Annotated in this window: 214 protein-coding genes, 2 tRNA genes, 7 pseudogenes and 2 riboswitches (2 of these 225 cut by a window edge); of the genes and pseudogenes, 79 read left to right on the top strand and 144 right to left on the bottom strand. The window is 59.6% G+C overall.

Going from position 1 to position 228570, the window contains the following annotated elements; all coding sequences use genetic code 11:
• The 9 genes from RGR602_RS18740 to RGR602_RS18780 form a co-directional block, all read right to left on the bottom strand.
• Positions 1–1312: the 5' portion of an OFA family MFS transporter gene (locus RGR602_RS18740; RefSeq protein ID WP_039846327.1), read on the bottom strand. The gene continues 347 nt to the left of window position 1, outside the view; 1312 of the gene's 1659 nt are visible here — the first part of the coding sequence; its start codon is at positions 1310–1312; its stop codon lies beyond the left edge, outside the window.
• A 92-nt stretch (positions 1313–1404) separates the two neighbouring features.
• Positions 1405–1650 carry a formate dehydrogenase subunit delta gene (locus RGR602_RS18745; RefSeq protein ID WP_039846328.1) on the bottom strand — a complete coding sequence of 82 codons (246 nt, stop codon included), beginning with the start codon at positions 1648–1650 and terminating at the stop codon, positions 1405–1407.
• A complete protein-coding gene (gene fdhD / locus RGR602_RS18750) occupies positions 1640–2407 on the bottom strand; it encodes a formate dehydrogenase accessory sulfurtransferase FdhD (protein ID WP_407692055.1) in 768 nt (255 codons plus the stop codon). Before fdhD ends, RGR602_RS18745 begins: the two co-directional genes overlap by 11 nt.
• A 59-nt stretch (positions 2408–2466) precedes the next feature.
• The gene (gene fdhF, locus RGR602_RS18755) at positions 2467–5346 is read right to left on the bottom strand and encodes a formate dehydrogenase subunit alpha (protein WP_039846330.1); all 2880 of its coding nucleotides are present in this window, start codon (positions 5344–5346) and stop codon (positions 2467–2469) included.
• Positions 5347–5352: 6 nt separating this feature from the next.
• On the bottom strand, positions 5353–6909 hold the full coding sequence (locus tag RGR602_RS18760; protein ID WP_039846331.1) for a formate dehydrogenase beta subunit: 1557 nt from the start codon (positions 6907–6909) through the stop codon (positions 5353–5355).
• The gene (locus RGR602_RS18765; RefSeq protein WP_039846332.1) at positions 6906–7385 is read right to left on the bottom strand and encodes a formate dehydrogenase subunit gamma; all 480 of its coding nucleotides are present in this window, start codon (positions 7383–7385) and stop codon (positions 6906–6908) included. The genes RGR602_RS18760 and RGR602_RS18765 overlap by 4 nt, the downstream gene beginning before the upstream one ends.
• Positions 7386–7524: 139 nt before the next feature.
• Entirely contained in the window at positions 7525–8418 is an 894-nt protein-coding gene (locus tag RGR602_RS18770; protein WP_039846333.1) for a LysR family transcriptional regulator, read from the bottom strand.
• A gap of 70 nt (positions 8419–8488) precedes the next feature.
• Positions 8489–8830 (bottom strand): ArsR/SmtB family transcription factor, encoded by a 342-nt coding sequence (locus RGR602_RS18775; protein WP_039846334.1) that lies wholly within the window; start codon positions 8828–8830, stop codon positions 8489–8491.
• Between the two features lie 102 nt (positions 8831–8932).
• Complete coding sequence (locus RGR602_RS18780; RefSeq protein WP_039847024.1) at positions 8933–9703, bottom strand: SDR family NAD(P)-dependent oxidoreductase; 771 nt, start codon at positions 9701–9703, stop codon at positions 8933–8935.
• A gap of 94 nt (positions 9704–9797) precedes the next feature.
• Between RGR602_RS18780 and RGR602_RS18785 the strand changes: the two genes are divergently transcribed.
• Positions 9798–10574: a DeoR/GlpR family DNA-binding transcription regulator gene (locus RGR602_RS18785; RefSeq protein ID WP_039846335.1), complete on the top strand. Its 777-nt coding sequence runs from the start codon at positions 9798–9800 to the stop codon at positions 10572–10574.
• Positions 10575–10625: 51 nt separating this feature from the next.
• On the opposite strand, the pseudogene RGR602_RS38485 reads toward RGR602_RS18785, so the two are convergent.
• Positions 10626–10832: pseudogene (locus RGR602_RS38485) on the bottom strand (TetR family transcriptional regulator); the annotation flags it as partial.
• Here RGR602_RS38485 and RGR602_RS39755 point away from each other — a divergent pair.
• On the top strand, positions 10752–10967 hold the full coding sequence (locus tag RGR602_RS39755; protein WP_039846336.1) for a hypothetical protein: 216 nt from the start codon (positions 10752–10754) through the stop codon (positions 10965–10967). The pseudogene RGR602_RS38485 and the gene RGR602_RS39755 overlap by 81 nt on opposite strands.
• A gap of 43 nt (positions 10968–11010) precedes the next feature.
• On the opposite strand, the gene soxR is transcribed toward RGR602_RS39755, so the two are convergent.
• Entirely contained in the window at positions 11011–11472 is a 462-nt protein-coding gene (soxR, locus tag RGR602_RS18795; RefSeq protein WP_039846337.1) for a redox-sensitive transcriptional activator SoxR, read from the bottom strand.
• 66 nt (positions 11473–11538) lie between these two features.
• Here soxR and RGR602_RS18800 point away from each other — a divergent pair, with 66 nt between their 5' ends.
• Complete coding sequence (locus RGR602_RS18800) at positions 11539–12114, top strand: NADPH-dependent FMN reductase (RefSeq protein WP_039846338.1); 576 nt, start codon at positions 11539–11541, stop codon at positions 12112–12114.
• 220 nt (positions 12115–12334) lie between these two features.
• Positions 12335–13519 carry an acyltransferase family protein gene (locus RGR602_RS18805; protein WP_039846339.1) on the top strand — a complete coding sequence of 395 codons (1185 nt, stop codon included), beginning with the start codon at positions 12335–12337 and terminating at the stop codon, positions 13517–13519.
• Positions 13520–13589: 70 nt separating this feature from the next.
• On the opposite strand, the gene RGR602_RS18810 is transcribed toward RGR602_RS18805, so the two are convergent.
• The 10 genes and pseudogenes from RGR602_RS18810 to RGR602_RS18855 all read right to left on the bottom strand — a co-directional run bounded on the left by RGR602_RS18810 (position 13590) and on the right by RGR602_RS18855 (position 22931).
• Entirely contained in the window at positions 13590–13997 is a 408-nt protein-coding gene (locus RGR602_RS18810; protein ID WP_039846340.1) for a F0F1 ATP synthase subunit epsilon, read from the bottom strand.
• Entirely contained in the window at positions 13997–14236 is a 240-nt protein-coding gene (locus tag RGR602_RS18815) for a hypothetical protein (RefSeq protein ID WP_039846341.1), read from the bottom strand. Before RGR602_RS18815 ends, RGR602_RS18810 begins: the two co-directional genes overlap by 1 nt.
• The gene (gene atpD, locus RGR602_RS18820) at positions 14236–15708 is read right to left on the bottom strand and encodes a F0F1 ATP synthase subunit beta (protein WP_039847025.1); all 1473 of its coding nucleotides are present in this window, start codon (positions 15706–15708) and stop codon (positions 14236–14238) included. Before atpD ends, RGR602_RS18815 begins: the two co-directional genes overlap by 1 nt.
• 23 nt (positions 15709–15731) lie before the next feature.
• Complete coding sequence (locus tag RGR602_RS18825; protein WP_039846342.1) at positions 15732–16616, bottom strand: F0F1 ATP synthase subunit gamma; 885 nt, start codon at positions 16614–16616, stop codon at positions 15732–15734.
• A gap of 26 nt (positions 16617–16642) precedes the next feature.
• Positions 16643–18172, bottom strand: a complete 1530-nt coding sequence (gene atpA / locus RGR602_RS18830; RefSeq protein WP_039846343.1) for a F0F1 ATP synthase subunit alpha — start codon at positions 18170–18172, stop codon at positions 16643–16645.
• The gene (locus RGR602_RS18835; protein WP_039846344.1) at positions 18172–18738 is read right to left on the bottom strand and encodes a F0F1 ATP synthase subunit delta; all 567 of its coding nucleotides are present in this window, start codon (positions 18736–18738) and stop codon (positions 18172–18174) included. The genes atpA and RGR602_RS18835 overlap by 1 nt, the downstream gene beginning before the upstream one ends.
• A gap of 254 nt (positions 18739–18992) precedes the next feature.
• The gene (locus RGR602_RS18840) at positions 18993–19382 is read right to left on the bottom strand and encodes an AGROH133_08824 family phage infection protein (protein ID WP_039846345.1); all 390 of its coding nucleotides are present in this window, start codon (positions 19380–19382) and stop codon (positions 18993–18995) included.
• An 82-nt stretch (positions 19383–19464) separates the two neighbouring features.
• The gene (locus RGR602_RS18845) at positions 19465–21681 is read right to left on the bottom strand and encodes a primosomal protein N' (RefSeq protein WP_039846346.1); all 2217 of its coding nucleotides are present in this window, start codon (positions 21679–21681) and stop codon (positions 19465–19467) included.
• Positions 21682–21836: 155 nt separating this feature from the next.
• A pseudogene (locus tag RGR602_RS38490) lies at positions 21837–21962 on the bottom strand (AAA family ATPase); the annotation flags it as partial.
• 21 nt (positions 21963–21983) lie between these two features.
• A complete protein-coding gene (locus tag RGR602_RS18855) occupies positions 21984–22931 on the bottom strand; it encodes a GNAT family N-acetyltransferase (RefSeq protein WP_039846348.1) in 948 nt (315 codons plus the stop codon).
• A gap of 141 nt (positions 22932–23072) precedes the next feature.
• Between RGR602_RS18855 and RGR602_RS18860 the strand changes: the two genes are divergently transcribed.
• Both RGR602_RS18860 and RGR602_RS18865 read left to right on the top strand, forming a co-directional pair.
• On the top strand, positions 23073–24008 hold the full coding sequence (locus RGR602_RS18860; protein WP_039846349.1) for a tyrosine recombinase XerC: 936 nt from the start codon (positions 23073–23075) through the stop codon (positions 24006–24008).
• An 86-nt stretch (positions 24009–24094) separates the two neighbouring features.
• A complete protein-coding gene (locus RGR602_RS18865; protein ID WP_039846350.1) occupies positions 24095–25171 on the top strand; it encodes a TraB/GumN family protein in 1077 nt (358 codons plus the stop codon).
• Positions 25172–25338: 167 nt separating this feature from the next.
• Here RGR602_RS18865 and lpdA read toward each other — a convergent pair whose 3' ends face one another.
• The 16 genes and pseudogenes from lpdA to sdhC all read right to left on the bottom strand — a co-directional run bounded on the left by lpdA (position 25339) and on the right by sdhC (position 42023).
• The gene (gene lpdA, locus RGR602_RS18870) at positions 25339–26745 is read right to left on the bottom strand and encodes a dihydrolipoyl dehydrogenase (protein WP_039846351.1); all 1407 of its coding nucleotides are present in this window, start codon (positions 26743–26745) and stop codon (positions 25339–25341) included.
• 26 nt (positions 26746–26771) lie between these two features.
• Positions 26772–26914, bottom strand: a pseudogene (locus RGR602_RS37330) (LysE family translocator); the annotation flags it as partial.
• A gap of 24 nt (positions 26915–26938) precedes the next feature.
• The gene (locus RGR602_RS18875) at positions 26939–27691 is read right to left on the bottom strand and encodes an SDR family oxidoreductase (protein WP_039847026.1); all 753 of its coding nucleotides are present in this window, start codon (positions 27689–27691) and stop codon (positions 26939–26941) included.
• Positions 27688–28242, bottom strand: a complete 555-nt coding sequence (locus RGR602_RS18880; RefSeq protein ID WP_407692033.1) for a hypothetical protein — start codon at positions 28240–28242, stop codon at positions 27688–27690. The genes RGR602_RS18875 and RGR602_RS18880 overlap by 4 nt, the downstream gene beginning before the upstream one ends.
• A 53-nt stretch (positions 28243–28295) precedes the next feature.
• Entirely contained in the window at positions 28296–29558 is a 1263-nt protein-coding gene (gene odhB, locus RGR602_RS18885) for a 2-oxoglutarate dehydrogenase complex dihydrolipoyllysine-residue succinyltransferase (protein WP_039846352.1), read from the bottom strand.
• 29 nt (positions 29559–29587) lie between these two features.
• Positions 29588–29905, bottom strand: coding sequence for a YciI family protein (locus RGR602_RS18890; protein ID WP_039846353.1), 318 nt, complete (start codon positions 29903–29905; stop codon positions 29588–29590).
• Positions 29906–29917: 12 nt separating this feature from the next.
• On the bottom strand, positions 29918–32902 hold the full coding sequence (locus tag RGR602_RS18895; protein ID WP_039847028.1) for a 2-oxoglutarate dehydrogenase E1 component: 2985 nt from the start codon (positions 32900–32902) through the stop codon (positions 29918–29920).
• A gap of 168 nt (positions 32903–33070) precedes the next feature.
• Positions 33071–33976, bottom strand: a complete 906-nt coding sequence (gene sucD / locus RGR602_RS18900) for a succinate--CoA ligase subunit alpha (protein WP_039846354.1) — start codon at positions 33974–33976, stop codon at positions 33071–33073.
• A 3-nt stretch (positions 33977–33979) separates the two neighbouring features.
• On the bottom strand, positions 33980–35176 hold the full coding sequence (gene sucC, locus RGR602_RS18905) for an ADP-forming succinate--CoA ligase subunit beta (RefSeq protein ID WP_039846355.1): 1197 nt from the start codon (positions 35174–35176) through the stop codon (positions 33980–33982).
• 19 nt (positions 35177–35195) lie between these two features.
• The gene (gene mdh / locus RGR602_RS18910; protein WP_022717411.1) at positions 35196–36158 is read right to left on the bottom strand and encodes a malate dehydrogenase; all 963 of its coding nucleotides are present in this window, start codon (positions 36156–36158) and stop codon (positions 35196–35198) included.
• A 178-nt stretch (positions 36159–36336) separates the two neighbouring features.
• Positions 36337–37500, bottom strand: a complete 1164-nt coding sequence (gene zapE, locus RGR602_RS18915) for a cell division protein ZapE (protein ID WP_039846356.1) — start codon at positions 37498–37500, stop codon at positions 36337–36339.
• A gap of 48 nt (positions 37501–37548) precedes the next feature.
• Positions 37549–38055, bottom strand: coding sequence for a protease inhibitor Inh/omp19 family protein (locus tag RGR602_RS18920; RefSeq protein WP_039847029.1), 507 nt, complete (start codon positions 38053–38055; stop codon positions 37549–37551).
• A 297-nt stretch (positions 38056–38352) separates the two neighbouring features.
• Entirely contained in the window at positions 38353–39132 is a 780-nt protein-coding gene (locus RGR602_RS18925) for a succinate dehydrogenase iron-sulfur subunit (protein ID WP_039846357.1), read from the bottom strand.
• A gap of 255 nt (positions 39133–39387) precedes the next feature.
• Entirely contained in the window at positions 39388–41229 is a 1842-nt protein-coding gene (gene sdhA / locus RGR602_RS18930; protein WP_039846358.1) for a succinate dehydrogenase flavoprotein subunit, read from the bottom strand.
• A gap of 7 nt (positions 41230–41236) precedes the next feature.
• Positions 41237–41617, bottom strand: a complete 381-nt coding sequence (gene sdhD / locus RGR602_RS18935) for a succinate dehydrogenase, hydrophobic membrane anchor protein (protein WP_039846359.1) — start codon at positions 41615–41617, stop codon at positions 41237–41239.
• Positions 41618–41627: 10 nt separating this feature from the next.
• On the bottom strand, positions 41628–42023 hold the full coding sequence (gene sdhC / locus RGR602_RS18940) for a succinate dehydrogenase, cytochrome b556 subunit (RefSeq protein WP_039846360.1): 396 nt from the start codon (positions 42021–42023) through the stop codon (positions 41628–41630).
• Between the two features lie 310 nt (positions 42024–42333).
• Between sdhC and RGR602_RS18945 the strand changes: the two genes are divergently transcribed.
• Positions 42334–42810: a hypothetical protein gene (locus tag RGR602_RS18945; RefSeq protein WP_039846361.1), complete on the top strand. Its 477-nt coding sequence runs from the start codon at positions 42334–42336 to the stop codon at positions 42808–42810.
• Here the strand turns inward: RGR602_RS18945 and RGR602_RS18950 are convergent.
• Genes RGR602_RS18950 through tsaD form a run of 5 tightly spaced genes read right to left on the bottom strand, consistent with a single transcriptional unit; the run spans position 42800 to position 46268 of the window.
• A complete protein-coding gene (locus RGR602_RS18950; protein WP_039846362.1) occupies positions 42800–43447 on the bottom strand; it encodes a class I SAM-dependent methyltransferase in 648 nt (215 codons plus the stop codon). The genes RGR602_RS18945 and RGR602_RS18950 overlap by 11 nt on opposite strands.
• A 5-nt stretch (positions 43448–43452) precedes the next feature.
• Positions 43453–43884 carry an EVE domain-containing protein gene (locus tag RGR602_RS18955; protein WP_039846363.1) on the bottom strand — a complete coding sequence of 144 codons (432 nt, stop codon included), beginning with the start codon at positions 43882–43884 and terminating at the stop codon, positions 43453–43455.
• A 3-nt stretch (positions 43885–43887) separates the two neighbouring features.
• Positions 43888–44181, bottom strand: coding sequence for a YciI-like protein (locus tag RGR602_RS18960; RefSeq protein WP_039846364.1), 294 nt, complete (start codon positions 44179–44181; stop codon positions 43888–43890).
• A gap of 9 nt (positions 44182–44190) precedes the next feature.
• Complete coding sequence (locus RGR602_RS18965) at positions 44191–45174, bottom strand: NAD(P)H-dependent glycerol-3-phosphate dehydrogenase (protein WP_039846365.1); 984 nt, start codon at positions 45172–45174, stop codon at positions 44191–44193.
• A complete protein-coding gene (gene tsaD / locus RGR602_RS18970) occupies positions 45171–46268 on the bottom strand; it encodes a tRNA (adenosine(37)-N6)-threonylcarbamoyltransferase complex transferase subunit TsaD (RefSeq protein ID WP_039846366.1) in 1098 nt (365 codons plus the stop codon). Before tsaD ends, RGR602_RS18965 begins: the two co-directional genes overlap by 4 nt.
• A gap of 72 nt (positions 46269–46340) precedes the next feature.
• Between tsaD and hemC the strand changes: the two genes are divergently transcribed.
• The 8 genes from hemC (at position 46341) to RGR602_RS19010 (ending at position 52980) form a co-directional block, all read left to right on the top strand.
• Complete coding sequence (hemC, locus tag RGR602_RS18975; protein ID WP_039846367.1) at positions 46341–47270, top strand: hydroxymethylbilane synthase; 930 nt, start codon at positions 46341–46343, stop codon at positions 47268–47270.
• A 6-nt stretch (positions 47271–47276) separates the two neighbouring features.
• Positions 47277–47981 carry a uroporphyrinogen-III synthase gene (locus RGR602_RS18980; RefSeq protein WP_039846368.1) on the top strand — a complete coding sequence of 235 codons (705 nt, stop codon included), beginning with the start codon at positions 47277–47279 and terminating at the stop codon, positions 47979–47981.
• An 89-nt stretch (positions 47982–48070) separates the two neighbouring features.
• Positions 48071–49324, top strand: coding sequence for a COG4223 family protein (locus tag RGR602_RS18985; RefSeq protein ID WP_039846369.1), 1254 nt, complete (start codon positions 48071–48073; stop codon positions 49322–49324).
• 3 nt (positions 49325–49327) lie between these two features.
• On the top strand, positions 49328–50938 hold the full coding sequence (locus RGR602_RS18990; protein WP_039846370.1) for a heme biosynthesis protein HemY: 1611 nt from the start codon (positions 49328–49330) through the stop codon (positions 50936–50938).
• Between the two features lie 17 nt (positions 50939–50955).
• Positions 50956–51441: a tellurite resistance TerB family protein gene (locus RGR602_RS18995; protein ID WP_039846371.1), complete on the top strand. Its 486-nt coding sequence runs from the start codon at positions 50956–50958 to the stop codon at positions 51439–51441.
• Positions 51431–52189 (top strand): glutamine amidotransferase, encoded by a 759-nt coding sequence (locus RGR602_RS19000; RefSeq protein ID WP_039846372.1) that lies wholly within the window; start codon positions 51431–51433, stop codon positions 52187–52189. The genes RGR602_RS18995 and RGR602_RS19000 overlap by 11 nt, the downstream gene beginning before the upstream one ends.
• Positions 52190–52378: 189 nt before the next feature.
• Positions 52379–52669, top strand: coding sequence for a YggT family protein (locus RGR602_RS19005; protein WP_028739981.1), 291 nt, complete (start codon positions 52379–52381; stop codon positions 52667–52669).
• The gene (locus RGR602_RS19010) at positions 52666–52980 is read left to right on the top strand and encodes a DUF167 domain-containing protein (protein ID WP_039846373.1); all 315 of its coding nucleotides are present in this window, start codon (positions 52666–52668) and stop codon (positions 52978–52980) included. The genes RGR602_RS19005 and RGR602_RS19010 overlap by 4 nt, the downstream gene beginning before the upstream one ends.
• Positions 52981–52984: 4 nt before the next feature.
• On the opposite strand, the gene ppa is transcribed toward RGR602_RS19010, so the two are convergent.
• The 5 genes from ppa to RGR602_RS19035 all read right to left on the bottom strand — a co-directional run bounded on the left by ppa (position 52985) and on the right by RGR602_RS19035 (position 60148).
• On the bottom strand, positions 52985–53518 hold the full coding sequence (gene ppa / locus RGR602_RS19015) for an inorganic diphosphatase (RefSeq protein WP_022717389.1): 534 nt from the start codon (positions 53516–53518) through the stop codon (positions 52985–52987).
• Between the two features lie 178 nt (positions 53519–53696).
• Positions 53697–54203, bottom strand: a complete 507-nt coding sequence (locus tag RGR602_RS19020) for a GNAT family N-acetyltransferase (RefSeq protein WP_039846374.1) — start codon at positions 54201–54203, stop codon at positions 53697–53699.
• A gap of 199 nt (positions 54204–54402) precedes the next feature.
• The gene (typA, locus tag RGR602_RS19025) at positions 54403–56223 is read right to left on the bottom strand and encodes a translational GTPase TypA (RefSeq protein WP_022717387.1); all 1821 of its coding nucleotides are present in this window, start codon (positions 56221–56223) and stop codon (positions 54403–54405) included.
• A gap of 123 nt (positions 56224–56346) precedes the next feature.
• Positions 56347–57924: an alkaline phosphatase D family protein gene (locus tag RGR602_RS19030; RefSeq protein ID WP_039847030.1), complete on the bottom strand. Its 1578-nt coding sequence runs from the start codon at positions 57922–57924 to the stop codon at positions 56347–56349.
• Between the two features lie 136 nt (positions 57925–58060).
• Complete coding sequence (locus RGR602_RS19035; protein ID WP_039846375.1) at positions 58061–60148, bottom strand: M3 family metallopeptidase; 2088 nt, start codon at positions 60146–60148, stop codon at positions 58061–58063.
• 209 nt (positions 60149–60357) lie between these two features.
• On the opposite strand from RGR602_RS19035, the gene RGR602_RS19040 reads away from it, so the two are divergent.
• Positions 60358–60789 (top strand): hypothetical protein, encoded by a 432-nt coding sequence (locus RGR602_RS19040; protein WP_039846376.1) that lies wholly within the window; start codon positions 60358–60360, stop codon positions 60787–60789.
• Between the two features lie 6 nt (positions 60790–60795).
• On the opposite strand, the gene RGR602_RS19045 is transcribed toward RGR602_RS19040, so the two are convergent.
• Positions 60796–61437: a LysE family translocator gene (locus RGR602_RS19045; RefSeq protein WP_039846377.1), complete on the bottom strand. Its 642-nt coding sequence runs from the start codon at positions 61435–61437 to the stop codon at positions 60796–60798.
• A 124-nt stretch (positions 61438–61561) separates the two neighbouring features.
• Positions 61562–62785, bottom strand: coding sequence for an argininosuccinate synthase (locus RGR602_RS19050; RefSeq protein WP_039846378.1), 1224 nt, complete (start codon positions 62783–62785; stop codon positions 61562–61564).
• Positions 62786–62962: 177 nt separating this feature from the next.
• On the opposite strand from RGR602_RS19050, the gene RGR602_RS19055 reads away from it, so the two are divergent.
• Positions 62963–63817, top strand: coding sequence for an SDR family NAD(P)-dependent oxidoreductase (locus RGR602_RS19055; protein WP_039847031.1), 855 nt, complete (start codon positions 62963–62965; stop codon positions 63815–63817).
• 78 nt (positions 63818–63895) lie between these two features.
• Positions 63896–64537 carry a LysE family translocator gene (locus RGR602_RS19060; RefSeq protein WP_039846379.1) on the top strand — a complete coding sequence of 214 codons (642 nt, stop codon included), beginning with the start codon at positions 63896–63898 and terminating at the stop codon, positions 64535–64537.
• A gap of 10 nt (positions 64538–64547) precedes the next feature.
• Here the strand turns inward: RGR602_RS19060 and RGR602_RS19065 are convergent, their stop codons facing one another.
• The 7 genes from RGR602_RS19065 to RGR602_RS19095 form a co-directional block, all read right to left on the bottom strand.
• A complete protein-coding gene (locus RGR602_RS19065) occupies positions 64548–65342 on the bottom strand; it encodes an ABC transporter ATP-binding protein (protein ID WP_039846380.1) in 795 nt (264 codons plus the stop codon).
• Positions 65339–66220 carry an ABC transporter permease gene (locus RGR602_RS19070; RefSeq protein ID WP_039846381.1) on the bottom strand — a complete coding sequence of 294 codons (882 nt, stop codon included), beginning with the start codon at positions 66218–66220 and terminating at the stop codon, positions 65339–65341. Before RGR602_RS19070 ends, RGR602_RS19065 begins: the two co-directional genes overlap by 4 nt.
• Positions 66221–66340: 120 nt before the next feature.
• The gene (locus RGR602_RS19075; RefSeq protein WP_039846382.1) at positions 66341–67294 is read right to left on the bottom strand and encodes an ABC transporter substrate-binding protein; all 954 of its coding nucleotides are present in this window, start codon (positions 67292–67294) and stop codon (positions 66341–66343) included.
• 90 nt (positions 67295–67384) lie between these two features.
• A complete protein-coding gene (rlmN, locus tag RGR602_RS19080) occupies positions 67385–68614 on the bottom strand; it encodes a 23S rRNA (adenine(2503)-C(2))-methyltransferase RlmN (protein WP_039846383.1) in 1230 nt (409 codons plus the stop codon).
• A gap of 227 nt (positions 68615–68841) precedes the next feature.
• Positions 68842–69357: an invasion associated locus B family protein gene (locus RGR602_RS19085; RefSeq protein WP_039846384.1), complete on the bottom strand. Its 516-nt coding sequence runs from the start codon at positions 69355–69357 to the stop codon at positions 68842–68844.
• Between the two features lie 339 nt (positions 69358–69696).
• Complete coding sequence (locus RGR602_RS19090) at positions 69697–70086, bottom strand: YkvA family protein (RefSeq protein WP_039846385.1); 390 nt, start codon at positions 70084–70086, stop codon at positions 69697–69699.
• Positions 70087–70137: 51 nt separating this feature from the next.
• Complete coding sequence (locus RGR602_RS19095; RefSeq protein WP_039847032.1) at positions 70138–70440, bottom strand: 4a-hydroxytetrahydrobiopterin dehydratase; 303 nt, start codon at positions 70438–70440, stop codon at positions 70138–70140.
• A gap of 36 nt (positions 70441–70476) precedes the next feature.
• On the opposite strand from RGR602_RS19095, the gene RGR602_RS19100 reads away from it, so the two are divergent.
• Positions 70477–70977 (top strand): low molecular weight protein-tyrosine-phosphatase, encoded by a 501-nt coding sequence (locus tag RGR602_RS19100; RefSeq protein WP_039846386.1) that lies wholly within the window; start codon positions 70477–70479, stop codon positions 70975–70977.
• Here RGR602_RS19100 and thpR read toward each other — a convergent pair.
• Both thpR and RGR602_RS19110 read right to left on the bottom strand, forming a co-directional pair.
• Positions 70884–71477, bottom strand: coding sequence for an RNA 2',3'-cyclic phosphodiesterase (gene thpR, locus RGR602_RS19105; RefSeq protein WP_039846387.1), 594 nt, complete (start codon positions 71475–71477; stop codon positions 70884–70886). The two genes, RGR602_RS19100 and thpR, sit on opposite strands and share 94 nt — an antisense overlap.
• A gap of 68 nt (positions 71478–71545) precedes the next feature.
• Positions 71546–72190 (bottom strand): arylesterase, encoded by a 645-nt coding sequence (locus tag RGR602_RS19110; protein ID WP_039846388.1) that lies wholly within the window; start codon positions 72188–72190, stop codon positions 71546–71548.
• A 54-nt stretch (positions 72191–72244) separates the two neighbouring features.
• On the opposite strand from RGR602_RS19110, the gene RGR602_RS19115 reads away from it, so the two are divergent.
• From RGR602_RS19115 to RGR602_RS19130, 4 genes are all read left to right on the top strand, one after another.
• Complete coding sequence (locus RGR602_RS19115) at positions 72245–72952, top strand: ABC transporter ATP-binding protein (RefSeq protein WP_039846389.1); 708 nt, start codon at positions 72245–72247, stop codon at positions 72950–72952.
• On the top strand, positions 72949–75492 hold the full coding sequence (locus RGR602_RS19120) for an ABC transporter permease (RefSeq protein ID WP_039846390.1): 2544 nt from the start codon (positions 72949–72951) through the stop codon (positions 75490–75492). Before RGR602_RS19115 ends, RGR602_RS19120 begins: the two co-directional genes overlap by 4 nt.
• A 179-nt stretch (positions 75493–75671) precedes the next feature.
• Positions 75672–76400: a Bax inhibitor-1/YccA family protein gene (locus RGR602_RS19125; RefSeq protein ID WP_022717367.1), complete on the top strand. Its 729-nt coding sequence runs from the start codon at positions 75672–75674 to the stop codon at positions 76398–76400.
• A 101-nt stretch (positions 76401–76501) separates the two neighbouring features.
• Positions 76502–77059, top strand: a complete 558-nt coding sequence (locus tag RGR602_RS19130; RefSeq protein ID WP_039846391.1) for a GNAT family N-acetyltransferase — start codon at positions 76502–76504, stop codon at positions 77057–77059.
• 5 nt (positions 77060–77064) lie between these two features.
• On the opposite strand, the gene RGR602_RS19135 is transcribed toward RGR602_RS19130, so the two are convergent.
• The 3 genes from RGR602_RS19135 to acnA all read right to left on the bottom strand — a co-directional run bounded on the left by RGR602_RS19135 (position 77065) and on the right by acnA (position 81394).
• The gene (locus RGR602_RS19135; protein ID WP_039846392.1) at positions 77065–77466 is read right to left on the bottom strand and encodes a DUF2794 domain-containing protein; all 402 of its coding nucleotides are present in this window, start codon (positions 77464–77466) and stop codon (positions 77065–77067) included.
• Between the two features lie 274 nt (positions 77467–77740).
• Entirely contained in the window at positions 77741–78481 is a 741-nt protein-coding gene (locus RGR602_RS19140; protein WP_039846393.1) for a DUF1223 domain-containing protein, read from the bottom strand.
• Between the two features lie 222 nt (positions 78482–78703).
• Complete coding sequence (gene acnA / locus RGR602_RS19145) at positions 78704–81394, bottom strand: aconitate hydratase AcnA (protein WP_039846394.1); 2691 nt, start codon at positions 81392–81394, stop codon at positions 78704–78706.
• 260 nt (positions 81395–81654) lie between these two features.
• Here acnA and ccmA point away from each other — a divergent pair, with 260 nt between their 5' ends.
• The 5 genes from ccmA to RGR602_RS19170 all read left to right on the top strand — a co-directional run bounded on the left by ccmA (position 81655) and on the right by RGR602_RS19170 (position 84700).
• Positions 81655–82302, top strand: coding sequence for a heme ABC exporter ATP-binding protein CcmA (ccmA, locus tag RGR602_RS19150; protein WP_039846395.1), 648 nt, complete (start codon positions 81655–81657; stop codon positions 82300–82302).
• A 145-nt stretch (positions 82303–82447) separates the two neighbouring features.
• A complete protein-coding gene (gene ccmB / locus RGR602_RS19155) occupies positions 82448–83107 on the top strand; it encodes a heme exporter protein CcmB (RefSeq protein WP_039846396.1) in 660 nt (219 codons plus the stop codon).
• Positions 83108–83165: 58 nt separating this feature from the next.
• Positions 83166–83927, top strand: coding sequence for a heme ABC transporter permease (locus RGR602_RS19160; RefSeq protein WP_039846397.1), 762 nt, complete (start codon positions 83166–83168; stop codon positions 83925–83927).
• A 3-nt stretch (positions 83928–83930) separates the two neighbouring features.
• Positions 83931–84098: a heme exporter protein CcmD gene (gene ccmD / locus RGR602_RS19165; protein ID WP_039846398.1), complete on the top strand. Its 168-nt coding sequence runs from the start codon at positions 83931–83933 to the stop codon at positions 84096–84098.
• A complete protein-coding gene (locus tag RGR602_RS19170) occupies positions 84095–84700 on the top strand; it encodes a DsbE family thiol:disulfide interchange protein (RefSeq protein WP_039846399.1) in 606 nt (201 codons plus the stop codon). The genes ccmD and RGR602_RS19170 overlap by 4 nt, the downstream gene beginning before the upstream one ends.
• Here the strand turns inward: RGR602_RS19170 and RGR602_RS19175 are convergent.
• From RGR602_RS19175 to dapF, 5 genes are all read right to left on the bottom strand, one after another.
• On the bottom strand, positions 84697–85284 hold the full coding sequence (locus RGR602_RS19175; RefSeq protein WP_039846400.1) for a DUF2585 domain-containing protein: 588 nt from the start codon (positions 85282–85284) through the stop codon (positions 84697–84699). The two genes, RGR602_RS19170 and RGR602_RS19175, sit on opposite strands and share 4 nt — an antisense overlap.
• Complete coding sequence (locus RGR602_RS19180) at positions 85281–85925, bottom strand: septation protein A (RefSeq protein WP_039846401.1); 645 nt, start codon at positions 85923–85925, stop codon at positions 85281–85283. The genes RGR602_RS19175 and RGR602_RS19180 overlap by 4 nt, the downstream gene beginning before the upstream one ends.
• 62 nt (positions 85926–85987) lie before the next feature.
• Positions 85988–87571, bottom strand: coding sequence for a signal recognition particle-docking protein FtsY (gene ftsY, locus RGR602_RS19185; RefSeq protein WP_039846402.1), 1584 nt, complete (start codon positions 87569–87571; stop codon positions 85988–85990).
• Between the two features lie 15 nt (positions 87572–87586).
• The gene (mtaB, locus tag RGR602_RS19190) at positions 87587–88867 is read right to left on the bottom strand and encodes a tRNA (N(6)-L-threonylcarbamoyladenosine(37)-C(2))-methylthiotransferase MtaB (RefSeq protein WP_039846403.1); all 1281 of its coding nucleotides are present in this window, start codon (positions 88865–88867) and stop codon (positions 87587–87589) included.
• Positions 88864–89769, bottom strand: coding sequence for a diaminopimelate epimerase (gene dapF / locus RGR602_RS19195; protein WP_039846404.1), 906 nt, complete (start codon positions 89767–89769; stop codon positions 88864–88866). Before dapF ends, mtaB begins: the two co-directional genes overlap by 4 nt.
• Positions 89770–90056: 287 nt before the next feature.
• Here dapF and RGR602_RS19200 point away from each other — a divergent pair, with 287 nt between their 5' ends.
• The 11 genes from RGR602_RS19200 to RGR602_RS19250 all read left to right on the top strand — a co-directional run bounded on the left by RGR602_RS19200 (position 90057) and on the right by RGR602_RS19250 (position 101187).
• Positions 90057–92015: an elongation factor G gene (locus RGR602_RS19200; RefSeq protein WP_039846405.1), complete on the top strand. Its 1959-nt coding sequence runs from the start codon at positions 90057–90059 to the stop codon at positions 92013–92015.
• Between the two features lie 628 nt (positions 92016–92643).
• On the top strand, positions 92644–94215 hold the full coding sequence (gene ffh / locus RGR602_RS19205; protein WP_039846406.1) for a signal recognition particle protein: 1572 nt from the start codon (positions 92644–92646) through the stop codon (positions 94213–94215).
• A gap of 16 nt (positions 94216–94231) precedes the next feature.
• The gene (locus RGR602_RS19210) at positions 94232–94552 is read left to right on the top strand and encodes a chorismate mutase (RefSeq protein WP_022717348.1); all 321 of its coding nucleotides are present in this window, start codon (positions 94232–94234) and stop codon (positions 94550–94552) included.
• Positions 94553–94602: 50 nt separating this feature from the next.
• Positions 94603–94971 carry a 30S ribosomal protein S16 gene (rpsP, locus tag RGR602_RS19215; protein WP_022717347.1) on the top strand — a complete coding sequence of 123 codons (369 nt, stop codon included), beginning with the start codon at positions 94603–94605 and terminating at the stop codon, positions 94969–94971.
• Positions 94972–95089: 118 nt separating this feature from the next.
• Entirely contained in the window at positions 95090–95659 is a 570-nt protein-coding gene (gene rimM / locus RGR602_RS19220) for a ribosome maturation factor RimM (protein WP_028739973.1), read from the top strand.
• 7 nt (positions 95660–95666) lie between these two features.
• Entirely contained in the window at positions 95667–96347 is a 681-nt protein-coding gene (trmD, locus tag RGR602_RS19225) for a tRNA (guanosine(37)-N1)-methyltransferase TrmD (RefSeq protein ID WP_039846407.1), read from the top strand.
• Positions 96348–96571: 224 nt separating this feature from the next.
• The gene (gene rplS, locus RGR602_RS19230) at positions 96572–97111 is read left to right on the top strand and encodes a 50S ribosomal protein L19 (RefSeq protein ID WP_039846408.1); all 540 of its coding nucleotides are present in this window, start codon (positions 96572–96574) and stop codon (positions 97109–97111) included.
• 148 nt (positions 97112–97259) lie between these two features.
• Positions 97260–98057, top strand: a complete 798-nt coding sequence (locus tag RGR602_RS19235) for a basic amino acid ABC transporter substrate-binding protein (protein ID WP_039846409.1) — start codon at positions 97260–97262, stop codon at positions 98055–98057.
• 16 nt (positions 98058–98073) lie between these two features.
• Positions 98074–98895: an amino acid ABC transporter permease gene (locus RGR602_RS19240; RefSeq protein ID WP_039846410.1), complete on the top strand. Its 822-nt coding sequence runs from the start codon at positions 98074–98076 to the stop codon at positions 98893–98895.
• 234 nt (positions 98896–99129) lie between these two features.
• Positions 99130–100539 (top strand): 3-isopropylmalate dehydratase large subunit, encoded by a 1410-nt coding sequence (gene leuC / locus RGR602_RS19245; RefSeq protein WP_039846411.1) that lies wholly within the window; start codon positions 99130–99132, stop codon positions 100537–100539.
• A 105-nt stretch (positions 100540–100644) separates the two neighbouring features.
• Positions 100645–101187, top strand: coding sequence for a SixA phosphatase family protein (locus RGR602_RS19250; protein WP_039846412.1), 543 nt, complete (start codon positions 100645–100647; stop codon positions 101185–101187).
• A gap of 53 nt (positions 101188–101240) precedes the next feature.
• On the opposite strand, the gene RGR602_RS19255 is transcribed toward RGR602_RS19250, so the two are convergent.
• Positions 101241–102071, bottom strand: a complete 831-nt coding sequence (locus tag RGR602_RS19255; RefSeq protein ID WP_039846413.1) for an aldo/keto reductase — start codon at positions 102069–102071, stop codon at positions 101241–101243.
• A 137-nt stretch (positions 102072–102208) separates the two neighbouring features.
• Entirely contained in the window at positions 102209–102757 is a 549-nt protein-coding gene (locus RGR602_RS19260) for a L,D-transpeptidase family protein (RefSeq protein ID WP_052451619.1), read from the bottom strand.
• Positions 102758–102901: 144 nt separating this feature from the next.
• On the opposite strand from RGR602_RS19260, the gene RGR602_RS19265 reads away from it, so the two are divergent.
• Both RGR602_RS19265 and RGR602_RS19270 read left to right on the top strand, forming a co-directional pair.
• The gene (locus RGR602_RS19265) at positions 102902–103585 is read left to right on the top strand and encodes a response regulator transcription factor (RefSeq protein ID WP_039846414.1); all 684 of its coding nucleotides are present in this window, start codon (positions 102902–102904) and stop codon (positions 103583–103585) included.
• Positions 103586–103598: 13 nt separating this feature from the next.
• Positions 103599–104054 carry a cyclic nucleotide-binding domain-containing protein gene (locus RGR602_RS19270; RefSeq protein WP_039846415.1) on the top strand — a complete coding sequence of 152 codons (456 nt, stop codon included), beginning with the start codon at positions 103599–103601 and terminating at the stop codon, positions 104052–104054.
• A gap of 3 nt (positions 104055–104057) precedes the next feature.
• Here the strand turns inward: RGR602_RS19270 and RGR602_RS19275 are convergent, their stop codons facing one another.
• The 6 genes from RGR602_RS19275 to tesB form a co-directional block, all read right to left on the bottom strand.
• A complete protein-coding gene (locus RGR602_RS19275) occupies positions 104058–104861 on the bottom strand; it encodes an exodeoxyribonuclease III (RefSeq protein ID WP_039846416.1) in 804 nt (267 codons plus the stop codon).
• 117 nt (positions 104862–104978) lie between these two features.
• The gene (locus tag RGR602_RS19280; protein ID WP_039846417.1) at positions 104979–105647 is read right to left on the bottom strand and encodes an outer membrane lipoprotein carrier protein LolA; all 669 of its coding nucleotides are present in this window, start codon (positions 105645–105647) and stop codon (positions 104979–104981) included.
• A 137-nt stretch (positions 105648–105784) separates the two neighbouring features.
• Positions 105785–108451, bottom strand: coding sequence for an FtsK/SpoIIIE family DNA translocase (locus tag RGR602_RS19285; protein WP_039846418.1), 2667 nt, complete (start codon positions 108449–108451; stop codon positions 105785–105787).
• A 234-nt stretch (positions 108452–108685) separates the two neighbouring features.
• Positions 108686–110122, bottom strand: coding sequence for an ammonium transporter (locus RGR602_RS19290; protein ID WP_039846419.1), 1437 nt, complete (start codon positions 110120–110122; stop codon positions 108686–108688).
• Positions 110123–110150: 28 nt separating this feature from the next.
• Entirely contained in the window at positions 110151–110489 is a 339-nt protein-coding gene (locus tag RGR602_RS19295; RefSeq protein ID WP_027511789.1) for a P-II family nitrogen regulator, read from the bottom strand.
• A 223-nt stretch (positions 110490–110712) separates the two neighbouring features.
• Complete coding sequence (gene tesB / locus RGR602_RS19300; RefSeq protein ID WP_039846420.1) at positions 110713–111597, bottom strand: acyl-CoA thioesterase II; 885 nt, start codon at positions 111595–111597, stop codon at positions 110713–110715.
• 84 nt (positions 111598–111681) lie between these two features.
• Here tesB and RGR602_RS19305 point away from each other — a divergent pair, with 84 nt between their 5' ends.
• Positions 111682–112896, top strand: a complete 1215-nt coding sequence (locus RGR602_RS19305) for a ubiquinone biosynthesis hydroxylase (protein ID WP_039846421.1) — start codon at positions 111682–111684, stop codon at positions 112894–112896.
• On the opposite strand, the gene RGR602_RS19310 is transcribed toward RGR602_RS19305, so the two are convergent.
• The 4 genes from RGR602_RS19310 to RGR602_RS19325 form a co-directional block, all read right to left on the bottom strand.
• On the bottom strand, positions 112893–113081 hold the full coding sequence (locus RGR602_RS19310) for a Trm112 family protein (protein WP_039846422.1): 189 nt from the start codon (positions 113079–113081) through the stop codon (positions 112893–112895). The genes RGR602_RS19305 and RGR602_RS19310 overlap by 4 nt on opposite strands.
• Before the next feature lie 10 nt (positions 113082–113091).
• Positions 113092–113775 carry an LON peptidase substrate-binding domain-containing protein gene (locus tag RGR602_RS19315; protein ID WP_039846423.1) on the bottom strand — a complete coding sequence of 228 codons (684 nt, stop codon included), beginning with the start codon at positions 113773–113775 and terminating at the stop codon, positions 113092–113094.
• 101 nt (positions 113776–113876) lie between these two features.
• Positions 113877–114848, bottom strand: coding sequence for a thioredoxin (trxA, locus tag RGR602_RS19320; RefSeq protein ID WP_039846424.1), 972 nt, complete (start codon positions 114846–114848; stop codon positions 113877–113879).
• A gap of 54 nt (positions 114849–114902) precedes the next feature.
• The gene (locus RGR602_RS19325; protein WP_039846425.1) at positions 114903–115412 is read right to left on the bottom strand and encodes a prolyl-tRNA synthetase associated domain-containing protein; all 510 of its coding nucleotides are present in this window, start codon (positions 115410–115412) and stop codon (positions 114903–114905) included.
• A 253-nt stretch (positions 115413–115665) separates the two neighbouring features.
• Here RGR602_RS19325 and RGR602_RS19330 point away from each other — a divergent pair.
• Positions 115666–115740, top strand: a tRNA-Gly gene (locus RGR602_RS19330).
• Positions 115741–115824: 84 nt separating this feature from the next.
• Here the strand turns inward: RGR602_RS19330 and RGR602_RS19335 are convergent.
• From RGR602_RS19335 to RGR602_RS34940, 3 genes and pseudogenes are all read right to left on the bottom strand, one after another.
• Positions 115825–116835 carry an IS3 family transposase gene (locus tag RGR602_RS19335; RefSeq protein WP_223843960.1) on the bottom strand — a complete coding sequence of 337 codons (1011 nt, stop codon included), beginning with the start codon at positions 116833–116835 and terminating at the stop codon, positions 115825–115827.
• A gap of 139 nt (positions 116836–116974) precedes the next feature.
• Positions 116975–117133, bottom strand: a pseudogene (locus tag RGR602_RS39760) (transposase); the annotation flags it as partial.
• 22 nt (positions 117134–117155) lie between these two features.
• A pseudogene (locus tag RGR602_RS34940) lies at positions 117156–117407 on the bottom strand (hypothetical protein); the annotation flags it as partial.
• 16 nt (positions 117408–117423) lie between these two features.
• On the opposite strand from RGR602_RS34940, the pseudogene RGR602_RS35915 reads away from it, so the two are divergent.
• Positions 117424–117669: pseudogene (locus tag RGR602_RS35915) on the top strand (transposase domain-containing protein); the annotation flags it as partial.
• Here the strand turns inward: RGR602_RS35915 and RGR602_RS19350 are convergent.
• On the bottom strand, positions 117656–118153 hold the full coding sequence (locus RGR602_RS19350; RefSeq protein ID WP_323808231.1) for a dioxygenase family protein: 498 nt from the start codon (positions 118151–118153) through the stop codon (positions 117656–117658). The pseudogene RGR602_RS35915 and the gene RGR602_RS19350 overlap by 14 nt on opposite strands.
• Positions 118154–118772: 619 nt before the next feature.
• Between RGR602_RS19350 and RGR602_RS19355 the strand changes: the two genes are divergently transcribed.
• Entirely contained in the window at positions 118773–120104 is a 1332-nt protein-coding gene (locus RGR602_RS19355) for a glucoamylase family protein (protein WP_039846428.1), read from the top strand.
• On the opposite strand, the gene RGR602_RS19360 is transcribed toward RGR602_RS19355, so the two are convergent.
• From RGR602_RS19360 to RGR602_RS19385, 6 genes are all read right to left on the bottom strand, one after another.
• Positions 120101–121141, bottom strand: a complete 1041-nt coding sequence (locus RGR602_RS19360; RefSeq protein ID WP_039846429.1) for an ABC transporter ATP-binding protein — start codon at positions 121139–121141, stop codon at positions 120101–120103. The two genes, RGR602_RS19355 and RGR602_RS19360, sit on opposite strands and share 4 nt — an antisense overlap.
• Positions 121138–122652 (bottom strand): ABC transporter permease, encoded by a 1515-nt coding sequence (locus tag RGR602_RS19365; RefSeq protein WP_052451621.1) that lies wholly within the window; start codon positions 122650–122652, stop codon positions 121138–121140. Before RGR602_RS19365 ends, RGR602_RS19360 begins: the two co-directional genes overlap by 4 nt.
• A gap of 224 nt (positions 122653–122876) precedes the next feature.
• Positions 122877–123893: an iron ABC transporter substrate-binding protein gene (locus tag RGR602_RS19370; protein ID WP_039847036.1), complete on the bottom strand. Its 1017-nt coding sequence runs from the start codon at positions 123891–123893 to the stop codon at positions 122877–122879.
• 140 nt (positions 123894–124033) lie between these two features.
• The gene (locus tag RGR602_RS19375) at positions 124034–125023 is read right to left on the bottom strand and encodes an Ldh family oxidoreductase (RefSeq protein WP_039846431.1); all 990 of its coding nucleotides are present in this window, start codon (positions 125021–125023) and stop codon (positions 124034–124036) included.
• Between the two features lie 79 nt (positions 125024–125102).
• Positions 125103–126641, bottom strand: a complete 1539-nt coding sequence (gene amaB, locus RGR602_RS19380; protein ID WP_039846432.1) for an L-piperidine-6-carboxylate dehydrogenase — start codon at positions 126639–126641, stop codon at positions 125103–125105.
• Positions 126642–126681: 40 nt separating this feature from the next.
• Positions 126682–127965 carry an NAD(P)/FAD-dependent oxidoreductase gene (locus RGR602_RS19385; protein WP_039846433.1) on the bottom strand — a complete coding sequence of 428 codons (1284 nt, stop codon included), beginning with the start codon at positions 127963–127965 and terminating at the stop codon, positions 126682–126684.
• A 288-nt stretch (positions 127966–128253) separates the two neighbouring features.
• On the opposite strand from RGR602_RS19385, the gene RGR602_RS19390 reads away from it, so the two are divergent.
• The 3 genes from RGR602_RS19390 (at position 128254) to RGR602_RS19400 (ending at position 130743) form a co-directional block, all read left to right on the top strand.
• Positions 128254–129147 carry a LysR family transcriptional regulator gene (locus RGR602_RS19390; RefSeq protein WP_039846434.1) on the top strand — a complete coding sequence of 298 codons (894 nt, stop codon included), beginning with the start codon at positions 128254–128256 and terminating at the stop codon, positions 129145–129147.
• Positions 129148–129219: 72 nt separating this feature from the next.
• The gene (locus RGR602_RS19395; protein WP_016556708.1) at positions 129220–129456 is read left to right on the top strand and encodes an Lrp/AsnC ligand binding domain-containing protein; all 237 of its coding nucleotides are present in this window, start codon (positions 129220–129222) and stop codon (positions 129454–129456) included.
• 120 nt (positions 129457–129576) lie between these two features.
• Positions 129577–130743 (top strand): glycosyltransferase family 4 protein, encoded by a 1167-nt coding sequence (locus RGR602_RS19400; RefSeq protein WP_039846435.1) that lies wholly within the window; start codon positions 129577–129579, stop codon positions 130741–130743.
• On the opposite strand, the gene RGR602_RS19405 is transcribed toward RGR602_RS19400, so the two are convergent.
• Positions 130719–131597: a glycosyltransferase family 2 protein gene (locus RGR602_RS19405; protein WP_052451622.1), complete on the bottom strand. Its 879-nt coding sequence runs from the start codon at positions 131595–131597 to the stop codon at positions 130719–130721. The genes RGR602_RS19400 and RGR602_RS19405 overlap by 25 nt on opposite strands.
• Before the next feature lie 160 nt (positions 131598–131757).
• Here RGR602_RS19405 and RGR602_RS19410 point away from each other — a divergent pair, with 160 nt between their 5' ends.
• Both RGR602_RS19410 and RGR602_RS19415 read left to right on the top strand, forming a co-directional pair.
• The gene (locus tag RGR602_RS19410) at positions 131758–133272 is read left to right on the top strand and encodes a lipopolysaccharide biosynthesis protein (RefSeq protein ID WP_039846436.1); all 1515 of its coding nucleotides are present in this window, start codon (positions 131758–131760) and stop codon (positions 133270–133272) included.
• Positions 133273–133284: 12 nt separating this feature from the next.
• On the top strand, positions 133285–135144 hold the full coding sequence (locus RGR602_RS19415) for a serine aminopeptidase domain-containing protein (protein ID WP_082046614.1): 1860 nt from the start codon (positions 133285–133287) through the stop codon (positions 135142–135144).
• Here RGR602_RS19415 and RGR602_RS19420 read toward each other — a convergent pair.
• From RGR602_RS19420 to epmA, 7 genes are all read right to left on the bottom strand, one after another.
• The gene (locus RGR602_RS19420; protein ID WP_039846437.1) at positions 135107–137575 is read right to left on the bottom strand and encodes a glycoside hydrolase family 2 protein; all 2469 of its coding nucleotides are present in this window, start codon (positions 137573–137575) and stop codon (positions 135107–135109) included. The genes RGR602_RS19415 and RGR602_RS19420 overlap by 38 nt on opposite strands.
• 16 nt (positions 137576–137591) lie before the next feature.
• Positions 137592–138554 carry a DUF1839 family protein gene (locus RGR602_RS19425; RefSeq protein ID WP_039846438.1) on the bottom strand — a complete coding sequence of 321 codons (963 nt, stop codon included), beginning with the start codon at positions 138552–138554 and terminating at the stop codon, positions 137592–137594.
• 8 nt (positions 138555–138562) lie between these two features.
• Positions 138563–139471 (bottom strand): amino acid--[acyl-carrier-protein] ligase, encoded by a 909-nt coding sequence (locus RGR602_RS19430; protein WP_039846439.1) that lies wholly within the window; start codon positions 139469–139471, stop codon positions 138563–138565.
• Between the two features lie 5 nt (positions 139472–139476).
• The gene (locus RGR602_RS19435) at positions 139477–140658 is read right to left on the bottom strand and encodes an acyl-CoA dehydrogenase family protein (RefSeq protein WP_039846440.1); all 1182 of its coding nucleotides are present in this window, start codon (positions 140656–140658) and stop codon (positions 139477–139479) included.
• Positions 140658–140909 carry an acyl carrier protein gene (locus tag RGR602_RS19440; RefSeq protein WP_039846441.1) on the bottom strand — a complete coding sequence of 84 codons (252 nt, stop codon included), beginning with the start codon at positions 140907–140909 and terminating at the stop codon, positions 140658–140660. Before RGR602_RS19440 ends, RGR602_RS19435 begins: the two co-directional genes overlap by 1 nt.
• Positions 140910–141173: 264 nt before the next feature.
• Complete coding sequence (locus tag RGR602_RS19445) at positions 141174–142226, bottom strand: lysine-2,3-aminomutase-like protein (protein ID WP_039846442.1); 1053 nt, start codon at positions 142224–142226, stop codon at positions 141174–141176.
• Complete coding sequence (epmA, locus tag RGR602_RS19450) at positions 142226–143287, bottom strand: EF-P lysine aminoacylase EpmA (protein WP_039846443.1); 1062 nt, start codon at positions 143285–143287, stop codon at positions 142226–142228. The genes RGR602_RS19445 and epmA overlap by 1 nt, the downstream gene beginning before the upstream one ends.
• 151 nt (positions 143288–143438) lie before the next feature.
• Here epmA and efp point away from each other — a divergent pair, with 151 nt between their 5' ends.
• Positions 143439–144008, top strand: coding sequence for an elongation factor P (efp, locus tag RGR602_RS19455; RefSeq protein WP_039846444.1), 570 nt, complete (start codon positions 143439–143441; stop codon positions 144006–144008).
• Between the two features lie 55 nt (positions 144009–144063).
• Here efp and RGR602_RS19460 read toward each other — a convergent pair whose 3' ends face one another.
• From RGR602_RS19460 to metA, 6 genes are all read right to left on the bottom strand, one after another.
• Positions 144064–144792 (bottom strand): SIS domain-containing protein, encoded by a 729-nt coding sequence (locus RGR602_RS19460; protein ID WP_039846445.1) that lies wholly within the window; start codon positions 144790–144792, stop codon positions 144064–144066.
• A gap of 15 nt (positions 144793–144807) precedes the next feature.
• The gene (nagA, locus tag RGR602_RS19465) at positions 144808–145959 is read right to left on the bottom strand and encodes an N-acetylglucosamine-6-phosphate deacetylase (RefSeq protein ID WP_039847039.1); all 1152 of its coding nucleotides are present in this window, start codon (positions 145957–145959) and stop codon (positions 144808–144810) included.
• Positions 145959–146990, bottom strand: coding sequence for an SIS domain-containing protein (locus RGR602_RS19470; protein WP_039846446.1), 1032 nt, complete (start codon positions 146988–146990; stop codon positions 145959–145961). Before RGR602_RS19470 ends, nagA begins: the two co-directional genes overlap by 1 nt.
• On the bottom strand, positions 146987–147760 hold the full coding sequence (locus RGR602_RS19475; protein WP_039846447.1) for a GntR family transcriptional regulator: 774 nt from the start codon (positions 147758–147760) through the stop codon (positions 146987–146989). Before RGR602_RS19475 ends, RGR602_RS19470 begins: the two co-directional genes overlap by 4 nt.
• Positions 147761–147871: 111 nt before the next feature.
• The gene (locus tag RGR602_RS19480) at positions 147872–148894 is read right to left on the bottom strand and encodes an aldose epimerase family protein (RefSeq protein ID WP_039846448.1); all 1023 of its coding nucleotides are present in this window, start codon (positions 148892–148894) and stop codon (positions 147872–147874) included.
• A gap of 121 nt (positions 148895–149015) precedes the next feature.
• Complete coding sequence (metA, locus tag RGR602_RS19485; RefSeq protein ID WP_039846449.1) at positions 149016–149939, bottom strand: homoserine O-acetyltransferase MetA; 924 nt, start codon at positions 149937–149939, stop codon at positions 149016–149018.
• A gap of 62 nt (positions 149940–150001) precedes the next feature.
• Positions 150002–150079, bottom strand: a riboswitch (SAM riboswitch).
• Between the two features lie 155 nt (positions 150080–150234).
• On the opposite strand from metA, the gene RGR602_RS19490 reads away from it, so the two are divergent.
• The gene (locus tag RGR602_RS19490) at positions 150235–152070 is read left to right on the top strand and encodes an ABC transporter ATP-binding protein/permease (protein ID WP_052451623.1); all 1836 of its coding nucleotides are present in this window, start codon (positions 150235–150237) and stop codon (positions 152068–152070) included.
• Between the two features lie 84 nt (positions 152071–152154).
• Here the strand turns inward: RGR602_RS19490 and RGR602_RS19495 are convergent, their stop codons facing one another.
• Both RGR602_RS19495 and RGR602_RS19500 read right to left on the bottom strand, forming a co-directional pair.
• Positions 152155–153981: an ABC-F family ATP-binding cassette domain-containing protein gene (locus RGR602_RS19495; RefSeq protein ID WP_039846450.1), complete on the bottom strand. Its 1827-nt coding sequence runs from the start codon at positions 153979–153981 to the stop codon at positions 152155–152157.
• A gap of 3 nt (positions 153982–153984) precedes the next feature.
• On the bottom strand, positions 153985–154635 hold the full coding sequence (locus tag RGR602_RS19500) for a thiamine diphosphokinase (protein WP_039846451.1): 651 nt from the start codon (positions 154633–154635) through the stop codon (positions 153985–153987).
• Positions 154636–154731: 96 nt separating this feature from the next.
• Positions 154732–154845: riboswitch (TPP riboswitch) on the top strand.
• Between the two features lie 48 nt (positions 154846–154893).
• On the opposite strand from RGR602_RS19500, the gene thiB reads away from it, so the two are divergent.
• From thiB to RGR602_RS19520, 4 genes are all read left to right on the top strand, one after another.
• Positions 154894–155916: a thiamine ABC transporter substrate binding subunit gene (gene thiB / locus RGR602_RS19505; protein WP_039846452.1), complete on the top strand. Its 1023-nt coding sequence runs from the start codon at positions 154894–154896 to the stop codon at positions 155914–155916.
• Positions 155916–157553, top strand: a complete 1638-nt coding sequence (gene thiP / locus RGR602_RS19510; protein ID WP_039846453.1) for a thiamine/thiamine pyrophosphate ABC transporter permease ThiP — start codon at positions 155916–155918, stop codon at positions 157551–157553. The genes thiB and thiP overlap by 1 nt, the downstream gene beginning before the upstream one ends.
• On the top strand, positions 157540–158259 hold the full coding sequence (locus tag RGR602_RS19515; RefSeq protein ID WP_170250310.1) for a thiamine ABC transporter ATP-binding protein: 720 nt from the start codon (positions 157540–157542) through the stop codon (positions 158257–158259). Before thiP ends, RGR602_RS19515 begins: the two co-directional genes overlap by 14 nt.
• A gap of 252 nt (positions 158260–158511) precedes the next feature.
• On the top strand, positions 158512–160056 hold the full coding sequence (locus tag RGR602_RS19520; protein ID WP_039847041.1) for a M48 family metalloprotease: 1545 nt from the start codon (positions 158512–158514) through the stop codon (positions 160054–160056).
• Positions 160057–160106: 50 nt separating this feature from the next.
• Here RGR602_RS19520 and RGR602_RS19525 read toward each other — a convergent pair whose 3' ends face one another.
• The 6 genes from RGR602_RS19525 to RGR602_RS37335 all read right to left on the bottom strand — a co-directional run bounded on the left by RGR602_RS19525 (position 160107) and on the right by RGR602_RS37335 (position 166949).
• Positions 160107–160970, bottom strand: a complete 864-nt coding sequence (locus tag RGR602_RS19525; RefSeq protein WP_022717472.1) for an RNA polymerase factor sigma-32 — start codon at positions 160968–160970, stop codon at positions 160107–160109.
• A 371-nt stretch (positions 160971–161341) separates the two neighbouring features.
• On the bottom strand, positions 161342–161914 hold the full coding sequence (locus RGR602_RS19530; protein ID WP_039846455.1) for a CarD family transcriptional regulator: 573 nt from the start codon (positions 161912–161914) through the stop codon (positions 161342–161344).
• Between the two features lie 399 nt (positions 161915–162313).
• On the bottom strand, positions 162314–162652 hold the full coding sequence (gene fdxA / locus RGR602_RS19535) for a ferredoxin FdxA (RefSeq protein WP_028739996.1): 339 nt from the start codon (positions 162650–162652) through the stop codon (positions 162314–162316).
• A gap of 194 nt (positions 162653–162846) precedes the next feature.
• Positions 162847–163251, bottom strand: coding sequence for an RNA-binding S4 domain-containing protein (locus RGR602_RS19540; RefSeq protein WP_039846456.1), 405 nt, complete (start codon positions 163249–163251; stop codon positions 162847–162849).
• Between the two features lie 3 nt (positions 163252–163254).
• On the bottom strand, positions 163255–166329 hold the full coding sequence (locus tag RGR602_RS19545; RefSeq protein ID WP_039846457.1) for a helicase-related protein: 3075 nt from the start codon (positions 166327–166329) through the stop codon (positions 163255–163257).
• A 179-nt stretch (positions 166330–166508) separates the two neighbouring features.
• Positions 166509–166949 carry a hypothetical protein gene (locus RGR602_RS37335; protein ID WP_170250309.1) on the bottom strand — a complete coding sequence of 147 codons (441 nt, stop codon included), beginning with the start codon at positions 166947–166949 and terminating at the stop codon, positions 166509–166511.
• A 166-nt stretch (positions 166950–167115) separates the two neighbouring features.
• Here RGR602_RS37335 and RGR602_RS35920 point away from each other — a divergent pair, with 166 nt between their 5' ends.
• The 3 genes from RGR602_RS35920 to RGR602_RS37340 all read left to right on the top strand — a co-directional run bounded on the left by RGR602_RS35920 (position 167116) and on the right by RGR602_RS37340 (position 167885).
• Positions 167116–167271 carry a DUF3309 family protein gene (locus RGR602_RS35920; RefSeq protein ID WP_022717477.1) on the top strand — a complete coding sequence of 52 codons (156 nt, stop codon included), beginning with the start codon at positions 167116–167118 and terminating at the stop codon, positions 167269–167271.
• Between the two features lie 26 nt (positions 167272–167297).
• Entirely contained in the window at positions 167298–167564 is a 267-nt protein-coding gene (locus RGR602_RS19550) for a YMGG-like glycine zipper-containing protein (protein ID WP_039846458.1), read from the top strand.
• A 174-nt stretch (positions 167565–167738) separates the two neighbouring features.
• A complete protein-coding gene (locus RGR602_RS37340; protein ID WP_166677501.1) occupies positions 167739–167885 on the top strand; it encodes a hypothetical protein in 147 nt (48 codons plus the stop codon).
• On the opposite strand, the gene phbB is transcribed toward RGR602_RS37340, so the two are convergent.
• A complete protein-coding gene (gene phbB, locus RGR602_RS19560; RefSeq protein ID WP_039846460.1) occupies positions 167882–168607 on the bottom strand; it encodes an acetoacetyl-CoA reductase in 726 nt (241 codons plus the stop codon). The two genes, RGR602_RS37340 and phbB, sit on opposite strands and share 4 nt — an antisense overlap.
• A 65-nt stretch (positions 168608–168672) precedes the next feature.
• Positions 168673–169854 (bottom strand): acetyl-CoA C-acetyltransferase, encoded by a 1182-nt coding sequence (locus RGR602_RS19565; protein WP_039847042.1) that lies wholly within the window; start codon positions 169852–169854, stop codon positions 168673–168675.
• A gap of 237 nt (positions 169855–170091) precedes the next feature.
• Between RGR602_RS19565 and phaR the strand changes: the two genes are divergently transcribed.
• Positions 170092–170664 (top strand): polyhydroxyalkanoate synthesis repressor PhaR, encoded by a 573-nt coding sequence (gene phaR, locus RGR602_RS19570; RefSeq protein ID WP_039846461.1) that lies wholly within the window; start codon positions 170092–170094, stop codon positions 170662–170664.
• Between the two features lie 3 nt (positions 170665–170667).
• On the opposite strand, the gene RGR602_RS19575 is transcribed toward phaR, so the two are convergent.
• From RGR602_RS19575 to mtgA, 4 genes are all read right to left on the bottom strand, one after another.
• Complete coding sequence (locus tag RGR602_RS19575; protein ID WP_039846462.1) at positions 170668–171075, bottom strand: hypothetical protein; 408 nt, start codon at positions 171073–171075, stop codon at positions 170668–170670.
• A 146-nt stretch (positions 171076–171221) separates the two neighbouring features.
• Positions 171222–171407 (bottom strand): 50S ribosomal protein L32, encoded by a 186-nt coding sequence (rpmF, locus tag RGR602_RS19580; protein WP_003543812.1) that lies wholly within the window; start codon positions 171405–171407, stop codon positions 171222–171224.
• Positions 171408–171562: 155 nt separating this feature from the next.
• Positions 171563–172210 (bottom strand): glutathione S-transferase family protein, encoded by a 648-nt coding sequence (locus RGR602_RS19585; protein ID WP_039846463.1) that lies wholly within the window; start codon positions 172208–172210, stop codon positions 171563–171565.
• A gap of 74 nt (positions 172211–172284) precedes the next feature.
• Positions 172285–173031, bottom strand: coding sequence for a monofunctional biosynthetic peptidoglycan transglycosylase (gene mtgA, locus RGR602_RS19590; protein WP_170250312.1), 747 nt, complete (start codon positions 173029–173031; stop codon positions 172285–172287).
• A 136-nt stretch (positions 173032–173167) separates the two neighbouring features.
• Between mtgA and RGR602_RS19595 the strand changes: the two genes are divergently transcribed.
• Positions 173168–174082 carry a polyprenyl synthetase family protein gene (locus RGR602_RS19595; protein ID WP_039846464.1) on the top strand — a complete coding sequence of 305 codons (915 nt, stop codon included), beginning with the start codon at positions 173168–173170 and terminating at the stop codon, positions 174080–174082.
• A 46-nt stretch (positions 174083–174128) separates the two neighbouring features.
• On the opposite strand, the gene ispG is transcribed toward RGR602_RS19595, so the two are convergent.
• The 3 genes from ispG to RGR602_RS19610 all read right to left on the bottom strand — a co-directional run bounded on the left by ispG (position 174129) and on the right by RGR602_RS19610 (position 177504).
• Positions 174129–175379, bottom strand: coding sequence for a flavodoxin-dependent (E)-4-hydroxy-3-methylbut-2-enyl-diphosphate synthase (gene ispG, locus RGR602_RS19600; RefSeq protein ID WP_039846465.1), 1251 nt, complete (start codon positions 175377–175379; stop codon positions 174129–174131).
• A gap of 94 nt (positions 175380–175473) precedes the next feature.
• Complete coding sequence (locus tag RGR602_RS19605) at positions 175474–176667, bottom strand: MFS transporter (protein WP_039846466.1); 1194 nt, start codon at positions 176665–176667, stop codon at positions 175474–175476.
• Positions 176668–176721: 54 nt separating this feature from the next.
• On the bottom strand, positions 176722–177504 hold the full coding sequence (locus tag RGR602_RS19610; RefSeq protein WP_039846467.1) for a DeoR/GlpR family DNA-binding transcription regulator: 783 nt from the start codon (positions 177502–177504) through the stop codon (positions 176722–176724).
• Positions 177505–177742: 238 nt separating this feature from the next.
• On the opposite strand from RGR602_RS19610, the gene RGR602_RS19615 reads away from it, so the two are divergent.
• The 4 genes from RGR602_RS19615 to RGR602_RS19630 all read left to right on the top strand — a co-directional run bounded on the left by RGR602_RS19615 (position 177743) and on the right by RGR602_RS19630 (position 181334).
• On the top strand, positions 177743–178516 hold the full coding sequence (locus tag RGR602_RS19615; RefSeq protein WP_039846468.1) for an amino acid ABC transporter substrate-binding protein: 774 nt from the start codon (positions 177743–177745) through the stop codon (positions 178514–178516).
• A gap of 104 nt (positions 178517–178620) precedes the next feature.
• On the top strand, positions 178621–179301 hold the full coding sequence (locus RGR602_RS19620) for an amino acid ABC transporter permease (protein ID WP_039846469.1): 681 nt from the start codon (positions 178621–178623) through the stop codon (positions 179299–179301).
• Positions 179298–180059 carry an amino acid ABC transporter ATP-binding protein gene (locus tag RGR602_RS19625; RefSeq protein ID WP_039846470.1) on the top strand — a complete coding sequence of 254 codons (762 nt, stop codon included), beginning with the start codon at positions 179298–179300 and terminating at the stop codon, positions 180057–180059. The genes RGR602_RS19620 and RGR602_RS19625 overlap by 4 nt, the downstream gene beginning before the upstream one ends.
• Before the next feature lie 468 nt (positions 180060–180527).
• Entirely contained in the window at positions 180528–181334 is an 807-nt protein-coding gene (locus RGR602_RS19630) for a class I SAM-dependent methyltransferase (protein ID WP_039846471.1), read from the top strand.
• Positions 181335–181510: 176 nt separating this feature from the next.
• Here the strand turns inward: RGR602_RS19630 and RGR602_RS19635 are convergent, their stop codons facing one another.
• From RGR602_RS19635 to RGR602_RS19645, 3 genes are all read right to left on the bottom strand, one after another.
• Positions 181511–182071 (bottom strand): NADPH-dependent FMN reductase, encoded by a 561-nt coding sequence (locus tag RGR602_RS19635; RefSeq protein WP_039846472.1) that lies wholly within the window; start codon positions 182069–182071, stop codon positions 181511–181513.
• A gap of 67 nt (positions 182072–182138) precedes the next feature.
• Positions 182139–185603: a pyruvate carboxylase gene (gene pyc / locus RGR602_RS19640; protein WP_039846473.1), complete on the bottom strand. Its 3465-nt coding sequence runs from the start codon at positions 185601–185603 to the stop codon at positions 182139–182141.
• Positions 185604–185732: 129 nt separating this feature from the next.
• Entirely contained in the window at positions 185733–186473 is a 741-nt protein-coding gene (locus RGR602_RS19645; protein ID WP_039847044.1) for a helix-turn-helix transcriptional regulator, read from the bottom strand.
• A gap of 305 nt (positions 186474–186778) precedes the next feature.
• On the opposite strand from RGR602_RS19645, the gene RGR602_RS19650 reads away from it, so the two are divergent.
• A complete protein-coding gene (locus RGR602_RS19650; RefSeq protein ID WP_039846474.1) occupies positions 186779–188542 on the top strand; it encodes a glucan ABC transporter ATP-binding protein/ permease in 1764 nt (587 codons plus the stop codon).
• Between the two features lie 503 nt (positions 188543–189045).
• Positions 189046–189384, top strand: a complete 339-nt coding sequence (locus RGR602_RS19655) for a hypothetical protein (RefSeq protein ID WP_039846475.1) — start codon at positions 189046–189048, stop codon at positions 189382–189384.
• On the opposite strand, the gene RGR602_RS37345 is transcribed toward RGR602_RS19655, so the two are convergent.
• The 17 genes from RGR602_RS37345 to RGR602_RS19725 form a co-directional block, all read right to left on the bottom strand.
• Positions 189365–189535, bottom strand: coding sequence for a hypothetical protein (locus RGR602_RS37345; RefSeq protein WP_170251016.1), 171 nt, complete (start codon positions 189533–189535; stop codon positions 189365–189367). The genes RGR602_RS19655 and RGR602_RS37345 overlap by 20 nt on opposite strands.
• Before the next feature lie 13 nt (positions 189536–189548).
• A complete protein-coding gene (locus RGR602_RS35925) occupies positions 189549–189821 on the bottom strand; it encodes a transposase (RefSeq protein ID WP_082046583.1) in 273 nt (90 codons plus the stop codon).
• A 248-nt stretch (positions 189822–190069) separates the two neighbouring features.
• The gene (locus RGR602_RS19660; RefSeq protein WP_323808232.1) at positions 190070–190414 is read right to left on the bottom strand and encodes a DUF6074 family protein; all 345 of its coding nucleotides are present in this window, start codon (positions 190412–190414) and stop codon (positions 190070–190072) included.
• A 128-nt stretch (positions 190415–190542) separates the two neighbouring features.
• Entirely contained in the window at positions 190543–191856 is a 1314-nt protein-coding gene (locus tag RGR602_RS19665; protein ID WP_039846477.1) for an MFS transporter, read from the bottom strand.
• A 155-nt stretch (positions 191857–192011) separates the two neighbouring features.
• The gene (locus tag RGR602_RS19670; protein ID WP_039846478.1) at positions 192012–193241 is read right to left on the bottom strand and encodes an OpgC family protein; all 1230 of its coding nucleotides are present in this window, start codon (positions 193239–193241) and stop codon (positions 192012–192014) included.
• A gap of 98 nt (positions 193242–193339) precedes the next feature.
• Entirely contained in the window at positions 193340–201859 is an 8520-nt protein-coding gene (locus RGR602_RS19675; protein ID WP_039846479.1) for a GH36-type glycosyl hydrolase domain-containing protein, read from the bottom strand.
• A 459-nt stretch (positions 201860–202318) separates the two neighbouring features.
• Positions 202319–202483, bottom strand: coding sequence for a hypothetical protein (locus RGR602_RS37350; protein ID WP_166677503.1), 165 nt, complete (start codon positions 202481–202483; stop codon positions 202319–202321).
• A 124-nt stretch (positions 202484–202607) separates the two neighbouring features.
• Complete coding sequence (locus tag RGR602_RS38500; RefSeq protein WP_039846480.1) at positions 202608–202796, bottom strand: hypothetical protein; 189 nt, start codon at positions 202794–202796, stop codon at positions 202608–202610.
• A 136-nt stretch (positions 202797–202932) separates the two neighbouring features.
• Positions 202933–203706: an ABC transporter ATP-binding protein gene (locus RGR602_RS19685; RefSeq protein ID WP_039846481.1), complete on the bottom strand. Its 774-nt coding sequence runs from the start codon at positions 203704–203706 to the stop codon at positions 202933–202935.
• On the bottom strand, positions 203703–204536 hold the full coding sequence (locus tag RGR602_RS19690; protein ID WP_039846482.1) for an ABC transporter ATP-binding protein: 834 nt from the start codon (positions 204534–204536) through the stop codon (positions 203703–203705). The genes RGR602_RS19685 and RGR602_RS19690 overlap by 4 nt, the downstream gene beginning before the upstream one ends.
• Positions 204533–205468 carry a nickel transporter permease gene (gene nikC / locus RGR602_RS19695; protein ID WP_039846483.1) on the bottom strand — a complete coding sequence of 312 codons (936 nt, stop codon included), beginning with the start codon at positions 205466–205468 and terminating at the stop codon, positions 204533–204535. The genes RGR602_RS19690 and nikC overlap by 4 nt, the downstream gene beginning before the upstream one ends.
• A complete protein-coding gene (locus RGR602_RS19700) occupies positions 205465–206511 on the bottom strand; it encodes an ABC transporter permease (RefSeq protein ID WP_039846484.1) in 1047 nt (348 codons plus the stop codon). The genes nikC and RGR602_RS19700 overlap by 4 nt, the downstream gene beginning before the upstream one ends.
• A 39-nt stretch (positions 206512–206550) precedes the next feature.
• Entirely contained in the window at positions 206551–208194 is a 1644-nt protein-coding gene (locus RGR602_RS19705) for an ABC transporter substrate-binding protein (protein WP_039846485.1), read from the bottom strand.
• Between the two features lie 46 nt (positions 208195–208240).
• Complete coding sequence (locus tag RGR602_RS19710) at positions 208241–209299, bottom strand: dipeptidase (protein ID WP_039846486.1); 1059 nt, start codon at positions 209297–209299, stop codon at positions 208241–208243.
• 153 nt (positions 209300–209452) lie between these two features.
• On the bottom strand, positions 209453–210478 hold the full coding sequence (locus RGR602_RS19715) for an ABC transporter permease (protein WP_039846487.1): 1026 nt from the start codon (positions 210476–210478) through the stop codon (positions 209453–209455).
• Between the two features lie 34 nt (positions 210479–210512).
• Entirely contained in the window at positions 210513–212054 is a 1542-nt protein-coding gene (locus RGR602_RS19720; protein WP_039846488.1) for a sugar ABC transporter ATP-binding protein, read from the bottom strand.
• A 78-nt stretch (positions 212055–212132) separates the two neighbouring features.
• On the bottom strand, positions 212133–213062 hold the full coding sequence (locus tag RGR602_RS19725) for a sugar ABC transporter substrate-binding protein (protein WP_039846489.1): 930 nt from the start codon (positions 213060–213062) through the stop codon (positions 212133–212135).
• A gap of 331 nt (positions 213063–213393) precedes the next feature.
• Between RGR602_RS19725 and RGR602_RS19730 the strand changes: the two genes are divergently transcribed.
• Positions 213394–213903: a DUF1993 domain-containing protein gene (locus tag RGR602_RS19730; protein WP_039846490.1), complete on the top strand. Its 510-nt coding sequence runs from the start codon at positions 213394–213396 to the stop codon at positions 213901–213903.
• 4 nt (positions 213904–213907) lie between these two features.
• Here RGR602_RS19730 and RGR602_RS19735 read toward each other — a convergent pair whose 3' ends face one another.
• From RGR602_RS19735 to RGR602_RS38505, 3 genes and pseudogenes are all read right to left on the bottom strand, one after another.
• Positions 213908–215425, bottom strand: coding sequence for an alkaline phosphatase family protein (locus RGR602_RS19735; RefSeq protein ID WP_052451624.1), 1518 nt, complete (start codon positions 215423–215425; stop codon positions 213908–213910).
• A 10-nt stretch (positions 215426–215435) separates the two neighbouring features.
• Positions 215436–216416 (bottom strand): UDP-glucose 4-epimerase GalE, encoded by a 981-nt coding sequence (gene galE / locus RGR602_RS19740; protein ID WP_039846491.1) that lies wholly within the window; start codon positions 216414–216416, stop codon positions 215436–215438.
• Between the two features lie 205 nt (positions 216417–216621).
• A pseudogene (locus tag RGR602_RS38505) lies at positions 216622–216950 on the bottom strand (HEPN domain-containing protein); the annotation flags it as partial.
• 494 nt (positions 216951–217444) lie between these two features.
• On the opposite strand from RGR602_RS38505, the gene RGR602_RS19750 reads away from it, so the two are divergent.
• The 4 genes from RGR602_RS19750 (at position 217445) to RGR602_RS19770 (ending at position 221812) form a co-directional block, all read left to right on the top strand.
• On the top strand, positions 217445–217711 hold the full coding sequence (locus RGR602_RS19750; RefSeq protein ID WP_039846493.1) for a helix-turn-helix transcriptional regulator: 267 nt from the start codon (positions 217445–217447) through the stop codon (positions 217709–217711).
• A 12-nt stretch (positions 217712–217723) separates the two neighbouring features.
• Positions 217724–218968 (top strand): type II toxin-antitoxin system HipA family toxin, encoded by a 1245-nt coding sequence (locus tag RGR602_RS19755; RefSeq protein WP_039846494.1) that lies wholly within the window; start codon positions 217724–217726, stop codon positions 218966–218968.
• A gap of 570 nt (positions 218969–219538) precedes the next feature.
• Positions 219539–220975, top strand: coding sequence for a DUF6880 family protein (locus RGR602_RS19760; protein WP_039846495.1), 1437 nt, complete (start codon positions 219539–219541; stop codon positions 220973–220975).
• Between the two features lie 525 nt (positions 220976–221500).
• The gene (locus RGR602_RS19770) at positions 221501–221812 is read left to right on the top strand and encodes a hypothetical protein (RefSeq protein WP_039846497.1); all 312 of its coding nucleotides are present in this window, start codon (positions 221501–221503) and stop codon (positions 221810–221812) included.
• 142 nt (positions 221813–221954) lie between these two features.
• Here RGR602_RS19770 and RGR602_RS19775 read toward each other — a convergent pair.
• Positions 221955–222044 (bottom strand) — tRNA-Ser (locus RGR602_RS19775).
• Between the two features lie 302 nt (positions 222045–222346).
• Between RGR602_RS19775 and rplU the strand changes: the two genes are divergently transcribed.
• From rplU to RGR602_RS19795, 4 genes are all read left to right on the top strand, one after another.
• Positions 222347–222664: a 50S ribosomal protein L21 gene (gene rplU / locus RGR602_RS19780; RefSeq protein WP_039846498.1), complete on the top strand. Its 318-nt coding sequence runs from the start codon at positions 222347–222349 to the stop codon at positions 222662–222664.
• A gap of 34 nt (positions 222665–222698) precedes the next feature.
• Positions 222699–222968 carry a 50S ribosomal protein L27 gene (rpmA, locus tag RGR602_RS19785; RefSeq protein ID WP_022717527.1) on the top strand — a complete coding sequence of 90 codons (270 nt, stop codon included), beginning with the start codon at positions 222699–222701 and terminating at the stop codon, positions 222966–222968.
• A gap of 124 nt (positions 222969–223092) precedes the next feature.
• Positions 223093–223725, top strand: coding sequence for a GNAT family N-acetyltransferase (locus RGR602_RS19790; RefSeq protein WP_039846499.1), 633 nt, complete (start codon positions 223093–223095; stop codon positions 223723–223725).
• Positions 223725–224312: a GNAT family N-acetyltransferase gene (locus RGR602_RS19795; protein WP_039846500.1), complete on the top strand. Its 588-nt coding sequence runs from the start codon at positions 223725–223727 to the stop codon at positions 224310–224312. The genes RGR602_RS19790 and RGR602_RS19795 overlap by 1 nt, the downstream gene beginning before the upstream one ends.
• 38 nt (positions 224313–224350) lie before the next feature.
• On the opposite strand, the gene RGR602_RS19800 is transcribed toward RGR602_RS19795, so the two are convergent.
• Positions 224351–225214 (bottom strand): endonuclease/exonuclease/phosphatase family protein, encoded by an 864-nt coding sequence (locus tag RGR602_RS19800; protein ID WP_039846501.1) that lies wholly within the window; start codon positions 225212–225214, stop codon positions 224351–224353.
• Between the two features lie 84 nt (positions 225215–225298).
• Between RGR602_RS19800 and obgE the strand changes: the two genes are divergently transcribed.
• The 3 genes in view from obgE to RGR602_RS19815 are tightly spaced (each overlapping or abutting the next) and all read left to right on the top strand, a layout consistent with a single transcriptional unit that may run on beyond the window.
• The gene (gene obgE / locus RGR602_RS19805) at positions 225299–226378 is read left to right on the top strand and encodes a GTPase ObgE (RefSeq protein WP_039846502.1); all 1080 of its coding nucleotides are present in this window, start codon (positions 225299–225301) and stop codon (positions 226376–226378) included.
• On the top strand, positions 226365–227534 hold the full coding sequence (proB, locus tag RGR602_RS19810; protein ID WP_039846503.1) for a glutamate 5-kinase: 1170 nt from the start codon (positions 226365–226367) through the stop codon (positions 227532–227534). Before obgE ends, proB begins: the two co-directional genes overlap by 14 nt.
• Positions 227527–228570, top strand: partial view of a glutamate-5-semialdehyde dehydrogenase gene (locus RGR602_RS19815; RefSeq protein ID WP_039846504.1) — the 5' portion only. 240 nt of this gene lie beyond the right edge of the window; the window shows 1044 of its 1284 coding nt (coding positions 1–1044); the start codon lies at positions 227527–227529; its stop codon lies beyond the right edge, outside the window. The genes proB and RGR602_RS19815 overlap by 8 nt, the downstream gene beginning before the upstream one ends.

The following is a 228570-nucleotide window of genomic DNA, read 5'->3' on the forward strand; positions in this document are numbered from 1 at the left end:
CAACGATGCCGGCGGTTGCCCACGCTGTCAGTAGGCGGCCGTGGATAGCGCCGACGAATTGCGTGCCGAAAATATCGGCAAGATAGGCCGGAATTGTGGAGAAACCGCCGCCATACATCGAAAGAATGATGGCGAAGGCGAGGACGAAGAGCGCCTTGTTGCCCATGCCCGCAAAGGTTGGCGCAAGTGCATAAAGCGCGATGCCGAGGATGAAAAAGCAATAATAGGTGTTCTTGCGGCCGATTCTGTCGGAGAGCGAGGCCCAGAAGAAGCGGCCGCCGATGTTGAAGAGCGACAGAAGTCCGGCGAACCCGGCAGCGATCGTGGCGATGGATGCTTTCTGCGCCGCGTCAAGCTGCGCAAAGCCAACATCCGGCAAACCGATCAGCGAACCAGCAAAGATTTCCTGCAACATCGGCGAGGCCATGCCGATAACGCCGATACCTGCCGACACGTTGAGGCAGAGCACCGCCCAGATCAGCCAGAACTGCTTCGTCCTGTGCGCATCGCGCAGGTGAACGTGCTTGGTGGTGATCATCGTGCTCTTGGCGGCAGGGGCGGTCCAGCCTTCCGGACGCCAGCCGGCGGGTGGAATGCGATAACCGAACGCACCGCCCATCATGAAGCCGAAATAGATGATTGCCATAACGATGAAGGTTTGCCAGACGCCAACCGAGGTGTCGGTCTTGAAATAGTTCATCAGCAGGTTGGCGAGCGGTGCGCCGATCATTGCCCCGCCGCCAAACCCCATGATGGCCATGCCCGTCGCCATGCCGCGGCGGTCCGGAAACCACTTAATGAGCGTCGACACCGGCGAAATGTACCCGAGGCCGAGACCGATGCCGCCGATGACGCCGGCGCCGAGCCACATCAGCCACAGCTGATGCGTCATCACGCCCAAGGCAGCAACGAGGATGCCGCCACACCAGCAGCAAGCGGATACAAAGCCCGCTTTGCGCGGACCGGAACGCTCCAGCCAGCCGCCCCAGATGGCGGCGGAGCAACCGAGCAGAACGAAAAAGAGGGTATAGATCCAGCCGAGATCGGCGACACGCCAATCGCATATCGTCGTGAACAGCGCAGACGCAAGCGTCAGATCGGGGCATGCTGTCGATGCCGTGATCCCGAGCGATTTCGAAAGCGGCAGCCAGAAGACGCTGAAGCCGTAAGCCATGCCGATGCAAAGATGTATGGCGAGCGCTGCCGGCGGCACAAGCCAGCGATTGAAACCCGGCTTAGCAATGATCCTCTCCCGATCAAGCAGGCCAAGTCCGGCTAAATCACCTGTGGTATCTGTTTCCGCTGCAGTCATGAATAATTCCTCCTGATTAAAGACTTTTCTTGCAATAATTCATGCTTGAGCAGGCGAAATGCCTGTGCCCCCTCCAAGCGTGAAATCGATATTTATTTCCGGATTGATTCGGCCGGTTCCGGCCTGCGGATCAGAGGTGCCGCTTGAATGACGAGCGCGTTCAAGCGGTTATCGTCCTTTTCGAGAATTTCAAACAACTGCCGCCGCATGCGCGGCTCCCAGAATTTGTTGATATGCGTCGCAACACCTTGAGCTGCCTCGCTCTCAGGCTGGCTCTTGAAAAAGGTCGCAATTTGGTTGGCCATGTAGACGAGCTTTGAATGCGGATCATGCGACATCGGCAATGCTTTCAGGCAAAATACGGTGCGGGTGGGTGAAAATTTCGAAGTCATCGCCGCGCACAAGCGCAACGAGCGTCATGCCGGCTTGCTCGGCAGTTCGGATGGCAAGAGCCGTCGGCGCAGAAATCGCGATGAGGACAGAGCTTCCTAGGATCGCGGCTTTCTGCACCATCTCGACCGACAGCCGACTCGTGACGGCTACAGCCCCCTTTGAGCCGGTCGTTCCGGTGCCAATGACAGCCCCACAGAGCTTGTCGAGTGCATTGTGCCTGCCGACATCCTCGCGAACGACGAGCAAGCCTCTACCAGGAATGTAGAAGCCCGCTCCGTGGACTGCACGTGTTTCCCTGTGGAGCGGCTGGGCGTCATTAAGGAGCGAGACGGCTCGGACGATGTCGCCATGCGTCAGCTTGAGATCCGCAGAGGAAACATCGGGCACCGGACGGACAGCCTGATCGATCGATTCGATGCCGCAAAGCCCGCAACCAACCGGTCCAGCCATGCTGCGTCGGCGCGCACGCAATGCGTCGGCGACATCGTCTGTCAGCGTTACCTGGACATCGATACCCTGCGGCTCATCGACGATTTCGATTGCGCAGACCTGGCCCGCGTCCTGGATTATGCCTTCCGTCAGGCTGAATCCGATCGCAAAGTCTTCTATGTCCTCCGGCGTCGCCATCATTACCGCATGCGCCGTGCCGCCGTAGGAAAAGGCAACCGGTATCTCCTCCGGCACGACGCGCTCACCCGGCATCACGACCCCGCCCTTTCGGGCGATGCGTTTGACGGAAATGCGCGCCGCCCGCCTTTCCATTATTCGGCCGCCACCAGCTTGCCGGCAATGCGACGGCTTTGGCGTGCCTGCTCGTCATATTCGGCCTGCCACTCTGAAGGGCCGTTCGATGGCGAGACCTGTACCGCCGTCACCTTGTATTCCGGGCAGTTCGTCGCCCAGTCGGAAAAATCGGTGGTGATGACGTTTGCCTGCGTATTCGGATGATGGAAGGTCGTGTAGACGACACCGGGTGCAACGCGATCGGTAATCAGCGCCCGCAGTGACGTATCGCCGGAGCGGCTGGCAAGCTTCACCCAGTCGCCATCGCGAATACCGCGCATTTCGGCATCATGTGCATGGATTTCCAGCCGGTCCTCGGCATGCCAGACGACGTTGTCGGTGCGCCGCGTCTGGGCACCGACATTATACTGGCTGAGGATACGGCCGGTCGTCAGCAGAAGCGGGAAGCGTGGCCCGGTGCGTTCATCAGTCGCGACATATTCCGTCCGGATGAACTTGCCCTTGCCGCGAACAAAGCCGTTCACATGCATGATCGGCGAACCTTGCGGGGACGTTTCGTTGCAGGGCCACTGCACCGATCCCATCTTTTCCAGGTAGTCGTATGAAACCAGCGCGAAGCTCGGTGTCGTTGCCGCGATCTCATCCATGATCTCGGACGGATGCTGGTAATTCCAGCTGAGCCCCATGGCTTGTGCCAGCTTCTGCGTCACCTCCCAATCGCCATAACCGTTGCGAGGCGTCATGACCTTGCGCACGCGGTTGATACGACGTTCGGCATTGGTAAAAGTGCCGTCCTTTTCCAGGAAGGTCGAGCCCGGCAGGAAGACATGCGCGTAGTTTGCCGTCTCGTTCAGGAAGAGATCCTGAACCACGACGCATTCCATTGCAGCAAGACCGGCCGCCACGTGCTTCGTATCCGGATCGGATTGGAGAATGTCCTCGCCTTGGACATACAAACCCTTGAACGTGCCATCCACGGCCGCGTCCAGCATGTTGGGGATGCGAAGTCCGGGTTCGTTGTTGAGTTTGACGCCCCACAGCTTCTCGAAGATATCGCGCGTCGCATCGTCCGAGATATGGCGGTAACCCGGCAGCTCGTGCGGGAAGGAGCCCATGTCGCAGGAGCCCTGCACATTGTTCTGGCCACGCAGCGGGTTAACGCCGACGCCCGGACGGCCGATATTGCCGGTCGCCATCGCCAGATTTGCGATCGCCATAACGGTGGTGGAACCCTGGCTGTGCTCGGTGACGCCGAGGCCGTAGTAGATCGCCCCGTTTCCGCCGCGCGCATAAAGGCGCGCTGCGCCACGAACGGATTGCGCCGGAACGCCGGTGAACTTCTCGGTCTCTTCCGGGCTGTGATAGGGCTCCGAGACGAAAGCCGCCCAATCTTCGAATTCAGACCAATCGCAGCGCTCGCGAATGAAGGCTTCGTCATAGAGCCCTTCGGTCACGATCACATGCGCCAGCGACGTCATGACGGCGACATTGGTGCCAGGCTTCAGGGGCAGGTGATAGGCAGCCTCGACATGCGGTGTTTTGACGAGATCGATGCGCCGCGGGTCGATGACGATCAGCTTGGCGCCCTGACGCAGCCGTTTTTTCAGTCGCGAGGCAAAGACCGGATGGCCGTCCGTCGGATTGGCGCCAATGACGATGACGACATCCGAATCCTCGACACTGTCGAAATTCTGGGTACCGGCAGAGGTGCCGAAGGCCTGGCCGAGGCCATAGCCCGTCGGCGAATGGCAGACGCGAGCGCAAGTATCGACATTGTTGTTGCCGAAGCCCGCGCGCACGAGTTTCTGAACGAGGAACGTCTCCTCGTTCGTGCAACGCGACGAGGTTATGCCGCCGATCGAATCGCGGCCATACTGATACTGGATGCGGCGGAATTCCGACGCCACGTGCGCAATAGCCTCGTCCCAGGTCACTTCACGCCAAGGATCGGTGACCTTCTCGCGGATCATCGGATTGAGGATCCGGTCCTTATGCGCCGAGTAGCCGTAGGCAAAACGCCCCTTGACGCAGGAATGTCCGCGGTTGGCCTGGCCGTCCTTCCACGGCACCATGCGCACCAGCTCCTCACCGCGCATCTCCGCCTTGAACGAGCAGCCGACGCCGCAATAAGCACAGGTGGTCACTACCGAATGTTCGGGCTGGCCGATTTGGATGACCGATTTTTCGGTCAGCGTCGCCGTCGGGCAGGCCTGCACGCAGGCACCGCATGAAACGCATTCGGAATCGATGAAGTGCTCGTGCATGCCCGGCGAAACACGCGAGCCGAAACCGCGGCCCTCGATCGTCAGCGCAAAGGTTCCCTGCACTTCCTCGCAGGCACGCACGCAGCGGGAGCAGACAATGCACTTTGACGGATCATAGGTGAAATACGGGTTCGATTCGTCCTTCGGCATCCATTTGAGATTGTTGTCGCCGTTGTTGCGTGCCTTGACGTGATTGTCGCCTTCATACCCGTAGCGAACGTCGCGCAAGCCGACGGCGCCTGCCATATCCTGCAACTCGCAATCACCGTTGGCAGCACAGGTCAGGCAGTCGAGCGGGTGATCGGAAATGTAGAGCTCCATCACCCCGCGGCGAATGTCCTTCAGGCGTCCGGTCTGCGTATGGACCACCATGCCCGCTGCAACCGGCGTCGTGCAGGATGCGGGCGTCCCATTGCGGCCTTCGATCTCCACGAGACAGAGGCGGCAGGAGCCAAAGGCGTCGACCATATCGGTCGAACAAAGCTTCGGCACTTGAATTCCGGCCTCCATCGAGGCGCGCATGACAGACGTACCCTCCGGCACGCTGATCTGACGGCCATCGATGGTCAGCGTCACGCTTGTTTCGGATTTCGAAGCCGGGGTGCCGTAGTCGATTTCGTGAACGAGAGACATGGATCCTTACTCCGCCGCTTCGATGAGGGGTGTTGGCGCGAAATCGTCCGGGAAGTGCGTCATCGCGCTCGTCACCGGATAGGGCGTGAAACCACCGAGTGCACAAAGCGAGCCGAATTTCATGGTGTTGCAGAGATCGGCGAGTAATGCCCGGTTCTTCTCCGGCTCGATTCCTTGCGCGATCTTGTCTGCGGTTTCGACACCGCGCGTGGAGCCGATGCGACAGGGCGTGCACTTGCCGCAGCTTTCGACCGCACAGAATTCCATAGCGAACCGCGCCTGTTTCAGCATGTCCACGGTGTCGTCGAAGATGACGATGCCCGCATGGCCGATGAGGCCGTCCTTGGCAGCAAAGGCTTCGTAATCAAAAGGCGTATCGAAGAGTGTCCTCGGGAAATAGGCACCAAGCGGACCGCCGACCTGCACCGCCTTCACCGGCCGGCCCGTTGCTGTCCCGCCGCCGATCCTTTCGACGATATCGCCGAGTGACAGCCCGAAGGCCGTCTCGTAAAGACCGCCATGCTTGACGTTCCCGGCGATCTGCAGCGGGATCGTGCCGCGCGACCGGCCCATCCCGAAATCGCGGTAAAAAACAGCCCCTTTTTCCAGGATGACCGGCACCGAGGCCAGCGAGATCACATTATTGATGACCGTGGGACAGGCAAAGAGTCCCTGGTGCGCCGGCAGCGGCGGCTTGGCGCGAACGACGCCGCGCTTGCCTTCCAGGCTGTTCAGCAGCGACGTTTCCTCGCCGCAGACATAAGCACCCGCACCGGTCCTGACTTCAATATCGAACGCGCGGCCAGAACTGAGTACCGAAGCGCCGAGAATGCCGGCGCCGCCGGCGATCTCGACCGCTTCCGTCATCGTCGCGATCGCATGGGGATATTCCGAACGGATATAGATGAAGCCCTTCGTCGCACCCGTCGCGAGCCCGGCAATTGCCATGCCTTCGATCAGCACAAAGGGATCACCCTCCATGATCATGCGGTCTGCGAAGGTGCCGCTGTCGCCTTCGTCTGCATTGCAGACGATGTATTTCCGCTCGCCCACGGCATCCAGTACCGTCTTCCATTTGATGCCGGTTGGAAAACCAGCACCGCCGCGGCCGCGAAGACCGGATTCGGTCACCTCCTTGACCACGTCTGCGGGAGCCATGTCCGCCGCGCGGCGAAGGCCGGCAAGGCCGCCATGTGCTTCATAATCTTTCAGAGAAAGCGGATCGACGACGCCGCAGCGGGCGAAGGTCAGGCGGGTCTGTTCCTTGAGGAATGGGAGGCCTTCGACCTCCCCCAGACAGAGCGCGTGATCGCCGCCGCTCTCCAAGCCCGCATCGAAAAGTGCAGCGACATCCTTCACCTTTACCGGCCCGTAGCCGATGCGCTTGCCGGATACCTCGACCTCCACCAGAGGTTCTAGCCAGAACATTCCGCGCGAGCCGTTGCGCATGATCTTCGCATCGATGCCGCGGGCTGCGATCTCCTGGGTAACCGCTTCAGCCACCTTCTCGGCACCGAGCGCTAGCGCTGCGGCGTCGCGCGGAACATAAATCGTCACGCTCATCGCCGCACCTCCGCAACGAGGTCGGCAATTGTCTGATCGTCGATCCGCCCATAGAGCTCGCCGTCGAGCATGGCTGCGGGGGCGCAAGCGCAGAGCCCGAGACAGTAGACTGGCTCCAAGGTCACGCTGCCGTCGAGCGCGGTCTGATGGAAATCGACGCCGAGCAGTGTCTTCATACGATCGGCGACAGCATCGCCGCCCATCGACTGACAGGCCTCGGCACGACATAGCTTCAGGACATGGCGGCCGGCAGGATGATCGCGATAATCGTGATAGAACGTCATCACACCATGCACTTCGGCGCGCGAGAGATTGAGTTCGCTCGCAATAACCGGCAGCGCTTCGTGCGGCACATAGCCGAATTCATCCTGGACTTCGTGAAGGATTGGAAGGAGCGGGCCTTCAAGAGAGCGCAAGGCACCAACAATCGCGCGCGTGCGTTCGGCAATATCGCCATTGGCGACATGAGCATTCATTTCGGCGGGCCTCCCGAGGCTTTGCTGTGTCGCTCACCGAAACGGCCTCCCCATGCCGATCCGGTATCTCGGGGGAAGTCTTTCAGGGAAACATCGAGTGATCAATAAAGCTGTCCCGTCGGCTGATAGGAAATTTCTATCATAGACTTTCGCTCTCTGCGAGTATTCTCGCCTCGTGCAGCAACGCAGACACGAGCGGCGTAAAAGGCTCGCGATGTGTGGCGACCAACCCGACCGAATGATGGGCCGCCGGCTCGACAATCGGAATCATGCGTATTTCGGCGGGAAATCCAAAGGATTCAGCCACATTACGCGGCATGATGCTCGCCCAGCGCCCGGTTCTGACGTGAGAAAACAGCACGATCATCGAACCGGATTCCAAAGTGGGATGCGCGCTCGCGCCCGCTTCCGCGAGGTGCCGGTTGATGATGCGGCGGTTCTGCATGTCAGCCGTCAATAGGCAAAGCCGAAGGTCGCCCACTTCGCGCCAGGTCACGGTCTCGCGATCGGAAAGCGGACTTCCAGCGGCAGTGATCAGGTGATAGCGCTCGGCATAAAGCGGTACGGTCGTTACACGCCCAAGGGGCTCGTTTTCAAGATAAGTCACCCCGGCGTCGATCTCGAGATTTTCGAGCATGCTCAACACCTGCAGCGAATTGCGCGAAACGATGGAGAAGGTGACGTCCGGGTGCCGCTCCTGAAAAGGCGTCGTAATACGCGGTAGCATCGCCAGAGCTGTCGGAATGGAAGCAAGGCGCAGATGGCCGGAAAGACCTTTGCGCGCCGCACGCATCTCTTCGCGCATGGTGCGCGTGTCTCCGACGATGCGCCTTGCCCATTCGAGGACACGTTGGCCTTCCGGCGTCAGACCCTGGAATCGTGAGCCCCGCTGCACCAGCATGACGCCCAGTTGATCTTCAAGTTGGCGAATTGCAGCCGACAGCGTGGGCTGCGAGATGCCGCACTCCTCGGCAGCACGGCCGAAGTGCTTTTCGTTGGCAAGGGCAATGAAGAATTCAAGTTTGTCGATCATCCGGCCTTCCGCCCGCTTCGGGGGACAAGCCATCTTTGGCGCTTGCCGCCAATAATCGCAAGGGCAGGAATCAGTCGGGGTCGGTTGCTTCGAACAAGCCGAAGAGAGAATCCAGGAAAATCGTCAGATTGGCATTGCCGATGCTGTAATAGACCAGCCGGCCTGCCCGGCGCGTGTTAACGAGGCCCTCCATGCGCAGCCGCGCAAGCTGCTGTGATACCATCGCTTGCTGTATACCGAGCAATTCCTCGATTTGGCTGACCGTCCTTTCCTCCTTGGCGAGGATGCAGAGAATGAGAAGCCGGGTTTGATGCGCCATTGCTTTCAGCAGGTCGCTTGCTTCGTGGGCTTTTACAGCAAGCTTCTGCAGTTCCTGGCCGGTTATTCCCGGTTCGGTCTTTGGCAAGGGCATTCTGAATCTCTGCTGGATGCACTTCAGGTAGCCGCAACGATAACATATCCACACGCCGGCATTGTACCCAATTGGCGAAATACCAAAAAAAGTCCAAACAAATCAGCAGATAAGCTGGCCACCATTGATTTCGAGCACTTGGCCAGTGATGTAGCCGGAGAGCGATGGCGCAGCCAGAAAGAGATAGGCGGGCGCGCAATCCTCGGCAGTTCCGAGACGTTGCAGCGGTATACTCTTGCGGGTCTGCTCCAGCTTCTCCGGCGAGGAATAACGCCCGTGGAAGTCGGTTTCGATCGTGCCCGGCGAGACGCAATTGACCCGGATCGCATCCGGCGCCAGCTCGCGTGCGAGCGCTTTAGAATAAGTGGCGACGAAAGCCTTGGAGGCGGAATAGATTGCCGAGCCGGGACTGCCGCCAGTCAGCGCCGAGATGGAAACCGTATTGACGATCGCCGCCCCGTTGGCTGCCCGCAACGCCGGCAGCAGCGCACGCGTGAGTTCGACGACAGATGTCTGATTGAGTCTGACGATCGTGTCGTATTCCCTGTCGGTCAACGTGTCTGCCAAAAACCGGCCGACCATGGTGCCGGCATTGTTGACGAGTGCGTGTACGATGCCGAAAGTATCCAGAGCTTTCGCTGCGAAAGCGGCAGTGCCGTTCGGCGCGAGAAAATCGGCTGCAACGAGAACCGCACGCCGCTCCTGCTCTGCTGTCAGCAGGAAATCCGGCAAATCCCTTTCGCTGTTGCGGCCAGTGTGAACCAGGACGTGCGCGCCGCAATCCAGGAACTGCCGCGCGACTTCGAGGCCGATTCCACGTCCTGCTCCCGTCACCACGACATTGCGATTCTCAAAAAGCTTGGGATGAAACACGCTTGAACCCTCCCGGCTCCGGCCGCCAGTCGCCGATTGCGCAATTTTCGCTTTAACATATGATCCGGCCCAACGAAAGAAAGGGAGCGAAACCATGTTTCTGTCCGGACGGCAGACGGAGATCCTCGATATCGCCAAATCGGAAGGCCGCGTGCTGGTCGAAGATCTGGCAGCGCGCTTCTCTGTCACGCCGCAGACCATCCGCAAGGATCTGAACGATCTTTGCGATGGGCATGTGCTGACGCGCATTCACGGCGGAGCGATCTTTCCGGGCGGGACGGAGAACGTAAAATACGAGGCGCGCCGCTCGATCGCCGCCAGCGAAAAACTCGCGATCGGCCGCGCGACCGCTGATCTTATTCCCGACAAAGCCTCGCTCTTTATCAATATCGGAACGACGACCGAGGCCGTCGGGGAAGCGCTCGTCGACCACCAGGAATTGATGGTGATCACCAATAACATCAACGTTGCCAGCCGCTTGCGTCTTTTTCCGTCGATCGAGGTCGTCATCGCGGGCGGCGTGGTGCGCCATTCGGATGGCGGCATCGTCGGCGAAGCAGCCGTCGATTTCATCCGGCAGTTCAAAGTCGATTACGCCGTCATCGGCGCTTCGGCGATCGATCCGGACGGTGCGCTTCTCGACTTCGATTTCCGCGAGGTGAAGGTCGCGCAGGCAATAATGGCGAATGCGCGCCACGTCGTCCTCGTTGCCGACTCCACCAAGTTCGAGCGCACGGCTCCGGTGCGCATCGGCCATCTGTCACAGGTCCACACCTTCGTCACGGACGACTGCAACGTCGAATCCCTCAGGAAGGTCTGCGCGGAAAGTGGCATCAATCTGATCGAAACCTCGGAAAAAGCATTGTCGTAGAGCGTTCGTTTGACATTCGCTTTTCTTCGTTCTAGCGCTATTTTTTTCGTTAAGACGCCGCCGCATGTCGCGCATGTGGGCTTCGGCGACCTTGCGGGCCAGGTGATCCGCTTCGGGGAACTCGGCCGCGGTATTGATCTGCCCCGATAAGTTTCCCGCCCCACCCGATCCACTAAAATGAGCGTCAAGCTCGGCCCAGGCATCGTCCGGCCGTTTTCTCACTCGATCCCAGGTATTCCAAAAGTCGAGGTCCTCACGGTGATCGGCGCGCAGGGTGACATGCGCTTCCGGATCGTCGCGCAGGGGCAGGACACCTACGCCTTCTCCGCGCCGATAATCCGCGAAGCGGCCCTCCTGTCGAGGGATATCCGCGCAAAGCCGCCGGCAGGATGAAGCGGCTGCCCTTGAGCTTTCTGCGGGCGATTGCAGCGGCCGCCTAAGGCTCCTCCAGCAGGCGCGCACCGGTTCCCTCTTTGCCAAGCTTGTCGCAGGGATTTCGCAGCGGGCAGCTTTCGATCGACAGGCAACCACAGCCGATGCAACCGGTCAAACGATCGCGAAGCAACGTCAGCCGCCTGATCCGCGAATCCAGATCGTCCTTCCACATCTGCGAGAGCTTCTGCCAGTCACTCGCAGTTGGGGTGCGCCCCTGTGGCAGCGTATCGAAGGCCGCCTGAATTTCGGCCAGCGGTATGCCGACCCTCTGCGCCACCTTGATGATGCCGAGACGGCGCAGGACATCGCGCCCGTAACGCCGCTGGTTGCCGCGCGACCGCATGCTCGAAATCAGGCCTTTGGCCTCGTAAAAATGCAGCGCCGAGACGGCCAGTCCGCTGCGCTCTGCCACTTCGCCTATAGTGAGAAGCCTGCTGAAATTGGTCGATGAACTTGTTTCCATATTGACCTCAATATTGGTTGAGGTTTTATAAGCCAAGCTCCTTGCAGCGTAAAGAAGGGGCAATATATGCAAACCGCTATCAGAATCGGCGTCATCTACGGAAGCATACGTGAGGGCCGGATATGCGACCGGGTGGTGAAATGGCTGACGCGGCAACTCACGCTCTACCCGCTGATCGACCTCGATATCATCGATCCGCTCGATTTCGATCTGCCTGCCCGGCACGATAGCGGTCATCCGGAAATTGAGCGTCTCGCCTCTCGCCTGAATGCGGCAGATGCCTTCATCGTCGTCACGCCGGAATATAATCACAGCTTCACGGCGGCACTCAAATTCGTGCTCGATTCATTCAACGAACCCTGGCACGGCAAACCCGTAGCCTTCGTATCCTATGGAGGCATCTCGGGCGGTCTGCGTGCTGTCGAACAGCTGCGGCTTGTCTTCGCCGAACTGCATGCGGTCACCATTCGTGACACCGTGAGCATTGCGGCACCTTGGAACCGTTTCGATGAAGACGGCAACCTCGAGCGGCCCGAAGACTCGCTCAAGCTTCTCGCCCGGATGGTGGCAAGGCTGCAATGGTGGGCGCATGCGTTGTCCGCCGCGCGCGCCGAGCGACCTTATCGAAACATCGCCGCCTGAATCACGCCTGTTTCCGTTCCCGGCAGGTACGGAAATGCCGGCGAGCACCCGGGCTGGCCTATGCCCGGGTGTTCGCCCGGTGCATATGTTAGCGTTCGCGCCCGATGGCCGGCGAAGATGGATCGCGCGCCCGTCCACATGCCGGCGGCCCAAAGAAGCGCCCTTGTCCTACGCGCCATCATGTCCTAGGCCTGAGGAAAAGCAGACAGGCGAGGCACGAATGGAGATAGATCGGAGGCTGGCGGGTGCCGATGCCATGCGTGCGGCGGCGTGCCTCCTCGTGCTCATTCATCATCTTGTCCTGCGCGTCGAGATCAATCAGGTGGATCCCGCCGCCCGATCGGCCTTGGTCATTGCCCGCTTCGGCAATTTCGGCGTGGCGATCTTCTTTGTTCTAAGCGGCTATCTGCTTGCGCGGCCCTTCTGGCGAGCTCTCGATGAGCACCGCCCATTGCCGGGTATGAAAACGTACGCCATACATCGTGCGGCGCGCATCCTGCCTGGCTACTGGGTGGCGCTGACTGCAGGCTTCGTTTTGAGCATCACACTGCTTGGAGATCCACCAACGGCCGAGCTCGGCATGCGTTATGCCGCAGGCTTCCTTTTGATGAGCCAGTGGCATTGGCGCACTTTGTTTCCGGTCGAAGGGAACGGGCCGCTTTGGTCGATTCCATTCGAAGCGACATGTTATGTTTTGCTGCCGGCGTTCATGCTCGCTCTTCATTACTTCAGCCGCGCGCTGCCGCGCTTGTCTACGCGTCTCGTTTGGCTTGGCGCCATAGCGACCGCTCTTGTCTTGCACTGGTTAACCGTCAACGCCTTGCAGCCGGACCACATGCAGCGCGGCTGGCAGTTCGGCATGGCGGGCGGTGCGAAGGAATGGATGCCGCGTTACAATCCGATCGGCTTCTTTGCGATCTTCGCGCTCGGTATCCTTGCTTCGGGCGTCGAGACAATCCTGTCGAAGCGAAAGGTAGCTCTCTTCGATGTCCTCGCCTGTATTGCCATAGCCGGTAGCGCCGCTGCCCTCGTCTCGTCTGAGGGCGGGCCTTGGGAGGCCTATGGCTGGCTCGGAATTCCTTATAGCTTTCCGCTCTTTCCGATAGCTATTGCAGCGGCCCTAGTCGCGCTGGCGCGCTCGTTATGGCTCGGCAACTGTCTCGATAGTCGAGCGGTCCGCTTCACCGCGAAAATTTCGTTCGGCATCTATATCTGGCAGGATCCGGTCATTTCAGCCGTGGAGGCGCTTTTTCCTTCCGCCTTCGGCCCGATCAGCGACAATCTTCTCTACGGCTGGCTGCTCTGGTCGCTCCTCGCAGCAGCCCTTGTGTTCGTCATCGGAAGCCTCAGCTATATTTTCATCGAACGGCCGGTCTTGGTGAAAGTCCATGCCGTTCCACGTTGAGCCGGCCCCCCTGCCGCAAACAAAAAGCGGCCCGCTGAGGCCGCTTTAGGGTATTTCGCTGCAATCCCGATCAGTCCTGCTGGACGATGCCGCGCAGATGCGTCAGCTCCAGGATGAAATGCTCGAGCTTGGACTTGTGCTCGTGATGCAGGGCATCCTCAAGCTCCTTCTTCGCAGTCTCGATACGACGGGTCAACTCGTCCTTGGTCAGGTCCTCGACCGCAACAGCGGATTCTGCAAGCAGCGTGCAACCGGTCGGCAGGATGTCGGCGAAGCCGCCGAAAACAACGTAGTCCTGCTTGGAGCCGCCACTGGAGCGGACGCTGACGATGCCTGGCTTGATGGTCGTCATCGTCGGGGCGTGGTGCGCCATGACGGTCATCTCGCCCTCGGTTGCCGGAATGACAACTTCCGTCACCATCTCCGACAGGAGCAAGCGCTCCGGAGATACGAGTTCAAAATTGAAATTGTCAGCCATCAGTGACTTACCTTCTCGGCTATGGCCTTTGCATCTTGCAGTTTGGTCCCGCAGAACGGGCAGTGCATTATCGCCTGATCGAGATATCCCAGACCTTCCTCGGTCTGTACCAAACCCACCACCATCATCAGCACGCCATTATCTGCTCTGTAAACGGTCGGCGCCGCCGGGGCGGGAAGTCCTGCCACGACTTCCTTCAGGGAGTCGCAGCAGAAAATCTCGTCACGAGCTTCGTTCATCAAGCAGCTGCGGAGAGCTTCTTGGCCTTCTCGATGGCTTCGTCCATCGAGCCGACCATGTAGAAGGCGGCTTCCGGCAGGTGGTCGTATTCGCCGTTGACGAGACCCTTGAAGCCCTTGATCGTGTCTTCGAGCGCAACCAGCTTGCCCGGCGAACCGGTGAAGACTTCGGCAACGAAGAACGGCTGCGATAGAAAACGTTCGATCTTGCGGGCACGGGCGACGGCGAGCTTGTCCTCTTCGGACAGTTCGTCCATGCCAAGGATGGCGATGATGTCCTGCAGGGCCTTGTAGCGCTGCAGCGTCGACTGAACCTTGCGAGCAACTTCATAGTGCTCTTCGCCGACGACCATCGGGTCGAGCATGCGCGAGGTGGAGTCGAGCGGGTCGACGGCCGGGTAGATGCCCTTTTCGGCAATCGAGCGCGATAGAACGGTCGTCGCGTCAAGATGCGCGAACGAAGTTGCCGGAGCAGGGTCGGTCAAGTCGTCAGCCGGAACGTAGATAGCCTGAACCGAGGTGATCGAGCCGGTCGTCGTCGTCGTGATGCGTTCCTGCATCTGGCCCATGTCGGTTGCGAGCGTCGGCTGATAACCGACGGCCGAAGGAATACGGCCAAGCAGAGCCGACACTTCCGAACCTGCCTGCGTGAAGCGGAAGATGTTGTCGACGAAGAACAGAACGTCCTGGCCCTGGTCGCGGAAGTTTTCGGCAACCGTCAGACCGGTCAGAGCGACGCGAGCGCGAGCGCCCGGCGGTTCGTTCATCTGGCCGTAAACGAGGGCTGCCTTCGAGCCTTCACCGCCGCCATGCTTGTTGACACCCGATTCGATCATTTCGTGATAGAGGTCGTTGCCTTCGCGGGTGCGCTCGCCAACGCCTGCAAACACCGAGTAGCCACCGTGAGCCTTGGCAACGTTGTTGATCAGTTCCATGATGAGAACCGTCTTGCCGACGCCTGCGCCGCCGAAGAGGCCGATCTTGCCGCCCTTGGCGTAAGGAGCCAGAAGATCGACGACCTTGATGCCGGTGACGAGGATCTGTGCTTCCGTCGACTGCTCGACGTAAGACGGTGCGTCCTGGTGGATCGCACGCTTGGAAGCGGTAACCAGCGGACCGGCTTCATCAACCGGCTCGCCGATGACGTTCATGATGCGGCCGAGCGTTTCCGGGCCGACCGGAACCGAAATGGGAGCGCCGGTGTCCACGACTTCCTGGCCGCGGACCAGGCCTTCGGACGAGTCCATGGCGATCGTGCGGACTTCGTTTTCACCGAGATGCTGCGCGACTTCCAGAACCAGGCGGTTGCCCATGTTGGTGGTTTCGAGCGCGTTCAAAATCGCCGGCAGTTCGCCTTCGAAAGCAACGTCGACGACGGCGCCGATAACCTGTGTGACCCTGCCGACAGAGCCTGTGGCGGTCTTCTTAGCAGCGGTCTTCGCTGCCGCCCTCGGGGTAGCTGCCCTAGCCATTTTCATACCCTCTTTCTCTAACCTCAGAGCGCTTCCGCGCCCGAAATGATTTCAATGAGTTCCTTGGTGATCTGAGCCTGACGCTGCCGGTTGTAGCTGAGCGTCAGCTTGTTGATCATCTCACCAGCGTTGCGCGTCGCACTATCCATCGCGCTCATCTTCGCGCCCATTTCGCCGGCGACGTTCTCGAGGAGCGCGCGGAAAATCTGGACGGAAATATTGCGCGGGATCAGATCGTTCAGGATCGATGCCGGATCCGGTTCGTATTCATAGACGGCACCCGCATGCACGACGTCTTCAGCAACAGCTTCCGGAGCCGAAGCCGGGATGAGTTGCTGAGCCGTCGGCACCTGCGAGATGACCGACTTGAACTCCGAGTAGAACAGCGTGCAAACGTCGAATTCGCCGGCTTCGAACATCTCGATGACGCGCCTGCCGATCTGGTCGGCGTTCTCGAAGCCGATGCGCTTCACGTCGCGAAGCTCCTTGCGCTCGACGATGAGCGACGCAAATTCGCGACGAAGAACGTCATAGCCCTTCTTGCCGACGGTGAAGATCTTGACGGTCTTGCCTTCGGCGATGAGCCTGCGGGCATGGTCGCGGGCAAAGCGCGCGATCTGTGAATTGAAGCCACCGCAGAGGCCGCGCTCGGCGGTGCAGACAACGAGCAGGTGAACCTGAGCCTTGCCCGTACCCGTCATGAGCACTGGTGCGCTATCGCCATCCGTCATCGCTTTGGAGATGTTCGAAAGAACAACCGCCATGCGCTCCGAATAGGGCCGGGCGGCCTCGGCCGCCTCCTGCGCACGCCGAAGCTTCGCCGCGGCGACCATTTTCATCGCCTTGGTGATCTTCTGCGTCGCCTTGACGGAGGCGATCCGGTTTTTCAGATCCTTAAGTGAAGGCATCCGTTTTCCGTCCTAATTAGGTGCGATCAGGCGAAAGACTTCGCGAAGGTATCGAGAGCAGCCACAAGCTTGCCCTTGGTATCGTCGCTGATTGCCTTTTCGGTGCGGATCGTGTCGAGGATGGCCGAGCCTTCCGAACGCAGGTACGACAGCAATGCCTGCTCGAACTTGCCGATCTGAGCGACAGCGATCTTGTCCAGGTAGCCGTTGACACCTGCGAAGATGACCGCGACTTGCTCTTCCACCTTGAGCGGCGAGAATTGCGGCTGCTTCAGGAGTTCGGTCAGGCGGGCACCGCGGTTCAGCAGGCGCTGCGTCGCAGCGTCAAGGTCAGAACCGAACTGGGCGAAGGCGGCCATTTCGCGATACTGGGCGAGCTCACCCTTGATCGAGCCCGCAACCTGCTTCATCGCCTTGATCTGGGCGGCCGAGCCGACGCGCGAAACCGACAGACCGACGTTAACCGCCGGACGGATGCCCTGATAGAATAGGTCGGTTTCGAGGAAGATCTGGCCGTCGGTGATCGAGATCACGTTGGTCGGAATGAACGCCGAAACGTCGTTGCCCTGCGTTTCGATGACCGGCAGAGCCGTCAGCGAACCGGCGCCCATTGCGTCGCTCATCTTTGCAGCGCGCTCGAGGAGACGCGAATGGAGGTAGAAGACGTCGCCCGGATAGGCTTCGCGGCCCGGCGGGCGGCGCAGCAGCAGCGACATCTGACGGTAGGAAACAGCCTGCTTGGACAGGTCGTCGTAACCGATCAGCGCATGCTGGCCGTTGTCGCGGAAATATTCGCCCATGGCGCAGCCGGAAAACGGAGCCAGGAACTGCATCGGAGCGGGATCGGAAGCCGTCGCTGCGACGATGATCGAATACTTCAGGGCGCCGCGTTCTTCGAGAACCTTGACGAACTGCGCAACCGTGGAGCGCTTCTGGCCGACGGCGACGTAGACGCAGAAAAGCTTTTCAGCTTCCGGACCGGAGTCGTGAATGGCCTTCTGGTTCAGGATCGTATCGAGAAGGATCGCGGTCTTGCCGGTCTGGCGGTCGCCGATGACAAGCTCGCGCTGGCCACGGCCGACGGGGATGAGAGCATCGATAGCCTTGAGGCCGGTCGACATCGGCTCATGAACCGACTTGCGCGGGATGATGCCGGGAGCCTTGACGTCGACACGCGCACGGCGCGTCGCGTTGATCGGGCCCTTGCCGTCGATCGGATTGCCGAGCGCGTCAACGACGCGGCCAAGCAGTTCCGGACCAACCGGGACGTCAACGATGGCGCCGGTCCGCTTGACGGTGTGGCCTTCCTTGATGTCGCGGTCGGAGCCGAAGATAACGACACCGACGTTATCGGACTCGAGGTTCAGCGCCATGCCGCGGATGCCGCCGGGGAACTCGACCATTTCACCCGCCTGAACGTTGTCCAGACCGTAAACGCGAGCAATACCGTCACCGACAGAAAGCACCTGGCCGACTTCCGAGACTTCCGCCTCTTTGCCGAAGTTTTTAATTTGATCTTTGAGAATTGCGGAAATTTCCGCGGCGCGGATATCCATCAGCCAACCTCTTTCAATGCAAGCTTGAGGGTAGAAAGTTTGGTACGAAGCGACGTATCAATCTGACGGGACCCGACCTTCACGATCAGACCACCAAGAATTGACGGATCAACCGTGACGGCAATCGTCACGTCTTTGCCGGTGACGCCCTTCAGCGCCGCCTTCAATTCGGTTTCCTGCGCTGCGGTCAGCGCATGGGCCGAGGTAACCTCGGCAGAAATTTCGCCACGCTGGCGAGCAGCAATGATGCGGAAGGCCTTGATGATGCCCGGGAGGGCAAAGAGGCGGCGGTTACGCGCCACAACCTTCAGGAAATTAGCAAAGAAGCCGCTGATGCCTGCCTTCTCGCTGATTGCAGCGACCGCCTTGAGCTGATCGTCTGCGGAGAATACCGGGCTTGCAACGAAGCGCCTCAGGTCGTCGCTCTCGTCCAGCATCGCCTGGAAACGATTGAGATCTGTAGTGACGCTCTCGACGGCGCCTTCTTCAAGAGCCAGTTCGAATAGCGAGGACGCATATCGTTCTGCAACACCAGAAGCAAGCTGGGACGTGTCTGCCACGGGCACAAATTTCCCTGATTTCAACCCAAGAATCCGGCCTTTGGCGGGCGCCTGACCTATGCTCTTGAATTCGTTTTGATTTCCCCCAGAAATCGCAAGAGAAGCCTCTTGCTTCTTCCGAAATTCGGGGTCCGTCTAACATAGGATGTCGGGACTCGCAACACGCGTAATGCCCGAATATGCCTTTCGAATGCTTTTCTATCGGCAAAATCGTGAAATGGCGCAAAGCCCGGCGAGCGAGCGGCTCGCGGCGCGGTAATCTAGGCTGCGAAGAAGCCCAAGGAATAGGCGAGCGGGAGGGCCGCTAGAGCCGCTTGCACAACCAGAAGTAAATAGTTGAGAATTGTGCTCCCCTTATCGGAAAGGAGCGAAACGACCCGGGCGAAAGCCGCCATCGCAAATGCCGCCCCAAGCGCCATGTAGATGAAATCCTGCGCCAGCATGATCGCCGCCAGTCCAAATCCGAGATAGAAACCGCCGACGGAGCGTTGCTCGGCGAAACCATCCCGGCGGTCTCCACGCGGCTGAAGGCCGAAAAGCTGCATCGCATATCCGGGCGCGAACATGATGACGAGACCCGCAAGAGCGGTGAACGCCGCCGAACAGAATGCGAGCTGCTCGGCAAAGGTCTCGGGAAAATAAAACTCCATGGATCAACCCCAAATCACGCTGCGAATGGCTGCCCCTTATGGCATGATTGCGCCGGGTGGAAAACGGCTGTCAATCGCCGATCTACAGGAAGCTTTGCGGGTCGATATCGAGCTGGACGTGCACGGAGCCACGCTCTTTCGGCGCCTGCGCAAGCATACTGCGCAGAAATGCCTGCATGTCGGAACTCCGCCGCCCGTGTACGAGGAGCCGGAAACGGTAGCGGCCGCGCACCAGCGCCAGCGGTGCTTCGGCGGGGCCGAGCACGGAAATGCCGGAAACCTGCGGCGCCGCGCTCCGCATGCCGCGGGCATGGTTTTCCGCATCATGGCGCGTTTCGGCCGAGACGATAATCGACGCAAGGCGTCCGAAAGGTGGCAAACTTGCCCGCTCGCGCTCGGCGATTTCCCGCTCGTAGAACGCGCTCGCGTCGCCTGAAACGATTGCCTGCATGACGGGATGCTGCGGCTGGTACGTCTGCAGCAGGCCATGGCTCTTCAGACCCGTTCGCCCTGCGCGGCCTGTCACCTGTGAAAGAAGCTGGAATGTTCTTTCCGCCGCGCGCGGATCACCGTTGGCGAGACCGAGATCCGCATCGACAATGCCGACCAGCGTCATCAACGGAAAGTTATGCCCCTTGGCGACGAGCTGCGTGCCGATGACGATATCCGCTTCGCCCTTGGCGATCGCCTCGAGTTCCAGCCGCAGGCGTTTGACGCCGCCCATAATGTCCGAGGATAACACGATGGTCCGCGCGTCGGGGAAATGACGCTCGACTTCTTCCGCGATGCGCTCGACCCCCGGCCCACAGGCAACGAGGTGATCGAGCGTTCCGCATTCCGGACAAGCCTCCGGCGTCCGCTCCGTATGGCCGCATTGATGGCACTGCAGCTGGCTGCGGAAACGGTGCTCGACGAGCCAGCTCGAACATTGCGGGCACTGGAAGCGGTGGCCGCAGACACGGCAGAGCGTCAGCGGTGCGTAGCCGCGTCGATTGAGGAAGAGCAGCGCCTGCTCGCCCTTTTCGACCGTCTTGCCGATCGCGCGGATCAAGACGGGCGAGAGAAAACCTTCCCTTTTCGGCGCGTGCCGCCGCATATCGACGAGATGCAGGTCGGGCAGCGCCGCCTCGCCGTAGCGTGTCGGCAGATGGATGGTGCTGTAGCGTCCGCTCTGACCGTTCACCTGGCTTTCGAGGGAAGGGGTCGCAGACACGAGAACAACCGGGAAATTGCCGATGCGACCGCGCACGACTGCCATGTCGCGGGCATTGTAATAGACGCGGTCTTCCTGCTTGTAGGCAGGATCGTGTTCCTCATCGATGATGATGAGCCCCAGGTCTTCGAACGGCAAAAACAATGCCGACCGGGCGCCGGCAACCACGCGAATCTCGCCGGTCACCGCCTGCCGCCAGACTTTCTCGCGCATGCGCGGCGCGAGATCGGAATGCCATTCGGCCGGCTTTGCGCCGAACCGGTCCTGGAAGCGCTCCAGGAAACTTGCGGTGAGCGCGATTTCCGGCAGGAGGATCAGCACCTGCTTGCCACGGCGAAGCGTCTCGGCGATCGCCTCGAAATAGACCTCGGTCTTGCCGGATCCCGTCACGCCATCAATCAGCGAAACGGCAAACTCACCTTTTGTGACTTCGCACAAAATCTCTTCGGCGGCATCCTTCTGCGGCCCCTGCAGCCGCGAAGAGGCAAAGTCCGGATCGGGTTTTGCCACGACCGGAGGCGGAGGCAGGAAAATTATCTCGAAAAGCCCTTGGCTGATGAGGCCATCGACAACGCTGGTGGAAACACCGGCGGCATGTGCAAGTCCGGTCCGTGTCCACGAGACACCGTGCGATGCTGTATCGAGCACTCTGGCACGCGCAGGCGTCATCCGCTCCGGCTCGCCGCCGACGAAGCGCAATCCTTCCGCCATCGGCTCCGGTTCGAAGGCATTGGGCGCACGAAGCGCCATTCGGGCAACAAGACCGGGCGGCGATAGCGTGTACGCAGCCACCCAGTCGATGAACTCCCGCATTTCCTTGGATAGCGGCGGGCAATCGAAGACATGCGTGATCGGTCTAAGCTTCTTCGGATCGACGCCATCTTCACCACCGTCCCAGACAACGCCGATCACCTGTCTGGGGCCGAGCGGCACCTGCACGAGCGAACCCGCCTCGACCGCCATGCCATCCGGCACGGAATAGGAATAGGGTTTCGGTGCAGGCATGGGCACGAGAACCGGAACCGTGCGGGTTCCGGCTGGTGCATCGAGTAACGCGCCAAAGAGATCGGACGAATCTGTGCTCATCGGGCGTGACCATGCCCGCTATAAAGCAAAAAGAAAACCTGCGAGAACATCGCCTGCTCGTCCTCATCGAGCATCGGGGCCATGACTGCCAGACATGGCGTGCGCAGCGGCGACGATCGGTCGGCCATCAACCCATGAAAGAAGCACCAGCCATCGATAGAGCGCCGGAGCTTGCCTTTTCCCGCGCCGTTTTCGCCGACGGAAAGATTGATGCCCGAAAGATCCATGCGGATCGATCGCAGCGACCTTTCGTTCTGGGCGAACATCGAGCGGAGCAGCATGCCTCGCTTTAACCTATCCGCTCAACGAAATGAATGGGCCGCCACTATCTCAGGCGCGGGCGGCTGGATAAGCGGCAGGAACCGTGCATCGCTGTCCGCACGCAGATCATGAAGCGTGTGTTTTTCAAGCGCCTTGGTCACTTCGTTTATGTCGCCGTCCAGATGCCCCACCGGAACGAGATCGCCGATGATGAAATCAAATCGATCGCCGCGCTTGTTGAGAAGTTCGTGAAACACCGTCATGTCGCGCAGTTCGGTCGACCACTTTGCAAACCAGTAGAAAAGACCGGAGTTGCGCGCGGTCATGTGGACCGGCAAGATCGGCAGATTGTATTTGCGGGCAAGCCCGACGGCAGAGTTTTTCCACGGCCTTTCGTTCAGCCGGCCGTTCGCCCAATAGGCGATGCGGCCCGAGGGAAACAATACCGTTGCCTTTCCTTCCTTCACGGCGTGGTTCGTGAGCTGCAGCGTCTCACGGGTCTTGAGTTTCGTCTTGTATTCGTCCCTCCATTCCACAGGGATCACCATTTCCGCAAAACGCGGATTGACGCGCACCGCGTCCCGGTTGGCAAAGAACATCATGTCCGGGCGGCGGTTCTTCAGGAGGTCGAAAACTGCAACACCATCGGCAATGCCGGTCGGATGATTGCTGACGAGAATGAAGCCGCCGGATGCAGGGATACGCTCGGCATTTCTAACCGCGATATCCAGCCTCAGCAGGTTGCTCATATATTCGAAGCACTGGAAGCCCGGCATGTTCGCTACGTCGTTAGCGAACTGAAGCGCCTTGTTATAGCGCAAAAGCGCATAGAGAAAGGGCCGCATCACCGGCCAAAGCGGGTGGCGGACAATGTGCTGGCCGCGCTCGGCGATCAGAGTATCAACGATGTGTCCGGGGTTGCCGTGGGAAACCAGAGCGATCGCTTCCGCGAGCTGTCCGAAAGCCGTCGTGGATTGGCGCCGTGCCATGCAAAGTCCTGTTTCGTTCGGAACAGCTATCGCAACCTATTATGATGGAAGCATGACAAGAGCTTGGCCGATATTAGCAATTCCCTAACGGTCCCTGCTCCAAACTTGGCAAAGGCAAGAACAAAATCAAGGCCCGCGCCAGTGAACGAACTCCTGATTATCGCCGACCCGCGCCTGATGGCGGAACGCAGCGCCTGGCTTGAAAATCTCGAGCGCGAGCGACGCTTTTCCGAACACACGCTCGACGCCTACGAGCGCGACAGCCGCCAGTTCCTCACCTTCCTGACCGGCCATATCGGCGGCCCGGCGACGTTGAAGGACATTGAATCTCTTCGCCCGGCCGATTTCCGCGGCTTCCTGGCTGCCCGCCGAAAAGAAGGTTCCGGTGCGCGATCGCTTGGCCGCAATCTGGCCGGTCTTCGGTCGCTGCTACGATATCTGGAAAAAAAAGGTTTGGTGAACGCTGCCGGAGCGGGAGCCGTTCGCTCGCCGAAACAGCCGAAATCGCTGCCGAAACCACTCTCCGACAAGCAGGCGATCAATGTCGCCAGCGACGAGGCACAGCTTCACGAGGAACCATGGATCGCTGCGCGCGATGCCGCCGTTTTCACGCTCCTCTATGGCTGCGGTCTGCGCATTGCCGAGGCACTTGACCTGACTGCGGACAGCTTGCATGCAGGCGCCACAACACTGCGCATCACCGGCAAGGGCAACAAGACGCGCCTGGTTCCGCTGCTGCCCGTTGTTCTTGAAGCCGTTGAGAAATACCGCTCTCTCTGCCCCTACCATCTGGAGAGCGGAGAACCGCTCTTCCGCGGCGCTCGCGGCGGCAAGCTTCAGGCTGGGATCATCCAGCGCACGATGCAGCGGATGCGCAGCGCCTTCGGATTGCCGGAAACGGCAACACCGCATGCGTTGCGTCATTCTTTTGCAACCCATCTGCTGGCTGGCGGCGGCGATCTGAGGACGATCCAGGAACTGCTCGGTCACGCAAGCCTGTCGACGACCCAAGTCTATACCGGCGTCGATTCATCGCGTTTGCTGGAAGTTTACGATCGTGCTCATCCAAGGGCGTAATTTTTTGTTAACGCATTCTCTTAAGGCAAAATGCGCATGCAAGGCGTAGAGCATGAGCTCTCATACATTGTGACCGGAACATCATCATGACGATCACCATCGGCCACCTTAGTCTGCGCATTGCGACACCGGACAATATGTTGCTCGGGCTGATTGCAGCCTTCCATATGCTGCTTGCCGCCGCGCTTCTCGCCGGGCTCCTTGCGGTGTCTTCGGCGCAGGCTGCCGACGATACCTGCACCGGCAAGAACCTGATGACCGAGCTGCAGCAAAACGATCCTGCCCGCTATGCAGAGGTCGTCAAGGAAGCGGATGCGACGCCGAACGGCAAAGGCATTTTCTGGAAAATCGAAAAGCCCGGCCTGAAGACCTCGTTTCTGCTTGGCAGCATGCATGTCACTGATCCACGCGTGCTGAACCTGCCGCTCTACGCCCAGGCCGCCCGTGATGGCGCCGATACGATCGTCATCGAATCCGATGAGATCCTGAGTGAGAAGAAGGCGGCCGCCGCCCTCCTCGCCCGGCCGGACCTCACCATGTTCACCGATGGGACGACGATCGAAAAACTCCTGTCGCGCGAGGATTACGCCCGTCTCGGTGCTGGCCTCAAGCGACGCGGCATTCCGCTCTCCGCCGTTTCGCGCATGCGACCCTGGATGATTGCGAGCGCCGTCGCGCTCCCCGCCTGCGAAATTTCCCGCAAGGCGAAGGGTATCCCCTTCCTCGATCAGAAGATCGCAGCCGACGCAACCGCCGAAGGCAAGCAGGTGCGCGGGCTCGAAACGCTTGCCGAACAACTGCAGGCAATGGCCGAACTTCCGGTCGAATTCCATCTGAAGTCACTGATCGAGACCCTAGAGCTCGGCTCCAAGATGAACGACGTCGTGGAAACGATGACCGATCTCTATCTCTCCGGCGACATCGGCATGACCATACCGATGCTGAAGACAGTTTCGCCGGACGGCAAGGACGAGGAGAGCGATTACGCCAGCTTCGAGCAGCGCATCATCCTCGACCGCAACAAAATAATGGCCGAGCGCGCAGCTCCGATTCTCGCCAACGGCAATGTCTTCATGGCGGTCGGCGCCCTGCATCTGCCAGGCGATGGCGGAGTGATCGAACTTCTGCGCAAACAAGGTTTCACCGTCACGCAAGTGAATTGAAGCTACGCGCATATCCTTCATTTCAGCTATCCGGTTGCTCGTGCTCGCGGGACCGAAGCCAGACTTAAATCGCACTTCAGACCAGTATGGTGAAGGCATCTGGCCGAAGCCATTAAAAAAGCCGCGGTCCTTGCGAACCGCGGCTGTCTGAGCTCGGTCTTCGGGATTTACATATGGATCGGCTTGAAGAAGGCAGCGAGTGCCGCTTCCTTCACTGCTTCCGACATTGTCGGATGCGCATGGCAGGTGCGGCCGAGATCCTCGGCAGAACCGCCAAACTCCATGAGAACGGCAATCTCGTGGATCATCTCGCCGGCACCGAAGCCGACAATATGACCGCCGAGAACGCGGTCCGTCGCCTTGTCCGACAGGATCTTTACGAAGCCGTCTGTCGCGAGCATCGCGCGAGCGCGGCCATTTGCCGTGAACGGGAACTTGCCAGCTTTATAGGCGATGCCTGCAGCCTTCAGCTCTTCCTCGGTCTTGCCGACGGAGGCGACTTCCGGCTGTGTGTAGACGACGCTCGGGATGACGTCGTAATTCACATGACCGGCCTGACCGGCAAGGATTTCGGCAAGCGCCACGCCTTCGTCTTCCGCCTTGTGGGCCAGCATGGGACCCTTCACGACGTCGCCGATTGCATAAATGCCGGCGACATTGGTCTTGAAGTGGCCGTCGATCTCGACGCGACCGCGATTGTCGAGTTTGACACCCGCCTCTTCAAGGCCGAGGCCTGCCGTATAGGGCAAGCGGCCAGTGGCGATGAGAACGACTTCCGCTTCGAGCGTCACCTTGTCGCCGCCCTTGACCGGTTCGAACGTCACCTTGGCACCCGTGCCGCCCTTCTCGACGCCAACGACCTTGGCGCCGAGGTTGAATTCGATGCCCTGCTTGGCGAGCATACGCTGGAACTGCTTTGCTACGTCGCCATCCATGCCGCCGAGGATCGTGTCGAGATATTCGACGACGGTCACCTTCGCACCGAGGCGTGACCAGACAGAGCCCAATTCGAGACCGATGACGCCGCCACCGACGACGATCATCGTTTCCGGCACATTCTCCAGCGCAATACCGCCGGTCGAGGAGATGATCACCTTTTCATCGAACTCGACTTGAACGCCTGGGATGCCGGCAACATCGGAGCCTGTGGCTATCACGATGTTCTTGCCTTCGATCTCCTGGACCTTGCCGTCGTCGGCGGTCACGGAAACTTTCCCGGCGGAAACGATCTTGCCGGTGCCTTGGAAGGCATCGATCTTGTTCTTCTTGAAGAGGAAGGCGACGCCGTCGACATTCGACTTCACCGTCGCATCCTTGTGCGCCAGCATCTTTTCGAGATTAAGCGTCGGACGCGGTATTTCGATGCCGAGCGCATCCATGCCGTGACCGGCATGATGGAACATTTCGGAAGCATGCAGCAACGCCTTGGAGGGAATGCATCCGACATTAAGGCAGGTGCCGCCGAAGGTCGCGCGCTTTTCGACGACCGCGACCTTGAGGCCGAGCTGGGCCGCCTTGATCGCGGCGACATAGCCGCCGGGGCCGGTTCCGATAATGATCACATCATAGGACATTGTTTCTTTTCCTTTGCTTTAATCGTTTAGTCGGCCGCGCGGGTGAGTGCGAGGCGGAAGCCGAGGCCGACCAATGCGGCGCCGGCGATGCGGTTGAACCATTTGTTGCTGGCAACGAAGCGGTCGCGATGGACTTGACGGTGAAGAGGATCGAGACGCCGGCGAAGAATTTGCATCGTTTACCCTTTGCGACCTACCGCCCACCGCTGACGTTGAGGATTGCACCCGTGACGTAGGAGGCCGCAGAAGAAAGAAGATAGAGGACGGCATCGGCCACCTCTTCTGCCGTTCCCGGCCGCTGCATCGGAATGTTCGGCGCCATGTCGCGCGCACGGTCCGGCAGTCCGCCGGAGGCGTGAATATCGGTGTCGATAATTCCCGGACGGATCGCATTCACGCGGATGCCATCCGCGGCGACTTCGCGGGCGAGCCCGATCGTGAAGGTATCGATCGCCGCCTTCGAAGCGGCGTAATCCACATATTGCGACGGTGATCCGATGATCGCCGCCATCGACGAGATGTTGACGATCGCTCCGCCCTTGCCGCCATGCTTGCTCGACATGCGACGAACAGCCTCCGCCGCGCAGAGAATGGAGCCGGTGACATTGACGCGCATCATCCGCTCGATGCGCTCGACGCTCATTTCGTCGACGCGCTGAGCCGTATCGACGATACCGGCATTGTTCACCAGCCCATCAAGCCGCCCGAAATGGCGATCAACGGTTTCGAACATCGAGGTGATATCAGCGGCGTTGCCGACATCGCCTTTGACGGCAATCGCCTCGCCGCCGTCCGCCGTGATCGCTTCAATGACGGCATCCGCGGCTGCCCTGTTGGAGACATAATTCACGGCAACCCGCCAGCCTTGTTTGGCAGCAAGCCTTGAGACGGCAGCACCGATGCCGCGGCTTGCGCCGGTCACGAGCAAAACAGGCACATCACTCATTTCGCGCATTCCTTGAAGGTCAGGACATCCCAGGGCGCGACCGTCGCCTTGCCTTCGCCCCAAATCGAGGACTCGCGGATCGCCGGACCGAGGCCAGGCAGCACGATCCTGTCAGCAGCGCCCTGCGCCTCCGCCTGAAGATTATCCAGTTCGCCCGCGGCACGGACGCTGTAGACCGGCCCTTGCCAGATCGTGCAGGCATCGAGATCCGCACCCGTCACATCACCATCCGGGCAGTTGAACATGACGATGCCGATAGCACGATCGGGATCCTCCGACGGCATCACATAGCCGTCCAGAACGATCGAGGTCTTCAAGACATTGATCTTGAACTGATTGCTTGCCGCGGCGGCTTCGGAACCGAGCGGCGAAAAGCGGAGTTCATAAGCGCCGTCGCGATCGGCATAGACGGCATCAGACTGCTTGCACTCGGCCGAAAGCGCAGCTCCCGTCATTGCGCACAGGAAAAGTGGCGCCGCCAGGGCAGCCGCCAATTTCAGCCTAACGATTAGAAGCGAACTGCCGTCCGCTGCCGGAACTCCACGCGCCATAAGGCACTCCTTGCCGCGAAAAACAGGGCCGCTCGCGCGGCCCCATCATTCTCTTAGAGATCGAGAACCAGACGCTCGGGATCTTCCAGGCTTTCCTTGACGCGGACGAGGAAGGTCACGGCTTCCTTACCGTCGACGATGCGGTGATCGTAGGAGAGTGCCAGATACATCATCGGACGGATGACGATCTGGCCGCCGACAACGACCGGACGCTCCTGGATCTTGTGCATGCCGAGAATGCCCGACTGCGGCGCATTGAGGATCGGCGAGGACATCAGCGAACCATAGACGCCGCCATTGGTGATCGTGAAGGTGCCGCCCTGCATGTCGGCCATCGAGAGCGTGCCGTCGCGTGCAGCCTTGGCGAGACGGCCAAGGTCTTTCTCGATCTCGGCAATCGACATCTGGTCGGCATCGCGGATGATCGGAACGACCAGGCCCTTGTCCGTGCCGACAGCCATGCCGATGTGGCAGTAGTTCTTGTAGATGATGTCGGTGCCATCGATCTCGGCGTTGACGGCCGGCAGTTCCTTCAGGGCGTGGGTCACAGCCTTGGTGAAGAAGCCCATGAAGCCGAGTTTGACGCCATGCTTCTTTTCGAAGACGTCTTTGTACTTGGCGCGCAGGTCCATGACTGCCTTCATGTCCACCTCGTTGTACGTGGTGAGCATGGCCGCGGTGTTCTGCGCATCCTTGAGGCGCTTGGCAATCGTCTGGCGCAGGCGCGTCATCTTCACGCGCTCCTCGCGGCCGGCGTCCTCAACGGTCGATGGGCCGCGGACGGCAGCGGGAGCGGCAGGCGCAGCAGCCGGGGCGGAAAGGCCCTTGGCGACGGCAGCGATCACATCGCCCTTCAGCACCTGGCCACGCTTGCCACTGCCTTCGACCTGATCGGCCGAGAGATTGTTCTCAGCGAGCATCTTGGCGGCAGCCGGCGCCGCCGGCATGGTGGAAGCCGGGGCCGGGGCGGAAGCAACCGGTGCCGCAGCGGCAGCAGCCGGAGCTGCAGGTGTTGCCTGGGCGGGAGCAGCGACGGCCGGCTCGGCAGCCTTTGCGGGAGCGGCAGCCGGAGCTGCAGCGCCTGCGGCGATCTGGCCGAGCAGAGCGCCGAGGCCCACGGTTTCGCCGGCCTGGGCAACGATTTCGGACAACGTGCCGGAGGTCGGTGCCGGTACTTCGATGGTCACCTTGTCGGTTTCAAGCTCTAGAATCGGCTCATCGGCCTTGATGGCGTCGCCAACCTTCTTGAACCAGGTGCCGACGGTTGCCTCGCTGACGGATTCACCGAGAGTTGGAACGCGGATTTCTGTGGCCATTGTTCAAATCCTGATTTGCTTGTTTTCGTTTATTCGTTTCCGGCAGAAGACGGCCGGAGAATGATCGAGGGCATTGGCAAAATTTCGAAGTGGAAACCGAAACTGGAGCGGACGATCGGATCGGCATCGGCAAGCGCCTTTGCGGCCTCCCGATCCTCGACTGAGACGACCGCCATGCCCCAGGCGCCTTCGCCCTCGAAGACGGGGCCGACAGCAATTGCCGATCCCGCTTCTGCGTTGTGGCGCCAATATTCGGCATGCCGTTCCATCGCAGCCATTTCCTCCCCGGTCGCGTCGTTCGGAAAGCGGGAACGAGGCGGCACAAGTCTCAAGAAGAAATATGCCATCGCCCCAACTCCTCAGCCGCCCAGCGCATCCTCAAGGAATGCAGCGAGCTGCGACAGATGCTTGGACATCAGGCCCGTTGCCGGGGAAGCGGCAGCCGGACGTCCGGTGTAACGGACGCGCTGATACTTCGCATCGATATGGGCAAGAACCCACTCGAGATACGGATCGATGAACGACCATGCGCCCATGTTCTTCGGCTCTTCCTGGCACCAGACCATTTCCGCATTGCGGAAGCGGGAGAGCTCGTTGATGAGCGCCTTGGCCGGGAACGGGTAGAGCTGCTCGACGCGCAGCAGATAGACATCGTCGATACCGCGCTTTTCGCGCTCTTCCAGAAGATCATAATAGACCTTGCCGGAGCACATGACGACGCGGCGGATCTTGTTGTCTTTCTGCAGCTTGATCGGTCCGTCCTTGACGACCTCTGCATCGTCCCAGAGGAGGCGGTGGAAGGAGGATTCGCCGGCCATCTCTGCGAGGCTCGAAACCGCCCGCTTGTGGCGCAGCAACGACTTCGGCGTCATCAGGACCAGCGGCTTGCGGAAGTCGCGCTTCAACTGACGGCGCAGGATATGGAAGTAGTTCGCCGGGGTCGTCACGTTGGCAACCTGCATGTTGTCTTCCGCACAAAGCTGCAGGAAGCGTTCCAGGCGGGCCGAAGAGTGTTCCGGACCCTGACCTTCGTAACCATGCGGCAGCAGGCAGACGAGACCCGACATGCGCAGCCACTTGCGTTCGCCCGACGAAATGAATTGGTCGAAGACGACCTGCGCACCGTTTGCGAAGTCGCCGAACTGCGCTTCCCAGAGCGTGAGCGCGTTCGGGCGCGCCAGCGAATAGCCGTATTCGAAGCCGAGAACGGCCTCTTCGGAGAGCATCGAGTTGATGACCTCGTAGCGGGCCTGCGTCGGCGACAGGTTGGCGAGCGGGATATAACGCGCTTCGGTCTCCTGATCGTAAAGGACCGAATGGCGCTGCGAGAAAGTGCCGCGTTCGCAATCCTGACCCGAAAGACGGATCTTATGGCCTTCGAGGCAGAGTGCACCAAAAGCGAGCGCCTCGCCCATGGCCCAGTCGATGCCTTCGCCCGTCTGGATCATGTTGGCCCGGTTTTCCATGAAGCGCTGGATCGTGCGGTGCGCGTTGAAGCCCGCCGGCACTTCCGAGAGCTTGCGGCCGATCTCCTTCAATTGTTTCATCGGTACGGCCGTCTTGCCACGGCGCTGTTCGTCGGCGTTATCGGCCGTGCGCAGACCAGACCATTCGCCGTCCAGCCAGTCGGCCTTGTTCGGCTTGTAGGACTGCCCGGCCTCGAACTCCTGCTCGAGATGAGCGCGCCAGTCGGCCTTCATCTTCTCGACTTCGCCTTCGGTCAGCAGGCCTTGCGCAACAAGACGCTCGGCGTAAAGCTGGAACACCGTCTTGTGGCCTCGGATCACCTTGTACATCTTCGGCTGGGTGAAGGACGGTTCGTCGCCTTCGTTGTGGCCGTAGCGGCGATAGCAGAACATGTCTATCACGACCGGCTTGTGGAACTTCATGCGGAACTCGGTCGCGATTTTCGCGGCGTAGACCACAGCTTCCGGATCGTCGCCATTGACGTGGAAGATCGGGGCCTCGATCATCTTGGCAACGTCGGACGGATAGGGCGACGAACGGGAGAAGGCCGGGTTCGTCGTAAAGCCGATCTGGTTGTTGATGATGACATGCATCGTTCCGGCGACACGGTGGCCGCGAAGACCCGAAAGGCCTAGAATTTCAGCGATGACGCCCTGGCCCGCGAAAGCCGCATCGCCGTGGATCAGCAACGGCAGAATCTTGGCGCGCTCGGAGAGCGGAATGACATCGCCTTCCCATACGGTAGCACTCATGTCCTGCTTGGCGCGCGCCTTGCCCATGACGACGGGGTCGACGATTTCAAGGTGGGAAGGGTTTGCCGTCAGCGAAACGTGAACCTTGTTGCCGTCGAATTCGCGGTCGGAAGATGCACCGAGATGGTACTTCACGTCGCCTGAACCTTCGACCTCGTCGGGCGCATAGGAACCACCCTTGAACTCATGGAAGATGGCGCGATGCGGCTTTCCCATCACTTGGCTGAGCACGTTCAAGCGGCCGCGATGCGCCATGCCGAACACGGCTTCCCTCAGGCCGAGGTGCCCGCCACGCTTCAGGATCTGCTCAAGAGCCGGGATCAGTGATTCACCGCCATCGAGGCCGAAGCGCTTGGTGCCCTTGAACTTGACGTCGAGGAACTGCTCATAGCCTTCCGCTTCGACGAGCTTGGCAAGGATCGCCTTCTTGCCTTCCGGCGTGAACGCAACGCCCTTGTCCGGCCCTTCGATGCGTTCCTGAATCCAGGCCTTCTCTTCCGGATTGGACATGTGCATGAACTCGACGCCGAGAGTCGAGCAATAGGTTCGCTCGAGGATCTCGATCATCTGCGGAATGGTCGCGTATTCGAGACCGAGCACGTTGTCGATGAAGATCTTGCGATCGTAGTCGGCCGCGCTGAAGCCGTAGGCTTCCGGCGACAGTTCCTTGTAGTCTTCGACCGGTGCTGCGATGCCTAGCGGATCGAGCTTGGCATGCAGATGGCCGCGCATGCGATAGGCGCGGATCATCATGATGGCACGAACGGAGTCGCGCGTCGCCTGGAGGATGTCAGCGCCGTCGGTCGGCTTGCCGGCAGCTTCGGCCTTTGCCTTCACCTTGGTTTCGATGACCTTCTCGACCGTACCCCAATCACCGTCGAGCGCAGATACAAGATCGCCGCCGGCCTGAATCGGCCAGTTCTTCTTGCGCCAGGAAGCGCCCTTGGCCGCCTTCTTCACATCGTTCGGATCGTCTTCCAGCGCCTTGAAGAAAGTCCGCCACTGATCGTCGACCGATGATGGATCCTCTTCGTAGCTTGCATAGAGCTGCTCGATATAGGCAGCATTGGCGCCATCCAGAAACGAGGTGATCTGAAACTGCTCGTTGGCTTCTTGCCGTGCCATGGTTTTACGCGGACGCTTTCCGCCCGCCTCCTGACTTTTGATGAATTTGCCGGCTCTACCCGGCTGCCGCATTCGAATTTGCCGCCTGTCCGCGGCACACCTGCTGTCGAAAACCTGGGGCCGGGCGCAAGCGCAGGTGCTTTCTTCCGCCCGGATATATAAGTTGGCTTAGCCCTTGAGGACTTCAACCAGCGTCTTGCCGAGGCGAGCCGGAGACGGCGACACGGTGATGCCGGCCGCTTCCATAGCCGCGATCTTGTCTTCCGCGCCGCCCTTGCCGCCGGAAATCACGGCGCCGGCATGGCCCATGGTGCGGCCGGGAGGTGCCGTTCGCCCGGCGATGAAGCCGACCATCGGCTTCTTGCGTCCACGCTTGGCTTCGTCCTTGAGGAACTGAGCCGCGTCTTCTTCAGCCGATCCGCCGATTTCGCCGATCATGATGATCGACTTGGTTTCGTCGTCGGCAAGGAACATCTCGAGTACGTCGATGAACTCGGTGCCCTTGACCGGGTCGCCGCCGATGCCGACTGCCGTCGTTTGGCCGAGACCTTCATTCGAGGTCTGGAAGACAGCTTCATAGGTCAGCGTGCCGGAGCGCGAGAGAACGCCGACCGAACCCTTTTTGAAGATGGAGCCCGGCATGATGCCGATCTTGCATTCCTCAGGCGTCAGGACACCCGGGCAGTTCGGACCGATCAGTCGCGACTTCGACTTGTCGAGCTTGGACTTGACCTTGATCATGTCTTCGACCGGAATGCCTTCCGTGATGCAGATAATGAGCGAAATTTCCGCCTCGATCGCCTCGATGATCGCCTCGGCGGCGCCGGCCGGTGGCACATAGATCACCGATGCGTCGGCACCGGTCCTTTCCTTGCCCTCGGCGACGGAGGCAAAGATCGGCAGATGTGCTTCGCCTTCGAGCGACCCCCATGTCTCGCCACCCTTCTTCGGATGGATGCCGCCGACCATCTTGGTGCCGTAATAGGCAAGCGCCTGCTCGGTGTGGAAAGTGCCGGTCTTGCCGGTCAGCCCCTGGACGAGGACCTTGGTGTCTTTATTGACGAGAATGGACATGCCTTAGTTCCCTTTCACAGCAGCGACGATCTTCTTCGCCGCGTCGTCAAGATCGTCGGCAGGGATCACGTTCAGCCCGCTCTCTCGTATGATTTTCTTGCCGAGTTCTACATTGGTGCCCTCGAGACGGACGACGAGCGGCACCTGGAGGCCTACGTCCTTCACCGCCGCGATCACGCCTTCGGCGATGACGTCGCAGCGCATGATGCCGCCGAAGATATTGACCAGGATGCCCTTCACGGCCGGATCGGCAGTGATGATCTTGAACGCCGCGGTGACCTTTTCCTTCGACGCACCGCCGCCGACATCGAGGAAGTTCGCAGGCTCGGCGCCGTAGAGCTTGATGATGTCCATGGTCGCCATGGCAAGGCCCGCCCCATTGACCATGCAGCCGATATTGCCGTCGAGGGCAACGTAGGCAAGGTCGTATTTGGAGGCTTCGATTTCCTTCTCGTCTTCTTCCGTTTTGTCGCGCAGAGCGACGATGTCTTCGTGACGGAAGAGCGCGTTGCCGTCGAAGGATACCTTGGCGTCGAGGACGCGCAGGCGACCGTTCTTCATGACGATCAGCGGATTGACTTCGAGCAGGCTCATGTCCTTTTCGACGAAAGCCTTGTAGAGGATCGGGAACAGCGTGTCTCCATCCTTGCGGGCTTCGCCTTGGAGATTGAGCGCATCCGCAAGCTTCTTGCTGTCTTCGGCCGTTACGCCCTTAACGGGGTCGATAGCGACGGTGATGATCTTCTCGGGCGTGTCGTGCGCAACGGTCTCGATGTCCATGCCGCCTTCCGTCGAAACGACGAAGGCAACCTGGCCGACGGAACGGTCGACGAGAATTGAGAGATAGAGTTCGCGGTCGATATCGGCGCCGTCTTCGATGTAGAGGCGGTTGACCTGCTTGCCGGCCGGGCCGGTCTGCTTGGTGACCAGCGTATTGCCGAGCATTTCCTTGGCATTGGCGACGACTTCGTCGATCGACTTCGCAAGGCGAACGCCACCTTTGGCTTCCGGCGAGAGTTCCTTGAATTTACCCTTGCCGCGGCCGCCGGCGTGTATCTGGCTTTTCACGACGTAGAGCGGACCCGGCAATTCTTTTGCCGCAGCCTCGGCTTCGTCGGCCTTGAAGATGGCCACACCTTCAGCGACCGGTGCGCCATAGCTCTTCAGCAGAGCCTTGGCCTGATATTCATGAATGTTCATGGGTTTATTCCTGTTTTGATTACTTCAGCGCGGGCGCGATGTTGATGCAGGCTTCGCACAGGCCGGCGACGGCGCCGACCGACTTGTCGAAGGCTTCCTTCTCGGCCTTGTTGAGGTCGATCTCGATGACGCGCTCGACGCCGCCGGCACCGATAACTGTCGGAACGCCGACATACATGTCCTTGACGCCGTACTGGCCGGAGAGATGCGCCGCGCAGGGCAGAACGCGCTTCTTGTCCTTGAGGTAGGCCTCGGCCATCTCGATTGCCGAGGCTGCCGGAGCGTAGTAGGCCGATCCGGTCTTCAGGAGGCCGACGATTTCGGCACCGCCGTCACGGGTGCGCTGGATGATTTCCTCGAGCCGTTCCTTGGTGACCCAACCCATGGTGATGAGGTCGGTGAGCGGAATGCCGGCAACGGTGGAGTAGCGAGCAAGCGGCACCATCGTGTCGCCGTGGCCGCCGAGAACGAAAGCAGTGACGTCCTGAACGGAAACGTTGAATTCCTTGGCGAGGAAGAGGCGAAAGCGCGAGCTATCGAGAACACCCGCCATGCCGACGACCTTGTTGGCCGGAAGGCCGGAAAACTTCTGCAGCGCCCAAACCATGGCGTCGAGCGGATTGGTGATGCAGATGACGAAAGCGTTCGGGGCATATTTCTTGATGCCGGCGCCGACCTGCTCCATGACCTTGAGGTTGATGCCGAGAAGGTCGTCGCGGCTCATGCCTGGCTTGCGCGGAACGCCGGCGGTGACGATGCAGACGTCTGCGCCTTCGATCGCAGAATAGTCGCTGGCACCCGTCAGATTGGCATCAAAGCCTTCGACCGGGGACGACTGGGCGATATCGAGGCCCTTGCCCTGTGGAATGCCGTCGGCGATGTCGAAGAGAACGATGTCGCCGAGCTCTTTCAGGCCGGCGAGATGCGCCAGCGTGCCACCAATCATGCCAGAACCGATAAGTGCGATCTTGTTACGCGCCATTTCGCTGTTTCCTTTGCGATCAAAATCAGGCGGGCGGCGCGTCCGGGGCGTCGTCCAATGACGCAATCGCATAGCCCTAAAGCCAAATAATGGCAACGTGTTATTTTTGGATCAGCAATTTCAATCGTTTAGATACAAAATATCTTACGTAAACGTAAGATATTTTGTTGCGAAACTGTTACTCGGCGGCGTGTTTTTTATGGTGCATCGCGAGATATTCCGCGCTACGCATCTCAAAAAGGCGCGATGCGGTGCGATCGAATTCGAAGCCTTCCGTCCCGCGCCGTTCGATCAGTAAATCTTCCGGCATTGCCGCAGCCGACGCATGAAGGCGAACGCCGTGGTCGTAGAGCGTGTCGACAAGAATGATGAAACGCTTCGCCTGGTTCCGCTTGTCCGGACCGAGCATCGGGATGCGATCGACAAAGATCGTATCGAAACGCTTGGCGATCGCGAGAAAATCAGCAGCACCGAGCGGCTTCTCGCAAAGATCGGCAAAGGAAAAGCGCGCCATGCGATCGACTGCGAGCGGCACATGGATCGATCGACCTTTCATCGGGATATCGAAAGGCTGCGCCTTGCGCCCGTCCAGCGCCTGCGCCCAGGACGCGTCCATGGCCATATCCGTCCGCTCGTCGATCGGCGTCAGATAGACCGGCTGGCTGTTCAGCTTCTCCATCCGGTAATCCGTCGGGGAGTCGAGCGTCACGACCTCGACATTCTTCCTGAGGAGACCGATGAAAGGCAAGAAGAGACCGCGATTGAGGCCGTCCTTGTAGAGATTGTCGGGCTCGACATTCGAGGTCGCGATGAGCACGCAGCCACGCGCAAAAAGCTCGGAGAACAGCCGCGAGAGGATCATCGCATCAGCGATGTCCGTCACCGTAAACTCATCGAAGCAGAGAAGTTCGGCCTCCTGGTAAAGTGCGGCAGCCACGGGCGGCACGGGATCGGCCTGCTTTATCTCGCCGTTCTTCAGCTTGAGCCGGTGCGCGGCGATGCGGTTGTGAACATCGGCCATGAATTCGTGGAAGTGCGCACGGCGTTTCTTCGAACAGGGCGCCATGCGGTAGAAGATATCCATCAGCATCGTCTTGCCGCGCCCGACGCTGCCGTGAATATAGAGTCCCTTGATGCCTTCGCTCGCCTTTTTCTTCGAAGCGAAGAGCCAGCCGAGCGAGCTCGATTTAGCGGCCGGGCGGCGGCGCTTCAGTTCAAGAAGCACCCGATCGAGGCTTTTTGCCACATCCATCTGTGCTGAATCGATCTGGAGAGCGCCGGAGGCCGTCAGCGATTTCAAGTGCTCGCTGACGCTCGAAGTGTAGTCGGGGATAGGCTGCATGAGGAAGAGTCCGCCTACGCGTCGTCGGCGGGGTGGCCGCCGGTTATCTTACCGGCTGAGGGTGATCGGTTGGCCGGTACTCGTCTGGCCGCTGAAGCTGTTGTCTGCGGTCTTGTAGACGCTGCCGATCTGGTTGCCGCTGCGATCCTTGAGAAGAACCTGCTTGCCGGAGACTTCCCAGGAGCCCATTGCCGTCAGCTCGCCGACGCAGCCGCGCGTGCCGCCGCGTGAGCCGCTACCGAGATTGGTCAGCGTCAGGAACATGTCGCACCTGCCGTTGACGCGCCAGCTGCCGACCATGGATTCCTTGGAGACGTCAAGGGCATTGGACGCCATGGCGCCCGGCTGGCCCGGTTCCGCGGGCGCTCCCGTCGGAGCGGCGGGAAACTGCGAGGCGCCTGCCGGTGGCGGAAGCTGTCCGCCCTGGACGGAAGGTACAGGCTGCGCGGTTAGCGGTGCCGGCGAGCTGTAACTCGCATTGTCATATGCCGTGCGCTGGCAGCCCGCCAATGACAGAACAACCGCCACACCCGTCATCGCATATCGCAACTGCATCATCATGCTCCCGATTGTCCGCTCTAGCAGCACAGAATTGGTCATCAGACTGATTTTCGAATTAGCGTATTTCACTTTAGTTAATCAAGTCGGCACAGCCATAAATTGCTCGCGACAATACTTATGCCGGAAATGGAGCAATTCAACTTGCCTGCCGGAGAACTTCCTGCAGATAGAATTTGTCAGCAAGGTGATGATCTGCACAATCCCTCGCCGGATTCAGACCGGTGCCTGCAAAAATTCGGAAGAATCCGGCGCAGCCTCTGTCTGCGCCGGGCATTTGGCGAGCATCGGCTATCAGAACCGGCGCTCAACCATCATCTTCTTGATCTCGGCAATGGCCTTTGCCGGATTGAGACCCTTAGGGCAGGTCTGCGCACAGTTCATGATCGTGTGGCAGCGGTAAAGCCGGAACGGATCTTCGAGGTCGTCAAGCCGCTCGCCGGTCGCCTCGTCTCTTGAGTCGATCAGCCAGCGATAGGCCTGCAGCAGGACGGCCGGGCCGAGATAGCGGTCGCCGTTCCACCAGTAGCTCGGACAGGAGGTCGAGCAGCAGGCGCAGAGAATGCACTCATAGAGGCCGTCGAGCTTCTGGCGATCCTCGTGGCTCTGCTTCCATTCCTTGGCAGGTGCCGGAGATACGGTCTTCAGCCAGGGTTCGATCGAGCGGTGCTGCGCATAAAAATTCGTCAGGTCCGGAACGAGATCCTTCACCACCGGCAAATGCGGCAATGGATAGATTTTAACCGTGCCCTTGATGTCATCCATGCCCTTGGTGCAGGCAAGCGTGTTCGTGCCGTCGATATTCATCGCGCAGGAACCGCAGATGCCTTCGCGACAGGAACGGCGCAGCGTCAACGTCGGATCGATCTTGTTCTTGATGTAGAGCAGGCCGTCGAGAACCATCGGGCCACAGTCGTCGACATCGATATAGAAGGTGTCGATCGACGGGTTCTGGTCGTCATCCGGGCTCCAGCGGTAGACGCGAAATTCACGGGTGTTCTTCGCACCCGCCGGCTTCGGCCAGACCTTGCCTTCGCGCATCTGAGAGTTCTTGGGGAGAGCGAGTTCAACCATGATAAAATCCTAGTTTGCCGACAGGAGTCCCCGTTTTCACGCAACCCCTACAACCACCGAAAGCAGCGTTGCGGGCTGCCAGCGACGAGCGAGCACGCTGCGCGGCATTCGCTGTCTTACACACACCGACCCCGTTGCTGACCGCGGCAGTCAAGCCGCCGGGAGCACGCAATTTGGAGCGCTCCGCCGCCATGGCGGGCGAGACGGCCCGCACCGCGGCAATGAACGAAGCTAATCCGAGGTACTTTTCCATCGTCAATACACACGAGCCTTCGGCGCGATCTTGTTGGGATCGATGCCTTCAGAGATGAGCTCGGTATGAACCGGACGGTAATCGAGCTTCACCTCGCCGGCATTGCTGACCCAGGCAAGCGTGTGCTTGCGCCAGTTGACGTCGTCGCGGCCGGCGTATGCGCCTTCGGTGTAATCCTCGCGGGCATGCGAACCACGGCTTTCCTTGCGCGCCTCGGCGCCATAGATCGTTGTGATCGCATTCGCCATCAGGTTTTGCAGCTCGAGCGTCTCAACGAGATCGGAATTCCAGATCATCGAACGGTCGGTGACCTTGATGTCCGACATCTCCTGCCAGATCGCGGAAATGCGCCCGCAGCCGGATTCCAGCGACTCCTGGGTGCGGAACACGGCGGCGTCTTCCTGCATGGCGCGCTGCATCTTCTCGCGCAGATGCGCCGTCGGCGTTGCGCCACTGGCGTGGCGAAGACCATCGAAGCGATCCATGATCTTGTCACAGGCAGCTATGTTCAGATGCGGGGTCGGCGCAGCGCGGTCAATGACCTCGCTGGCACGGATTGCCGCAGCGCGGCCGAAAACGACGAGGTCGATCAGTGAGTTCGAGCCGAGGCGGTTCGCGCCATGCACCGAAGCACAGCCCGCTTCGCCGACGGCCATCAACCCGGGGATCACGCGTTCCGGATTGGCGCTGTCGGCGTTGAGCACCTCACCCCAATAGTTCGTCGGAATGCCGCCCATGTTGTAATGGACGGTCGGCAGAACCGGGATCGGCTCGCGCGTCACATCGACGCCGGCAAAAATCTTCGCGCTCTCGGAAATGCCCGGCAGGCGTTCATGCAAAACAGCCGGGTCGAGATGGTCCAGATGCAGGAAAATATGATCCTTGTTCTTGCCGACGCCGCGGCCTTCGCGGATTTCCAACGTCATGCAGCGCGAAACCACGTCGCGCGAGGCAAGATCCTTGGCCGAAGGCGCGTAGCGTTCCATGAAGCGCTCACCTTCGGAGTTGACGAGATAGCCGCCCTCCCCGCGCGCGCCTTCGGTAATCAGACAGCCGGAGCCGTAGATTCCGGTGGGATGGAACTGCACAAATTCCATGTCCTGCAGCGGAAGCCCCGCGCGCGCCACCATGCCGCCGCCGTCGCCGGTGCAGGTATGGGCGGAGGTCGCGGAGAAATAGGCACGGCCGTAGCCGCCGGTCGCCAGCACCACCATTTTCGCCGCGAAGCGATGGATCGAGCCGTCATCGAGGCACCAGGCAACAACGCCAGTACAACGGCTGCCGTCTTCCGACATGATGAGGTCGAGCGCGAAATATTCGACGAAAAACTCGGCGTTGTAGCGCAGCGACTGGCCGTAAAGCGTATGCAGAATGGCGTGGCCGGTGCGGTCGGCAACCGCGCAGGTGCGCTGCACCGGCGGACCTTCGCCGTAGTTCTGCATATGGCCGCCGAATGGGCGCTGATAGATCTTGCCTTCCTCATTACGCGAGAAGGGCACGCCGTAGTGCTCGAGCTCATAGACGGCCTTCGGCGCCTCCATGGCGAGATACTGCATGGCATCGACGTCGCCGAGCCAGTCGGACCCCTTGACCGTGTCGTAGAGGTGCCATTGCCAGCTGTCCGGCGTCATGTTCTGCAGCGAGGCGGCGATGCCGCCCTGGGCCGCGACCGTGTGCGAGCGGGTCGGGAATACTTTGGTGATGCAGGCCGTACGGAAACCCTGTTCGGCCATGCCGAGCGTTGCGCGAAGACCGGCGCCGCCGGCGCCGACAACGATCACGTCATAGGAGTGATCGACAAATTTGTAGGCTTTCCCATTCTGAGCGGGTGAAGTCGGTGCCATGATACGGTTATCCTACGAAAGCAATTTTCAGAATGGCAAAGAGACAGAGGCCTGCGACCGCGATCGCGAAAAACGTGTTCACCATCAGCAGCACGAGCTTGCCGATTTCGCTGTGCACGTAGTCCTCGATGATTGCCTGCATGCCAAGACGCATGTGAATGATGCCTGAAATCACCATCAGTCCCATGATGACTGCCACGAAGGGGTTCGACAGCGCATGCACGACATCGGCATAAGGGGCGCCGGCATAAACGATCATGAAGATCACGAAGAAGACGATGAGCGGGAGGTTGGCGACAGCCGTCAGGCGCTGACGCCAGAAGTGTTCGGTGCCTTCCTTGGCCGAGCCAAGGCCGCGAACTTTACCCAGAGGGGTACGCATATCCATGTGAGCGACCTCAAAAGCGAATGATAAAGCCGATCACCCAGACCAGCACGGTAAGACAGAGCGATCCGATGATGTTGGCGATGGCAAGCTTGGTGGAGAATTCCTTCTCGAAACCATGGCCGAGATCCCACAGCAGGTGGCGCAGGCCGCCGAGCATGTGATGGAGCAGTGCCCAGGTGTAACCAAGCAGGACGGCCTTGCCGATGATGCTGCCGAGCACCCAATTCACCCAGTCGTAATAAGCCTGACCGGTCGCAGCCGCAATCAGCCACCAGGCGATCAGCAGCGTGCCGAAATAAAGAGCCGCCCCTGTGATGCGATGGACGATCGACATGACCATGGTAGGAATTAGTTTATAAACTTGCAAATGCGGCGACAGAGGCCGGTTATTTGTAACATTCGCCATCAGAACCTCGCGGCGTCTTGCGCTCCCGGATTTCGGAGCATTTCGAGGCAACCACAGGAATGACAAATTTGTCTGTGTGCATTGCATCAACGGCGACGTTTAATCACCGAAGCCCCCGACGACAAGCACAATTGCTGTCTGTTTTTAATTTAATCGATTCGCGTTACCGGGAAGTTGCCGGAAATCGAAACTGGTTTTTCCGAATCAAATTTTATGCTGATTTTTCATCGCTCAGTGGACACATAGGTAGTTTTGACGCAAGCTGGCGTTAACGATTTGTTAACGATCGGATTTCCGGAGGTTGCGTCTGATGTTCCAGCGTCTGTCGAAAGTCTTTGCGCTGGTGTTGTGTGCCCTGATTGCGCTTCCTGCCACGGCGGGCGAGCGTGCTGGGCATCATCGTGGCGTGACCCATTGGGCAAACAAGGCCAAGTGGGCAAACAGCGCCAAACCCTGGTTCGGCGCTCATCGTCGTCATCATCGCCACCATGGCCACGGCCATAACCGTTATGTTCGCCTCAAGCATTTCTCGCCGTCATCGAACGGCTACCGCATCCGCAGCACTATCGCCGGATCGCCACAGCGTCTGCGCTATGATTACAATGGCACTTATGCAGGCTCCTATGCTTACGAAACGGAAGGCGGCACCTATTTCGGTGCGGACGGCTATGCACTTTACGGTGCGCCGCAGACCGGATCGCTCGCACCCGGGCCCAAAGTGATCGACGTTGCCGTGCAAGCCGATCCTTGCAGCTACGAGGCCAGCGTCTGCGTCATCAGGCCTTGAACCGCCAGACCGTCGTCTTCTTGTTCTCGCTATCTTCGAGCGCCCGCGTTACCGGCACTTCGTAGATGGCGCAAAACTCCAGGCGCTCCTTTGGCAAATAGGCCCGTCCCGGATCGCCGACCAGAACCTCCTTGCCTTCGCTGGCCAGCCGGTCGAACCACGCAACGAGGGCGTCCGCAAAGACGCGGTCATAGAACACGTCGCCCGCCAGGACGATATCGGCAGGGACAGGCTTGCCTACGAAATCGGCGCCGCTAAAATCAACGGAGATCCCATTGGCAGCAGCATTGAGCCGCACGGCCGTTTCAGCCCATGGATCGATATCCACCGCCTTTACCGCCACCGCACCCGCCATCTTCGCCGCGATCGCGACGATCCCCGAACCTGTTGCGAAGTCGAAAACGCGCTTAGTTCGCACCGTTTCCGGACGATCGAGAATATAACGCGCAAGTCCCTGGCCACCCGCCCAGGCAAAGGCCCAGAACGGCGGCGGCAGGCCGATCTCCGCCAGTTCCTCCTCCGTCTTGAGCCAAAGCTCATGAGCTTCGTTCGCCAGATGCAACCGGATCTCCGGCACATGCGGCGGCGTGATCAGTTTCGTATTGGCGCGGATGAAGATTTCCGGGTCGGTCTTCAATGCGGTCAGCGTGGCGGATTGTCGAGGCCGCCCATGCGGCAGACTTCGAGCCACTCGTCATCTGTCACCGGCTGGACCGAAAGGCGCATCGAGGTTACCAGCGCCATCTTTGAAAGTTTCTCATTCGCCTTGACATCCTTCAGCGTCACCGGCTTGGGCAAATCGCGCACAGCGCGGATATCGACGCAATCCCAGCGATCGTCGCCCTTCGCCGTCGAATCCGGATGCGACAATGCGCAGACCTCGACGATGCCGACGATCTCCAGGCCGTCATTCGAGTGGTAGAAGAAGCCTCTATCGCCGATCTGCATGGCGCGCATGTTATTGCGGGCGAGATAATTGCGGACGCCCGTCCACTCCGTACCTTTCTCGCCTGCGGCCTTCTGCTGCTCCCAAGACCAGGAGGAAGGTTCGGATTTATAGAGCCAATGGGCCATCCCTTATGCCTCCGGATTGTTGAAGACCCAGTTGAAGGGCTTGATCTCGACACTCTCGAAAAGACCAGCCTTCGCATAGGGATCGGCATCGGCTAGTGCCTTGGCGGCTTGCGCGGTATCGGCCTTGACCATGACCATGCTGCCGCAGGGCTTGCCTTCACCGTCGAGGAACGGTCCGGCCATGCTGAGCGTGCCTTCGGCATTCAGCTTGTCCAGATATTCCAAATGCGCCGCGCGTGTTTCCATGCGTGTGTTGAGGTGCCCCGGCTTGTCCTTGCAGAGAAGGGCAAATAGCATGTCTGTCTCCTATTCGGTCGTAATCGGACGTGTCATCAATTGTTCGATGGCCTCGGTGATGCTGAGTTTACCTTCGATGATCGCCGAGACGGCGTCCGTGATCGGCATCGCGATGCCGAGCTCTTCCGCCAGCCGCGAGGCGACGGCCGCGGCAAAGGCACCTTCCACCAATTCGCCTCGCAAAGGATCGGCCTTTTCACCGCGGCCAAGCGCAATGCCGAAGCGCAGGTTGCGCGACTGATGGCTCGTTGCCGTCAGGACAAGATCGCCCAGCCCGGAAAGCCCGCGCACCGTATCCGCCTGCCCGCCCTTGGCAACGACGAGGCGCGACATTTCCGCCAGCCCGCGCGCGATCAGCGCCGCGCGCGCAGAATCGCCGATACCGCAGCCTTCAACGATACCACAGGCGATCGCCAATACATTCTTCAACGCACCACCAAGCTGCACGCCGATACGGTCGGACGACGGATAGAGCCGGAAGGTCCTGCCCGAAATCGCCTGCGCCAGCCGCTCGGCAACGGCCACGTCCGATGCCGCAATTACCATAGCGGTCGGCAGTCCTTTGGCGATGTCGGATGCAAAACCCGGCCCCGAAAGCACCGCGACGCGATGTTGCGGCAATTCGCGCTCCAGCATGTCTGTCAACAAGTTGCCGGTCGCCCGCTCGATGCCCTTGGCACAGGTTACGACGATCGCGTCCTTGGCGAGGTAAGGGCCATACTGCCGAGCCGCATCCGCCTGCGCCTGCGACGGCATGGCCAAAAGCACGATATCGGCATCGTCGATCGAATCGGGTTCTGCCGAGAATTCCAATGCTTGCGGCAGCTCAATGCCGGGAAGAACCGCATCATGCAGCCGTTCGGCTTTCAGGTCGGCCATCAGCGCAGGGTCGCGGCCGACGAGAGTGACCTGGCTGCGGCCGGCGAGCGCAATGACTGCGGCAAGCGCCGTTCCGAAAGCGCCCGCGCCAACGACGGCAATCCGTTCGCTCATGCCTTTGCCCCCCGCTTTCCGTAGCTGATCAGCGCTTCCGCATTCGAATCCAACGGCCAGCGCGAGCGCGGCTGCACATCGAGATCATCCGGCGCAACACCTGTCGCCATGCGCTCGAGCCCCGCCCAGGCAATCATCACCGCATTGTCGGTGCACAATCTCAGCGGCGGCGCGATGAAGCGGAAGGCGTATTTATCACAGAGCGCCTGTAGCGTGGCACGTACTTCGAGGTTGGCGGCGACGCCGCCCGCGACCACCAGGGCGGGCTCCTCGTCCAGATGCGGAAACTCCGCGCTGAACCGCTGTAATCCACGGCCGATGCGATCCTTCAGAGTCCTCGAAATCGCTCTCTGAAACGAAGCGCAGACATCGGCGACATCCTGCTCCGTCAGCGGCGCGATATCCGCTGCGGTCTGCCGGACCGCCGTCTTCAAGCCCGAAAAGGAAAAATCGAGCCGCTTTTCACCGACGAGCGGCCGCGGGAAATCGAAGCGGTCCGGGTTACCCTTCTTCGCTGCCTCCTCCACCTGGGGTCCGCCGGGATAAGGCAGCCCGAGCAGCTTCGCCGTCTTGTCGAACGCCTCGCCGAGCGCATCGTCGATCGTCGTTCCCCAGCGTTCGTATTGGCCAATGCCGCGCACGAGGATGAGCTGCGTATGACCACCCGACACAAGCAGCATCAGATAGGGAAAGGAAAGCCCGTCCGTCAGCCGCGCCGTCAGCGCATGGCCTTCGAGATGGTTCACGGCATAAAGCGGCTTGCCGGCGGCCTTGGCGATCGCCTTGCCGGTCATCAGTCCGACGAGCAGCCCGCCGATCAATCCCGGCCCCGAGGTCACAGCGATCGCATCGACGTCGCGGACCGACACGCCGGCGCGCTGCAACGCCTCGTCGATCAGTGTATCGAGTGCCTCGACATGGGCACGCGCGGCTATCTCTGGCACCACGCCACCATAGGCGCTATGCTCGTCCAATTGGCTCAAGACGACGTCGGAAAGCACCTTCGAACGCCCGTCCGCATCGCGCTCGACCACAGCCGCGGCAGTCTCGTCGCAGCTTGTTTCGATGCCGAGGATGCGTAGAAAGGGAGCCATGAAGCCTGTCGTTGATTGCGATGGGTGCAAAACCCGGTTACGAGAACTTCCGGTAACAACGGATCGAAGCGGATGCAAACAAAACCTTTCCGGATCGGAACGCGGGGCAGCCCGCTGGCCCTTGCTCAGGCTCGCGAAGCGCGCGATCGGCTGATGGCGGCCCACGGAATGGCGGAGGAAATGTTCGAGATCGTCGTGCTGACCACGAAAGGTGACCGCATTACCGACCGTGCGCTTGCCGAGATCGGCGGCAAGGGTCTTTTCACCCAGGAACTGGAAGAAAAGCTTGCAAGCGGCGACCTCGATTTGGCCGTCCATTCCGCAAAGGACATGCCGACGGTGTTGCCGGAAGAGCTTCATCTCTCGGCCTATCTGCCGCGCGAAGACATCCGCGATGCGGTAATCGGCCGCACGGCGCCAAAACTGATCGAGCTGCCGCATGGGGCAACGGTGGGGTCGGCGTCGCTGCGCCGCCAGGCTCTGATCCGCCGCATGCGGCCGGATATCAAAGTGATAACCTTCCGGGGCGCGGTGGAAACCCGCCTGCGCAAGCTGGACGAAGGCCAGGTCGATGCGACGCTGTTGGCGCTCGCGGGCCTGAAGCGTCTTGGCAAGGTCGACGTGATCACCGACATCCTCGATCCCGACACCTTCCCGCCGGCTCCCGCGCAAGGCGCGATCTGCATCGAAAGCCGTATTGGCGATCAGCGCACCGACGATCTGCTGGTCGCCATCAACGACCCGGCGACCCACGACGCCGTCTCGTGTGAGCGCGCGTTCCTTGCGGCGCTCGACGGCTCTTGCCGCACGCCGATCGGCGGATATGCGATTTGCGAAGGCGATCGGATCAAGTTCTCCGGCCTGATCATCACGCCGGATGGTCGCAACCAGCACTCGGTCACCATCGATGGCAATCGGCGCGATGCCGCAGCGCTTGGCACGCGCGCCGGACAAGACATCCGCGCCCGCGCTGGCAGCAGCTTCTTCGACGACTGGAGCTGACGTCCGATGCGTGTGCTCGTCACCCGGCCGTGGCGTTCGGGGGAGCGAACCGCCAAAAGGTTGCGCGACATGGGGCATGAGCCCGTCTTGCTGCCGCTCTCGCAGCCCATGCATGATGGCAAGACCGCTATGGATGCGTTGGCAAGGAGCCACGGCCCTATTGCCATCACAAGCGCGGAAGCTGTCCGTGCGCTCTCGTCGTCAGGAACAGACGTCAAGCCTTATCGCCGCCGGCCGGTCTTCGCCGTTGGCGAAGCGAGCGCAAACGAGGCAAAAGCGGTGGGATTTTCTTTAGTCTTAGCCTCGGCGGGCGATGGCGCGCGACTTGCGGAGTTGATCGCGCAGCAGACGCGGGAATCTGTCACCTATCTCGCCGGTTCGCCGCGCGCCGAGACGTTCGAGCGCACCGCGCATGCGCTGGGACTGAAGGTCGATGTCGTCGAGTGTTATCGGATGCATCCGGCAGAACCTGATCCGGTGGCCCTGCGGGAAGCATTGACCCCGCCCCCGGAGGCCATACTCCTTTTTTCCCGCCAGACCGCAGAGCGTTTTTTCCGCCTCGCCGAGGCCCAATCGGAACCCGGCTGGCTCAATCAGGCCCTCATCCTTTGCCTCAGCGCATCCGTTGCCGCGGCCGTCCCGGCTTCACTCGGCAGAAACCTTCGCATCGCAGCATTGCCGGATGAGGGAAGCCTTCTGTCGCTTCTTTGAACGCCTTACGCGCCCAAATTTGATCTAACCTCTTTCCATAACTGGCATCACTGACTAGTTTCGTTGCGATGCAGGAAAATGAGGTACGCATGGTATCGGGAAATCCGCCACGTCATTCGAAAAACGCCGACGAGCCGGTCACGATCGATCTGGAAGCGCAGAAAATTGCAGCAGCAGCCGATACCGAGGAGAAATCAGAAGCAAACGCCCCTGACGCCGGCACGCCCGACGCAGACAACGCGACAGGCGGCCTAGAGGCTTCCGCCGATCCGGAAAAAGAACCATTGGCCGAGGATACGGCAGAGCGCGCCGCTGCCTTTGAGGAGCCCCGTCAGCCGGAAATGGCAACTGACCCCGAGCCCGTCCGGCAAAAGCCGCGCGGCGGAACGACGTCGGGTCTGATCGCCGCCGGTATTTTCGGCGGCCTCGTTGCCCTGCTGGGTGCTGGCGTGATCCAATATGCCGGCTACCTTCCGACGTCTTCCGCACCTCAGACCGCGCTGGATGAAACGGCCAGCCTTTCAGCTGAAATCGACGGCCTCAAGCAATCGATCGCGAACCTCGCCGCCGCGCCGAACACCGGCGACGATACGCTCGACAAGCGTGTCTCTGCGCTCGAAACGGCGGCAAAGACGCCTGCCGCGACGGGGCCAGTAGACACCCCGGAGGTCGACGCGCTGAACCAGAAGGTCACGGATTTGGCCACTCAGCTGGAACAGTTGCGCACATCTCTCTCTCAAACCTTTGAAGAGCGGGCGTCGGGCGGCGCCGACATTATCAAGCGCCTGGAAGAAGCAGAGAAGAAGCTCGACGAACCACGCCAGGATGTTGCCGTTGCGCAGGCGATCGCCGCTGCGGCCCTCAAGGCAGCGATCGACCGCGGCGGACCTTTCATGGCCGAGCTCGATACTTTCGCCGGCGTTTCGCCGGACGACCCCGCCGTCGCCGACCTCCGTAATTTCGCCGAAACCGGCGTACCCTCTCGCGCCGAACTGATCCGCCAGGTTCCCGACGTCGCGACCGCCATCATCCAATCCGTCAACCGAGCGGATCCGAACCAGAGCTGGTCGGACCGGCTGATGGCGAGTGCCAAGTCGCTCGTCACCGTGCGCCCTGTCGGCAACATCGAGGGCGAAAGTGTCGAGGCGATTGCGGCGCGTATGGAAGACAAGGTGAAGAACGGCGACCTACCGGGCGCTGCCAACGAATGGAACGGCTTGCCCTCGAACGCAAAGCAGGCGTCCGCCGCCTTCAAACAGTCATTGGAAGCCCGCATCCGCGTCGAGGAACTGGTGGGTGGTGCGCTCTCCAAGGCCATTTCTGGCGCCGGCAAGGAGGGTTGATCGATGATTCGTCTCGTCGTCTTCGTCATCCTCGTCGTCGCTCTCGGCTACGGCTTCTCCTGGCTTGCCGATCGCCCCGGCGATCTCTCGCTGGTGTGGGAAGGCCGGCTTTATCAGGCAAAGCTGATCGTCGCGGCAAGCGGCCTCATCGCACTGATTGCTGGTGTCATGATCGCCTGGTGGCTGGTCCGCACGGTCTGGACGTCGCCCCATTCCGTGACCCGCTATTTTCGCGCCCGCAAGCGTGATCGCGGCTACCAGTCCCTCTCGACCGGCCTTATCGCCGCGGGCGCCGGAAATGCCCTGCTTGCCCGCAAGATGGCAGCCCGGTCCCGCGGCCTCATCCGCGCCGATCAGGAGCCGCTGATCAACCTGCTAGAAGCGCAGGCGGCCTTGATCGAGGGCCGGCATGACGAAGCCCGTGCCAAGTTCGAAGCGATGGCCAACGATCCGGAAACACGTGAACTTGGCCTTCGCGGGCTCTATCTCGAGGCCAAGCGCCTCGGCGCCAACGAGGCCGCACGCCAATATGCCGAAAAGGCGGCCGACAGCGCGCCTTACCTGCCCTGGGCAGCGCAGGCGACGCTCGAATACCGCAGCCAGGCCGGCCGCTGGGACGACGCCATCCTGCTTCTTGAGCAACAGAAGGCCGCGCGTGTCGTCGAAAAGCAGGATGCGGAACGCTTGCGCGGAGTTCTGCTGACGGCTCGCGCCGGCGACAAGCTCGAAGGCGATCCGGCCGGTGCGCGCGACGACGCGATGCATGCGCTGAAGCTCATTGCCGATTTCGAACCGGCCGCGATCATTGCCGCCAAGGCGCTTTTCCGTGACGACAAGCTGCGCAAGGCCGCCTCAATCCTCGAACAGGCCTGGAAGGCAGGGCCACACCCCGAGATCGGCCGCACCTATGTGCTTGCCCGAAGCGGCGATTCCGCCGTCGATCGCCTGAAGCGAGCCGAACGGCTGGAAGCCCTGCGCCCCAACAACGTCGAATCCCTGCTGGTGGTCGCACAGGCGGCTCTCGATGCGCAGGATTTCGCCAAGGCCAGGGCCAAGGCCGAAGCGGCAGCGCGCATGCAGCCGCGTGAAGCGGCCTTCCTGCTGCTTGCTGATATCGAGGAAGCCGAGACCGGCGACCAAGGCCGTATACGCCACTGGCTGGCGCAGGCGCTGAAGGCGCCGCGCGATCCGGCCTGGGTGGCTGACGGCTTCGTTTCGGACAAATGGCTTCCCGTCTCACCCCTCACCGGCCGTCTCGACGCCTTCGAATGGAAGGCGCCCTTCGGTCAGCTTGAAGGACCGATCGAGGACGGCTCCGCCGTCTCGATCGATACCGCGCTGAAGACCCTGCCGCCCGTTCGCGAGACACGGCCAGAAAGCCCGGCCAACGATCATCGCATCATTGAACTGGAGCGCGCCGCGACGATTGCAGAGGCCGCGCGGCCGGCTCCTGCTGCCGCACCGAAGCCTGGCTTGCCCGCGACGGCGTCCAAACAGCCAGAGCCGATTGCCGCACAGCCAGAGCCGAAACCCTTTTATGGAATGCCGGACGACCCTGGCGTTCGCAACATGAAGGCGGAACCGGAACCCAAGACACGACTCCGCCTTTTCTGAAATGGAATAAAATCCGCATGTTCGAACGTTTTCAGGCATTCTTCCAAAAGCTCACCGCAAACAACCCCAAGAAGGGTTTTAGCCCTGACGATCCCCGCATTGCCGTTGCCGCTCTCTGCATGCAAGTGATGGAAGCGGACGGTAAGATCAAGGACAGCGAAAAGAAGCGGCTCCGCAAACTGCTCAAGGAGCAGTACGGCCTTGACGGAAAGCCGCTTGAGGCAGTGATTGCGGCTGGCCAGGAAGCCGAGAGCAGCGCCGTCGACTATTACCGCTTCACCTCCGACCTGAAACGCCATCTCGATACCGAGCAACGGCTGGAACTCATCGGCATTCTCTGGGACATCGTCTATGCCGACGGCGAACGCAGCGAGATGGAGGACCACGTTATTTGGCGGATCGCCGATCTCTTGGGTGTTTCCTCCCGCGAGCGCATCCAGAAACGTCAGGAGGCAGCCGCACGGGTGACCGATACGGTGGTGGTGCAAGACGATGCCGATTGACCGTCCGATCAAACGCGACAAGCGCCCCATACTGATCATCCTGCACCAGGAACGCTCCAGCCCAGGCCGCGTCGGCCAGCTCCTGGCCAACAAGGGCTATAACCTCGACATTCGCCGCCCGGTTCTGGGCGACAAGCTGCCCACTACGCTGGAGAACCATGCCGGTTCGGTCGTCTTCGGCGGGCCGATGAGTGCAAACGATCCAGACGAATTCATAAAGAGCGAGATCAACTGGCTGGACATTCCACTCAGGGAAAACCGCCCGTTCCTCGGAATCTGCCTTGGAGCGCAGATGCTGGTGCGCCATCTTGGCGGCAAGGTGCAGTCGAATGCGGACGGCTCGACCGAAATCGGCTGGTATCCGCTCCGCCCGACCGAAAAGGGCCGGCTGCTGATGCACTGGCCGAAGATGGTCTACCATTTCCATCGCGAGGGCTTCGATCTGCCGCACGGCGCCCATTTGCTTGCGGAAGGCGATACCTATCCCAACCAGGCCTTTCGCTACAACGGGAACGCCTGGGCGCTGCAATTCCACGCAGAGCTCACCCGCGTGATGATGCATCGCTGGGTCGTCCACGGCGCCCACCGTTTCATTCTGCCGAACGCGCAGCAGGGCCGGGAACATCTGGAGGGCCGAATGCTCTTCGATGCACCGCTCAAGGCGTGGCTGACCGAATTTCTCGATATCGTCTTTGAAGGCAAGACGGCTAAGGCCGTACCGGGCTCCATAGCTGCGCTGTCCGCATAGCGCGCATCAATCCACTTGAGACCAAGCGCTGCTGCTTTCCCATTGCGCTGCTCGTTATCTGCTGCGAAAAAGCCGGACGCATGAACTGGGCGGGTTCGCCAAGCGTGATTCGCCGCGGGTTTTCACGCGGCACTTGCCCGTTTAGCCGCCAATGGATACATGTCTGTCAGCAACGAACTGGAGACCAAGATGATTGCCCTCTTTCAAACCATTGATTTGGCTTTGAATCTTTATACTTGGGTGCTGATTGCGAGTGCCATTTTCTCATGGCTTTACGCCTTCAACGTCATCAATTCCTCGAACCAGTTCGTCAATTCGGTCGGCATGTTCCTCTATAATGTCACCGAGCCGCTGCTGCGGCCGATTCGCCGGCTGCTGCCGAATCTCGGCGGCATCGACATTTCGCCGATCATTCTGCTGCTGATTATCTTCTTCCTGCGCTCGCTGATGTGGAACACCATCTTCCCGCTGGTGGCGTGAACTCCGCCTGGAAGATATTCGATGATCATATACGACTCGCCGTTCGGTTGACCCCGAATGGCGGGCGCGACGCGATCGATGGCATCGAGGCCGATGCCGAAGGCGAGTGCCACATTAAGATCCGTGTCGCAGCGATTCCTGAGAAGGGAAAAGCGAACCAGGCGCTGATCGCGCTTCTGTCCAAGGCCCTCGGCATTCCGAAATCCTCGATTCAAGTGATGTCGGGCGATACATCGCGCAAAAAAGTCCTCCGGATCGGTAGCGGTCGGGAGGACTTGATGGAAAGGCTCGAAAAGCTTCTGAAGCTATAGCGTCTTACTTCGCCTTCTTGGCGCGCTCAACGGCTTCGAGGATCAGCTGACCGGCTTCCTTCGAATCGCCCCAGCCGAAAATCTTCACCCACTTGCCGGGCTCCAGGTCCTTGTAGTGCTCGAAGAAGTGTTCGATCTGCTTCAAGGTAATCTCAGGAAGGTCGGTGTAGTCCCTCACCTTCTCGTAGCGCAGCGTAAGGGCCGGCGACGGGACGGCGATGATCTTCTCGTCCTTGCCCGAATTGTCTTCCATCTTCAAAACGCCGATCGGGCGGACATTGATGACGCAGCCCGGAACCAGCGGACGCGTGCTGGCGATCAGGACATCGATCGGATCGCCGTCTTCCGAAAGCGTATGCGGCACGAAGCCGTAGTTGCCCGGATAGGTCATCGGCGTGTAGAGGAAGCGGTCGACGACCAGCGTGCCGGCTTCCTTGTCCATTTCATACTTGATGGGGTGACCGCCGACCGGAACTTCAACGATGACGTTGACATCTTCCGGAGGATTCTTGCCGATGGAAATGGCGTCGATGCGCATACGAAAACTCCCACGAGGTGAATTGTTCGCAGCCAAATAGTCCGTTTCATCCCGCAACGCAACATTTGCTGTTCGGGATGTTCAAGATTCGTCTGCAATATCGAGGAGCAGGGCGCCCATTTTCAGCTGCCGCCTCAAAGCGGTGCAGCGCTGTTTAAAAAGACGGAGGCTGGGCTTTTCAGTTCCAGATGAAGCCGATTTTCTTCAGCTGCCTGTGGTCGAAGCTTTCCATGCCTTCGCAGAAGTCAATGCCGCCATGGCCACGATAGAACTGGCTGGCATTCTCGTTTTCCTCCAGGCACCAGACCACCATACCCTTGCAGCCGAGTGATTTCAGGAGTCGCCGAGCCTCGCCGAACAGCATGCGCCCAAGACCAATGCCCTGGTACTCAGGACGAAGATAGAGCTCGTAGATCTCGCCTTCCTGCGGCAGCGCTCGAGCTCGATTGAGGCCAAGTGTGGCATAACCTGCGACCGTGCCGGCGACATCGAGAACGAGGAGGGTTGCCGGACCGCGCGTCGCCTTGCGCCACCAGTTCTCGCCGCGGCGCTCGATCATCTGCGTCAAAGCGCGATGTGGAATGATCCCGGCATAGGTGTGCTGCCAGGCGAGGCGATGCACCTCGGAAATGGCTTGGGCATCATGCGGTTCTGCCCGCCGGACATCGATCGACAACGTCTTCATAACGCTTACTCTGGTCTTCCAGCAGGCAATTAACCATACGCGATGATGCGTTTCGGCCGTTTGCCCACAGACTTAACATGTGGACGCTGAGCAAAATTTAACGCTTTTTTAACGATTGTCACAAGACGGAATCAGCGGGCCGCACAACAAAAAACCCCGGCGCCAGGCCGGGGTATGAAATGTCAGCAATTAGAATCGCTTAGGCGTAGCGTGCCTTTTCGAAACGCTTACGCTCGTTCGGGTCGAGATACATCTTGCGCAGACGGATCGACTTCGGCGTCACTTCGACCAGCTCGTCATCCTGGATCCAGGACAGCGCACGGTCGAGCGTCATGCGGATCGGCGGCGTGAGCTTGACGGCTTCATCCTTGCCGGCGGCGCGGATGTTCGTCAGCTTCTTGCCCTTCAGCACGTTCACTTCGAGGTCGTTGTCTCTGCTGTGAATGCCGATGATCATGCCCGCATAGACCTTTTCGCCGGCGTCGATGATCATCGGACCGCGGTCTTCAAGATTGAAGAGAGCATAGGCCACAGCTTCGCCGGAGTCGTTGGCAAGCAATACGCCGTTGACGCGGCCGCCGATCTCACCCTTGTATGGCTGATAGTCGTGGAAGAGGCGGTTCATCACGGCCGTGCCGCGCGTATCGGTGAGCAGTTCTGACTGGTAGCCGATCAGGCCGCGGGTCGGTGCGAAGAAGACAAGACGGACGCGGTTGCCGCCCGACGGACGCAGCTCGACCATTTCGGCCTTGCGCTCTGACATCTTCTGCACCACGACGCCCGAATGCTCTTCATCGACGTCGATGACGACTTCTTCGATCGGCTCGAGCATCTCGCCCGTTGCTTCGTCCTTGTGCATGACGACGCGCGGACGCGAAACGGCCAGCTCGAAGCCTTCGCGGCGCATTGTCTCGATAAGAACCGCAAGCTGCAATTCGCCGCGGCCCGATACGAAGAACGAATCCTTTTCGGAAGATTCTTCGATCTTCAGCGCAACGTTGCCTTCAGCTTCCTTGAACAGACGGTCGCGGATGACGCGCGAGGTGACCTTGTCGCCTTCTGTGCCGGCATAGGGGCTATCGTTGACGATGAAGGACATGGTGACCGTCGGCGGATCGATCGGCTGGGCCTGCAGCGGCTCGGTGATCGACGGGTCGCAGAAAGTATCGGCAACCGTGCCCTTAGAGAGGCCGGCTATCGCGATGATATCGCCTGCATGCGCCTCTTCGATCGGCTGACGCTCGATACCGCGGAAAGCGAGGATCTTGGAAATGCGGCCGGTCTCGATCGTCTTGCCGTCGGCATGCAGAACCTTGACCGGTTGGTTCGGCTTGATCGATCCGGAATTGATGCGGCCGGTGATGATACGGCCGAGAAAGGGGTTGGCTTCGAGGATCGTGCCGATCATCGTGAACGGACCTTCGTGAACGGTCGGCTCAGGAACATGCTCGAGCACGAGGTCGAGAAGTGGTGCGAGACCCTGGTCCTTCGGGCCTTCCGGGTTGACGTTCATCCAGCCGTCACGGCCAGAACCGTAAAGGATCGGGAAGTCGAGCTGCTCGTCAGTCGCGTCGAGGTTTGCAAACAGGTCGAAGACTTCGTTGATCACTTCCTCGTGGCGGCCGTCCGGACGGTCGATCTTGTTGATCGCGACGATGGGACGAAGACCAACCTTCAGCGCCTTGCCGACAACGAACTTCGTCTGCGGCATCGGACCTTCCGAAGCATCGACCAGCACGATCGCGCCGTCCACCATCGAGAGAATGCGCTCAACTTCGCCGCCGAAATCGGCGTGGCCCGGAGTGTCGACGATGTTGATGCGGACACCCTTCCACTCGACCGAGGTCGCCTTGGCGAGAATGGTAATCCCGCGTTCCTTTTCAAGGTCGTTCGAATCCATCACGCGTTCTGCAACGCGCTGGTTCTCACGAAACGAGCCGGACTGTTTCAGGAGCTCGTCCACCAGGGTCGTCTTGCCATGGTCAACGTGAGCGATAATCGCGATGTTGCGAAGTGCCATATGTTTCAAATCTCTGAGGCTGAGGCGCTACGTTCAAGGGAAAGCGCCAATTACGTTTGGCGCGCTCATACAGTGTTTTTCGCGTTTGCGAAAGGGGGGAAGGGCGATAGCGGCCATGTGGGCCTAGCTCACATGTTGGGGGTCGATGACCGTCCGCCAGAGTTCGGTATCGTTTCTGTCCATCAGCCGCACGGTCATCTGCTCGGTCTGCCCGTCGATTTCGACCAGTCCGAAGAACTGAAGGCCAGCAGACGGTGGCAGATTGGTATCCGCACCGCCAGGCGCGGCCTTAATGAACCGCACCTCTGGGCCGAAGGTCATGTCGAGCTCCTGCGCTCCGTAGGTCCCGGAATGCAACGGCCCGGAGACGAATTCCCAGAACGGCAAGAACTCCCGGAATTTCGCCTTGGCCGGATCGTAATAATGCGCCGCAGTGTAGTGGACGTCAGCCGTCAGCCAGACGATGTTCGAAATCGCCGCATCGCGGATGAAGCGCAGCAGATCAGCAAATTCCAACTCTCGCCCGAGCGGCGCTCCATTGTCGCCGTTAGAGAAGGACTCGCTGCCTCGGCGCTTTCCGTAATCATCCCAGATGACAAGTCCGACCGGCATATCGCAGGCAATCACCTTCCATGTTGCCGTCGAGCGCACCAGTTCGCGCTTCAGCCATGCGACCTGCCCTTCGCCAAGGATGCGGGACTTCGCCGTCAGGACCTGATCCAGGCCATGGTCGTTCGGCCCCCGATAGGATCGCAGATCGACGAAGAATATATCGAGCAGCGGACCATATGAGACTTTGCGGTAGATGCGCCCTGGTTCGGCGGCAATGTAGCGGATTGGTGTCATCTCATGGAAGGCGCGGCTTGCCCGAGTTGCCAGCGTCAAAACGGACTTTTCCTTGTAGCGATCATTGTCGCGAAGGTCGGTCGAAGGCGACCAGTTGTTTAAAATCTCGTGGTCGTCCCATTGATAGAAGACCGGACAGACCGCATTCAGGTCCTTCACATGTTCATCGAGCAGATTGTATTTCCACTGTCCGCGAAACTGATCGAGCGTTTGCGCGATGTCGCGCTTCTCCTCGATCACGATCCTGTTTTTCCACAGTCCGCCGTCACGCAACCGGATCTCGTCCGGCATTGGATTGTCGGCATAGATCGTATCGCCGGAATGGATCATGAAATCGGGGCGGTGATAGGCAATGGTCTGATAGGTGCGCATACCCTCGTCGTCGATCCCCCATCCCTGCCCCGCCGTATCGCCCGACCATGCGAAGCGGATCGTCCGCCTGTTGGAAGGCGCGGTGCGGAACTGGCCGTGAATTCGTTCGGAGACGCTGTTGACGTCCTGCAGGTCGGCGGCCGCAAACCTGTAGAAGATGTCATGGTCCGGCGGCAGATCCCGCAGCAGCAGCTTACCCGCAAGATCGGCCTCCGGTGTGACGTCGATCGGGGCCAATCTGACGGCATTCGCGAATTTGTCGCTCGTCGAATATTCGACGAAGAGCCGCGATGGCCGGTCGACACGCGTCCATATCATGCCTGACGTTGCGTCTACATCACCGGATTGAACGCCTGACGTGAAGATGGGGCGGCTCGAAGATCCTCGCGCGTAATATGGCATCACGAGGCTGGCTGCCGCAAAGCCGCCGACTGCGCCGATCGAAGAAAGGAAGCGGCGGCGCGTCGTGTCCGTCAGTTTCATGCCATGGCTCATTCGGCTTGCTTCGAGAGCGGGATCGAATCTCTCGCAACAAGCCTAGAGCGGCCGTCATGTCAGTCTCTTGAAGATGACATGACGGTTTTCCGAAACTTCGGCGACAATTTTGTTAAGGGCCGCCTTACGCGTCGCTGCCCGAAAGCTCTTCGAATGTGGCAAGGCCCTTCTTGACGAGCATTGCCTCGGGGCTCGGCAACTTGCCGCGGAATCCCTTATAGGCGTCTTCCGGATCGATCGAGCCGCCGCTGGAATAGATGTTGTCCTTGAGCTTTTGCGCCATCTCACTGTTGAAGGCGTCGCCGGTTTCCTCGAAAGCGGCGAAAGCATCTGCATCGAGCACTTCCGACCACATATAGGAATAGTAGCCTGCCGAATAACCGCCGGAGAAGATGTGCTGGAAATGCGGCGAGGCATGGCGCATCACAAGCGCCTTCGGCATCCCGAGTTCGGCGAGTACCTGATTTTGCACCGCCATCGGGTCTTCCACATTGTCGCGCGTGTGAAACTCCATATCGACAATCGCCGAGGAAGTGAACTCGACCGTGTTGAACCCGGCATTGAAGGTGCGGGCCGCAAGCACCTTGTCGAGCAGCTCCTGCGGCATAGGTTCGCCGGTTTCGAAATGCACGGCATATTGCTTGAGAATTGCGGGAACTGTCAGCCAGTGCTCGTAAAGCTGGGATGGCAGTTCCACGAAGTCGCGCGAAACGGAGGTGCCCGACACAGTGGGATAGGTCACGTTCGAGAGCATGCCGTGCAGCGCATGGCCGAATTCGTGGAAGAGTGTGCGCGCATCGTCCAGCGAAAGCAGTGCCGGCCTGCCTTCGGCCGGTTTTGCGAAGTTGCACACGTTGTAGATGATCGGCAGTTCGCCCTGATGCCCATTCTTCAGTGGGAGTTTATGCTGGGATTGGAACGCGCTCATCCAGGCGCCGGAGCGCTTGGAACTGCGGGCAAAATAATCCCCCAGGAAAAGCGCAACCAGCTTGTCTTCGCTATCGCGAATTTCAAAGACGCGCACATCCGGATGATAGGCGGCGACCCCTTTCTTCTCGACGGCACGAATGCCGAAGAGTCGGCCGGCGACATCAAAGCAGGCATCGATGATTTTTTCGAGCTGCAGATAGGGCTTCAGTTCGGCTTCGGAAAAATTGAACCTCTTGGCCCTGATCTTTTCGGCATAGTAGCGCCAATCCCAGGGCATGACCTCATGGTTCTTGCCGTCCTCGGCAATCAGCCTTGCGATATCGGCCTCTTCGTCAAGCGCCCGTTTGACGGCTCTTGCCCAGACGGCGCGCAGCAGATGGTTTACGGCGGCTGGCGTCTTTGCCATCGTGTTGTCGAGCTTCAGTTCCGCAAAATTGCCATATCCGAGAAGATTCGCGACTTCTCCGCGAAGGGCCAGCGTCTCGCGGATGATGCCGCGATTATCCGTCTCGCCCCCATTCTCGCCGCGTGCGACCCATGCCCTGAAGGCCTGCTCGCGCAGATCGCGCCGTTCGGAAAAGGTCAGGAACGGTTCGATGATCGAGCGCGACAAAGTGACCGCAAACTTTCCCTCTTCGCCGCGCTCGCGCGCTGCCGCCGCCATGGCGTCCTTCAGGAAATCCGGAAGGCCTGCGAGCTCGGGTCCTTCGCAAAGGACCAGCGACCAGTTCCTTTCGTCGGCCAGCACGTTCTGTCCGAACTGCGTGCTCAAGCCTGCAAGCTTTTCGTTGATTGCCGCAAGCTTCTCCTGCTCGGCCTTCACCAGCTTGGCGCCCGATTTTACGAAGCTCTTCCAGTGGCGCTCCAGCACACGTGTCTGCTCAAGTGTCAGTCCGAGACTTTCCCTATCCTCCCAGAGCATATCGATACGTGCAAAAAGCGCAGCATTCATTCCGATCTTGGAATAGTGGCGCGACATTTTTGGCGATATATCGCGCTCCAGTGCCTGGATTGTATCGTTCGTGTGGGCCCCCGCCCGGTTCCAGAACAGCGCCGAAACACGCGAAAGCTCATCGCCTGCAATCTCCAGGGCGACGATCGTATTCTCGAATGTGGGCTCTTCCCCGTTTGTGGCGATCGCGTCGATTTCCACTTCATGAGATGCGAGAGCGGCATCGAAGGCAGCGGCGAAATCACCGTCGTTCAGCGCCTCGAAGCGAGGCAGGCCATGAAGCCCGTTCCAGTTGACAAGCGCCGGATTGAACTCTTGTGTGGAAGGCATGCTGACGTCCTTTATGCAGAGGCTGGAAACGGCAATATAGGCAAGGCATCACCGCATTGGTATGCCGCCTGCGAGATTCGCATTGCTTGCCCTCGCAAGATTTGACGGGCAAGAATTGATACATAAGAATTAACCAATCGCTAACGATTGACGCGACTCGCGCGCTGGCGCTAGTTTTGAGCCACTCTTTCCGCAAGGGGACATGCGCCATGGAAATTTTTTCTGTGCGGTCTTCTCAGAGTTTGCTTTTTAAGAACAGCCAGAACAACGCAAAAAGTTCGAAGACCGAAGATATAGGAATCGACGCCGGAGCGGCAGCTTCAGCGATATTCAAGGTCGAAGACAATCGAGTCGAAGGGCCGGACTTCGCTGCCATGAGCCCGAGCGAGCTGCGCAGCCATGCGCGCCAAAGCTACGACACCGGCGGGATCGACCAGAACACGTTTGCGGCGATTTCCGAGCCGTTGCCGATGCATGCCATCGATGTGCAGGGCAATGTGATCGATCTGACCGCGATCACCGACGGCACGCTGTTCAATTTCCGCGACTATTATGAAAACCAGCTGCAGATCGCCATGTCGATCGGCGATTCCGATAGCCTAAAGACGCTGAAATCGATCGTGAATTTCCTGAACGCGTAGGCGCCGTCAGGCCTTGCGCCATGCAAGCAGGCCGGGCGTTGCGTGCCAGAGTGCTTGGACTGCAAATCCCATGAAGAGCACGCCGGAGCAGCGGACGATCAGCCGCTCATGCGCGCGGTAGAAACGCCGCACGGCGCCTGCGCCTATAATGGCGACAAGAATGAGATCGGCAGTCACGAAGCCTAGGAAGGATACGCTGAGAAGCAGCGGCAAAGCCTCGAAATCGAGGGCACCGGCCGAACCGGCAACCAATGCCGTGAAGGTCGCAAGCGCCACCGGGTAACCTTTCGGATTGGTCACACCGAAAATCAGCCCGCGGCGAAAGGGCCGCTTCACTGTCACCAGGGCCCGCCCGTCGCCTTTCGGCTTGGCCGTTACCGCGCTCCAGCCGATCCAAGCGAGATAGAAACCGCAGAGCAATCCGAGCAGATCGAAGACGAAGGTGCCTATCGTTCTCGCGCCGACAATCGCAACCAGCGCCAGCGCCGACCAGAGAATATCACCGACGAGATGCCCCATCATGAAGAAGGCGCCAGCCTTTCGCCCTTGCCCGGCGCCGATCCCGAGAAGCTGAAGGAACGCAGGGCCCGGAATGAGCACATAAAAGAGAGCCGCCAGAAAGGTGCCGACGAGCAGGGATTGCGTCATGGCAAAAGCTCCGAAGGATCAAAGGCGCAGACTATGCTAACCCGGCAATCCGTCAAGCGCCGCAACAACCCAAAGAAGAGGCCCGCTCGCCGGCAGGCCTCTTCTCAAGCGTATTGAGACACGCTTAACTCTTGAGGTTGCGCTTGGCGAGAGTGCGCAGGCGCAGTGCGTTCAGTTTGATGAAGCCCGCGGCATCCTTCTGGTCGTAGGCACCCTGATCGTCCTCGAAGGTGACCAGCTTGTCGGAATAAAGCGACTTCGGGCTCTCGCGACCGATGACCATGACATTGCCTTTGTAGAGCTTCAGCGTCACTTCGCCTTCGACATGCTCCTGGCTCTTGTCGATCAGCGCCTGCAGCATTTCCCGCTCCGGCGAGAACCAGAAGCCATAATAGATCAGCTCTGCGTAACGCGGCATCATCTCATCCTTGAGGTGTGCTGCACCGCGGTCGAGCGTGATCGATTCGATCGCTCGATGCGCTGAAAGCAGGATCGTGCCGCCGGGCGTCTCATAGACGCCGCGCGACTTCATGCCGACGAAACGGTTTTCGACGAGGTCCAGACGGCCGATGCCGTTGTCACGGCCATAGCTGTTGAGCGTGGCGAGCAGTGTCGCTGGGCTCATGCGAACGCCGTTGATCGAAACGGCGTCGCCCCTTTCGAAACCGACCTTGATGACGGCTGCCTTGTCGGGCGCGGTTTCCGGAGAGATCGTGCGCATATGCACATATTCCGGGGCTTCCTGCGCCGGATCCTCAAGAACCTTGCCCTCGGAGGACGAGTGCAGCAAGTTGGCGTCGACGGAGAACGGCGCTTCGCCCTTCTTGTCCTTGGCAACCGGGATCTGGTGCTGTTCGGCAAATGCCAGCAGCTCGGTGCGGCTCTTGAACGCCCAGTCGCGCCACGGCGCGATGATCTTGATATCCGGGTTCAGCGCGTAGGCGGAAAGCTCGAAGCGGACCTGGTCGTTGCCCTTGCCGGTCGCGCCATGGGCGATCGCGTCGGCGCCCGTCTTGCGGGCGATATCGATCAGGTGCTTGGAAATCAGCGGACGGGCGATCGAGGTGCCGAGCAGATAGACGCCCTCATAGACAGCATTGGCGCGGAACATCGGGAAGACGAAGTCCTTTACGAACTCTTCGCGCACGTCCTCGACGTAGATTTCCTTGATGCCGAGCATCTCGGCCTTCTTGCGCGCCGGTTCGAGCTCTTCCCCTTGCCCAAGGTCGGCCGTGAAAGTCACGACTTCGGCGCCGAGCTCGGTCTGCAGCCACTTCAGGATGATTGAGGTATCGAGACCGCCGGAATAGGCGAGCACGACTTTTTTCACGTCTTTCTTAGATGCCATGATGATGAGGTCCGTTGCATATGGGCGGCAAAGCCCGGTGTCGCGGGCACTTTTAGCGAGATTGTCGCGTGACGCAAGGGCAAGGATTTTCCCGGCAGAGCACGCTTGATGTTTGACTGCGCGAAACGCGCACCCATATCTGGCTGCGTCCGAATAATGATTGAGGAGGCCGGTCCCGTGACGAATATTCAGGAGATTCTCAAGAAGCCCAATGTCGCGGTGATCACCGGTGGCGCATCCGGCATCGGCCTTGCGGCGGCAAAGCGCTTTGCCGAGGCGGGTATGAGCGTCGTCATCGCCGATCGCGATGGCAACCGGCTGGCAACGGCTCGTGGCGAACTCGAAGCCATTGCCGGCCAGGAGCGTGTGATGGCAGTTAAGACGGACGTTTGCGACAAGTCTTCGCTGGAGGCGGTCGAACAAGCTGTCGTTCAACGCTTCGGCCGCGTCCATGTGCTGATGAACAACGCCGGCATCGGTCCGCAAACCTCGATCTTCAGCGCTCAGGCAAATTGGGACAGCATCCTCGGCGTCAATCTCCTCGGCGTCATCAATGGCACGCGGGTCTTCGGAGCGAAGATGCTGGCACATGGCGAGCCCGGGCTCATCATCAACACCGGTTCCAAGCAGGGCATTACGACTCCTCCGGGCAATCCTGCCTACAATGTGTCGAAAGCAGGCGTGAAGGTTTTCACCGAAGCCCTCGAGCACGAACTGCGCAATACCGAAGGCTCGAAGATATCTGCCCATCTTCTGATCCCGGGCTTTGTCTTCACTGGCCTTACAAAGGGTGACCACACCGAAAAACCCGCGGCCGCCTGGACACCGGAACAGACCGTCGATTTCATGATCGAAAGCCTGGAGCGCGGCGACTTCTATATCCTCTGTCCGGACAACGACGTCCCCCGTCCCCTTGACGAGCGCCGCATGGCCTGGGCGATCGGCGACATCATCGAAAACCGCCCGCCGCTTTCGCGCTGGCACAAGGATTATGCCGACAGGTTCAAGGCTTTCCTTGAAGAAAAGCGATAGGCGGATCATCAGGATTGATTGGTAATTTTCTGAAACTTGGATAAGAAGACTAACTCTTATCAGCTTTCAGAGTGTGCCATGGACTTCTTGCCGAGCATTCCGACCCTTCTCGCATTTTCCGCGGCCAGCCTGCTTCTTGCGGCCACGCCCGGACCGGACATGACGCTCTCGATCAGCCGCGCTCTGTCTCAAGGCAAGAAGCCGGCACTCTACGTCGTCTTGGGCACCAGCCTCGGCATCGTGGTCCATACGATGCTGGTTGCTTTCGGCATCTCGGCGCTGATCACCGCCTCGCCGACCGCCTTCCTGATCCTCAAAACCGGAGGTGCTGCCTATCTTCTTTGGCTGGCTCTTCAAGCGATCCGTTTCGGTTCGAAGCTTTCGGTCGAGCAGGTCAGCGAAGCCAAGGGCACGCTGCTTTCCAATATTTCCGTCGGCTTTTGGGTCAATCTTCTGAACCCGAAAGTCATCATATTCTTCATGACCTTCCTGCCGCAATTCGTAAGCGCGGGCGATCCGGCGGTCACGCACAAGCTGCTCTTCCTCGGCTTTTTCTTCATCCTCATCGGCATGCCGGTGAACGCGCTTGTGGTTCTCGCCTCCGACTGGCTTGCGGGTTGGCTGCAGAAGAACAGCAAGATCCTGCGCGGAATGGACTACACTTTCGCGGGGGTCTTCTCGATCTTCGCTGTAAAGATATTTTTCACGCAGGCACGCTGATCGCGCCCGCTCAGCCGATCAGCAGTGCATCATCGTCCAGGGTCTGTCCGCGCATCTTGCGGAACATCGCGATCAGGTCTTCGACTTGCAGATCCTTGCGACTGTCGCCGCTGACGTCCAGCACGATCTCGCCGCCATGCAGCATGACCGTGCGGTGTCCGTAGTCCAGCGCCTGGCGCATGGAATGGGTCACCATCAGCGTGGTCAGCTTGCGCTCTGAGACGATCTTGTCCGTGAGGCCCATGACAAATTCCGCCATGCCTGGATCAAGTGCGGCCGTATGTTCGTCGAGCAGCAAGACCTCCGAGCCTGCCAGCGTCGCCATGACCAGGGAAACCGCCTGCCGCTGGCCGCCGGAAAGCAGATCCATGCGATCAGCCATACGATTTTCGAGACCGAGGTTCAGTTCGCTGATCCGGTCGCGGAAAAGATCGCGGCGCTTGGGGCCGAGGGCCGCCACCAATCCGCGCCGCTCGCCGCGCCGAGCGGCAAGAGCAAGATTCTCCTCAATCGACAGGGAGCCGCAGCTTCCGGTCAGTGGATCCTGAAAGACGCGTGCGACAAGCCCCGCCCGCGCAGCCGTCTGTTTGCGCGTCACGTCGGTATCGCCGATCAGCACCTTCCCCTCGCTTGCCAGAACGTCGCCGGCGAGAACACCGAGCAGCGTCGATTTACCCGCACCATTGGAGCCGATGACGGTCACGAAGGAGCCCTGCTCGATGGTGAGGCTGACGCCGCTTAGCGCCCGCTTCTCCAGCGGCGTGCCCTTGCCGAAAACGACCTTGATATCCTCGATGCTGATCATGTTGGGGCTCCTCCGCGGCGAAGTCGGGGAAGAATGAGCGCGATGGTCACGAGAACGGCCGTCACGAAATTAAGGTCGGAAGCTTGGAGACCGATCATGTCGGTGGAAAGCGCCAATTGAATGGCTATGCGGTAGATGATCGAGCCGAAGACACAGCCGATGAGCGCAATCAACAACCCGCGGCGGCCCAGCAGGGTTTCACCGATGATCACGGCGGCAAGGCCGACCACGATGGTACCGACACCGGACGTCACATCGGCAAAACCGTTCGTCTGCGCAAAGAGCGCGCCGCCGAGCGCAACAAGAGCATTCGACATCGCCATGCCAAGATAGATCTGCCTGCTGGTGTCGACGCCCTGCGCCCGCGCCATCCGCGCATTTGCACCCGTTGCCCGCATCGCAAGCCCGGCATCGCTTTCGAGGAAGCGCCAGACTGCGATCAACGCGATGACGACGAGAACGCCGACAAAAAGCGGCCGGACGTAGAAGTCGCGAAGGCCATGACCGAAGAACGGACTGATCATCGTGTCGGCATTGATCAACGCGACATTGGGTTTGCCCATGACGCGCAGATTGACCGAGAAGAGCGCAATCATGGTGAGGATCGAGGCAAGCAGGTTGAGAATCCGAAAGCGCACATTGAGGAGTGCCGTCACTACGCCGGCCGCAGCACCGGCGATCATCGCAACCAGCGCTGCCAGCCAAGAATTGACGCCGGCAATGATCAGAACCGCTGTCACCGCCGCGCCGAGGGGAAAGGAGCCATCAACTGTCAAATCGGGGAAATCGAGGACGCGGAAGGCGAGATAAACGCCAAGAGCAACGAAGGCGTAGACAAGCCCAAGCTCCACGGCACCCCAAAATGCGATCTCACTCAAGGCGGTCGACCCTCTTTTCTTCGTTTTGCCCGTCAATCGTCAGGCATGAATATCATCAGCCGCTCCCGTTTAGAAACAGGAGCGGCCGAGCGCAATATCGATAATGGCGAAAGCTGGTGCTTATTCGATGACGCGATTGGCGCGTTTGAGAACGCTTTCCGGTAGCTTAACGCCCATCTTCTGAGCCGCGGCGGTGTTGATGATGAGATCGCTGCCGGCGGCAACCTTGACCGGAATATCACCCGGCTTTTCGCCCTTCAGGACACGAACCACGACGTCGCCGGTCTGCTTGCCAACGTCGTAATAGTTGAAACCGAGCGCTGCAATCGAGCCGCGTGAGACGGAATCCGTATCCGCCGTAAAGAGCGGCAGCTTGCTTTCTTCGGCAACGGCTACGGCACCCTCCAAAGCCGAGATGATCGTGTTGTCGGTCGGGACGTAGATCGCATCGGCACGGCCGACCAGCGCGCGCGCAGCACCCTGGACTTCCGCAGACTTCGTCGCTGCGGACTCAACAACGCCCATACCGGCCTTTTCCGCCTCAGCCTTCAAGGCCGCAAGCAACGACACGGAATTGGCTTCCCCGGAATTGTAAAGGTAACCGATCGTCTTGGCGGCAGGCAGGATCTCCTTGATCAGCGCAACATGTTCGGCAACCGGCGACATGTCGGAAAGGCCGGTGACGTTGCCGCCGGGCTTGTCCATATCCTTGACGAGCTGGGCGCCGAGCGGATCGGAAACGGCAGTGAAGACCACTGGAATGTCGCGGGTCGCAGAAACCACAGCCTGCGCCGACGGCGTGGAGATCGGCACGATGACGTTCGGATCCTCGCCTGCGAACTGGCGGGCGATCTGCGCGGCGGTGGCAGGATTTCCCTGTGCGGATTCAAAGCGGAACGTGAGATTTTCACCTTCCTTATAGCCTGCCGCGGCAAGCGTATCTTGGACGCCCTTGCGCACGGCATCGAGAGCCGGGTGCTCGACGATGGCCGTCACAGCGACCGTGACGCCATCAGCCTTGGCAGGCAAGGTAAGGGCAAGAACCGCCGCGACGGCGAGCGAGATCAAACGCATGAGAAACCTCCATCGGTAATGATGGGCTTCTAGGAAAACCCCGCGCCGCAATCAATCGCAAAGAACTGCTGCAAGGATCAAACTTGCTGATCAGTCGTCCACGCCGTGATTGGCGATCATCATCGCCTCGAATGCCAGGCGTTCGGTCTTGCGCATGCGCTCGGATTCCGATTTCAGCTGGCCGCAAGCGGCGAGAATGTCGCGGCCGCGCGGCGTACGGATTGGCGAGGCGTAACCTGCCGAATTGATGAAATCGGCAAATTTCTCGATCTGCGCCCAGTCAGAACACTGGTAGTTCGTGCCCGGCCAGGGATTGAACGGGATCAGGTTGATCTTGGCAGGCACGCCTTTCAGGAGCTGGATCAGCCCCTTTGCATCTTCCAAACTGTCGTTGACGTCCTTCAGCATCACATATTCGAAGGTGATGCGGCGCGCATTCGAAAGCCCTGGATAGGCCCGGCAGGCCTCGATCAGCTCCTTTAGCGGATACTTCTTGTTGATCGGTACGAGAATGTCGCGCAGGTCGTCGCGCACGGCATGCAGCGAGATTGCCAGCATGACGCCGATCTCGTCTCCAGTGCGGAAAATCTCGGGCACGACGCCGGAGGTAGAAAGCGTGACGCGGCGCTTCGACAGCGAAAGCCCGTCGCCATCCGTGGCGATCAGCAGTGCCTGCTTGACCGCATCGAAATTGTAGAGCGGCTCGCCCATTCCCATCATGACGATGTTGCTCACCTTGCGGCCTTCCGACGGCACCATGGCGCCGAGGGGAATATCGCGGTCCGGGAAATCGCCAAGCCGGTCGCGGGCAAGCAGGAGCTGCGAGAGGATTTCTTCCGCTGTCAGGTTACGCACCAGCCGCTGCGTACCGGTATGGCAGAAGGAACAGGTGAGGGAACAGCCGACCTGGCTGGAGATGCAGAGCGTGCCGCGACCTTCTTCGGGGATATAGACGGTTTCAACTTCGACGGGACGACCGGCGCCGCGCGGCGGAAAGCGCAGCAGCCACTTGCGGGTGCCGTCATTGGAAACCTGCTCTTCAACAATCTCCGGGCGCGCAATGGTGAAATGCTGCTTCAGCATTTCTCGCATGTCCTTGGCGATATTCACCATCTGATCGAAATCGGAGATGCCGCGCACATAAATCCAGTTCCAGAGCTGGCTGACGCGCATCTTCACCTGTTTGTCGGCAACGCCCCTCTCGCGAAGAGCATTACCCAATTCCTCGCGGCTCAAGCCTATCAGCGAGGGCTTCGGCGAAAGCTCTGTGCGCGGCTGCCCGGCAGGCTTGGTGATGGTCACGGCATCCATGACGGACATGGTCTCTTATCCCGAAATCAAACTGCGCTCATCCCGGTAAGCCGGAAGACTTGGCGGGCGGCATCGGCAGTTGGCAGAAATTCGAATGACGGAGCAGCAGCATATGCCGCGATCTTTCCGCAGTTGCGCGCGGCTTTATCATCATTTTCGCCGCGCGTCACTATAGATGGAAACGCCAAAGGCCGGCGCAAGGCCGGCCCTTGAACTTCAAGACAGAGCAAGGTGGCTTACTTGCAGCTTTCGATCTGCTTCAGCGAAGCGGAGATACCGGAGAGCGAGTAGCTGTAGGATGTGGCAGTGCCTCGGCGGGACGTCGCATTGACCGTCATCGACTTGCCGCCCTTCATGGCTGCCACAAGCGCGGGTTCCTGCGCGGCGTTCTCGACCCAGCCGGCTTTATCCTTGGTGAACATGACGAAGGTCTTGTTGTCGATGACGACTTCGATCTTCGAACCGTCCTTGACCGTATAACCCATCATCGCCTGCGGCTCATAGGAGATGTTCTGGCCAGGACGCTGCGAGACGATGAAGAAGTTGTCGCCGTGGTCAATGCCAGCCGGCTTCTTTTCGGTCGGCACGGACAGCACATAGCAAACATTGCCGGTGCCCTGCTTATAGGAGTAGGCGCCCCAGGCCTGGAATTGCTGGATGCGTGTCGGCGCAGCAGCAGTCTGCTGTGCTCCTGCAGCTCCGGCCGTGATGAGAACGAGTGCGAGAGCGGATACGATACTTTTTACAAACATGGATTTCCTGCCGGTTCTTGCGATTCAGCGCCCTGTCGGAGCGAGCGGCGTCTTCGTCACGATCTGCTTTATTTTGACTTGATTCAGGTTACCAAAGCGTCAACGGAGCCTGCGAATTGTCTCCACGTGTGTCATTCCGGCCTGAATGTTAACGTATGACGCGATTGCGCTCCGCGACGATATTCTGCCCTGACGGCGTGATGCCATCCCTTCGAGGAGATTTAAGACATAAAGATTCAGGCAAGAGTTTGACCTTCCAAAATTCCGTTGCAGGGTCATTAAGACATTGGAAATCCGTCAAAGAATTGCCTGCCCAAACCTGCTGGGAGCCGAACCGGCCTAGATCGTTTTCATGCCTTCCGGCTGATCGGCAAGCGCGCGATCGGCCGCCTCGTAATGTTTCGCTTTCATATGGCTGCTGACCATTGCGAAAGCCGCCGAGAGCACCGCAATATCGTCCGAAAAGCCGATCAGCATAAAGAGGTCCGGGACCATGTCGAAAGGCAGGATGAAATAGGCGAGAGCCGCAAGCAGGATGCCGCGCACGCGCGTCGGCGTTTCCGGATCGAGCGCGCAATAGAAGCCTGCGACAAGATCTCGTGAAAACGGAACCTGCCGCACTGCCCGCTTGAAGGTCGGCCAGAACTTTTTGCGCACAGCCTTCTCCCGCCGGCTCTGGGTATCTTCGTCCCCGGGCAGCAGGATTTCACCGAATTTGACCTCGTCCATTCCCGTTTTCCCTTTGGTGCATGCGAAGATATGGTGATGGCTTTAACAGATTCAATCAATCTGCCCGGCGGCCTTGTCCATTGCCTTGGCAAGCTTGAAGTCGAGTTCGGTCAATCCACCTGCATCATGCGTGTTCAGCTTCACCTCGACCCTGGAATAGACATTGAACCATTCCGGATGGTGGTTGAGCTTTTCTGCCACAAGCGCCGCCTTCGTCATGAAGCCGAAGGCTTCGACGAAGCTTGCGAATTTGAAGGTTTTCGAGATCGATGTCCAACCATCATCCAAAGACCAACCCGCCAATCCGGCAAGCTGGCTGTCGATCGCGCTCCGTTCCAGTTTCTCCTGTTTCATGTCATCGTGCTCCATCTCTTCAGTCAGGTCTCTTTCATGAAACGCGTCAGCATTCTCTTTGTTTGCATGGGCAATATCTGCCGCTCTCCGCTCGCCGAAGGCGTTTTCGCTCATATTGCAAGGGAGAGCGGTCTTGCCGATCGGTTCAAGATCGATTCAGCAGGTACCGGCGGCTGGCATCAAGGCAAACAGCCCGATAGACGCTCGATCGCAATCGCACGAGCCCACGGCATCGACATTACAGGGCAACGTGCCCGCCGTGTGCGCCTTGAGGATTTGGAAGAGTTCGATCTTGTCCTCGCGATGGACCGCGCCAATATTGCCGAGCTTCGCGCGATGGCGCCCGGCGCAGGCAACATAACGCTTTTCGGTGATACCGCGCTTCAGACTGGCGAAGATATTCCGGACCCCTACTTTGGTGGCCCGGAAGGCTTCGAATTGATCTATACGAGGCTTTTGACCGGCTGCATCGCATTGGTGGACAAGTTCGGCGCCGACCAAGCCTCGCTCAGCGGGAACACTTCTTCCGTCAGATAGGGCCCGCCACCGACCGATTCGCGCGAAGAAAGCAGCACGAAGCGTGGAACGGTGAAGGACGATGTCTGGAAATTGCCTCGGCTGGAAAGGTAGTGGACGACGTCATCGACGCGCGAGGACTTCATCCGCGCCAGCGTCACATGCGGGGTAAATTTTCGGGGATCCGGCGGCAGGCCGATCCGCTGGCAGATGCGCTCGAGTTCAGCCTGTAGCGCATACATTTCCGGCGAGGGCGAGACGCCTGCCCAGACGGAATGCGGCTTCTTCGAGCCGAAAGAGCCTATGCCGTCAAGGCGGATCTGAAATTCGGGCCGATCGATCCGGTCCAGGCGCTCAACGATCTCGTCAGCAGTGCGTCCATCGACATCGCCGATGAAGCGCAGCGTGATGTGGTAGTTCTCCACATCGATCCATCTTGCACCGGGAAGACCACCGCGCAGCAATGAAAGGCTCATCGCCGCATTGCGCGGAATTTCGAGGGCGGTAAACAGTCTCGGCATGACGAGCACTCCCCGAATCTTTTGCACGTGCTCACACGGAATCACGCATTCGCCACCCGCGCAAGCCCCTATTTCTTCACAGTAGAAATCGTCCCGATGAATTCCGTGACAGCCGGTTCCATCTTCTGAACCATGACATCAATGCCCTTGGCGTTCGGATGCATTCCATCGTCCAGCTTCAAACTGGTGTCCATCACGACACCGTCAAGGAAAAAAGGATAAAGCGGAACCCGATGTTTTTCCGCGAGTTTTTGGTAGATTGGATTGAAACGCGCAGCATAGTCCCCACCCATGTTCGGTGGCGCCATCATGCCCACGAGCAGCACGGCGATGCCGCGATCCTTTAGCCGGGCAATCATCGCGTCCAAGTTCTTTTCGCTCTCTTCCGGGGCAATACCGCGCAACGCGTCGTTGGCCCCAAGCTCCAAGATGACGCCGTTGGTGCCATCGGGGACCGACCAATCGATTCGCGCCAGCCCACCGGTCGTCGTGTCCCCGGAAACGCCGGCATTGCCGATCGAAACATCGACGCCTTTGGCCTTCAAGGCCGCTTGCAGCTTCTCCGGAAAGCCGTCGCCGGGCGGCAATTGGTAGCCTGCCATCAGGCTGTCGCCGAAGCCGACAAGGTTGATCGTCGCAGCATTGGCACTCGTCCCGAAAATCAACGAAGCGGCAATGACAGCGATGTGAAGCGCGGCAACTTTAAATCTCATGCTGCTTTCCCTAGATTGGCAAGGTCTTTGCAATTCATATAGGGCGATTTTCTTTTGGCAAAAACCATCATCGAGCTCAAGCAGGCAGATTTGACGCTGGGCAATGCGGCAGCCTCCGTTCATGTCTTGAAGGGTATCGACCTTTCGGTCGCCGCCGGCGAGTCGGTCGGCATCGTCGGTCCGTCCGGCTCGGGAAAGTCCACGCTGCTGATGGTCCTCGCCGGCCTTGAGAGGCTCGATAGCGGCGAGATCAATATAAACGACACGCCGTTGCACGCCCTCAGCGAAGATCAGGTCGCCGATTTCCGTGGCCGCAATATCGGCATCGTCTTCCAGTCGTTCCATCTGATCGCCAATATGACGGCACTTGAAAACGTCGCAGTCCCGCTTGAACTCGCAAACGTGCAAAACCCCTTCGACATCGCCCGTCGCGAGTTGAAATCGGTCGGGCTCGGCGAGCGGCTTCGTCACTACCCGGGCCAGCTTTCGGGCGGCGAACAGCAGCGCGTCGCCATTGCGCGCGCTCTTGCGCCTTCGCCAGCCCTCCTCATCGCCGACGAACCGACCGGTAATCTCGACACCGATACCGGCCGCCAGATCGCCGATCTGCTCTTTTCCAAGCAGGCCGAACGCGGCATGACACTGCTGCTCGTCACGCATGACGTCTCGCTTGCCAATCGCTGCTCGCGGCAGATCAAAGTCCGTTCCGGCAAGATCGAAGGCGATAGCGCGTCGCGCCATTCCGAAGCGGCCATCGCATGAAGCTCGTCGCCCCGCGCACCGCACTTGCCTTCCGCCTTGCCCTTCGCGAACTGCGCGGCGGTTTCAGGGGCTTTTACATCTTCCTTGCCTGTATCGCACTCGGCACCGGTGCGATCGCCGCCGTCAATTCCATCTCGCAGTCGATCACCGACTCGATCGCCTCCCAGGGCCAGGAACTGCTCGCCGGTGACGTCCGCTTCGAGCTGAACAACCGTGAAGCAACCCAGCCGGAGATGAATTTCCTGCGCGGCCTCGGCCAGGTTTCCATCTCAACCGGTCTTCGTTCCATGGCACGAAAGCCAGATGGGTCGGATCAAGCGCTCGTTGAGGTCAAGTCGGTGGATGATGCCTATCCGCTCTATGGCAAATTCACGGCCGAACCGGATTACCCCCTTTCGGCTCTGCTTTCGGATCAGAACGGAACCTATGGCGCCGTTGCAGCACCTCTCCTGCTGGAGCGGCTCGGTCTTGCAGTCGGCGACGAGATACTGCTCGGCAATGCCACCCTCAGCATCACCGGCACGGTGAAGACCGAGCCGGACGCGCTTTCAGAAGGTTTCGGATTTGCGCCACGGCTGGTGGTCAGCCGCCAGGCGCTCGTTGCTTCCGGACTGATCCAGACCGGCAGCCTCGTCGAGCATGTCTACAAGATCAGGCTCGATGCCCGCTCCGAGCGCGGAAGCGTGCGCGACCGCGCCACCAGGGAGTTCCCATCGGCGGGCTGGTCGATCCGAACCAGCGACCGCGCGGCCCCGTCTCTCACCGAAAATATTACCCGCTTCTCGCAATTCCTGACGCTCGTCGGCCTTACCGCACTCATCGTCGGCGGTGTCGGCGTCGCCAACGCCGTGCGGGCCTTTCTGGATGCGAAGCGCACGACGATCGCGACGTTCAAATGCCTGGGGGCACCTGCTGGCGTCGTCGTCCTCGTTTATCTCTTCCAGATTGCGATCATCGCATTCGCCGGCATCATGGTCGGCCTCGTCATCGGCGCCTTGTCGCCGATGCTTGCCGCGCAATTCCTGGCACAATTCCTGCCGGTCTCCACCGAACCGACGCTCTACCCGGACGCGCTGCTACTAGCCGCACTCTTCGGCATCCTGACGACGCTCGCCTTCGCTATCATGCCGCTCGGCCATGCCCGGGAAGTGCCTGCAACTGCGCTCTTCCGAGAACAGGGTTTCGAGGCACGCCGCCTGCCCTCGTTGCCTTACATCTTGCTGGCCGCTCTCTTCATGGCTGCGCTTGCCGGTCTTGCGATCGTTACCGCCTATGACCGATACATCGCCGTCATCTTCGTCGGCGCGATTGTCTTTGCCTTCGTCATCTTGCGCGCCGTTGCAGCACTGATCGCCTGGCTCGCCAGGCGCAGCCCGCGTGTCAATTCACCAGCGCTCCGGCTTGCAATCGGCAACATCCATCGCCCTGGCGCACTGACGCCGTCCGTCGTCCTCTCGCTCGGCCTCGGCCTCGCGCTATTGGTCACCTTGACGCTCATCGACGGCAACCTGCGCCGACAATTGACCGGCCGCATGGCAAACGGCGCGCCGAATTTCTTCTTCGTCGACATTCAGAGCGCCGAGGTCGAAAACTTCCGAAATCTGATCAGCCGGCAGGCGCCGGAAGGCAAGCTCGTGGAAGTGCCGATGCTGCGGGGCCGCATCCTGGCGCTGAACGGCAAGGACGTGACCAAGATCCAGGTGCCGCCCGGCGGCCAATGGGTGCTGCGCGGCGACCGCGGCATCACCTATTCCCAGACGGTACCGGAAAACGCCTCGCTGACAGAGGGAAGCTGGTGGCCACAGGACTACAGCGGCGAACCGCTGGTCTCCTTCTCCTCGGAAGAAGCCAGGGAACTTGGCCTCAAAATCGGCGATACCGTCACTGTGAATGTGCTCGGCCGCAACCTGACGGCCAGGATCGCGAACCTGCGGAAAGTCGAGTGGGAATCGCTATCGATCAATTTCGTCATGGTCTTCTCGCCGAATACCTTCCGCGGCGCTCCGCATGCTTGGCTGGCAACGCTGACCGATCCCTCGGCGAGCCCGGCCGTAGAAGCGGCTATCCTGAAATCCGTGACCAATACGTATCCGACGATCACCAGCGTGCGCGTCAAGGACGCTATCGATATTGTCAATACGCTGGTCGCGCAGCTCGCAACCGCGATCCGCGCCGCGGCCTCCGTTGCGCTCATCTCCTCCGTTCTCGTGCTTGCCGGCGCGCTTGCCGCCGGCAACCGGGCCCGAACACACGACGCCGTCGTCCTGAAGACGCTTGGGGCGACGCGGGCAATGCTCATCCGCGCCTTCAGCTACGAATATCTGATCCTGGGGGTTGCAACAGCGGTCTTTGCGTTGATCGCCGGCGGCGCTGCTGCCTGGTTCATCGTCAGCCGCATCATGCGGATGCCTTCGACCTTCCTGCCCGATGTCGCCGGCCTCACGCTGGTCACCGCGCTGGTCCTGACAGTCGGCATCGGACTCATCGGCACCTGGCGCATTCTTGGCCAGAAGGCAGCACCCGTTTTGCGCGAACTATGAATCTGCGGCTGATAAAATCCCTTCACCTTACGGCGATTTAACCCGATCGCGGGTTGCAAGGGCCTTGTTTGCAAAAGGTGAAAGGCTCATATTACCGGTAGGCATGCTGGAGCTCCGCAGCGGCGCCCGGGTCGTATAGCCCGACACCGTATACCCATCGGAGCTTTTAAGAGGAAACTATGGCTGACCTTCGTAACTACCAAAGCCGCGCACAAACTGGCGAGATGATCGATCAGGGCCTGCGCTCCTATATGCTCAAGGTCTACAACCTGATGGCGCTGGGTCTGGCGATCACGGGTGTAGCGGCATTTCTGTCATTCCAGCTCGCTTTTGCCGATGGTCAATTGACCGCCTTCGGCCAGGCGATCTATGTGAGCCCGCTGAAGTGGGTCGTGATCTTCGCTCCGCTGGCTCTGGTGTTTTTCTTAAGCTTCCGGATCGGCCGCATGAGCGTTTCCGCAGCGCAGACGACCTTCTGGGTCTATGCCGCGCTGGTCGGATTGTCTCTCTCGTCGCTGCTGCTTATCTACACGGGCGAGAGCGTCGTTCAGACGTTCTTCATCACGGCAGCCTCCTTCGGCGCACTGTCGCTCTACGGCTACTCGACAAAGCGTGACCTGTCGGCGATGGGCTCGTTCCTGATCATGGGCCTCTTCGGCCTGATCATCGCTTCGCTCGTCAACATTTTCCTGGCCTCCTCCGCGATGCAGTTCGCGATCTCAGTGATCGGCGTCCTGATCTTCGCAGGCCTTACTGCCTACGATACGCAGCGAATCAAGGAAATGTACTTCGAAGCAGATGACGTTGCCGTCGCCGGCCGGAAGGCGATCATAGGCGCGCTGACGCTCTATCTCGACTTCATCAACCTCTTCATGTTCCTGTTGCAGTTCCTCGGCAACCGCAGGTAAATGGACAGAATCAGCAAAAAGGCGGCTCCGGCCGCCTTTTTTATTGCACGTTGCGCGATGGAGTGTTTTTTAAGGGCACTCATCAATGACCGGCCGATCCAATGCCTTTCTTTCTTCGTGACGCCACTCCTTCCGACCTCCCCGCAATCTCGGAAATCTATCGCGAATCAGTCCTCAACGGCGTCGCGAGCTACGAGATCATCCCGCCTTCGCAATCCGAAATGGCCTCTCGTTTCTCCGCAAATACCAGTCTTGGATATCCCTATATCGCGGCGGTTGATGAGAATGGAGCCCTGATCGGCTATGCTTATGCTTCCGCCTTCCGCACTCGGCCTGCCTATCGCTGGACTGTCGAGGATTCAATCTATCTCGCGCCTACAGCGCGCGGCCTTGGCATTGGCCGGGCACTGCTAACAGCGCTGATTTCACGCTGCACGGAACTCGGCTTCCGCCAGATGGTAGCCATCATCGGCGGTGCCCATCCGGCTTCGATCGCGCTTCATCGCGCATTGGGTTTCGAAGAGACCGGCCTCCTGAAGGGTACCGGCTACAAACACGGCCGCTGGCTCGACACGATGATCATGCAGCGGCCGCTCGGCGATGGCAAAGACAGCGATCCAAATCCGTCGGTCTATCCCGGCACGCTGTTTGAGGGTTGACGCCGTCACGTCTCGACGAGTTTGAGAACCTTGTTGAAGACCTTTAGCACCTGCTGCAGGTCATGGCCGCGCTTGAGGATCATGCCGTTTGCATTGATCACGCAATAGGCGCCCTGCTTGGCGGCGAGCCTTGGGTCTTTCTCGATGCGGAAAAGCGGCGTCTCGCCCGAACGTTTGAACACGGCGAAGACCGCCTTCTCCTTCAGGTGGCCGATTGCGTAATCTTTCCACTCGCCTTCGCCAACCATCCTTCCGTAGATCCATAAAATCGCATCCAACTCGCGACGATGAAAGGTCACCGGCGGCGGGTCCTTGCTTTGCTTGTACTCTTTTAAATCGACGACGACCGAGGAACTACTACTGGCGGAACGGGCGTCGCCATGCCGCAAATCCGGCTGATCTGTCATCAGTCTCCCAAGCCTCCACTTATGACAGGAGAACGACAGTTTGCCCGAGCCACATCAAATTGCAAGTGCAGCTACCATCACATTAAACATATGCTATGCAATCTCCCAAGCGCCGCATTTCAGTCAAAACAGCGCCTCATTTCCGGAGGAAGTTCGCTCACCGATTTGGCGCCAGCGCGCCAAAGGGCCCGGCTGAGCGTATCGACCTTAACCCCAGCCCCGAATACGATCAGCCGGGCCGCCTCGTTCCATACGCCTCGAAGCGGTAAATCGATCAGATATTCTTGCCTGCCATGACGATTGTTGCGCCGACGATCGCAGCCGGATCGCCGTCCGTTGTGGTCGCCTGCAGCAGGATGGCGCAACCCTCCAGTCCTGGCTTCTGCAGAACGCTTGCGGGCAGCGTCAGGCTTGCCGCCTTGCCATCCCACATGCCGACTGTTTCGATATCGCTGACGCTGTTGAGATAGGAAATCTTCTTGCCGCTGTTTTCGCCCTTTTCGACGTCGATCGTCTTTTCCTTGTCGAAATAGACGAGCACGACATTGGCCTTGCCTTCGCCGGCACCGATCTTGATCTCGAGCTCGTCGCCGCGCAGCTTCGCGTCCACGGGCACGGTCAAGCCTTTGCCTTCCGTCGAAAATGTATCGATCTTGCCATAGATGGCGGAAAGGTCCGAGCCAGTCAGGTGATCGCGGCCGTTCACCACGACCTGCGGTGTGTAGACGTTGCTACGGCCCATCATCCGCGCATAGCCATATTGGCGCTCAGTGTTTTCCTTCGAACTGAGCGTGTCCGTCCACCCAAGATAATTCCAGTAGTCCACATGATAGGCGAGTGCGATGACATCGCCCTGGCCAACCAGCTTCCGGAAGGCTGCATCGGCGGGAGGACAGGACGAGCATCCCTGCGAGGTGAAGAGTTCAACGACGCCTTTCAGTTTGCCATCTTCGGCATGAAGCGGCGCTGTAAGCACCATACCGGCGACCAGCGAAATCAAAAAGCGCGGCGACATTCCAACCTCTTTTTCCAGAGACGCGCAGCAGACCGAAAACCGCAGGCCCTGACTTACGCCCGTAGAGATAATCCTTCCGGCTGCAAACGGGAAGTCACGAAGGGGTGAGACGCCGCCCGTCGGCATCGCTGCTAGAACACATCGGCGTGAGATTGAAACCCGCAAAGAAAAACCGCCGGAGATTGCTCTTCGGCGGCCATTATCTGGCATCTTTCTTAACAATCAGGCAGCGAGATCGCGCAGAACCGTCTGCAGGATGCCCCCGTTGTTGAGGTAGATCACTTCGTCGAGCGTATCGACGCGCGACAAGAGGGGAACCTCCTTCACCGTGCCGTCGCTGTAGGTGATCTTGGCGATCTTCTTCTCGCGCGGCTTGATGTTTTCCAGGTCCTCGATGGTAACGGTCTCGTCACCTTTCAGGCCAAGGCTCTGCCAGGTCGTGCCGTCTTCGAAGACGAAGGGGATGACACCCATGCCGACCAGGTTCGAGCGGTGGATACGCTCGAAGGACTGCGCGATAACGGCCTTGACGCCGAGCAGGTTGGTACCTTTCGCCGCCCAGTCGCGCGACGAACCGTTGCCGTATTCGACACCGGCGAAGATAACGAGCGGAACGCCCTCTGCCTTGTACTTCATGGCGGCGTCGTAGATCGATTCCTCTTCCTTCGACGGATAGTGGATCGTGTAGCCGCCTTCCTTGCCGTTCGGGCCGAGCATGTGGTTGCGGATGCGGATGTTGGCGAAGGTGCCGCGCATCATCACTTCATGGTTACCGCGGCGCGTGCCGTACTGGTTGAAGTCCGCGACCCCGACATTGTGCTCGAGCAGATAAGAACCGGCCGGCGACGCAGCCTTGATCGAACCGGCCGGAGAAATGTGGTCGGTGGTGATCTTGTCGCCGAACAGGCCTAGGACGCGGGCGCCCTTGATGTCCGAGGTGCCGCTGCCCTTCTTACCCATGCCGACGAAGTAAGGCGGGTTCTGGACGTAGGTCGAGTCGTCGTCCCAGGCGTAAGTCTGCCCCGGAGGAACCTGGACGGACTGCCAGTTTTCATCACCCTTGAAGACATCCGCATACTTCGTTTCGTAAAGTTCGCGGGTGACGTACTTGAGGATGAACTCCTGAACTTCCTTCGAGGTCGGCCAGATGTCCTTGAGATAGACCGGCTTGCCGTTCTGGTCTTCGCCGATCGGCTCCTTGGTCAGGTCCTTCTGGACAGTGCCGGCGAGCGCGTAGGCAACGACGAGCGGCGGGGATGCCAGATAGTTCGCCTGGACATCCGGCGAGATACGGCCTTCGAAGTTGCGGTTGCCCGAAAGTACGCCCGAAACGATGAGGCCCTTGTCGTTGATCGTCTTCGAGACCGGCCCCGGCAGCGGGCCGGAATTGCCGATGCAGGTCGTGCAGCCGAAGCCGACGAGGTTGAAGCCAAGCTTGTCCAGGTCGGCCTGCAGGCCGGACTTGGCAAGATATTCGCCGACGACCTGCGATCCAGGCGCTAACGAAGTCTTGACCCAGGGCTTGGTCTTCAGCCCCTTGGCAACGGCGTTGCGGGCGAGCAGGCCGGCAGCAATCAGAACCGACGGGTTGGAGGTATTGGTGCAGGATGTGATGGCGGCAATGGCAACGTCGCCATGGCCGAGATCGAAGTCCGTACCTTCGACCGCATAACGGTTCGAAAGCTGGCCGGGCTTCTTGTAGTCAGCGTCCATCGACGTGGCGAAACCGGACGCGATGTCTTCGAGCGCGATGCGGCCCTCAGGACGCTTCGGACCTGCCATCGACGGCACGACGTCGCCGAGGTCGAGTTCCAGCGTGTCGGTGAAGACGAGGTCGGAACCATCGCCTTCGCGCCACATGCCTTGCGCCTTCGAATAGGCTTCGACGAGCGCGATCCGGTCATGGGTACGGCCGGACATGGTGAGGTAGTTGACGGTTTCGCCGTCGACCGGGAAGAAGCCACAGGTCGCGCCGTATTCCGGACCCATGTTGCCGATCGTCGCGCGATCGGCGAGCGGCATGTTGTCCATGCCGGGGCCGAAGAACTCGACGAACTTCGAAACGACGCCCTTCTTGCGCAGCATCTGTACGACGGTCAGAACGAGGTCCGTCGCCGTGACGCCTTCCTTGAGCTTGCCGGTGAGCTTGAAGCCGATGACTTCCGGCAGGAGCATCGAGACCGGCTGGCCGAGCATGGCGGCTTCTGCTTCGATACCGCCGACGCCCCAGCCCAGAACGCCGAGGCCGTTGATCATCGTCGTGTGCGAGTCGGTACCGACGCAGGTGTCCGGATAGGCGATCGTCTCACCGTCCTCATCCTTCGTCCACACGGTCTGGCCGAGATATTCGAGATTGACCTGGTGACAGATGCCGGTGCCGGGAGGAACGACGCGGAAATTCTTGAATGCCTGCTGGCCCCACTTCAGGAAGCGGTAGCGCTCGCCGTTGCGCTGGTATTCAAGTTCGACGTTCTTGGCGAAGGCCTGCGGCGTGCCGAATTCATCGACGATGACGGAATGGTCGATGACGAGGTCGACGGGCACGAGCGGGTTGATCTTTTCAGGATCGCCGCCGAGCGAGACCATTGCGTCGCGCATCGCAGCAAGGTCGACCACCGCCGGAACGCCAGTAAAGTCCTGCATCAGCACGCGCGCCGGGCGATAGGCGATTTCGTTTTCGACGGAGCCCTTGTTGTTCAGCCATTCGGCGACCGCGAGGATGTGCTCCTTGGTGACCGACTGGCCGTCTTCGAAGCGCAGCAGGTTCTCGAGCAGAACCTTCATCGAATAGGGAAGCTTCGACACGCCCTTAAGACCATTCGCTTCAGCCTTCGGTAGGCTGTAGTAGACGTAGTCCTTTCCGTTCACGGAAAGCGTGGAGCGACAATTGAAGCTGTCAAGAGATTTAGACACGAGAGACCCCGTTTCTGATAGCCAACACAGTCGTGCGGACGCCTATGCACTAATGCACATCAGGATGCGGGTACGGCCATTTCCGCTGTCCGCACGTGGAGAGGTTTCTCCAAGTTCGGCGCAAGGATGAAATTCACGCCGGCCGCTGGCGTGGTTGCGGGTCTTATAGATAATTTCTAAGAAAGGTGCCAGAGAGGGCTCGACCCATTTGGGACATTTTTTGCGTCGCGGTGACTAAAAACTTATTGAACGGAAAACCTATGCATCTCGACGCCTCCAATCTCGCTGCCAGGCGGGGCGAAGACCTGATTTTCGCAGACGTATCCTTTCGCCTCGACGCAGGCGAAGCGCTGGTTTTGACTGGGAAAAACGGATCGGGAAAGTCGACTTTGCTGCGCGTCCTGGCGGGTCTTTTAAGGCCTGAAAGGGGCACAGTTGAATTCACTGATTCGCGTGGTGAAACGGAGCGGAATCCGCGCGAGGTCAGCCACTATCTCGGCCACCGCAATGCGATGAAAAGCGAGCTAACCGTTTCCGAAAATCTCGCCTTCTGGCAAAACTTTCTCGGCGACGTCCTCGGCGCCTCGGAACTGTCGATCGAAGACGCTGCCGAGGCCGTCGGCCTTTCCGACATTACGCATCTTCCCTTCGGTTATCTCTCCGCCGGCCAGCAACGCCGCTTTGCCTTCGCCAAGCTGCTCGTTGCCTACCGCCCGGTCTGGATTCTCGACGAACCAACTGCAGCACTCGATGCCAGCGCCGACCGCTTGTTTGCCGGTCTCATCGACGCCCACCGCAGAAAGGGCGGCATCGTTGTCGCCGCGACCCATCAGCCGCTCGGGCTTCAGAGTGCCCGGGCATTGAAGATGACGGGGTTTGCGGGTGTGGATCGAGGAGTTTGGGGTTGATGAAGCTTGTGGCACACAAGGACACCGTTACAGCTTGCGCAACGGATATTTGCAGGCAGCAAACAGCGCCGCACGTTAGCCTCTTCCTCTTGTGGGGAAGGGTTGGGGAGGGGTCCTTGGGCATCCGCGAAAAGGGACACCTCAAATGACCGCCCTCTTCTTCCGCGATCTGAAACTCTCCATCCGCGCCGGCGGCGGCGCTTTGATCGGCGTGCTGTTTTTCCTCACCGTCGTCGCTGTCATCCCGTTCGGCGTCGGGCCGGACCTGAACCTGCTTTCCAGGATCGGCCCCGCCATCGTCTGGATTGGTGCACTGCTTGCGGCTTTGCTGGGACTTGACCGGCTTTTCCAAGCCGAACGCGACGACGGTTCGCTGGACTTGATGTTGATGCAGGAAACGCCGCTCGTGCTGACGGTTCTTGTCAAGTGCTTCGCGCATTGGACGGCGACGAGCCTGCCATTGGTGATTGCCTCCCCGTTCCTTGGTCTCTTCATGAACATGGACGAGGTCGCGATCGGTGCGACGATGCTGACGCTCTTGGCCGGCTCGCCCGCCATCACCTTCATCGGCGCCGTCGGCGCGGCTGTCGCCGTCGCCCTTCCGCGCGGCGGGCTGCTGGTCTCGATCCTTGTCCTGCCATTGACCATTCCGGTGCTTATCTTCGGCGTCAGCGCCACCTATGCGGCAGTGGAAGATCCGGCACCTTTCCTGCCGCCCTTCCTCATTCTGATCGCATTGACGATGTTTTTTGCCGTCATCGGTCCGGCAGGCGCAGCACTTGCGCTTAGAAACACATCGGATTGATTGGCTCTTTGATCACGATCAATTGCGGGAGCACCGCGTTCAAGGTAAAGAACCGTTCATGAGCGAAACAAGCCTTGCCATCAGCAAAATCAGCGATCTCGCCAATCCGACGCGGTTTCTGGCGCTGGCGCAGCGCATCATCCCGTGGATGGCGGCGGCAACGGCGATCTGTCTCATCATCGGATTGTACCTCAGCTTCTCGACGAAAGGCGACTACCAGCAGGGCGAAACCGTCCGCATCATGTATCTCCATGTGCCTTCGGCCTGGCTTTCGATGATGTGCTACACCGTGATGAGCATTTCGGCGATCGGCACGCTCGTCTGGCGCCATCCCCTGGCCGATGTCTCCGCCAAGGCCGCCGCACCGCTCGGCGCCGCCTTCACGCTGCTTGCATTGGTCACCGGTTCTCTCTGGGGCAAGCCCATGTGGGGCACCTGGTGGGTATGGGACGCGCGGCTGACGTCCGTCTTCATCCTCTTCCTGATGTATCTCGGCCTGGTTGCGCTGAACCGCGCCATCGATGATCCGTCAAGGGCCGCGCGTGTCACCGCGGTTCTGATCCTCGTCGGATTCGTCAATATTCCGATCATCAAGTTCTCGGTCGACTGGTGGAATACGCTGCACCAGCCTGCGAGCGTCGTGCGCCTCGCCGGCCCGGCGATCGACCCGGAGTTCCTGCGCCCGCTTTTCGTGATGGCAATCGGCTTCACGCTGCTCTTCTTCACGCTGCACATCATGGCGATGCGCAATGAAATCTGGCGGCGCCGCGTTGCCGCCCAGCGCCGACTTGCCGCGCGCATGGCAAGCCGTGAGGATTGAGCGATGGCGCACGCCTTTTACGTTTACAGTTCCTACGGGTTCGCCGCTTTCGTCACCATCGCCGTGACGCTGTGGATCTGGGTGGACGGGCGCGCGCGGCAGAAGGAACTGGCGGCCCTGCAAGCTTCCGGTATCCGCCGCCGTTCGGCGCGTCCGAAGGATAGCGAATGAGCACGCCGCAAGCAGATCGGCCAAAACCACGCGGCTTTGCCCGTTATGCGCTGGCATTGATCCCGCTTGTCGTTTTCGGCGGCATTGCCGCGACGGCAGCAAAGATGCTGTACGATCAGGATTTCCACGGCAAGAACATTTCCGAGATCCCTTCAGCGCTGATCGGCACCAAAGCTCCAGAATTAAACCTGGCACCCCTCGAAGGGTCCAATCTGCCGCCGCTGACGGATAGCGCAATCAAGGGCAAGCTGACGCTGGTCAATGTCTTTGCCTCCTGGTGCCTTCCTTGCCGGGAAGAGCATCCAATCCTGACGGAACTGGCAAAGGACAACCGGCTCAACATCGTCGCGATCAACTACAAGGACAAGAACGACAGCGCGCTGCGTTTCCTTGGAGAGCTCGGAAACCCCTATGCCGCAATCGGCGTCGATCCGAACGGCAAGGCGGCGATCGACTGGGGCGTCTATGGCATTCCGGAGAGTTACCTGGTCGCCGCCGACGGCACGATCCTCTATAAACGCGTCGGCCCCTTCGACGATGTCAGCCTCAAGGAAGGCCTCTATCCGGCAATGGAAAAGGCGCTCGGGAAACCGGTTTCCTAAACCGCACTCTGCCAGGCCTTGACCGCCTCGACCGGCCAGATCAGCATCAGCACGTTAAGCGTCAGGTTGTCACGGATCATGTAACCCGTGAAAATCTCGAAGAAGATCGCGATGGCGACTGTGAGCGCGATCGGAGCGCGGGCAGCGAAGAAGAAGCCGGCGACCATGAAGACTGTGTCCATGGCCGAGTTCAGGATACTATCGCCGTAATAGTCGAGGGAGATCGTCGCCGCGCGGTAGCGGTCGATGATGATCGGCGAGTTTTCGAGCAGTTCCCAGCCGGATTCGACGACGAGCGCCAGAAGCAGGCGGACGGCGATCGGCCTGTTACGCATTACGAGATGCGCCAGCCCATAGAACAGGAAGCCGTGAATGATGTGGGACGGCGTGTACCAGTCCGAAAGATGCTGGGAATTGCCGCTCGAGTTGACGACGCCTTCCCACAGCTTGACATAGCCGCAGGTGCAGATCGGCGTGCGGCCTATTAGGTACTCGGCAGCGATCTGGATGATCAAAACCGCCAGGCAGGCCGCGAACCAGAAATTCTGATGTCTCGCTCTTTCCGCTGCACTGAATGCCGTCACTTCTCGGTCTCTCCTGCAGGAGTTATCGAATGCTTCAGGATGAGCGGCATCTGCGCCATGGTGAAGATGATGGTGATCGGCATCGTTCCCCAGACCTTGAAGGTCACCCAGAAGTCATCGGAAAAATTGCGCCAGACGGCTTCGTTCAGAACGGCAAGGAACAGGAAGAAAACGCCCCAACGGACCGTCAGCTTGCGCCAGCCTTCAGCGTCGAGCTGAAAGGCCGCGTTGAAGACGTAGCCGAGCAGCGACCTACCAAAGGCAAGCCCGCCCAGAAGCGCGACACCGAACAGCGTATTGACAATCGTCGGCTTCATTTTGATGAAGGTTTCGTTCTGCAGGTAGATCGACAGCGAACCGAAGATCAAAACGACGATGCCCGACACGAAGGGCATGACCGGCAGATGGCCAAGGACGAGCTTGGAAACGACGAGCGAGACGATCGTCGCCGCCATGAAGAGTCCCGTCGCCACGAAGAGCGGCCCGCCCAGTTCGGACAATGCAGGGAATCTTTCGACCAGCCAGGCGCCGCGCAGATTGGCAAAGAAGAAGATCAGCAGCGGCCCGAGTTCCAGCGCCAGCTTCAGCATCGGATGGTGCCTGTCGGCGGCGCTGGGGGTAATATCGCTTTCAGTGGTCATGTATTGGTCAAACCTGTTCGTCGTTCGCGCGCCTTATGCGCTGTTCCGGCTTATCTGTGGCATCATTGCCCAAGCCCGGCAATGGCTTGAGCGAAATCCTCGGCCTCGAACGGCTCCAGATCGTCTACGCCTTCGCCGACGCCGATGAAATAGACCGGTAGCTTGTGCTTGGCGGAGATCGCAACGAGGATGCCGCCCCTTGCCGTACCATCGAGCTTGGTCATGATCAGACCGTTGACGCCCGCAACATTGCGGAAGATTTCGACCTGATTGAGAGCGTTCTGGCCGGTGGTCGCATCCAGCGTCTGCAGCACCGTATGCGGGGCGTCGGGATCGAGCTTGCCGAGCACGCGGACGATCTTTTCAAGCTCCGCCATCAACTCGGCCTTGTTTTGCAAACGGCCGGCGGTATCGATGATCAGCACGTCGCACTTTTTCGCCTTCGCCTGCTCGAAGGCGTCGTAGGCGAGACCTGCGGCATCCGCGCCAAGCTTGGTGCCGATGAATTCCGACTTCGTGCGATCGGCCCAGATCTTCAACTGCTCGATCGCCGCGGCGCGGAACGTATCGCCCGCCGCCACCATGACCTTCAACCCGGCACCCGAAAGCTTCGACGCCAGCTTGCCGATCGTCGTCGTCTTGCCGGTGCCGTTGACGCCGACGACGAGAATGACATGCGGCTTGTGGGTGAGATCGAGCTGCAAGGGCCTTGCGACCGGCTTCAGCACTTTGGCAATTTCCGACGCCATGATGCGGCTGACATCCTCGCCGGTCACATCCTTGCCATAGCGCTCGGAAGCAAGCGTATCGGTGACACGCATGGCGGTCTCGACGCCGAGGTCGGCCTGTATCAGAAGGTCTTCGAGATCCTGAAGGGTGTCGTCGTCCAGCTTGCGCTTGGTGAAGAGCGCTGAAATCTGGCCCGTGAGTTGCGACGAAGTACGTGCGAGACCGGCGCGCAGACGCTGGAACCAGCTGAGTTTCGGCGCAGGAACAATCGGCTCCGGTTCGGTGATTTTCGGAGTGGTTGCAAAGCCCTTGGGAAGGACAGGTTCCGTCCTTGAAGCATGCTCGCCATCCGCTTCAGGTCGAGGAGCATCCCCCTCCACCTTGCCGGGCATCTCCCCTACAAGGAGAGAGGTTGGTTGAGCAGGAGCGCTTTGCCCTCCCTCAGCCGTCCCGGAAATCTCCGGACGAATATCCGTGACTTCATCACGAGAAGCGTCGGAAAGTGGCGCCTCGTCGGCCAACTGATCTTTCCCCTCGTGGGGGAAATGTCCCGAAGGGACTGAGGGGGGTGTCTCCGCCAAGGGCGCGTCTTGGGCTGACGTCTCTGGCTCGGCTTCAGCCTCAGCCTCCAGCAACGAGAGTGGTATCACTCCAAGATCGCCAATCTGGTAGGCGCTCGGAAGGATCGCCGACTCTTCGGCGTCTTCGGAAGGCTCGACAGCGTCCGCAGCCGGGCCGCCCGGGGTATCCAACTCCTCCGATAAAACGGGATCACTTGCGAGCGGCAAGTGTTCCTCGCGCGAATGCGGCTCCAGTTCGGCTTCGAGAACTTTTGTCTCTGGAGCCTCTGGCGCCTGCTCTTCCGCCGGCTTTTCCTTGCCGAAGGTGAAGACCTTTTTGATGAAACTGAGCGCCATTGGAATTCCGTGAAATCAGGCCGCGTCGGCAGTTGTCAATTGCATGTCGAGATGTTTGCCATTATGGCCGGTGATGGTTGCCTCGACGAACGAACGCGGGCGAAGACCGGGGGCTGCGACAAGCGTGAAGTTCTCGGTATGTGCAAGCCCGTTGTTTTCCACCAGCAGGCATTGCCGCGTTCCGACCATCTGATCCAGATGGGACTGATGAAGCTGATGTCCAGTAGCACGAAGCCGTACCGCACGATCCTTGACGATCGACCGGTCGAGCTGCGGCATGCGGGCTGCCGGCGTGCCTGGACGAGGGCTGTAAGGGAAGACGTGCAGGTGAGCGATCTTCGCTTCTTCCGCCAGGCTGGCGGCATTTTCGAACATCTCTTCGGTCTCGGTCGGGAAACCGGCGATCATGTCCGCGCCGAAACACATCTCTGGACGCAGACCGCGAACCTGATCGACGAAGGCCAGCGCATCAGCGCGCGAATGTCGCCGTTTCATGCGCTTCAGGATCATGTCGTCGCCATGTTGCAGCGAAAGATGCAGGTGCGGCATGAATCGCGGCTCATCGGCGACCAGATCGAACAAATGCTTGTCCGCCTCGATGCTGTCGATCGATGACAGCCGCAGTCGGCGGATGTCAGGTATCTGTTTCAGAAGCGTCTTGGCAAGCAGCCCGAGCGTCGGTTCGCCGGGCAGGTCGGCGCCGTAACTGGTGGCATCGACGCCTGTCAACACGATCTCTCGGTAGCCGTTTTCAATGAGGTTGCGCGCCTGATCGACCACGGCGCCCATGGGCACGGAGCGGGAATTGCCGCGGCCATAGGGGATGATGCAGAAGGTACAGCGATGGTCGCAGCCGTTCTGCACCTGGATAAAGGCGCGCACATGCCCGTCGATGTGCTTTACCATCTGCGGCGCCGTCTGGCGCACACTCATGATGTCGTTGACACGCAGCTTCTCTTCCGCGGCCACTCCGAAATCGGGCAGGGCGCTGGCGTGATAAGAAGCGGTGATCAGCTTCTCTTCGTTGCCGAGAACGACGTCGACCTCGGCCATTTCTGCGAAGGTCTGCTTTTCGCTCTGGGCTGCGCAGCCCGTCACGATGATACGCGCATGCGGGTTCTCGCGTCGTGCGCGGCGGATGGCCTGCCGCGCCTGACGCACGGCCTCGCTTGTGACTGCGCAAGTGTTCACCAAAATGGCGTTGTTGAGCCCGGCCTTTTCCGCCTCCGCCCGCATCACTTCGGATTCGTAGGTGTTGAGACGGCAGCCGAAGGTAATGACCTCAACGCCGCTCACCGCGCCTCGGCCCCCTGCGCCTGATCGCGCGCCCACGAACCGGTGGAGGGGTCTAACGTTCCGGACCATTCCCATTCGGCAGGGCCGGTCATGATCACGTGGTCGTCGCGGTCGCGCCATTCGATCGACAATATGCCGGGCGGCTTGGCGCTGGCGACATGAATCTCGACCTTGCGGCCCGTGCGGCCCGTGCGGGCAGCGCAAACTGCTGTTGCGCAGGCAGCCGAACCGCAGGCAAGCGTCAAACCCGCACTGCGCTCCCATGTCCGTGTCGTGATCGATGCCGGCGAGGTAATTTGCGCCAGCGTAATATTTGCGCGCTCGGGAAACATCGGGTGATTCTCAAGCAACGGTCCAAAGCGCGCCAGGTCAAAGGACATCACGTCCCTGTCGACCCAGAAGACGGCATGCGGGTTGCCCATCGACATGGTGGAGGGCGAATGCAGGACCGGGCTGTCGATCGGACCGATTTGGAGTTCAATGCGGCTGGTATCGTGAAATTCTTCCGCAAGCGGGATCTTGTCCCAGTCGAAAACAGGCTTGCCCATGTCGACCGAGATCGTACCGTCCTCATGCTCGACGGCATTGAGGATGCCTGCCACCGTCTGGAAAGTGAAAACCTTGTTGCCGGTTTCCGAGGCAAGAGCCTGCACCACGCAACGCGTGCCATTGCCGCAGGCTTGCGCCTTTGATCCATCGGAATTCAGGATATCGATCCAGGCATCGGTGCCTTGAGCCCTCGGGTCGTGGATCGCCATGATCTGGTCGAAGGCCGTATCTGGATGGGCATTGAGCGCAATTGCCGCAGCAGGCGTCACCTTGTCCGCGCGGCCGCGCATGTCGACGACCAGGATCTTGTTGCCAAGCCCGTTCATCTTCGCGAATTCGACCGTTGCGCTCATAGGATCATCCCGTGTCCATTTCGGCTGTATATGGCGGAAACGCGCGGGAATTACCAGTGGGTGCGGGCAATGACTAGCCAGCGACGCTTCGCTGCTCCGCCCTTTTTCGCCGGCAATCTCGTGGGGAGCCCGGCAAGGCAGACGCCATGCTGCCCAGGCAAAAATGTCTCATGAGGGGACAGGCGCCGCCTCATGCTTGAGAAAAGTCGCAATGGCCTAGCACTTTTCAACGGTTGAAGGCATTCTTGACAATCGGATGCGTGTTCTTGGCAAAGGGAGGATAGCCGATGCGCTGCTTCACGGTACTTGGACCCTCGCAGACGGGAAAGTCGACGCTCGTCGCAAAACTGGCTTCGCTCGAAGCGACACCGAGAAGGTCCGTCTCTCCATACGGATCGAGCCTGACGGAATTCGAATTCGGAAGCGAGGCATGGTGCGCGCTGGATACACCCGGCGCGAACGAGGCGCTGGCGCTCGCCCAGGATTCACTTTTGGCAAGCGATGCTTGCATCCTCTGCGTATCGCCGGCGCCGGACGAGGCGGTGCTGGCAGCACCCTATCTTCGCGCCATCGAAGCTTCGGGAACACCTTGCATTCTTTTTGTGAACCGCATGGACGAGCCGCAGGGGCGCCTGCGCGATGTCATCGCCGCCCTGCAGGCCTATTCCAGCCATCCTCTCGTCCTGCGGCAGATACCGATCCGCGACGGAGATGTTGTGGTCGGCAGCTGCGACCTGATTTCGGAGCGGGCCTGGCGCTATCGGGAAGGTCAGCCTTCTGCCCTCGTCGAGCTTCCCGACAGTGCTGCTGCGCGCGAGCACGAGGCGCGTTCCGAATTGCTGGAACAGCTTTCCGAGTACGATGACTGGCTTCTCGAGGAACTGATCGAAGACCGCGAACTACCAAGCGACGCACTCTTTGCCATCGCCTCACGGATCCTGAAGGAAAACAAGGTCATTCCGGTGCTCTTCGGCGCAGCATCCCACAGCAATGGCATCAAGCGGCTGATGAAGGCGCTGCGCCACGAAGCGCCGCCTGTTGAAGCCCTGAAGAGTCGGCTGGCCGCCACCGCCAGCCTGGATGAAACGGCACTGGCTGCCGTAAGCTTCCACGCCTACCACCGGCCGAGCGTTGGAAAGACGATTCTCGTCCGTGCGCTTGCCGACGGACTGAAACAGGGCGCTGCGCTGGGCGGCGCTAGTCTCGGGTCGGTCCAGGAGGGAGGAAACGGCCGTCCCCTTGCCGGAAACTCGGCACGTGGCAGGATTTTCGCCGCAGTCAAGTCAGATCACTTGCCCGCAACCGCCTTGCTGACAGCCGCCGACGCGTTGGCACCGCCCGCTTGGACGGCACCGCCGACGCCCATGCTCGAACGCATCCTTGTTCCGGGCACCGAGCGCGACGAAACGAAGCTCTCGGCGACGCTTGCAAAGCTGGCCGAGACCGATCGCGGCCTGAAGGTGATGCAGGAGGAGGGCACAGGCGCACAGCTGATCTGCGCGCAAGGACCGATGCACCTGCGCGATCTGCGCAAGACCCTGTCGGAGGTATTCCGGGTCGAAGTCACGGACCGATCGCCGAACCCGATCTATCGGGAAACGATCTCAAAGCCCTCGAACGTCCACTATCGTCACCGCAAGCAGACGGGTGGCGCAGGGCAGTTCGCAGACGTGCAGCTGAGTGTGCGTCCCAATGAACGGGGGCAGGGCTTCACCTTCGGCGAGACGGTCAAAGGCGGCACCGTTCCCCGGAACTACATTCCGGCGGTCGAGGCCGGCGCACGTGAAGCCATGGAAAAAGGCCCGCTCGGCTTTCAGGTGATCGATGTCGACGTGAGGCTCACGGACGGTCAGTACCACTCCGTCGACAGCTCCGACTTCGCCTTTCGGGCAGCGGCACGGATGGGGGTGCGGCAGGCATTGTCAGAGGCAGCGGCTGTGCTGATGCAGCCGGTGGTGCGGGTCGAAATCCACATACCATCCATCTTTTCTGGCAGCATGGTGGCGATCGTCTCGGCACTCAAGGGCCAGGTGCTTGGCTTCGATCGCGATGAGAGCGCCAAAGGATGGGATGTCTTCCGGGCACTCGTTCCCGGTGCGGCGCTCGACGAACTGGCCCGGACGTTACGCTCCGCCACGCAAGGAATCGGATACTTCTCCAAAGCCTTCGATCACTTCGAGGAGATCTACGGCAAAGAGGCCGACGCAATCATCAGCGCACACGGTTCGGGATCGCACCCGAATTGAAACGCCACGCGGTAAATCTTGCCGGCTGCGCGTCAGCCGGACTTCAAACCGCGCCGTATCCGCCTCCCGTCGGCGTTGTGACGATAACCGCTCGCCGGCCGCAAGCCTCGCCTGATCGCACCGTCGTGCCTATCTTGACGGCACCGATGCGTTCAAAGGGGATAGGCACGCCCGCCTTGCGGCCGAGCAAATCGCGCATGCCCTGCACGGCTGGATCGCGATGGCTTAGGAATTTTCCAAGAGCAGCCGATGGCGGCCGAGGAGGCGTCCGGGCCGTGAAGGTGCTGCCGTAAATGCGATATTCATGGAGGCGGCATTTTTGATAGTGTCACTTGGGATTACACAAGCGGCACGTTGAAGGCTTCGCGACCCGGCAGTGCGGTCATTTGTCCGCATTCTCTTGACTTTGTCCGCACTTTCCTGTTTACCGCCGCTCATTCTGTAACGAGCTTCAAGACTCGAGCCGCCGACCGGGACCCGATAAGGTATAAAACGATCCCGGAGGTCCACACCCGACAGCGCGATGCGCCCTCGGGTGCTTTTTGGCTTTGCGTCTTGTTTTCGTCAATGAAAAGCACGACGTTTCCGGGCATGCCCATCCTGCCCGAAACGTATCAAGGAAGAGCCGATGTTTGAAAACCTCCAGGACCGTCTTGGATCCATTCTGAATGGACTGACAGGCCGTGGCGCGCTTTCGGAAGCCGATGTTTCGGCAGCGCTGCGCGAGGTTCGCCGTGCATTGCTGGAAGCCGACGTTGCACTCGATGTCGTACGCTCCTTCACCGACCGCGTGCGCGAAAAGGCCGTCGGCGCAGAGATATTGAAGGCGATCAAGCCGGGCCAGATGGTCGTAAAGATCGTTCATGACGAGCTGATCGAGATGCTGGGCGGCGAAGGCGCCGGCGTCGATCTTCACGCTGCCGCCCCCGTCGTGATCATGATGGTCGGCCTGCAGGGCTCCGGCAAGACGACGACGACGGCGAAGATCGCCCTCCGCCTGACGACGCGCGAGAAGAAGAGGGTGCTGATGGCATCGCTCGACACACGCCGTCCGGCAGCACAGGAGCAGCTTCGCCAGCTCGGCGCCCAGACCAATGTCGACACGCTTCCGGTCATCGCCGGCCAGTCACCGACGGATATCGCCGCGCGCGCCGTGCAGGCAGCCAAGCTCGGCGGCCATGACGTCGTCATCCTCGATACCGCCGGCCGTACGCATATCGATGAGCCCTTGATGGTCGAAATGGCCGACATCAAGAAGAAGTCGAACCCGCATGAAATCCTGCTGGTCGCGGACTCACTGACCGGCCAGGACGCCGTCAATCTGGCCCGCAATTTCGACGAGCGCGTCGGCATCACCGGCCTCGTGCTCACCCGTATGGACGGCGACGGCCGCGGCGGCGCGGCTCTTTCTATGCGCGCCGTCACCGGCAAGCCGATCAAGCTGATCGGCGTCGGCGAAAAGATGAGCGAGCTGGAAGAATTTCATCCCCGCCGCATCGCAGACCGTATTCTTGGCATGGGCGACATCATCTCGCTCGTCGAGCGCGCGGCGGAAAATATCGACGCCGAAAAGGCGGCCGCCATGGCCGCCAAGATGGCCAAGGGAAAATTCGACCTCAACGACCTCGCCGACCAGCTGCGCCAGATGCAGAAGATGGGCGGCATGGGCGGCATCATGAGCATGATGCCCGGCATGGCCGGTATGAAGGACAAGATGGCATCCGCCGGCCTGAATGACAGCCTCTTCGGCCGCCAGCTCGCGATCATCTCTTCGATGACGAAGGCTGAGCGCGCCAACCCGGACATCCTCAAGCATTCCCGCAAGAAGCGGATCGCCGCCGGCTCCGGCACCGACGCTGCCGACATCAACAAGTTGCTCAAGATGCACCGCCAGATGGCGGACATGATGAAGATGATGGGCGGCAAGGGCAAAGGCGGCATGATGAAGCAGCTGATGGGAGGTCTTGCCGGCAAGATGGGCCTTGGCGGCATGGGCGGGATGGGCTCCATGCCTGATCTTTCGAATATCGACCCCAAGCAGCTGGAAGCACTTCAAAAGCAGGCCGAAGCGGCGGGTCTTGGGAAGCCGGGCGGGGGCATGCCCGGTTTAGGTGGCGGCTTGCCGGGTCTTGGCGGGACAAAGCTGCCGGGTCTCGGCGGTGGTTTCCCGGGTCTGCCCGGATTGCCGAAGAAGAAGTGAAAGGATCGCCTGCCCCATGATTGATCCAGACGTCAAAGCCCAGCTCTCGAGCTACCGCCAGTCGATCGACAATATCGACGCTGCGCTCGTCCACATTCTGGCCGAACGCTTTCGCTGCACCAAAGAGGTCGGCGTTTTGAAAGCCAAGTACAAGTTGCCGCCTGCCGACCCGGCGCGCGAAGAATACCAGATCGCCCGACTTCGGCAGCTTGCCGAAGATGCGCATCTGGATCCGGATTTCGCCGAGAAGTTCTTGAACTTCGTCATCACGGAAGTCATCCGGCATCATGAGCAGATCGCTGCGGATCACGCTGAACAAGGCGCCGCAGCAAAATGAACCGATACCGCCTCACGAAGCGGTCAAGAAAAGCCTAAGGAGTAAATGACATGGCACTGAAAATTCGTCTCGCCCGCGGTGGTTCCAAGAAGCGCCCGTATTATCACGTTGTTGTTGCCGACGCCCGTTCGCCGCGCGATGGCCGCTTCCTCGAAAAGCTCGGTTCCTGGAATCCGATGCTGGCCAAGGACGACGCAAAGCGCGTTGAACTGAACGCCGAGCGCGTCAAGCACTGGCTCGACAACGGCGCGCAGCCGACCGACCGCGTTCTGCGCTTCCTCGACGAAGCCGGCGTTGCAAAGCGCGAGGCCAAGAACAACCCGGAAAAGGCAAAGCCGGGCAAGAAGGCCCAGGAACGCACTGCCGAGAGGGCTCAGAAAGCTGCCGACGCAGCTGAAGCCGCCGCTTCCGCAGAATAATCCCGGGATCATATCCCGATCGGACGGGCGGCATGGCGACATGCCGCCCGTTTTCATTTTCATTCCGGCAGACTTCGTTTATGAGAAGCCAGATTTCCGGCTTCACATGAAGGGCCCCATGACAAAGCTTGAAAACCCCGTACTGATGGCAACGATCGGCGGTGCGCAGGGCATCCGCGGCGAAGTGCGCGCCAAGGCTTATACGGCCGATCCGACGGCACTCGGCGACTATGGCCATTTGCACAGCATGGACGGGCGGACATTCGAGATCCTCGAAATCCGCGAGATGAAGAATGTCGTCGTCGTTCGATTCCGTGGCATCAACGACCGCAATGCGGCCGAGGCGCTCAACGGGCTGGAGCTCTACATCGAACGCGGCAACCTGCCGGACGACGAACTGGAGGAAGACGAATTTTTCTATGCCGATCTCGAAGGGCTGGAGGCAGTGGACGACAAGGGCGTCAGCTACGGCACCATTACCGGCGTTTTCGACTTCGGCGCGGGCGACCTGCTGGAGCTTAAGGGGCCGGGCAAGCGCCCCGTGCTCATCCCCTTCTCCGAAGCGTCGGTTCTCGAAATTGATCTCGAAGACGGCACAATCCTGATCGATCCGCTGGCAGCAGGTCTCGTCGATGATCCGCAGGAAATCTCCAAGCTTGCCTCCGGCAAGCCGAAGAAAAAGAAGTGAGATTGCCATGGGTTTCCGGGCGACCGTCCTTACTCTCTACCCGGAAATGTTTCCGGGGCATCTGAGCTATTCGCTCGCCGGCAAGGCAATGGAGCGAGGGCAATGGTCGCTGGATAGCGTGCAGATCCGGGATTTTGCGACCGATAAACACCGCACCGTCGACGACACGCCGGCAGGCGGTGGCGCCGGCATGGTGCTGAAGCCTGACGTGTTGGCGCGTGCGATCGACAGCACGTGCGAAAATGATGCTCGTCCGCGGCTTTTGATGAGCCCGCGCGGCAAGCCGCTGACGCAGGAACGGGTGCGCGAGCTTGCGACGGGCCAGGGCGTGATCATCGTCTGCGGCCGTTTTGAAGGCGTTGATCAGCGGGTGATCGATGCGCGGAAGCTTGAAGAAATTTCGATCGGCGATTACGTGCTTTCGGGCGGCGAGCCCGCTGCCTTGGTCGTTCTCGACACGATCGTGCGCATCCTGCCAGGCGTCATGGGCAATGATCTTTCCGGCCTGCATGAGAGTTTCGAAGGCGGGTTGCTGGAGCATCCGCACTACACCCGGCCGCAGGAATGGGAAGGTCGCGAAATTCCGGCGATCCTGACGTCCGGCAATCACGGCGCCATCGAAAAATGGCGACACGAGCAGGCGGTTGCCTTGACAAAGGAAAGGCGACCGGACCTTCTGAAGGACTGAAAGCCGGAAAATCCGTGCCTCCGTCTTACAAAAATGCCGTCCAAGGGATGACAAGGCCCAGGCTTTCGTGTAGTAGCGCACGCGGAAATGGGGCTAGCCCCGTCTGCCAGCAAACAAAGAATGGCGAATCCGCTCCCGCCCCAGAAGGGCAAAATCCCGAGGCAATCCCAAAGGATCACGTGTCGAGCGCTCTGGCTGTTTCAGAAGAACCAAAGGTTAAGACGATGAACATCATTCAGCAGCTCGAGGCCGAACAGGCCGCCAAGATCGAAGCCAAGCGCACGCTTCCGGAATTCTCCCCGGGCGACACGCTCCGCGTCAACGTCAAGGTTACGGAAGGCAACCGTACCCGTGTTCAGGCCTATGAAGGCGTCTGCATCGCCCGCTCCGGCGGCGGCCTGCAGGAAAACTTTACGGTCCGCAAGATTTCCTACGGCGAAGGCGTCGAGCGCGTATTCCCGATCTATTCTCCGATGATCGAAAGTGTCGAAGTCGTTCGCCGCGGTAAGGTCCGCCGTGCGAAGCTCTACTACCTGCGCGACCGTCGCGGCAAGTCCGCGCGTATTGTTGAGAACACCGGCACCCGCGCCCGCAAGCTCAACGACGCCGAGCGCGCTGCTGTTGCCGAGGAAAAGGCACGGATCGAAGCCGAAAAGGTTGCAGCAGCTCAGGCTCTCGCAGCCGAAAAGGCAGCAGCCGAAGCCGCAGAAGCAAAGGCAGCAGCTGATGCTGCAGCAGCCGCTGCAGAGCCCACAGCAGAATAAGCTCTCGGAACGCAAAATTCTTTGCATGAAAAGGCGGTCTTCGGGCCGCCTTTTCTGTTTTGGCTCCGCGGCATCGGGGCCGATGCTCTTGCCATCGGCTTCGCAACTATGACAATTTCCCCTAGCCACATTTCATTGGAGATTTCTGATGCCGTTCCGCCGCACCATTCTTGCAGGCCTCGCCGCTCTCGTTCTTTCGCCATTGGCGGCCCTTGGTGCCGATCTGCCGGATCTTGGCGGCAAGACGGTGGTCGTCGTTACCGAGAATGCCTATCCGCCGCTGCAGTTCGTCGACCCCAAGTCCGGCAATCAGATCGGCTGGGAATATGACGCGATGAACGAGATCGCCAAGCGGCTGAACTTCAGGGTCGAATATCAGAACACGAGCTGGGACGCGATGATCCAGGCTGTCTCCGACGATCAGTACAACATCGGCATGACCGGCATCACCATTAAGGACGACCGCAAGCAGAAAGTGGATTTCTCCGATCCTTACATGCGCTCGCAGCAATTCATGCTGGTCCGGGGCGATGAGAGTCGCTTCACGGACGCGAAGACCTTCGGTGAGTTCAAGGACGGCCTCGTAGGCGCGCAACCGGGCACCTCGCCTTTCTACACGGCCGTGTATGAAATCCTTGACGGCAACGAGCAGAATCCGCGGATCAAGCTCTTCGAAACCTTCGGCGCGACGGTCCAGGCGCTCAAGGCCGGAGATGTCGATGTGGTGCTGACGGACAGCGTTGCCGCGAAGGGGTATGTCGATGCCTCGAACGGCAAGCTCAAGGTGATCGGCGGCCCGCTCGGCACTGAGGATTTCGGCTTCATCTTCCCGAAGGGCTCCGATCTCGTTGCCCCCGTCAACGCCGCGATCGCCGCATTGAAAGCCGATGGCACGCTCGACGCACTGAACAAGAAGTGGTTCCTCGACTACAAGATGGGCGAATGATGCAGGTCAGCCGCTGATGGCCCTGCAGCCTTCTCCTGCCGGAAATCTCAAGGGCGACTATCCGTGGTGGCTGGTCGCCCTTGCGACGATCGGCGTCATCCTTGCGATCGTCATCGTCACCAACGGCATCTACGCGCAGGTCTTCCGCACCGTCGTCAACGGCGTATGGGTCACCGTCTTCGTGACGTTGGTCGCCTTTGCGCTGGCGACATTGCTTGGCCTCGGCATCGCTCTTCTGGGGCTTTCCGATAGCGTCGCGCTGCGCCAAGCATCCCGCTTCTATATCGAGATCATCCGCGGCATCCCAATGCTCGTGCTGCTCTTTTACGTGGCCTTTGTCGGCGCTCCGGGCATTGTCGCCGCCTATAATTTCCTGATCACGCCATTTGTGAAAGCCGGATTGGCGGAACCGATTTTCGTGCGTGACCTATCACTGATGTGGCGTGCGATCATCGCCCTGATGATCGGGTATTCCTCTTTTATTGCCGAGATTTTCCGCGCCGGCATCCAATCTGTCGACCATGGACAGGTCGAAGCGGCAAAGGCGCTGGGCCTGTCGCGCTACCACCGCTTCCGGCTGGTTGTCTTTCCGCAGGCGATCCTTGTCATCTTTCCGCCGCTGTCGAACGACTTCGTCTCGATGGTGAAGGACAGCTCCCTCGTTTCGGTGCTCGGCGTTTCCGACGTCACGCAGATGGGCAAGGTCTACGCCTCCGGCTCCTTCCGCTTCTTCGAGACCTATTCGATCGTCACCTATATCTATCTGATCCTGACGATCGGTTTGTCGCTCGCACTGCGGCAGATCGAGCAGCGGATGCGCAAAGCTCACAGCCGGTAGCGCTGACATGATTGCCGTTTGCGAGAAAAATCGCTATATGCAGGCCCATGGAAAGCAAATTCAGGTGCATTGGCGCGCATATTTTTGTGCTGCAGGATCATTATCGCCTGCCGGCACGCTTCTTTGCGACCGTTTCCGGTGCGCTCAACAGCCGACTTCGTTGATCGAATGATGGCCGGCGGGCCTTGCCGCCTATTCCTTTTCCCATTGCATCCAAAAACGGACTGAAATGCCATGAGCGCACCGCGTACCCTTTACGACAAGATCTGGGACGACCACCTGGTCGACGAACAGGCAGACGGCACCTGTCTTCTCTACATCGACCGCCATCTGGTCCACGAAGTGACCTCTCCGCAGGCGTTCGAAGGCCTGCGGATGACCGGCCGCAAGGTTCGTGCTCCCGAAAAGACGCTTGCCGTCGTCGATCATAACGTTCCGACCTCGCCTGATCGCCATCTCGGCATCAAGAACGAGGAGAGCCGCATCCAGGTCGAGCAGCTTGCCAAGAACGCTGCCGAGTTCAAAGTCGAATATTACTCCGAGAACGACAAGCGACAGGGCATCGTGCACATCATCGGGCCGGAACAGGGCTTCACCCTTCCGGGCATGACGATCGTCTGCGGCGACAGCCATACGTCGACGCACGGCGCCTTCGGCTCGCTCGCCCACGGCATCGGCACGTCCGAGGTCGAGCACGTCCTGGCAACACAGACGTTGATCCAGAAAAAGGCGAAGAACATGCTGGTGCAGGTCGACGGAAAGCTTCCGGCCGGCGTCACCGCCAAGGACATCGTTCTCGCGATAATCGGCGAAATCGGCACGGCCGGCGGTACCGGCTACGTCATCGAATATGCCGGCGAAGCGATCCGTGCGCTGTCGATGGAAGGCCGCATGACGATCTGCAACATGTCGATCGAAGGCGGCGCCCGCGCCGGCCTGATAGCGCCCGACGATACGACCTTCGAATACATAAAGGGCAAGCCGCGCGCGCCGAAGGGCGAGGCCCTGGAACAGGCGATTGCCTATTGGAGGACGCTGAAGTCCGACGAAGGCGCACATTTCGACCGCATCGTGAAGCTCAACGCCGCCGAACTGCCGCCCATCGTCTCCTGGGGCTCTTCGCCGGAGGACGTCGTCTCGGTTCAGGGCGTCGTTCCGAACCCGGACGAGATCCAGGACGAAACCAAGCGAGCCTCCAAGTGGCGCGCACTTGACTACATGGGCTTGAGGCCAGGCACGCCGATCACCGAGATCAACATCGATCGCGTCTTCATCGGCTCCTGCACCAACGGCCGTATCGAAGATCTTCGAGCGGTTGCCAAGGTCGTCGAAGGCAGGACCGTTGCTTCGACCGTCGCCGCGATGATCGTTCCCGGCTCCGGCCTCGTGAAGGAACAGGCCGAAGCCGAAGGCCTCGACAAGATCTTCAAGGCAGCCGGTTTCGACTGGCGTGAGCCGGGCTGCTCCATGTGTCTCGCCATGAACGACGACCGCCTGAAGCCGGGCGAGCGCTGCGCCTCGACGTCCAACCGCAACTTTGAAGGCCGTCAGGGCTTCAAGGGCCGCACGCACCTCGTTTCGCCGGCCATGGCTGCCGCTGCTGCAATCGCTGGCCATTTCGTCGATATCCGCGAGTGGAACTGACGGATATTGCCTCCCTCTCGATCCGAGAGGGAGGCATGCCATCTTAAGAAGACAAGATGCGCATTCGGTGAGACAATAGTCTCCTGCCCTTTTCAGGTGAGCGGCATGAATGCGTCAAAAAAGTCTTCGCCGAAGTCCCTTCGCCTTTTTCTTCTGCGCCACGCAAAATCCGCTTGGCCGGACGATGTCGCAGACCACGACCGCCCGCTTGCGAAGCGCGGGCGAAAGGCCGCGCCCTTGATCGGCGCCTACATGACGCGCGAAAAGCTCTTCCCCGAGCTCGCCCTGGTGTCGACGGCGCGGCGCGCCCAGGAAACATGGAAGCGTGTAGCGAAAAAACTTTCCGCCTCGACTGTGGAACGCGATGTGCCGGATTTATACGAAGCCTCGGCAACGCGCATTGTCGGCCTCCTCCAAAAGATTGAGCCGTCGGTCCGAACGGTCATGCTTGTCGGACACAATCCCGGTTTTCAGGACCTCGCGAACAATCTCGTCGGCAAGGGCGATCCGGAGGCCTGCGCACGCTTGAAGGAGAAATTCGCCACCGCCGGCATGGCGATCATCGCGTTCGAGGAAGATAGCTGGGCGGATATATCGCCCGGAAGCGGACGTCTCGAGCGCTTCGTGACACCGCGTGAACTCAGGTGAGCAACGTCTCCTCCTCCCCGCAATGGTGGAGGAGGAGATGGAAGGTCTCTTGATCAGAACGTTGCCGTATAGGGCTCGGGTCCCATGCGGGCATTCCTGTCGTCAAGCTTGGCAATCGCTGCCATGTCCCCGGCATCGAGCTTGAAATCGAACACCTTGAAGTTCTCCTCGATGCGCGACGGCGTCACCGACTTGGGGATCACGACAAGACCGCTATCGATATGCCAGCGGATGATGACCTGTGCCGGTGTCTTGCTGTGCTTCTTGGCGATTTCACCGATAACCGGGTTGGCAATGAATTTTCCCTGACCGAGCGGACTCCAAGATTCGGTAACGATATTGAGTTTCCGGTGCGCGTCCTGCGCCGCCTTCTGCTGAAAATCCGGGTGGAGTTCGATCTGGTTGATGACCGGAACCACGCCGGTATCGCCAATGATGTGATCCAGATGATCCGGATAGAAGTTGGAGACGCCGATCGAACGAGCACGCCCTTCTTCCCTGATCTTGACGAAAGCCTTCCAGGTTTCGCGATAGAGTCCGCGGTGCGGCGACGGCCAGTGGATCAGGTAGAGATCGACATATTCGGTGCCAAGCTTCTTCAGGCTGCCCTCGAAGGCGCGCAGAGCGCCGTCGTAACCCTGGTCGGTGTTACGAAGCTTTGTCGTGATGAAAACATCCTTGCGATCGAGACCGGAGGAACGCACGCCCTCGCCGACACCCTCTTCGTTGTCGTAGCCCGAAGCCGTGTCGATATGGCGGTAACCGGCTTCAAGGGCCTTGCGGACTGTCGGAGCCGCAACCTCCTGTGGCGTCTGCCATACGCCGAGGCCGACCTGGGGAATGGAATGTCCGTCATGGAAAGTGATGATGGGTTGATTGGCCACAAAATATCTCCGGAAGTTTGAAGGATTGGAGGGGCATGAAATTGAATCCGCGAGCGGATTTCCCGGCATGCCATTCAGCCTGAGCGCCGGTCAAAACGGATATAGGAGACAGTGCGCAGATTATCACCCCTCATGCCTCAGAGAACGCGTACGACCGTCCCCTTGCGAATGTGCGGCAAAAGCCGGCGCATGTCGCGCGGGTGGACGGCGAGGCAACCTGCTGTCGGCTCATAGCCCGGCCTGATGAGATGGAAGAAGATGGCCGATCCCCGATTGCGGGCGCGGGATGTGATATTCCAATCCATGACGAGACATATGTCGTAGAGTCCGTCCTTGCGCTTCAGCTCTTCATGGCTTGGACGGAAGGGCGCTCTGACGAGGCGATTGTAGTTCGGATCGCCGGGCTGGTCGCACCACAGCATGTCCTGACGGATGCGCCGGAGCAAGAGCGGTGTTTCGAGGCGGCTCAGGCGTTCGCCGCGGCAAAATCCGTAAAGTAGCTTCATTGAAGCAATCGGCGTTGCACCGTCGCCCTCACGCTTCAAGATGGTGCGGCCGGAACGTCCGATTGCGGCGGGAAGGACGAAAGAACCGCATTGAACCAGTGCGCGGCTTTGCCTGCCGGGCGCGGGACGCACAATAATGGTGGATGATACCGTTCTTGCGCTTCGCCTTGTTTTCTCCATTTTTCTCACATGTTTTTGTTTTGCTTGGGAGTTCGATTGAAATCACATCGGCCCTGGCCCGGCAACAGCGCGTCTCCCGGTCTTTGCCAGCGATCGAAATATGGCGTAGGACTTGATGAGACGGAATCTGAGGAACAGAACCGCATGACCGCACGCACCATTCTACTGGTGGATGACGACAACGACCTTCGCGAAACCCTGACGGAGCAGCTTGCGCTCTATGATGAGTTCACGGTGCTGCAGGAGGCGACGGCCGGCAAGGGCATACAAGCTGCGCGCAACACGCCTGTCGATCTGCTGATCATGGATGTCGGGCTGCCGGATACGGACGGACGCGAAGCAGTGAAGCTGCTGCGCAAGGGCGGCTTCAAGGCGCCGATCATCATGCTGACCGGACACGATACGGATTCAGATACGATCCTCGGCTTGGAGGCCGGTGCCAACGACTATGTCACCAAGCCGTTCCGCTTCTCGGTGCTTTTGGCGCGCATCCGCGTCCAGCTTCGGCAGCACGAACAGAGCGAGGACGCGACCTTCACAGTCGGACCCTATCTCTTCAAGCCGAGCCAGAAGCTGTTGACCACCGAAAACGGCCAGAAGATTCGCCTCACGGAGAAGGAAGCGGCGATCATCCGCTATCTCTATCGCGCGGAACAGAAGGTCGTCACCCGGGACGTCCTTCTCGAAGAGGTGTGGGGCTACAATTCCGGCGTGACGACCCATACACTCGAAACGCACGTCTACCGCCTGCGCCAGAAGATCGAGCGCGATCCCTCAAACGCTGAAATCCTGGTAACAGAAAACGGCGGCTACAAGATCGTACCGTAGGGCAAAGAGCCGCATGGCGCTGACAGACGATATCAACATGCTTTCGCAGCAGCCGCTCTTCAAAGGCATGTCCGCCGACCAGTTGCGGCTGGTCGCCTTCGGCGCCGACCGGCGTTTGATTTCCACCGGGCAGATGCTTTTCCGCGAAGGATCACCGGCAGAAAGCGCTTATGTCGTCGCCAGCGGCGCGCTGGAGCTCAGCACGACGGGCCCAGATGGCCATCCCAAGGTCGAGCGCATCGCGGGCCAGGGCACGTTGCTGTCCGAACTCGCTCTGGTGACGCTGGTGGAGCGCAAATTCACCGCCGTGGCACGGGAGGATTCCAGCGTCATCCGAATCACGCGAGCGCTCTTTTACAGGCTGATCGAGGAATATCCAGATGCGGCCCGCCTCATAGAAAGCCGCATTCGCGATAACATCGCGGAATTGGCGGCACGGGCGAGCGCACAGCTTCACCGCTTTTCGTAGATCTCAGAGGTTGAAATGCGCGGTGACGGGCACGTGATCGGACGGACGGTCCCATCCGCGAGCCTCCTTCAGGATGTCGATGCGCTGGAGCAGCGGGCCGAGGTCCGATGACGACCATATATGATCGAGGCGGCGGCCGCGATCGGCAGCCTCCCAGTCCTTGGCGCGGTAACTCCACCAGGTATAGAGCTTCTCGTGCGACGGCACGTGCTGGCGCATGAGATCAAGCCAGGCTCCGCGCTTCATCGCCTCCAGTAGACCCTCGGTTTCGACCGGCGTATGGCTGACGATCTTCAGCATCTGCTTGTGCGACCAGACGTCGTGCTCGAGCGGCGCAATGTTGAGATCGCCGACGAGGACCGCCGAGGTATTCGCTTCGCCGTTGGCCTTCAGCAGCTTCATTTCCTCGACAAAATCCAGCTTATGGGCGAACTTCGGATTGATGGCCGGGTCCGGCTCGTCGCCGCCGGCGGGAACATAGAAATTATGCAGCCGGACGCGGCGCCCTCCACGCTCGAAGACCGCCGAGATATGGCGCGCGTGGCCGACATTTCCGTAGTCCAGGCGATGATCCTCCTGGAGCGGGATGCGCGAGGCGATAGCGACACCATGGTAGCCCTTCTGGCCATGCACGATGATGTGGTCATAACCCATGGCGCGCAGAGGGGCCGCCGGAAAGAGCTCGTTTGGAACCTTGGTTTCCTGCAGGCAGAGGATATCCGGCTTATGCTTGAGGACGAACTGCTCGACGATCGGCATGCGCAGCCGCACCGAATTGATGTTCCAGGTGGTAATCGAGAAGCTCATGCCATTGCCTTTCAACGGGACTGGAAAGGCCTTAGAGCAAAGGGGCTGTTGATGGAACGTCCACAAGCAAAAATGCCCGGCTTTCACCGGGCGTTTTTCACAGAAAGTCATATGGCATCAGTCACGGGAAGCGGCAGTGCCTGGAATGCTTTCGTACGGCACTCTGAAGACCTTCTGATCAAACTGAACGCCGGTCCTGACATTGAATACCATCACGGACGTGTCCTTGCCCTGATTGTCGGTGATCGTCCACTGACGCAGATCGTAGGTCTTCGGATCGAACATCATCGTGATCGTCGAATTGCCGAAGATCGTCTTATTGCCAAGCGCAATCGTCGTCAGGTCCGATTCTTCCCTTACGCTCTTTACCGAACCGTCCGACAGGTTGATCCTCCGTGCAAGCAGCAGGCTGAGCGGCGTCTTGGAAAGCGGATAGAGGCTCCAGGTCTTCAGCTTCAGGTTACCGACCGCAACATTCCGGCCGTCCGAGATCACCCGGATCGGCGACGGATCGTTATAGTTGAAGCGCAGCTTGCCGGGACGCTCGATGAAGAATTTGCCGCCCGTCTGCTCGCCGCGCGGTCCGAACTGCACGAATTCGCCCTGCATGGTGGCTACGTTGGAGAAATGGTTGGCAATCGCCTGTGCCGTCGAAGAACCGCCGGCCGCTGCCTGCGCGAAGGCGTCGAAAGGCGCTGCAGCCGAAACAGCCGCGAGAGCCATGGCGCCGAGAAGTTGACGGCGGTTCAGCAGCAAGCCACTGGAATGGAAATCGGAGTTGGTCATCTAGGTCTCCTATGATGCGACCTGCATGCTGCCGAAAGGCGGCGTCTTCATGGCGCAGAAGCATCGCTGCAGAAGGTAACGTTTCCGAGGCGATCAGGTTTCCGTGAAGTCATTGCCCCGGCAGATTTTTTCAGCCTCTAGCGATCGAGGATATCGCCTTCGGTCGGAACCAGGATTTCGCGCTTGCCTGCGTGGTTTGCAGGTCCGATGACGCCTTCCTGCTCCATGCGCTCGATCAATGATGCGGCTCGGTTGTAACCGATGCCGAGACGACGCTGGATATAGGACGTCGAGGCCTTGCCGTCGCGAAGCACGATGGCGACCGCCTGGTCGTAGGGATCGTCGGAATCCGACAGATTGGACGTCCCCGCCGGACCGCCGTAATCATCGTCCTCCTCGTCATCAGCGGTGATCGCATCGAGATATTGCGGTGCGCCCTGGGTCTTCAGATAGGAAACGATCTCCTCGACTTCCATATCAGCCACGAAGGGGCCATGGACGCGCTGAATGCGCCCGCCGCCAGCCATATAGAGCATATCGCCCATGCCGAGCAGCTGCTCGGCGCCCTGTTCGCCAAGGATCGTGCGGCTGTCGATCTTCGACGTGACCTGGAAGGAGATGCGGGTCGGGAAATTTGCCTTGATCGTGCCGGTAATGACGTCGACGGACGGACGCTGGGTCGCCATGATGACGTGAATGCCGGCGGCGCGCGCCATCTGCGCCAGGCGCTGGACGGCGCCTTCGATATCCTTGCCGGCGACCATCATGAGGTCAGCCATTTCGTCGATGATGACGACGATGTAGGGCATCGGCTGCAGGTCGAATTCCTCGGTTTCGTACATCGCTTCGCCGGTGTGGCGGTCAAAGCCTGTCTGCACGGTTCGGGAGATGGCTTCACCCTTGGCCAGCGCCTGCTCGACGCGCGCATTGAAACCATCGATATTGCGGACGCCGATCTTCGACATCTTCTTGTAGCGCTCTTCCATCTCGCGGACGGTCCATTTGAGCGCGACGACAGCCTTCTTCGGATCGGTGACCACCGGCGACAGCAGATGCGGAATGCCATCATAGACCGAGAGTTCGAGCATCTTCGGGTCGATCATGATCAAGCGGCACTGTTCCGGCGTCAGACGGTAGAGCAGCGAGAGGATCATGGTGTTGATGGCAACCGACTTACCGGAGCCTGTCGTACCGGCAACCAGCAGGTGAGGCATCTTCGCGAGATCGGCGATGACGGCCTCGCCGCCGATCGTCTTGCCGAGTGCCATGGCGAGCTTCGCCTTCGAACCTTCGAAATCACGCGATGCGATCAGTTCGCGCAGGTAAACAGTTTCACGCGTTGAGTTTGGCAATTCGATGCCGATCGCATTGCGGCCAGGGACCACAGCGACACGGGCGGCGATTGCGCTCATGGAGCGGGCAATGTCGTCGGCAAGGCCGATAACGCGTGAGGACTTGATGCCCGGGGCCGGCTCGAGCTCGTAAAGTGTGACGACTGGGCCAGGGCGGACATGGATGATTTCACCCTTGACGCCGAAGTCTTCCAGAACGCCTTCGAGCATGCGGGCATTCTGCTCCAGCGCATCGGCGGAAAGCGATGTGTCGCGGATGAAATTCTTTGGTTCGGCGAGCAGATGAATCGAGGGAAGCTGGAAACCTTCCGGACGAATGAAGGAAGCCTGCGATTCGCGTTCGATGCGGGCACCGGGCTTCGGACGCGAGATCTGCGGCACGACGCGCGGTTCGGGCTTGCCGCCGGCAGCCTTTGCCGGCGCACGTATCATCCAGTCATCTTCGTCGTCATCCGGCAGAATATCGGCCGGACGCGGAGGCATGTCGCTATCGAATGGCACTTCGCCATCGTCGTCGTCGAGCGAAATCGAGGGCGCAGAGACGACCCGGCGCGGCGAGCTGACGCGCGGTTCCATCGACGGCTCCAGGCGCTCGCTGCGGCCTGCCGGCGCCTTGGCGCGAACCGGCTCGTTCAGGGTACCGAATTCATCATCGTTGAAGTCGTAGGGCGATTCGAAATCGCTCTGGCGGCGCTTGCGTGGCGCCATGCCGAGGATGCGGCGCATCCGCGCTTGGCTCATATACCAGGCATGTGTCAGCGCTCCGAACGCAAGCCAGCCGCCGCCTTCGTCGTCCTCGTCCTCGTCGGCATCCCCAACCGAGCGGGCTTTGGAAGGCATAGCCCCGAGTGCGTCGCCCTCATCCTCTTCAGCTTCAGTGCGGCCGACGATGCCGGCAGCAAAGAGCATCATCCAGGCGGTGGGCAGCGCGAAGACGCCGCCGACAGCCGTCGCGAACGCGCCACTCGGGTAGGCGCCGACGAAGAGAGCCGGAAAACGAAGGATCATATCGCCGATGACGCCGCCGATGCCGTTCGGGATCGGCCATGTCAGAGGCGGTGGGAAGCAGCCGATCACGGCAGACGAAAGGATCGAGCCGAGAGCCCAGGCGCCGGCCCGTTGAGGAATGCGGCTCATGCGGCGGCCTGAAATCAATGCCAAGGCCCAGGCGACGACCGGCAACAGTGCCACGACGCTTGCAAGGCCGAAGAACTGCATCGCGATGTCAGCAAAGGCGGCACCGCCATATCCCAGGACATTTGCCGGCGGATTGCCCGTCGCGTAGGAATAGCTCGGATCTGTGACGTTCCATGTCGCGAGTGCCGCGACCGCGAGCGCCAATAGCAGGAAGATTGCAAAGCCCAGGAGAGCCTGCGCCTGCCGGAACACGAACCCTGAGAGGGAGAAACGGTCCGGCCGGCTATCAATCACCGGCGACGTGCTTCTTGCCATATACTCGACCCGTCCAATGCTGAGCGCGCGAATCGCCGAGGGCGTCGCCACGCAATATGCGTCCGCCCCACCTAATCAAAGGAGGGTTAAAGCGATGTTAACCATGAGAGACTGGACAAGCCGGACCGGCAAATAAAAAGGCCCGAACCTAAGGTCCGGGCCAAGATGCAGCCTGTAGATAGGCCGCGACGGGCTGTTGAGCGGCGCCCTTTGCCGGGCGCCGCTGTCCTGCGATCAAGAAGAGTGGTAGGCGGCTTCGCCATGGGTCGCCAGGTCGAGACCTTCGCGTTCTGCCTCCTGGGTTACGCGCAGGCCGACGATGACGTCGACGATCTTGTAGAGGATCGCCGAGCCGACACCCGACCAGACGAGGGTCGTCACGACGCCCTTTAGCTGAGCCCAGACCTGAGTTGCCGTACCGGCGTAGGATGCAGCAAAGTCCGGCGTCGAGTAGTCGACGATACCTGCGCCGCCGAGCGCCGGGTTGACGAGAATGCCGGTGCCGATGGCGCCGATGATGCCGCCAACGCAATGCACGCCGAAGACGTCAAGGCTGTCGTCGTAGTTGAACTTGTTCTTCACGACGTCGACGAAGAAGTAGCAGGCCGGCGAAACGATCAGGCCGAGAACGATCGAGCCCATCGGGCCTGCAAAGCCTGCTGCCGGCGTAACGGCAACGAGACCGGCAACAGCGCCCGAAGCGGCACCCAGCATGGAAGCCTTACCGCGGGCGAAGGTTTCGACGATGCACCAGGAAACAGCGGCAGCAGCCGCTGCAACGAAAGTGTTGATCATCGCGAGCGAAGCATAGGAGTTGGCTTCGAGGTTGGAACCGGCGTTGAAGCCGAACCAGCCGACCCACAGAAGCGATGCGCCGACCATGGTGAGCGTCATCGAGTGCGGAGCCATGATTTCCTTCTTATAACCCGTGCGCTTGCCAAGCATGATGGCGCCGACAAGGCCGGCAATACCGGCATTGATGTGAACGACCGTGCCGCCGGCGAAGTCGATTGCACCATAGGAGAAGATCAGGCCGGACGGCGAGCTGTAGGAGCTCGGACCACCCCAGAACCAGACCATGTGCGCCATCGGGAAGTAGATGAAGGTGACCCACAGGACAACGAACAGCATGACGGCGGAGAACTTGATGCGCTCGGCAAACGCACCGACGATGAGGCCGGGTGTAATGCAGGCAAACGTCATCTGGAACACGATGAAGGTGTATTCCGGAATGGCGACGCCCTTCGAGAAGGTCTCGGCGAGTGACGATGTGTTGACGCCGGCAAGGAAGGCCTTGGAGAAACCGCCGATGAAGCTGTTCAGCGAACCGCCGTCGGTGAAGGCCAGCGAGTAGCCGTAGGTGACCCAGATCAGGGACACAACGGCGGTGATCATGAAGACCTGCATCAGCACGGAGAGCATGTTCTTGGCGCGTACGAGGCCGCCATAGAAGAGAGCCAGGCCGGGAATGGTCATCAACAGGACGAGCGCCGAGGAGACGAGCATCCAGGTATTGTCACCCTTGTCCATGGTGAAAGCCGGAGCCGCTGCAGCCGCGGCATCGGCAGCAGCCGGCGCGGTCTCCTGCGCAAAGGCGACGACCGGCGCTAAGAGCGCGGCAGACGCAGCCCCGAGCCGCGCAAATGTGGAAGAAAACTTCGAAATTGACATTGGAATAAAGCTCCTTGCTCAGCCGTTCTTACAGCGCTTCGGTATCGGTTTCGCCCGTGCGGATACGGACGGCATGGTCGATCGAGTAGACAAAAATCTTGCCGTCGCCGATCTGGCCGGTCTTGGCCGACGACGCGATGGCTTCGACGGCCTTGTCGACGATTTCTGATGCGACTGCGATTTCGATCTTGAGCTTCGGCAGGAAGCTGACCGCATATTCCGTACCGCGATAGATTTCGGTATGTCCCTTCTGGCGTCCGTAGCCCTTCACTTCGGTCACGGTCAGGCCCTGGATGCCGATCGCCGTGAGGGCTTCGCGGACCTCATCGAGCTTGAACGGCTTGATAATGGCCATCACAATTTTCATCTGGTTTTCCCATCCTTCGTTATCCTCGGCGCGGAGCCGACTCTCCTTGCCGCTGACGTTCACGAACAGCGACTGGGGATCTACATTCAAAGGGCGTGCCAGTTTCGAAGCAGATTATAAGTTATTGAAAAGTAAAGAGTATAATGAACGATGCTATTTAAGAGGCAATTGACAGGGCAACAACCGCCCAAATAATGCCCAAATTTGTAAATTTGCACATTTTTTATTCATTTGCCTTTTTCCGAATCAAACCTTCCTGCGCGACTGACGCAATCAGAACACCCGACCGGGTAAAGAGGCTACCGCGCGTGAGACCGCGGGCACCAAAAGCCGATGGGCTATCTTGTGTGTAAAGCAGCCAATCCTCAAGCTTATCAGGCCGATGAAACCACATGGAATGGTCAAGGCTCGCAACCTGCAGGCTCTGGTCGAAGATCGACGTCCCATGAGCGTAGAGCGAGGTATCGAGCAGCGTCATGTCGGAGAGATAGGCAAGCACAGCAGCTTGATAGAGCCGGTTATCCGGGACCGGCCCTGTCGCGCGTACCCAGACATCCTGGCGGGGATCAAGCTTCTTGTTTGAAAAATAGTGCGTCAGCGAAACCGGCCGGATTTCGATCGGCCGTTCGCGCTCCCAGTATTTGCGCACGGCCGCCGGCGCATGCGCGAGGTACTGCTCCTTGATCTGCTGTTCGCCGAGCAGTCTTTCCGGCATGGGGACATCAGGCATCACGATCTGATGATCGAAGCCCGGTTCCTCGACCTGGAAGGAGCATGAGAGTGCAAAAATCGCCTTGCCGTGCTGGATTGCCACGACCCGGCGCGTATTGAAGCTCGATCCGTCACGGATGCGCTCCACCTGATAGACGATCGGTACGGAAGGATCGCCCGGCCGCATGAAATAAGCATGCAGCGAGTGAACGAAGCGCTCTGTCTCAATCGTCCGCTGGGCAGCCATCAATGCCTGACCGATCACCTGTCCGCCAAAGACGCGCTGCCAGCCGACCTGGGGACTGCGGCCGCGAAAGATATCGACTTCGATCGGCTCGAGATCAAGCGTCGCGAGCAGCGTTTCCATGGCTGTGGGTTTGGCCGCTTCTTCCATCATTTGTTCAACTCCCAACGGTAGGAAGTGGGGATGCGATGATCTATATAGATCATCATTGTAATCACAAGGCGCGGAGAGCGGGCGATGCAGGACATGCTGGTTGTTGGCGGAGGGTACGTCGGCCTTTGCGCGGCGGTCGCCGTCAAGCAGGCAGCCCCCCACCTCGATATTGCCGTCGTTGAAGCAGCGCCTGAGTATGTCTGGCAGAAGGATATGCGCGCCTCGGCGATCATCGCCGCGGCAACGAAGATGCTGGAAGTCTTCGGCATCTGGGAGGAAATCAAGCCTGAAGCCCAGCCGATCACCAAGATGGTCGTGACCGATTCGAGGACCGCCGACCCGGTTCGCCCGGTTTTCCTGACCTTCGATGGTGAAGTGGAAGATGGCCGCCCTTTTGCGCACATGATCCCGAACGCCGTCCTGGTCGGCGCGTTGCGCGGCGTCTGTGACCGGCTCGGCATCGAAATCCGGCATGGGCTGAGCGCCACCGGCCTGAAGACGGAAGAAAACCGGATCTCCGTGACGTTGTCTGATGGAAGCGCACTGGAATCACGCTTGCTCGTCGCCTGCGATGGGGTGCGCTCGAAGCTCCGCGATCTGGCAGGCATAAAGACGGTCAGCTGGGATTACGGCCAGTCCGGCATCGTGGTGACCGTCGAGCACGAGCGGCCGCACAATGGCTGCGCCGAAGAGCATTTCCTGCCCTCCGGTCCCTTTGCGATCCTGCCCCTCACCAACAACCGGTCTTCCCTGGTCTGGACCGAGCGGGCCCACGATGCCGACCGGCTTGTTGCCGGCGAGGACCTGATTTTCGAAGAGGAACTGGAGCGCCGCTTCGGCCATAAGCTCGGCGCGCTCAAGGTGATTGGCGAAAGACGCGCCTTCCCGCTCGGACTGACGCTCGCCCGGGCCTTCGTGGCGCCGCGCTTTGCACTTGCAGGCGATGCAGCCCACGGCATTCACCCGATTTCCGGCCAGGGGCTCAATCTCGGCTTTAAGGACGTGGCAGCATTGGCAGAAACCATCGTCGAGGCCGACCGGCTCGGGCTCGATATCGGCTCGATCAATATTCTCGAGCGCTACCAGACCTGGCGCCGCTTCGATACGTTTCGGATGGGGGTGACGACCGATGTGCTGAACCGGCTGTTCTCCAATGACGTGATGCCTGTGCGCATTGCCCGCGACGTCGGCCTGGGCATCGTCGACAGGATCCCGAGCCTCAAGGCCTTTTTCATCGGGCAGGCGGCCGGGACCGCGGCCAGGAACAATCCGCGGCTTTTGGCAGGCGAGACGATCTAATCGTCCAGCCGCCGCGCCTCTGAGACCAGCATGATCGGGATGCCATCACGAATCGGATAGGCAAGGCGGGCCTTTTCCGAGACGAGCTCGTTGTGCTCGCGGTCATAGCGGAGCGTGCCCTTGGTGAGCGGACAAACAAGGAGCTCAAGCAGTTTCGGATCAACACGGCTGAGTTTTTCGTCCATACCCGATGATTTACTGCAAAACCGTATCGGAGTCACCGAAGACCCGCGCGAGCACGATTTCTGTGATTGCGATCAGGGTTTCCGCCCTGGTTTTGAGATCGGGAGCCTCCAGCAGCGCCTGTTTCTCTGCAGGACCAAAGGGCGACATCATCGCAAGCGAATTCACAAGCGTCAGATTGCTGGCTCGCTCGACACTTTCCCAGTCGGCTTCCAGCTTGTTCGCATCGAGATAGGCCCTGAAAGCGGAAAGCAAAGCGCCACGATCGACGGCATCTTCTTCATCGCGTGCGGAGAGATCCGAAATGAAGGGAGCGATGCGGAAGCTTCTGAACGGCTCATGCGTCATTTTCTCGCCAAGCAGGCGGAAACGGCAAACGCCCGTCAGGGAAACGATATAGCGCCCGTCGCCCGTCTCGGCGAAAGAGGTGATCCGCCCGATGCAGCCGACTGGAGCAAGATGAGGGTCGCCGGTTTTGTCGCCCGCCGTCGCATCATTGTCGCCGAGCGCCGGCTGGACCATGCCGATCAGCCGGTTGCCAGCCAACGCGGCGTCAAACATCGCGAGATAACGCGGTTCGAAAATATTCAGCGGAAGCTGTCCCGTAGGCAGGAGAAGAGCGCCGGTCAGAGGAAAGACGGCGATCGAATCTGGCAGATCGCCGGGTTTTAAATATCTTGCATTCCCGACTTGCATCAAAACTTGTCCCACACCAAGCAGGAGCGAAACGGTGCTCCCTGTCCTGCCTGTGAAATGTGGTGCCCTTGCCCAAAAACGCAAGGGCAAGGTTTTGAAAGTTACGAGAAGAGCATTGCCGAAAGCTTGCGCCGCGCGGACACCGTTGCCGGATCCTTGAAGCCCCAGACTTCGAAGAACTGCAGGAGTTGGCGGCGTGCGCCGTCGTCATCGAAGGTCCGGTCCTTGCGCATGATATGGAGCAGATGCTCGGCCGCCTCGTCGCGCTTTCCCTCGACGTTCAAGATCTTGGCAAGCTTCATGCGCGCATCATGGTTATCCGGATCGACTGCAAGGTCGTGTTCCAGAGCGATTGGATCACCGAGCTTGCGGGCTTCTTCGATCTGATCGAGCTTCGTGATGACGGCCTGAATCCCGGCGTCCTTGGCAAGCTCTTCCGGCAGATCGGTCAGCGCTTCGCGAGCGCGCTGATGCTGGTTGGCGGCAATCATGCATTCGGCCATCCCGGCAAGCGCCTTGGCATTTTCCGCATCGGCTTGCATGATCGCGCCGTAGAGTTGCGCGGCACCATTAACGTCGCCCGCGGCCAGAAGCCCCGCAGCCTCCTCGAGCACCGCTTCAATCTCCGCAGCCTGATCTGCACCAGCAGGACCGGCGATGCGGTCGATGAACTGGCGAACCTGGCTTTCCGGCACGGCACCCATGAAGCCATCGGCCGGGCGGCCGCCGACGAAAGCGATCACAGCCGGGATCGACTGGATGCCAAGCTGGCCTGCGATCGACGGATGGTCGTCGATGTTCATCTTCACGAGCTTCACGCGGCCTTGCGCTTCATTGACCACCTTTTCGAGCACTGGCGTCAATTGTTTGCACGGGCCGCACCAAGGCGCCCAGAAATCAACGAGTACGGGCTGGTTGCGCGATTCTTCGATGACGTCCTTCGTGAAAGTGGCGGTTGTCGTATCCTTGATATGTCCGCCGCCTGCCGCCGGCTGCGGCGCCGAACCGAAGTTCGCCGTTGCCGACATCTGACTGCCGAAGGAATTGCTGTAAGAATTGTCGCTGCCGCTCATTGGTATCTCCCGCTGCGCCGGTTGCCCGGCTTTTTCTAGCGCTAAAATCGTATGTCAGGCCGTCACTTTCAAGACAAGCGGCTTATGGCCGGTCGCTTCCATGAAGCGAATGAGATCTGCGCTTGCAATCGACGTCGTCGCATCGTTGGATAACGGATGGCAATTGACGACCTCCTCCTTCATCAAGTCCGCATCGAGCACGAAGGTCACATTGTTCCCCATGTCGTTGATGGCGCCAAAGGCGGTGACCGCGCCGGGGATCACGCCAAGATACTCCATCAGCTTTTCCGCCTTGCCGAACGAAACCTTGCTGGCGGCGCCGATCAGCGCATGCACGGTCTTGAGATCGACAACGGCATGTTCCTCGACCGTCAGCAGGAAGAACTGATCCTTCTTATCTTTCACGAAAAGGTTTTTTGTATGCCCGCCGGGAATAGCATCGCGCAGCGACACCGATTCGGCCACGGTGAAGACTGGAGCATGCTCATGCGTCCTGTGCGCGATGCCAAGCCCGTCGAGGAAGGCGAAAAGTTCGTTCTTGTTTTTCGGCTTGGTTTCGGTCATCGCGGCATCCGTGCGGAAAGAAGGAGATAAGATGCCCTGATTAAGTCGGAGGGACGTGTTTTGCAATGTTCGGGATCGACGCTTACCCCTGAATTTGCGGCAGTTTGCCAAAGCGCCTCTGAAGGCGTGGGATTTTTCTTGGTCTTTGCGTGATTTCCCTGTTGCATTTAAAAATCGATTGGGCCATATAGCGCCCGTCGCCGCAAGGTGGCAGCCCACGGTCCACCAACTACCCCGGACCGATGCGGATTGAGCGGGTGTAGCTCAGGGGTAGAGCACAACCTTGCCAAGGTTGGGGTCGAGGGTTCAAATCCCTTCGCCCGCTCCAGTTTCGCCTTTGTCCGACCCGGAGACATCGGTAACACTTTGTACCTAACACATGGTGGACTGCACCCCTTTGGTGAGACAGCAATCAGTAACAGTTCTCCCGGCTGTGAATTGCGTCTGGTGTCTCTTGCCGCTGTTGCAAGAGACTGGCTTCGTAAGCGTCCGGCGCGAGATAGTCGAGGGCCGAGTGCAGGCGCTGCCTGTTGTAGACCACCTCGATGAATTCGCCGATCCTAGTCCTTGCATCGTCCAGGTCGCGATACGCCTGACCATCCACCTCCTCTTCCTTCAGGGTCCTCATGAATCTCTCGGCCTTCGCATTATCGTAGGGATTGCCGACGCGGCTCATGCTCGGCTGGATGCCGTGGTCTGCAAGTCGTGCCGCATAGTCGGCGCAGGCATATTGGACGCCGCGGTCGCTATGGTGAATGACGCTATCAGGTCGCGGCCGGCGAGCCGCAACCGCCATGTCGAATGCCTCAATGGCAAGTTCCGCTTTCAGATGGGTTGCAATCGCCCAGCCGATGACCTTGCGACTGAAAGCGTCGAGGACGATCGCCAGGAATGCGAACTCCTCGGCGAGATGAACGTAGGTGATGTCGGCGACCCAGAGCTGGTCGATGTCGGTCAGTTGAAGACCTCGAGCCAGGTTGGGCACGATGCACCAGTCATGCCTGGAGTCGGTTGTCATCGGCACGAACGGGGATTTGCGCAGACACAGCAGATTATCCTCCCGCATCAGGCGCAGCACGCGCTTGTGGTTGGCACGCCAGCCTTCTCGGCTCAAAAGCACGGCGATTCTTCGGTAGCCGTAATGCCGGTTGGCGAGCGCCAGGCGTTGGAGGGTGTCGCGCAGCCCCATTTCCTCCCTGCGCGGCGCCGTCGCCTGCCAATGACGATAGTAGCCCGCGCGGCTCACCCGAGCCAGCCGGCACATTCGTTCCACACTGATTTGGCCTTGCAGCCCGGACGCCATCATCGCTTCGATGACCGTGTAGATGCCGTCCCGCCAGGCTTGCCACTCCGCTGGCGTGCTGTCCCGACGTGCTGCAAGGCCTTTTGAAAAAATCAATATCGGCCGCTTGCTGTCCGACAAGCCGCTCTAATTCCGCAATCCGCGCAAGCGCTCTCAAGAGTTCGTCGCTCGAGGAAGACTGCAGCGCGCCAGCTTCCGGTTGCTCATCGCTCGCTGCTGCGTCTCGCTGCGGACGTCCGCCTTCTCGCAACGCCGACGCTGCGCCAACTCGGAACTGCTTTTGCCACTGATAAAGGCCCTTGCGCGAAATCCCCAACTCGCGAGCAAGCTTGCTGACATTGGCGCCGGCAGCCATTCGCTGAACCGCTGCCAGCTTAACCTCGCGACTGAACCGCCGCCCAGGATCGTCCGTCCTCATTAGTCCTCCTAACGGAGAACTGTTACCATGCTTTTGTCTCAAAATCGGGGAGCACTACAATGGGTGACAACCTCGTGCCGAACGGGTTGTCGATGGTTTGCAAAGTCCTCTGCTCCAGGTCGATATATCCCAGATCATAATGCATGAAGCTGACGAGCCAAATGCCGTCGTCGACTTCCTTGATTCCCAGTTTCTGGCCGGCCAGCACGGTCGAGATGTTGACCTTCTTGCGATAGATGCAGATGCGGCCGCAATTGGCGACCAGCGCATCTCTGTAATCGATCCCGACCAGGCCACAAGCCATCGTTTGGAAGAATTCTCTTTTTGCCGGCACGCACCTAGGCGACCATCGCAACGCTCATTCAGACCGCCAAGATGAACGATGTCGATCCGCTGGCATGGTTGGCGCAGACCCTCGAGCGCATCGCAGCGGGTGGCCAGCCAGCGAAATCGAACCCTCATGCCGTGAAATTTTGCAATGTAACGGCCTTTGTTCATCGCTTGCCACGCAAGGCGCCCGGTTTAGGCCACTATGAAATCATAGCGGCCGAATTTTCCGTCGCTCGTCGCCCTGACATCGAGCAACAAGGCTGCGTTGAATATCCGGTCACGTTCATTGTCCGGCTCGCCGGGAAAATAAAGCTGCGTCGTCAGCACGTTTCCGCCGGGCCGTTGGACTTTCAGGTGGTAATGCCGGGTGCGGCCGGGATAGACCCCTGGCACGATCGTCTCAAACCACCATTTGCCTTCAGCATCGGTGAATTGATGCCCGCGGAGTTTGTATCCGCTGTTGTCATAGGTGCCAATCTCATTGGCGTGCCACAACTCGATCAACGCTTTTGCGACGGGCTGGCAGTTCTCGGTCAGTACGTAACCGGCAAGCGTCATCGGTTCACCGCCCGGTGCATCGCTCGCGAAATCCTGTTTTTCAGGGCTCTCCGGCGTGAAATACGGGCCTTCGGTCTGCGCTGGCGTCAGATCGTCGTCATCATCGCAAGTTGGTGTGCGCGACAGCTGCACAGGAACGCCGGCTGCATGGCTGAGTCTCGAAAGCACAATCGGCGTGGCAACGAAGCCCATAAGGAAATGTCGCCGGGTCGGCATGGCGTTTTATCTCCCTAACATGCAAACCAAGATCCTTGCGGCTCCATTGGGCAGAAGTGGGGCGGGTCGCAAGGAATTTGGGTACTGACAAGTTGTAGCGGCGCGCAGGGCCAAATGCCTTGCTGTTGGCTGCGGTAAGGGCGCGGTCACAGTCACCGGATTTCGGCCACGTGCAATCTATTTCCACGAGCGTGTTATGCACTTCGCGCCACAATCATCGAGCGCTCCGCGCAAAAACCGCTCCTTTTAAAACTGAAGCGAATTCTGCCGTACGGGCACGATTCTACGACGTCGTACTTTATGCTTGCCAAGGTTGGGGGCGAGGGTTCAAATTCCTTCGACTCTCAAGTTTTCGTATGAATACCAAATATTTACAATAACCCGCCGTAAGTCGATTTAGTGTTTTAAATCCATGTCGCCACGTCAGCGCCAAAACGACCGATCGCAACCATTTGCCGCACTATCTGAAAAGAATTTGATTTGCGCGCAATGCATCGCCATGTTGGGCGAGGGCGGGCAACGGTTGGTTTGATGTATGCTGCAACGAATTGACGACACGGATGCCGCCCTGATCGACAGGCTGCAGAAATCCGCATTCGACTATTTTCTGAGATATTCCAATCCCGAAAACGGCCTGGTCGCGGATACGTCAGTGGCCGGGGTTCCTTGCAGCATCGCTGCCGTCGGCTTTGCGCTCTCCAGCTATGCAGTCGCCGCCGAACGCGGATGGATGACGCGCCGAGAAGCGGCAGGCAGGTCAGTCACGACGCTGCGTTTCTTTGCCGGGAGCCATCAGGGACGCGAACGCCACGCGACCGGCTATCGCGGCTTCTATTACCACTTCCTGCATATGGATAGCGGCCACAGGGCCTGGAACAGCGAGCTCTCGACAATCGACACGACCTTGCTCGTCGCCGGCATGCTGACGGCTGCGGCCTATTTCGATCGGACCGATGCGGTGGAGACGGAAATCCGCGAGCTTGCGAAATTCATCTATGAGCGCATCGACTGGCATTGGGCGTTGAACAAGGGGCAGACTGTCAGTATGGGGTGGAAGCCAGGCAGTGGTTTTCTGCGCTGGCGCTGGCAGGGATACGACGAAGCGATCCTGCTCTATATGCTGGCACTTGCTTCGCCGACCCATCCAATCCCGCCATCGAGCTACGATGCCTTCGTCTCAAGCTATTCCTGGATGCTCTTCGGCAAGCAGCCCTATCTCTATGCTGGACCGTTCTTCATTCACCTTTTCCCGCATGCCTGGATCGACTTCCGCGGGATTAACGACAAAGAGATGGCCGCCCGCGACTGGGACTATTTCCGCAACACACAGGTTTCGATCGCCGTGCAGCGCGATTATGCCGAGCGCAACCCCGGACACTTCGTTGGCTACAATAAGGATGTCTGGGGACTTTCCGCCTCCGACGGCCCGCCTCCAACGCGCAACATGCGTGGCGGCCGGCGTCAGAAGGTTCTGGGTTACGCCGCCCGCGGTGCACCGCTTGGCCCGGATGACGGGACAATTGCACCTTGGGCGGCGGTTGCGGCATTGCCCTTTGACCGGCAGGCGTCGCTTGATGGCCTAAAGGCGCTGCTCGCCGCCTATCCTGATCTGCTCTGCGAAGGCCGCTTTCCAGGTGGCTTCAACCCGACGGTGAAGACTGCTCGGCCTGAAGGCTGGGTCGACGATCGATGCGTCGCGATCGACCAAGGACTGCTGGTGATGACGGTCGAAAACGACCGGTCGGAGTTCATCTGGAACCTGATGCGGCAGTCGCCGGTCATCCGTCTCGGCCTTGAACGCGCCGGTTTTACGGGCGGCTGGCTGGAGCAGGCGGAAACGGAAAGGGTTTCGCGAAAGACGGCTTAAGGGCGGCCGAAGACATGCGCCTTGCCGGCGATATCAAGGCGAACACGATCGCCGCGTTCGGGCAAGGCCACGCTGGATGTCTTGATGAAGATCGGCGGCAGCGCCACGCCTTCCAGCGACACCGCCACGGTGCAGGTTGCGCCGCCGAACTCGACCTCGACGACACGACCACCATAGGCGGGCTCGCTTTCATCGGCAACGACGCGAATCTGCTCCGGCCGCAGCATGATCTCGGCCTTGCCTTGATGGCTGCCTTCCACTGCGACGCGGCCGAGCGCGCAATCGGCAAAGCCATTTCGGACAATTGCCGGAAGCATCACCGCATCGCCCAGGAAAAGGGCGGTCTCGCGGTCCTTCGGCTGCAGGTAGAGCGATTGCGGTGAACCTGCTTGGATCAGCTTGCCTTCCCTGAGCACCGCGACCTGATCGGCAAAGGAGAGAGCCTCTGCCTGATCATGGGTTACGAGTATCGTCGTGATATCGGCCGTCTGCAGCACGCGCGCGACAGCCTTGCGCATGTGTTCGCGAAGGCCGGTATCGAGCGCCGAGAAGGGCTCGTCGAGCAGCATGAGGCGCGGCTTGCGGCCGAGGGCTCTCGCCAGTGCCACGCGCTGCTGCTGGCCGCCGGAAAGCTGGTGGGGACGGCGCGTCAGCATGTTGCGGTCGAGCTCGACCATATCCAGTAGTTCGACGATCCGCTTTTTGCGATCGGGAGCGCCCCGTTCGAAGCCGAAGCCGATATTGTCGGCAACGCTCAAATGCGGGAAGAGCGCACCGTCCTGCGAGACGATGCCGATGCCGCGCTTGTGCGCGGGAACGGCTGCCGCTCCATCGGCGAGCACTTCGCCGTTCAGGACGACCTGCCCTTCATCGGGCCGCTCGAAGCCGGCGACGATGCGCAGCAATGTCGTTTTGCCGGAACCTGAGGGGCCGACGACGGCGGTGCGGCTGCCGGCGGCCACGTCCAGCGTCACCTTGTCCAGCGCTGTCACTGGGCCATAGCGCTTGCTGACAGACTGGATCGTAAGCAAGGTCATTGGCCGGCGGTCCGTTTCGATTGGGCATAGAGAACAAGGGTCAGCGGCAGCGACAGCACTATCATCATCACCGCATAGGGAGCGGCCGACACATAGTCGATTTCGCTGGTCAGCGACCAGAATTTCGTTGCCAGCGTTTCAACACCGTTAGGCGACAACATCAGCGTTGCCGTCAGTTCGTTGGTGATGCCAAGAGCCGACAGCGCAATGCTTGCAGCAAAGCCCGGGGCAGCAAGGCGCATGGTAATCTGGCGCACGGCCTGCGACGGCGTGCGTCCCAGGCACATGGCAGCCCGTTCCAGCTCCACAGGCGCTTGTGCGATGCTGGCACGAAGGCCGACCATCGCACGTGGCAGGAAGAGCAGGACATAGGCAACGATGAGGGTCGCAAAAGTCTGGTAGAGCGGCAGCGCCAGCCGCACGGTGATCGTCACCAATGCCAGCGCCACGACGACGCCTGGAAGCGAGCCGACATAATAATGGCAGGCTTCGAGCAAACGCTGGAATCGCCCCGGCGCGCGGACCGACAGCCAGGCCATGGGCGCGGCCGCGATCGTCGTCAGCACGCCGCCTGCAACCGCAAGGACGATCGTTTGAACGAACGCATTTCCGACCGCATCCAGCCGCCAGATCTCGCCGCCGCCGAGATAGAGCCAGCGGCCGAGCGTCATGAGCGGAACGCCGAGCGTCAGCACCGCGAGCGTGCCCGGCAGCAGAATGGCAGGTACGACAAACCAGCCAAGACGGCGGCGATCGGCCGGCCGTGCGGAACCGGAGCCGACGCGGGCGTAGCGTTCGTTGCCACGCAGCAGGATTTCGAGGCCGAGCAGGAAAAGGCAGCAGGCGACGAGCACACCGCCGAGCATATTGGCTGCGGGGCTGTTATAGGCCGACTGGAACTGATCGACGATCGCGGTCGAAAAGGTGTCGAAGCGGATCATCACGTAAAGGCCGTATTCCGACAGGAGATGCAGCCCGATCAAGAGCGAGCCTCCACAGATCGCAAGCCGCAACTGCGGCAGGATCGTACGGAAGAAGACACGCCAGGGATCGAGGCCAAGCGACGCCGCCGCATCCTCGATCGCCGGATCGAGGCGGCGAAGAGCAGCAGCGACCGGCAGGTAGAGAAAAGGATAATAGGCGAGCACGGAAACGAAGACACCGCTCTGCAGGCCGCGCATGCCGGGAACGAGGCTCACCCAGGCATAGCTGTGGACGAAGGCTGGAACGGCAAGCGGCGCAACGGCAAGCCAGGACCACAACCGCGGAAACGGCACATTGGTCCGCTCCGTCAGCCAAGCGAGCGTCACGGCAAGAGCAATCGACAGGGGAATGGTGAGCGCTTCGAGCAGGATCGTGTTGACGAGCAGCTCGCCGACGCGTGGCCGCAAGACCAACTCCTTGACCGTCTGCCAGCCGACATTGATGGTAATCCAACCGATGAAGCCGAGCGGCACGAGGCTCATAAGTGCGACGAGCGTTGCAAAGACGACGACGGAGGCGTGCGGCATGCGCCCGCGCAGCAAACCTGTTCCGCTGACTGGCGCTCCATTGCCGGGCGCGAGCCCGGAAACAAGCGATCTGTTGTCTTGCAGCAAGGCCGACGCCTTTGATACGCTGAAAAAAGGAAGGCAACCGCCTCTTTTTGAAGCGGTTGCCGGATTGGGTCATGCCCTAAGGTTTTCTTGAGCCAAAAGCAATAGTTTTGACTCGATCCGGCCTGCGGCAGAGAGGCTTAAATCAGGCCCGCGGCCGTCATCAGCTCGACGACTTTCTTGCTGTCAAGCTCGGAAGCCTCAACTTTCGGCGCATTGAGATCGGCAAGCGGGACGAGCTTTTCGTTCGCATCGCCGCTGACCGCGTATTCGTAGGACGTCCCGTTTTTCAGGATGTCCTGGCCGGCTTTGCCGGCGACGAACTTCAAGAACGCCTGGGCTTCCTTCATATGCTGCGTCGACTTCAGGATGCCGCCGCCCGATACGCTGACGAACGCGCCCGGATCCTGGTTCTTGAAGTAATGCAGGCCGACATTCTTGCTGTTTTCGCCAGTCTTGGCCTGATCGCCGAACCAATAGTAATGATAGATGACCGCGCCTTCGACTTCGCCGGCATTGACGGCCTTCATGGCAACACTGTTGCCCTTGTAAGGCGTTGCGTTTTCCTTCATGGCCTTCAACCATTGAGCCGTTGCTTCTTCGCCCTTCAGTTGCAGCAGTGCACCGACGATCGCTTGGAAATCGGCACCGGCAGGCGACGCGCCCCAACGGCCCTTCCAGGCCGGATCGGCCAGATCGAGCATCGACTTCGGCAGCTTGTCTTCGGTGAGCTTCGTCTTGTCATACACAAACACCGTCGAGCGGGCGGCGATGCCGGTCCACATGCCATCGGCAGGACGATACTGCGCCGGGACCAGATCAAGCGTTTCTTTGTCGACCGGGGCAAACAGGCCCGCGCCATCGACGAGCGCCATCGCCGGAGAGTTCTCGGTCAGGAACACGTCGGCCGGAGAAGCGTCGCCTTCCTGGATGATCTGGTTGGCGAACTGCATGTCGCTGCCTTGGCGCATGGTGACCTTGATGCCGGTCTCCTTGGTGAAGGCATCGATCCATTCGCGGCCGAGGCTTTCGTGCTGGGCGTTATAGACGACGATACCTTCGGATTCCTGCGCATTTGCGCTGGATGCCAGCGACGTCGCAGCAAGAAGCGAGGCGGCCAAAGCTAGCGCTGCAAAGCGCGTAAGAGAAATTTTCATGATGCCCTCCATGGCGGGTGTCACCCAAACTCCCCGGGTGATCGCGCCCCCGTATATTTTTCTTGATTTAGTTTTTCAAGTTTCGCCTTGCCGCCGGTCTTCACAAATACTTGAACCCACGCATCAACTTTAGAATGATTCTATATAGCAAGGATGGCGTCGATCACGTCGTCCTCGACTTCGAGGCCATGCTCCAGCGCGTATTTTCGCGCATTCTGACCGCGGCGACCGGGTAGGCGGACACCGGGATCGGAAGAAATTTCAGCGGCAAGTTCGCCCAGACGCGATGCCGCGAAGCTTCCACCGCTGGCTTCGGGATTGATAACGATCAGCATCTGCCCAAGGCCGGGCGCTGCTCCTTGGTCATCGAACAAGGAAGTGGATTCGAAGGAAAAATTAGCACCCGCGAGCGGTGCGGCAAGAATCTCGACCATCATGGCAAGCGCAGCACCCTTGGCCTCGCCGGATGGCACCATGGTGCCCTCCAGGGCGGCAACCGCATCGGTTGTCGGCTGGCCGTCACGATCAAAGGCCCAATCGGCCGGGATCGACGCGCCCTTTTGCCGGGCGGCCATGATCTTGCCACGCGCAACGCGCGACAACGCAAGGTCGATGACGATCGGATCATCTGCGGGAACAGGCGCTGCAAAGGCAATGGGATTGGTGCCGAAGACGGGCTTGCGTCCGCCCCAGGCAGCCATGGAAGCCGTGGCATTGGCAACCATCAGCGCCACGAGGCCAGCTTCGGCAAAACGTTCCACGGTCAGCGCGAGCACGCCCGCATGATGCGAACGGCGGATAGCGGCAAGCGCAATGCCCTGTTTGCGCGCCATCTCCGACAGCAACGGCACGGCGAGATCGAAGGCCGGATAAGCATAGCCGTGGCAGGCGTCAATCTGGATGATGGATGGAAAAGGCTGGAATACGATCGGCTTGGCTATTCCGTCGACCTTTCCGGACTTTGCCTGGGCCGCATAGGCAACGACGCGGCGCAGCCCGTGGCCACCCTGTCCTGCGGCTTCTGCGGCGACCAGCGCACGTGCGACGGCGCGCGCATTTCCCTCCTCCACTCCGCTGCGCTTCAACGCGTCGATGACCAGCGCTTCGGCTGCGGCAAGTGTCAGATGCATGGAGAAAAACCTTGGGCAAAAACAAAGGGACGATCACGGTGTTACGTCATCGTCCCTTCGGATTCAATGCGGCTCTCGATCACTCGACGTCGAACTTGACACCCTGAGCGAGCGGCAGCGTCTTGCCGTAATTGATCGTGTTCGTCGTGCGGCGCATGTAGGCCTTCCAGGCATCCGAGCCGGATTCGCGGCCGCCCCCGGTTTCCTTTTCGCCACCGAAAGCACCGCCGATTTCGGCACCCGACGGGCCGAGATTGACGTTGGCGATGCCGCAATCGGAGCCACGGGCGGAAACAAAGGTTTCGGCTTCACGCATGTCATTGGTGAAGATCGAGGAAGATAGGCCCTGCGGCACGGCATTGTGCAGTTTCAGCACCTCGTCGAAATCCGTGTACTTCATGACATAGAGGATCGGTGCGAAGGTCTCGTGTTCGACAGGACCAGTCTGAGACGGCATCTCGACAAGCGCCGGGCGCACATAGAAGGCTCCGGCAGCGCCGTTTTCGACGCGCTCGCCACCCGTGACCTTGCCGCCAGCCGACTTTGCCTCCGATAGAGCCGACTGCATCTTCTCGAAGGCCGCTTTGTCGATCAACGGACCGACAAGTGTCCCGTTTTCCAACGGATTGCCGATCGTGACCGATCCATAGGCTTTCTGCAGGCGAGGCACGAGTTTGTCGTAGACGCTCTCGTGCACGAAGAGACGGCGAAGCGTCGTGCAGCGCTGGCCGGCGGTTCCCATCGACGAAAAGGCAACGCCGCGCAGGGTGAGATCGAGATCGGCCGTCGGGCAGATGATGGCGGCATTGTTGCCGCCGAGTTCAAGGATCGCACGGGCAAAGCGCTGCGACAGCCGCGGGCCGACGGCCCGGCCCATGGCCGTGGACCCGGTGGCGGAAACCAGCGGCACCTTCGGGTGATCGACGAGGACTTCACCGACATCGCGGCCGCCGATCAGCAGCGTCGAAAGGTTGGCCGGAGCCTGCCCGCCTTCGGCGACGAAGCGCTTCAGCGCCTTTTCGAACAGCGCCTGTACCGCAAGTGCCGTCAGCGGCGTCTTTTCCGACGGCTTCCAGACGGTGGAATTGCCGCAGACCAGCGCCAGCGCCGCATTCCACGACCAGACCGCGACCGGGAAGTTGAAGGCCGAAATGATGCCGACCACGCCGAGCGGATGCCAGCTTTCCATCATACGATGCTCGGAGCGCTCGGTTGCAATCGTTAGGCCGTAGAGCTGGCGCGAAAGGCCGACCGCGAAATCGCAGATGTCGATCATTTCCTGGACTTCGCCGAGACCTTCGGACGTGATCTTGCCGACTTCGATCGAAACGAGGCGGCCGAGCGCCAGCTTCGCCGCGCGAAGCTCTTCGCCAAGCAAACGGACAAGTTCGCCGCGCTTGGGCGCAGGGACTGCACGCCATTCGGCAAATGCCTTGTGCGCTTCGTCGATCGCCTTTTTGGCATCCGCGACGGAATGTTCCTTCAGAAGGCCGATTTCCTTGCCGGTGATCGGCGAAGCGACACGCAGCGAGCCGCCGGTATAGCGGGCCGCCTCGACGCCGAGTTCGGAAAGCAGTTTCTTCGTCTCGGCTGCGAGATCGAGCGTAGAGATGGTCATCGTGTTTTGAACCTTCTTGTTCTTGATTGCGAGCTTTCACTCAAAAGCGCGCGGCGGCGAAGTGAGCGACCTGGGCGCCGGCTTCGTACCACATTTCCTTGAGCGCGCGGAAACCGGGCTCCCGCAGGTCCGTAACCGGCAAGGGCAGGTCCGCCTCCGCGATCCGGCCCAATATATGGTGTGCCAGCGTACGGCCGAATACCGTACCAGGCGCAATGCCCCGGCCATTATAGCCGGAGAAGCCAACGACATTCGGCGCGAACTTGTGAAAGCGTGGTAGCGCATTGTCGGTCATGCCGATCTTGCCGTACCATTCGTATTCGAATTCTACGTCGCCGATCTGCGGAAAGAGCCTCTTCAGCGAGCGTTTCGCCCAGCTTTTGTGAATTGCAGCGCCGGTGTTGCGCAGCGCTCCGACACTGCCGAAAACGAGACGCCCGGCACGATCCATCCGGAATGAGGAGAGTATCTCCTTCGTATCCCAACAGCCTTCGCGACCGGGCAGAATCCATTTGCGCAAATTATCGCTGAGCGGCGCCGTCGCGAAATTGAAATAGGGGAGATGCACCTGCTCACAGCGGACCTGTTCCCATGGCCCGGTGCTATAGGCATCCGTCGCGACGATAATCCAGTCAGCGGTCACCCGGCCGCTCTCAGTCTTCACCGTCCATCGGCTGCCGTCTCGTTCGGTTGCAATAACAGGGCTCGATGTGCGGATGGAAACGCCCGCCTTGATAGCTGCATGCGCCAAACCTCGAGCATAGGCGAGCGGCTGCAGTGTTCCTGCACGCATATCGAACAGCGATCCGGCATAGGCGCTGGTGCCAACGCGACGTGCGGTCTCGGCGGCATCAAGCAGCGTCACTGGCGCCCCGCGCGCGGACCACTGCGCAGCACGCGTCTCGATTTCCTTCAACCCATCCGCGCCGACGGCGCAATGCAGCGTACCGTTCTTTTCAAGCTCGCAAGCGATGTCGTGGTTTTCGATCAACTCCATGACAAGGCGAGGCGCCTCGCCCAGCATACCGAGCAGGCGATCGCCGTAGTTCTGCCCGAGAACGCCAGGCAGATCGTCCGGCATCACCCACATGCCGGCATTGATCAGTCCGACATTGCGGCCAGCCCCACCGAAACCGATCTCCCTGGCCTCCAACAGCACGACCTTCGAGCCGGCTTCGGCAAGATGAAGACCGGACGACAGCCCGGTATAGCCGCCGCCGACAATCACCACATCGGCCGACAGGGCGCCCTGAAGCGCCGATGTCTCCGGCGGCAGCGGGGCGGTCTTTTCCCAAAGTCCGTGGGTGCGGGGATCATTCAGCATCGGTCAGTCCATTCCAAGCAAACGCGGCAGCACTCTAGCGCCGTCCACGGCGTTGCGGAAGCAGCCTCAGTCAACGGTCAACTCCAGGCCGACGATCCCAGCGTCTCCATCACGGCGTCGAGAGCAGCCGACTGGCGCTCGGCATAGAGCTTCAGCTCGTCCTCTACGGTGCTCGGCATCAAAGAACTCCGGGTCATTCCGATTTTGGAGGATAGACGTCTTTACAAAGGCTCCAGCGCCATGAATATCGACGTTTTGGAAACACATCATTCTCAATTGGAATGAACCATGCTGCCCTCGCGCCGTTTTCTGCCGTCGATTTCATTACTCGCCGCATTCGAGGCCGTCGCCCGAACCGGCAGCGTGACGGCGGCTGCACGCGAGCTCGACCTCACCCAGAGCGCCGTCAGCCGCCAGATCAAGGCGCTGGAAGTACAGCTTGGCGCTGAACTTTTTCTTCGCGAACGCCAGACGGTGCGCCTCACGCTTGCGGGCGACAGCTACGCCCGCGAAATCCGCGAAGCACTTCGCCGAATTTCCAGCGCATCGCTGAACCTGCGCGCTAATCCGCATGGCGGAACGCTGAACCTCGCCATCCTGCCGACCTTCGGCACCCGCTGGCTGGCACCACGCCTCGGCCGGTTCCTGAACCAGAACCCGGGCGTTACGATCAATCTCGTCACCCGGCTCTCCTCCTTCGATTTCCGGCTCGATTCCATTGACGCCGCTATTCACTTCGGCCATCCGCATTGGCCGGGAGCGGAATTGACCTTCCTGATGTCCGAAAAGACGGTTGCTGCCTGCAGCCCCGCCTTCCTGAGGCAGCACGGCATCACCAAGGCTGAAGACCTGCTGGATGTTCCCCTGTTGCATCTGACGACCCGCCCTGACGCCTGGGAGCGGTGGCTTGCCGATAACGGCGTCGCCTTCCAAAACGTAAATGGAATGTTGTTCGACCAGTTTGCGACGGCGGCACAGGCAGCGATCGCCGGCCTCGGCGTCGCGCTGCTGCCGACATTTCTCGTTCAGGACGAGCTGAAGCGCGGTGATCTTGTCGCGGCGATCGGCGGGGAAACGGAAAGCAGCGAAAGCTATTATCTCGCCTGTCCTCCCGAGCGGGCCGACTATGCGCCGCTTTCAGCCTTTCGCGGCTGGATCACCGAAGAAGCCAAAGCGGGATGACGGAACGGCTTGCATCGCAAGAGCGCTTTCGAGCATTATGCACCCAATCAGAATATTTCGCAGGAAACGCCCATGAAACCCATTTTCGTCCAGCTCCAATGCGCGCCCGGCAAGACCTACGAGGTGGCCGACGCAATCTACCAGACCGAACGGGTTTCGGAGCTTTATTCGACGAGCGGCGATTACGACCTGCTCCTCAAGGTCTATATCGAGGAGGGCCAGGACATCGGCAAGTTCATCAACGACAACATCGCCAATATCCCCGGCATTGTTCGTTCGCTGACGACGCTGACCTTCAAGGCCTTCTGACAGATACGATTAACCTTCTTCCGCAACAATCGATCCGTCGGTCTCCCCGTAAACCCCGCCTTAACGCCATCCATTATCTGGTCAAAGCCGAGTTGCGGCCATGTGGCCGCTAGGTGGACGATGTCAGCAGTGGAAACAGAGCCAGTCACATCGGTGCCGCAGCCAGCTGCTGCACCACTGATCGTGCATGTCGTACGCCAGTTTCTGCCCAATCGCGGCGGACTCGAAGATGTTGTCGCCAACCTTGCCTACCAGACGATCAAACACGGCTACCGCGTCCGCGTCATAACGCTCGATTCGCTCTTCACGTCGCGGGACAACAAACTGCCCGCCCATGAGACGATCGACGGCATCGAGGTCGTCCGCATCCCCTGGTCGGGCAGCCAGCGCTATCCGATCGCACCTCAAGTCTTTCGCCACCTGGAGGACGCCGCCGTCATTCACGTACACGCGATCGACTTCTTCTTCGATGCATTGGCCCTGGGACGCTTCAGGCACGGCAAGCCGATGATCGTGACCACCCATGGCGGCTTCTTCCACACTCGAAAATACGCCACGATCAAGAAGCTTTGGTTCCAGACCCTGACGCGCATGTCGGCAAGGGCGTACAAACGCATCGTCGGCTGCAGCGTCTCGGATCTGGAACAGTTTCGCAAAATCTCGCCAAGAACGAGCATCCTGATCGAGAACGGCGTGGACATCGGCAAATTCGCCGATAGCGCATCTCAAAAGCCACGACGCCGCATCATCACCATCGGCCGCTTTTCCGTCAACAAGCGGCTGGATCATCTGCTGGATGTCATGGCCATCCTGAAAGCACGCAATCTTGAATGGCACCTCGACATCGTCGGCTCTGAATCAGACCTCAAGGAAGCAGACGTGCGGCGAGAAATCCAGGCACGCGCGCTCGACACTACCGTGACGTTGACTGTTTCACCGGACAACGAGTCGATCGCCCGCCTCATTCGCAGCGCGTCGCTTTTCGCTTCCGCCTCTGAATATGAAGGCTTCGGCCTCGTCGCCCTCGAAGCCATGAGTGCTGGCCTTGTGCCAGTACTCAACGGAAATGCAGCCTATTGCGGTCTGGCCGCAAAACACCCGTTGCTACGCCTTGCCGACTTTTCCGATCCGCAAGCCGCGGCTGATATCTTGGAGTCGGCCTATCTTGCTCTTCCAATTGATCCGGCAGGCATTCGCCTGACACTGATGCAGGAAGCCGGCCGGTATTCGTGGCAAACGGTGGCGGGGCGCTATTTCAGCGTCTACGACTCCGTCCTAAGCGACTGATCAACGCCGTTCCATTTCGGCCAAGCCTTGTACCCTTCGACGATCCCCTTGAGCCATGCTCGCTTGAATGCCGCTTCATCCGCCTTAAAGCGGAAGCGCGCAACAAGCCAGCCGATCGCCGGGCGTGCAATTCTGTAGGTCACGTATGGCAAGGAAAAATCGTGCTTGCGCAGCAGCGCGCCGAAACCGCGGCCATATTTTCGAGCGCGTTCGATCTGCTGGGTACCGATCACGCTCACGACCTGATCGTGATGGACGATGAGTTCCGGGAAGTACATGAGTTTTTGGCCGGCACCGACGAAGCGCAGCAGGAGATCGGCCTCCTCTCCGCTTTGAAACGGCGACGGCGACCCAACGCCCAGATTCTCGTCGAAGCCGCCGATTGCACAAAGCGTTTGACGACGAACGAAGATGCCGTTCGAATTGCCGCAGTGAAGATATGTCCGGCGGGATATCTCTACGCTGCGATCACCCGTCGGGCTCACGGAAGGCTTGCCATCCGCATCAAGCGTTCGTCCCGTTACGATCGAAAGCGCGGGATTTTCCCGAAAGAGCCGCGCGGCGATTTCCAAGGTAGCGGGCTCGTACCAGCAGTCGTCGTCCGGAAAGCACACATAGGTTCCCGATGCTTTCGCAATTCCGTTATTGCGCGCATGCGAAAGCCCGCGCCCGGAGCGTAGATGGTGAATGGGAAAGGAGGAAGCGAAGCGTTCCACCAGATCAGATAGCCGGTCATCTTTATTCTGATCGACCAGAATGATCTCAAAGGTCTTCAGCGTCTGCCTTGCCAAGGATCCAAAGAGACGCTCGAGTTGATCGAAACGATCAACGGTACAGACGATGAGGCTGAACAATCGATACCCCTGAAGGCAGAAGCCGGCAAATTGCGGTGATTTTCATACCGACCACCGGTGCGACGTTTAACTGGACTTTAAGCGCCAAATATTAAGGTATCTGAAATAGACACTTCACAATGCGCTGTGGTCTCCGGGAAAAGGAAAAGCGGTAGTATTCATGGCGAAGAGCATAATGGAAAACTCGGCGCTCAATGCGGCAGCAGGCCTGACCCTGCTTGCGACGGGTTTTGCATGTTCGATCATTGCCGCGCGGCTGCTCGGCCCGGAAGCAAATGGGATTATCGCATTTTCCCTGTGGCTGGTAACGACCGGAGCGCTCGTCGCCGAACTAGGCACCGGCGTCATGCTTTTGCGCATCCTGCCGCAATTGCGGGCTAAGGGAAGATCCTACGAAGAACGCCGTAGCTTTGCCGCCTATCTCGTACGGCCAACGATCGTTGCGTCGCTGATAGTGCTCGCCGTTTATTCCCTGGTCTATTTCGAAGCCGAGCAGCTTCATTGGGCCGTCGGCGCCCCGGCCGTGATTGTCATCACCGGCGTCCTCTTCCTTTTCCAGTCGATCGGCGCATACACGAAGAACTATCTCATCGGGGAACAGAATCTCGCGCCTTATTTTCTACTGACGATCGCAAGCTCCGTCGTCCAGGTCGTCATCGTGCTTGCAGGTGCGCTGCTGTACGGCGTTAGCGGCGCCTTGGCCGGTTATGCAGCCGGTCAGTTCCTGATGTTCCTCTTTACGCTCAGGATTGCCTCGGTGCGCGCAAGCTCGTGTGGTATCGGCGTGGGTTATCTTGCGAGCTCTTCGTTCATTCTGTCCTTGGAATACGCGAATACGTCGATCTTTCTAAATCGAATCGAGCTTTTCTTCCTGCAGAAGGATTGGGGCGTGGAGGCTGTCGGCTATTATGCCGTCGGCTTGTCGCTGGCCAATCTCGCGCTGCAGCTTCCCGTCCAACTGAGCGGTAGCCTTATTCCCTATTATTCGGAAAAAATTCATTCCAATCCCAGCGGCAAACTCCCTGCAAACATTTTTGAAGGGGTCGTTCGAAGCATTGCATACATCACGCTGCCAATGAGCTTCGGCCTTGCCGCTATCGCCAAGCCGCTCGTCGTTGCAATCTTCGGCCAGCCTTTCGCGCCGGCGGGCGGCACAGTCGCCATCTTGGCGCTGACCGCCATACCTTACGTCTTCACGCAGATTTGCACGCAATATCTGTATTCCGTCGATCGAATTCGCGAACGCCTGATGATCGGAGGCGTAGCCAGCCTCGTACTCGCTGTGGGCTGTTTTGCCGCCGTGCCTTGGTACGGCGGAGAAGGTGCCGCGGCAATCCGTTTTCTGGCGTTTACGGTCATGTGCATGTTGATGATCGCGCGGATCGACCTCGACGGCTCGATCTACCAAATGTCGATCCCGATTCTCCGCATCGCCGCCGCCGCGGCCCTTTGCGGGGCGACGGCATATGGAGCGATCCATTTTGTTCCAGGAATAGGCGGGCTTGTTGTTGCGGTTATCGCAGCAGCAGGCGCCTATGGGATCGCCCTACGCCTGCTGAACGCGGTTCCGGCTGCTGATATTGCGGTGATGGAACAGATCGTCAATCGCCTGCCGAAGCTGGCGCATCCATTAGCATTTCATGCGCTGGCGCTGCTCACGCCGCGCAGATTATGACGAGGAATGGAAATGAGCACGGGGCTGGATACCAACAAAAGCAAGACAACGCATAAGGCTGCCGCAGCAGCCGAACCGGTGACATTTGCCGGCACGATCGGCCTTTACGCACCTGCCAGTCAAGCCGCGCGCAAATCCACGGCCGTCCTCTTTGTCAGTCCTTGGGGATTCGAGGAAATGTGCACCCGCAAGTTCTTCCGTATCCTGGCGGAAGAACTTGCCGAAGCGGGTGTGGCAAGCCTGCGCTTCGACTACGCGGGAACCGGCGACGCGCTGGAGGTAACGGACCATAGCCGCGGCCTAGCTGTCTGGCTCGAAACGGCGGAGCAGGCTGCAGCACAGCTGAAATCGCTTTCCGGCTGTGACAGCATCATACTTGTGAGCCAGAGTCTCGGCAGCACGATCGCTGTCGATCTGGCGCAAAGGCTCGGTGGTGTCGAGGGCATTGCATTGATGGCGCCCGCAATCTCCGGCCGGCTCTATCTGCGTGAACTCTCCGTATGGTCGAAAATGATCGACGACGGAATGGGCGTTGCCGAAAGCCAGCGCGAAACACAGGGCGTATGGATCGCCGGCCTTCGTATGTCGGACGAAATCGCCGCGGAGGTTCGCAAAATCAACCTCATGGAGCTTTCGAAGCTCGACGCAAAAAACTGCTTGGTGCTGACGCGCCCGAACCGTTCGGCCGACGAAGATTTTGCCGCCCATGTCAAAGACCTGCTTCCGGCCACGCGGGACGCTGTCTATCGCGGCTATGACGAACTCGTCTTCAACCCGACGATCGCAACGATGCCGCTAGAGACCGGCAATCACATCGTCGAATGGGTGAAATCGATTTCCGGTTCTCAGATGGGGACATCAACGCGGAGGCAACGCCCGACCGTGGCACCGCTTACAACCGCCGAGTTCACCGAGACGCCGCTGCGGTTTGGAAAAGCTGGCGAACTCTACGGCATCCTTTGCAAGCCCACGGCTCCGCGTCGTGGGGCGACCGCGATCATCTTGACGACGGCTTACGACCGGAATGCGGGCTGGGGGCGCACATCCGTAAAAATGGCGCGCGCGCTTGCCCACGACGGCATTCCCTCGCTGCGCTTCGACAATGCGAATGTCGCAGATAGCCCGCCCACACCAGGCGCGCCAGAGCAGGTGCTCTATTTCAAAGGACAGAACGATGAGATCACAGCGGCCCTCGATCTTCTGGAATCATCCAAGCTGCTGCCTGCCGTGCTTGTCGGCCGCTGCAGCGGCGGTTATCTCGCTTTCCAGGGCAGCCTCTGGGACGAACGCTCCAGCGGCTTGATTGCCGCCAATCCCTATGTCTTCCACTGGTCGGGTAAGCTCACGGTCGACGCATCGCTTCGCCATGTGCCGCGCTCGCTCGAAACATACCGCCTGAAGCTGCTGCAGTTCGAAACCCTAAAGCGATTGTTGCGCGGTGAAATCGATGTCCCGCGGGCAATCAAAAATTTCATGACCTCTCTGGTGCGACGAGCGATCAGGCTCAGCCGTCCGGTGCTGGATTTTCTGCCGGTCCGATCCGAGGAGCGGACCGCAATTCTCGATCTTTTCCAGTCCCTGAAAGCCCGCAAGGTTGACGTGTCGCTGATCTATACCGCCCATGATACCGGTCTTGAGCAGTTCAATGATCATTTTGGCAAGGATGGCTCATATCTGAAACGCTACGGCAACGTTCGGCTCAACATCATACCGGAAGCCGATCATAACCTTACACAGGCACATGCTCAGTCCTTCTACCTTCAGGAGGTCCGCTCCATATCGTTGAAGATCGGGACGCGTCAGGCAACACCGCATGAAGACCGCAGCCGCGCCGTCAGATCGCCAAAATACGCGAACCTCCCAACGTCCTGATTTCACCAGAGGGCGCCTCGCCCTTCGTCGCGCCCGCAAGCCCATGCAGTGGGACGCGTTTGACCGAACCTGGCGCCAGATGAAACCAATCGTCGGCTGCGCGGTAATTCGGGACATCAAGGTGTACGGACTGCGCAAAGCGATCGGCCTGCAGCTCAAGGGTCCAGTTCCCGCCATCTTCTACCGCCTTCACAACGATCGCGGCATCGTGAAACGCCTTCGACCGTCCGAGCGGGAAATGGAATGCTTCGGCAAGCAGGCCGCCATCGGCGGAGCGCAGCCGCGCGACGGTTACGTCATGGGAAGGCGGACCGAAACGGAAAGCATAGGTCGTGTCGAAAAATGCACCGAAGAGCTCGGTCGCGGCGAGCTTTTCGGTGGATCTTGGCGCAAGTATCAGTGCTTGGCTGCCGCCGACGGCTCTCTGCTTGCCGTCCCGCAGGCAGACGATTTCAAGCTCAACCGGCAAGCTTTCGCCGGTTTCGTTGATGACATGCACGTCAAGGCCGTTCGTGCCCTCGTCCGTCAGCAGCACTTGAATCGGGCGGAAGACGCGGCGCATGGCAAACCAGACCGGTTTCGGCTCGCCGGTGGAATCGACAACACCCCAACCGGGACCAGGCAGAATATCCTGAAGCGTCCAGACAAGTGCACCGTTGCAGTTTGAACCCTTGCGCCGCCATTCGGCGAAGGTTTCCGTCAGAACCTCGCCCGTCACGGCGCGGGACAAATCGAGATAGCGCTCCGGATTTTCCCGGCGCAGCGCCGCTGGGTCGACATGATAAAGTTCCTTCAGGTAGAAGTCGCGAACATCCTCGAAATCCCAGGAGGCGCCACGATCCCGCGGAACGCGAGCTTTCCACAGCGGACTATGGACTGCCGGGACATCCAGATGCCGCTGCAATGTTTTTTGTTGCGGTGCATGGGCAAAGGCGAGGGTTTCTGCAGCAAACCGGACGTCGGCGCGGCGAGCATCCTCCAGCGGGCGCATATAGGCACCAATGCCGTAATAGTGCGTAACGCCGGTATTTGGCGAGAAAGGCATGGCCCCACCGTGAGGGGAGTTCGGCACGTAGGGCACGTCGGGGCGCATACGCTCTGCAATCGCCGGGATGACGTCCTCCGTCAGCGGTCCGCGCCAGAATTCCTGCGGCAACCCGAGCATTGCCGCCTGTTGATAAATCTCGCTTCCGCCGCAAAGGACCGCGAGCGAAGGAGAAGCCTGCACTCCATGGATAAAACCCTCGACTTCGGCATGAACGTGGCCCGTGAAGGCCTTATCGCTTCGCGGGTAGTCGAAATTGGCGAACATGAAGTCCTGCCAGACAAGAATGCCGAGCTCGTCGCAAAGCTCGAAGAACTCTGGCGTCTCATAAGCCATCGTGCCGCCAATGCGGATCATGTTCATACCGGCGAAGGCAGCAAGGCGCAGAAAGGGCTCGTAGTTTGCGCGCGAACCCGGCAGGCGAACGATATCGGCCGTCGTCCAGACAGCACCGCGGCAGAAGACGGGCTCGCCATTTACCCGAAGGCCGAACCCGTCGCCGTCGACGCCACGATCGATTTCAATCCGGCGGAAGCCGGTCCTTCCGAGCGAGTATTCGGCGCCGTCCGAAACGAGCGTCAGTTCGTAAAGATGCGGGAGACCGTGCGTATGCGGCCACCAAGGCGTGACCTCCGGCAGCTTGAGGATCGCCGAATAATGATTTCCGCCGATCTTCTCAAAGCCTTGCTCCACCTCTCCACAGCGAAGCAGCATGTCGGGATTTTCGGCATCCGCGTGCAACGAAACGCTGAGGCGGCCAACGCCATTTTCCAGCACAGCCCGGATCGAGACATTATCGATCGACATCACACTGCGGCGAACAAGCGTGATCGGCCGCCACGGCCCGACAGCATGAATTTCGGGGCACCAGCCAGGCATGTGCCCAAGCAGCGTCGTACGAAAGTTCTTGAGCCCCTGCGGCGCGATCATCTGAGGACGCCAGCGGGCGCGGGCTCCGGGCTCGCTCAGACGGGGACCGAGCGCACGAAAACAAAGGACCAGGTCATCGCCGCCCAAAAGCGTGACGGGGATTTCATGCGCCGTGAACATGCTCTCGGAAGAGAGGATTTCCTGCCCGTTCAGAAAGACATGGCAGAGCGTCGCAAGCCCTGCGAAACGAAGGATAACCTCGCCAGGCTCGGCGTCGAAAAGCCGGCAGACGTACCAGGCGTCTTTCGTATTCAGGGGCTCCGGATTCTCGCGATCGAAGAGACCGGCGCGCTCCAAAGCGTCAGCCACAGTGCCGGGAACAGGTGCTGCTATGAACCTCGAAGACGGCGGGATGTCATGCGGCGTCAAGCAAGCTCCCGGTTCCGTCAGGACCAGATTCCAGCCTTCGGAAAGCAGGGTCTCTTCCGCACCGACGCTCGCCAACCGCCCCCCCATGCTCAAGCTCCCGGTATCAAAGCCGATCGGAAATCGAAGTCATCATGGCATCCCATGCATCTGCCGCCGGATCAAGCGCCGCCTGCAATGGCTCGAACTTCTTGCGCGTGACGGCGCGGGCAAGCTGAAACTGCACCGACTTCGCCACTTCGGAGATGCGCCGGGCATTCTCTTCAGCCTGCGCGAACCTGCCCGCAGAAAGCCACGCGAGGTGATCTGCGGCCAACTCGAAATTGGCGCCGAACTGGCGCAAGGTGTTGAAGGCATATTTGTGGAAGAAGCCGAAAGGGCGCTCGGCGACAACTTCCACCTGCTGCGGAAATTGCTTGGAAAAGGCACGGATCGGGTTTTCGGCAGGCCGGCGCGAGAAATGGACCTTGAAAAGACGGTGCGCCACATCGCCGATATAGTTTTCGCCTGCAAACGCCTCCGGAAGTTTTGCAAATTCCGTATAGGGCAGGAAGGGTGAATCCTCGTCCTTCAGATGCATTTGGAAGAGACCGTCGAAGTCCTCGCCCTCAAGCTGGAAATAGCCGGCATTGTGAAAATACTCAACGCGCTTGGCAGCAATATCCAGCCGGTTGATGGCGACGGTCGTCTTGCCGTGTTCGGAACGATAGGCCGTACCGTGGGTATCCGGCATATAGAAGGAGTCCATTTCGATCAGGCAAAGTCGGCCGCGCCTGATCTGTGTTTCGACGTGACGCTCGACGCGGTCAAAGATCGCGAGTTCGGTGACACGGATGCCGTAAAGCGCCTCGAGGTCTTCGAGCGGTACCTTGAAGAAGGTGAATTGATCGCCCTCGAAATCCTGCGTCAGCGTAAAGCCGAGCATCGCTTCAGGCGGCAGCCTGAGCGTGTTCAGCACTTCGATCCAGAGGTCGATATAGCAGTTGGTTTCCGGCCACATGCGTTCATTGGAATGCAGCGCATGCTGGCGGTAGCCATCTGGACGGATGGCCGGGAAAACGCAGGACATCGAACCGCTCAGCCCCACAGGGTCTTGCGCACATTCGCCGGCCATTCCGTCACGTCGAGCCCGTGATGATGGAACAGCGCAAGCGCGATGCGCTCGAGACCGAAGCCGACGCATGCAGTGTGCGCGACGCTGCCGTCCTCCAGGTTCAGGTCCCACTTCTGGCCGAAGGAGTCCTGATGATAGTTAAAGCTCATGCAGGCTGTCGGCTTGGCAGCCGACGTGATCGGGATCAGCAGCTCGAACTTCAGGTTCTGATCACGCTGGTTGTTGACCATCATCTTGCCGCCGCGGCCGAAAAATGGATCGTTGGCGACGTCGATGACGACTTCGAGGCCGAGCTGCTTCATCATCTCGACGCCGCGATCCATCCAGCGCTGACGGAAGTCGGTCACATGGCTTTCGGTGCCCATGCAGACATATTCGCGCATGCGGAAAAGCTGCTGGCGGGCGGGATCCTTCGACGGTTCATGACGAAAGCAATAGGACTGCAGGTCGAAGAGGCTGCCCTTCGCAGGTAGATTGCCCCGCTTGGCGATTGTCGGATAGAGCGGATAGCAGGCAGCCGGCGTCAGCACGATATTGGTTGCTTCCTGGCCCTTCGTCCAATCGTCGCCGACTTCCATGCACTGCAGCAGGTTCATGTGATCGAGTTCACTGCCGCAGAAGCTGTGGACGGTGCCCGCAAGCTGGGGGAAGCTTTTCATGTAGCCGCTCTTTTCGAAAAGCGCGCGGTTCATGCCCGGCGGGAAGCGCATGGCTTCTGCGCCATCCGCACCGCCAAACTTGTCGATCAGGCGCTCGAAGGCGGTGATCACGTCTTCGAACTGCCCGCTACGGCCGTAAAGACCGTCGACGCCAGTATCGATCAGTAGACCGGATTCGAAGAGCCGGTCTAGAAACGAAGTCTGCATATCCATGACTGTCACCCCAGTAGGCTAGTGTCCTGCTTGTGGACGAGAAGCATGCTCGACGTGTTGCCGAGGATGCGGTCATTCGAGATCATGAGCTGTGCGGAATGAGCGTCGCGCAAATGCCGGCCAAGGCTGAAGGGCGTACCGTTCTTGTAGCCCACGATTCCGCAGATCAGCATGGCGTGGTTGACAATCTCCAGGATCGTTTCCGATGAAGCGATCTTCACGTTGTTCATGGCCACCGCAAAGCCCATCGAGGAGAGCTTGTCCGGATCGGACTTGGCATCTTCGTAAGCCTTGAGACCCGCCACGACGTTCGACTTCACCATCTGCAGCAGGGTGGAGACTTCGGCGAGCCGCAGCGCACCGGGGGGCGGAACACCAGGAGACTTGCGGGCTGCGGCACGCACGAAGGCCTGCGCGCGGGAGACGGCGTCGACCGCAATGCCATACCAGACGCCGCTCCAGAGCAGATGCGACGAAGCGAGCATCGACTGTGCGGCGATTTCGGCGAAAGGCTTCGGCAGGATCTGAACGGCAGGCGCTTGCCCCTTGAAGAGGAAGCCGTCGGAGCATGTGCCGCGCATACCCAGCGTGTTCCAGATATGCGTGCGCTCGAGTGTGTACTGATCCTTGAGAAACGCCGTCAGGACCTGATCCGAGGGTGCTGCGTCCGGATGGCTGCGAGAGGTTATGAGGATGGCATCGGCATGCGAGCCGTAGGAGATCACGGTCGCGTCCTTTTCGAGACGGCAGCTGTCGCCGCTGACCTCGATGGCGCAGATGCTGTTGCGCAGATTGCCGCCGATCCCGCCTTCGGTCGTCGCCGATGCAATCAAGAGCTGCTCGGCGGCGATGCGCCGCATGAAGCCAGCATGCCATTCACTTTCGGTGCCGTGCTCGACCAAGCTTGAAAGCTTGATGTGGTGCATGGCGAAGACCATCGCACTTGCGGCGCAAGCCTGGCCAAGAACGGAGCAGAGTTCGGCGACTTCGGTCGTCGATGCCCCCTCGCCACCTAGGTGGCGCGGCACTTGAATGCCGAGCAGGCGCTCGGCTTTCATCGCATCGACGGCCTCGCATGGAAAGCGGCCTTCGGCGTCGACAGCGTCGGCATATTTCGCGGCGATCTCGGCAACGCGCGCCGTTCTGACGGTAAAATTCTGTTCCGTGATCTTGACCGGAAAGTTCATCACGCGACCTTCCGGTTGTCCTTGATGATATCGACGGTCGTTTCGATCGCGGAGATGCTGGCAAAGGACTTGCGATTGAGGAGATTGTCGGGGAATTCGATATCGAAGGCTTCTTCGATGCCAAGCATGAGCTGCACGGAAGCAAAGGATGTCAGACCGGCCGCATAGAGATCGGCATCGTCGGCTAGCTGATCGATCGAAACAGGAAGCTTGCCGAATTTGGCGAGCAGTTCACGGATAGTCTTGTTCATCCTTAGCAACCTCCAAGATTGTCATGATCCCGAGTGGCGATTATCGCCTTCATCATGAGCGTTCTTTTAGGCCGGAAAACAAAACATTCCGCTAACTTGTCTGGTTAAATATGAGGAAGACTCGCAGTTAAAATTTTAGGGAGTACCTTGTCTCGATGGCTTTTATCTTTTTCTTGACAGACACTTAGGCGTTACTCCTGCCTCAGGCGCCAAGATTGGTGTCCAGGCTGAAAGTGCAGAAATGATACGCCGCGTGTCTTCACGTCACTCGGAAGGCGGGTAGGAATGTTCTGCGCCATGGTAATCCAACACGGAAAAACAACCGTCCGCCGTCTTCCGGACAGAATTTTCGCCAATCACTGCCTTTCCGTGGCCACCCGGGATATCAAGGATATAGGCCGGCTGACAAAGGCCCGAGATGCGGCCGCGCAGCGAAGAAACGATCTTCTGGCCTTCTTCGATCGTCAGCCGGAAATGGCTGGTGCCGGGCGCCAGATCGGGATGATGCAAGTAGTAAGGCTTGATGCGCGTCTCGACGAATGTCTTCATCAGGTCCGCCAGAACGCCGGCATCGTCGTTGACGCCCTTCAAGAGCACGGACTGACTGATCATGACGATCCCGGCATCGATGATTCGGCCACAGGCTGCACGGGCTTCGATCGTCATTTCGCGCGGATGGTTGGCATGGAGCGCGATATAAGTCGTCTTGCCGCTCGCTTTCAACGCGGCGATCAACGTCGCATCGATCCTCTGCGGATCGACCACGGGCACGCGTGTATGGAACCGGACAATCTTCACGTGATCGATGGCCGCAAGCTCCCGCATGATCTCCTCCAGCCGCCGCGGCGAAAGGACGAGCGGATCGCCGCCTGTAAGGATCACCTCCCAGATCTCCGGATGGCCGCGGATATAGTCGAAAGCAGCCCTCATCGCCGCCGGATCGAGCGTACCGAGACCTTGGGGACCGACCATCTCCCGCCTGAAGCAGAAGCGGCAATAAACCGGACAGACATGCACGGCCTTCAACAGCACGCGATCCGGATAGCGATGCACAATGCCTTCAACCGGGCTGTGCGCATGATCACCGATAGGGTCGGCGCGCTCTTCAGCTGTTACGACAAGCTCGGCTGCATCCGGCACGAATTGACGCGCGATCGGATCGTCGACGTCGGCTCGATCGATCAACTTGGCGACGGTCGGCGTCAGGGCGATCGCATATCGTGCAGCGACCTCTTCCAGTGCCAGCCGGTCGCGATCGGCCAACAGCCTGGCTTTCGACAGGTCATCGACGCTTTTGATCGGCCGGACGATATTCATCAGCGATACTCCGCAACCGGCGCCCACAGCACCTGGTCGATGCGCGAGGCTCCTGTCGCCAGCATGACCAGCCGGTCGAAGCCGAGCGCGATGCCGCTTGCCTCTGGCATGATCGAAAGCGCATCGAGGAAATCCTCGTCGATCGGGTAGCGTTCGCCATAGACGCGCGCTTTTTCTGCCATCTCGAGCTCAAAGCGGCGGCGTTGTTCTGTCGCATTGGTGAGTTCGCCGAAGCCGTTCGCCAGTTCAACGCCGCAGGCATAGAGCTCGAAACGCTCCGCAACCCGCGGATCGCGTGGCGAGGGACGGGCGAGCGCCGCTTCGGAAACCGGGTACTCATCCAGAATGGTCACGCAGCCGAAACCGAGGTGGGGTTCTATCTTTTCAACCAGGACGCGGCTGAAGAGGTCCGCCCAGCCGTCGTCGGCCGAGACGCGCATACCGTTCCGGCGTAGTTCACAAGCCAGATATTCTCGATCCGTCGAACCATCGGCGGCGACCGACGCCAACAGGTCGATGCCGGCATAGCGCTCGAACGCCTCTGCGACGCTGATGCGTTCAGGTCCGGCGAAGGGGTCGGTTTCGGCGCCCCGATAGGTCAGCTTCGGCGTCTCCACGGTTTCTGCGGCCAGCGCCAGAATCCGCACGCAGTCCATCATCAGCGTTTCATAGCTTTCGCCGACGCGATACCATTCCAGCATCGTGAATTCGGGATGATGGAATGGGCCGCGTTCGCGATTGCGATAGACATGCGCGAAGCAGGCGATGCGCTGCTCACCGGCCGCGAGCAGCTTCTTGCAGGCAAATTCCGGTGAGGTGTGCAGATAGAAGGAAGTCGCCTGCCCGTCCGTCGTCAGCGCCTCGGTTGCAAAAGCGTGCAGATGTGCCTCGTTGCCGGGCGAAACCTGCAGCGTGGCCGTATCTACCTCGATGAAATCCTCGCGCGCGAAGTAGCCGCGCAGCGCCACCTGGATCGCGTTCCGCCCAATCAGGAAGGGGCGGCGGTCCGCGTGGACGCTGGGGGTCCACCAAGGAGACGCTTTGGCGCTGGTAAGGTTCATTCTGAGCTTTCATCACCGGGCCCGCCAACGCGAGGGCTGGCGTTTTGCCGGATTTTAGGTTAGTTGCGCCCCAACGAAAAACAATTGGCGTCATCGGGACCATCCAGACAATCCCTCTACGACGCCAAAAGCCGAGTGACAAGGAAGTCTTATGGTCAAGGTCATCGCCTCTTCGGTCCGCAAGGGCAACGTTCTCGACGTAGACGGCAAACTCTACGTCGTTCTCACCGCGCAGAACTTTCACCCCGGCAAGGGTACGCCGGTCACCCAGGTCGACATGCGCCGCATCGTCGACGGCGTAAAGGTTTCCGAGCGCTGGCGCACGACCGAGCAGGTCGAGCGCGCCTTCGTTGAGGATGTGAACTTCCAGTATCTCTATGAAGACGGCGAAGGTTTCCACTTCATGAACCCGGCGACCTACGATCAGGTTGTCGTCGACAACGAAACGATGGGCGACCAGAAGGCCTACCTCCAGGAAGGCATGACCTGCATTCTGTCGATGCATGAAGGCATTCCGCTGGCACTCGAGCTGCCGCGTCACGTCACGCTCGAGATCACCGAGACGGAACCGGTCGTCAAGGGCCAGACGGCGTCGTCCTCTTATAAGCCAGCGATGCTTTCGAACGGCGTGCGCACCCTGGTTCCGCCGCATATCAACGCAGGCACGCGCGTCGTTATCGCAACTGAAGACAACTCCTACGTCGAACGCGCCAAGGATTGATCCTTCGGACACATCAGACAGATAGGCCGGCCTAACGCCGGCCTTTCTGTCTTGATTACAGATGCGGGTTGCGCGGCCGGTATTTTTTCACCAGCCGCTGATTGACCTCCGCAGCTCCCGGCATGTTGGCGCTGAGATAGACTGGTGCGTCGCCGGACTTCGAAAGCGCAGAGGCAACTTCAGCGAAGATTGCGTTTAGCACTGTTGCTCCGACAGCCGTCGACACCGGGCCCACCTTGAGACCGCTTCCAGCCAGATCGAGCACGGCATCGCCGGGCGGCAAGCCGTTATCCAGCACGACATCGGCGATATCCGCGAGCCGGCGGCGGCCATTGGCAATCGCGCTCGAATAGGCAACCGAGGTAACAGCGATCACCTTGGCGCCGATCTCGCGGCCATAGTCCGCAGCCTCGATTGGTGCGGCATTCACACCCGAGTTCGAAGCAATGATGATGACGTCGCCTGGCTGCATGCCGTAGCGCTCCAGCACCGGCCGAACGAGGCCTTGCGTGCGTTCATAGACCGAGCTGATGACCGCCCCCTCATGGAGCATCGCGGAGCCGATGAGAACCGGCACGGTGAACGCAAGACCGCCGGCGCGATAATGCACCTCCTCGGCCAGCATATGCGAATGGCCCGTGCCGAAGACGTAAACGCGCTTGTCATGACGCGCCGCATCGAGAATGACTGCTGCGGCCTTCTCCATGGGTTCGGCAAGGCTTTTCCTCAAAGCCTCAAGACGGCCGATCAGATTGGAGAAATAGGCATCCGTAACCGCCGTCATGGCATTTCCTCTGCTTCAGGCCGCTTCGCCGTCGATCCACGCGGCGTTGACTTCGACCGCATCCGTCAGATGCACGAGGTCGGCGCGCGCTCCCGGCGAAAGATGGCCATAACCATCGAGCCGGAGAAACCGGGCCGGATAAAGTGTTGCCATGCGCAGCGCCTCGGCAAGCGTCAGATCGAGATAGGTGACGCCATAGCGGATGGTCGACGCCATATCGACATCCGATCCGGCAAGTGTGCCGTCCGCAAGCACCAGCTTCGAGCAGAAGCCCCCCTTCTCACGCCGCACGGTGCGACCGTTGAGCGTGAAGCTATCCTTTCGGGAGCCAACCAGCGACATGGCATCCGTCACGAAGAAGAGCTTGCCCTCCCCGCGCTTGGCGCGAAGTGCAGTGCGTAGCGCTTTTGGATCGACATGATGGCCGTCGGCGATGATGCCGCACCACGTCGACGGATGGTCGATTGCCGCGCCAACCAGACCAGGTGCGCGGTGACCCATCTGGCTCATGGCGTTGAAAAGATGGGTGACGCCGCGTACACCAGCATCGAAACGCTCTTCTGCAGCTTCGCTCGAACAATCCGAATGGCCGATGCTGACGATGATGCCAGCCTCGCTCAGTTCGCGAACTTGAGCGACCGTCACCTGTTCGGCCGCCATCGTCACGAGCAGCGTACCGATTGCCTCACGGGCGCGAATGAAAGCTTTGACATCCTTGTCTTCGACCGGGCGCATCAGTTCGGCCAGGTGCGCCCCCTTGCGGGCAGGCGCCAGATGTGGACCTTCCAGATGAAGACCGGCCACGCCCCGATGGGTTTTAACCGCATCCTTTGCGGCCTCGATCGCAGCCGCCGTCGCATCCGCCGTATCGGTGATCAGGGTTGGAAGCAGCGCCGTCGTGCCGTAGCGCCGGTGACCTTCGGCAATGATACACATCGAAGCTGCCGACGGCTCATCGTTCAGCATACGCCCGCCACCGCCATTCACCTGCGCATCGACGAAACCTGCCGAAAGCACACCGCCGTCAAGCAAGATCGTCTCGCCTTCGGGCAAACCGTTGCACGAGACAATGGCCTCGACCCGGCCATTGGCAACGATCAGCGCCTTTTCGTCGTGGAACTTCTCGCCGTCGAAGATCCGGGCACCGGTGAAGATCTTGCGGAGTATCATATCGTCTCCGTGACTTTGAGCAGGTTTGCCGGCTTGTCTGGATCAAAACCCTTGCGGCGTGTAACTGACTCGATCAGGCGATAGTAGACGAGAAGCGACACGAGCGGATCGAGTAGGCCGTTGCCCGTCGTCGGCACGAGCAGATTGACGCCGGAAAGCGGCTGCGCCGAGAACGGTACGGTCGTTGCGCCGAGCCTCTGTAATCGCTCGAGTGCCTGAACGTTGTTGGCATAGGCCGCATCGTCGGGCATGAAGGCGACGATCGGGAAACCCGGCTGAACGAGGCGCATCGGGCCATGCATCAGCTCTGCCAGCGAGAAGGCTTCCGCGTGAAGGCCGGAGGTTTCCTTGGCTTTCAGAGCGGCCTCGAGCGCGATCGCAAAAGCTGGCCCGCGGCCTGCCGTATAAAGCGAGGTTGCATTGAAGAGCACGTCTTCTGCACCAGCCGTATCGATACCAGCAGTCGCCGACAGAGCCTCGGGCAACCTCTCCAATGAGGCTTGCAGATCGGCCGTACCGCCAATTGCAGCCGTGACACCGGCGAGCGCGGCAACCGAGGCGATGAAGGACTTGGTCGCGGCAACACTCTTTTCCGCACCTGCATTGAGGTCCAGAACGATATCTGCCTGCTTTGCAAGCGGGCTGTCGGTGACGTTCACAACGGCGATCGTCGTCGCGCCGCCACGCTTGGCAGCATCCTGAAGGGCAACGATATCTGGGCTGGCGCCGGATTGCGAAACAGTGAAGTGAACACCATCCTTCAACTGTAGAGCCGTACCATAGACGGAAGCGATCGACGGGCCGACGGAAGCAACGGGAATACCGGCAGTGATCTCGAAGAGATATTTGAAGAAGGTTGCGGCATGGTCTGAAGATCCGCGCGCTGCCGTCGTTACCACGCTCGGGCGAACCGAGGAAAACAGCTTGGCGATTTCGGCGAAAACCGGCTTCTCCTTTTGAAGGAGCGTCGCGACCACGTCCGGCGACTGGCCCGCCTCCTGCAGCATCAGCGACTGGTTCTCACTCATAGGTCATCTCCAATTTTCAGTTCGGCCACGAAATCATAGGCATCGCCGCGGTAGTGCGAACGGGTGTATTCAACGACGCGCTGGTCTTCCAGGCGCGAAATCCGTTCGATCAAGAGTGCTGGCGCACCGGTCTTTACATTCAGCATCGAGGCTGATGAAGGATCGAGCGTCACGGCGGTCAGCCGCTGCAGCGCCCGCACCGGCTTGTGGCCGTTTGCGGCCAGCGCATCATAAAGCGATCCCTCGCCACCGGCACTGCCGCCGAGGAACTTGACCGGCACAACCGCCCTCTCGATCGCCAGCGGCAAACCATCCGCAAGGCGCAGACGATCCAGGCGCAGAACGGCCTCATCTTGGCCAAGTCCGAGAAGGAAGGATTCTTCCGGCGATGGCGAATTGATCGTGCGGGACAATATCCTTGCCGCCGGCGAACGGCCGCGTGAGCGCATATCGGCCGAGAAAGACGAAAGACGCCAGAGCGGCTGCTCCATGCGCTCCACCTTACTGGAAACGAAGGTACCGCTGCCGTGACGCGATTCCAATGCGCCGGAGGCCATCAGATCACGATAAGCGGTTCGCACCGTCACGCGGCCGAGCTTCAGAGCTTCGGCGAGATCGCGCTCTCCGGGAAGGGCTGCACCCGGCTTGAGTAGGCCTTCCTGAATGAGGCCGGTCAACACCAGTGCGAGCCGCCTGTAGAGCGGTCCCGTCATCGTTTCGTCGCGCAGACCGCGGGCATTGAGCTCCGCTATCAGACTGGTTCTATCCATGGAATAACCATAGAACCTATTTAGAACCACTTTTCAAGCTGAATCTCAGCCGCAAGATGAAAACCCTCGTGGCGGCACGAAGGTCTATGAGTGATCGGATGTCCGCGAAGATCAGCTTTTCGTGAAGATGTAATCCGTTTCCTGCCGCAGCACCTCGCCTGGGCGCAGCACCGCATTTGGAAAGCCCTCGTGATTGATCGCATCCGGCCAAACCTGCGTTTCGAGGCAGAAGCCGGCGAAGGGCCCGTATTTCCGCCCCCCGATGCCCGCGACCGCAACGTCGAGCTTGAAACCGGCATAGAACTGTATGCCCGGTTCGGTGGTTCTAACCTCCAGCGAGACACCGGAGTTGACGCTGCGTGCCAGTACGACGGAGCGCTTGGCCGTGCGTTCCGTCGAAAGGCAGAAATTGTGGTCGTAAAACGCCTGCTCGCCGTCTGCAAACCGCTTCATCGGGGCCATTTCGCGGAAGTCGAAAACCGTGCCTTCGACCTGTCGGATCTCGCCGGTCGGGATTTGTATCTCGTCAGTCGGTAGATAATGATCGGCAGCGATCATGATATCGTGGCCGAGCGCATCTTCGCGGCCGTCGAGATTGAAATACGCGTGCTGGCAAAGATTGGCGAGCGTCGGCTGGTCGGTGGTCGTCTCGTAGACGACCGAGAATTCGCCATGGCCATGCACACGGTAAGTCGCCTGGACCGTGCAGTTGCCTGGATAGCCTGCGCGACCATCCGGGTCGACGATCTTTAAGACGACACGGTCGGCATCGTGCTCGACGATCGTCCAGTTGCGCTTGGCGATATTGTCGCTGCCGCCGTGCAGATGCGAAACGCCCTTTTCATTGAGCTCGAGCTGATAGGCCTTGCCGTCGAGGGTAAACTTGCCACCGCCGATGCGGTTGGCACAGCGGCCGGGCGTTGCACCAAAATAGGAGGAATGGGAGGGATAGCTGGCAAAGTCGTCGAAGCCGAGCAGGAGAGGCGCATCATGGCCGTCGAGCCGCAGATCCTGGATGACTGCCCCCCAAGTCATGATCTTGGCTGTAAGGCCGCCGCCCTTGATCTCGACGCGATAGACGGTTTCGCCGTCTTTCGTCGTCCCGAAAACTTCCCGTTCGAGCTTTTCCGACATCGTTCGCCATCCCAAATCTGTGTTGGTTTCAGGCCCGCGAACCTGCCTCCATTTGTTGAGGACCGCAACCGTCAAACACAAAAAGAAACGCCGCCGCAACGAGGTCAGCGGCGGCTGCAGTTCAGATTTTTGTACCGATCTCGTCGAGATTATAGGGCGTCGTCTGGTAGATTTCGTTGATCCAATTGCCAAAGAGCAGATGCGCATGGCTGCGCCAGCGGTTCTGCGGTGCGAGCGACGGATCGTTATGCGGGAAATAATTATGCGGCATCTTGATCGGCACGCCGGCATTCACGTCGCGGAAATATTCATCGGAAAGCGATGTGGAATCGTATTCCACATGATTGAACATGTAGAGCCGCTTGCCTTTTTTCTCGTGCACGAGACACACGCCCATCTCATCGGATTCCATGAGGATTTCGAGGCTTGAGGACTTGTCGATATCGGCCCGCCGGACCTCGGTCCAGCGCGAAACCGGCACTTCGAAGTTATCGGAAAATCCATTGAGGTAGACGGATGAAGGCTTGAGGTTCTTATGGCGATAGACGCCGAACGCCTTTTCCTTCAGCTCGTACTTCGGAACCTTGTGGAAATGGTAGATCGCCGCCATCGCGCCCCAGCAGACATTCATGCTCGAATGAACGTTCGTCTCGGTCCAATCCAAGATCTTCTTCATCTCCGTCCAATAGGTCACGTCCTCGTAAGGCAGCGTTTCGATCGGTGCGCCAGTAATGATGAAGCCGTCGAACTTGCGATGCCTTACCTCCTCCCAGGTCTGGTAGAAAGCAAGCAGATGGTCTTCGGATGTGTTCTTGGCCCTATGGTTGCCAATGCGGATCAGCGAGAGCTCCACCTGAAGCGGCGAGGCGCCCACAAGTCGCGCCATCTGCAACTCCGTCTTGACCTTGTTCGGCATGAGATTGAGAAGCCCGATCTGCAAAGGGCGGATATCCTGACGGATCGCCGCCGTTTCGGTCATCACCCGCACGCCCTCATGAACGAGGGTCTCGAAAGCGGGCAGAGTATCGGGGATCTTGATGGGCATTGCGGTCACTCAACAAAACAAAAGGTACCGGCAAATAAAAAACCGGCGGCGAAAGAATCGCTACCGGTCCGCACGCGGCCCTTTAGCGACTTATTTAACGTGGCTGCAAGCCGGCCGGCCAAATCACCACGGAGAACCCTAAATAGCGCCGCAGCCCACGCGAATCAATCGCAATTGTGAAGGGCGCGCGTTGAACCAAGGTAACTCACGCGTTAATGACTGGTAGAATCTGTTGATGGACAGGGCGCGTCACCATGTTAATCAAGCATCATCATGGTCCGCATGGAAGGACATAATGGCAGACGACGTCGAAGGCAGGCCGAGCATTCAAGGGCAGGATAGAGTAGGTTACGATCTGAGCCTCGGATACCGCCTGAAACTGATGTTTGCGGCATTCTGGGATTCCAAGGTCCGTGGAAAGATTCTGCTACTCGCCTCGATCTTGCTCGCGGTGATCCTGGCGACGGCCTATGGCCAGGTCATTCTGAACCGCTGGAACGCACCGTTCTACGATTCCCTGCAGCGCCGCGACGTCGGCGAATTCTTCCATCAGCTCCAGGTCTTCGCATTGATTGCCGGTTCACTTTTGCTCATGAACGTCGGCCAGGCGTGGCTCAACCAGATGACCGCGCTTTATATGCGCGAAGGTCTGACCCGCGATCTCGTGGATCACTGGCTGAAGCGCAAGCGTGCGCTGCGTCTCGCCTCAACCGGCCTGATCGGGGTCAATCCGGATCAGCGGCTGCATGAAGACGCCCGCAACCTTGCAGAAAGCACAACCGGCCTCACGCTCGGCCTCATCCAGTCGACAATCCTGCTCGTCAGTTTCATCGGCGTTCTCTGGGAGCTTTCGAGCGGCTTCGTCTTCCATTTTCGCACCTACGCCTTTGCCATTCCGGGCTATATGGTCTGGGCCGCGATCTTCTATGCGGCATCCGCCTCGATCCTCAGCCAGATCGTCGGCCGCAAGTTGGTGATCTTGAATGCCGACCGCTTCTCCAAGGAAGCGGAGCTTCGCTTTTCGCTGATGCATGCCAACGAGAATATGCCGGCGATTACCGTGGCCCGCGGCGAGGAAAACGAACGCCGGCGGATCAATGAGGATATCACTTCGGTACTTGCCATCCTGAAGCGGCTGACCATGGCCAGCACTAACCTCACCTGGGTTTCGGCCGGTTACGGCTGGCTGGTCATCGTCGTCCCGATCATCGTCGCGGCTCCCGCCTATTTTTCAGGCAGCCTGACCTTCGGCGAACTGATGATGTCCGTCGGCGCCTTCAACCAGGTGAATACCGCCCTGCGCTGGTATGTTGCCAATTTCACCGCGATCGCCGAGTGGCGCGCCACGCTGATGCGCGTGACCGATTTCCGCCATGCCTTGCACGGCATGGACGAACCCATCAATCCAAAGAATGCGATCACCTACGAGGATAACGCTGATACGCTCACCCTCAAGAATCTCATGATCGCCGCCAAGCTCGGCGAAGAGATCGATCTGTGCGGCGGCTTTGCCGTCGCCGAGACGGATGTCACGATCAGAGCCGGCGAGAAGGTCATGATCAACGGCGACCATAATGTGAACCGCAAGCTCCTGTTCCAGGCGCTTGCAGGCCTCTGGCCCTGCGGCAGCGGCAAGATAGGGCTGCCGCCCGCCGACGGCACGGTTTTCGTTCCAGAAGTGGCCTATGTGCCCGGTGGCACGTTGCGCGAAGCGCTGTCTTTCCCGGAACCGGTGGACACCTACAAGAGCGAGGACGTCGAAGCAGCGCTTCAGAAAGCCGGCCTTAGCCACCTCATTGCGCGTCTCGATACGCGGGCCCGCTGGGATAAGATGCTCGATTCCGACGAGCAGAAGGGGATCGGTTTTGCCCGCTTGCTGCTGGCCCGGCCGCGCTGGATCATCTTCGACGAAGTGCTGGAAGGTCTTGAGCCGGAATCGCAATCAACCCTGATGGCGCTGCTGGCGACGCTATCCGATTCCACCATGATTTATATCGGACGTTCCGAGGCCTACCTCGAAACCTTCAATCCGCGCGAGTTGCATTTGCATCCACTGGCGGCGCAGATCGAGCAGTCGGCCTCCCCGGCAGCAGGAACTGGCACGGCACACGCACCTGCACCGGTCATCTGAACGTCGCAGTACCATCCGTTCGTACCAATGCAAGAGCTGCGCGATCTGACAAAAGGCGGAAGCCTTTCCTCTTCAGGACGGAACCTAGCCCTCCAGCTCTTCGCGCAGCATTTCAAGCTCCAACCATTCTTCTTCCATCTTCGTCAGGCTATCGCGCAGCTTTTCCATCTCCGCCGCAAGCCGGTTGAAGGTGGCAGTATCTTTGCTGAAGAGATCGGGATCGGCCATCTTCTCTTCGCGCCTGGCGATTTCAGCTTCTGCCTTGGCCATTTCCTTGGGCAGGGTTTCGAGCGCGAATTTCTGCTTGTAGGAGAGCTTGCCTTTGCTCTTCGAGGCATCTGCCACAGAAGCAGCCGACTCAGCTTTCGGCTTCTCCGCGGTCTTTTCGATCTTCTTCCGCTCCTCCATTGCGCCCTTGCGCTGGGCAAGCATATCGGAATAACCGCCGGCATATTCGATCCAGCGCCCATCAGGCGCGTCGGGGACGGCGGGCGCAATTGTCGAGGTCACCGTGCGGTCGAGGAAGTCTCGGTCGTGGCTCACGAGGATGACCGTGCCCGGGAAGCCGGCGACGATTTCCTGCAGCAGGTCCAGCGTCTCGAGATCGAGGTCGTTGGTGGGTTCATCGAGGATCAGAAGGTTGGTCGGGCGCGCAAGGATGCGCGCCAGCATCAGCCGCGCGCGCTCGCCGCCTGACAGGTTCCTGATCGGCGTGCGCGCCTGCTCCGGCTGGAAGAGGAACTCCTTCATGTAGCCGGTGACGTGGCGTTGCTCCCCGTTCACCAGCAGGTTCTCGCCGCGCCCGTCGGTCAGGTAGTGCGCGAGCGTATCCTCCAGATTGAGATCTTCGCGCTTCTGGTCGAGCGTTGCAATCTCGAGATTGGTCCCGAGCTTCACCGTGCCGCTGTCCGGCGAAAGCTGTCCCGTCAGCATCTTCAGAATCGTCGTCTTGCCCGCGCCGTTTGGTCCGACCAGACCGATGCAATCGCCGCGATGGACGCGGATGGAGAACGGCGCAACAATTTGACGGTCATCGAAAGTCTTGGCGATCTTTTCCGCTTCGATCACCAGCTTGCCGGATTCCTGCGCATCGGACAGCGCAGCCTGCACGGTCCCCTGCGGCCCCTTGTGGCCACGATGCTGCGAGCGCATGGTCTGCAACTCGCCGAGGCGGCGCATGTTGCGCTTGCGCCGAGCGGTTACGCCATAGCGCAGCCAGTGCTCCTCGCGTTCAATCGCCTTGCCGAGCTTGTGCTGCTCCAGTTCTTCCGCCTCAAGCACCTGATCGCGCCAGGCTTCGAAATTGGCAAAGCCACGATCGAGCCGCCGCGACATTCCCCTGTCGAGCCAGACGGTCGCCGTGGAGACCTTTTCGAGGAAACGGCGGTCGTGGGAGATCATGACCAGCGCGCTGCGGCTTTTCTGGAGTTCGCCTTCAAGCCATTCAATGGTCGGAAGGTCGAGATGGTTCGTCGGCTCATCAAGCAGGAGAATATCCGGTTCAGGCGCCAGCACGCGGGCAAGCGCTACGCGTCGCGCTTCGCCGCCGGAGAGGTTTGTCGGGTCCTCTTCGCCAGTGAGGCCAAGATGCGAGAGGAGGTAGGTCACGCGATAAGGGTCATCGCCCGGCCCAAGACCGGCTTCCGCATAAGCCTGCACCGTCTTGAAACCGGCGAAATCCGGTGCCTGCTCCAAATAGCGCACCGTCGAGGATGGATGGCGGAAAACCTCGCCCGATTGCGATTCAACGATTCCGGCCGCAATCTTCAGAAGGGTCGATTTGCCCGACCCGTTACGGCCGACCAGACAGATCTTATCGCCCGGCTCGACCTGCAAGGCCGCGCCGGCCAAGAGAGGCGTTCCGCCGAAGCTTAGGAAGATATCGTCGAGTTTCAGGATGGGAGGGGCCAAAAATCAGACTCCGGAAAAATCATGGGGGCGGGCAAGGACGATCGCCCGGCCGCTGCCGAGCGTAAAACGAACCTTGCCTTCCGCGATGTTGGAAATGGTACGCGAGGAGCCGAAGGGCAAATGAAAATCGATGAGCGGATACCGGGCATTCTCGATATAAAGACCATGCAGTTCGCTGAATCCGGACACCGAAAAGAGGCTGTTCCTCGGCAAATCGAGCTCAATTTTGCCAGCGAGAAGCGGCACGGCCTCCTCCGTTCCGGAGGTCAACAGAATGTCGAAGCCCTGTTCGGCAAGGCTGACGGCGTAAAGCAGGAGCTGCAGCGCGTGGTCCGAGCGCTCGCCACCGAGCGCACCGGCAAGGACAAGTCGCCGTGCGCCGCGCGCAATCGCATCCGACACAGCGATTTCACCATCCGTTGCGGCCTTGGCGGCAGGGTAGGGCTGTTTCGGGACATGCGGAAATGCGCCCTCCAGATCCGGCGGCGTGGAATCGAAATCCCCGACCCAGAGCTCCGGCACCACGCCAAGCGCTGCTGCATGCCGCATACCGCCGTCGGCGGCGATGAAGCGGCTGCCTGAAACGGCAGAACGCAGGCGCTCGGTCAGGACGAGTTCGCCGCCGAGCAGGATCGTGAAAGTGGATTGGCTCATGGCATTGCCCATAGCGCAAAGCAGGGGCCAAGGGAAAGGGGCTACAGTCAGCGCGCTTCGCCCTTGTCATAAAGCCTTCATGGCGATACATCTGCCGATGCTCTAACGGGGTGCCTGGATGTCCGCAAGGATGCCGGCTGAGAGGCATCGAGCCAACCCGCGGAACCTGATCCGGTTAACACCGGCGGAGGGATTAGACGCGTGACATTCGGCAACGCCCTTTTCCCAATCAAAAGAAACTCAAGGAGGAGGCGCGCCATGTCCGGCCGCACATCGATCATCTCTTCGCTGACCGCAGCATTTTTCGCCGCGACGCTCGGCTTGTCTGCCGCGTACGGCGCTGAAAAGACGCTCACCATATACACTTACGAAAGTTTCACGTCCGAATGGGGACCCGGGCCGAAGGTCAAGGACGCTTTCGAGAAGACATGCGGCTGCACGGTCAATTTCGTCAGCGTCGCCGATGGCGTCGCCCTGCTTTCGCGTTTGAAGCTCGAGGGAGCTTCGACCAAGGCCGACATCGTCCTCGGCATCGACACGAACCTCGTCACCGAAGCCAAGGAGACCGGCCTGTTCGACGCAAGTGGTGTCGATGTCGGCGCGCTGAAGGTGCCGGGCGGCTTCGTGGACGATGTCTTCGTTCCCTACGACTACGGTCACTTCGCGATCATCTACGATACACAAACGATCAAGGACCCGCCTCAGAGCATGAAGGATCTGGTCGAAGGTGATCCTTCGCAGAAGCTCGTCATCGAAGATCCGCGAACCTCGACGCCGGGCCTCGGCCTGCTGCTCTGGGTCAAATCCATTTACGGCGACAAGGCGCCGGAAGCCTGGGGCAAGCTCAAGAACCGCATCCTGACGGTCACGCCCGGCTGGTCCGAGGCCTATGGCCTGTTCACCAAGGGCGAGGCGCCGATGGTGCTGTCTTATACCACATCCCCCGCCTATCACATGGTGACTGAGAATACCGATCGCTACCAGGCCGCAGCCTTCTCGGAAGGCCACTATATCCAAATCGAAGTCGCGGGCCTTTTGAAGAATGCTCCGGACAAGGATCTTGCCCGCGACTTCCTGGAGTTCATGATGACGCCCGGCTTCCAGGATACCATCCCGACGAACAACTGGATGATGCCCGTTTCCGCGACCTCCAAGCCGCTGCCGGATGCCTTTAGCAAGCTCGTCAATCCTGCCAAGACCTTCTTGATGAGCTCCGACGAGGTCGCCAGGAGCCGCAAGGCCTGGATCGACGAGTGGCTTGCGGCGATGAGCATGAACTGATGCTGCAGACCGCAGCCGAACGGCAGCGTGCATTGACTGGCGGGGCGATCAGCCTCGCCGCCGTCACGTTGTTTGTCGGCCTTGCGGCGTTCTCGTTGCTTTTTGCCGGAGGCGGCGCGGCCATCGTCGGCATTCTTTTCGATCCATATATTCTGCGTGTGCTGCGCTTCACGCTGCTGCAGGCGCTCCTTTCGACCGCGCTTTCCATCGCCTTCGCGATTCCGGTCGCACGCGCGCTCGCACGCCAGCCGCATTTTCCAGGACGCATCTGGATCATCCGCCTGATGGCGGTTCCTATGGGGCTGCCGGTTCTGATCGGCGCACTCGGCATGATCGGGATATGGGGCAGGCATGGGCTGTTGAACTGGCTTATGATGAACATCGGGCTTGACGAACCGGTGAGCATCTATGGGTTAACCGGCATCCTTCTCGCCCATGTCTTCTTCAACCTACCGCTTGCCTGCCGCCTGATGCTTGCAGGTCTCGAACGCGTGCCCGCCGAATACTGGCTGATGGCGAGCACCCTCGGCATGCGGCCCCGCTCGGTCTTCCGCTTCATTGAATGGCCGGCGATCCGCCCGCTTATTCCCGGGATAGCCGGATTGGTCTTCATGCTCTGCGCCACCAGCTTCACGTTGGTGCTAACCCTCGGTGGCGGCCCGGCAGCAACCACGATCGAGGTCGCGATCTACCAGTCGCTCCGTTTCGATTTCGACCCCGGCCGCGCAATCGCGTTGTCGCTCCTGCAGATCGCGCTGACGGCGATGATCCTCGGCGCGATGGCACTTTTTCCGCCTGCCGGAGATGAGGGCCTGACCGAAGGCCAAGACATCAAGCGGCTTGATGGCAAAGGGCCATGTGCCAGATTGGCCGACAGCCTGCTTTTGCTGATCGCCGTTCTCTTCCTCGGTCTTCCCCTTGTGTCGATCATCGCCGCCGGGTTGCACGCCGATCTCATAAAGCTGCTGCAGGAGCCGATCTTCTGGCAGTCAGCCGGGATGAGCTTGGCGATCTCGCTTTCGGCCGCCCTGCTCTCGATCATCCTTTCGATAGCCATGATTCGTGCCCGGCATGCAATCTTATCGAAGCGGCGGCGCGGCGTTACCGACAGGTCCTTTTTCACAGCCATGGGCGGTGCTTCATCGATGGTGCTGCTCGTGCCTCCAATCGTACTCGCAACCGGGTGGTTCATGGCACTGCGGCCCTTTGGCGATGCGACGCGCTTTGCGGCCGTGCTCGTCGTTCTCATCAATATGCTCATGGCACTTCCCTTTGTCATGCGCGTACTGGAGCCGGCCTATATTGTGCATCAGCGCCGGACGCAGAAACTGGCCGCAAGCTTGGGGATTGCGCACGCGGCTCGATTGAGATTGATCGATTGGCCGGGCTTGAAGAAGCCGCTGCTCACCGCCTTGTCGTTCGCAATGGCGCTCTCGCTCGGCGATCTCGGCGCCGTTGCTCTCTTCGGTTCTGAAGGTTTGGTGACATTGCCCTGGCTCGTCTACAGCCGCATGGGCAGCTACCGGACGAACGATGCCGACGGCCTTGCGCTGATCCTCGGCATCATTTGCCTGCTGCTGACAATCGCCGGAACAGCGGGCCAGCCGAGACGGGAGAATGGCGATGGCGATCGCTAATCAAGACGAGATCGAAATGCAGGACGTGCGCTTGATGCTCGGCACGCACGCTTTCCATTTCGATTCCCGTCTGCCGGCCGGCCGGATCATCGCGGTGAGCGGGCCTTCCGGCGCCGGGAAGTCAACCTTTCTCAATCTGCTTGCCGGTTTTGAAAGACCTGACAGCGGCCGCATTTTGATGCACGGCGCTGATGTGACGGCCGCCTATCCGGCGGAACGTCCGGTCTCGGTCGTCTTCCAGGACAACAATCTCTTTGCCCATCTTGATATCTTTACCAATGTCGGCCTGGGGATCGATCCGGCGTTGAAGCTTGCCGCCCAAGACCGGAGAAAAATTTCCCAAGCGCTTGAGAAGGTCGGTCTCGCCAATTTCGAACGGCGTATGCCCGCAACGCTTTCCGGTGGAGAGCGGCAGCGAGCCGCATTTGCGCGCGCGCTCGTGCGAAAGCGCGCCGTTCTGCTGCTGGATGAACCTTTTGCAGCGCTTGACCCGGGCTTGCGCGCAGGCATGGCCGAACTGCTGCTTGGTATGCACATGGAAACCGAAAACACGGTGATCATGGTTTCGCATGATCCCGACGAGGTGCGCCGGATCGCCGATTACGGTGTCTTTATCGATAAAGGCGCGATCGTTCTTGCCGCGCCACTCACCGAGTATCTCGCGCGGGAAGATATGCCCGCGCTAAGGCGATTTCTGCACGGCTGACGAATCTCATACTTGCGATGGCACTTTCGCCACAATTTCATCCGAGCGAAAGATCGCCCTAACGACGCCACGCTTGCTAAAATACAACGGCGCTACAATTAAACAGAGTCTCGCTATGCAACCGATGCGGAAATCAGTTACAGCAATGGCTTGTGTCTTCCCGCTGTGCAGTGCGAGAACCGGGATGGACGACTGTTGAACCCCGTTGGAAGCGGCCGGATCGGACATGCGGCAAACCGGCCGAAAAGCAAGATGACTCGGAGAGCCAGACTGGACAGCATGACGACGTGGAAACGCCCCGCGCCCTCCAGTAACGTGCTTTCTGCGCCCTACCGGTGGAGCCGCCATGCGCTGCTTGTGTCTGCGGCCGCAGTCGCGCTCAATGGCTGCCAGTCGATTCTCGAGCAATCCTATCAGCCGACGGTCTCGCCCTCTGCCAGCCCACAGATCGTCGATGAAGTGCAGAAGAACGATCCGCGTGCCGCCATGGGCGCGCGCGAACATCCGCGTATCGTTGCAAGCTACGGCGGCGAATACAAGGACGCCAAGACTGAACGCCTCGTTGCGCGCATTGCCGGTGCGCTAACGGCGGTTTCGGAAAATCCGAGCCAGTCCTACCGAATCACGATTTTGAATTCGCCGGCAATCAACGCTTTCGCGCTGCCGGGCGGCTATCTCTATGTGACCCGAGGTCTGCTGGCGCTTGCCAACGACGCTTCCGAAGTCGCGGCTGTGCTGTCGCATGAAATGGGTCACGTTACGGCCAATCACGGCATCGAACGCCAGAAGCGCGAAGAGGCGGAGGTCATCGCGAGCCGCGTCGTCGCCGAGGTTTTGTCGAGCGACATCGCCGGCAAACAGGCGCTTGCCCGCGGTAAGCTGCGTCTCGCCGCCTTCTCGCGCCAGCAGGAACTGCAGGCCGATGTGATCGGCGTGCGCATGCTCGGTGAAGCGGGCTACGATCCTTACGCCGCCACTCGCTTCCTCGATTCCATGGCGGCCTATAGTCGCTTCATGTCGGCCGATCCTGAGGCCGATCAAAGCCTGGACTTCCTTTCGAGCCACCCGAACTCGGTGCAGCGTATCGAGCTTGCGCGCGATCACGCCCGCGCCTTCGGCCAGGAAGGGACGGTCGGAGACAAGGGCCGGGGCTATTATCTCGATGGCATCGACGGTCTTCTCTATGGCGACAGTCCGGAGGAAGGCTATGTTCGTGGCCAGACCTTCCTGCACGGTGGTCTCGGCATTCGCTTCGACGTGCCGCCGGATTTCAGCATCGACAATAAAGTCGAAGCCGTCATGGCCACCGGTCCGGGAGACGTGGCGATCCGCTTCGACGGGGTTGCCGACAGCGACAACCAAAGCTTGACGAACTACATATCGAGCGGCTGGGTCACCGGCCTCGATCCTTCGACGATCCGGCCGATCACCGTCAACGGCATGGAAGCGGCAACGGCCCGTGCAACCGCGGATCGCTGGGATTTCGACGTGACCGTGGTGCGCAACAACTCGCAGATCTTCCGCTTCTTGACCGCCGTTCCAAAGGGCAGTGCCGTCCTGCAGCCGACGGCAGACGTACTGCGCGCCAGCTTCCGCCGCATGACACCGCAAGAGGCGGCAACGCTGAAGCCTCTGAGAATCCGCGTCATCAGCGTGCGTCCCGGCGAAAACGTCGCAACGCTGGCGGCCCGAATGCTGGGCACGGATCGTAAGCTCGACCTCTTCAAATTGATCAATGCCCTGCCAACTGGCGGCACGGTCTCGCCCGGCGACCGCGTGAAAATCATTTCCGAATAAAAAGAACCCGGCTTTCGCCGGGCCAGTTTGTGCTGCTGGAAGTAAGAGCTCTAGGCGTGAGCCGCCATATGGGGATCCGCGCTGACAAGCGCGCTGCGCAACTTTTCCATGGCGCGGCTTTCGATCTGGCGAACGCGTTCCTTTGAAATTCCGAGATCGGCGCCGAGTTCTTCGAGCGTCGCACCTTCTTCGGCAAGGCGGCGTGCCGCAATGATCTTCATTTCGCGCTCATTGAGATGTTTCAGCGCCGATGTCAGCCAGATACGGCGACGTTCGCCATCGATCATGTTGGAAACCTGCTCGTCCGGCAACGGATCGTCGCTGACAAGGAAATCCATCTTCTCCGCGCTGTCGGCATCGCCGGAAACCGAAGGCGCCTGCAGCGAGGCGTCATTGCCGGAAAGGCGCGCATCCATCGTCTGGACGTCGGCGAGGCTGACACCCAGGGCAGCCGCGATCTCCTGATGGATGGATTGAAGGGTGAGATGCGAGTCGCCTCTGGCAAGTTTGGCGCGCAGGCGACGCAGATTGAAGAAGAGGGCCTTTTGGGCGGAGCTCGTACCGCCGCGGACAATCGACCAGTTGCGCAGGATATAATCCTGAATCGACGCACGAATCCACCAGCTTGCGTAGGTAGAGAAGCGCACCTCGCGTTCCGGCTCAAAGCGGGCAGCCGCTTCAAGGAGACCGACATAACCTTCCTGGACAAGATCGCTCATCGGCAGACCGAAGTTGCGAAACTTGCCCGCCATCGAAATGACGAGACGCATGTGAGCCATCGCGATCTGGTTGCGGGCACCGCGATCCTCATTGTCCTTCCAGCGAATAGCGAGATCATGTTCTTCTTCGCGAGCAAGATAGGGAGCCGCCATGGCGATTTTGATCATGCGCCGGTCTGCAGACATGTTCTTCATAATCGGTCTCCTAAAAATCAGGCCTCGTGCCCTTGAAGAAAACAATCAGGTTACTCCCGGACCAAGCTGCCCGGATCAATCCAGCGTGTGAATGCATAAAGGCCCCGCTCCTGGATTTTTCAGGAGGAGGCCCTATCTCTTTGTCATATGCAGGTAAGGTTGGACCCGATTCTTCAAGTTGCCGGCCTGGCAAATTGTGGAAGGCATGATCCGCTCCTCATCGAACGTTGACAGGATGCGAACGTTCGATCAGGCAGATATTTCCCGATGCAATCCGCACGTACAGTGTCTAAACGCGGCTGGCCGGAAAAAGTTCCACAAAAAAACCCGGCTCGCAGGCCGGGCTTTTTGTTAAGGAAAACAATGCAGTATTAAGCGGCTTCGTCCTGCGAATCGTCTTCTTCGATTGCCTTGCCGCGCTTCGGACCCTTGTTGAGATTCATCTCGACGAGACGAACAGCTTCGGTTTCCGACATCTTGTTCACTGCGGCGATTTCGCGCGCCATGCGATCGAGCGCCGCTTCATAGAGCTGACGCTCGGAATAGGACTGCTCGGGCTGATTTTCAGCGCGATAGAGGTCGCGAACGACTTCTGCGATGGAAATCAGGTCACCGGAGTTGATCTTGGCATCATATTCCTGCGCACGGCGGGACCACATGGTGCGCTTGACACGTGCCTTACCCTGCACGACCTTCAGGGCGCGCTCGACGAAATCGGTTTCCGAGAGCTTGCGCATGCCGATGCTCATTGCCTTGGCAACCGGAACTTTCAAGCGCATCTTGTCCTTATCGAAATCGATAACGAAAAGCTCGAGCTTCATGCCGGCGACTTCTTGCTCTTCGATAGCCGTGATGTTACCGACGCCGTGAGCGGGGTATACGATCGATTCGCCGGTCTTGAAGCCATGGCGTGCTGCTGAAGGTTTTTTCTGCTGGGTCGTCATACTAATCAAAAACTCCCTGTTACGCGTCCGGCAGCGGCCGGCGCCGGGTCAGTCAGGCCCGGTTGAGACGGATCAGCTCCGTCGGGTGACTTCACTCTGGTCCCACCAGACAGAAGCAAAAGATCTCCTTGCGCGCGATCAATGATCGAACAGCTCAAGGCGTTGATATCTCACGGGGAACCGCGTACGGATTTCTTTTGCTTTCGTGATGGTTTTGGGCACGCTTCGTGCCTCAAATGGATCAGTGTGGCGAACCTATCATAAAAATATGAGGAAATCAATAATTTGCTTAACGTGAGTCATGTGGGCAACACATGGCACCCATATCAGCAGAGCATCTTATAAACGTTTACGCCCGCCTTCGGCCCCTATTTCAGGGCTACACCGGCAAAATGTTCGTCAATCGCCGGAACCGGGTTTTTCGCTGAAGTACTTCTCGAACTTGCCGGCCTCTCCGTCCATTTCCTTGGCTTCCGCCATCGGTTCTTTCTTGACGGTGATGTTGGGCCAGCTGCTGGCATATTCAGCATTGATCTTGAGCCACTTGTCGAGCCCGGGCTCGGTATCCGGCTTGATGGCCTCGGCGGGACATTCCGGTTCGCAGACACCACAGTCGATGCACTCATCCGGGTGGATGACGAGGAAATTTTCGCCCTCATAGAAGCAGTCGACAGGGCATACTTCCACGCAGTCGGTATATTTGCAGCGAATGCAATTGTCGGTCACGACATAGGTCATGAAGAACTCCAGGATTTTCACGCAAGCGGGGCCGGGCAACCTGGAACGTCGCGCCTTTCCCCTGGCCGGAGGACAGCGTGGACAGGCTTGGGAGGCAAGCACACTGTCCGGCAAGTTGACTGTCACGTATCGGCTTTGTGGTCGAATTTCAAGAATAAACGATCTGTCGATCAGGCCCTGATGGACAGAGTTTTCTAATCCTCGTCCGACATCAGTCTGTCGACTGCGCGCCGCTCCTTTTTCGTCGGCCGGCCGGCGCCCGTCGAACGGATGGCCTGCTCGTAGGGCGTGAGACGTTTTGTCTCACCCTGAGGCGGCGTCAGATCCTCGTAAAGTAGTTTTGCTTCTTCGAAGGGCCCGCGCCTCTCGCCTGATGCCTTCACGATCAGAACCACATCCCGCCGATCCAGCGTCAGCTCGACACGGTCACCCGCCTTCACGGTCTGGCTGGGTTGTTGGACGCGCTCGCCATTGATGCGAACGTGGCCTGACTGGATGTGGCCTTGCGCCAGAGAGCGAGATTTCACCATGCGCGTGAAAAACAGCCACTTGTCGATGCGCTGACGCGAACCGCTTCCTGGCTGTGTCTCCCCGCTCATAGGCTACTTCTTCATCTGCTCCTTCAAGGCAGCGAGCTTTGCGAAAGGAGAATCCGGATCAATCGGCTTTTCCTTGCGCGGCGCCTTTGCCTCGAAGCGCAACGGCTGCGAGCCGTTGCGATTGTTGTTGCGGTCGTTGCGATCCTTGCGGTCGCCGCGATCCTGACGATCGCCCCGCTGCTCGTTGCGATCGCCCCGAGCCTGGTGCGGCTTGCCGCCGTCGCGGCCGCGTTCGTGGCGTTTGCCGTCCCGGCCTTCGCCACGATTGCCTTCTGCGCCTTCACCCCCGCCGTGGCGGCGGTTGCCCTGCTGCTGACGGTCACCGCCGCGGCGTTCCCCGGGACTGCGTGCTTGGCGATGGTTGTCGTTGCGTCCGCCAAGACGCCACAAAAGGACAGGTTTCGGTTCGACAGGTTCAGCGGCTTCCGCAGATTCAGCCGCGGATGCTTCGCTCGCCGCGGCCTCGACAGCCGGTTTTTCTTCTGCAGCCGGCGCTGCGGAAGCAGCTTCTTCCGATGTGCTGTCGGCATCGTCATGATCGGCTTTTTCGGCGGCCTCTTCCCCAGAGGTTTCGGCTGCCGGGGCAGCGGAAGCATCGTGGGCAGCAAGATGAGTTGCTGCATCCTCGGCCGTCACGGCATCGGCGCGATAGCCAAGGCCCTTGAGGATCTCTTCCATGTCCTCCAGCGTCGCGCCGAGGATCGAAAGCATCGCAGTGGTGGTCGTGAAGCGGCGGCCATCATAAGCGCCTTCCGGCCGGTTCGCCTGACCCGGCTTCCACTGCAGCAACGGACGGATGATATCCGCAAGCCGCTCGAGAATATCGATGCGAACGGCACGCTTGCCGAGAAACCGGAAACCAGCGAGCTTATAGAACGTGCGCTCGAAGCCCGGATCGGTCACGACGGACGTGCGGCCGGCAGCCAGCACCGGAATGAGATCGCCGTAGCCCGGTTTTTCAAGGCCGTCATTTTTCAAGGCCCAGAGCAGCGTGATGAGTTCAGCCGGAGCCGGCTTCAAAAGCGCAGGGACGAAAATGTGGTAGGCGCCGAAGCGAACACCATAACGGCGCATGGAAGCGCGCGCGTCCTGATCCAGCGACTTCACCTCTTCCGTCACATCGCGGCGGAAGAGCACACCGAGATTTTCGACGAGCTGGAAGGCGAGGCCCTTGGCAAGGCCCTGTAGGTCCTCAGCACGCGAAAGATCATCGAGCGGCTTCAAAACCGTGCTGATATGGTGATTGACGAAGCGTTCGACGCGGGCTGCAACGTGCTCGCGCGCGTTGCCCGTCAGCTGTTCGTCGGCAAGCAGGATGACGCGAGGACGCATGACGTGCTCGCTGCCCGCAAGGCGAGCAACCGGATCGCCGATCCACCGGATGAGGCCGTCGGCGCTGATCGCCAGATCGCTGTTGCCTGCAGCATGGAGGCGCGCGGCGCGCGCCTCGAATTCCAGGGCAAGCGCCTTTTGCGATGCCGTTTGGATCGCCTTGGCGTCCGATCCGTCCGCACCCGAAATTGGGGTAAACCGGAACCCGGACAACTGCCCCACATGATGTCCTTCAACAAAGACATCGCCATTCACACTGATTTCAGCTTCCAGCATCGCATTCTCTCTCAGGCGCTTCATGAGCACAGATGTCCTGCGATCAACAAAGCGTTTCGTCAACCTTTCATGTAACGCATCGGACAATCGATCCTCGATTTCCCGCGTCTTTTCCTGCCAGTGTGTCGGATCGGCAAGCCATCCGGGCCGATTCGACACATAAGTCCATGTTCTTATCTGCGCGATTCGCGCCGAAAGCGTGTCAATTTCGCCATCCGTGCGATCGGCTCTTTGCACCTGCTCTGCGAGAAACTGCTCGTTCACCGTGCCATAGCGCACAAGATCGGAAAAGAGCGTCGAGATCAGGTCAGCATGCTGTGCAGGGGTGATACGCCGATAATCAGGCAGCGCGCAAGTTTCCCAAAGCTTCTCCACGCGCTGCGGATTTGTAGCCAGATCTACGATTTCCGGATAGCGCGTCAGGTGTTCAAGCGCTTGCTGGTCGACGGCGGGCAAAGCCCGCGTCAAACCTTCAGCGCTCGGCGGACGTTCAAGACTGGCCCGCAATGATTGTATCGACGAGAAATCAAGCTCTTTCGTGCGCCACTGCAAGACCCTGACATTGTCGAATTCGTGCGCTTCTATCCGCTGCGCCAATTCCTCATCGAACGGCTGCACTTGGCCTGTTACGCCGAATGTACCGTCACGCACGTGGCGGCCGGCACGTCCGGCAACCTGGCCGAGTTCGGCAGGATTGAGATTGCGGAACTGATAGCCGTCGAACTTGCGGTCCTGCGCGAACGCCACGTGATCGACATCGAGATTGAGGCCCATGCCGATCGCATCGGTCGCGACGAGATATTCAACATCGCCGGCCTGATAGAGCGCAACTTGAGAATTTCGGGTGCGGGGACTGAGGGCACCGAGAACAACCGCAGCACCCCCTCGCTGACGGCGGATCAATTCGGCAATGGCGTAGACCTCATCTGCCGAAAAGGCGACGATCACCGAGCGCTGAGGAAGACGGGTGATCTTCTTTTGACCCGCGTAGAAGAGGTGCGAAAGCCGCGGCCTCTCAACGACCGTGATGCCCGGCAGGAGTTGCTGCAGGATCGGCCGCATCGTGTCGGCCCCTAAAAGCAGCGTTTCGTCGCGGCCTCGCAAATGCAAAATACGGTCGGTGAAGATGTGGCCGCGCTCGAGGTCGCCTGCAAGCTGGACCTCATCGATCGCGACAAAGGCGGCCTTGGTTTCGCGCGGCATGGCTTCGACCGTGCAAACCGAAAAGCGCGCAGTCGGCGGCGAGATCTTCTCCTCGCCGGTCACGAGGGCGACATTCTGCACTCCCACCTTTTCGACGACACGCGTATAGACTTCACGTGCCAGCAAACGCAGCGGCAGGCCGATCACGCCGGTGCCGTGGGCTACCATGCGCTCGATGGCGTAATGGGTCTTGCCCGTATTGGTGGGGCCGAGCACCGCGGTCACGCCGCGCCCGCTCAGTATCATGGGCTGCGATGTCAGTGTCATTGTCCATGCAAGTGAGGCGGGGGAGCCTCGAGGTCAAGTGCGCTCCGTTCCCGAAGCAGACAACACATGGACAGCCGGCCGGCTAAACGCAAGAGCCGTCTTCCAAAATCAGCTGCAAACTTGATTCAGGAAATGCCGCTAAGTGACTGTTTTAAGATTCGGAACAGCGTGAGAACGAATCAGCGACGAATCGGCGACCCGCGGTGATTCAGCTTTTGTTCACGGCTAAGTATTGGTTTTGAATCAGTTTTTCCTACTAGATGCTGATTTGGCATCAGGCGCTGGATAGCGCGAAATGCTGCTCGGGTTAACGTTCTTTCCCGAGAGCGAATATGGACGAGAAACAGCTGGGAAAATTGCCGGGAATTGAGGCTGCGGCCGAATCCGGAACGATCGGCGGCCAATCCCAAGGGCAATGTTTGCGTCAGGTTTCGGAAGCCGGATTCATATTCGACGAACGCTTCACGCGATCGCATTAACATTTCGATCAAATCCGGAACGAATCGCTGACGAATCGGCGACATCGCGATTTTCCCGGTTCGTTCACCGCAACATATTGTATTGAATTCGAATTTTAACCATAGAACCACGACGACGCGTTGGTCGCCCGGTACTGCCATCGACGGTCCTTTTAACGATTGACGCTTCTCTTGATCACCGTTCTTGACCCCCGTCCTAAGCAGAAAACCGGTGCCGCCTGCATATTGGGAGCTTAGCCGGGAACAAAAATCGCGGATGCGTGTTTATTGTCCATTCGGACTTACGATGAGTTGAAGGAATCGCAACATGCTCGGAACGATACTTCTCATTATCCTTATTCTGCTTTTGATTGGTGCTCTCCCGAATTGGGGATACAGCCGTGGTTGGGGCTATGGACCTTCCGGGGGTTTGGGGCTAGTTCTCATCATCATAATTATCCTTGTCTTAATGGGCCGGATTTAACGGCTAGGTAACTGGGAGTGAAAGTCATGATGAAAAAAATTGCGATTGTAGCCGCCCTTGTAGGCGCCCTTGCATCCTGCACGCCGACGGAAAGAGGGACGGCCATTGGCGCTGGTACCGGCGCAATCATTGGCGGTGCTGTTAGCGACAGTTGGGGTGGCGCTGCAGTCGGTGCGGTTGCTGGCGGCCTTGCTGGTGCTCTTATCGGCCAGTCCGTGGAACGCCGCGGCTACTGCGTCTATCGCGACCGCTACGGTCGCCGCTACGAAGCACGCTGCCCGCGCCGTTACTAAGTATTGCCGTTAAAATGAAAGCAAACGGGCGCCATCGGCGCCCGTTTGTTGTTGCGTGTCATCAAAAGCATGTCGACGACCGGTCGCGAAGGTCAAATTCTACTCCACCACAGGGGTGAGCGATATTCCTTCCACAACACGGCAACGGTTGCCGTTCAGGCAAGGAATGCCTCCATGGTTCAGATCATTTTGAATGCCGCTGTCGCCGATCTCGTTGCAGCAGCGTTACGCACGATAGCTTCTGGTACGCTTTGCGCCGGCGACAGCCGTCCGCAAAGCGTACCAGTCAGGGCAAATATCAGGCGTCCGCGCGGCAACTAAACGAAGAACTGCCCGCCGTTCGCCGAAAGCGTCGAGCCGGTGATAAAGCCGGCATCGTCGGAGATGAGAAAGGCAACGCAGCGCGCGACCTCCTCCGGCTCGCCAAGGCGCCCGACCGGAATCTGGGGAATGATCCGCTCGTTGAGCACTTTCTCCGGAACCGCAAGAACCATTTCCGTGCCGATATAGCCAGGGCAGACGGCGTTCACCGTAATGTTCTTCGCTGCCCCCTCCTGGGCAAGTGCTTTCGTAAAGCCGAGATCACCCGCCTTGGCAGCCGAATAGTTCACCTGCCCCATCTGACCCTTTTGGCCATTGATGGAAGAGATGTTGACGATGCGTCCGAAGCTGCGGTCGCGCATCCCGCCCCAGACGTGGTGCGTCATGTTGAAGAGGCCGGTAAGGTTTGTATTGATGACCTCATGCCATTGCTGCGGCGTCATCTTGTGAAACATTGCGTCGCGCGTAATGCCGGCATTGTTGACCAGCACTTCGATGCCGCCGAGTTCTGCCTCCACCTTTGCGACCCCTTCGCCGCAAGCGACGTAATCGGAAACATCCCACTTGAAGACCGGGATGCCGGTTACGTCATGGAAGGCCCTCGCCTTCTCGTCGTTGCCGGCGTAACTGGCGGCGACCTTATAGCCCGCATTCCTAAGTGCCATCGAAATGGCGGCACCGATGCCGCGCGTGCCACCGGTGACCAAAACCACTCTGCTCATGCTTCGCTCCCCTCTCGGTCATTCGCCTTTGATCAGGCGCTCTCGAATTATCAATCGCATACTATTCAAAATGCCTCGAAGCACATGGCGACACCCATGCCGCCACCGATGCAAAGTGTCGCAAGACCCTTCTTGGCACTGCGCCGCTTCATTTCGAACAGCAGCGTGTTGAGAACCCGCGCTCCGGACGCACCGATCGGATGACCGATCGCGATTGCGCCGCCATTGACGTTGACGATCGCCGGATCCCAGCCAAGATCCTTGTTCACAGCGCAAGCTTGAGCGGCAAAGGCCTCGTTCGCCTCGACCAGGTCGAGATCGCCTACGGACCAGCCAGCCTTCTCAAGCGCCCTGCGCGACGCAGGGATCGGGCCAGTACCCATCACTTGAGGATCCACACCAGCCGTCGCCCAGGAAACGATGCGTGCCAGCGGCTGGATGCCGCGCCTTTCGGCCTCCGCTTCCGTCATCAGGATCGCGGCTGCCGCGCCGTCATTGAGGCCCGACGCATTGCCAGCCGTCACCGTGCCCTCTTTGTCGAAAGCCGGACGAAGCTTGCCCATTGAATCGAGTGTTGCACCGTGACGGATATACTCGTCCGCATCCACGGTGACATCGCCCTTGCGTGTCTGGATGACGAAGGGAACGATCTCATCCTTGAAGCGGCCTTCCTTCTGGGCCGCTTCCGCCTTGTTCTGAGAGGAAACCGCAAACTGATCCTGGTCGTCGCGGGAAAGTTGCCACTGGCGGGCGACGTTCTCGGCGGTGATGCCCATGTGGTAGCCGTAAAAAGCGTCTGTCAGGCCGTCCTTGATCATGGTGTCGACCATCTTCATGTCGCCCATCTTCGTACCGCCACGCAGATGCGCGGCATGCGGAGCCATTGACATCGATTCCTGGCCGCCGGCGACTATGATCTTCGCATCCCCCAGCGCGATCTGCTGCATTCCCAGAGCGACCGCCCGAAGGCCCGAACCGCAAAGCTGGTTGACGCTCCAGGCGGTAGCCTCGTTCGGAACGCCCGCTTTTATGGCGGCCTGGCGCGCTGGATTTTGGCCTTCGCCTGCTTGCAGCACCTGGCCAAGGATAACCTCGTCGACCTCGGCTGCGTCGACGCCTGCGCGTTCTAGCGCAGCTTTGAGGGCGGCAGCCCCAAGCTCATGCGCCGGAACCGTGGCGAATGCACCATTGAAAGAGCCGACCGCTGTGCGGGCCGCGCTGGCGATGACGATGGATGAACTGCTCATAAAGGCCTCCTCGTTTTCCTTCAGCATACATAGGTCGAAACTGGCAAAGCTTCAGCCCTAAGTCAAACGAGAAGGCGACTGCGGTGATTTTCGCTGCGGCTTGCGAATGTGCGAATTATCCCTTTTCTCAAAGGGGTTGCCGCATCGCACAAAGAGATTGTCACCAGGCTTCTTTTGCGTCTACAGTCTGTTACGGAGGAATATCCATGACAATCAGACGGGGTTCAGGAGACTGATATGGCGAAGAACGAGGGTCAAATAGTCATCAAGAAATACGCCAACCGCCGCCTCTACAATACAGGCACCAGCACCTATGTGACGTTGGAAGATCTGGCGGAGATGGTGAAGAGGGGAGAGGATTTTACCGTACAGGACGCAAAGAGCGGTGATGACATCACACATTCCGTTTTGACCCAGATCATTTTCGAACAGGAATCAAAAACCGGAAATACGCTGCTGCCGATTTCCTTCCTGCGCCAGCTCATCACTTATTACGGCGATCAGATGCAGATGGTCGTTCCGAGCTTTCTTGAACATTCCATGCGCGCCTTCACCGAACAGCAGGCGCAGATGCGCGAACAGGTGAACCGCGCCTTCGGCGAGTCACCGCTCGGCAAGAACCTGCAGCTGCCGATTCAGATGGTCGAGGACCAGGTCCGCCGCAACACCGAGATGTTTCAGAAGGCCATGCAGATGTTCTCTCCCTTCATGACACCTCCCGCCAAGGAAACGAAGAAGGCCGAGGCGAAGGATATCGACGAGTTGAAGGAACAGCTGCGCGCCCTGCAGAACAAGCTCGACAATCTCTAAGGTTCAAAGCCCGATCGAAACATCGCGGCCGGCACTGCGGATCGAGACTGCAAACCCGCCGATCACGTCGATCAATGCAATCGTCATCAAGATGAAGAAGACCTGTGTTGCCGCATCCTGGACGAGAAGGAACTCGACCAGGAAGGCGATGAAAACCAGCATCGACAACATGTGATTGACAAGGCTGCCGGATCCATTGCGGGTGGCCTTCAATATCTCGAAGAACAGGATGACCAGCGCCACGACGATGAAGAGATCGCCGAGCGCCATGCTCCAGATCGCACCGGAGATCATCGAAAGCACCATGATGTCATGCTGGAGCGCGGGAATGCCTCCGCCACCCATCAAACCGGCCATCGTCATGTTGTAAAGAATAAACGGGATTACCATCAGCGGCATTACAGCGATCATTGAGCCATGTCCCCTATTTCGACGGGAATACTGCAGCAGATCACAGCACCACTTCAAGGCATGGGAAGTACAATAGTGCTCAAAAGCAAAAAGGCCGGCGTTGAAGCCGGCCTTTTCAATCCTGGCTGTGCCAGATTTTGGGAGCTTTATGCGCTTTCCTTCGGCGTCAGAACCTGGCGGCCACGATACATACCGGTCTTCAGATCGATATGGTGCGGGCGGCGCAGTTCGCCGGAATTCTTGTCTTCCACGTAGGTCGGAGCCTTCAGGGCGTCTGCAGAACGGCGCATACCGCGCTTGGACGGGCTCGTTTTTCTCTTCGGTACAGCCATTTTACGTACTCCAATTCACAGGCAACACATTCCCGGCCAAGCTGGCGGCCGAAACGGACGTATCGCGATTTCGGAAATTTTGCGCGCTTATACATGCCTTGCGGGTGGTTGACCAGTCCCCAAACAGATTTTTTGCGATTCTCGTGAATTCAAGCTCAGAGCTCGTCTTTCGGCACGATCCAGGGCTCGGCTTGGGCCGCAGCTTCCCACTTCAGCCAGGCAGGATGCGCCTTTAACGCCGCCATATAGTTCAACGTGTCGCTGGCAGTTACAAGGTCATAGGTATCGAAGCGGCTGACGACCGGCGCAAACATCGCGTCGGCGGCCGAAAATTCGCCAAACAGAAACGGTCCGCCCGAGCGGCCGCGCAACTCGCGGAAAATGGTTTCGATCCGCACGACATCATCCATTACGCCATCCGCAGGTGCGATCTTGCCTCGCTCGCGCCGGATATTCATCGGACAGGCGCCTCTGAGCGCTCGGAAACCCGAAAGCATCTCCATCGAGACCGAACGCGCCACCGCGCGCTGTGCGCGATCCTCGGGCCAAAGCCCCGCCTCGGGATGGAGCTCGGAGACGTAGTCGATGATCGAGAGCGATTCCCATACCCGCAGGCTGCCATGGAATAGAACCGGCACCCTGCCCGTGGGAGAGATCTCCCTGATGCGCGGATTGCCTGCGGGAAAATCAAAGGGGATCAGAATTTCTTCGAACGCAATGCCCGTTGCTTCCATCGCAATCCATGGCCGGAACGACCATGAGGAGTAGTTCTTGTTTCCGATATAGAGGGTTAGGCTGTCCATGAAGCATCCCTAAATTGATTTCGGGGCCGAATTTAGCGGCGCCCGGCTAACGCGACCAATGAATAATTCATGCCTCAATCATAAAGACATCTGATGTAATCGCCGGAACCTTGAGCGCGGCGCTCGATGACTGAGGCAAGCGTGCGAAGGCCGCGGCGGGGCTTTCCGGCGTTTCGGTCGATCGGGTTCGGGAGAGAAACGGCCAAAAGCGCTGCTTGGCGTCGCGAGAGCTTGGAAGCCGGTACCTTGAAATGATAGCGCGCCGCCGCCTCGATGCCGTAGATACCCGGTCCCCACTCCGCAATGTTGAGATAGATCTCCATCAGCCGGCGTTTGGTCCAGACGAGGTCAGAGGCGACCGCCAGCGGCAGTTCAAGTGCCTTGCGCACAAAGGAGCGTCCATTCCACAGAAACAGGTTCTTTGCCGTCTGCATCGGGATTGTGCTGCCGCCGCGGGTCGCTTCGCCGTCGAGGGTCTCTGCGACCAGCTCCTGCATTTCACCCCAGTCGACCCCGCCGTGGAAACAGTATTGACCATCCTCCGACATCATCACGGACTGAACGAGAACCGGCGAGATGTCGTCCAAAGAGACCCATTGCCGGTCGTAGCCGCGCAGGAGCACGATGTCGCGCAACATCAGCGTCGAGACGGGATGAATAAAAGGGATCAGATAAACAAAGATCAGAACATAAGGCAGGACCAGAAATCCGGCGGTCGCAAGGACGATGCGCGTCATGATCGACCGGCTGCGCAGCCAAGCGAACAAACGGCGATGAGCCGGCATCGCAATGCTGTCCTCTCTTTCCGGCGATATGTCCAATATGTGTATGCCCAACACCTGTTCCCTCCGCTCTCATAGCGTTTGCTGGTCGTGAAGGCCAGATGCAAAGGAAATCTTGCTGTGATCATTGACAATTCCGTTGCAACGGCGCCACTGCTCATGCCAAAGAGCGCGCATGGTCGCGAGCTCCGAAGCCTTCGATATCCGTTTGAAGACCAACGCCCAAGAGATCGAGGCGTTGCTGGACGCGCTGCTTTCCAATGACGTGCGAGAGGATGAGATTGCCCGCCCTGAAAGCCTGAGGGCGGCGATGCACTATGCGGTGCTGAACGGTGGCAAGCGGCTTCGCCCATTTCTCGTCGTGGAGAGCGCGCTGCTCCTGGGCGGAGACAAAGAGGCGGCCTTGAGAGTGGGTGCAGCACTTGAATGCATTCACTGCTATTCGCTCGTTCATGACGATCTTCCAGCGATGGACGATGACAAGCTACGCCGCGGCAAACCGACGCTGCACATAGCCTTCGACGAGGCGACCGCGATCCTTGCAGGAGACAGCCTTCTGACCTACGCCTTCGACATTATCGCCGCCGACGAGACGGGACTTCCAGAGCAAAGCAAGGTGGCGCTGGTCCTTGCGCTTGCGCGCAGCGCTGGCCTGGGCGGAATGGCTGGCGGACAGGCACTGGATCTTGCTGCGGAAAAAAACACACCGGATGAACGCGGCATCGTTACATTGCAGGCTATGAAGACGGGAGCGTTAATCCGCTTTGCTTGCGAAGCAGGCGCGATGATCGCCGGCGCCTCGAGCGACGATCGCAAGCGCCTGCGCGCTTTCGGCGAAAAGATCGGTCTTGCCTTCCAGCTCGCCGACGATCTTCTTGATGTCACATCAGACGCCGCCACCATGGGCAAGGCGACCGGCAAGGACGTGGGCCGCGGCAAAGGTACTCTCGTCTCTCTGCGTGGTATCGGATGGGCCGAAGCCGAGCTCCGACGCCACGTCGAGGATGCGACACAGCTGTTGGAGCCTTACGGCGATGCCGCTGCGACGCTCGCCGCCACCGCGCGTTTTGTTGCCGCTCGAAAAAGCTGACGCAGCAGCGGCAGGCGAGACACCTGTCGGCATCTAGCGGCTGAGCTCATTCAGCAGCGGTCTTTTGACCGAAGCGCCTTTCGATATAGTCGATGACAAGCGCCTCGAAATCCGAAGCAATGTTCGGCCCGCGCAACGTCAGCGTCTTCTTGCCATCAATGAAAACGGGCGCGGCCGGCGTCTCGCCGGTGCCAGGCAGCGAAATGCCGATATCGGCATGCTTGCTTTCGCCCGGCCCGTTGACGATGCAGCCCATCACCGCGACGTTCAGGGCTTCCACGCCCGGATATTTCTCCCGCCAGACCGGCATGTTCTTGCGGATATCGTTTTGAATATTCTGCGCCAGTTCCTGGAAAACCGTCGATGTCGTTCGGCCGCAGCCGGGACAGGCAGCGACCACCGGCACGAACTGCCGGAAACCCATAACCTGCAGCAGTTCCTGTGCCACCTGCACTTCGCGTGTACGATCGCCATTCGGCTCCGGCGTCAGCGAAACGCGGATCGTATCGCCGATGCCGTGCTGCAGAACGTAGCCCATGGCAGCCGACGAAGCGACGACGCCCTTGGTGCCCATTCCTGCTTCCGTGAGTCCGAGATGCAGCGCATGGTCCGAGCGCTCGGAAAGCATGGAATAGACAGCGATCAGATCCTGGACCTGACTGACCTTGGCCGACAGGATAATGCGGTTTCGCGGCAGGCCGATTTCTTCGGCAAGGGTGGCCGAGATCAATGCCGATTGCACGATCGCCTCGCGCGTCACCTGACGAGCCGAAAGCGGCGAACCCGCCTCGGCATTCTTGTCCATCAGCGCCGTCAGCAAGTCCTGGTCGAGCGAACCCCAGTTGACGCCGATACGCACCGGTTTGTCATAGCGGACCGCTGTCTCGATGATTTCGGCGAACTGCTTGTCCTTCTTGTCCTTGAAACCGACATTGCCAGGATTGATGCGGTATTTCGCCAATGCTTCGGCGCAGGCCGGATGATCGGCAAGCAGCTTGTGGCCGATATAGTGGAAATCGCCGATAAGCGGCACATCCATGCCGAGGCGCAGGAGCCGCTCGCGAATCTTCGGAACGGCAGCAGCGCTTTCGTCACGATCGACGGTGATGCGCACGAGCTCCGACCCCGCCTTGAAGAGGGCGGCAACCTGCGCAACCGTGGAATCGATATCCGCCGTATCGGTATTTGTCATTGACTGCACGACAACCGGCGCACCGCCGCCGACGACGACGCCGCCCACGTCGACCGCGACGGAAGCGCGGCGCGGTTTCGGATCAAAATCGGTAGGTGAGGACATAGATAGAGCTCTTGAACCCTTAAATTCGTGCCTTTCAGGTGGATCATACCCGCTTTCTTGTCAACGCCCAAAGCATCACTTTTGCTTGGCTGACCTAGTGCCCGCCGCCGGAGATGCCGTCCGCGTAGCGGGCAAGCTTCGAAAAGATCAGCACCACGACCAGCAGGACGGGCAGCGCCATGAAGACGGCGCTAAAGCCGACATGCTCGGCTGCAAAGCCGATTGCAGAGGGTGCAACCAGCATGCCGGAATAGCCCATGGTCGTGACGACCGAAAGGCCGATCCCGGCCTTCAGGCCAGGGACATTGCCTGCCGCGGAAAAGGCGATCGGCACCATGTTCGAAATGCCGATGCCACAAAAGGCAAAGCCGACAATGGCAAGCTCGGCATTCGGCGCAAGGGCTGCGATCAGCATGCCGGCGATGGCAAAGAGGGTGCAGACGCGCAGCGTCTTGACGCCGCCGAGCTTGTCGCGCACCAGATCGCCGGCGAAACGCATGATTGCCATTGTCAGCGAGAAGGCCGCAAACCCGAAACCGGAAAGAGCAACGGATGCATTCATTTCCTGGCGGAGATAGAGCGCACCCCAGTCGAGCACGGCACCTTCCGGAACCATCGAAAAGAGCGCCATGAGCCCGAGCAACCATGGCAGAGGCGTCATCGGCAGGCGTGTTTTTTCTTTCTTCTCATCCGGATGCGGCGGATCGGCAAGGATCATCGGCCAGGCGATCACGAGGAAAACCAACGTGAGCACGGTAGCGAGCTGCGCATGGCCAAGAACGCCGAGCTTGGCGATGACGAAGCCGCCAAGGCCCGAACCGATCAGGCCGCCAAGGCTCCAGAAGGCATGGCAGGACGACATGATCGCCCGGCGCATCGACTTCTCGACGGCAACGGCGTTGGCGTTCATTGCGACGTCCATTGCGCCGATGAACCCACCAAACAGGAAGAGCGCGATTGCGCCGGTAACAATATTCGGCGCCACCGTCAGCGCCAGAAGAATTGGCAGTACACAGGCCGCGGTTGCCCGCGACACCACGTGCGAGCCATGCTTGGCGATCTGCGCCCCGGCAATCGGCATCAATGTCAATGACCCAAGGCCGAACACCAGGATCATCAGCCCGAGCTGGAATTTCGTCAGTTCCAGACGCTCCGCGAAATCCGGAATCTTCGGAGCCCAGCAGCCGACGACAAAGCCGTTCATCAGGAAGAGCAGCGACACCGCAACCCTGCTCTTCGGCAGGAAGCCACGCCGCACCCCTTGGGCCACATTCATCGGATTATCCATTGTATTCCCGTCTCCTCCTGCAGTCGGCCCCTTAAGGATCCGACTCAAAGTTATTCATCGCGCCTTGCGCGCCTTGACAGTCCGGCAGCCCCGCTCGCGATAGGCCGCAAGCAGCGCCTCGTCGGCATCGTCCTCCACGACGAGGCATTCGCAATGGGCGACGGGCAGGACGCCGTGCGGCGCCGCTGTACTGAATTTATCCGAGGTTACTGCAACCAGCACCTTCCGGCTTCGCGACGTCGCGAACCGCTTGAACTCGGCGTCCTCGAAACCGAATGTCGTGACGCCCGCTTCCAGATCGATGCCGCAGGCGCCGAGAATGCAAAGGTCTGGCGAGATCTGCTCCATGTCCCGCATTGCCTTGGCGCCGAGTGCGCCGCCCACCTGCCGGTCGACCATTCCGCCGATCAGGATGACATCGACGCCGCCGTTGTCTATCAGCGCTGCGGCAATTGCCGGAGCATTCGTCGCAGCCGTCAGCGCCATGTCTGATGGAAGGGCTTTGGCAATCGCCAGATTGGTGCTTCCCGCATCAAAAAATATCGTCGACCCGGGCGTAATCTGCGAGACGGCGGCTTGGGCCAGCAGTTGTTTGCGATCGAGGGCAATTCCCATTCGCTGCTTGAGGCTCCCGCCGGCAGGCGAAACCGGCAGCGCACCGCCATAGACCCGCTCACAGAGCCCGGCAGCTGCCATCTCGCGCAGATCGCGTCGGATCGTATCTTCGGAAACCCCGAATTCCAGCGCGAGTTCAGCCGCAAGCACACGGCCGTTCGCCTGAAGCTTGCCGGATATGATGTTCTGCCGCTCCTTCAACAGCATCTCGGTCGTATTCATGCCTGTTTAGCTCGCATTTGGCGCCATATTCTGAGAACGTGCATAAACGTATATGAACGTGCACACAATAGGCACGGCCACACGTTTTCTGACAGCCTGAAACAAGCCGCGTCAAAATCCAGCCAAATGAGAAAAATATTCGCAGTCGCCCAATTTCTTTGCAGTTTTCTACGCTTCGCCACGCCCTATTTTCTGCAATCTATCTGTCATCCAATTTCTCCCACATGGACCCGCAAACATGAAACTCCTCAAGACCATCGCTGCCGCGGCCTTTATCTCGGCCACTGCCTTCGTCTCCGCCCAGGCCGGCGAAAATCTCAACGCCATCAAGTCCGCAGGCGTTTTCAAGATCGGTACGGAGGGCACCTATGCGCCATTCACCTACCATGACGAAAGCGGCAAGCTCGTGGGGTTCGACGTCGAAATCGGCGAAGCGATTGCCGCCAAGATCGGCGTCAAGGCCGAGTTCGTTGAAGGCAAGTGGGACGGCCTGATTGCCGGCCTCGACGCCAAGCGCTACGACACCGTCATCAACCAGGTCGGCATCACCGAAGCCCGCAAGCAGAAGTACGACTTCTCCGAGCCCTATATCGCCTCCAAGGCGGTGCTCATCGCCCGTGCAGACGACGACAGCATCAAGAGCTTCGCCGACCTGAAGGGCAAGAAATCTGCCCAGTCGTTGACAAGCAACTTCGGCAAGCTCGCCGAGCAATCCGGCGCAGAGCTCATCGGCACCGAAGGCTTCGACCAATCGATCCAGCTCGTGCTGACCGGCCGCGCCGATGCAACGATCAATGACAGCCTCTCTTTCCTGGACTTCAAGAAGCACAAGCCGGACGCAAATGTGAAGATTGCGGCCGAGCAGGAAAACGCCGACTACTCCGGCATCATCATCCGCAAGAAAGAGCCGGAACTGCTCGAGGCGATCAACAAGGCACTGGCAGACATCAAGGCAGACGGCACCTACAAGAAGATCGCCGATAAATATTTCGGCCAGGACGTATCGAAGTAAGCGCTTCGAAAGGGCGGTTTCCTGCCGCTGGCACATCCTCTATATCTGCTGAAGAGCGTCCAGCGAAAAGCCGCTGGACGCCCTTTCATTAAGGAAACACACCTGTGCCGCACTGGCTTCAACTGATGGCGGAATCGCTCCCCACGCTTTTGTGGGCCGGCCTGATCTTCACCATACCGCTGACCCTGCTCTCCTTCGTCTTCGGCCTGGCGCTCGGGCTGGTGACCGCCGTGGCACGCCTCTTCGGCCCGGCTCCCATCGCCTCAATCGCGCGGTTCTACGTCTGGGTCATCCGCGGCACGCCGCTGCTCGTGCAGCTCTTCGTCATCTTCTACGGCCTGCCGAGCCTCGGCATTCTGCTCGACGCCTTTTCGGCGGCTCTGATCGGCTTCACGCTGAACATCGGCGCTTACAGCTCCGAAATCATCCGGGCGGTCATCTCCTCCGTTTCGAAGGGACAATGGGAAGCTGCCTATTCGATCGGCATGAACTGGCGGCAGGCGATGAGCCGCACGATCTTGCCGCAGGCCGGTCGTGTCGCCGTGCCGCCGCTTTCAAATACCTTCATTTCATTGGTCAAGGATACGTCGCTGGCGGCGGCAATCACCGTGCCGGAGCTTTTCCAGGCTGCACAGCGCATCGTTGCGACAACCTATGAGCCGCTGATCCTTTATATCGAGGCAGCGCTGATCTACCTCGTTTTGAGCTCCGTGCTCTCAGCGCTGCAGGTACGGCTCGAGCGCCGCTTCGCGCGCTACGGCGGCATGCTGGAGGCAAATGCATGATCGAGCTTTCCAACATCGAAAAGCGCTTCGGTGATGCCATCATCCTAAAGGATATCAGCATCCGCATCCCCGAAGGCACCGTCACTGCCCTCGTGGGTCCCTCCGGCGGCGGCAAGAGCACGCTGCTTCGCTGCATCAACCTGCTTGAGATTCCGACAGCTGGTTCGATCCGGATTGGCGAAGAGACGCTGGATTTTGTGCCGGGAAGGAGGCTTGGTTGGCAAGCGATCCAGAAGATCCGCCGCCAGACGGGCATGGTCTTCCAGAATTTCCAGCTCTTCCCACATCAAACCGCGATCGAAAACGTCATGGAAGGCTTAGTGACGGTCCTGAAATGGCCGAAAGAAAGGGCGCACGCCCGCGCTATGGAACTGCTCACCAAGGTCGACATGGCGCATAAGGCGGATGCCTGGCCCTCGACACTTTCCGGCGGCCAGCAGCAGCGCGTCGCGATCGCCCGTGCGTTGGCTCCGTCGCCGCGCGTCCTTCTCTGTGACGAGCCGACTTCGGCACTCGATCCCGAACTTTCGGCGGAAGTCGTCGATGTTCTCGGCCGGCTGGCCAGCGAAGGCACGACCATGGTCATGGCGACACATGATCTGCGGCTCGCCTCGAAGATCGCCCACAACGTCGTGTTTCTGGAAGCCGGAAACGTCGTCGAAACCGGCACGGCGAAGTCCATCTTCACGGCGCCGGAACGCGAGCGCACCAAACGCTTCATCTCGACGATCAACGCCGCACATACCTACGATATCTAGACTACGCCTAGGACCGGCTGACCCGTTTCACAATATCGAGGATTGCGTGCGTTATCGTCGCTCGATCTCCGCGTTGGATTGGGTGATCTGTATCGTGGATGGATCGAGCACGTTCATCCATTCATCCATCCATTTCCACACAATAAGTCCGGTGGTCCGCGAGCCACTCATCACGTCCATGAATCGATGGCATCTGACCGATTCATAAGTGTCGTTGCACGCGTACTAGGCGGACCGGCGGCTCTGTGAAAAATAGCAGTCCCGGCACCACGCCCGATCAAGTTCGCTATTGAGGAACTAAAATCTAGGTAGTGAGGTATGGATGGCGAATCTTTTCCGGTCCCCAAACCCACGAAACCGTGATTACTTTCAGCTCTGTCCAGCAATAGCGGCCCTTATGCTTACTTGAATATTATGCACATCACGGGCGAAAAAGGTCTGAGTGATCTTTGACTTTGGGAGGACGCGATGACAGTTCCAACGCTGGATCGCGGGTTTGGCCGTGTGGCTTTCGGGGCCGATCCGTCCAATTATCATGCTGCCCGCCCGCGCTATCCTGAAGAGACATGGCAGCTGTTGCGCGAGCGTTCTGACCTTGGACCCGGCATTGATATTCTGGAGATCGGCGCTGGTACTGGGCTTGCAACGGCAGAATTGCTGGCGCACAAGCCGCGGCTGCTGGCAGCGGTTGAACCTGACATGAGGCTGGCAGAGTTCCTGCGAACCTCGATCGCGGTTGACTGCCTGCAGGTGCTCGCGCTGCCCTTTGAAGACGTAAACCTGGAGCCTGCCTCGTTCGACCTGGTTGCAAGTGCGACGGCGTTTCACTGGCTGGACGCTGCGCCTGCTCTGAAACGAATTCATGGATTGCTGCGACCAGGCGGGGCCGTCGCCCTTTGGTGGAACGTCTTTGGCGATGAAAGTCGGCCCGATCCCTTTCATGATGCCACCAGGCATTTGTTTGTAGGCCATCGTGCCAGCCTGTCAGCGGGTGGGCCCGACAGTTCTCCTTATGCGCTTGATGGGGATGCACGAATTCGGGAGATCACAGATGCTGGGTTCATACCCGATCCTCCTGAATTTATCCGCTGGACATTGAGGCTTGATGCGTCCGGCGTACGCAGCCTTTATGCCACGTACTCTAATGTTTCCGCCCTTGCGCCTACAGAGCGGGCCCATCTGCTCGATGCCTTGGCCGAAATTGTTAAGGGGCAGTTTGCGGGCCGCGTAGATCGCAACATGACAACTGCAATCTATACCGCCCGGCCCGCTTAGCTCCAGACAAGCGCTGCCGGTTGGGACGCTTTTCCGGGATGAAAAGATAGGATTTCGTGCGATCCAGCTCCGACGGCTCAAACGCTTGCCCGCTAGAGGGCCGCCCCGAGAATGACTTTTCGGCTACGGTTTTAAGCGTCAGACTTCACCACTCGGCCCCGCGCCACGGCACTCGTTTACTTCGAGCGCGCCGCTTTCAGCGCATTGCCCCACCAGGCCAGCTGATCGAGCTGCTTGCCGGCGGCATCGACAAGGTGCTGGTAGTCGTTGAGACTTTTACCTTCCCTGGCAACACCGATATATTCGGGCAGAGAAATATGGACGCCCGTCTTCACCGAAGCCGCGCCCATTTCTACGAAGATCACGCGAAGCTGTTCGACGGCACGCGCAGCACCGACACCGCCATACCCAACGAAGGCAACCGGTTTGTGGATGAATTCACCGAGGTCGATGGCATTCTTGAGCACGGCCGTCGGGCCGTGATTGTATTCGGCAACGGTGAAGATAAAGGCGTCGAACTCGCGCAGCTTCTTCTTCCAGCGCTCCGCCGTCTCGCTCTCAGCTTCCAGCGCACGTGCTTCACCGAAGAATGCCATGGGGTAGTCGAGGAGATCGAGCACCTCGACCTCAAATTCCGGCCGCCGCCCGGCAATCTCGGCAATCCACTTCGCCGGATGATCGGCAAAGCGGCCGATGCGTGTGCTTCCGACGATTACTGCAATCTTGAGGTTGTTCATTTTCGGCCTTTCCTGTCCATTACACGAAAGGGCGGCCCAGGGGCCGCCCTAGCCTTTCGGCTTCCGGTTAGCCGGTATAGCTTACCAGCAGGTCCTTGGCGTCGATCTGGTCACCGGCCTTGACGAGCACTTCGGCGATCGTGCCGTCCTTCTCCGCGTGGATCGCCGTCTCCATCTTCATGGCCTCGATCGAAACAAGCACGTCGCCGGCGCTGACTGCCTGGCCCGGCGAAACAAAGACTCGAGAAATCACCCCCGGCATCGGCGCGCCGACATGGGCGGTGTTTCCAGGCTCGGCCTTCCGGCGGGCGGCAGCACCGGAAGCGCCATGCGCACGATCCGGCACCTTGATGCGGCGCGGCTGGCCGTTGAGCTCGAAGAACACCGTCACCATACCCTGGCTGTCGGTGCCGCTCATCGCCTGATTGACGATGACCAGCGTCTTGCCCTTTTCGATATCGGCAAAGAGTTCCTCGCCGTCCGCCAGACCGTAGAAATAGGCGGGCGTCGGCAGGACCGAGACCGGGCCGTAGGTGTCGGAAGCCAGTGCGAAGTCGGTGAAGACCTTGGGATACATGAGGTAGGAGGCAAATTCGAAGTCATTCACCGTGCGTTCGAGTTTGGTCTCGATCTCCCGGCGCTCGGCATCGAGATCCGCGTCCTCGAGCAATGAACCCGGACGAACGGTATAGGGCTTCTCGCCCTTCAGCGCCTTCTTCTGCAGCGCTTCCGGCCAGCCGGACGGCGGCTGGCCGAGATCGCCCTTCAGCATCGAAACGACCGATTCCGGAAACGACACCTCCTTCTCCGGGCTGACGACATCGGCAACCGTGAGGTCCTGCGACACCATCATCAGCGCCATATCGCCGACGACCTTGGAAGACGGCGTCACCTTGACGATGTCGCCGAACATCTGGTTGGCGTCGGCATAGGCCTGCGCCACCTTGTGCCACTTCGTCTCCAGCCCAAGCGAGCGGGCCTGCTCCTTGAGATTGGTGAACTGGCCACCGGGCATTTCATGCAGATAGACTTCCGATGCCGGCCCCTTGAGGTCGCTTTCGAAGGCTGCGTACTGGTTGCGGACCGCTTCCCAGTAGAAGGATATGCGTCGGATCCATTCCGGATCGAGCCCCGGATCGCGCTCGGAACCGCGCAGGGCTTCGACGATCGAACCAAGACAGGGCTGCGAGGTGTTGCCGGAAAGCGCATCCATGGCGGCATCGACCGCGTCGACGCCGGCATCGACGGCCGCAAGCACGGTCGCAGCCGCAATGCCGGACGTATCGTGCGTATGGAAATGGATCGGCAGGCTTGTTGCGTCACGCAGGGCCTTGAAGAGCACCTTTGCAGCAGCAGGCTTCAGCAGACCAGCCATATCCTTCAGTGCAATGATGTGAGCTCCGGCCTTTTCGAGCTGAACGGCAAGGTCGGTGTAGTATTTCAGATCATACTTCGGGCGCGCCGAGTTCAGGATATCGCCGGTATAGCATATCGCCGCCTCGCAGAGCTTGTTCTCTTCAGCGACCGCATCCATCGACACGCGCATGTTTTCGACCCAGTTCAGGCAGTCGAAGACGCGGAAGAGGTCGATGCCACCCTTTGCGGCCTGCCGGACGAAGTATTTGACGACATTGTCCGGATAGTTCTTGTATCCGACGCCGTTGGCGCCGCGCAGCAGCATCTGCAGGAGCAGGTTCGGTGCGCCTTCACGGATCAGCGCCAGACGCTCCCATGGATCTTCCGTCAGGAAGCGCATGGAAACGTCGAAAGTCGCACCCCCCCAGCATTCGAGCGACAGCAGGTTCGGTAGCGCATGGGCATAGGTCCCGGCGACGCGGGCGATGTCGTAGGTGCGCATGCGCGTCGCGAGCAGCGACTGATGGCCATCGCGCATCGTCGTATCGGTTATCAGCACGCGCTTTTCGTCTCGCATCCACTCGCCGAACTTCTTCGGGCCGAGCTTGTCCAGACGCTGCTTGGTGCCGTCCTGGACCTTGCTGCCGTTGGCATAGGGAACGACCGGCTCTGCAGCATTTTCCAGCGGCCGCGGCCTGTCCTTGGCTTCGGGATGGCCATTGACGGTCACATCGGCAAGGTAGGTCAGAAGCTTCGTCGCGCGGTCCTGACGCTTAACCTGCTGGAAAAGCTCCGGCGTCGAGTCGATAAACCGGGTTGTATAGCTGTTGTCCTTGAACTTCGGGTGTCCGATGATCGCTTCAAGGAAGGTGAGGTTGGTTGCCACGCCGCGAATGCGGAATTCACGCAACGCCCGGTCCATGCGCGAGATCGCCTCGAGCGGATTCGGCGCCCAGGCCGTCACCTTGACGAGCAGCGGATCGTAATAGCGGGTGATGATCGCTCCGGAATAGGACGTGCCGCCATCAAGACGGATGCCGAAACCCGAGGCCGAGCGATAGGCAGTGATGCGGCCGTAGTCCGGGATGAAGTTATGTTCCGGATCTTCCGTCGTGATGCGGCACTGCAGCGCGTGGCCGTTTAGCTTGATATCCTGCTGCTTGGGAACACCCGATTCCGCTGTACCAATCGCGTAGCCATCGAGGATATGGATCTGTGCCTTGACGATATCGATGCCGGTCACGACTTCGGTGACCGTGTGCTCGACCTGGATACGCGGATTGACTTCGATGAAGTAGAATTTTCCGGTATCGGAATCCATCAGATATTCGACGGTGCCGGCGCCGATATAGTTCGTCGCCTCGGCGATCTTCAGCGAATAGGCGGCGAGCTCCTGGCGCTGCGCTTCCGAAAGATACGGTGCCGGCGCACGCTCGACGACCTTCTGGTTGCGGCGCTGGATCGAGCAGTCGCGCTCGAAGAGGTGCACGACATTGCCGTGCGTATCGCCAAGCACCTGGCTTTCGACGTGGCGGGCGCGCTCGACGAGCTTTTCGAGATAGACTTCATCCTTGCCGAAGGCGGCCATCGCCTCGCGCTTGGCTTCAGTTACCTCACGGGCAAGATCCTTGGCGTCGCGAATGGCGCGCATGCCACGCCCGCCGCCGCCCCAGGAAGCTTTCAGCATGACCGGATAGCCAATCTCCTCGGCCATGCGGGCGACTTCCTTCATGTCGTCCGGGAGCGGATCGGTTGCCGGAACCACTGGCACGCCGACCGAGATCGCCAGATTGCGCGCGGCGACCTTGTTGCCGAGTTGCCGCATTGTATCGGCCTTCGGGCCGATAAAGGTGATGCCCGCCTTGTTGCAGGCATCCACGAATTCAGGGCTCTCCGACAGCAGGCCATAACCCGGATGGATGGCATCGGCGCCGGATAGCTTGGCAACGCGGATCACTTCATCGATCGAAAGGTAGCTTTCGATCGGCCCGAGATCGCGGTCAAGATGCGGGCCGCGGCCGACCTGATAGCTTTCGTCCGCCTTGAAGCGGTGCAGCGCCAGTTTGTCCTCTTCCGCCCATATCGCGACCGTTTTTATCCCCAGCTCATTGGCCGCGCGGAACACGCGGATGGCAATTTCGGAACGATTGGCAACGAGTATCTTGGATATGGGCAATGCGCTCTCCTCACGGCATCGAAACGGGCAATGCTGCACCCGCGAAGAAAATTCTTAACGCGCCGTTACAGAAAGTTCAATTTCCCTTGCGAAATAGAATTTCCCAAATGCGAGGGGTCGCGGGCTAAATTAGATAACGAGCCCGTGCCGGAAAGCCAGCGCCACCGCCTGCTGGCGGTTCTTGGCCTTCAGCTTGTCCTGCAGCCCATTCATATACCAATCGACCGTGTGGTTCGATATGCTGAGCACCTTGCTGATCTCCATCGAGGTCAGGCCGTCGGCTAAATAGTGCAGGATTTCGAGCTCGCGGCGCGTCAGCGGCATTTTGAGCAACGAAGCGCTTTCGAGTGCCTTCGCTTCGCCCTTGAGATCAAGCAGCCGCCAGAACGCTTTGCGGGCAACAGTTTCGAACAATGACATCTCCACCGGCGACAATTCGACAGGCTCGCCGCCGACGCTCAAGTTTCCGAGCACGCCGCTCTTGCCGTGAATGGGGAAGATGTAACCGTCGCGCAGGCCGTGGGCATCGGCATCCCTCATCATCTGTTCCATTCGCCGCTGGTGCGGATCGCGGCGGTAGGCGGCTAGGCTTTCCTTCCATCGAAATGGCCTTTGCGCCTGCGCCAGATACCGGACTGTTGGATCTATGAGGACATATTTTTTTGCAACATATGTTTGCGGCCACTTCTCGGGCCAATGCCCGGCAAGTACGAGACCCCAGGGATCTTGGCTCTGCTTCAAATGACGCAGCAATCCATAATATTCGAAGCCATAGGAATGAACGATCCGCCGAAGTTCCTCAACGACGGTTTCGGGCTTCGTGCATTCCTCTATGACGACGAGCAATTGAACCAAAGAATGAATATTCACAAAAAGCCCCTTGCCCGGCAATGGGCGATCGGTGAAGTCCGTCGACCGAACCACCTGAACGCGGCAACGACGGTCTTCAATTAAAAAACTGGCTTCATATAAAGTTTATGGATTGCTAAAGCTTGGTTTAAATACAAGTGGAAATTGTTGCACTCCCCGATCGGTTGAGCAGCTTTGCGCTGCGGTTATCCTGTCGCATCTTGCAAAAACACGTCACCTGAATGCGCCGTTAATCGTCGGTTCAGGTGTCTTTTCATAGCATCGCGCCATCCCGTTCTTTGCAGATGCACACAAGAGGTACCGCCGTGTCATTATTCAAGGTCTATGCAAGAGCTTTGCGCTACCTTGGCGCCTACAAGCTCCGCGTATCCCTGGTGGTCGTAGCAAACATTGTTCTGGCTGCGATCACGATTGCGGAGCCTGTTCTGTTTGGTCGCATCATCGATGCCATTTCAGGCAATGGCGAGGTCAAGCCCATTCTGTTCATGTGGGCCGGATTTGCCGTCTTCAATACGATCGCCTTCGTTCTAGTCGCCCGCGAGGCGGACAGGCTGGCCCATGGCCGGCGCGCGACTTTGCTGACGGAAGCATTTGGCCGCATCATCTCGATGCCGCTCTCCTGGCATCACCAGCGCGGCACGTCGAACGCGTTGCACACGCTGCTGCGCGCTTGCGAAACGCTCTTCGGCCTCTGGCTCGAATTCATGCGTAACCATCTCTCGACCGCCGTCGCCATTGCGCTTCTGGTGCCGACTGCCATGGCCATGGACTTGAGATTGTCCGGCGTGCTGGTCGTGCTTGGTCTTGCCTACTGGCTCATCGGCCGTCTGGTCATGAGCCGCACGAAGGACGGACAGGCTTCGGTCGAGAACCACTATCACACCGTTTTCTCGCATGTGAGCGACTCGATCAGCAACGTTTCGGTACTGCACAGCTACAACCGCATCGAAGCGGAAACCAAAGCGCTCAAGGGCTTTGCCGACCGTCTGCTGCAGGCTCAGTACCCGGTCCTCGACTGGTGGGCCCTTGCCGGTGCTTTGAACCGAATGGCATCGACCATCGCCATGATGATCATCCTTGTGATCGGCACGCTTCTGGTGCAGGCCGGCGAACTGCGGATCGGTGACGTCATCGCCTTCATCGGCTTTGCAAACCTTTTGATCTCGCGCCTCGACCAGATGCGCCAGTTCGCTACGCAGATTTTCGAAGCCCGCGCGAAGCTTGAAGACTTCTATACACTCGAAGATTCTGTTCGCGAGCGCGAAGAACCGGCGGGCAACGCCGACATCAAGGATGTCAAGGGCGAAGTCGAATTCCGCGACGTATCCTTCGGCTTCGGCAACTCGTCGCAGGGCCTGCACAATGTCTCCTTCTCGGTGAAGGCTGGCCAGACAGTCGCGATCGTAGGCCCGACAGGTGCGGGTAAGACGACGCTCGTCAATCTGCTGCAGCGCGTCTACGATCCAGACAGCGGCCAGATCCTGGTGGATAGCCACGACATCACCAAGGTCACCCGCAGATCGCTGCGCCGTTATATCGCCACCGTGTTCCAGGATGCGGGTCTGCTGAACCGTTCGATCAGCGACAATATCCGCCTTGGCCGCGAAGGTGCCAGCGAAGAAGAGATGCGCCGTGCTGCCGAAGCGGCAGCCGCGGCCGACTTCATCGAAACGCGCGAGGAACAGTATGACACGCATGTCGGCGAACGTGGCAACAGGCTCTCGGGCGGGGAGCGCCAGCGCGTAGCCATCGCCCGCGCCATCCTCAAGGATGCACCGATCCTGGTTCTCGACGAGGCGACCAGCGCGCTGGACGTGGAGACCGAGAATCGCGTGAAGGCTGCGATCGACAACCTTCGCCAGAACCGCACCACCTTCATCATCGCGCACCGCCTCTCGACGGTTCGTGAGGCAGACAAGGTGCTCTTCCTCGACAATGGCCGGATCGTCGAACAGGGCAGTTTCGATGAACTCAGCCACAGCAACGGCCGCTTTGCAGCGCTGCTTCGCGCCAGCGGTATCCTGACGGACGAGGAAGTCCGCAAGGCTCATACGACCGAAGCCGCTTAACCAGCTTCGAGAATCGAAATTGCAAGGCCGGAGGGAAACTTCCGGCCTTTTTTTCGGGTTAGAAATTCGGGATGCGCTGCAAGTGAGATCGTTGCCGGAATGCACCCAAGACCGTATATCCGAGTTCGTGCCTGAGGTGGCTCGCCCTGCACTGGTCTTCCGAGGGTTGCTCGGATAGGCGGTAGCCAACCCGCGCATCAGAGCTTGATCAACGACGTCCTTGAGTTCCGCCTCCACCGATGCGCGACTATCATCCTCGGCCGTTCGTTCGAGCGGGTGGTTATCTGCGCCAAAATCATTGACAGCGGACATTAGAGCGGTGTCCCGCTTCCATATTGACTGAGCTGCCTTTTGCAGTGCCGAGCACTGGAGGACATGACGGGGGATGCCAACTATACCCCTACGGCCGCCGTCCTACGCCTCGCGCCACCTCTTGCCAGGGGTGTTTCCCGGACGCGCGGCATGTAAACTGATAGCCATCTAAGCCGAGGGAGGTAACGCCGATGTCCCGATTTCTTGCCGTTTACACTATGAAGCCCGAAGACCTCGCATCGTTTCGAAGCCTGCCTAAAGCCCAGCAGGATGCAGTTGATGCTGTGGGCATACCACAGTGGGCGGCGTGGGAGGAACGTAATGCTGCGTTCATCCTTGATCGCGGTGGTATGGTGGGCAAGACAACTCGTGTGACAAAGGACGGGGTGGCCGAAGCCGGGAATCCATTCTGCGGCTATCTGGTAGTCGAAGCGGAAACCGCTGATGCCGCCGCACGGATGTTCCAGGACCATCCGCACCTCACAGTGTTTCCTGGTGACGGCGTAGATATCATGCCTTTTCTAACTTGAACTCCTTGAGGATGAGGCGGATGCTCCTGCCGGGAACAGGATTACCCGGCCGCGCGCGATCAATCGCGGCCCCCTTCCTCAGCATCTTCCCGGTGTCGAAGAGATCATCGAGCTGGAAAGCCGTCTCGACAACCATTGCCGCGAACTCCATGGCATCCTGCAGCTCAGGGCAAGCTGGTTTTGACCTGTCGCGCCAGTGTTCGCCAGGACGAAAGATGGTTGGCCTTCAGAGCGTGGCGTTCCGCTCCTTCGTTCACAGTCACGCCCGGACGCAAGCTCTCTGACACGATCTGCGCCTTGACCTCGTCCGGCCAACGGCGATGAGCCTCACGTTCGTGAAGCGTCGCCCGTGCCAGAGCAACGCTCGGTCTGGGTCCAGCCGAGGGCACTACGCTTATTCCTGATCGCAGGCCTGAAATCGCGTGAGATCTGATCATCCAGCGTCTCCTGTGGGGCTTACCGTTCAGGAGGGTTTTTCAATGCGCTTCTTACCGATCGGGAAGTCCTTCGGCAGGGATAAAACGTACCGATCGGGAAGCTTTGCCGTGCAAAGCAGTGCGACCTTCGGCCTTGTTTGGACTTTGTTCAGTGACGGCTGACGAACTGGGAAACGAAATAGGCTGAGTAACCTCAGACGGGTCTCATTGCCCTGATGCTGTGACAGCTGCGGCGGTGGTTTATCGGGTCAGAGGCGACGTCGACTTCTGCCTTGCCGCGCGCGGCTTTCGGATAAAGCGCGCAACTGATGTCTCTCTACTAGAGCGGCTTGAACCGCAGCCTGGAAGGACAAGACGCGCTCCCGGATCTTCTCCTCGCGCAAGCCACATCGCGCAAGCTCGTCCGCCAGCAAACGGCACTCGGCTTTCCAGAACGCGACCGCCGGTTCTCCATGCAAATCATCAAGCGTCGCGGCGCAGCGTTCGATATCGCCGGGCTGGGGGATGCTTGGAAATATCACGATTTCGCTTGCGGTCAGCGCGGCGAGAGGGGTGTCGAAAGAAGATGCCATCGAATCAATCCATGTTTCCATCAGACTGTTAGGCTTGTGTTGGTTAACGTTTACCTTCTCTCGCGGAATAATGCCGTTGGTGACCGACTGAACGGACCTAAAGCCACAGTCCCAGCAGCCGGGTTCTGCTGGGACTTTGGCTTGCGTTGTTAGGATTGCGCGCGCTGTTGCACAGTTCCGCTCTCTTCGGAAGAAATCTGTGTACGCGACATCACGCGTCCGACCACGAGCACAAGCAGCGCGGCGGCAGCCAGGCACGCGGCAAGAAAGAACATCGGCGCAATCGTGCTTCCCGTACTGTCCTTGATCCAGGGCACGACGTTCTGGGCGACAAAGCCGCCGAGATTGCCGACGGAGTTGATTGCGGCGAGCCCGGCCGCCGCACCAGCGCCTCTCAGAAAGCGTGACGGCAGGCTCCAGAAAACCGGCTGGCCGGCGAAGATGCCCGCTGCAGCGATGCAGAGAAATGCGAACTGGACACCATGGTCCGGAATAACAGCAGAAAGGACAAGGCATATGGCGCCCAGCATTGCCGGAATAACGATATAAGGCGTCTTCGAAGCTGCCCTGTCTGCCATCGACGGGACGATGTAAAGCGCCACCGCCACGAGGACCCAGGGTATGATGTTCAGAAAGCCGTTGGCCGTATTGCTGACGCCGAATTCCTTGACGATGGTCGGGAGCCAATAGCTGAGGCCGTAGGCTGCAAGAGGAAAGCCGACGTAGCACAGTGCCATCAGAAGTACCTTCGGATTGATGAGCGCCTTGAAGCCATTCTCCGCGTTCTTGTCCATGTCTGCATTTTCCGCCTCAATCCTGCGTTTGAGCCAGCTCTTCTCCGCATCGCTCAGGAAGTTCGCATCCTCTGGGCGATCCGACAGGTAAAGCAGCGTGACCACGCCTGCCACGACGGCGGGAATACCCGTCGCGATGAACACCCATTGCCAGCCGGCGATGCCATAAAGCCCGTCGAGATCGAGCAGCATGCCGCCCAGCGGCGCGCCGACGGCATTGGCAAGGGCGCTGAAGATCATGAACAGTCCGACCATCGTGCCGCGATAGGCGGACGGATACCAAAGTGTCAGCAGATAAAGGACGCCTGGAAAGAAACCGGCTTCGCAGGCGCCAAGAAGAAAGCGGAGAATGTAGAACATCGTCGCATTCTGCGTGTAGGCCAGGGCAATCGTAACTGCGCCCCACGAGAGCAAAATCCGCGCAAACCATTTGCTGGCTCCGTACCGCTCGAGCAGCAGATTGCTCGGGACTTCAAACAGGAAATAACCGATGAAGAAGAGCGAGGCGCCGAGGCCGTAGGCATATTCGCTCATGCCAAGCGCTCCGACCATTTCCAGCTTGGCGAAGCTGACATTTTGGCGATCGATGTAGGCGATGAGATAAAGAATGCCTAAGAACGGCATGAGCCGCCACGTGATTTTGGCGATCAGTTGCTTTTCGTCGACCATGAGTTTCTCCTCGGGCAATTGCATCTGGGCGGGAATAGATACGGCAGGCTCGCCATCATCAATTGCCGGCCGGTGGCCGAACTGCAGGCGAAAGCCGATTGATCAAAACCGGCTGGCGGTGTCGCCAGCCGGTTTTGATATCGCATAAGAGAGAGCTATTTGTCGCGATAGAGCTTTCGGCCATCACCGACGCGGACGGCGACGGGAACGGAAGCACCACGCCCCATCGACCTGGCCTTCACGGTACCGTCGATGCGTTTGCGCTCGAGGTGGTAGGCATAAGCAAACTGACCGGAGATGCCTGCGACGACAAAGAGCGCACCGATCATCTGGTCATGATTGGTAATGTAGAGCAGCACTTGGCCCGCCATCGCAAGGATTGTCCCTGCGACAAAGATATTGAGCGAGTGACGGCCAATGATGGTTAGCGGATGATCCGACGGACGGCGCAGGATACGAGACAGCACGGGAATATTGATAACGAGGTAGCTGAGCGCCAACACATGCAGCAGCCGCGGCAGGGACAGGAAAGTCTTGTCGAAACCGGTAAGGACAGGCGGCATGCCAAGCGCTGCCAGTACATTGCCGAGGTCCCACAGGTGACCGACAACCCAAGCAAAGGACAGCGCTACGTAGCCGGAAGCCAGCACGAACAAAATCGGGTGCTCCGGCAGCTTGCCGCCACGCTTGACATGCATGATGCCGACGGCGCCGATCGTGAACAAGAACTGCCACGAGAGTGGATTGAGGAACCAGTAGTCGGCGATGAGCATGTTGTGCGGCGCGATCTGATAGATGCCCGCAAACAGCCACACAGCACCCGAAACACCAAGCGCCAGAAGCGGATGTGCCGAGTAAAGAAGCAAGATGACTGGTACCATGAGCATCAGCGCGCCGTACATCGGCAATATGTTGTTGTAGCCGATCTGGTGGCCGAGCAGAAGCAAAGCGGGTATTCCCTGCGTCAAGTTCATCAAGACGGCGAGGATATTGATTTCCACGAGCAATCCCGGCCGGTGGAACAGCGAGGCGCCGCAAATGAACAGCGCGAGCGTTATGAAGGTCGTGATCATATGGGCGAGATAGAGGGTGAAGGCACGCTTGATCGCCTTCTTCGCCATGTCTAGTCGCCCGCCGACCTTGAAGCCGGAGCCATAGGCCAGTCCGACCGCAATGCCCGAGATCAGCACGAATGCTTCCGCGGCGTCGGAGAAGCCGAAATTCTTCGTCGTCGCATACTCGAATATCTGGCCGGGAACATGATTGATGAAAATCGTGATGAGGGCAAGGCCACGCAGAACATCAAGCCTCGTGTCGCGCGCCGGTCGCACTGCTGATTGAGGCAAGCGCTCAGCGCCGATGGCGTTTTCCGGCGTAGCCGCCATGATGTTTCTCCTGTTTCGATCTGCAAACGCGGTTGCAGCCAAAAAGTTTCACCTTTTGGCTGCAACGAATCGCCGGAGTGTGAGCGTCGAAAATGCTGCTATCCGACCGAATATCCCTCATGGGGAGTGGCGACTTCGCTGTCATTGATGACCACAGTGTAGCCGTCCGGTTGGGACGATTTTGAGACAGAAATGCGATATTTCACACCTGAGTGTTCAATCTCTGCCGAAAAGCCGTCCCAACCGCTCGGCAGTGCCGGACGAACAAAAATCCGACCGTTTTTCAAACGGATACCGAGGATCCCTTCGACTGCGGCCCGATAGAGCCAGCCCGCGGAACCCGTATACCACGTCCACCCGCCGCGGCCCTTGAGCGCACCTTCGCCATAGACGTCGGCAGCCACCGTATAAGGCTCGACTCGATAGTGCTCGGCCGAAGCTTTGTCGCGCGAATGGGTGATCGGGTTCAAGAGTTCGAAGCAGGCCATTGCATCGTCGCCCCGGTTGAGCTCAGCAAGCGCCATAACCACCCAGGTGGCCGCATGCGTGTACTGGCCGCCATTCTCGCGAACACCCGGAGGATAGGCTTTGATATAACCTGGATCCCTGATCGACGTGGCAAAAGGCGGGGTAAATAGGCGGATGATTCGCGCTTCTTTGTCCACAAGGCGGTTCAAAACCGCGTCCATGGCCTTGACCGCGTGATCCGGGTTACCTTCGCCGGAAAGCACGCTCCAGGATTGCGCGATCGAATCGATCTGGCATTCCAGGCTTTCCTTCGAACCGAGCAGGCTGCCGTCGTCGAATGTGCCTCGGCGATAATAGCCGCCATCCCAACCTTTACTTTCGAGCGCGGCCTTCAGTGCACCGAGATGTTTCGTCCAGCGCTCGACGCGAGCACCGTCGCCCCGCTCTTGCGCATAGGGAATGAAGGACCGCAGCGCGCCTGCCAAGAACCAGCCGAGCCAGACGCTTGTGCCCTGGCCGTTGATGCCGACGCGGTTCATGCCGTCGTTCCAGTCGCCGCCCATGATCAGCGGCAGCCCGTTTGAGCCCTTGCGCTTGATCGCGAGATCAAGTGCCAAGGCGGCATGCTCGTAGATGCTGGCCTTGTCGTCCGAGACTTCCGGACGATAGAAGGAGTCGTGCTGGCCTTCGAGCAACGCCGGGCCCTCGAGGAACGGCAATTCCTCGTCAAGCACGCTCTTGTCGCCCGTTGCGCTGCAATAGTGATGGATCGCATAGGCGAGCCAGACCACGTCGTCCGAAATCAATGTACGGACACCCGCGCCGGTTCCCGGCAGCCACCAATGCTGGACATCGCCCTCGCGGAACTGCCTGGAGGCAGCGTTGACGATCTGGTTGCGCGCGAGCGATGGCTCCTGAAGCACGAAAGCCAGCGTATCCTGCAACTGATCGCGGAAGCCAAAGGCGCCACTTGCCTGATAGAAGGCCGACCGTGCCATGATGCGACAGCCAAGGCTCTGATAGGGCAGCCAGGCATTGACGAGATTGTTCATGGCCTGGTTCGGCGTCGAAATCTGAACCTTGCCCGTAAAGCTCTGCCAGAAATCGCGGTTTGCCTGAACCGTGTCCTCGACAGAGATCTTGCGGATCTCGGCGATCAAGGTTTGGGCCTCTTGCCTCGACGCCGTGTCGCCCAGGAAGAACGTGACGTCACGCTCTTCGCCAACACCGATTTCGATATCGATTGCGAGAGCCGCTGCCGGGTCGCCGTCAAGTTCCGTGGCGCCGGAAAGCGCAACGGGCGGCTTGAGCGCCTGCGGAGCCCGGATCGTGCCGGCCTTGCCGATGAACTCGCGTCTGCTTGTGGTGAAGCTCGACGGCTTCACGCTGGCGGCAAAGAAGGATACCCGGTTCGAGAAGTCGATGCTGTACTGGTTGGCGGCAAGAAGTGCGCCGGTTTCCTCGTCACGGGATGAGAGGATGAAGGGCACCGAGCGCTGTGCGTTGTTGCCGAGAACCCACTCGACATAGCCATAGAGCCGCAGCTTGCGCGCCGTAGTGCCCATGTTGCGCAACCGGACGCGCTGCAGCTTGACCGGCCTCAGGCGATCGACCGTCTGTGTCACTTCGAGCGCGATATCGTTCTGCTCGCTGGAGAAGACGGAGTAGCCGAGACCATGGCGTGCCTCAAAGCGGACATCGCTCCGCTGCGAAAGCCCAGCAAATGGCGTCATCAGAGCGCCACTTTCAAGGTCGGTGACGTAAATCGCCTCGCCTGAGCGATTGACGACGGCATCGTTCGACCAGGAGGTCAGCTGATAGTCGCGCGAGTTGACGCTCCAGGTGAAACCCGCGCCCTCCGCAGACACATGGAAGCCGAACTTCTCGTTCGAGATCACGTTGATCCAGGGCTGCGGTGTTGCCGTGCCGCCAGCAAGACGGACGACATATTCGCGGCCGTCGCGGGCAAAACCACCGAAGCCGTTCCAGAAGTCGAGATCGCCTTCCTCCTCGATCACAAGCGCCGACGGCCTGGGCTGCACGACACGCGCCACGCGCTTGACCGGGGTCTTGCGCTGCTCGCGTTCCATTTCCGGCAGGTCGTCCTTGGAAGGAGGCGCAGAAAGGGCGATGGCGCGGTTGATCTGATCGACGACCTTGCCGTTCTTAGCATGGAAGGTGACGCGCGAAGCGGCGATCAGGGCATGATAGGTCGCCTCCTCCATCAAATCCTTCCGGACGGCAAAGATATGTTGCCGGAGGCCATCTGCCTGGCCGATGCGGCGCACGTTTTCGCACATCTGGTCCACGGCATGCTGCATGTCCTGCGCATAGGAGGATGCACGCTCGTTCATGATGACAAGATCGGCCGTCACGCCACGCGAGCGCAGATATTCCTCCGCCAGCAATGCCTCGCGAACGATATCAAGATCCATGTCGTCATCGATGCGCAGCATGAAGATCGGGAAGTCGCCGGAGATCGCAAGCGGCCACAGCGACGATTGTGACTGCATGCCGGCTCGAACTGCCGCAGCATCGGCGCGCAAGTCCATGTCCGGATAGACCAAATGCCGGCCAAGATACTGGAAGGCGGCAGCCTGCTGGGACGTCACGCCGACATGGCGCATCTGCACCTGCGTGCGTGTCCAGGCCTGAACAAGCTCGTGATTGAAGGCATCGGCGTGCCGATAGCGCTCGACAGCCTTGTCCACCTCGTCGCGGCTAGGAGCGGCGATCGTCCAGAAGATCACGCTCACTTTCTTGCCGGCCGGCACACGAACCGTGCGGCGCAACGAAAGGATCGGATCGAGCGTGAAGCCGTCGGTGCCTGAAAGCGTCGCACCAGGATCGAAGGCTGCGGCATCCGCAAGGCTACGGCCGCGGCCGAGGAATTTGCGGCGATCGGTCTCGAATTCCGTTTGCCGGGAAGGACCGGCACTGTCGACGATCAGATGGGCAATGCTCATGTTCGGCTCGCCCGGATCGCGTCTGTTGCGTTCGGCACGGATGACGTCGCCGCGCCTGCCGAATTCCGTCTTCACGAACATGCGGGCGAAAGCCGGATGCGCATTGTCCGTGTCATCCAGTGTGATCACCGGCTCCAGATAGGAGGTGACTTCGATGAAGCGGTCTTCCGATCCCATGTTGAGAAGCGTCAGCCTGCGGCCTTCCGCATCATGCTCGGTCGCAACGATGCATTCCAGTTCACTGCTGAGGTCGCCAACAACCTTGGTGAATTCCGCCTTTTCGTCGGCGAAGAGCACATTGACCTTTTCGCCCTCGACACTTTTTGGTTCGGCGGTGGCCGACCACCATTCGTTGGTCGCCGTGTCGCGCAGGAAGATGAAGCTTCCCCAGCGGTCTTCCGTCGGGTCGGCTTTCCAGCGGGTAACGGCCTGGCCGTTCCAGTGTGCGTAGCCTGCACCAGTCGCCGTCAACATCATCGAATAGTGACCGTTGGACAGGAACATGAGTTCGCGATCGCGCGAAAGCGGATCGGCGATCTTGCGAAGCTCCGGCCGCAGGAGATCTTCCTGGATGCTGGCGGGCGTATCCGATTCGTGCTTGCCGCTCATGACGGGGATGTCGCGCGGCGCCTTTTCCTGCAGCAACAGTTCGGCTGCTTCGATCACCGGATCGGAGTGGAAGAGCTCACGCAGATGCCCATTGAAAGCGACATTGGCAACCGCTGCGATCGACATGCCGTGATGGTGCGCATAGTAGTTATAAACAACAGCGCATTTCTTGCCTTCCGGCACGCGGGTCGGCGTGAAGTCGACGGCATCATGGAATCCGAATTTGCCGAGCGCACCGAGCTTGCGCAGGCGCTGCAGATTTTCGAGTGCCCCTGGCGGGTCGTATTGGCTGGCGAGGATCGAGGCATAAGGCGCGATGACGGCATTGTGGCCGAGGCCGCGCTTCAGGCCAAGCGTAGGCACGCCGAAGTTCGTGTATTGATAGTTGAGGTTATGGTCGCGAGCGTTGAAGGCCGCTTCCGAAATGCCCCACGGAATACCCAGCTTGCGTCCGTAGTTCATCTGCTCGACCACGACCAGATTGTTTGTCTGGTTGAGAATACCCCCGCCGCGCTCCTGCATGACGAGCGGCGGCATCAGATATTCGAACATCGAGCCGGACCAAGAGACGAGAGCGCCGCGCGAACCGACCGGCACGACCTGGCGGCCGAGGCGATACCAATGCTCCGTCGGCAAGTCGCCCTTTGCGATGCCGAAAAGACTGGTCAGCCGGCATTCCGACGCCAAAAGGTCGTAGCAGGCCTGGTCGAGCTCGCCGCTTTCGACGCGATAGCCGATCGAAAGAAGGCGGCGTTCCGGACGGAACAGGAAGCTGAAATCCATCGAGAAGGCGAGATCGCGGGCCTTGTCGCGAAGGGCAATCAGCCGCGGCCGCAAAGCATCGATATTTGAAAGGTCGAATGTGCTGTCGGAAATATGCGCTTCGCAAATCTTGACGAGTGCTTCGGCCCAACGGGTAAGTTCGCCGCTGAGTGCCGACTTCACTTCGTGATCGAGATTTGCCGCAAGCTTCTGGATGTCACGGGCAAGAACCGCAAGGTTGATGACGCGGATCGAGGCGAACTCGTGCTCGCGCTTAACGGCGGCGAGCGCGTTCTGGAAGCCGACGATCCGTTCTTCCAGGCGGCGGCGGAGCGGACGGACCGTCTTGCGATCGTCTGGAAGGTCGGCCAGTACTTCGCCGAGGATGCCGGCAGTGTCGCCGACGCCGTCGAGATTGCCCTGCATATGCGCCGACGGGGCCTCGGCCCAATTGCGGCAAGCCGACGAAACGGCAATAAGGTGACCGGCGAGATTGCCGCTGTCGACAGCCGAAACGTATCGCGGCCCAAGGGTCTGCAGCGTATCGGTGTGGTACCAGTTAAAGAGGTGGCCACGATACTTCTCCATCTTGTCGATGGTGCCGATCGTCTGCTCCAGCCGCTCGATCGTTTCCTCGAAGGAAAACCAGCCGAACTGGCGGCCGGAAACGACCGAGAGCAGGTACACGCCGATATTGGTCGGCGAGGTGCGGCTCGCGACGATGACGTGCGGCGTTTCCTGAATGTTATCTGGCGGCAGGTAATTCTGTTCTGCCGTGGTGAACGTATCGAAGTAACGCCAGGTGCGGCGCGCGATCTTTCTGAGCTCGCTTGAGACCGAATCGGCGACTTCCAGGCGGTCTTCGGTTTCTGCCGACTGGCTGACATACCAGGCAACGAGTGGCGACAAGGTCCACAGCAAGGCAAACGGAATACCGACGAGGAATGCGTTATCGCCGGGAAGTGCTGCAAAGCCGAGTGCGAGCAGCGCGAGCACCGGGGCGTGCCACATCGCGCCGTAGTAGGAGAGGATCGTTCCCTGCCCGCCCGCTTGGACGCTGGCAGCAGTGCGCCATTGCAGCATCAATTTATGGCTGACGAGAAGACGGTAGAGCGAGCGGCCGATCGCATCGACCATCATGCAAGCCGTATCGGCAATGAAAACGATACGAAGCGCCACCTGGGCGTTCGCAGCGCGGATATCCGACCACACGGTATAAAGATGTGCCCGTGCAACGATATCGCTGGTGCGTGGAATGATGCCGTGGATGAGCGACAGCGTCGGCGCAACGAAGAGGCAAAAGATCAGGAGGATCTGCCATACGAGTGCGCCAAGCGGGCCCATAAGATACCAGCCGAGCACGGAAGCGAAGAACCAGGCGATCGGCGTCAGCGAGCGGCGCAGGTTATCGAACATCTTCCAGCGCCCGAGAGCGGTGACGCCGTATTTTGGATTGAACATATATGGCAGAAGCTGCCAGTCGCCACGCGCCCAGCGATGCTGGCGCGAAGCCTCGACTTCGTAGCGGATCGGAAAGTCTTCGACGAGCTCGAGATCGGTAACGAGTGCGCAGCGCGCCATCGAACCTTCGAGAAGATCGTGGCTCAACACCGAATTCTCATCGATGCGGTCCCTCAGCGAAGCTTCGAAGGCATCGACATGATAAAGGCCCTTGCCGGTAAACGTGCCTTCGCCGGCGAGGTCCTGGTAGACATCGGAAACCGTGAAGACGTATGGGTCGAGGCCGCGGTTGATCGAGAAGACGCGCTGGAATACCGAAGCGTCCTTGCCGGTCGTCAGCGACGGGGTCACGCGCGGCTGCAGCACGCCATAGCCGCTTTCGACGCGGCCGGTCTTCGGGTTTATCACCGGACGGTTGATCGGATGATAGAGTTTGCCGACAAGCTTGGTCACGGCATCGCGCATCAGGCGCGTGTCGGAATCGAGCGTCATGATATACTGAACGCCAGCCGGCACAATATTGGCGCCCGGTAGATAGGTCGTGTCGCTGTCGCCGCGCAAAAGCATGTTCAGCTCGTGCAGCTTGCCGCGCTTGCGCTCCCAGCCCATCCAGACGCCCTCTGACGGGTTGTAGAGGCGGCGGCGATGCAGGAGGTAGAAGCGCGTTTTGCCGTCATAGGCGTAACGTGCCGAAAGATTGGCGATTTCACGCCGGGCGTAGTCCAGGACTTCCAGGTCGTTCGACGTCTCCTCGACATCGCTGTCGGGCCAGTCGCTCAGCAGCGCGAAATAGATTTCGCCGCGCGGATTGGCGAGATAGTGAACCTCGAGATTGCGAACCAGGTCATCGACGCTGTCGCGGTTCGAAATCAGGCATGGCACGACAAGCAGCGTGCGCGCGTCTTCCGGAATGCCTTCCTTGAACTCGTAGCCGACAAGCCGCGACGGCGTTACGAAGAAGGACAGCAAGGTATTGAAAAGACCTGTCGCGCCCTCCGATGCCGGGAGAGAGAACATGATCAGCAATACGGCGATTTCCAACGTGCCCATGCCGGCATTGGCCATGAAGCGCCCGACGATCGCCATCGCAATGATGGTAAGCAGCATGACGGGGAGCGCAATCGACAGCCAGTTGAACTTGCGGACTGTTCGAACAAAATGCTGGACCAGGGTCGGACGATAATTGGCACGTTCTTCAAGTTTGGGCCGGTGCATGCCGGCAAGAAAGCCGCCGACATTCGGCTCATGCGGTTGCGGCTCCTCAGAGGCTCTGGCTTCGCTGGTCATGTCGAGCGCCAACTGGGCGACTTCCATTTCCGTCAGCGGCGAGCGCTTGGCGAGCTTCTCGATCTGTTTGCGGTATTTGTTGCGTGATCCCGAATCGAGGATGCCGTAATCGGAATTCTCCCACAGCAGCTTGTCGACATGGCTGACCTGCTCGACCCAGACCGACCATTCCGCATCATCGATCTCGCGAAGGCTCCGGATGATGTTGCCCATCGTGACATTGCCGGAGGAGAGGCGGCTATGCTCCGCCATCGTCGCTTCTTCGGTATCACGGCCGAGCCTTTCCAAACGCTCATCGAGCCAAGCGATCGCAAGGCTAGACGCCTGCGACCCGTCGCGCATGCGATAGAGGAACTGCGTCGAGAAGGTATTGTCCTCGGCAAGCGGTTCGAGCGTCCTCAGATACTCCGCAGCCTTCGCCGGATCGTCCAAACGCACGAGTTCATCGGCCGCCTCGTTCGCACGGCGGCGTATGCGCCGGCTGCGTTCAACGCGACTGGAAATGCGACGGAGGTTTTCGACGAGAACATACCGCACAAGCGAGGGGACCGCCCAAAGCTCACCGATGCGCAACGTCTCACCCAGCTGGAAGCCATCGACAAGCGCCGTCAGACTTTCCTGTGAAACGGTGCTGTGGGTGTGAGCGACATAGAGCCAGGCGAGCACCAGCGTACGTGGTACTTGTACACCATCGACATCGATGGTCGGCAGTTCGCGATAGAAGCGCCGCGGGAAGTCGCGGCGGACCTCCTGAATTGCCTCTTCGACGATATAGTGGTTGTCGAGAAGCCATTCGGCGGCAGGCGTGATCGTCTCGCCCGCTTCCACGTCGGCCGCGGTCGTGCGGTAAACGCGCAGGATTTCCTTCTCGTTCTCCTTGTGTCGTGCAAAAAAGTCGAAGGCAGTAAAAGCCGGCAGCGAATCGACGCCTTTGCGGGCGATCGATTCACCCATCGCCTTGATGTCTTCAATCGACAGGTAGGTCGAGCGAACCGAGTCGTTGTGATCGATGTGCTTGACTTCGGCTTCGCGTGACGGGTTTGGAGACGGAATGGAAATGGTCATGGGTTCGGTTCTGGGTCCAAACTAAGGTTATGGTAATTTTGCCTAGCCTTTTGCACCGGCAATTATGACTGCGACATGAACGGCCAACGGGCTTTCCAGGAAGATGCGAAAGCCACAGATTTCCGATACGAAACGGTTTAGGCCTGATTTATGGCACGATTCTGCTGGTCAGAGCTGCATTTTGCCTCCACCCCTGAAGAACCATCCGGGAAAGTTGGACACCCTCCCGATAATTCAAGTCAAGGGGCACGGAATTGCCCGGCTTTGCTTACCTCAATTTTGGCAGTTCTTCGCTATTCAAAATAAAAATCCGGCACCCATCGGGCACCGGATTTCAAACATATGGGACCGCTGTTGTTGTCGACCGAAAATTCCCGGTTCACGCAGAAGACTGTCCCAGCCGGCGATTTGAGAAGTAAATTCGTAAGGTGCCGGCAACATACCGGCACGACAGCTCGATCAGCCGATAACGCCGCAGACCAAGGCTGCAACGAATGCGAACGCCGCGGTAAATAGCGTGGCATTTAGCGCAAAATGAAGCTTCTGGCGCATTGAAGCCGGCTTCTTGGTCGGTACGGAACCATAATAGTTCGCTTGAGTATGCGAAATACCCAGGTCTGCCATGTGTTGCCTCCGTCTCTTATTATTGGCGCGGCGGTCTGCCGGCACTGATATTCCTATATACTCTATAAGCTAGGTAGAGATAAATTTCCTTCCAGAGCGTGAGGGATAGAAAATCTGACCCGGCTCAGCAAAGAGTGCGCCATGCCCATATCAACGAACGCTCGATTGCGTTTTCTTCTCTTTGGGCACCCGAGGAAGCCTCGATCAATCGGCGATCTTTTTCAGCGGGAATGGAAACGCTTGTCTGCTCGCGCCGTTCGACCTTGGCCGGAGGATCGAGATATCCCATGGTCATTCCGCCGAGAAAGAACATACCGCACCTCCACGATCACGAAAGCTAACACTCGTTAACAGGATCATGACAGATGAAAATCGGCTGTCAATAGTCTAGTCGAATAGTCGTCTTTTAACGGCTTCTTAACCTTGAATGACCGGTGCCCGAAAGGATTTCAAATATTTGAAAAATCTGCAGTTCTGGCTTTGACGAAGCCTTTGCTCGCAATCATCAAATTTCTCGTGTAATCCTCATGAACGTCCCCACTGGCCAATTGGCCGGAGGTCAGCCGTTCGACGACGGCGCCGTTGCGCATCACGGCAAGCCTTTCACACATATGGGTAACGACACCAAGGTCGTGGCTCACCATGACAAAGGTCAGTTTGCGGTCACGCCTGATCTGTTCCAGCAGATTGAGCACCTCCGCCTGCACGGAAGCGTCGAGCGCCGACGTCGGTTCATCGAGCAGAAGGATCGACGGCTCGACGATCAGGGCGCGCGCAATCGCCACACGCTGCCGCTGGCCGCCGGAAAGCTGGTGCGGATAGCGGAAGCGGAAGCCGTTTCCAAGGCCGACCTCGTCCAATGCCCGCGCGATGCGCTTCTCGCTGTCGGCAATCCCGTGAATTGCCAATGGCTCGAGCAGCAGGCGGTCGATCGTCTGCCGTGGGTGCAGCGAGCCATAAGGGTCCTGGAACACCATCTGGACATTTCGATAGAAAGCCTTGCTGCGTTTTGCACCCTGCAGCAGCTGATCATGAACGCGAATTGCGCCACCCTTGACGGGCGCAAGCCCCGCTACCGCACGAAGCAGCGTCGACTTGCCGGAACCGGATTCCCCAACCAGCCCGAAGGAGCCGCCGGATGCGACCGCGATGCTGACGTCTTGAAGCGCATGAAAATCGTCATAGACGACGCTAAGATTTTCGACCGAGAGCGCCGCACTCATGCAGCCCACTCCGGCCTGCGGTCGAGTACTGGCAGCGGATGGCGATCTTCTCCGATTTGCGGCATGCAGTTCAAAAGTCCCTGCGTATAGGGATGCTGTGCATTCTTGAGGTCAGAAGCCCTAAGCTCTTCAACGATCTTACCGGCATACATCACGATGACGCGGTCGCAGAACGAGGAAACAAGACGCAGATCATGCGACACGAAGATAAGCCCCATGCCGCGCTCGGAAACTAGCTTGTCCAGGATCTTCAACACGTCGAGCTGCACGGTGACGTCGAGCGCCGAGGTGGGCTCGTCAGCGATCAGCAGTTCCGGCCCGGCAATCAGCATCATGGCGATCATTGCACGTTGACCCATGCCGCCTGAGACCTCATGGGGGTAGAGATCGAAGACACGTTTCGGATCGCGAATCTGCACGGCCTCAAGCATGGCAAGCGCCCGTTCGGTCGCCTCGGCCTTGCTGACCTTCTCGTGCGTTCTCAGCGTCTCGCAGATCTGCCGGCCGATCGACATCACCGGATCAAGCGAATATTTGGGATCCTGCAACACCATGGCGATGCGCTTGCCGCGCAGGAGCCGCCGTTCTTTCGCTGAAGCCTGGAGCAGATCGATGCCGTTGAAGTCGAGCTTGTCGGCCGTGACGATGCCGTGCTTCGGCGTGAGCCCCATGATCGCGCGGCCGGTCTGCGACTTGCCGGATCCAGACTCCCCGACGATGCCGAGGCGTTCCCTGTCGAGTGTGAAGGAAACGCCGCGAACAGCTTCGATCAAGCCGGTGCGCGTCGGGTAGCTGACCTTGAGATTGTCGACCGTCAACAAGGCCGTCATTGGCCGCTCTCCTTGGGATCGAGCGCATCGCGCAGGCCGTCGCCAAGCAGGTTGAAACCGAGGCTGACGATGAGGATCGCAATTCCAGGCATGGCCGCGACCCACCATTGATCGAGAATGAAACGGCGACCCGAGGCGATCATCGCACCCCATTCCGGCAGTGGCGGCTGCGCGCCGAGACCGAGAAATCCGAGACCGGCAGCCGTCAGGATGATACCCGCCATGTCGAGCGTTACGCGAACGATCAGCGACGAGAGGCAGAGCGGCATGACATGGCGGATGATGATGCGGACCGGCGATGCACCCATCAGCTTGACCGCCGAGATGTAATCGGAGCGCCGCACCGTCAGCGTTTCCGCCCGCGCAATGCGGGCGTAAGGAGGCCAGGACGTGATTGCAATCGCGATGATTGCGTTTTCGATGCCCGGCCCGAGTGCCGCGACAAAAGCAAGCGCCAGCACCAGCTTCGGGAACGCCAGGAAGATATCGGTGATACGCATCAGCACTGCATCCACCCATCCGCCGGCATAGCCGGAGACAGTGCCGACAATCAGTCCAATCGGCGCCGAGATGACCGCAACCAGCACGACGACGAAGAGCGTCAGCCGCGACCCGTAGATCAGGCGCGAAAGGATATCGCGACCCTGGTCGTCGGTGCCGAGCAGATACTCGCCGGTACCTGGCGGCAGAAGTCGCGCATTCTTTAGATCGCCGACCACTGGCGAATGCGTGGCCAAGAGATCAGCGAAGGCGGCAACGAAGAGCAGCGCGACAATGATAATGAGACCAAGGACGGCAAGCTTGTTCGCACTGAACTGCCGCCAGGTCACATAGGCGCGCCCGAGACGGGCCTGCACGCGTGATTGCGGGCGATCGGAAAGCAGCCACTCGCGGCGGCTCATCGGCGCTGGCTGGCTGGCTGGAACCGTCATCGGCTTCGCGTCCTTGGATCGAGCGTCCGGTAGAGAAGATCGGACAGGAGGTTGATGCCGATGAACACCGTGCCGATGACGATCGTGCCGCCGAGGACAGCGTTCATATCGGCATTTTGCAAGGAGTTGGTGATGTAGAGGCCAATACCTGGCCAGGAGAACACCGTCTCCGTCAGAACCGAGCCTTCGAGAAGCCCGGCGTAGGAGAGCGCAATCACCGTCACAAGTGGGACCGCGGCATTGCGCAATGCGTGGCCCCAAATTACCCGGGTTTCCGAAAGCCCCTTGGCGCGCGCAGCCACGATATATTCCTGACTGAGCTCGTTCAGCATGAAGCTGCGCGTCATCCGGCTGATATAGGCGAGCGAGAAATAGCCGAGCAGCGATCCCGGCAAGATAATGTGCCGGAAGACATCGTAGAAGACGTCCCACTGCCCCTGCCAGAGGCTGTCGATCAGATAAAAGCCGGTAATCGGTGTGAATGTATATTCAAAGACGATATCGATGCGCCCCGGGAAGGCCACCCAGCGCAGTTGCGCATAGAATACGACGAGCGAGATCAGGGCCAGCCAGAAGATCGGCACGGAATAGCCGACAAGCCCGACGACACGCACAATCTGGTCGGCAAGGCTGCCGCGCCGAACGGCCGCAAGCACGCCAAGCGGAATGCCGATCAGGGCGCCAATAATGGTGCCGAGGGTCGCAAGCTCGATCGTTGCCGGAAAGACGCGGCGGATATCGGTCATCACCGGATTGGTGGTCAGCACCGAATTGCCGAAATCACCGGAAAGGACACCTTTGATATAGATGAAGAATTGCTGATAGAGCGGCAGATTGAAGCCGAGCTCTTCACGCACGCGCTCCACGACATGCGTCGGCGCGCGGTCGCCAAGGATCGCAAGAACCGGATCGATCGGCACGACACGGCCGATGAAAAAGGTAACGGCCAGAAGTCCAAGATAGGTCGTCACGGCAGCGGTCAGGAAACGTCCGATTGCTTTCGCGAGGGGAACGGCACGACCCTTGGCGGGCCGCGCCTCCATTTTTGGTTCGATAATGCTCAACGAACGAATCCTGCCGGATTATTCCTTGGCGATTGGGCCAACGAAGTTCGTATCGAAGCTCGGTCCGAGTTTGAAGTCCTTCAGGTTCTTCCGATAGCCGGCGACTTCGATCTGCTGGAAGATGAAGATGAAGGGGCTGTTCTCCAGGTACTTCTTCTGGATATCCTGGTACATCGCGGCGCGCTTGGCACCGTCGCGCTCAAGCAGTGCTGCCTTGGCCTGCTTGTCGAGTTCCGGCGTTTCGAAGGTATTGCGCCATGCGAGCGTCTTGTTCGTGCCCGCATCCGAATTGTCCGGGTTCGCCGTGAAGGTATCGGCATTCGAGTTCGGGTCGAAATAGTCGGAACCCCATTGGCCGATATACATGTCGTGCGTGCGGGCGCGGTATTTCGTCAGCGTCTGCTTGCCGTCGCCTGGAATAATCTCGAGTTTTACACCGGCTTGTGCCAGCGTCTGCTGCATGGATTCGGCAATGCCGGTGACAGGCTGAGTGTTCCGCACGTCCATCGTCACCGAAAAGCCATCCGCAAGACCGGCCTTTGCCAGCAGTTCCTTCGCCTTGGCGACGTCGAGCTTGAACGGATTTTCGTCAAGTGCACCGAGCTGGCCCTTCGGCAGGAATGTCTGGTGGATTTCGCCGATGCCCTTGATGAGCGTCGAGCTGATCGCATCGTAATCGACGAGATACTTGAAGGCCTGCTGCACCTCCGGCTTCTTCAGGTTCTCGTTCTTGAGGTTGAGGCTGACATAATAGATCGTGCTTTTCGGTGCGCTTGTCGCCGCAAGATCGGCGTTCTTCGAAACAGCGTCGAGATCGCCCGGCTCGAGATTGCGCGCGATGTCGATGTCGCCTGCCTCCAGCGCCAGGCGTTGCGCGGCACTTTCCTTCATGTTGCGGTAGATGACGCGGTTCAGCTTCGGCTTGTCACCGTAGTAATTGTCGTTGCGCTCCAGCACGACGACTTCATTGGCCCGCCATTCACGAAGCTTGTAGGCGCCGGAGCCGGCATAGCCCGTCTTCAGCCATTCATTGCCGAAGTCGTTGTCATACTTGTATTCCGCGCTCGGCGTCATCGGCTTGATGTGATCCATCACCAGCTTCTTGTCGACCACGGAGGCAACCGTCGCCGTTAGGCAGTTCAGTACGAAGCTCGGCGCATAGGCCTTGTCGACTGTGAAGACGAACGTGTTTTGGTCTGCAGCCTTGGCCTTTTCAGTCACATTGTCTCCGGTCAGGCCGAACTGTGTCAGGATGAATGCCGGGCTCTTGTCGAGTTTGACGGCGCGCTCGAAGGACCAGGCAACATCTTCAGCGGTGACCGGATTGCCGGAGGCGAACTTCAGACCGGGCTTCAGCTTGAACGTATAGGTGAGGCCGTCATCGGAGACGCTCCAGCTCTCGGCAAGATCACCCTTGACCTTCGTCGTGTCGTTGAGGTCGAGGCGGACCAGCAGGCTATAGGAGTTCGTTGTCATTTCCGCCGTTGAAAGCTCGAAGGCCTCGCCTGGGTCCATCGTAATGATGTCATCGATGGCGAAACCTTCGACGAGCGTATCCTTCGGCGTCTCGGCAAAAGCGGCAGGTGCCGTCAGCATGAGCAGCGAAAGCGCGGCGCCTGCAGAAAGGGCACGAAAGTTGCGGCTGAGTTTAGTAATCATCATCGATTTGTTCCCCTGTTCTTGATTGATTACAAAGCAGTATTTTGGCTCAGGCGTTCTTCTCCCCCCACGCCGAAGCCAGGATGCGAAGCCAGTTCTCGCTGGCGAGTTTCCGTCGATCCTCCTCACCATATCCAACGTCCCGGAGAGCGGCAATCAACTTCTGGTTGCCAGCCGCGTCGCCTATTTCGTCCGGAATGGTCGCGCCGTCGAAATCGGATCCGAGCGCAACAGAGTCGATCCCGACGCGGTCAACGAGATAGTTGATATGGCGGATCATGTCCCTGATTGGTGTGTCGCCCTCCGAGCGGCCATCCGACCTCAACATCGCAGTCGCGTAATTGAGACCGATTAGCCCCTTGCTCTCCCTGATCGCATCAAGCTGCTTATCCGTCAGATTGCGCGCCACCGGCGTCAGCGCATGCACGTTCGAATGCGTAGCGACCAGTGGTTGATCTGTTGTCTTCGCGACGTCCCAGAAGCCCTTTTCCGTTATGTGGGACAGATCGATCATGATGCCCAGGCGATTGCATTCGCGCACCAGCTCAAAGCCGGCATGGGTCAGCCCCGGCGCAGTATCTGGCGACATCGGGAAGGCGAAGGGCACGCCGTGTCCGAAGACATTATGTCTGCTCCAGACAGGTCCCACAGAGCGCAAGCCCGCTGCATGGAATACCTCGAGCGCGGAAAGGTCGGGCCCGATCGCCTCGCAGCCTTCCATATGCATGACCGCGGCAAAAACACCGCTTGCCATGGCGTGGCGGATGTCCTTCACCGTCCGGCAGAGTCGCCAGGCGCCCGCCTTGTCGAGACGCAGTGCAATCGCCGCCATCTCGGTCGCGACGCCAAGTGACGGCAGTCGGTCGAGAGGCGCGGCCAGCGGCGTTTCGTAATGTCCGTTTTGATCGGGATCGGCGAAGACGAGATCGCCTGAGGGCACGTAGATGGCGCAAAGGCCGCCGGCGAGACCACCCTGCCGGGCGCGTGGTCCATCGATGTGGCCAGATGTCGTCCCGTTCAGAAATTCGGCAACCGGGTCGTTGCCATCCCTTTCATGTGTCCAAAGCCTTAGGAGAACGTCATTATGGCCATCAAATACAAGCTGCATCTGTTTTCCTGCTCTGCCCTGCCGAGCAAATGACAAGCGTGCAGAATAGAAAAGCTGGCAGAATTGGCCAGCCCCCTTCTCAGAAATTTATAGCGAATGGGTAAACGCGCCTAGGCTTGAAATGAAAACGGGGCCCGAAGGCCCCATTCCCGATCAGTGCTTTGTCCGCTTCTTCTGTCGGTAGACGTCAACGATGACGGCCGCCACGATGATCACGCCTTTGACGATCTCCTGGTAATAGGCGTCCACCCGCAGGAAGGTGAAGCCCGACGTCATCACGCCGAGAATGACCGTGCCGATCACCGTACCGGTGATGCGGCCGACGCCGCCCGTCAGCGACGTGCCCCCGATAACGGCAGCGGCGATCGCATCGAGTTCGTACATCACGCCCATGCCGGCCTGTGCCGTTTGAGCCCGAGCCGCCGTGACGACGCCGGCAAGACCTGCCAGAAGGCCGGCGATCGCATAGACCTTGATCAGGTGTGCTTCGACATTGATCCCGGAAACACGCGCCGCCTGCACATTCGCACCGATTGCATAAGTGAACTTGCCGTAGCGCGTATAGCGAAGGGCGATGTGGAAGATCAGCGCAACGACAAGGAAAACGACGACCGGCCAGATGCCCGTGCCGATGAAATTGAACTGATCCGTAAGCCCTGATACCGGCTGGCCTTTCGTGTACCATTTGGAAAGACCGCGCGCCGAGACCATCATCCCGAGCGTAGCGATGAAGGGCGGAATCTTTGTCTTGGCGATCAACTGTCCGTTGATGTAGCCGGCCAAGAGGCCGATCAGCAGGCCGACGCCGATAGGCACGAAAAACGGCATGTCGGTCAGGCCTGGATAAAGCGCCCGCGGCCATGTCGATGCTTGGGCGAAACTCGCCGCGATCATAGCCGTCATGCCGACGACGGAGCCGGAGGACAGGTCGATCCCGCCGGTGATGATCACCTGTGTAACACCAACCGAAATAATGCCGATCACCGACACCTGCAGGATCATGATCGTCAGGCGTTGCGGATTCATCAAGAAACTCTGGCCGACGAAAATCCAGCCGAGAATTTCGTAAACAAGCGCAATACCGATCAGCACCAGGAAGATGGTGAGCTCCGGCGGCACGCGGTGCCGCCTCGGCCGTGTTGCGAGCGGGGCCTGGCTTTCGGCTGCCTCAGTATTCATGTTAACCTCCCTCCGGCGATTGATTGGGCCGCAATCACTGCGCGGCGAGCTCCATCACCTTGACTTGCGTTGCTTCGTCGCGATTGAGAAAACCAGTCACGCGTCCTTCATGCATGACCATGATGCGGTCACTCATGCCGAGCACTTCCGGCATCTCCGACGAGATCATGATGACCGCGACGCCGTTTCGGGCCATCTCCGTCACGAGTTTGTGGATTTCCGCCTTGGCGCCGACATCGATACCGCGCGTCGGCTCATCGAGAATGAGGATGCGCGGGTTGGTCAGCAGCCAGCGCCCAATCAGCACCTTTTGCTGGTTGCCTCCCGACAGGTTCTCGACGCGTTCATCGAGGTTCGGCGTCTTGACGCGCAGCCTGCGCGCCATGTCCTCGCATGTCGCTTCTATCGCGCCTTCCTGCACGAAGCCGCCCTTGACGAATTTGTCCTGCAGGACGGCAATCTGCATGTTCTCGAGCACGTTGAGGATCAGCAGGCAGCCCGTATCTTTCCGGTCCTCCGTGAGGAACGCCATGTGATTCCTGATCGCCACCGTCGGCGAGCTGATATCGACCTTCTTGCCGAAAAGCTCGATCGTGCCGGAGCTTGCCGGCGTTACGCCGAACAGCGTCTCGGCAACGTTCGAACGGCCAGAGCCCACGAGGCCTGCAACACCGAGGATTTCGCCCGCGCGTACGTCGAAGGAAACCTCATGGAAGACATTGTCGAGACTGAGATTCTTGGCCGACAGCACCACGTCGCCGATCGGAACTACTTCCTTCGGGAACATCTGCGTGATCTCGCGGCCGACCATCATCCGGATGATGTCGTTGCGCGTCACATCGGTCGATGCATGCGTGCCGATATATTTGCCGTCACGAAACACCGAAAACTCATCGGCAATCTCGAACAGCTCGTTCATCTTGTGGGTGATGTAGACGATCCCGATACCCTGCACCTTCAGACCGCGGATGATCTCAAAGAGATGCGCCACTTCGCGCTCGGTAAGCGCCGAAGTCGGTTCGTCCATGATGAGCACGTCGGAATTATAGGAAACCGCCTTGGCGATCTCGACCATCTGACGGCTTGCGACCGAGAGGTGCCGAACCTCGATGTCAGGATCGATGGTTATGTTGAGCCTATGGAAAAGCTCTTCGGTCATCCGGTACATTTCCCCATGGTCGACGAAGCCGAACCGGTTCTTGGGCTCGCGGCGGATCCAGATGTTTTCAGCAACTGTCATGAAAGGCATCAGGTTCAGTTCCTGATGGATCATGGCGATGCCGTTTTCCAGCGCATCGAGCGGCGATTTGAGGCGGATCTCCATGCCCTTCAGGTGCACGTCGCCCTTGTCCGGCGTATAGATGCCGGCCAATATCTTCATCAATGTCGACTTGCCGGCGCCGTTCTCCCCCATCAGCGCATGCACGGAGCCGCGCTTCAGCCGGAACTGCACATCATCGAGTGCGACAACACCGGGAAATTCCTTGCGGATGCCTTCGGCACTCAGGAGATATTCCGCGTTCGGAATCGCTCCGCTTGCACGAACAGCGGCCATAGTGGAAGGGCTGACAGCCATCTCATCTCCTCTCCGGATATCCGACGACGGACGAAGCGGATGCGAGCCGGCTTGGCCCGCATCCGCAATTTCTTCGCCTCAGTTCTTGGCAACGAAGTCCTTGACGTTTTCCGGCGTGACGAGCTGGAAGGGAATATAGACCTTCTTCTCGACCTTTTCGCCCTTGGCGAGCTTCAGAGCCGCATCAAGCGAGCCCTTGCCCTGACCTGCAGCGTCCTGGAACACCGTCACGTCGAGGTCGCCGGCCTGCATGGCGGCGAGCGCATCCTGTGTGGCATCGACGCCGCCGATGACGATCTTGCTAAGATCCTTGCCGGCAGCCTTGAGCGCCTGAATCGCACCGATTGCCATTTCGTCGTTGTTCGAGATGACGGCATCGAATTCTATGCCGCTGGAGAGCCAGTTGGTCATCAGATCCGAACCCTGGGTGCGGGACCAGTTGGCCGTCTGCTCTTCGACGATCTCGATGCCTTTGCATTCGTCGGTCGCGACGACGTCATGGACGTCCTTGGTACGCATGCGGGCAGCCTGGTTGGAAAGCTCGCCCATCATGACGACAGCCTTGCCCTTGCCACCGAGAAGGCGGCAGACTTCCTTCGTTTCCAGCGTGCCGGACTCCTGTTCATTGGAAGCGACGAAGGCCTGCTTGTCCGGAAGCGTATCGACATTCACCGGCTCGCGGTTCACGTAGACGAGCGGAATTCCGGCATCGGCAGCGATTTTCGACATGGCGGTGGTGGCATCGGTATCGACCGGATTAACGATGATGGCGTCGACCTTGGATGCGATGAAATTCTGGATCTGGCTCTGCTGCTTGGCGACGTCGTTCTGGGCGTCTTCAACCTGCAGCGTTACGCCATCCAGCGTCTTGGCGTAATCCTGCATGCCGTTGCGCAGAACGGTCAGGAAGTTGTCATCGAAAAGCGCCATGGAAACGCCGACGGTTTCCGCGTGAGCCGCCGTCGACATGACGAGCGCCATCGCAGTGCCCAGGATAAACTTTCTCATTTTATTTCCTCCACAAAGCGGTGTCCGGCTGCACCCTCCTCACGCCGGAACTTTGGGCGCTGCCCAAAAGTCGTATTACGTCACGCTGCCACTCCCGTTCCGCAGTTTCCGTCAAAACGGAACAAACAAACCGTAAAATTTGTTTCGCGGAATATTCATTCCATTTTCCACAGGCGGCGTCAACTCTTTTTAAGGAAGTGAAGACCGAAAGCCGCACTGGAAATATGAAGCTATGGGCGCGCAGGCCGATGAAATCGTTACAGCGCGCGCCTAAATGTGCGGACGCAACGATAAAAACCGCTGCCCGACGAAAAATCCCCAAGGAGAAGCCATGTCCACTTCCATGTACCGCCTGACCGTTCCGATGTTTCAGCGCGGGCTTACGACACTCAAAAACTACCTCGAAAAGGCCGAGGCTTACGCAAAGGAAAAAGGGATTGATCCGAATGAACTGGTCGCTGCCAGGCTTGCGCCCGATATGCTGCCGCTATCGGGCCAATATCAACGCGCGAGTGACAGCGCCAAGCTTGCAGTCGCCCGCCTGACCGCGACCGAAGCGCCGAAATTCGAGGACAGCGAAACGACGATCGCCGAACTGCGCGAGCGCATCGGAAAGACCGAAGCCTATCTCGCGACGATTGCGCCGCAAGCGCTCGAAGGCACAGAAACGAATGAAGTGACGATCGCGCCCGGCGGCAACAAGATGACCTTCCGCGGCGACGAATATGTCGCGACCTTCGCACTGCCGAACTTTTATTTTCACGTCGCGACGGCACACGCGATCCTGCGCAATCAGGGCGTGCCGGTCGGCAAGATTGATTATCTTGGCCGCTTCTCCTGACTAATCAGGGCCGGCGCGTGACCGGCCCTTCTTTCGTCAGTTCCGTATAGGCGAGCGTCTGGTCGAGATGCCGCGCTCGCAGCGATAACAGCCTCTCGGCGAACTCCAGGCGCGTCGCCGCGTAGGCTGGATCGGGAGCGAGATTGTTGAGCTCCATCGGGTCGGCCTTCAGATCGAAGAGCAGCGGCGGCAGGGCGGCAAAATGCACATATTTGAACCACTCGTCCCGGATGACCGCGAGATTGCACTGGTTCGATTTCAGGCCGAAGTGGCGCTCCGCTTCGCCATTGGCAATGTCGCGGAAATCAAATTCCCAGAATGCCGCCTCCCGCCAGTCGATCGCATCTTTATGATCGATGAACGAGCGCAATGAGCGGCCGTCGACATGGTTGGCCGTCTCGACGCCCAAGCTGTCGCAAAGCGTTGGAAAGATATCGGCCGCACTCGTGAAGCGCTGGACCACATGACCTCTCGCCGCCGCTCTCGGGTCGCGGATGACCAGGGGAATGTGATAGCTGCCATCAAAAAAGCCGCCTTTTCCAAGCGTCCAGTGATCGCCCATCATCTCGGCATGGTCGGAGGTGAAGATGACGATCGTATCCTCCCACACGCCGGCATCCTTCAGCGCCTGCCAGATCCGGCCGAGCTGCGCATCCACCTCGGCAATCATCCCGTAATAGATCGCCCGGATCGCCGAGAAATCCCGGGCTCCCCAGTCGCTGACCGAACCCTCGGCGCCATATATGAAGCTGCCCTTGTCATTCTTCGGCATCGAATAGCCAAGATAAGGATGCAGCGCCTCTTCGATCTCACGGCTTTTCCCTCGAGAAAACTCCGGTCCGTCGTCCGGTTTGAACATCCTGCCGAAGGGCTCAGGCACCGAAAATGGCGGATGTGGCCGCAGGAAGGAAACGTGGGCAAACCACGAGGCATCCTGTTCGCCGAGCCAGCGAATGAATTCGCCGGCAAGAAACGCAGTCTGCGTTTCTTGCCTGGAGTAAGCGGTCGGTTCCGACGAAATTTCGCCGCGGGCGGCACCGGGCGGAACATGGAAGTCCCGGCTGACTGCATCGCGATGCCCGCGTGAGCGCAACCACGAAAGCCACTGCTTCTCATGCTCGGGCAGGAGCTGGCGCGCGGTAAATCCTGGCAGCAGACCTTCGTAGGTCTCAAGGTGCGGGTCGTTCCGATCAAGTTCGCGCGGGTCAGGCGCAGTATCCGTATAGCCGAACAAGGCCGGGTCATAGCCGGCACGCCTTGCCGCCAGCGCCAGATTGTCGAAGCGGCGGTCGAGCGGCGAGCCGTTCCGGCAAACCCGGTGGTTCATCTGGTAAAGGCCGGTATAAAGCGTCGCCCGCGCCGGAGAACAGGGTGCCGCGCCGGCGAAGTGATTGCGAAAAAGCACACCCTCCCTCGCCAGCGCGTCGACATTCGGCGTCCTGACACAGGCGTGGCCGGCGACCGAAAGGCAATCACCGCGCCATTGATCCGCGGTGATGAGTAGGACGTTCGGCCGCGTCATGAAAGCCGCCTCAGTGATTGGATCTGGAATGCCAGTTCCAGGCCGACTGGATGATCTGCGAAAGATCATATTGCGGTGCCCAGCCAAGCACATCGCGAGCCTTGTCGTTATTGGCAACCAGCGTGTGCGAATCGCCCTCCCGGCGCCCGATATATTCGACGGGGAAAGGGCGCTTTGACACATCTTCGATCGCCCCGAGCAGTTCCTTCACGGTCGTGCCCGTCCCCGTACCGAGGTTTAGCGCAACGGAATCGCCGCCCTTCAACAGATATTCGACGGCGCGCACATGCGCATCCGCCAGATCGAGCACGTGGATATAGTCCCGCACGCAGGTGCCATCGCGTGTATCGTAGTCGCTGCCGAAGACCTTGAAACCCTGCCGGCGCCCGAGTGCCGCATCGATCGCAAGCGGAATGGCATGGGTTTCGGGCTGATGCCACTCGCCTATCCGTCCTTCGAAATCCGCGCCCGCCGCATTGAAATACCGCAGGATTACGGATCGGAGACCCTTGTACTGGTCGTAATCGGCGAGCGCCTGCTCGACGATATACTTCGTCCGCCCGTAGGGATTGATCGGCACCTGCCGGTGCGTCTCGTCAAGCGGCACGCTCTGCGGCAGCCCGTATGTCGCGCAGGTGGATGAGAAGACGAAAGCCTTGATGCCTGCGGCCTGCGCGGCCGAAAGCAGAGTCAGCGTCCCGATGACATTGTTCTCGTAGAAGGAAACAGGATCCTTCACCGATTCGCCGACTTCGATCAGCGCTGCAAAATGCAAGATCGCCGACGGCTTGTGCTTGGCCAGCACCTCCTCGAGCCGGGAACGATCACGAATATCGCCCTCCTCGGCGGGTCCCCACCTGACAAACTCGCGATGACCATTCGAGAAATTGTCGAAGACGACGGGTTTGTAACCCTTGTTCGCCAGATCGAGGCACGTATGAGAGCCGATATAGCCGGCTCCGCCGACCACGAGAACAGTTTCACCTGCCATTTTTCACCTTTGTTGCCGCATCGGATATGAGAAGACTTAGAGGAGATCGACGGCAAGAAAAAGAAGGAATCCGCAAAACGTGCTGCAGCGCACCATGGCGATGTCCGCAAAAGCTCTGCGGCACCGGACAAACGGCGCCGGAAAAATTCTGGTCGGGCAGCGCTACACACTCTCATCGCCGAGGAAGCAAAAGCGGGAGGCGCTGTCAGTTTTCGCCGCTTGCTCGTTCGAGTTCCGTCAGACGCTCCTTACACGCGGTCTCGACGAGCCGGTAATGTGTTCCCTCCGCTCAAGTAGCCAGCCTAACGCGTCCTCGGTGATATCGAAGTGCTTCAAATAGCGTGCTTTCACATAGGCTTCGTTGAGGATGTTGTACCAGGCGCTATGGCGGTGCTGGTCGCGCGGCCATGCCTCGACGAGCCGACGGTCCTGATCTTCGGCCAGCCCCCGCAGGAATTTTAGATTGTGCGATGGTGGGCTGTAATTGGTTAGGATGAGAAGCAGGCAAGAGTAGGCAGTTTCAACGGCCTGGTGGCGCAAAACGCCGCCTACTATCGCGGATCAGCCAGAATCCTCACCTTCTTTTCCGGTTCACGCCACAGCTCACAGCGGTGCCCCTGGACGGCCTACACTGTGCCTCATATGCGCGATGATTGGCGAGCCAGGACCTATTCGCGGCTAGTGCCTTTAATTACCTCGATCGCCTCCAGTTCGGTGAGCATCGAGATCCGGCGAAGAGTATTTAAAATGTGTGAAAAAAAGACGCATGTTCATATACAATCAACTGCCCGGGCATTGCGGGCGCCAGTGATGATGGCGCGCTCGTTCCGATCGATCGTCTGCATCCCTTTCTTCTGAGTGACGGATATCGGTTGTCGCACCGTCGTTCGGCTCCGCGTCACACGCATGACTTCCCGATCAGGAAGTTTCTCGCGGTCTGAGGCGCAGGCTTCCCTATCGGTAAGTTTTTGGGGATTTTCGAGTTTTCTTCCTGTATGGTAAGCCGAACTCTGTTCAGGAGAATTGTCATGATCCGTTCTGCCTCGGAATTCGGAGCGTTGGTCCGGGAACGCAGGAAAACGCTCGGATGGACCCAAATTCAGCTTGCGGAACGATGCGGCACCGGTGAACGCTTCATCGTCGACCTGGAGAACGGCAAGCCGAGTTGCCATCTCGAAAAGGCTTTGATCGCGGCCCGGACGGTCGGTCTGGATCTCGGCGACCTGAAGTCAATGACGCCCTCTGCTGCTTCAAGCCCGGATGACGATCTCGGATATCTCCCACGCTTCTCCTGATCAGGTGCCGCCTTGACCACCATCTACTACGAGAACTGGCCCGTCGCGTATCTCACCGATGATGATGGCCTCTCGCTTGCATATGATGCCGAGTGGGAAAAACGGCAGTCCGCCTTTCCGCTATCGCTCACCATGCCGTTGCGCGAAGGCAGTCACGGACCTGAAAAGGTCATGCCATGGCTCGCCAATCTTCTGCCGGAGGCACACCTTTCCGAGATCGGTCAGCAACTGAAGGTCTCGCCGCAGGATGTCCTCGGCCTGCTCATGCGCGTTGGGCGTGATACCGCAGGTGCGTTCTCGATCGGGGAGCCCCGTCGAGACGGAAACAATTTCCGAGTCGTCGATGATGCGGAAGCGCTCGAGCGCATCATCAATGAACTGCCGGAACGGCCGTTCCTGATCGGCGAGAGAGGCGTCTCGATGTCCCTTGCTGGCGTGCAGGACAAGCTGCCCGTCTTCATCAACGCGGACGGCAGGATCGCCATTCCGCTGGACGGTACCCCATCGACCCATATCCTGAAACCCGACATCAGGCGTCTTGCGGGTAGTGTCACGAACGAAGCCTTCTGCATGACCCTCGCCAGGCTTTGCGGTCTCGAGGCCGCAGAGGTGACGACCGGTCGGGCAGGAGAGCGGGATTATCTCCTTGTCAGACGCTATGACCGGATCGCAGATGTGCAAGGCATCGTTCGCCGGATACACCAAGAAGACTTCTGCCAGCTGCTGGGGCTCTTCCCTGCGGAGAAATACGAGCAGACCGGTCTCGGACGGCGCATTGGCGCATCCCTCCCGCAGATGTTCGAGGCGCTCGCGCGCCTTGTCTCGCCGGCAGAACGCCTTCGACTGCTCGACGCGGTGATCTTCAACGTCCTGATCTGCAATTCGGATTCGCATGCCAAGAACTATTCGGTGCTCATCGGCGCATCCGGTACCGCGAGACTTGCGCCCCTCTACGATCTGATGTGTGCGGCACCCTACCGTCAGATCGACCAGTCCCTGCCGCAGAGACTGGGGACCAGGCGGAATGCGGATGAGCTTCATGGAAAGGACTGGCGTCAGTTCGCCTCCGATACAGGCCTCAGTCCCGCTATGGTCACGCGACGCGTGGAGGAGCTCGCCGGGCTAGTCGCGTCCAGGGCGAATGAGGCGCTGACGCAGGTGCTTTCCTATCCGGTTTCGGACAGGGAATCCGGGTCCAGCCTTGCCTTCCTTGTCAAGAAACGATGCGGACGGATCGAACGCCAGATTCGCGGCTGAACAGACGGCGGCACAAGAAATACAATATTGATGTGCCGAAAATCGCTCGGCAAAAAATTTTCAGAAATTCCACCGGGCAACGCTCCGCATGACCCCGTGTTTATTCCTTGCACGGCCCTGGCCAAAAGCATGTGTAATTGGGCGCTCGCTCCCACAAGGGTAAGCTCCCACTACAATCCCGGCTTTGCCGCGATGAAGGGAAACGACGATGTTTTATGCTGCTTTGGACGTTCTCGTTGCGATCAGTGGCGATTTGCATTGTGGACCGGAACGGGAAGGTTCGGCTTGAGCGGTCCCATCCGACGTGCCTCGTTCGGTGCCTGCGCGAGTTTGGCGAACTGATCCACCAGGGCTGGAAGCCGGCACGCTCACTCAACATCTGACCTGTGGTTTGATGGAGGCCGGTTTTTGATGTTGTTTGCATGGAGGCTCGCCAGGTCAATGCCGCTCATTTCGCCATGCGCAATAAGACTGACTAAAACGATGCTCGTGGCATCGCCCAACTGCTGTTGTCGCCCTGAATGCTACCGGCGTATATGGTTCTTAACGACGGAAATCTTGGAAAAATGGATGGCACCGAAAACGACGCTGAACGCCAAAAACCTGGAAGTGCTGGGCGCCGAGAGGCTCGCCGAGTTGCTGATCGAGATCAGCACGGGCAGCGCCGCGACCAAACGCCGGCTGCGGATCGAGCTCGCCGGAACGCAGAGCAGCGCTGAAGTTGCAAGGGAAGTAACAAAGCGGCTTTCATCGATCGAGCGCTCCCGCTCCATGATCAACTGGCGCCGGGTGAAGGCCTTGAAGAGCGATCTGGAGACGCAGCGGCACGTGATCGTTGATACGATCGCCCGCAGCGATCCGGACGAGGCCCTGGAGGTGATGTGGCGCTTCATGAGCCTAGCGCGTTCGATTTTCGAGCGATGCGACGATGGCAACGGCACGATCATGAATATGTTTCATCAGGCCTGCATTGATCTGGGCACGATAGCGAGCGCGGCAAGACCGGACCCGCGCCTGCTCGGCGAACAAACCTTCCGCGCGCTGCAGGACAATGGCTACGGACAGTATGATCGCCTGATCGAGAACCTGTCGCCGGCGCTGGGTACGGAAGGCCTCGACCGGCTGAAGTCGTTGTTCGACGATTGGGCAAAAGCGCCGGTCGATGCGCCGACTGAGGCAGGCCTTGTCGTGATCGGTTGGGCAAACAGTGGCCTGGTTTGCGAAGACGAAATCAACCTCCGCCATCGCGACAGAACCATCAGGTCAGCATTGGAGCAGATCGCCGACGCCCAGGGCGACGTTGATTCATTCATCGCGCAGCAGAGCGAGCAGGCGAGATCCGTGCCGGTGATTGCAGCAGAAATCGCCCAGCGTCTGCTGAAGGCGGGCCGGGCCGGAGAGGCATGGGATGCCATCAATCGCGTTGAGATGAAAGGCCGACAACCCCCCTTCGAGTGGGAAAAGGCCCACCTCGATGTGCTTGAAGCTCTGAAGCGGAGGGACGAAGCGCAGGCATTTCGTTGGCAGTGCTTTGAACAATCGCTGAACGAGCGGCACCTGCGAGCTTTTCTGAAGCGCCTACCCGATTTCGAGGATCTCGAAGCAGAGGAAAACGCCTTCGATTGTGTGAGCCGCTTCTCGGACGTCCATCAGGCGCTCGCCTTCCTGCTGTCATGGCCGGCGCTCGACAAGGCAGCGACGCTCGTTCGCGCGCGTGCAGCCGAACTTGATGGCGATCACTACGAGCTGTTGACACCGGCGTCCGAGCATCTGCAGGAGAAGTATCCGTTGGCAGCGACCATCGTCCTGCGGGCTATGATCGACTTTACGCTCGATCGAGCGAAATCCAGTCGCTATCGCTTTGCCGCGCGACATCTCGTTGAATGTGAACGACTGTCGACGAAGATTGGCGACTTCGACACTTTTACGTCACATCCCGCCTATGTTGCAGATCTGAAGGTTAAGCACGCGAAGAAGACCGGATTCTGGACGGCCGCAGGACAGTGACGAAGGATCGTCTGCATCGGCACCGGCCAGGCGCCCTCTTAGTCTTCTGGTTGTCGCCAGGTGATCTCCAGCCGATGTTGAAGATCACGCGTAGGACACCCCCCGGGATTGAGCCAAGGACTATCCGGCGCATCAAAGCTTTTTGGCGAAAGCCTGGGCTCCATTTAGCGCGCCGATAAAGGCGGCAGAAACCCTGAAACGAAAGTCAGAAAATCCAAATCTCCCAGATTCCAATGCGTATGGAATAAGGAAGCGTGCGACTTATTGTCGAGCCGCTAGCCTTTGTAGAACCCGAGATGGCTGCCTCGCATAAAGAGTGATGGTATTCAGAGCCGCCAAAGAGAAGGATCGCTTTCTCGGCAAAATCCCAGGTAACGAAACACGCTAGAATAAAAGCAGCGGCGACGTATATCATTACATTCTTACATTCGAAGACACTTAAAGAAGCGTTAAGCACGGCCTCGGCCCGCTCGTCGGGCATGAGGCGTCGCTGAACATACATGTGCAGGGAAAAGGAGAATAGAAATGCGAATGATGCTCAAGGTTTCGCTTCCCGTTGACAAGGGAAACGCAGCAATCAAAGATGGCAGCCTCGTCACCAAGATTCAATCCATCCTTGCTGATCTCAAACCCGAAGCGGCCTACTTCACTGAATTCGATGGAAAAAGAACGGGCCTGATTTTCTTCGACATGACGGACACGTCGGAGATTCCGGCCGTTGCCGAGCCATGGTTCCTTGCGTTTGATGCCAGTGTTGAGATCAAGGCGGTCATGAACCGCGATGACCTGGCGAAGTCCCGGCCCGGGATTGAGAGGGCAGTCGAGAGCTTCGGCTGAATCGCATCACAGCGGCTGCATAGAGGCTCGCTAAAACGGGAGCGCGGTCGGCGTGCCCGTGTGAGGGTCGTGATCGCGCCTCTGCAGTATCGCATTCAGAGCCCAGGGAAATATGATTATCTAACTGGAATTCAAAGAAATCTGGCGGAGAGGGGGGGATTCGAACCCCCGATGCCCTTGCAGGCATGCCGCATTTCGAGTGCGGTGCATTCAACCACTCTGCCACCTCTCCGCGGTGCTGGTTGGCGCTTGTTTCGCGCGGGCTGTCTCATAGCGATCAAAAGGCAGGCTGGCAAGACGAAATTGTAAAGCTTTTCATCCTTTTGCCTTGACAGCTTTTTGACACTCGCGTATCTCGCTCACGCAATAGGCATGGAGAAGTCCGTGCCTTGCCAGCCTCGCGTCCGCGCGGGGTTTCACCGGCAGACAGAGTTCCGGGCGAACGCCCTGAAATCCCTGCTTAACTTCGACTGATAAGAAGACAGCCACCCGCGGTTTGCGGGGAGAGCTGGATCGAACATGAAAGGATAAAAAATGTTCGCAGTCATCAAGACCGGCGGTAAGCAGTACCGTGTGGCAGCCAACGACGTGCTGACCATCGAGAAGCTTGAAGCCACCGCTGGCGACTCCATCGAATTTACCGAAGTCCTCGTAATCGGCGAAGGCGCCGACGCTGCGATTGGTGCTCCCTTCGTCAAGGGCGCTTCCGTCAAGGCCGAAGTGGTCGAGCACAACCGCGGCAAGAAGGTCATCGCCTTCAAGAAGCGCCGCCGTCAGAACTCGAAGCGTTCGCGCGGCCATCGCCAGCATCACACGGTCGTCCGCATCACGGACATCGTGGCTGCCAAGTAAGATCACGGGACTAAAGGTTTAAAGGAGAACTCCAATGGCACACAAAAAAGCTGGCGGTTCGTCGCGTAACGGTCGTGATTCCGAATCTAAGCGCCTTGGCGTGAAGAAGTTCGGCGGCGAAGCCGTCATCGCAGGCAACATTATCGTGCGTCAGCGCGGTACGCAGTGGCATCCGGGCGCCAATGTCGGCCTCGGGAAGGACCACACCATTTTTGCGCTTACGGCAGGCAATGTGGACTACCGAACGAAGGCCAATGGTCGCGTGTACGTGTCTGTAATGCCGAAAGCGGAAGCAGCGGAATAAGCCGGTAGCGCTCAAAAACAGCCGGCGTCTCATCGACCCGGCTGGCCGTACCAGGTTCAGTCCAGAAAACAGGGGAGATGGGGCGCCATCTCCCCTTTTTCTTTGTCCATAAGGAGGACTGAACATGCAAGGCGAACTGATAAGGGTTGACCAATCAAGGTCACCCCAAGAACGGCTGAGGCCTGAGCGGTTAAGGACCGATTGCCCTGTCTTGTTATCGGAAAGGCTCGTCATGCGCGCGCCCCACGAGGAAGACATTGACGCCCTTTCCCATCTCGCCAACAACGCCAAAGTCGCCACAATGGTATCGCGTATGCCGCACCCATATACCGCCAATGATGCAGCCGACTTCGTGCGTCGGACGAAGAATGGCGAGATTGGTAAGTGCGTCTATGCCATCACCAAAGCTGAAAACGGCGCCTTCATGGGGTGCTGCGGAGTTGAGCCGCATGCAGACGGGCGTACCGTCGAAATCGGCTATTGGCTCGGTGAACCCTACTGGAACCAAGGCTATACGACCGAAGCATGCCACGCTCTGGTCGATATGGTCTTCCGCACGCGCGAAAACGTCGATCAGATCGACGCCCGTTGCCGGGTGATGAACATCGCATCGCGGCGGGTCATCCAGAAGTGCGGCTTCCAGTTCCAAGGCTCAGGCCTTGCCGCGTCTCTGGCGCTCGGCAGCAACGTGCCCGTGGAATGGTACCGGCTCGACCGGAAGACCTGGATGTCGCTCAGAAGTTGGGGGCACCTGTGATGAGCGCCGCCCTCTTGCAGCGACCCAAGGGCGAGCAAGTGACGCCCGGCCCCGTGCCGGTCGTCACCACGCCCCGGCTGACGCTCCGCCCGCACAGGCTGGCCGATGCGAATGCGATTGCGGAATCGCTGTCCGACTTCGCAATCACCCGCATGCTTGCCCGCGTGCCCGCGCCCTATGACAGGCAGGACGCGCTTGATTGGCTGGTTCCCGTGACGTCCGGCAGTCTGCCGGATTGGCACTTGGCGGTCACCGATGGCGACGACACGCATATCGGCGTCGTCTCGGTCGAACTCCGCCACGGCCGCTGGCACCTTGGCTACTGGCTCAACCGCTACTTTTGGCGGCGCGGCTATATGAGCGAGGCTGTCGCAGCCGTGCTGGAGCGCTTTTCCCGGCGGATGCCGGAAAGCGCTGTTCATTCGGGCGTGTTCGCGGACAATCCAGCCTCGCTGAGATTGCAGGAGAAGCTCGGTTTCCGGATGACGGGATGCGCGGAGATCTACAGCTTCGCCCGAAACACCATGGTATCGCACGTCGAAACCGTGCTTCAGCCCGGCGCCCTGCAGATCACGAAGGCTGCCTGATCAGACAAAGACACCGCAGCCCGCGCTGCGGTGTTTTCCTATCCGCCGATCTCGATCCAGACGGGGAAATGGTCGGAGCCCATCGAAGCTGTGTCCACATGAGCAGATTTCAAGCGGCCATGCAGGCCGCAACTGACAAAGCAGTAATCGAGATGCATTCGCCTGCCGTGATTTTCCGGGTCCATCCAGCTATAGCTTGCGGGCGCGTAGGCTTCGAGAGCGGCCAGCGCATCGACAGGTGTTCCGATGCGCGGCACGCGGCCGTAGTATCCGTCCCTCGTCCCGGCAAACGAGCAATATTCCGGCGATTCCGGCACCATGTTGAAATCACCCAAGATGACGTAGTCTTCCGGAAGCGGCAGATCCGCAATCTCGAATTCGCCGGCACCCGTCAGGCAACCGCCCTCGAACGGGAACGCATTGATGCGCTCGTTCAAATAGGCGAGCTGGCGGATACGCTCGTCGGGCGAAACGTGATCGAGATGAACGGAATAGACGCGAAACGCGCCTTCCGGCGTATCGATGACGGCCTCGCTCGCCCCACGCTGCAGATTGATTTTCGAAACTGTGCGGCTGCGGGGCAAAAGCAGGGTGCGCGCCGACAGGATCGGCCAACGCGAAAGGATCATGTTGCCGAACTGGAAGCGCGTGCCGCGCGGCGGAAAGCCTTCTTCACCGACGTCGACATGCAGATCGCAGGCCGGGCCATAGACCCAGAAATGGTTGGGAAAAAAGGCCGCGAGATCGGCCGCCATGTCAGAAAAATCGTTTCGCGCGAACCCTCTGGTCACCTCCTGAAGCGCGATGATATCCGCGCCATCGAGGCTGTCCGCAATACGGCCAAGATCATAAATCCCATCAAGACCGAAGCCGTACTGTATGTTATAGCTCGCAAACTTCACGATAATCTTTGACCTTAGCTTGAACCGCCTATATCGAAAGCGGCAGGATGGGGCGCGTAAAAAGCCACCGATGATGGAAGTAAAATGAAATTTCTCGACGAAGCAAAGGTCTATATCCGGTCGGGTGACGGCGGCGCAGGCAGCGTCTCGTTCCGGCGCGAGAAATTCATCGAGTTCGGCGGGCCGGACGGCGGCGACGGTGGGCGCGGCGGCGATGTCTGGGTTGAAGCCGTCAACGGGCTTAATACGCTGATCGACTTCCGCTACCAGCAGCATTTCAAGGCCAAGATCGGCATGCACGGCATGGGCAAAAACCGCACCGGCGCCAATGGCGACGACGTGACGCTCAAGGTCCCGGTCGGAACGCAGGTGCTAGAAGAAGACCAGGAAACGCTGATCTGCGACCTGACGGAAGAAGGACAGCGCTTCCGGCTTGCCGCCGGCGGCAACGGCGGTTTTGGGAATGCGCATTTCAAGTCCTCGGTCAATCAGGCACCGGATTGGGCAAATCCCGGCCTGCCTGGCGAGGAAAAGACGATCTGGCTGCATCTGAAGCTTATTGCGGACGCCGGCCTCGTCGGTCTGCCCAATGCAGGAAAGTCGACTTTCCTAGCGGCAGTCACCCGCGCGCGGCCGAAGATCGCCAATTATCCCTTTACCACGCTGCATCCGAATCTCGGCGTGGCAACCATCGACGGACAGGAATTCATTCTCGCCGACATCCCGGGGCTGATCGAAGGCGCGCACGAGGGCGTCGGCATCGGCGACCGGTTCCTCGGCCATGTCGAGCGTACTCGCGTGCTGCTGCATCTGGTCTCGGCGCAGGAGGAAAAGGTCGGCAAAGCCTATACGACGGTGAAGAACGAGCTTGAGGCCTATGGCAACGAACTGACCGACAAAGTAGAAATCGTTGCGCTATCACAAATCGACGTGCTCGACGACGCGACGCTGAAGAAGAAGACGAAGGAGCTCGCCAAGGCTTGCGGCAAGACGCCGTTCCAGATTTCGGCCGCAACGGGTAAGGGCATGACCGAGGTTCTGCGAGCCCTGCGCGACATCATTGTCGAAGCGAATGCGGGCGGCGAGAAGCCGGCCAAAGCGCCGAAGCTGCGGCATCGCGACATGATCGCTGCCGACGAGGACAGAACGGATGACGACGCGTAAGCCGCTCGATCGCTACCGCCGGATCGTCATCAAGATCGGCTCAGCGCTCCTTGTTGACCGCAAGACCGGGCTCAGAAGCGCGTGGCTGGATAAAATGTGCGCCGATATCGCCGCACTGAAGGCAAGAGGCGCGGATGTGCTCGTCGTCTCCTCGGGCGCTATCGCGCTCGGCCGTTCTGTGCTGGATCTGCCTTCTGGTGCGCTGAAGCTGGAGGAAAGCCAGGCGGCCGCAGCCGTCGGCCAGATTTCGCTCGCGCGTGCCTGGTCGGAAAGCCTTTCGCGCGATGAGATCGTGGCGGGCCAAATCCTGCTGACGCTCGGCGATACCGAAGAACGCCGCCGTTATTTGAATGCCCGCGCAACGATCAACCAGTTGCTGAAGATCGGCGCCATTCCGATCATCAATGAGAACGACACCGTCGCGACAAGCGAGATCCGGTATGGTGACAATGATCGCCTCGCGGCCCGTGTCGCAACGATGACGGGCGCCGACCTGCTGATCCTTTTATCCGATATCGATGGGCTTTATACGGCGCCGCCGCACCTCGATCCGGAGGCGGAATTCCTCGAGACGATCGCCGAGATTACTCCGGAGATCGAAGCCATGGCAGGCGGTGCCGCTTCCGAGCTTTCGCGCGGCGGCATGCGCACGAAGATCGACGCCGGCAAGATCGCGACGACGTCGGGCTGCGCAATGATCATCGCTTCCGGCAAAACGGATAGCCCGCTATCGGCGATTTCGAACGGCGCACGCTCCTCCTGGTTCGCACCCTCCGGCACCCCGGTGACCGCGCGCAAGACTTGGATCGCAGGTCAGTTGCAGCCAGCCGGAGAACTGCATGTCGACGACGGCGCCGTTGCGGCGCTGGGTGCGGGCAAAAGCCTGCTTCCCGCCGGCGTTCGCAAGGTGATCGGTCTTTTTAGCCGAGGGGACACCGTGGCAATCATCGGCCCTTCTGGGCGCGAGATTGCCCGCGGCCTCGTCAGCTACGACGCAGAAGACGCCCGCCAGATCGTTGGCCGCAAATCAACGGAGATCGAAGCGATCCTTGGTTATCCCGGCCGTACCGCCATGATCCATCGCGACGATATGGTGATGACGTCACAGGTAAATTCGAAATCGGAACGACAGAAGAAGGACACGGCCCATGCTTGAGACCGTTGTGCACAGCCCTGACATTGACGCGCTGATGAACGACATCGGCCGCAAGGCCAAGGCTGCGGCACGACCGTTAGGCTTTGCGTCCACCGAGGCCAAGAACAAGGCGCTGAATGCGATGGCCGACGCGATCCTCGCAAGCAAGGAACACATCCTTGCCGAAAACGCCAAGGATCTGAAGGATGTCGCTGGCACCGATATGCTTGCCTCCTTCATCGACCGCTTGACACTAAATGACCAGCGCATCACCGAAATGGCCGAAGGCATCCGCGCCATTGCTGCGCTAAGAGATCCAGTCGGCGAAGTGATTACCGCCTGGGATCGGCCGAACGAACTGAAGATCGAGCGGGTCCGCACACCTCTCGGCGTCATCGGCGTGATCTTCGAAAGCCGACCGAATGTGACGGCAGATGCCGGTGCGCTTTGCCTGAAGGCAGGCAATGCTGTGATCCTGCGATGCGGTTCGGATTCGCGCCGTTCATCGCAGGCGATCCATGCCTGCCTCGTTGAAGGGCTGAAGGCAGCCGATCTTCCGGAGCATGCCATACAGCTTGTTCCGATTTCGGACCGTGCCGCCGTCGGCGCCATGCTGCGGGGCTTGGAAGGTGCAATCGACGTCATCGTGCCGCGCGGTGGCAAGAGCCTCGTCGCCCGCGTGCAGAACGAAGCCCGCGTGCCGGTTTTTGCCCACCTCGAAGGTCTTTGCCACATCTATGTAGACAAGTCTGCCGATATCGAAATGGCAAAGCGGATCATCGTCAACGCCAAGATGCGCCGCACAGGCATCTGCGGGGCCGTGGAGACCCTGCTTGTCGACGGCGCTGCAATCGGCACGCATCTGACACCGCTTCTTAAAGTGCTGGCCGAGGCCGGCTGTGAAATCCGCGCATCCGCCACAGTGTTGAAAGTTGCCCCGGGATTGAAGCCGGCGACCGAGGAGGATTGGTCGACCGAGTATCTCGATGCAGTCATTTCCGTTGCCGTCGTGGACGGCATTTCCGGCGCGATCGCACATATTCAAAAGTATTCCTCG

Source organism: Rhizobium gallicum bv. gallicum R602sp (assembly GCF_000816845.1).
Lineage (GTDB): Bacteria > Pseudomonadota > Alphaproteobacteria > Rhizobiales > Rhizobiaceae > Rhizobium > Rhizobium gallicum.

What these genes read in the sequence shown, in the direction of transcription:
- trmD (WP_039846407.1), top strand. Translation starts at nt 95,667, where the DNA reads ATGGGTTTCCGGGCGACCGTCCTTACTCTCTACCCGGAAATGTTTCCG.
- rpmF (WP_003543812.1), bottom strand. Translation starts at nt 171,407, where the DNA reads ATGGCTGTACCGAAGAGAAAAACGAGCCCGTCCAAGCGCGGTATGCGC.
- RGR602_RS19125 (WP_022717367.1), top strand. Translation starts at nt 75,672, where the DNA reads ATGGCTGACCTTCGTAACTACCAAAGCCGCGCACAAACTGGCGAGATG.
- RGR602_RS19475 (WP_039846447.1), bottom strand. Translation starts at nt 147,760, where the DNA reads ATGGATAGAACCAGTCTGATAGCGGAGCTCAATGCCCGCGGTCTGCGC.
- RGR602_RS18925 (WP_039846357.1), bottom strand. Translation starts at nt 39,132, where the DNA reads ATGGTTGAACTCGCTCTCCCCAAGAACTCTCAGATGCGCGAAGGCAAG.
- ispG (WP_039846465.1), bottom strand. Translation starts at nt 175,379, where the DNA reads ATGTCCTCACCTACCGATTTTGATCCGAAACCGCGCCGCGCTTCCGTC.
- RGR602_RS19725 (WP_039846489.1), bottom strand. Translation starts at nt 213,062, where the DNA reads ATGAGAAAGTTTATCCTGGGCACTGCGATGGCGCTCGTCATGTCGACG.
- RGR602_RS19305 (WP_039846421.1), top strand. Translation starts at nt 111,682, where the DNA reads ATGCAGGACATGCTGGTTGTTGGCGGAGGGTACGTCGGCCTTTGCGCG.
- RGR602_RS19160 (WP_039846397.1), top strand. Translation starts at nt 83,166, where the DNA reads ATGAGCGAAACAAGCCTTGCCATCAGCAAAATCAGCGATCTCGCCAAT.
- RGR602_RS19675 (WP_039846479.1), bottom strand. Translation starts at nt 201,859, where the DNA reads ATGACCATTTCCATTCCGTCTCCAAACCCGTCACGCGAAGCCGAAGTC.
- leuC (WP_039846411.1), top strand. Translation starts at nt 99,130, where the DNA reads ATGAGCGCACCGCGTACCCTTTACGACAAGATCTGGGACGACCACCTG.
- RGR602_RS18785 (WP_039846335.1), top strand. Translation starts at nt 9,798, where the DNA reads ATGTTTCTGTCCGGACGGCAGACGGAGATCCTCGATATCGCCAAATCG.
- RGR602_RS19200 (WP_039846405.1), top strand. Translation starts at nt 90,057, where the DNA reads ATGCGCTGCTTCACGGTACTTGGACCCTCGCAGACGGGAAAGTCGACG.
- RGR602_RS18980 (WP_039846368.1), top strand. Translation starts at nt 47,277, where the DNA reads ATGCGTGTGCTCGTCACCCGGCCGTGGCGTTCGGGGGAGCGAACCGCC.
- thiP (WP_039846453.1), top strand. Translation starts at nt 155,916, where the DNA reads ATGCTGCAGACCGCAGCCGAACGGCAGCGTGCATTGACTGGCGGGGCG.
- RGR602_RS37350 (WP_166677503.1), bottom strand. Translation starts at nt 202,483, where the DNA reads ATGGCAGACCTGGGTATTTCGCATACTCAAGCGAACTATTATGGTTCC.
- RGR602_RS19605 (WP_039846466.1), bottom strand. Translation starts at nt 176,667, where the DNA reads ATGGATAATCCGATGAATGTGGCCCAAGGGGTGCGGCGTGGCTTCCTG.
- typA (WP_022717387.1), bottom strand. Translation starts at nt 56,223, where the DNA reads ATGGCACTTCGCAACATCGCGATTATCGCTCACGTTGACCATGGCAAG.
- RGR602_RS19520 (WP_039847041.1), top strand. Translation starts at nt 158,512, where the DNA reads ATGACTCGGAGAGCCAGACTGGACAGCATGACGACGTGGAAACGCCCC.
- RGR602_RS19325 (WP_039846425.1), bottom strand. Translation starts at nt 115,412, where the DNA reads ATGACCGAAACCAAGCCGAAAAACAAGAACGAACTTTTCGCCTTCCTC.
- RGR602_RS19470 (WP_039846446.1), bottom strand. Translation starts at nt 146,990, where the DNA reads ATGAGTGAGAACCAGTCGCTGATGCTGCAGGAGGCGGGCCAGTCGCCG.
- ccmA (WP_039846395.1), top strand. Translation starts at nt 81,655, where the DNA reads ATGCATCTCGACGCCTCCAATCTCGCTGCCAGGCGGGGCGAAGACCTG.
- RGR602_RS19565 (WP_039847042.1), bottom strand. Translation starts at nt 169,854, where the DNA reads ATGAGCAGTTCATCCATCGTCATCGCCAGCGCGGCCCGCACAGCGGTC.
- RGR602_RS19180 (WP_039846401.1), bottom strand. Translation starts at nt 85,925, where the DNA reads ATGACCACTGAAAGCGATATTACCCCCAGCGCCGCCGACAGGCACCAT.
- RGR602_RS19705 (WP_039846485.1), bottom strand. Translation starts at nt 208,194, where the DNA reads ATGATGATTACTAAACTCAGCCGCAACTTTCGTGCCCTTTCTGCAGGC.
- atpA (WP_039846343.1), bottom strand. Translation starts at nt 18,172, where the DNA reads ATGGATATCCGCGCCGCGGAAATTTCCGCAATTCTCAAAGATCAAATT.
- RGR602_RS19090 (WP_039846385.1), bottom strand. Translation starts at nt 70,086, where the DNA reads ATGGACGAGGTCAAATTCGGTGAAATCCTGCTGCCCGGGGACGAAGAT.
- tesB (WP_039846420.1), bottom strand. Translation starts at nt 111,597, where the DNA reads ATGATGGAAGAAGCGGCCAAACCCACAGCCATGGAAACGCTGCTCGCG.
- RGR602_RS38500 (WP_039846480.1), bottom strand. Translation starts at nt 202,796, where the DNA reads ATGTTCTTTCTCGGCGGAATGACCATGGGATATCTCGATCCTCCGGCC.
- rpmA (WP_022717527.1), top strand. Translation starts at nt 222,699, where the DNA reads ATGGCACACAAAAAAGCTGGCGGTTCGTCGCGTAACGGTCGTGATTCC.
- rplS (WP_039846408.1), top strand. Translation starts at nt 96,572, where the DNA reads ATGAACATCATTCAGCAGCTCGAGGCCGAACAGGCCGCCAAGATCGAA.
- RGR602_RS19210 (WP_022717348.1), top strand. Translation starts at nt 94,232, where the DNA reads ATGATTGATCCAGACGTCAAAGCCCAGCTCTCGAGCTACCGCCAGTCG.
- ftsY (WP_039846402.1), bottom strand. Translation starts at nt 87,571, where the DNA reads ATGGCGCTCAGTTTCATCAAAAAGGTCTTCACCTTCGGCAAGGAAAAG.
- odhB (WP_039846352.1), bottom strand. Translation starts at nt 29,558, where the DNA reads ATGGCCACAGAAATCCGCGTTCCAACTCTCGGTGAATCCGTCAGCGAG.
- RGR602_RS19425 (WP_039846438.1), bottom strand. Translation starts at nt 138,554, where the DNA reads ATGTCCTGCGTTTTCCCGGCCATCCGTCCAGATGGCTACCGCCAGCAT.
- RGR602_RS18800 (WP_039846338.1), top strand. Translation starts at nt 11,539, where the DNA reads ATGCAAACCGCTATCAGAATCGGCGTCATCTACGGAAGCATACGTGAG.
- RGR602_RS19420 (WP_039846437.1), bottom strand. Translation starts at nt 137,575, where the DNA reads ATGGGGGGGCGGTTGGCGAGCGTCGGTGCGGAAGAGACCCTGCTTTCC.
- RGR602_RS19430 (WP_039846439.1), bottom strand. Translation starts at nt 139,471, where the DNA reads ATGGATATGCAGACTTCGTTTCTAGACCGGCTCTTCGAATCCGGTCTA.
- RGR602_RS18955 (WP_039846363.1), bottom strand. Translation starts at nt 43,884, where the DNA reads ATGGCCCATTGGCTCTATAAATCCGAACCTTCCTCCTGGTCTTGGGAG.
- rlmN (WP_039846383.1), bottom strand. Translation starts at nt 68,614, where the DNA reads ATGTCCGTCATGGATGCCGTGACCATCACCAAGCCTGCCGGGCAGCCG.
- RGR602_RS19550 (WP_039846458.1), top strand. Translation starts at nt 167,298, where the DNA reads ATGATGAAAAAAATTGCGATTGTAGCCGCCCTTGTAGGCGCCCTTGCA.
- RGR602_RS19135 (WP_039846392.1), bottom strand. Translation starts at nt 77,466, where the DNA reads ATGACAGATCAGCCGGATTTGCGGCATGGCGACGCCCGTTCCGCCAGT.
- RGR602_RS18775 (WP_039846334.1), bottom strand. Translation starts at nt 8,830, where the DNA reads ATGCCCTTGCCAAAGACCGAACCGGGAATAACCGGCCAGGAACTGCAG.
- RGR602_RS19445 (WP_039846442.1), bottom strand. Translation starts at nt 142,226, where the DNA reads ATGAATATCGTCCGGCCGATCAAAAGCGTCGATGACCTGTCGAAAGCC.
- soxR (WP_039846337.1), bottom strand. Translation starts at nt 11,472, where the DNA reads ATGGAAACAAGTTCATCGACCAATTTCAGCAGGCTTCTCACTATAGGC.
- dapF (WP_039846404.1), bottom strand. Translation starts at nt 89,769, where the DNA reads ATGAGCGCAACGGTCGAATTCGCGAAGATGAACGGGCTTGGCAACAAG.
- RGR602_RS19370 (WP_039847036.1), bottom strand. Translation starts at nt 123,893, where the DNA reads ATGAAAATTTCTCTTACGCGCTTTGCAGCGCTAGCTTTGGCCGCCTCG.
- RGR602_RS19760 (WP_039846495.1), top strand. Translation starts at nt 219,539, where the DNA reads ATGGCACCGAAAACGACGCTGAACGCCAAAAACCTGGAAGTGCTGGGC.
- sucC (WP_039846355.1), bottom strand. Translation starts at nt 35,176, where the DNA reads ATGAACATTCATGAATATCAGGCCAAGGCTCTGCTGAAGAGCTATGGC.
- RGR602_RS18745 (WP_039846328.1), bottom strand. Translation starts at nt 1,650, where the DNA reads ATGTCGCATGATCCGCATTCAAAGCTCGTCTACATGGCCAACCAAATT.
- RGR602_RS19575 (WP_039846462.1), bottom strand. Translation starts at nt 171,075, where the DNA reads ATGATCGCTGTAATGCCGCTGATGGTAATCCCGTTTATTCTTTACAAC.
- RGR602_RS19365 (WP_052451621.1), bottom strand. Translation starts at nt 122,652, where the DNA reads ATGCCGCACGCCTCCGTCGTCGTCTTTGCAACGCTCGTCGCACTTATG.
- RGR602_RS18960 (WP_039846364.1), bottom strand. Translation starts at nt 44,181, where the DNA reads ATGCTATTTGCCCTTCTCTGCAAGGACAAGCCGGGGCACCTCAACACA.
- RGR602_RS19395 (WP_016556708.1), top strand. Translation starts at nt 129,220, where the DNA reads ATGAAACCCATTTTCGTCCAGCTCCAATGCGCGCCCGGCAAGACCTAC.
- RGR602_RS18865 (WP_039846350.1), top strand. Translation starts at nt 24,095, where the DNA reads ATGACGATCACCATCGGCCACCTTAGTCTGCGCATTGCGACACCGGAC.
- RGR602_RS19790 (WP_039846499.1), top strand. Translation starts at nt 223,093, where the DNA reads ATGCAAGGCGAACTGATAAGGGTTGACCAATCAAGGTCACCCCAAGAA.
- rpsP (WP_022717347.1), top strand. Translation starts at nt 94,603, where the DNA reads ATGGCACTGAAAATTCGTCTCGCCCGCGGTGGTTCCAAGAAGCGCCCG.
- sucD (WP_039846354.1), bottom strand. Translation starts at nt 33,976, where the DNA reads ATGTCCATTCTCGTCAATAAAGACACCAAGGTCCTCGTCCAGGGGCTG.
- RGR602_RS18805 (WP_039846339.1), top strand. Translation starts at nt 12,335, where the DNA reads ATGGAGATAGATCGGAGGCTGGCGGGTGCCGATGCCATGCGTGCGGCG.
- lpdA (WP_039846351.1), bottom strand. Translation starts at nt 26,745, where the DNA reads ATGTCCTATGATGTGATCATTATCGGAACCGGCCCCGGCGGCTATGTC.
- RGR602_RS18880 (WP_407692033.1), bottom strand. Translation starts at nt 28,242, where the DNA reads ATGGCGCGTGGAGTTCCGGCAGCGGACGGCAGTTCGCTTCTAATCGTT.
- RGR602_RS19630 (WP_039846471.1), top strand. Translation starts at nt 180,528, where the DNA reads ATGACAGTTCCAACGCTGGATCGCGGGTTTGGCCGTGTGGCTTTCGGG.
- RGR602_RS19075 (WP_039846382.1), bottom strand. Translation starts at nt 67,294, where the DNA reads ATGCGTTTGATCTCGCTCGCCGTCGCGGCGGTTCTTGCCCTTACCTTG.
- tsaD (WP_039846366.1), bottom strand. Translation starts at nt 46,268, where the DNA reads ATGGCTCCCTTTCTACGCATCCTCGGCATCGAAACAAGCTGCGACGAG.
- RGR602_RS19295 (WP_027511789.1), bottom strand. Translation starts at nt 110,489, where the DNA reads ATGAAAATTGTGATGGCCATTATCAAGCCGTTCAAGCTCGATGAGGTC.
- RGR602_RS19665 (WP_039846477.1), bottom strand. Translation starts at nt 191,856, where the DNA reads ATGGTCGACGAAAAGCAACTGATCGCCAAAATCACGTGGCGGCTCATG.
- RGR602_RS19545 (WP_039846457.1), bottom strand. Translation starts at nt 166,329, where the DNA reads ATGACACTGACATCGCAGCCCATGATACTGAGCGGGCGCGGCGTGACC.
- zapE (WP_039846356.1), bottom strand. Translation starts at nt 37,500, where the DNA reads ATGCAGCCTATCCCCGACTACACTTCGAGCGTCAGCGAGCACTTGAAA.
- RGR602_RS19770 (WP_039846497.1), top strand. Translation starts at nt 221,501, where the DNA reads ATGCGAATGATGCTCAAGGTTTCGCTTCCCGTTGACAAGGGAAACGCA.
- RGR602_RS19670 (WP_039846478.1), bottom strand. Translation starts at nt 193,241, where the DNA reads ATGGCGGCTACGCCGGAAAACGCCATCGGCGCTGAGCGCTTGCCTCAA.
- RGR602_RS18985 (WP_039846369.1), top strand. Translation starts at nt 48,071, where the DNA reads ATGGTATCGGGAAATCCGCCACGTCATTCGAAAAACGCCGACGAGCCG.
- RGR602_RS19050 (WP_039846378.1), bottom strand. Translation starts at nt 62,785, where the DNA reads ATGGCATCTAAGAAAGACGTGAAAAAAGTCGTGCTCGCCTATTCCGGC.
- RGR602_RS35920 (WP_022717477.1), top strand. Translation starts at nt 167,116, where the DNA reads ATGCTCGGAACGATACTTCTCATTATCCTTATTCTGCTTTTGATTGGT.
- RGR602_RS19515 (WP_170250310.1), top strand. Translation starts at nt 157,540, where the DNA reads ATGGCGATCGCTAATCAAGACGAGATCGAAATGCAGGACGTGCGCTTG.
- RGR602_RS19355 (WP_039846428.1), top strand. Translation starts at nt 118,773, where the DNA reads ATGCTGCAACGAATTGACGACACGGATGCCGCCCTGATCGACAGGCTG.
- RGR602_RS19030 (WP_039847030.1), bottom strand. Translation starts at nt 57,924, where the DNA reads ATGAAACTGACGGACACGACGCGCCGCCGCTTCCTTTCTTCGATCGGC.
- RGR602_RS19385 (WP_039846433.1), bottom strand. Translation starts at nt 127,965, where the DNA reads ATGCTGAATGATCCCCGCACCCACGGACTTTGGGAAAAGACCGCCCCG.
- RGR602_RS19120 (WP_039846390.1), top strand. Translation starts at nt 72,949, where the DNA reads ATGAAGCTCGTCGCCCCGCGCACCGCACTTGCCTTCCGCCTTGCCCTT.
- RGR602_RS19710 (WP_039846486.1), bottom strand. Translation starts at nt 209,299, where the DNA reads ATGCAGCTTGTATTTGATGGCCATAATGACGTTCTCCTAAGGCTTTGG.
- RGR602_RS18890 (WP_039846353.1), bottom strand. Translation starts at nt 29,905, where the DNA reads ATGGCATATTTCTTCTTGAGACTTGTGCCGCCTCGTTCCCGCTTTCCG.
- RGR602_RS18995 (WP_039846371.1), top strand. Translation starts at nt 50,956, where the DNA reads ATGTTCGAACGTTTTCAGGCATTCTTCCAAAAGCTCACCGCAAACAAC.
- proB (WP_039846503.1), top strand. Translation starts at nt 226,365, where the DNA reads ATGACGACGCGTAAGCCGCTCGATCGCTACCGCCGGATCGTCATCAAG.
- thiB (WP_039846452.1), top strand. Translation starts at nt 154,894, where the DNA reads ATGTCCGGCCGCACATCGATCATCTCTTCGCTGACCGCAGCATTTTTC.
- RGR602_RS19750 (WP_039846493.1), top strand. Translation starts at nt 217,445, where the DNA reads ATGATCCGTTCTGCCTCGGAATTCGGAGCGTTGGTCCGGGAACGCAGG.
- RGR602_RS19265 (WP_039846414.1), top strand. Translation starts at nt 102,902, where the DNA reads ATGACCGCACGCACCATTCTACTGGTGGATGACGACAACGACCTTCGC.
- RGR602_RS19415 (WP_082046614.1), top strand. Translation starts at nt 133,285, where the DNA reads ATGAGCACGGGGCTGGATACCAACAAAAGCAAGACAACGCATAAGGCT.
- RGR602_RS19065 (WP_039846380.1), bottom strand. Translation starts at nt 65,342, where the DNA reads ATGATCAGCATCGAGGATATCAAGGTCGTTTTCGGCAAGGGCACGCCG.
- RGR602_RS19240 (WP_039846410.1), top strand. Translation starts at nt 98,074, where the DNA reads ATGGCCCTGCAGCCTTCTCCTGCCGGAAATCTCAAGGGCGACTATCCG.
- RGR602_RS19290 (WP_039846419.1), bottom strand. Translation starts at nt 110,122, where the DNA reads ATGTCAATTTCGAAGTTTTCTTCCACATTTGCGCGGCTCGGGGCTGCG.
- rplU (WP_039846498.1), top strand. Translation starts at nt 222,347, where the DNA reads ATGTTCGCAGTCATCAAGACCGGCGGTAAGCAGTACCGTGTGGCAGCC.
- RGR602_RS19655 (WP_039846475.1), top strand. Translation starts at nt 189,046, where the DNA reads ATGTCCCGATTTCTTGCCGTTTACACTATGAAGCCCGAAGACCTCGCA.
- thpR (WP_039846387.1), bottom strand. Translation starts at nt 71,477, where the DNA reads ATGCCGAGACTGTTTACCGCCCTCGAAATTCCGCGCAATGCGGCGATG.
- RGR602_RS19440 (WP_039846441.1), bottom strand. Translation starts at nt 140,909, where the DNA reads ATGAACAAGACTATCCGTGAACTGCTCGCCAAATTCGGCAAGCTTCCT.
- RGR602_RS19315 (WP_039846423.1), bottom strand. Translation starts at nt 113,775, where the DNA reads ATGCAAGTCGGGAATGCAAGATATTTAAAACCCGGCGATCTGCCAGAT.
- RGR602_RS37340 (WP_166677501.1), top strand. Translation starts at nt 167,739, where the DNA reads ATGGTTCAGATCATTTTGAATGCCGCTGTCGCCGATCTCGTTGCAGCA.
- RGR602_RS19085 (WP_039846384.1), bottom strand. Translation starts at nt 69,357, where the DNA reads ATGTTTGTAAAAAGTATCGTATCCGCTCTCGCACTCGTTCTCATCACG.
- RGR602_RS19045 (WP_039846377.1), bottom strand. Translation starts at nt 61,437, where the DNA reads ATGACGCAATCCCTGCTCGTCGGCACCTTTCTGGCGGCTCTCTTTTAT.
- RGR602_RS19410 (WP_039846436.1), top strand. Translation starts at nt 131,758, where the DNA reads ATGGCGAAGAGCATAATGGAAAACTCGGCGCTCAATGCGGCAGCAGGC.
- RGR602_RS19540 (WP_039846456.1), bottom strand. Translation starts at nt 163,251, where the DNA reads ATGAGCGGGGAGACACAGCCAGGAAGCGGTTCGCGTCAGCGCATCGAC.
- RGR602_RS19615 (WP_039846468.1), top strand. Translation starts at nt 177,743, where the DNA reads ATGAAACTCCTCAAGACCATCGCTGCCGCGGCCTTTATCTCGGCCACT.
- RGR602_RS18765 (WP_039846332.1), bottom strand. Translation starts at nt 7,385, where the DNA reads ATGAATGCTCATGTCGCCAATGGCGATATTGCCGAACGCACGCGCGCG.
- RGR602_RS19095 (WP_039847032.1), bottom strand. Translation starts at nt 70,440, where the DNA reads ATGAAACAGGAGAAACTGGAACGGAGCGCGATCGACAGCCAGCTTGCC.
- RGR602_RS37335 (WP_170250309.1), bottom strand. Translation starts at nt 166,949, where the DNA reads ATGGCAGTACCGGGCGACCAACGCGTCGTCGTGGTTCTATGGTTAAAA.
- RGR602_RS19490 (WP_052451623.1), top strand. Translation starts at nt 150,235, where the DNA reads ATGGCAGACGACGTCGAAGGCAGGCCGAGCATTCAAGGGCAGGATAGA.
- RGR602_RS19140 (WP_039846393.1), bottom strand. Translation starts at nt 78,481, where the DNA reads ATGTCGCCGCGCTTTTTGATTTCGCTGGTCGCCGGTATGGTGCTTACA.
- RGR602_RS19170 (WP_039846399.1), top strand. Translation starts at nt 84,095, where the DNA reads ATGAGCACGCCGCAAGCAGATCGGCCAAAACCACGCGGCTTTGCCCGT.
- RGR602_RS19040 (WP_039846376.1), top strand. Translation starts at nt 60,358, where the DNA reads ATGGAAATTTTTTCTGTGCGGTCTTCTCAGAGTTTGCTTTTTAAGAAC.
- RGR602_RS19000 (WP_039846372.1), top strand. Translation starts at nt 51,431, where the DNA reads ATGCCGATTGACCGTCCGATCAAACGCGACAAGCGCCCCATACTGATC.
- RGR602_RS19480 (WP_039846448.1), bottom strand. Translation starts at nt 148,894, where the DNA reads ATGTCGGAAAAGCTCGAACGGGAAGTTTTCGGGACGACGAAAGACGGC.
- RGR602_RS19500 (WP_039846451.1), bottom strand. Translation starts at nt 154,635, where the DNA reads ATGAGCCAATCCACTTTCACGATCCTGCTCGGCGGCGAACTCGTCCTG.
- RGR602_RS19585 (WP_039846463.1), bottom strand. Translation starts at nt 172,210, where the DNA reads ATGGACAGCCTAACCCTCTATATCGGAAACAAGAACTACTCCTCATGG.
- RGR602_RS18945 (WP_039846361.1), top strand. Translation starts at nt 42,334, where the DNA reads ATGTTCCAGCGTCTGTCGAAAGTCTTTGCGCTGGTGTTGTGTGCCCTG.
- RGR602_RS18990 (WP_039846370.1), top strand. Translation starts at nt 49,328, where the DNA reads ATGATTCGTCTCGTCGTCTTCGTCATCCTCGTCGTCGCTCTCGGCTAC.
- RGR602_RS19035 (WP_039846375.1), bottom strand. Translation starts at nt 60,148, where the DNA reads ATGCCTTCCACACAAGAGTTCAATCCGGCGCTTGTCAACTGGAACGGG.
- RGR602_RS19020 (WP_039846374.1), bottom strand. Translation starts at nt 54,203, where the DNA reads ATGAAGACGTTGTCGATCGATGTCCGGCGGGCAGAACCGCATGATGCC.
- RGR602_RS19685 (WP_039846481.1), bottom strand. Translation starts at nt 203,706, where the DNA reads ATGAGTGCGGCGCTCTCGGTCGAAAATCTTAGCGTCGTCTATGACGAT.
- RGR602_RS18845 (WP_039846346.1), bottom strand. Translation starts at nt 21,681, where the DNA reads ATGAGCACAGATTCGTCCGATCTCTTTGGCGCGTTACTCGATGCACCA.
- RGR602_RS19635 (WP_039846472.1), bottom strand. Translation starts at nt 182,071, where the DNA reads ATGAACAACCTCAAGATTGCAGTAATCGTCGGAAGCACACGCATCGGC.
- RGR602_RS19250 (WP_039846412.1), top strand. Translation starts at nt 100,645, where the DNA reads ATGAATGCGTCAAAAAAGTCTTCGCCGAAGTCCCTTCGCCTTTTTCTT.
- RGR602_RS18825 (WP_039846342.1), bottom strand. Translation starts at nt 16,616, where the DNA reads ATGCCTTCACTTAAGGATCTGAAAAACCGGATCGCCTCCGTCAAGGCG.
- RGR602_RS19530 (WP_039846455.1), bottom strand. Translation starts at nt 161,914, where the DNA reads ATGACGACCCAGCAGAAAAAACCTTCAGCAGCACGCCATGGCTTCAAG.
- RGR602_RS18810 (WP_039846340.1), bottom strand. Translation starts at nt 13,997, where the DNA reads ATGGCTGACAATTTCAATTTTGAACTCGTATCTCCGGAGCGCTTGCTC.
- RGR602_RS19595 (WP_039846464.1), top strand. Translation starts at nt 173,168, where the DNA reads ATGGTCGCGAGCTCCGAAGCCTTCGATATCCGTTTGAAGACCAACGCC.
- RGR602_RS18840 (WP_039846345.1), bottom strand. Translation starts at nt 19,382, where the DNA reads ATGGAGTTTTATTTTCCCGAGACCTTTGCCGAGCAGCTCGCATTCTGT.
- RGR602_RS19525 (WP_022717472.1), bottom strand. Translation starts at nt 160,970, where the DNA reads ATGAAGAACATGTCTGCAGACCGGCGCATGATCAAAATCGCCATGGCG.
- obgE (WP_039846502.1), top strand. Translation starts at nt 225,299, where the DNA reads ATGAAATTTCTCGACGAAGCAAAGGTCTATATCCGGTCGGGTGACGGC.
- RGR602_RS37345 (WP_170251016.1), bottom strand. Translation starts at nt 189,535, where the DNA reads ATGGAGTTCGCGGCAATGGTTGTCGAGACGGCTTTCCAGCTCGATGAT.
- RGR602_RS19400 (WP_039846435.1), top strand. Translation starts at nt 129,577, where the DNA reads ATGTCAGCAGTGGAAACAGAGCCAGTCACATCGGTGCCGCAGCCAGCT.
- RGR602_RS18895 (WP_039847028.1), bottom strand. Translation starts at nt 32,902, where the DNA reads ATGGCACGGCAAGAAGCCAACGAGCAGTTTCAGATCACCTCGTTTCTG.
- RGR602_RS19435 (WP_039846440.1), bottom strand. Translation starts at nt 140,658, where the DNA reads ATGAACTTTCCGGTCAAGATCACGGAACAGAATTTTACCGTCAGAACG.
- hemC (WP_039846367.1), top strand. Translation starts at nt 46,341, where the DNA reads ATGCAAACAAAACCTTTCCGGATCGGAACGCGGGGCAGCCCGCTGGCC.
- RGR602_RS19275 (WP_039846416.1), bottom strand. Translation starts at nt 104,861, where the DNA reads ATGAGCTTCTCGATTACCACCTGGAACATCAATTCGGTGCGGCTGCGC.
- RGR602_RS19730 (WP_039846490.1), top strand. Translation starts at nt 213,394, where the DNA reads ATGTCCACTTCCATGTACCGCCTGACCGTTCCGATGTTTCAGCGCGGG.
- RGR602_RS19285 (WP_039846418.1), bottom strand. Translation starts at nt 108,451, where the DNA reads ATGGCAAGAAGCACGTCGCCGGTGATTGATAGCCGGCCGGACCGTTTC.
- RGR602_RS18920 (WP_039847029.1), bottom strand. Translation starts at nt 38,055, where the DNA reads ATGCAGTTGCGATATGCGATGACGGGTGTGGCGGTTGTTCTGTCATTG.
- fdxA (WP_028739996.1), bottom strand. Translation starts at nt 162,652, where the DNA reads ATGACCTATGTCGTGACCGACAATTGCATTCGCTGCAAATATACCGAC.
- ppa (WP_022717389.1), bottom strand. Translation starts at nt 53,518, where the DNA reads ATGCGCATCGACGCCATTTCCATCGGCAAGAATCCTCCGGAAGATGTC.
- RGR602_RS35925 (WP_082046583.1), bottom strand. Translation starts at nt 189,821, where the DNA reads ATGATCAGATCTCACGCGATTTCAGGCCTGCGATCAGGAATAAGCGTA.
- metA (WP_039846449.1), bottom strand. Translation starts at nt 149,939, where the DNA reads ATGCCCATCAAGATCCCCGATACTCTGCCCGCTTTCGAGACCCTCGTT.
- RGR602_RS18965 (WP_039846365.1), bottom strand. Translation starts at nt 45,174, where the DNA reads ATGAGCGAACGGATTGCCGTCGTTGGCGCGGGCGCTTTCGGAACGGCG.
- RGR602_RS18760 (WP_039846331.1), bottom strand. Translation starts at nt 6,909, where the DNA reads ATGAGCGTGACGATTTATGTTCCGCGCGACGCCGCAGCGCTAGCGCTC.
- sdhA (WP_039846358.1), bottom strand. Translation starts at nt 41,229, where the DNA reads ATGGCACCGACTTCACCCGCTCAGAATGGGAAAGCCTACAAATTTGTC.
- RGR602_RS19390 (WP_039846434.1), top strand. Translation starts at nt 128,254, where the DNA reads ATGCTGCCCTCGCGCCGTTTTCTGCCGTCGATTTCATTACTCGCCGCA.
- sdhD (WP_039846359.1), bottom strand. Translation starts at nt 41,617, where the DNA reads ATGGATATGCGTACCCCTCTGGGTAAAGTTCGCGGCCTTGGCTCGGCC.
- RGR602_RS19690 (WP_039846482.1), bottom strand. Translation starts at nt 204,536, where the DNA reads ATGACGGCCTTGTTGACGGTCGACAATCTCAAGGTCAGCTACCCGACG.
- ccmB (WP_039846396.1), top strand. Translation starts at nt 82,448, where the DNA reads ATGACCGCCCTCTTCTTCCGCGATCTGAAACTCTCCATCCGCGCCGGC.
- nikC (WP_039846483.1), bottom strand. Translation starts at nt 205,468, where the DNA reads ATGACGGTTCCAGCCAGCCAGCCAGCGCCGATGAGCCGCCGCGAGTGG.
- RGR602_RS19795 (WP_039846500.1), top strand. Translation starts at nt 223,725, where the DNA reads ATGAGCGCCGCCCTCTTGCAGCGACCCAAGGGCGAGCAAGTGACGCCC.
- ffh (WP_039846406.1), top strand. Translation starts at nt 92,644, where the DNA reads ATGTTTGAAAACCTCCAGGACCGTCTTGGATCCATTCTGAATGGACTG.
- RGR602_RS19375 (WP_039846431.1), bottom strand. Translation starts at nt 125,023, where the DNA reads ATGCATCTGACACTTGCCGCAGCCGAAGCGCTGGTCATCGACGCGTTG.
- RGR602_RS19700 (WP_039846484.1), bottom strand. Translation starts at nt 206,511, where the DNA reads ATGGAGGCGCGGCCCGCCAAGGGTCGTGCCGTTCCCCTCGCGAAAGCA.
- RGR602_RS19610 (WP_039846467.1), bottom strand. Translation starts at nt 177,504, where the DNA reads ATGAATACGACCGAGATGCTGTTGAAGGAGCGGCAGAACATCATATCC.
- RGR602_RS18815 (WP_039846341.1), bottom strand. Translation starts at nt 14,236, where the DNA reads ATGAACGAAGCTCGTGACGAGATTTTCTGCTGCGACTCCCTGAAGGAA.
- mdh (WP_022717411.1), bottom strand. Translation starts at nt 36,158, where the DNA reads ATGGCGCGTAACAAGATCGCACTTATCGGTTCTGGCATGATTGGTGGC.
- RGR602_RS19005 (WP_028739981.1), top strand. Translation starts at nt 52,379, where the DNA reads ATGATTGCCCTCTTTCAAACCATTGATTTGGCTTTGAATCTTTATACT.
- RGR602_RS19735 (WP_052451624.1), bottom strand. Translation starts at nt 215,425, where the DNA reads ATGACGCGGCCGAACGTCCTACTCATCACCGCGGATCAATGGCGCGGT.
- RGR602_RS19625 (WP_039846470.1), top strand. Translation starts at nt 179,298, where the DNA reads ATGATCGAGCTTTCCAACATCGAAAAGCGCTTCGGTGATGCCATCATC.
- efp (WP_039846444.1), top strand. Translation starts at nt 143,439, where the DNA reads ATGGTCAAGGTCATCGCCTCTTCGGTCCGCAAGGGCAACGTTCTCGAC.
- phbB (WP_039846460.1), bottom strand. Translation starts at nt 168,607, where the DNA reads ATGAGCAGAGTGGTTTTGGTCACCGGTGGCACGCGCGGCATCGGTGCC.
- epmA (WP_039846443.1), bottom strand. Translation starts at nt 143,287, where the DNA reads ATGAACCTTACCAGCGCCAAAGCGTCTCCTTGGTGGACCCCCAGCGTC.
- amaB (WP_039846432.1), bottom strand. Translation starts at nt 126,641, where the DNA reads ATGACCATCTCTACGCTCGATCTCGCAGCCGAGACGAAGAAACTGCTT.
- sdhC (WP_039846360.1), bottom strand. Translation starts at nt 42,023, where the DNA reads ATGGCGAATGTTACAAATAACCGGCCTCTGTCGCCGCATTTGCAAGTT.
- galE (WP_039846491.1), bottom strand. Translation starts at nt 216,416, where the DNA reads ATGGCAGGTGAAACTGTTCTCGTGGTCGGCGGAGCCGGCTATATCGGC.
- RGR602_RS39755 (WP_039846336.1), top strand. Translation starts at nt 10,752, where the DNA reads ATGAGCGTCAAGCTCGGCCCAGGCATCGTCCGGCCGTTTTCTCACTCG.
- RGR602_RS19060 (WP_039846379.1), top strand. Translation starts at nt 63,896, where the DNA reads ATGGACTTCTTGCCGAGCATTCCGACCCTTCTCGCATTTTCCGCGGCC.
- RGR602_RS19460 (WP_039846445.1), bottom strand. Translation starts at nt 144,792, where the DNA reads ATGACGGCGGTTACGGATGCCTATTTCTCCAATCTGATCGGCCGTCTT.
- RGR602_RS19235 (WP_039846409.1), top strand. Translation starts at nt 97,260, where the DNA reads ATGCCGTTCCGCCGCACCATTCTTGCAGGCCTCGCCGCTCTCGTTCTT.
- RGR602_RS19660 (WP_323808232.1), bottom strand. Translation starts at nt 190,414, where the DNA reads ATGGAAACATGGATTGATTCGATGGCATCTTCTTTCGACACCCCTCTC.
- fdhF (WP_039846330.1), bottom strand. Translation starts at nt 5,346, where the DNA reads ATGTCTCTCGTTCACGAAATCGACTACGGCACCCCGGCTTCGAAATCC.
- trxA (WP_039846424.1), bottom strand. Translation starts at nt 114,848, where the DNA reads ATGAGCGGCAGCGACAATTCTTACAGCAATTCCTTCGGCAGTCAGATG.
- RGR602_RS19100 (WP_039846386.1), top strand. Translation starts at nt 70,477, where the DNA reads ATGAAACGCGTCAGCATTCTCTTTGTTTGCATGGGCAATATCTGCCGC.
- fdhD (WP_407692055.1), bottom strand. Translation starts at nt 2,407, where the DNA reads ATGCCGGGTGAGCGCGTCGTGCCGGAGGAGATACCGGTTGCCTTTTCC.
- RGR602_RS19130 (WP_039846391.1), top strand. Translation starts at nt 76,502, where the DNA reads ATGCCTTTCTTTCTTCGTGACGCCACTCCTTCCGACCTCCCCGCAATC.
- RGR602_RS18875 (WP_039847026.1), bottom strand. Translation starts at nt 27,691, where the DNA reads ATGAGTGATGTGCCTGTTTTGCTCGTGACCGGCGCAAGCCGCGGCATC.
- RGR602_RS19260 (WP_052451619.1), bottom strand. Translation starts at nt 102,757, where the DNA reads ATGGAGAAAACAAGGCGAAGCGCAAGAACGGTATCATCCACCATTATT.
- rimM (WP_028739973.1), top strand. Translation starts at nt 95,090, where the DNA reads ATGACAAAGCTTGAAAACCCCGTACTGATGGCAACGATCGGCGGTGCG.
- RGR602_RS18855 (WP_039846348.1), bottom strand. Translation starts at nt 22,931, where the DNA reads ATGGCACGGCGCCAATCCACGACGGCTTTCGGACAGCTCGCGGAAGCG.
- RGR602_RS19270 (WP_039846415.1), top strand. Translation starts at nt 103,599, where the DNA reads ATGGCGCTGACAGACGATATCAACATGCTTTCGCAGCAGCCGCTCTTC.
- RGR602_RS19720 (WP_039846488.1), bottom strand. Translation starts at nt 212,054, where the DNA reads ATGGCTGTCAGCCCTTCCACTATGGCCGCTGTTCGTGCAAGCGGAGCG.
- phaR (WP_039846461.1), top strand. Translation starts at nt 170,092, where the DNA reads ATGGCGAAGAACGAGGGTCAAATAGTCATCAAGAAATACGCCAACCGC.
- ccmD (WP_039846398.1), top strand. Translation starts at nt 83,931, where the DNA reads ATGGCGCACGCCTTTTACGTTTACAGTTCCTACGGGTTCGCCGCTTTC.
- RGR602_RS19715 (WP_039846487.1), bottom strand. Translation starts at nt 210,478, where the DNA reads ATGAATACTGAGGCAGCCGAAAGCCAGGCCCCGCTCGCAACACGGCCG.
- RGR602_RS19110 (WP_039846388.1), bottom strand. Translation starts at nt 72,190, where the DNA reads ATGAGATTTAAAGTTGCCGCGCTTCACATCGCTGTCATTGCCGCTTCG.
- RGR602_RS19280 (WP_039846417.1), bottom strand. Translation starts at nt 105,647, where the DNA reads ATGACCAACTCCGATTTCCATTCCAGTGGCTTGCTGCTGAACCGCCGT.
- atpD (WP_039847025.1), bottom strand. Translation starts at nt 15,708, where the DNA reads ATGGCTAGGGCAGCTACCCCGAGGGCGGCAGCGAAGACCGCTGCTAAG.
- RGR602_RS19360 (WP_039846429.1), bottom strand. Translation starts at nt 121,141, where the DNA reads ATGACCTTGCTTACGATCCAGTCTGTCAGCAAGCGCTATGGCCCAGTG.
- RGR602_RS18770 (WP_039846333.1), bottom strand. Translation starts at nt 8,418, where the DNA reads ATGATCGACAAACTTGAATTCTTCATTGCCCTTGCCAACGAAAAGCAC.
- RGR602_RS19310 (WP_039846422.1), bottom strand. Translation starts at nt 113,081, where the DNA reads ATGGACGAAAAACTCAGCCGTGTTGATCCGAAACTGCTTGAGCTCCTT.